Source organism: Yoonia maritima, assembly GCF_002933395.1.
GTDB classification, from domain to species: domain Bacteria; phylum Pseudomonadota; class Alphaproteobacteria; order Rhodobacterales; family Rhodobacteraceae; genus Yoonia; species Yoonia maritima_A.
In genome coordinates this window covers 1-223,295 of sequence record NZ_PKFN01000008.1, presented here as the reverse complement: position 1 = coordinate 223,295, position 223,295 = coordinate 1, and the positions used below count along the sequence as shown (strand labels likewise).

Here is a 223,295-nt window from a genome sequence, read left to right as displayed (position 1 = left end):
CCGCGAACCTTGGGGTGACCATCGGGGACCGGATTGAGATCACGACACGTTCTGGCGCGGCGACGCCCATGGGGCAATCCACACGGCGTAACGCCTATGATGTCGTCTATATCTTCTCGACCGGGCGCTATCAGATTGATGAAGTACGTGCCTATCTGCCGCTGGATGTCGCGCAATTCATTTTTAATCGCGATGGCGTCGCGGATGAGCTTGCGGTTCAGCTAGACGACATCACTTTGTCTGAAGGGCTAAAGCAATCTATCGCAGATGCTGCAGGTGCAGGGACTTGGGCGTATAGCTGGGAAGATAGGGTGCGCCGCTATCTGCGCGCGCTGACCATCGAGGACAACGTGATGTTCATCATCCTGTCGATCCTTGTGCTAGTGGCGTCGATGAACATCATTAGCGGTTTAATCATGCTGGTCAAAAACAAAGGGCGCGATGTCGGCATCTTGCGGACTATGGGGCTGACCGAAGGGTCGATCATGCGTGTGTTCTTTATCTGTGGTGCCGGTATCGGGACCATTGGAACGCTTTGCGGTGTCGTGCTTGGGTGCCTGTTTGCGATCTACATCGACCAGATTTTCAGCTTTGTGAACTTTGTCTCGGGCGGTGGGGTTTGGGATCCTTCGATCCGTGGAATCTATGCTGTGCCTGCTGAACTCCACCTATCTGACGTTCTAAAATCTGTGTCGCTGTCGCTGGGGCTGTCTTGGATTATCACTATTTTCCCGGCGCGCCGTGCCGCCCGGATGAACCCTGTCGAGGCGCTGCGCTATGAATGATTTCACCCTTGAGGTCGCAGAGCTGACCAAAACCTACAACGCCGGAAAACCGAACGAAGTCCGTGTGCTGCAAGGTGTTTCGCTATCCGTGAAGCCGGGCGAGGTCGTTGGATTGGTCGCGCCGTCGGGTGCGGGCAAGTCAACGCTGCTGCATATTGCCGGGCTGTTGGATACGCCTGAGGCAGGGACGGTGGCGATTGGCGGGACGGATATGACCAATCTGTCGGATCGCAAACGGACAGCTGTGCGCCGCGATACGGTTGGATTTATCTATCAATTCCACCACTTGCTGCCAGAGTTTACCGCGCTTGAAAATATCGTGCTGCCACAGTTAGCAAATGGGGTAACTGAAAGGGCCGCGCATGCGCGGGCGATGGATTTGCTGGGGCAGGTTGGTATCGCAGAGCGGGCGTCGCATCGTCCGGCGGCGCTATCGGGTGGGGAACAGCAGCGGGTGGCGTTCTGCCGGTCGCTGGCGAATGAACCCGCGCTTTTGCTAGCGGATGAGCCGACAGGGAACCTTGACCCCGATACATCGGACCAAGTGTTTGACGCGCTGATGACGTTGGTGCGTGACACGGGGCTGGCGGCGGTTATTGCGACACATAACCTTGAACTTGCTGCGCGGATGGACCGACAGGTGCGTCTCAGCGGTGGGGTGCTTGAGATGATCTAGATCAAAGTCTGCATCGCCTGCTCTGCTATCGTGAGTAAAACGAGGGAGACAGTGATGCGCTATTTTTTGATCTTTGCAGGGCTAGTGTTAGCTGCTTGTGTCGAGGAACCTGAAACCGGGGCTCAGATCTACGCCAGCGAATGCGCTGGCTGTCACGGCGCGGATGCACGTGGGGATGGATCGTATGCGCGCGGGCTGGATACTGTGCCGCCGGACCTGACGACAATCGCGTCGCGCAATGGCGGGGTGTTTCCACGTGACCAAGTGATGAGCACCATCGACGGGCTGCAACGCGATGCGCACTTTAGCGTGGCGATGCCGGAGTTCGGCGCAGGTGATCTGGGCGAAACGGTGATTGTTGAAAACAACGGGCTGGGAACACCTGTGCCGACCAAGCTGCTGCTGCTGACCGATTACATTGAGCTGCTACAGCGCGAAGAATAAGGCTGCTTTTGTCAGCGTGCGGTGGGTTGAAACCCACCCTACGGGGCGGGGTGGCGAATCATAGGTTAACGCCCTTGTTTTAAGGGTTTGGGGCTGCCGGCATCACGTCGGATTTGCGTCGGCAAAGCGTCGGACATCTGTGTGGCGTTGATCGGGTTAAAGGCGCGTGCGGTGGAGTGGTTTCACCTGATCCACGTCCGGCCCGGCATCGCCTGGCAGCGCCCGGACCGGGGCTCCGCCCGTTTTCACCTGAATTGATCCACTGGATCAATTCCAAGACGGTTCAAACCCTCCCCCATGGGGAGGGCGCTACAGCACCCACCCCGAGGTCCAAGCGATGCCCAGTGTTGGCAAGTATGCATACGTCCCCATCAGGTAGAGATAGTATACCTATTCGTCAGTATCTGGAGCAGGTAACGCTTCATGTTCTGGTGGAGGTGGAATTTGATCATATTGATCAGACTTTGATCTGGTCAACTGAACGATCTCAGAATAGCGCTCTGAAAGTGGTTTGAGATCGCCGCCAAATTTCTTAAGCGTATCGCCCACATCTGAAATACCCGCCAAGACAACATCAAGTTTGCCTTTGTCTTGGTGAACTTCGCGTTCTACGGCTGCGATACGGTTTAATAGTCGCCTCTTATGTGGATCATCAAAGACCATGGACGCAAAAATTATTTTCCTAAGCTGACTACTAAGATGGAGTACACGCTCCTTTTCATCACTTTCGAGTTCAAAGGTGGGACTTAAATCATCCACGTCATAGTTCGCTGAACTAGTTTCGGAAAGTTCACCAAATTTTTGATGTAAAAAGACTGAGCGGCCAAGTCGGCCGGCAAATTTCACTTGATCATATTCAGAAGTAGGAACACCCGATTTCACTAATGCGATGAAGTTTATCGGGAGTTTTTGGTTTAGAACGTTGGTAAGAAATACGACGGCATCACAGTCTGCGGGATCCCATGGAGGTTCACTGTTTGCATGGTACTCGTGGTTGACGGCGTGCTCAATATAGCCATCGAGCATTTCCTGAGCTTGAATTAACTTTTCGTCTTCCAAAAGTGACCTCCAAAAATTTTAAACATCCAACTCCTCCACGAACTGCGCGTTTTCTTGAATATACTGGAACCGCAGTTCTGGTTTCTTACCCATCAGGCGCTCGACCAGATCGGCTGTATCGCCGGGTTCGTCGTCGTGGACGGTGACGCGGATGAGTTTGCGGGTGGCCGGGTCCATCGTGGTCTCTTTGAGGTCTTTTGCGTCCATCTCGCCTAGACCCTTAAACCGCTGCACGTCGATCTTGCCTTTGCCGCCGAGGCCCTTTTCCATCATCGCGTCTTTTTCGGCGTCGTCTGCCACATAGACGCGCCGCGCGCCTTGGGTCAGGCGGTAGAGCGGTGGGCAGGCCAGATAAAGGTGCCCTTGGTCTATCAGCGGCCGCATTTGGGTAAAGAAGAACGTCATCAACAGCGCCGCGATATGCGCCCCGTCGACGTCCGCATCGGTCATGATGATGATCTTGTCGTAACGCAGGTCATCAACGTTGAATTTCGTGCCCATGCCAACGCCCAACGCCTCGCAGAGGTCGTTGATTTCTTGGTTGGTTGTCAGCTTGTTCGACGCCGCGCCCAAGACGTTCAGGATTTTACCTTTGAGCGGCAGCAGCGCTTGGGTTTTGCGTTCACGCGCCCCTTTGCCTGAACCACCAGCCGAGTCACCCTCGACGATGAACAGCTCAGTCCCGACCCTGTCTTTGGATGTGCAGTCGGTCAGTTTACCCGGCAGGCGCAGCTTCTTGGTCGCTGATTTGCGCGAAGTTTCTTTTTCTTGTTTGCGGCGAAGACGTTCTTCGGCACGCAGCACAAGGAAATCAAGGATTGCACCTGCGGATTTGGTATCCGCCGCGAGCCAGTTGTCAAAGTGGTCACGCACGGCGGCATCCACCATTCGCTGGGCGTCTGTTGTGGCCAGACGGTCCTTTGTCTGCCCGACGAATTCCGGTTCGCGGATAAAGCAGGACACAAGTGCGCCGGCACCTGTGGTCAGGTCTTCGCGCGTGATTGTCCCGGCCTTTTTGTTGCCGACCAGATCACCGTAGGCTTTGATCCCCTTGAGGATCGCGGACCAGAACCCGGCCTCGTGCGTGCCGCCTTCGGGGGTTGGGACGGTGTTACAGTAGGACTGAATGAAACCGTCGCGGGCAGGGGTCCAGTTGATCGCCCATTCGACCTTGCCGGGGACGTTGAATTTGTCTTGGAAGGACACGGTGCCCGCAAAGGGTTTTTCAGAGTAGGTCGTCGCGCCTGACATGGTTTCGGTCAGGTAGTCGGCCAAGCCGCCCGGGAATTTGAATGTGGCCTCTAGCGGGGTGTCGCCATCGTTGATTGCTGTTTTCCAGCGGATTTCAACGCCTGAAAATAGGTAGGCCTTTGACCGGGCCATTTTGAACAGCGTCTTGGGTTTGAGCGTCAGCTTACCGAAGATTTCTTCGTCAGGGTGGAACGTCACCGCGGTGCCGCGCCGATTTGGTGCTGCGCCGATTTTCGCGAGCGGCGCTTGTGGCACCCCGCGCGAGAATTCCATCATGAAGAGTTCTTTGTTGCGCGCGACCTCGACACGCAGATGATCCGACAGCGCGTTCACGACCGACGATCCAACCCCGTGCAAACCACCCGACGTTTGGTAACTATCACCCGAGAATTTCCCACCTGCGTTCAATGTACAAAAGATGATCTCGAGCGCGGATTTGTCGGGGTTCTTGGGGTGTGGGTCAGTTGGAATGCCTCGCCCGTTATCGCGCACAGTGACATGGCCGTTTTCGTGTAGCTCGACCTCGATCCATGTGGCGTGCCCGGCGACAGCTTCATCCATGGAGTTGTCGATGATTTCGGCGACCATGTGGTGCAGCGCGCGTTCGTCCTTACCCCCGATATACATACCCGGGCGTAGGCGCACGTGCTCCATATCCTCGAGCACTTCGATAGAGGATGCATTGTAGTCGTCAGGGGAAGCGCCCCCAGAAAGAAGATCATCGGCCATGGTACTGCTCATTCTTTTGGTTTGGGCCAATATGGCAGCCTGTCGCGGATGGAGCAATCACGGAATGTGCGTAGGCGTGACCTAGGCCAAGAAAACGGCGCAATCGTATTGTGTTTCTGGCTGGTCTTCTCAGACGGCTTGAACGATGGGCTCCGAAGTCTGGTATTTGCTACGTGCGGCGATCAAGGCTGCGGCCTCATAGCCTTTTACAACCGGGCGCGCCGTTTTCATGGTGCTGGTATTTAAGTCATTTAGTTCAGGGAATATTGTATGCAGTTCCTCTAAGTTTTCGGCATCCAGTGCGCGTTTGCCTGTTTCACCTAGAAATAGCGTTTCCGTGGCGACGCCATCCGCCCAGACGACTTCGTGGTGGTCAAAAAGCAGGTGTATGTACTCGACTTCGCCCCCGCGTCGCACTGTGATGGTGTCGTCATTCACGAGATGTTTAGCGGGAACCAAGACTTCGCTTGTTCCAAACAATAATTCGGCCTCTGGACCTTGCAGCAGAATACGGTGCTGTGGACTGACCTCGAGATCTACGATTGCGTTAAGTGTTCCAGCTTTGATTTTAATGGGCGCGAGGCGACCGACTGCGGCGTAAGTACGTCGGCCGATCCACCTGACCGTCTGGATACCATGATCCATCGTCATTACTTGATCGCCTTCTGCGATGTGTTCGATCATTCGTGGGCCACCTGGGCAGGAAATGCATGTACCGCGTGTAAAGCAAAGCGGGTCGCTATCGGCCCGATCAGCGGCCATGCTATAACCCTGACCTGCGTTATTATTCGCGTATATCGGAGATACCAATTCAAGAGATCGAATAGCCTGCGCATTGATCGCCTCTTGGTCTGCGTTTTCTACGGTTTCTGGAACCCAATATGAGTTTCCGTTCACGTCCTGCATGACGTTCGCAGTGATTGTCGCAGTTGTTCCATCTTTGTACGTGATGACGGCATCAAACTGCATGATGGCGTCAAATGTCTGGGCTGGACCGCCATCAATGCTAAATTGGTCATTGGAAGCATTATTGTCTATATCATAGGAGTTTGCAGATCCGCCGCCAAATCCATTTCCTGCCGGATCAAAGTTACGAATATCGCGAAATAAAGGGTTATCTGATGAACCATAGGTCCCCAAGGAATTAGTAACTGCAGACTGTTGCAACGTGGTGTTCCCTTCTTGAGGGTCCCAGATCGGAAGTTGCCCTAAAGAAAAAACTTTGAACGACGTCGGCATTGGTAGTGATCTCGCTTGCTAATATTCCGCAGTGCGCGGGGGAGTTATGATTTGTAAAAAGAGGGTTCTTGCAACCCGTTCTTCTACGCGCTCCCACTATCCACGAGGGGCATTCAAAATAGTTTCATCTCACTTAAATATTTTTGGAGGCCGCGGCTTTTGAGAGGCTGACCGTTGTGGTCTGCCAAAACTACGCTACGGTGGGCAAAAAAACGGAGGCAAACCATGCGCATCTTTTTCACAGGCGGCAGCGGCAAGGCTGGCAAACATGCGATTACTTATTTGCAAGGACAGGGCCATACGGTCGTCAATGCGGATATGACCCCATCGGGGTTGGATGTGTCCGAACTACTGATTGATCTCACGGACGCCGGCCAAGTGATTGGAGCGATGTCACAATTTACTGATTTTCACGAGTTGGACGCTGGAACTGGCGTGCCGAAATACGATGCGGTTGTGCATTTCGCGGCTGTGCCGCGCGTGATGATTGGTACCGATGGCGAATGCTTTCGCCAGAATACCATCACCACCTACAATGTGATCGAAGCTGCGGTGAAGCTGGGTATCCCCAAGGTGATTTTCGCAAGCTCCGAAACCACATATGCCGTTTGTTTCGCGGATGGAGAGCTGAAACCCGATTACGTCCCAATCGACGAAGATCACCCCACCGTGCCGCACGATAGCTATGCCATGTCCAAGGTCTGTAACGAGATGACGGCCAAGTCGTTTCAGGCACGTTCAGGCATCGACATCTATGGGCTGCGGATCAACAACGTGATCGAGCCGCATGAATACGCAACGAACTTCCCCGCCTTTATGGAGGACGCGAGCCTACGCCGTCGCAACATCTTTGCCTATATCGACGCGCGCGATCTGGGGCATATGGTTGATTGTTGCCTGAAAACCGACGGTCTGGGCTATGAGGTGTTCAACGTCGCCAACGACGACATGTCAGTTGGGATCACATCCGACGAAGTCATCGCTCAGTTCTATACAGGTGTGCCGGTCAAACGCAAAATGCGGCCGGACGAGACGTTTTATGCGAATGATAAGGCCAAAGCGATGGTAGGGTTCGCGCCCAAACATTCTTGGCGGGATGTGTTGGGCTAGGCGCCTTCAATGCAGGCAAATCTCAACGAATACGACTTCAATAGGGTTATTGAAATGAGACAACGTACTGCTTCATGCGCCTGTGGTACTTTGACTGCTGTTGCGACAGGTGACCCGTTGCGTGTCGCAACATGTCATTGTAACGACTGTCGGACCCGGACTGGTAGTGCGTTTTCTTGGAATGCGCGCTTTGCGGCAGAGGCTGTTAACCTGAGCGGAGAAAGCCGCAGTTTTGTTCGCACTGGTGACGAGGGTAGTAAGATTACTTATCATTTTTGCCCGAATTGTGGTGTGACTGTTTGGTACGAAAATGATCAGACAGATGGCATCGCCATTCCCGTGGGAGCCTTTGCACCCGGTGATTTGCCGGTGCCGCAAGTGTCCGTATACGACAATCGCAAGCCCGATTGGATCGATTTGACTGCACATGACATGCAGATTTGGAATTAGCGTGTTGGTTGGTTGTTAAGCATGAAAACCTCTGAGCCAGAAGAAAATACAATATGCTATTTCAGATATCTTGCAGGGTGAATTTGAAGTATCGGGTGTGTCGTTTTTTACATCACTCTGAAAGCGGTCAATGCGACGCCAGCTTTGTCGCTGTATGGATAAATAAGGTTAAATAAATAATGTATATCTTGGCTTTGTATGGGGAAATGGGGACGAATATCCGCAGGATATTTCATGCTGTAGTTTTGACTAGTGGGTTATCCTTGTATTTTTCGTTGAGTTCGTCTTTTGACGTAATTATCTGTATTTTAACACTTACAATCTACGTGGCGCTCGCTCGATACACTGTAAAAAACAAGTGTGTGGTCGAATTTACGCAGCCAGATCTTTCTGGTTATGCATTTCCGCCAACGCGAAAAGCCAAAACGGTACTACTGATCCTGCATTTGATCTATGTCATAGCATTCCTCATTGCGCCGCTTGTTGTCCTAACCGGAAATGACTTTGTACAAAGTTTACCTAGCGCTGAACGTATTGCGCCGTGGATGTTGATAGTTGGGTATTACACTGGAAGCATAGGTTTAATCGGAGTTTTGGTGTACGCACTTAATAGCGACAACTTGAAATGACTGTTTGCTGAATGAGACGGCAAACCGAACATTGGTTTACTTGCAGTAAAGCTTCAACTTGCCAGCACGGCTGGCATGGCCAATCAAGGCGTAGCTACCCGTTTCAGATTATCATAGTCCCATTGCTATCGGTGTCACCTCGCTCGATAAGGTGAGTGGAAAGGATGCCGAATGACACCAGCAGACCAGCCCACAGCCGTCATGGACGCCACTTGTGCGCTTTGCAGTTGGGGCGCACGTATGATCCATAGGCTCGATAAATCGGGCGAGATTAAGATTGCGCCGATCCAATCTGAAACTGGGGCGGCGTTGATGCGTGACAATGGGCTTGATCCGTTGGATCCGGATACTTGGTTGTTTATTGAAAATGGGACGGTCTGGCGCGATTTTGATGCGTTGATCCGGGTTGGGCAGCGCTCTGGAGGGTGGGGCAGAATGTTCGTGGCTTTGCGGGTGATCCCGCGCCCGATCCGCAATTGGCTATACGCCCGTGTCGCCCGCAACCGCTATGCCATGTTTGGGCGCGGCGATATATGTGCGATCCCTAATCCAGAATTTCGTGCGAGGGTGTTGTCGTGAAAATTGTCGTCCTTGGTGGTTATGGGGTGTTCGGGGCAAAGCTGGTTGATCTGCTGACCCGTGACGCTCACGAGGTCATCGTGGCAGGGCGTTCTGCGGTAAAAGCAGAGGCGTTGGCCGCTCAGTTCGGCGCTGGGCATTTGGTGGTTGATCGTTCCGGTGATCTGACGCCGCTATGGGCACTAAAGCCCGATGCCGTTGTCGATGCGGCGGGTCCGTTTCACGCCTATGGTGATGATCCGTATGGGTTTGCTAAGGCATGCATCGCGCAGGGCGTGAACTATCTTGATCTGGCGGATGATCCCGCCTTTTGTGCCGGAATTTCCACGTTGGATGAATTGGCAAAGGCAGCGGGCGTTTTCGCGTTGTCGGGCGTGTCCAGTGTGCCCGCGATTTCTTCGTCAGCCGCGGCTGAACTTATCAAAGGTGCGGAGGAAGTTGATACGATCAGCACCGCAATCCTACCGGGGAACCGCGCGCCGCGTGGGCGGTCGGTGGTGGCCAGTATTTTGCATCAATGCGGTACCGATTTTGATGTTATGATAGATGGCAGTAATGTCCCAATGCGCAGTTGGTCGCGTCCTGCGCGCTTTGACATCGGTCAGGGGATTGTGCGGTCTGGTTGGATGATCGAGGTTCCCGACCACAGGCTATTTGCACAGGCCTTTGACGCGCAATCGGTACTGTTTCGTGCTGGTTTAGAACTTGGGGTGATGAACTGGTCACTGGCGGTTCTGTCGTGGCTGCGCGGGATGTGGCGCTTTCCAATTCCGGATTGGTTGATCAGTTTCCTTTTGTGGATCGCAAAGCGGCTTTATCCGTTTGGGACCGACGTTGGCGGCATGTCGGTTGCTGTCACCGTGCGATCAACTGCGGGGTGGCAGCGGCACATCTGGCGTATGGTCGCCACGCGGTGCGAGGGGCCTTACATTCCCGCTGTCGCTACTCGTGTGGTGCTGCGTGCGACAGACATGATACCCAAAGGGGCAAGGCCAGCCGTCGCGGTCGTGTCATTGGATGCGGTATGCGATGGCATGGCAGATTTAGCGGTATCAACTGAAACGTTAACGGAACAAGTGCAGCCTTTGTTTGCCCGCCATCTTGAGGCTGCAAACGACGATCTACCAGCTGCGGTTCAAGAGCTTCACGCAATATACGGGCCGCGGCGCTGGGTTGGCCGTGGGTCGGTCACACGCGGGAAATCTACATGGGCGCGTCTTTTGGGGGCGCTATTTCGCTTTCCTGCAGAGACCGCAGATATCCCGGTGAGCGTGATGATGACGCCTTATAACGGTGGTGAACGTTGGGAGCGAAATTTTGATGGGCAAAAATTCAGATCTTATCTACGCCGACATAAGGGCAAGATGACCGAGAGGTTCGGACCATTCACATTTACGCTTGGGTTGTACGTTGACGAGGATCAACTGCATTTCCCAGTGATAGCTGGACGTGTTGGGCCGATCCCATTGCCACCGTTTGCGCTGCCCAAAAGCGTATCGCGTGAGTATGAAAAAGATGGACGCTTTCATTTTGATGTGTCGCTTATGGCCCCGTTCACGGGGGCGCCCGTTGTGCATTACCAAGGATGGTTAGAGCGCAGTGCATCGTAGGGTGGATTTTAATCCACCCAGATCAAGCTTCGGCAATTGAAATCAAAAGATTGTTGAGCGGCCACAAATTTGTGAACGTATCGGTCAGGATTTGATTTAACGGTGTGTCCGGCGTAACTGGCCGGCTGGCAACGACAGCTTTCATGCGTAAAAACGATGCTGCTGCATGATCTTTGTCATAAGGGGGCGGAACGCGTTTCAACGCCGGTTCCCGAAATGCAAAACCGGCGGTTTTAAGCCCCGTAAGAATGCCAAGCATACGGTCAGTATCAAGATCAAGCATCGTACGCCAATTGGTGATCGTGGTCTTTTCAAAGCTCATCATGCCTGCGCCTGCGGTCACATAGTCGGGGCCAACACCAAAGAAATAGACGGGGTTTTGCGGCACGCCGGATTCGATTTGCCACATCATGTGCAGGTGCGGCTTGTATGGTGTCTTGTCTTTTGAAAACCGGATATCGCGATGCGGACGAAACAGTTTTGTCTTTATCGGTGCATCCGTCAGTTTGGACAGTGGGCGGGCCACATCATCAAGTAACGCAAGCGCGGCTGGTTTGAGTCGGTCGTCGTAAGACGCCCTATTTTGCGTCCACCAATCCTTGGTGTTGTTGACTGCAAGCTGTTTATAGAATGGCTGCGCGTCGGAAAATAGTCGTTCATAGTCGCTTGCGATCGTTGTCCCCAATTTTCAGTCAACATGTCATGCGACGCCCATTGATGTCTATGGACGGGCAGCAGAATCCCCCCTAAGCCTTCGCATATGGAACGTATCGCACAATCATACCCTGAACATATCCGGGCGGTGGCCAAGCTTGGTTTGCCATTGATCCTAAGCAATGTGGCGCAGTTTGCGATCCACATGACCGATACGATTATGCTTGGTTGGTATAATGTGACCGCGCTTGCTGCATCGACCATCGCGGGTACGATGCTTTTTGTTGTGTTTATTGTCGGTGCTGGATTTGCGCAGGCGGTTACCCCCTTGGTTGCATCCGCAGCAGAAGAAGGGGATGAGACCCAAGTTCGCCGGGTGACCCGCATGGGGCTATGGCTGTCGATATTTTACGGGCTTGCGGTGACGGTCCCGTTTTTCTGGGCAAAAGATATTCTGATTGCGATTGGTCAAGATGCAGATGTGGCGCAGTTGGCCCATTATTATCTACAGATCACGATTTGGCAGATGATCCCGGCTCTGATCGTGATGACGCTAAAGTCATTTTTGTCAGCACTTGAACACATCTCGGTATTGCTGTGGGCGACGGTAGGAACTGCCGTGATGAACGCGTTCGTTAATTATGCGCTGATATTCGGCAATTGGGGCGCGCCCGAATTGGGTATTCGTGGCGCTGCGATTGCGTCCGTTACGGTGACGATTGTTTCGGTCGCTATTCTGGTGGGTTACACGTTTCGCGTCTTGCCACAATATCAACTGTTCAAGAATTTCCTGCGTAGTGACCGCGAGATTTTGAACCGCGTGTTTCGGCTTGGTTGGCCGATTGGCTTAACGTCACTGGCGGAGGGCGGATTGTTCAGTGCAAGCGCGGTCATGATGGGCTGGATCGGTGCGATTGAACTGGCGGCGCATGGTATCGCCATTCAGTTGGCAAGCCTGACCTTCATGGTACACATCGGATTTAGCCAAGCCGCGACTGTGCGGGCAGGGCGTGCTCTGGGTCGTAAAGACCCAGTATCGCTACGCCGCGGTGGCGTCACCGCGATTTGCATGTCCGGATTGTTCGCGTTGGTCACTTCAGCATTGTTTATGCTGTTCCCAGAATTTTTGGTGTCGCTGTTTGTTGATCCTGATGAACCAGCACGGTTGACGCTGGTGTCTGTCGGAGCGCAGCTGGTTGTGATTGCTGCCTTGTTTCAAATCGTCGATGCCGCACAGGTGCTTGCGCTTGGCCTATTGCGTGGCCTTCAGGACACTGCTGTCCCGATGGTCATGGCTACGATCAGCTATTGGGTGATTGGCCTACCAGCAAGCTATGTGCTGGCATTTTGGTTCGGCTATGGCGCCGCTGGGCTTTGGCTGGGGCTTGTCGTTGGATTAGCGGTCGCTTCAGTGCTGCTGATGTGGCGTTTTTGGAAGCAACTATTCAAGCAATTCTAGATCACGTAGGCGAAGGCGCGGATTTCGCATTTCGCCGAAATCATCCAGATCAATTTTGTGCGGAAACAAAGACAAATATTGCACAAGCATTTCACCGCGCAGGCCAAGCGCGAAGAATGTACCGGGGTGCATGCTTTCTATTTCGATGCCATTGACCAAAATGCTTTCCTGACGTGAAAATCCAAGTTGGAAGACATTCACTGGCTGCGCTGGGCGGAGTTCAATGAACTGGCTGCCGTCGATGAAATCGCGGACGGGAATAAAAGCGGCCCGTTTTCCGGTCAAGGTACGGACACCCGTTGCGCGGTGAAGGATATGTGCGGTCGGGCCAAGAATCAAATCTGGTGATGGGCGTGATGGGCCTAATGACTCTGCGGTTATACGTGTGAGGCAGTTGTTTTCGCTGTTGGTGTTCAGGTCATCGGGCTGAATCAGCATAGCACCGCGCCATAACAATGTTTCGAAGTTACCATTGGCAAGACGCACGCGATCACCCGGCAGCAGATCCTCGATCGTCATGGGGCCATTGCTGGTGACGACCATTGCACCCCGGCCTAACGCCCCGAATGCATTTTCAAAAGCAGGCAAAGCTGGTGCAACACGCGACATTTCGGCAATGTCCCCGTTTGGGAGAAGATAGCTGATTTCGTATTTACGTGTCGGAATATTGCTTGTCGCATATCTGCCGCGCCGCAACGCTTCGGTGTTAGACGTGCCAATTGTGGGGTCGGCCCCGTTGTTAAGGGATGGGTTCATGTGGATGCCTATCGGGGTTCGATCAAATTTTTGCACTTAAGCTGCCAATTTGATTGGAAATTTTGATTATTTGATCAAAGTCGAATGAAGACGAAATGTCAAAAAAATTGATTTTACTGGGCAGAATTTTGCCGCGTCCAACGCGAACATAGGCTAAGTTCTGCGTGCAATCATAAGTTGCCTTGGTTTTCCGCGCTGCCAAGGAAGTGCGCTATTATAATTGAGTATTGCGGTTCTTACAGCGGCTTGCCAACGTCGCGTCATCATCGTCCCTCCTGATCGGCGAGTCCCACGGATGCGACCCTATTTCCCAAGCATTAGCTGTAATTCAGGCATTTATTGGGCGTATTGATGATGTTTTAGCTTGTGATTAAAGCGTGATCGCGGCGATCAAACGTCCATAGTCGGCTTCTTTTTGGTGGACTGTGCGTCGGTAGCTATAAAACCGATCAGGATCGCTATAGGTGCAATTGTGTGTCCAGCTTGCCCGTGTAATGCCGCATTCGCGCAGCTTCATCAAACCAAATCCCGGTAGATCAAAATGAAATCGGTCACCACTTCCGGCGACAAAAAATCGATCAAGTTTTGGGTCTATCGCGGTGAACTGATCCATAAAGTCCGGTCCGACTTCATAGGCGCGTTGGCTAATGCATGGGCCGATGACTGCCGTGATATTGGGCGCTGATGCGCCAAGGGATTCCATTTTGCTGACCGTGTCTGCGAGCACACCGTTTAGCGCGCCCTTCCATCCCGCGTGGGCAGCACCGATGACGCCTGCTTGGGGATCGGCGAAAAGGACTGGTTGGCAATCTGCTGTTAAAACCGATAGTGCTACACCTTTGGTGGCGGTGACAATCGCGTCTGCTTTTGGGTGCTGATCTTGCGGACCATTGGCGATGACCGCATCGGCGGAGTGTATCTGGTGTACGCCGACTAAGTGATCGGGTGCGACGTGCATTGCCTCGGCAACGCGTGCCCGGTTGATGCTGACGATATCATGCTGGTCAGAGCTGCCGTAACCGCAGTTCAATCCTGCGAACACACCCGATGATGCGCCGCCTCGGCGCGTAAAGAACCCGTGCGTCGTGCCGTCTAGGTCGGGGCTGGTGATAATGTCGAGAGTCATGGTTCCAATCCGGGGGGCGGGGTTGCCGAAACAGGATAGATACTGATCACTTTGAAAAGGTCGCCCATTTCGGCAGGGTGGGTCAAGCGCCGATGTGCTTTGACGTGCGTTTCAAGTGCCGTACCATGTAATCGGGTCGCCAGCTTTTGTGCACGCTGCGTGATCCCCAGTCGTTCGAGGAAGACACCTTGGGGTGTTAGGCGGCTGAATTTCGCAGGGGCTGCATTGCGCGCGATTTCTGCAAAATCCACATGCGCTGTCAGATCAGCAGTGCCGGGTTCGGCTAGTGGATCGGCTTTTTTGTGGGAAGACAGTGCTTGCAACGTGTCGCCCAAAGACTGCCAATCGCCGTAATCTATAATCAATGCTGTGCCGCCGTGATCCGCGATCTTATGGCTGATATGCTGCATGACGCCGGGCAGGGCGGCGCAATGCTCTATCAGGTCGCCATCTTTGGTGTCGGCGATCCGGTGTTCCAGCATGGCCAGAGGTGCCGCCGCTGATAGGCCAAAGGTGAGGGCGCCATCACTGACGCCAACCATCCGTTCACGCCATCCCGTGCCTTCACGGACAAACTGCCGGATGGGGAGCGCGTCGAAGAATTCATTCGCTACTAGCCACAAAGGCAGATCAGGCAAGGTCGTGACATCATCATGCCAGACAGCGTTGGGAACGGCGCTGGCTTGGGCTTTGCGCAAGACCGGGGAGGCTTCGACAAAATGCACGGTCAAAGCCGCATGAAAGCCGGGAACGGATTTTGTCGCGCGCAAGATGTCGGCCATCAGCGTGCCGCGTCCGGGGCCAAGCTCAGCAAGTGCAATCTTGGTAGGCGCGCCTTGGTCGAGCCAGCTTTGGGCGAGTGAAAGCCCAATGAGTTCGCCGAACATTTGGCTGATTTCCGGCGCGGTGATGAAATCGCCTTTTGCACCCAATGGGTCGCGGGTGGCGTAGTAGCCGTAGTCGGGGTGCAGCAGGCATTCGGCCATATAGTCGCCAAGCGTGATCGGCCCTGTGCGTCCGATCCGTGCAATAAGCTGCTGCGCAAGCGGTGTCATCGGCGCCACGCGATTGCCACGACAGTCAGGCCAATGATGATCATCGGAAAGGTCAGTGTCTGTCCCATGGTCAGCCCATAGCCGTTATAGTGGAGCGCAAGCCCAAGCTCATTTCCGACACTTTGGAATTGCGCGTCTGGCTGGCGCACGAATTCAACAAGGAAGCGGGAAAAGCCATAACCGGCAAAGAATGTCCCGGTCAGCAGCCAGGGTTTCTTCAGCCCGTTAAAGCGGAAGGCGAGCAGGATCAGAAGCGTGCCGAGAAGAAGGCCTTCTAATCCGGCCTCATACAGCTGTGACGGGTGGCGTGCGCAGTCCGCCAGGAGCGTTGCACATGATTGCGCGGCTTGGCCCGGGAAAATCACGCCCCAAGGTAAATCTGTAGGCCGTCCCCAGAGTTCTGCGTTGATAAAGTTCGCGCAACGCACCAGCAGGATCGCGGGCGTTGCGGCAACTGCAATGATGTCGGCTAAGTCTGGTAGCGGTAGGTTTTTACGGCGGCTAAACAAGAAAACAGCCAGAACAACACCAAGAAATCCACCATGAAACGATAGGCCACCGTCCCAAATTCTAATGATGTCTACCGGATTGGCGAAGAATTCGGCCGGCTTGTAGATCAGAACGTAACCCAGCCGCCCTCCACCGATCACGCCAATGACGATATACGTTAGAAGATCCTCAAGCTGGTTTTCCTGCATTGGCGGACCGTTACGCCACAGCTGCGGACGGCGTAGCGCCAGTTTGATCAGCTGCCAGCCAATCGCGATTCCAACGATATAGCCCATTGCGTACCAGCGCAGCGCCAGTTCCATGCCAAATAGGTTAATCGAGATGATCTCGGGCGAAATATCGGGGAAGGGGATCGCTGCAAACATGCGCTATTCCTCTCTTGGTGCTGCGGCGAAGTCAACCAGCTACAACGCTTGTGCGCAGCGGTCCCAAGCCCCATATAGAACGTAACCGCGAACGGAGAGTGCTATGCAAAGCAAGAACAAGATTTTTGATGACCTGAGCCAGCTGATGACCAATGCCATGGGTGTTGCGCAAGGTGCCAAGGACGAAGCGTCGACAGCGATGTCTTCGATGATGGATCGCTGGTTGGCTGACCGCGATTTCGTAACGCGCGAAGAATTCGACGCGGTGCGTGCGATGGCCCAAAAGGCCCGCGAAGAAAACGAAGCGCTTGCCGCGCGTATCGCAGCACTTGAGGCGAAGTAATTTCGGAACCAAAAACGGAAAGCGGGCGTGCGCTGGCTTTCCTAGATTTTTCGTATTTGTGACCTGCCGGCGCCCAGTTTGCGTTCCAGCCTCATTGGCGGATTTTTGCTGGAATAACCCAAGTCTGCCATTTTGCGAGCATTTTTCCCCTTATTCCGATTAACTGCGAGATGTACTTAAGTTGCACAACTCGTGATGGAATTGTGGAGAGATGCTATGATTGATATTATCCTTATTGCTTCATTGTTTACGGCAATTTTGTGCGGGTCATCACAGGGTGGAACGCATCCATTTGTTGCATTGGTGAAAAAATGCCGTGCAAAAGTTGCTAGTCTTACCGTTAACGGGGTAAGTGCTTAACATCTTTGGGTTGTTTATTTTCAATTTTTAAATTTGACCGGACGCTAAAATTACGTTTATATTGGGTGAGAAATAGCAATTAACCAACTATTCTCCCACTTGGCGGTTTGTGATGAGTTATCTTTCCAGTCTCGTTTCATCCATCGCTGGTCTTATACTTTTTTGTATAGGTGCTATCGGTCTGAGTGGCGTAACTGTGAACCCGTCCCCTTCAATAACTGTATTATTAAGCCCAATGGGTTATGGCAATCATATCGATAGCCTTTATTATTGGGGAATCGTGTTTCTGGGGTTCTGGCTTGTTCTTTATGTTTTCGTTCGACCCGCTGCGCTGACCGCACTTGCCATGGTTTTGGGGAAATCATTGGTTTTGAAGGGCTGGCTGCCATTGCTGGGCGTTATGAGTTTATAACTTTCTGTTGGTAGAACTCATTTCAGTCAAAAGGCGATCAAGGTGTTCGGTGTCGCCGCCCTGATCGCAGGTCCTGAGCAGCGCTTTCCAAATCGCCCACCCCTTTGCGCGCGCCCATGTATCTGTGTCCATATTAACCGTTTCTCGGAATATCCGTTGGGCGTTGCCTGTGAAATATGTCCATGCGATGGTCAGATCACAGGCCGGGTCACCGACCGCACATCCGCCAAAATCGATGACCGCAGCGAGTCGATCTTTTGCGATCAAAAAGTTGCTTGGGGCTACGTCTCCGTGGACCCAAACGGGTGGGGCTTCCCAGTGGCTTGCGCAGGCGGTGTCCCATATGTCTGTGATATGTGCGGTGTCGAAACGTCCTTTGAGCATGTTTACGCAACGTCGCACATCGTCATCATAAGTCCTGAGGAGGCCGCCACGATGAAAGTTCTGTGGTCCTGGTTGCGGGCCGCCTTGGTCTGGAATGGATTGCAACGCTGTTAGAAAACGGGCCAAATCGCGTGCAATGTTTGACTGATTTTCAGGGGGTGCTTGATTGGCGGATGCGCCGGGTAACCAGCGCATGACACTCCAATAATAGGGGTATGTAGCGGATGGGGTGCCCATCGCGATCGGCGTTGGTATTGGCACGGGAAGATGCGGGGCGAGGCGGGGAAGCCACTTTTGCTCTTTGGCGACCTGCGGTTCGTAGCAGGCGGCGCTTGGCAGTCGGATCGACATTTCGTCGCCAAGGTGAAATGTGAAATTGTCCCAGCCAGAATTTGCGACAGGGCGTATGGGCAGAGAAGCCCATTGTGGAAATTGGTCCGCGATTAATACGCGGACCACTTCGGTTGTGATTGTAAGGCGGCTCAAAACTCGCTGAGGTAGGCAACAATGATATCCAGCGCGGCTTGCAAGTCGCCCTTTTCGACCATTTCTGTCACGGTGTGGATGTAGCGTGTTCCTACGACGATACCGACGGCACGTGCACCTGCCGCTGCTTGCTGGGCAGCGGCACCGTCTTGGCCGCCAGCCGCTAGCATGGTGCGCTGATAAGGGATGTCATTCTTGATCGCTAATGCCTCAATTTCTTGTACTAAGGCCTTGTCTGCAATGAATGAGCTGTCGCGAACGTGAAGCCCGAAGCCTTTGCCTTGCTGAGTCGTTGCGTCTTTTTCTGGAATGCCGGGGGTGTCACAGGCAAGCGTTGTGTCGATGCCGATGCCGATATCTGGTTTGATGGCATAGGATGCAGTGCGCGCGCCACGCAGGCCGACTTCTTCTTGGCAGGTAAATGCCACGTGGATTTCTGCGTCACGGCCCTTGTCGCCAAGTTGCCGTATCGCTTCGATGCCGAGCCAGCAAGCGATACGGTTGTCCAATGCTTTGGAGACAAATTTGTCGCCCATTTCTAAGAACGGCTCGTCCATGACAACGAAATCACCGACCTTAACGACATCACGGGCCTTTTCGCCCATACCAAGGTCAACAAAGAATTCGCCCAGTTCGGGCACCTTTTTGCGATCTTCGGGGGATGCGATGTGGACGGGTTTGCCGCCGGGGTTCATCACCCCCTTGTAGTCGCCATCGTCGGTGCAGACCAATACACGGCGCGAGAAAAGGTTACGCGGGTCAAAGCCACCAACAGGTTGCAGATAAAGATAGCCTTTGTCGCTGATGTGGCTGACCAGAAAGCCAATTTCATCCATGTGGCAAAGTAGCATGATTTTTAGTGGGTCGGTTCCGGTGCCATTTCGCTTGCACAGCAGTGACCCCATTGGGTCGACGGTGACTTCGTCAAACAGCCCTTCGATTTCGGTCGAGATAAGATCACGTACGCGGTCTTCGTTTCCCGGAACACCCGGCATTTCGCAAAGGCGTTTAAGTAGATCAATATTCATTGGGAGGCTCCTATATTTGCAATGCACTTTGTGTTCTGCCGATGGAAAACGCAATTATCCCCAGAAAACTTTTCGCGTCTCTGACTTATCCCCAAGAAACTGCTTTACAGAATCCCCTGAATGCCCGCACGATATGTAGTAGGGGGTAAACGTGAACAACACTGCCCCTAGAGCAGGCACCTAGCGCTTGGGCACTGCCATGACCCATGCGCCAAGTAAGCGAGGCCGAGCATATGGCATTGTCCGAACAATATCTCGAGGCAGAGGACCTTCACCCGATTGATCTGGTGGAGCACATTGCAGAGCATCATGAATGGGAATTTGATCGCATTCACGATGATCAAATCGCAATGGTTGTCGAAGGTCAGTGGCGCACATATTCCGTGACACTGGCATGGTCCGCATATGATGAAACGCTGCGTTTGATTTGTACCTATGAAATGGAACCACCAGCGGGCCGTATGCCAGAGCTTTATGAAGCGCTTAATACGATCAATGACCGGTGCTGGGCTGGGTCGTTCACATGGTGGGACGAACAAAAACTGATGGTCTACCGCTATGGATTGATGCTTGCGGGGGATCAAATGGCGGGCCCGGATCAGATTGATACTATGATCAAAGCGGCTGTAAGCGCATGCGAGCAATATTACCCAGCGATTCAACTGGTGACTTGGGCTGAGCGGACACCCGCGGAAGCCGTGCAAATCGCCATCGGTGGTGCCTACGGGCGAGCATAAAATAAAGCGTTAGGTGGGTTTAAAGCCCGCCTGACTTTGCGTAATCTTGCACCAATAAATCAAGAAGGTGCATATCATGGACATGAATGACGTCGCGACGCGCGGTCTTGTTCTTTTGGGGTGTGGCAAGATGGGTTCAGCCATGCTTGCCGGTTGGTTACGCAACGGTTTACCGCCGAAATCAGTTTGGGTCATTGATCCAAATCCATCGGATTGGTTGAAGGCGCAGGGCGTCAATATGGGTGGCGATCTACCAAGTGATCCTGCGATTGCTTTGGTTGCGGTGAAGCCACAGATGATGGCCGAAGCTTTGCCCGATGTAAAACTACTGGGAAACGGTACAACGCTGGTTATCTCGGTTGCTGCAGGTACGCCGATCCGGGTGTTTGCAGAAATGTTGGGTGACAAAACACCAATTATCCGTGCAATGCCAAATACACCTGCGGCGATTGGCCGTGGAATTACTGCGCTTATCGGAAACGAAAAGACGCAACCTGACGATATGGATTTGGCAGAGGCCTTGTTGTGGTCCATTGGTCAAACTGTCCGCCTTGATAGCGAAGATCAGATGGATGCGGTTACCGCCGTGTCCGGTTCTGGCCCCGCTTATGTTTTCCATTTGATTGAAACGCTGGCCGCTGCTGGCATTGCCGAAGGTTTACCACCCGAGCTGGCGATGGAGCTTGCCAAGGCGACTGTCGGTGGTGCTGGTGAATTGGCCGAGAATGCCGAAGAAGACCCGGCCCAGTTGCGCGTTAATGTGACGTCGCCGAATGGCACCACCCAAGCCGCGCTTGAAGTCCTGATGGATGAAGACACAGGGCTGGGCATGCTGATGAGCCGTGCGGTCGCCGCTGCGGCAAATCGTTCGCGAGAGCTTGCCAATGAGTGAGATCAGTTTCGACGACTTTTTAAAGGTCGATGTGCGCGTCGGTACGGTGATACGTGCAGAGCCATATCCAGAAGCACGCAAGCCAGCGATCAAGCTATGGATCGATTTCGGCGATGAGATCGGCGAAAAGAAAACATCTGCCCAGATTACAGTGCATTACGATCCTGAAAGACTGATCGGAAAGCAAGTTATGGCTGTGGTTAATTTTCCGCCACGCCAGATTGGGAAATTCATGTCTGAGGTGCTTGTTCTGGGCATGCCGGACGAAAAAGGAGAGGTTGTTTTGGTCGGTCCTGATCAAAATGTACCTGTGGGAGGGAGACTGCATTGAAAAAACTACTGCTGACCCGGGCATTTCCCGACGCAAATATTGCCGCAGCGCGTGCTAAATATGACGTGACGGTACGTGACACGTCAGTCGGGCTGACGGTTGCCGAAGCCAACGCCGCATTGAAGGAATATGACGCGATCCTGACGACGCTTGGTGATCAGTTTAGCGCAGAGGCATTTGAGGGTGACTTGCGTTGTGGTGTGCTTGCGAATTTTGGGGTCGGCTATAATCATATTGATGCCGACGCCGCCAAGGCCGCTGGTGTTGCCGTGTCGAACACGCCAAATGTCGTGACCGATGCGACTGCCGATATTGGTATGTCCTTGATCCTGTCCACATGCCGTCGCGCAGGTGAGGGTGAGCGCCTTGTGCGCGCCGACAAATGGACGGGTTGGGGCCCGACTGAAATGTTGGGAACCCATGTGACTGGCAAGACAGTTGGCATTGTTGGCATGGGCCGTATCGGTCAGGCTGTTGCGCGTCGCTGTCATTATGGGTTTGAGATGCCGGTGATCTATTTTAACCGGTCACACAAAGACGTGGATTTCCAAGCAACGCAGGTGGACACGCTGGCAGACTTGATGGGGCAGGCCGATATCGTTGTGGTCACGGTGCCCGGTGGTGGTAGCAATACCAACTTGATTGACGCCGCAGCGCTTGCTGCGATGAAGCCACGCGGTATTTTCGTGAATATTGCACGTGGTGATGTCGTTGACGAAGACGCGCTGATCGCGGCGCTTCAGTCTGGCCAGATTGCTGGCGCTGGTCTGGATGTGTTTGTGAAAGAACCCATTGTCCCAGACGCATTCCGCGCGATGGAAAACGTTGTCCTGTTGCCGCATCTTGGGACTGCGGCGCTTGAGGTTCGCGAGGCGATGGGCCAGATGGCGCTAGATAACATTATCGCTTGGGACGAAGGGCGACCACTGCCGCAAGGCGTTTAGTTGGTTAGTCGCCACCGCTTGGTTTTGCCAAGCGGTCGGCCTTTTTGCGGACAAGAACGCTGCGTAGGTCGTGCATCGCTAACAAGAAGCGGTCGGTGATGTCTTCGAGCTGCGCGTCGGTGGCTTTGGATTGCACCCATTGCGTGGTAATATTCATTTGATCAATCGCACGGTGGATGTCATCGATGTCGCGTTGCGCGATCAGTTTACGACGCGCGGCAAGCCAGTCTTCAATAGCAACAGTGTCATCAGACGTTAGCGTGTACCCGCTTTGTGGCTTATAGTCGCCCCGATTGGTGTTGATGACTGCGATCTGCTCCATTTCGATCCGACGCTGGCGGTTTTCGGTATCAAGCCGAAATACCGCAGCCCCGTTTTCACGCACGCGAAAATAGTAGGCGGGCAGATCGTTCATGATAGTCCTTTGCAGAAGTTTTGGATGCGGGTGCAGGCTTCTTTGAGTGCGTCGTCCGACGTTGCATAGCTAACCCGGAAATTTGGTGACAAACCAAAGGCGGCACCAAAGACCACCGCAACGCCTGTTTCTTCAAGCAAAGCGGTCGCAAAGGTTTCATCATTATCGATCAACGTGCCAGCCGACGATGTTTTGCCGATGCAGCCCGCGATGGACGGGTACACATAAAACGCGCCTTCTGGCTTTGGGCAAACGATGCCTTCGGCGGCATTCAGCATGTCGACAACCAAATCCCGACGGCGCACGAACATTTCGTTGTTGGGCGCAAGAAAATCTTGCGTGCCATTCAGGGCCTCAACCGCAGCGTACTGGCTGACTGAACACGGGTTTGACGTGGACTGTGACTGCACCTTGCGCATTGCCTTGATGAGTGCTTCTGGGCCTGCTGCGTAGCCGATGCGCCAGCCGGTCATGGCATAGGCCTTTGACACACCGTTCACTGTAAGCGTCCGGTCGTAAAGACCCGGTTCAACTTGGGCAGGGGTACAAAACTTAAAGTCGTCATAGGCAAGGTGTTCATACATATCGTCGGTCATGACCCAGACGTGTGGGTGGCGCATCAATACGTCGGTGAGCGCCTTTAGCTCTTCCCATGAATATCCCGCGCCAGTGGGGTTGGAGGGAGAGTTAAACAAGAACCACTTTGTCTTGGGGGTAATCGCGGCCTCTAGCTGTGCGGCTGTGATTTTGAAGTTTGTTTCTAAGGATGCAGCAACCGCAACTGGCTCACCACCAGCAAGTAGCACCATATCCGGGTAGCTGACCCAATAGGGGGCGGGGATGATGACTTCGTCGCCTTGGTTCAGGGTCGCCATGAATGCATTATACAAGACCTGCTTGCCACCTGTGCCGACAGTCACTTGGGCTGGTGTGTAGGTCAGATCATTGTCGCGCTTAAACTTGGCGCAGATCGCCTGTTTCAGTTCGGGGATGCCATCGACGGCAGTGTATTTCGTCTTGCCGGAATTAATTGCCGCGATTCCAGCGTCTTTGATGTTTTGCGGGGTGTCAAAATCTGGTTCGCCCGCGCCCAACCCAATAACATCGCGACCTGCAGCTTTTAGCTCGGCGGCTTTTGTCGTCACTGCAATTGTCGGTGACGGCTTAACGCGGTCGAGAGTCGCAGATAGAAAGGTCATTTTTGTCATCCGGTGGTAAATTATTGCTATGCCTGTCATAGGATGGGGTAATCCGCGAACGCAAGCAACAAGGATATCAAAGATGACTGAGACTGAAGGCGATTGGTTTGGCGAAGACGCCGCAACATTTGGTGACCGGCTTGCAGGAGCACGCGAAGCTTCTGGTTTGACGCAGAAAACGTTGGCGAGCCGACTTGGAGTTAAGGCCTCTGTTATTGAGGGTTGGGAAAACGACCTGAAAGAACCCCGCGCCAATCGGTTACAAATGCTGTCCGGTATGTTGGGGGTTTCGCTAAGCTGGCTTTTGACTGGGGAAGGCGAAGGCCCTGATGCCCCCGAAGAAGGCGCAGAAATATCGTCGGATTTGCTTGATCTTCTGGCTGAAATGCGGCTTTTGCGGTCACAGATCGCCCAGTCAGGTAAAAAGCTGGGGCAGTTGGAAAAGCGTCTGCGCACAGCAATTAAGGAACAACAATGACCGAAACACGCGAAGCCATGATTAAACGGATGCGGATGCGGTCAATGCGGCGCGGAATTAAGGAAATGGATCTTATTCTATCTGCCTATGCTGATGCGCATCTTGGCGATATGTCAGATCAGGAGTTGGCCCTGTATGACGCATTGCTGGCTGAAAATGATCACGACATCTATGGCTGGGTCGGTGGGCAGTTTGCAGCACCTGACGAATACACGGCATTGATCGCGCAAATGAAACAAGGCGCGCATGGGGTCACACGACCAGCATAAAATGCGTATTTTATGTTCAATTTTATCATTTAACTGAATGTTTCGAATTTCACGTTAGCTCTGTCTTTAAGTCAAAGACGGAGTAAAAAGATGAGTATTCATACGGATATTGATGGGCCGAATCCGTCGGGATTATCGGCGGCGCGCAGTGCCAGTTTCATGGCAAGTTACCTTGATGCGCTGACCTTGGTGGAACGGCTGCATCGATTATTGCTGGATGTTATCAAAGATGAGTTCGAGCGTGTCGCAATTCTAGAGATCAACGCAGTGCAGGCGCTACTGCTGTTTAATGTGGGCGACAATGAGGTCACTGCAGGGGAACTAAAGACGCGCGGTTATTATCAAGGCTCGAACGTTTCCTATAACCTAAAGAAATTGGTCGAACTGGGGTACATGCACCACCAGCGTAGCGAGATTGATCGGCGGTCTGTGCGTGTCCGTTTGTCTGAAAAGGGGCGCAACGTGCGCGCAATCGTGTCCAAGCTATTTACGACACATGCGGATGGTTTGGTTGATCGCGATGTTTTGGATCATGAGGGGCTTGAGGATATCACCGCATCCCTGCGCCGGGTCGAGCGGTATTGGACAGAGCAGATTCGATACATCTACTAACGCGCCTGACTGACGGTTTTGTACTGTAACGATTGGTTTTTTTTGAGGGGCGGCGCCGGTCCGTCGTCCCTCATCTTACTCTAACGCACCGGTAGCGATACTTTGTAATTCGCGGAGCAGTTTTCGTTCCATTGCTGCGGCATAATCGTCAAAACTACGTGCAACTTCGACAAAAGAGCCCGGGCCGCGAATGACATACGATCGGTAATATGTGGCGAGTTCCGCGTCGTTGGACGCATCAATCACCAATCCATTAACGATCACCCCGTCAGGCATTGCTGCGTTGGCGATATCTTGGGGGCGTGGTCCAGTGTTTGCGGGCCCATCCCCCGACACATCCAACGTGCGTTTCCAGCAATGCGATTGTTGGCGAAGAAGCGAAAATCCAGTGAGAAGCGCGGAGCCAATCGCAGTCGTTGGCGCAGCTTCACTGCGCTGATGGGTTATCAACGTGGTTACTATTCTGTCTAAATCTTGTGGTCCTAACAGGGCGGTCCACGGTAAAATCAGCTTTTGATCTTCTGGGCCGCTCCATTCGTAGACGGCGACGCTAATCGGTGCAGCAGGTTGAAGAAAAAGTAGCTCTTGCACAGCGTGACTGTGTAGGGCGGTTGCAAGACCATCAAGCTGAAGTCTGTACTCTGCAGCATCAACAGAGCCTGAAACATCTAGGCCTAGCGCGAGTGCTTGGCGGCAGGCCGCATCTGCCATGCTGGGTAGGCATAGCGCGATGAGCGCGACGAATTTCATTCGAATTGGCCAGTGGATAAAAAATAGCTTCCAATCACCTGCGGAGTGACTTCGCGGATAAGCTTGCGACGCATCGCGTCTTCGTAATCATCAAACCCTTGGGCTACTTCAACGAAAGCGCCGGGGCCGCGAATGACCTGAGTTTGATAGAAGAACAGCGGGTCTGGTGTTGTATCGTCCGTTGACGCAATCAAAAGCCCATTAACTGTCACGTCGCCAAAGGGGAACGCGCGATAAGCCGCTGCGGGACCGAAGCCTTCGTTATTGACCCCGTCGCCAGCGACATCAATTGTGCGAAATAGGCATTGAGGCATGTGCTGCAGCTGTATGGCCGCGTGCCCCAATGCGTAGCCCATCGCGGTCGGGAAATCATCGTGGCTGCGCTCGCTCGCTAATATGATCTCTGCGGCGTTCAACAGGTCGTTTGGGGACCGAATGAGGGTCCATGGGACAATGTCGTCTTGGTTGTAGCGACCGCTCCATTCGAACACGAACAATGCGACCGGGTCGGGGTTGCTTAGAAACGCGGTTTGCACATCCGGCGCAATTAACGCCGCGGCTAGCCCCGCACGTTGTCGTTGATCTTCGGCTGCGTCGACGGACGACGACACATCAATCGCAAGCACAAGCGCGAGGCGGCATGCCTCAGCCGGGTTTGCAAAGGCGCAAAGCCCGGCGATGAGGGCGGATTTTACCAATGGCCTATGTTTTCCATGCTGGCCCATGGTTCGGCTGCGGGCAGGCTGTCACCCGCCTGTAGCAGTTCGATCGAGATATTATCAGGCGACCGCACAAACGCCATATGCCCATCACGCGGCGGGCGGTTGATCGTCACGCCGTTGTCCATAAGCACCTGACAGGTTTCGTAGATATTATCGACAGCATAGGCGAGGTGGCCAAAGTGACGACCATCAGATGGTAGGCCATCGTCACCATCCCAGTTGTAGGTTAATTCTACGGGGCATTCCTCTTGTCCTTCGGCGGCCATGAAGATGAGTGAAAAGCGGCCAGCCTCACTGTCGTGGCGGCGTGTTTCTTTTAGTCCGAGCAGTTCGAAAAACGCGATCGTCTTATCCAGATCTTTCACGCGCACCATTGTATGTAGATATCTTGGGGCCATGGTTCGGTTCCTTTGTGATGGCTTCACATCAGAACCTAGTGCGTGGATCGCGGTGGGAAAATACTGAATTTCAAATCACATGGATTATCTGCCAAGGCAGTCGTAAATAGATATCGCATTGCATTGAAATACCATGGCAGTCCCTAGGGGAATTGAACCCCTCTTTCCAGGTTGAAAACCTGGCGTCCTAACCGATAGACGAAGGGACCGCACTTGGTGTGGGGCTTTTAGAAAAACCTAACGAAGGGCGCAAGACCTATAGTGAAGGAAATGTCGTAGGAATTCATAAAAATTCAAATCAATGAGATTTCGCACAAGCGGCGTGTATTCTGCGTTCATTGGAAAACACCATGGCAGTCCCTAGGGGAATTGAACCCCTCTTTCCAGGTTGAAAACCTGGCGTCCTAACCGATAGACGAAGGGACCGCACTTAGTGTGTGGCGCTTTTAGAAAAACCCACCGAAGGGCGCAAGTCCTATTTTCAATTATTTTAGGATTTTACGCAGAATTTTCTCATTAGGAAGGTGCTGCGTCTTCAAGGCGCAGCTGAACGGATTGGCGCCCACGCCATGTGTTTACTTCCAAACGGCCCGCTAAGTGGAAGCGGGCACCATTGTGCCCCATCAGCATAGGGCCAAGCGGCCCATCCATGCCACCAAAGCAAATAGAATCGATCCGCGCACCTAAACCATCACCAAACGTGACCTTAAGGTGGTTAGCACCAACTTGCTTCGCAAAAAAAATCTGAACATCGGGAAAAGCAAAGCGTGGGGCCGGGGCACCCGCGCCGAATGGCCCTGCTTTTTCAATGTGTTCGACCAATTCCACGGTCGCAGCTCCCGGCATCAGGATACCATCCAATCGTAGATCAGCAGGACCGATGTCGGCTGCGCCTTGTTTGGCTAATAGTTCGCCTAATCGTTCCATTGCAGGTTCAAGCTGATCGCGTGCAACGGTTAGGCCTGCGGCCATTTTATGCCCGCCGCCTTTTATAAGCAGTCCCTCAGATGCGGCGCGTTGAATCGCTGCGCCTAAATCGATTCCCGATACAGAGCGACCAGATCCTTTTCCCTCATCACCGTCCAACCCGATCACGATCGCGGGGCGATTGGTTGCTTCTTTCAGGCGCGATGCGACAATCCCAACCACACCCGGATGCCAGCCTTCGCCCGCGGCCCAAACTAACGGACCGTCAAGGCCGCGTTGGGTGGCTTGTTCAATCGCAAGATCACGCACTTGCGCTTCGACTTCCCGGCGTTCTGTGTTCAGTTGATCAAGCTTCGCGGCCATGGCTTCGGCTTCGTGGCGGTTGTCACAGGCCAGTAGGCGTGCGCCAAGATCGGCCTGCCCGATACGACCGCCAGCATTCACGCGCGGCCCCAACAAAAAACCAAGGTGGTAGCTCGTCGGTGCTTGGTCTAGCCCAGCTACATCGGCAAGTGCGGTAAGCCCAATACGTTGCCGGCGTCCCATCACGGTTAGGCCCTGCCGAACAAATGCGCGGTTTACCCCAATCAGGGGCGCAACGTCTGCGACAGTTGCCAATGCAACCAGATCTAACATTGACATAAGGTCGGGGCCTTTTGTCCCTGCCTCGCGTAGCTGCCGGTTTGCTTCGACCAGCATCAAAAAAACGACCGCCGCCGCGCAAAGGTGCCCCAAGTCACCGCTTTCGTCTTGGCGGTTTGGGTTCACGATAGCGACGGCATCCGGCAATGTTTCCCCGCCAAGGTGGTGATCCAACACAATCACGTCAGCGCCCTTCGCCGCAGCGATCGGCCCATGCGAAAGCGTTCCACAATCCACACAAACGATCAGGCTGTGGTTGGCGGCAAGCATCGCCATCGCTTCGTCATTTGGGCCGTAACCCTCATCAATACGGTCTGGGATATATAGCGTGGTCTCTAACCCCATATCGCGCAGCCAATTGATTAAAAGCGCGGCTGATGTGCCGCCGTCGACATCGTAATCAGCGAAAATGGCGATACGTTCACGGTCACTTACGGCTTTTAGAAAACGTGCCGCTGCCTTTTGCATGTCGCGCATATCGTGCGGATCGGGCAGAAGGTCGCGCAATGTTGGTGAAAGGAATGCTTCGGTGCCATCCTCGGCCACGCCACGCCGGACAAGCGTGCGGCATATCGGTGCGGGCAAACCGGTTGTTTGCGCCATCGCCTCGGACAGGCGGTCCTCTTCGATGCTTGGGCCAACCCAGCGCCGGCCGGTTGCAGATTCGGTTACATCAAGGAAGGCTTTATGCTGTGTCTGTGTCATAGTTCAGCACAATAGAGAAAGGGCGCAGCTGGTGCCACGCCCTATTCCTCGCTTTGTATGAAATACTCTCGCCGAAGGCGCGGTTATGAAACCGGGTTGCGGTAAATCATGCGACGCACTGACCCAGTTTTAGAGCGCATCAAAATTGTTTCGGCCGTCACATAGCCAACTTCGCGTTTGATTCCGCTCACAAGCGATCCGTCTGTGACCCCGGTTGCCGCAAAAATAACATCGCCAGTAACCAGATCATCGCGGGTATATACCCGGTCGAAATCGGTGATGCCCGCTTTGGACGCGCGGCCACGTTCATCGTCGTTGCGGAACAGCAGGCGACCCAAAATTTGGCCCCCCATGCATTTGAGAGCGGCCGCTGCCAGCACGCCTTCGGGTGCGCCACCTGATCCCATATACATATCAATCCCGGTAACTGCGGGCTCTGCGCAATGCATCACGCCAGCGACGTCACCATCTGTGATCAGCCGGATAGCCGCACCTGTTTTGCGCAACTCTGCTATCATGTCTTCGTGGCGGGGACGTTCAAGCACGCAAACTGTGATGTCGCGCGCTGTACAGCCTTTAGCAGCGGCCAATGCTGCGACACGATCTGTGGGGGACATCTCGAGCGTGACAACGCCTTCGGCGTATCCCGGTCCAATCGCAAGTTTATCCATATAAACGTCGGGTGCATGCAACATTGATCCGCGCGGTCCCATCGCGATGACAGCCAGCGCGTTTGGCATGTCTTTGGCTGTTAATGTCGTACCTTCAAGTGGATCAAGCGCAATGTCGACACCGGGGCCATTGCCAGAACCAACCTCTTCACCGATGAAAAGCATCGGCGCCTCATCGCGTTCGCCTTCGCCGATCACGACGACGCCCGCAATATCTAGTTTGTTTAACTGGGTGCGCATCGCGTCAACAGCGGCTTGGTCGGCAGCTTTTTCGTCGCCACGCCCGATCAGTGGGGTACAGGCAATTGCTGCAGCCTCGGAAACACGGGCAAGTCCAAGTGAAAGTGAGCGGTCGTTAAAGTCGGCAGCTTTGGTCACGGTGGGAGGTCCTTTTATGTTTAGTTCCCCTAAAGCGTGTCCGTTCACATGCTGCAATACTGTTTGCGCTAACCGATCAGCATCAGAATTGCCTAACAATCCTGATGCTGAAATTTAGGCATAATGTCGCGTATTATCAGACTTCTTCGATGCGAATTGCAACGGGCGCGCCAGACACAACTCCGGTGTCTTTAAAATCAGCCAAGGCTTCTTCGAGCGCGGTTCGCGTCGTTTTATGCGTGACGATCAACACCGGCGCGGCTGTGTCATGGTGGCCATACTGGCGCATACGATCAATCGAAATGCCTGCTTCACCCAATGCATGCGCGACCTTTGCTAAGGCGCCCGGCTTATCAAGCAACTGAAGACGTAGGTAATACGGTGCAGGCACCGCGGCGCGTGCTGCGCGTGCTTGGCGTAAGGTGTTTGCGGGCTGGCCAAATGTTGAAATCCGCAATCCGCGGGCGATATCCATGACATCGCCCATCACGGCGCTTGCGGTTGGTCCTTCGCCAGCGCCAGCGCCACGCAGAACAATCTGTCCTACAGCGTCGCCTTCGAGAACGACCATGTTGGTGCCGCCTTCAAGTTGTCCAAGCGGCGAAGTATCAGGAACAAGGCAAGGCGACATGCGCTGTTCAAGCCCACGACCTGTCATCTGTGCGACGCCGAGCAGTTTGATTTTGTATCCCATGTCTGCGGCTTGATGGATGTCGTCGATGGTGATCGCACCGATACCTTCAAGCTCCACAGCATCGAAGTCGACTTGTGTTCCAAATGCGATGGAAGCGAGCAACGCCAGCTTATGACCTGCATCGATACCGCCAACATCCAACTCAGGATCTGCTTCTAAGTAACCAAGGCTGTTGGCTTCTTCGAATACGTCTTCATAGCTTAGGCCAGCGTTTTCCATCCGCGTGAGGATGTAGTTGCAGCTACCGTTCATCACGCCCATCACGCGGGTAATTTCGTTGCCAGCCAAGCCTTCGGTCAGCGATTTCACCACGGGAATACCGCCTGCAACAGCTGCTTCAAAACGGATCACGCGATCAGCCGCTTCAGCGGATTCAGCCAAAGCTTGGCCATGAATTGCGAGCAGCGCTTTGTTTGCTGTGACAACATCTTTGCCGGCGATAATTGCAGCTGCAGTTGCGTCTTTGGCTGGGCCTTCATGGCCGCCCATGACTTCTACAAAAACGTCGATATCGTCGCGCTTCGCTAGATTGATCGGATCATCTTCCCAAGCGTAAGCAGATAGGTCGACGTTGCGGTTTTTGAGCTTTGATCGTGCGGATACAGCGCGAATGACGATTGGACGCCCGGCGCGCTTTTCCAGCAAATCGGCATGCTGCTGGACAATTTTTACGATGCCAACCCCAACGGTGCCAAGACCCGCGATTCCAAGGCGTAGTGGTGTCATCATGTCTGGGTCCATTCGTGGTTCGTTTTATCAACGCCCTACTAGCGAATAGGGCGCGCTACTGCAACGCAGCGATATTGATCTGGCGCAGACGTTTGGCACGGGATTGCAATGCGGCCACGCGCTCGGCCATCTGCATGTCAGTTTGGGCCATGTGAGGCATAATATATGGAAGCGATGAAAGCGTGGGGTAGGGGGTATCACGCGCCGTGTCGCTAACGTCGACCGCTGGAAACTCGGTGCAGGCCGCGAGGGCAAATATGAAGAATAGGGTCAGTCGCATTGCGGGCACTTTACGCAGCACCCGATAAAAAGCGCAAGCCAGCGTATGTCTAGGCATTCGTGCAAACGTGAGGTAGGTCGGTGAAAACCAAAATGAGGTGCGACATGTTCCAATCCGACGAAAACGGTGTTTACGCCATAGTTCAAGCGTCAGCGCTGCGCCGCACCTTTGCTTTCGGGGTGCTTTTCGCGCTGGGTACGATGGTGATTTATACTGCGTTGATGCAGCCACCTGCCGCAATTTTGTTGGTCTTTATGCTTGGGTTCGGAGCCGGCGCGTTGTGGCTTGCCGAGAAAATGCGGCGGGCGACGCTAAGCGTGATTGAGCTTACAGAAACAGAAATTCGCGATTCAAATGGCCTTGTGTTGGCACGTATGGACGAAATTATCGCGGTGGATCGCGGTGCATTTGCGTTCAAACCATCGAATGGCTTCACGCTGAAGCTAAAAACCAAAAAGCCCCGGGCTTGGGCACCGGGGCTTTGGTGGCGCTTTGGGCGCCGGGTTGGTGTCGGCGGCGTGACCTCAGCAGGTCAGGCCAAATTCATGGCAGAGCAAATAGCGCTGCGGATTGCTGACGACTAGTCGCAGATACTGTTTCCACTGGAATTTGCGAAGCATACTTTTGAAGTGAAACGCGGGCGTATTACTGTGAATGTTTTGAAATCGATGTCGTCCAAATTGGTTTCAACAAAGGGTCCAATGCCAATGGAGAATGGGGCAGAGTAGGTGGTCACAGTTTCTATCAGTAGGCCTTGCTGCTGATCATCCATTATTGGAATACGGCTTATTTCAGCGTTTAGAGATGAATCTGTGTGCTCATCGTAGAGAGGACCCTCTTCTTTGGACCAAATCACTCTAACCTCATCATCCGATGGGTCACGATTTTTACCGTTCAAAAACTCGAATGATGTGATCCGTAAACTAGGTGTCCCTGTCATCGAGGTTTCAGTCAAAACCTTGAAAAGTTCGTAAGATCCAGCGACATATTCCGCGTTCACGCCCGCGCGCCGACTATACATGTCAGCGATTGTTAGGCCCGCACGCGTGCTAATTGCCTCGGCTCGAAATGCCTGGAAATATACATGTGTTGATAATAGAGCCCAAACTAGAATTGGTACAGATAACATTAGTTCGACGGATGCGATTCCAGTCTCGTCGTACCAAAACGAACGCAGCTTTTCTCTGAATCTCATCACTGCGGTTCCACTACGTAGGAGGATGTTGATACCAGCGCATAGGAACCGCCCGCGGCCGCATCAGCATTATCTACAATCGCTTGTCCAATGTTTGGAACTTCCCTGCGACCAATCGCCGAAAACGGTAGTACCGGATCGATACGTGCACAGGCGCGTACCAAGACAAGTTCATTTTTCACACCGTGTTGAATAGATGATGCAGGGCGGGCGTCTTCGTCGCGATTGATGCAAAGTGTTTTTCCTGTGAGTGCTGTCCAGTTCTGTTCGGGGTCTTGAACCACGAGCTCTACGAACAGCTGGTTGTCACAGTCAGGAATGATGCTTGCTACGTCACAAATACGTTGCCGTAAGGCGTCATCACTGGGCGCTTCCATGATGCCAATTCTAACGTCACGTATTGCTATATCGACGCCACGGTCGAGCATAAACTGACGCAAAGAAATAATCCCGCTTTCGTAGGTCATTAGAAAAAATGCAAAAAATACTGGAAAAATAATGACGAATTCGATGGTTACAGTGCCCGTATCGTCGCGACGGAAACGCGATGTAAGTGATGCAATATGGCGGATCATAGGTTCAACCTGAGCTCTGTGATTTGTTCGGCGATGGAGTTAAAGATCGATGACAAATCTTGGCTTTGAGATGAATAGAAGTGTGAGGGAGAAGTAGCACAGTCGTGCATAGCCTGCTGTCCATTAGTCGCAAGTCTTCGGTCAATGGCGCCGTCACTATCAAGAGGGAGCGCATTTGAACTCATCGTAATGGTATAAACAACGACCCCTGCATCTTTCGCTTCTGTACATATATTTTGCAACAGCGTGTCTTGTTTTGTTCCGGTGGTGATTGTTTCCACATCGTTGCTACTCCATCGTGTCCATTCGCGGAGGCGGTGTATTTCGCGCGCCTCATTGTATGAAGATTTTCTAATATCCGACATGGAAGTGTTGTCGCCATCGGTCATCAATACGATATACTTAAGTGATGCATCTGCGCTTGACCCGACATAGGGGCTTGGGCGGTCATTTTGAAATGTTTCATGAGTCGTTGATAGGTTGCTCACGATCGTTTCCATTGATGGGTCAAGCAAGGTAACCCCCCATTTCATGCCAAGATGGATTGATGTACTTGCGCGCGGGACTAAATTTCCAATTGCTGTGTTAATAGCCCCCGCCTGGTGGGCATGAACGATGATGGCCTCATCGGTTTCATCCGATCGGCATAGGCGGTAGTTTTGGAACACTCTCCCCTGCGAGGTGACGTAGTCCGCATCGGCGACTTGTCGTAATGGGGCCGAAGTAGGGCTATAGCCAAGCGTCGTATATGCTGAGTCTGGGAAAATGACACATTGGCTTTCATTTGTAATTGTTCCCCATTCGCGTCTGCGGCGTGATAGGTAGTCCCCACTGTTATCTACGCCGTAGTTCCCAGTCGCTTCGTCAATATCGACGTTCAGCTGGTCAAATAATTCCTTACCAACGTTCACGTGGCCGGAGTAAGTCACCAAATTTAATGATACCCGCGGCGCATATGCTGCAATGTCGGCCTCGCTCGCGTCTGCTGCGGGTTCCGCGCCATTGGGCTCTAACACTTTTGTGACGAAATCTTTTGCGGCCGTTTGAAGCTCGTACATCCGTGAATTTGCGAAACTACTCGCATCATAATCATTGTGAAGGTTGAATCTCATTGAGCCTGAAATATCCAGAACAAGAGATACTTCAGTTTTGCCGTTACCCTGGATTGCGCGCGATTCAGCTGGCGCAGAGAGATGATCTATACCCGCCAAGCGCAGGTAATAAGTGTTAATGTCAACCTCGGCCTCAACGTAAGCTGAGCTGGAACCGCCAGATGTAATCACACGTGGTCCCGAAGTTATAACATCTTCGAGGCCGGCCTTGCGAAAATAGTCGAGAGCGATTTCTTCACGGCTGACTGCTTCATCTTCTTTGGCACCCGTCGGTATCAGATTTGCCGCTGCCAACACTGCGCGATCGGCGACCCCTTGGATTTCTGCACGCCGAGATTCAAATCGCATGAAATCGACTGCCATGCCGCCCATTATCAACATTGTGACCAGCAATAAGATCGTCATGATCAGTATTGATCCGTCTTCGTCTTGCACAAAGCGCTTTGCAATGTTGATTTGCTGATCTCTTGCGCGGGAATTGCGCGAATTTGATTTGTACATCGTTGGCATGGTCTATCCTCGTGGCAAAGCACTAAGACACTTATATGTCATATTTGCTTGTGTTCATAACCCTCAAAGGTTTGTGCCGTGGCGGCGTGGCGAAATTAGGGCAAGCACTTTGTGGATGATGTTAATAGCGGGGTGTGGCGTGGTTAAAGTTCACTTTTGGCCATCACTGTTTCTGTTTTAGAAAGTGTGGGAGCTGAAGTTTAGGCAGAAATTTGCCAAAGTTGTGCGTTTGCACCCGCAATTTTAAATGAGGAAAGGTGGAACCCGTCGCATTTCGATTCGTGGTTTGGTCGTAAATTCGTTGGAATTGACTTTATAGGCACTAAGCTAAGCGAAGAACGGATTGGCCTTTGCTGCGAACTGGGCGATAAAGCGGGTATGAGTCTTCCGCCGGGTTTCCTTGATGAATTGCGTACGCGACTGTCTTTGGGGCAGGTCGTTGGTCGAAAGGTTATGTGGGACACGCGCAAGTCCAATCAGGGTAAGGGTGACCTTTGGGCGCCGTGCCCGTTCCATCAAGAAAAGTCGGCTAGCTTCCACGTTGATGATCGTAAGGGGTATTATTACTGCTTTGGTTGTCACGCAAAGGGTGACGCGATCTCGTTTGTGCGCGAAACTGAAAACGTCGACTTTATGGAGGCTGTACGGATTCTTGCGGGCGAAGCAGGTATGCCGATGCCAGAGCGTGATCCGCAAGCGCAGCAAAAGGCGGATCATCGCACCATACTGGTAGATGTCATGGAGCAAGCCGTCCAGTTTCACCGTTTGCAATTGCAGACGGGTGTTGCCGCCGCTGCACGTGACTACCTTGAGCTTCGCGGCCTAAGCGTGGAAGCGCAGGCGCGTTGGGATATTGGTTTTGCACCAGCGCAGAGTGGGGTGCTTGAGCATCTGAGTGGCAAGGGAATTGAACAAAAGCTTATCGTCGATGCGGGGCTGGCTGCGAAAAGTGACCGTGGAAACGGGTTGTATAACCGGTTTCGAGATCGGATCATGTTCCCGATCCGTGATGCACGGGGGCGTGCGATTGGCTTTGGCGGGCGGGCGATGGATCCGAACCAGCCTGCAAAATACTATAATTCGCCTGAGACACCTTTGTTCGACAAAGGGCGTAGTCTGTATAATCACGGACCCGCACGCGAGGCTGCCGGCAAGGGCAAGCCGCTGATCGTGGCTGAAGGATATATGGATGTCATCGCTCTGTCAGAGGCAGGGTTCGAAGCAACTGTCGCGCCGTTAGGGACCGCAATCACCGAAAACCAATTGCAGATGCTGTGGCGTATCGCACCCGAGCCGATTATCGCGCTTGATGGTGACACTGCCGGGCTGCGTGCCGCAATGCGCGTGATCGATATTGCGCTGCCATTGCTCGAAGCGGGCCAATCTTTGCGTTTTGCATTGATGCCTGACGGAATGGACCCTGATGATCTGATCAAGTCCCAAGGCGCCGGAGCGATGCAAAAGCTGATCGATCAAGCGATTCCTATGGTGCAGCTGTTGTGGCAGCGCGAAACCGAAGGAAAGACTTATGACAGCCCCGAACGGAAGGCTGCGTTGGATAAGGCGTTGCGCGAAAAGATCAAACTAATCGCCGACCCATCGATCCGCGCGCATTACGGCGAAGCCATCAAAGAGATGCGCTGGGAGCTGTTTAGCAAACGCAAGCGTTCGGGTGCCGGTGCCCGGCCGCAACAACGTAAGTGGGCCCCGGGAAATCAAGCAGCGTGGAAGCGCGATATTAGTCCCGTTTCGACAAGTAAAAACTCGGCGCTTGGGACGGGGGCCGCAAAAGAAGAATACCTACGTGAAGCCGTGATTCTTGCAACCATGGTAGCAAATCCGAAAGTCGCGATTGAATTTGAGAGCGCATTGGAGGAACTGGATTGTCGCGATCAGACACATGCTGATGTGCAAGGCTGCCTATTGCGGCACCTTGGCGCTGACGATTTGCGTAGCGTTATTGTTGATGCTTTGGGGCCCATGGTACTTGAAAACCTGATGACCCACAGCCATGTGGCTATTAGCCCGGCAATTCGGCGTGCAGGGGATGATGCGATAGCGCGCCTTTGTCTGGCAGAGGAGTTTGCAAAACTGAATGCGCGGTTAGGGCATGCGCGTGAAATCGAAGATGCCGTCGAGGATTTATCTGGTGTTGCCGATGAAGGGCTGACCTGGAGATTGGCGCAAGCGACCGCAGCAGTTGAGCGCGCAGAGCGAGGAGACAATGATGACAAGGCAGAATATGCTGTACGGAAAAATGGTTCGCGTCTTAAGAAAGACGAACTAAGTGCCTTGGATCGGCTGCTGAAACAGATTGGTTATGCCGATGGACCGGACACGCCGGAAACATGAATGGCAACATACTTTGAAAACAAGGCGTGACCTGCTTGCGAATCACTGCGATGCAGGGTTGATTCGACGCCAACCGAATCGGCCGAATCACTTCGGCCCGGAAAAGATGACTTTGAAAGGGCCCCTTGATGGCTGCGAAAGACAACGACGATCGTAAGAACGCTGACCAAGATGGTGATATCAGCCTTGATATGAGCCAAGCTGCGGTCAAAAAAATGATCGCCGACGCGCGTGAGCGGGGCTATATCACTTACGACCAGTTGAATGCTGTCTTGCCTCCAGAGCAGGTATCGTCAGATCAAATCGAAGATGTGATGTCGATGCTGTCCGAAATGGGCATTCAGGTCACCGAAGAAGAAGAATCAGAAGAGACCGACGAAAACCAAGGCGGGACCGAGGTCGCGACTGTGGCCGGTTCGCGCGATGTTGTTCTTGGTGGCGCCGAAGCTGAAAAGCTCGACCGGACAGATGATCCAGTCCGTATGTACTTGCGCGAGATGGGCAGTGTTGAGCTGTTAAGCCGTGAAGGCGAGATCGCGATTGCGAAACGCATTGAGGCGGGTCGCAACACGATGATCCTTGGCCTGTGCGAAAGCCCACTGACATTCCAAGCGATTACAATCTGGCGTGACGAGCTGTTGTCCGAAGACATTCTGCTGCGCGATGTGATCGATCTTGAAACGACATTCGGTGATCAAATTGGTGACGAAGTGGAACCTGTCGTTGAGCCTGTCGCAGCCACTGGTGAAAAGCCCGAAAAAGCGCAAGAGCTAGACGCAGACGGTAACCCGATCGCCAAAGATGACGATGACGACGAAGATGATCAGGCAAACATGTCGCTTGCTGCGATGGAAGCTGCGCTTAAGCCTCGCGTTCTGGAAACGCTGGAAGTAATTGCGCATGACTTTGCCGAGCTTTCAGACATGCAAGACGCCCGTATGTCGGCGACCCTGAATGAAGATTCTTCGTTCACCGAGAAACAAGAAAAGAAATATCAAAAGCTACGGTCTGAAATCGTGCTCATGGTGAATTCGCTTCACCTGCACAACAACCGTATCGAAGCCCTGATTGACCAGTTGTACGGCATCAACCGCCGCATCATGTCGATCGATAGCGCTATGGTAAAGCTGGCTGACCAAGCCCGGATTAACCGTCGCGAATTCATTGATGCCTACCGTGGTCGCGAGCTTGATCCAAACTGGCTTGAAGAAATGGGCGAAAAGGCTGGCCGCGGCTGGCAGATGATGATTGAGAAATCGACAGACAAGATCGAAGAACTGCGCGGCGACATGGCCCAAGTCGGTCAGTATGTTGGTGTCGATATCACTGAATTCCGCCGCATCGTACAGCAAGTTCAAAAAGGTGAAAAAGAGGCGCGTCAGGCCAAGAAAGAAATGGTCGAAGCTAACCTACGCCTCGTTATCTCAATCGCCAAGAAGTACACAAACCGTGGCCTGCAGTTCCTTGATTTGATCCAAGAAGGTAACATCGGCCTGATGAAGGCGGTCGATAAATTCGAATACCGCCGTGGTTATAAATTCTCGACCTACGCCACATGGTGGATCCGTCAGGCGATCACGCGTTCTATCGCGGATCAGGCGCGTACCATCCGTATCCCAGTGCACATGATCGAAACGATCAACAAACTGGTTCGGACTGGTCGTCAGATGCTGCACGAAATTGGCCGCGAACCCACACCAGAGGAATTGGCAGAAAAGCTGCAGATGCCTTTGGAAAAAGTCCGCAAGGTTATGAAGATCGCAAAAGAGCCAATCTCACTCGAAACGCCAATCGGCGACGAGGAAGATTCACAGCTTGGCGATTTCATCGAAGACAAGAATGCAATCCTGCCGCTGGATTCTGCCATTCAGGAAAACCTGAAGGAAACCACGACACGGGTTCTGGCGTCACTGACACCACGCGAAGAACGCGTCCTGCGCATGCGTTTCGGTATCGGTATGAACACCGACCACACGCTCGAAGAAGTTGGTCAACAGTTCAGCGTGACACGCGAACGTATCCGTCAGATCGAAGCAAAAGCGCTGCGGAAATTGAAGCATCCGAGCAGAAGCAGGAAACTGCGGAGCTTCTTGGATCAGTAATTTGAAAGGCGCCTCCGGAAACGGAGGCGTTTTGTTTATGGAGCATGACGATATCCGGCGCGCCAGAGAAATCCTGTATTTGCTGAAAAACCTGCTGCATCGGTGTGTGATGTTTGATGCGATTAAGGGTGCATCGACAGAGTTGAACTTCTTCCGAGTCTACCAAAGTTGTCTGATGGACATGATTTGTATCGATTGGTGTAAAGTTTTCGGCACCGATGGAGAGGAAAGTCACTGGAAAAATGTAATTCCAAGTGACGACCATGACTCATTTAGAGACGTATTAGAAGAAGCACTGAGCGAAAGCTCTTGTGTCAACCTGCAAGCTGTGTGGCAAAAAACAAAGTGCTATCGTGATACAGCTTCAGCGCATTTGGATTTAGATGAAACAAAACGATCGACAAATTATCCGGTTATCACGCCGCTTCGTGTTACAGCAGAAGTGCTATATCGTAAGTTGTTTTCCGACCTCAAATTGGAGCAACGGGGTGGAATTGCTAAGCCTTCAGAGATTATGGATGTAAAGCGTTCTGAAATTGTCTCTCACAACGCGAAATTATTTGATGAATGCCTGAATTCATTGAGTGTTTGGACTAATGCGAGGCAACCTTGAGGCGCTTTGATGAGTGAAACCCGCGCTTGCTGAGCTGTCTTCGCTGCGAACACAATCGCGCTCAATGGGCGATTGTAAAGCGTCCTTCGCACGATGGATGGGCTCTGACCTATCTCAATAAAATTGCGCAATCTTATCCAATGGCTTTTTATATTTCGCCACTTCTGGCACGGTCGCCGTTTGGGCTGCATGGCCAACGGTGAGGATCATCACGGGTTTTTCTGAATCTGGTCGATCCAATGCCGCGTTCAGGAACTTCATTGGGTTCGGTGTGTGCGTTAGGCACGAAAGCCCCGCATTGTGTAGTGCTGCGATCAAGAAACCCGTCGCGATGCCGACGCTTTCAGGCACGTAGTAGTTTTTATAGCGTGTGCCATCGTCGAACTCTCCCCACCGCTGTGCAAAGATCACGATATGCCAAGGTGCGGTAGTCAGGTGTGGTTTGTCCGCGTTGGTGCCAATCGGTTCTAGAGCCTTGATCCATTCGTCACTGCCACCACCGACATAGAACTTGCGTTCCTCCTCCTCTGCCTCAGCCCTGATGCGCGCCTTGAGCGCAGGATCAGACACAGCCGCAAAGAACCACGGTTGGTGGTTAGCACCGGAAGGGGCGCTTCCCGCTGTCATGATGCAGTTTTCAATGATGTCGCGGGGCACCGGACGGTCAGAAAAGTCGCGGATCGAGTGGCGCTTAGCCATGACTGCGCGGAACTCTTGCGCCTTTTCCTGTGATTGGGCGTCAGTCAGGCTTTGCTGGTCGGGCAGGGGGACCGCGTTATAGGACATCTTTTCTTTTGCAAACATTGTGGTCTCCTTGGGTGTTGCCAAAGATAACCAGCAATCGCGCTGTAGGCCAAGCTGGAAACGGTGCCCAGCAAAGTGCACCGTTTCCATGTTTGCTTAAGCGATGGATTTTAGTGTCACATCAATCTTGGTTGTCGGCCGCCCGATAAGCGTGGATAGCGTTTTACTGTCATTGAACAGCGCCCCATCCGCAGCCTTTGCATCACTGTCGGCAAGAACGGCGGCAAAGCCTTCAGGCAGCCCTGCGCCGACCAATGCTTGGGTGAATGCCTTCTCTGGCATGTTGGTGTAGCTGATTGGTTTGCCCGTTATGGATGACGCAGTCGCGGCATATTCATCAAGGGTAAAGGCGCTGTCGCCAGCAAGCTCCAGCACCTTTCTGTCGTGGCCCCCGGCCAAGACGACTGCGGCTGCTTCGGCGTAATCGTTGCGCGTTGCGGTCGCGAATTTACCTGTGCCTGCTGCGCCAAAGTGCTGACCCAGTTCGATGTCTTGTGCCAATGTCATTGTGATATTTTCCGAATACCACCCATTCCGTAGAAACGTGTGCGGCAGGCCGCTTGCGATGATCGCGGTTTCGGTTTCTTTGTGCTCTGACGCTAATGCCATCGGGCTGTTTTGTGCGTTCAGAATAGATGTGTATGCGATAAAGCCGACATTGGCGGTCTTTGCCGCATCAATCACGTTACCATGCTGACGTGCGCGTTCACCGACAGTGGATGATGAAATCAGGAGTAGCCGATCAACGCCTTTAAACGCGGTCGTTAGGCTGTCAGCATTATCATAGTCGCCCTGTCTGGTTGCGATCCCTTTTGCCGCGAAGACTGCGGCCTGATCATCTGAACGTACCAGTGCAATGATGTCGGTGGTAGGCACGCGTTTGGCTAAGTGATCGACGACTAGCTGGCCAAGCTGCCCTGATGCACCCGTTACAAGATAAGTGGTCATTGGATTTTCCTTAGGTTCCGATTTGTATATAGGTCTCACTTAGAGACTGCGTCTGACCCTGAAAAGGAGGCAGTTTTTCATGCCTAGGTAACAAAAGGGGAACCTTCATGCGGGATTTGATGACGGATCGTATCGAGCAATGGAAGGCGCAGGGCTTTGACCCTAATAACTGTCCGGTGCGGATGGTTTTGGATCATGTGGCCGCGAAATGGACATCGCTGATCTTGCTGGAACTTGAAAAAGAACCGCAGCGGTTCAATGCCCTTGGGCGGGCTTTGCCTGATATTTCTAAGCGTATGCTGACGCAGTCCTTACGTGACCTTGAACGTGATGGCATGGTTCGTCGTAAGGTTTATGATACCAAGCCGCCCAGCGTGGAATATAGTTTAACGGATGTTGGACAGTCGTTTATGGCACCGTTTTCACAACTGCTTGATTGGGCCGAAAAAAACCAACGGCACATTCTAGCAGCGCGATCTGGATACGATAAATTGTGATGTGCATCTGCGCGCAGCCCAAAGGCCATTTGAGCAGATTGAATGCGCCCTACGGATAATTATCTGCGTCGCATCAAAGAGGATAATCTGATGCGACATTTCTATGCCCCACCGCTTGCTGTTGTAATGGCCTTTGGTGTTGCTTCCACGCTGCATGGATATGCAGTTGAACCTATGCCAGGTACGCATGCGCAGAGTGGCCCATCGTTGTTGAGTGAGATAACGCCATCACTGCCCTTGGACGTTTGTGCGATGCCAATTTCCCCAGAGACAGATAACGCCGATACTGATGCGCTTGAAACCTGTCATGCTGTTCACGGTGAAGCTGGTTTTTAGCGGATAAGCTGACTTGCGCCGAATCCGTCGAACGCGCAATGTTGGTATATGCAGACAACGTTTCAAATACAGACGCACGGTCCCGGGCTTTATGAGTTTACAAATAATGTAAGCCAATGGGTGCGGGGCACTGGGCTACTTACGCTTTTCGTGCAGCATACATCGGCGAGCCTGCTAATTCAGGAAAATGCGGACCCCGAAGTGCGGGTAGATATGCAAAACTTTTTTCACCGATTGGTGCCGCCAACCTCTGATCCATCAATGGCGTATTTGACCCACACCTATGAAGGGCCGGATGATATGCCAGCCCATATCAAAGCAGCATTGTTACCTGTTCAGCTAAGTATCCCAGTAAGCGACGGTAGACTTGCCTTGGGAACGTGGCAGGGGATTTATTTATTTGAACACCGCGACCAGTCTCATGAACGGCGTGTGGTTGCACATCTATCTAAATAAGCGAGGGAATATGCGCGTTTTACCTATTATGGTGTTGGTCGTTGCAGCTTGTCCTGCCTTTGCTGACTGCCCAATCGGGCAAGAAGAATTTATGTCCTGCAATATCGAAAATAGTAAGAATGTTCTGTCGGTTTGTTTTGACGACACCAACGCATACTACAGCTTTGGGCCGCAAGGTCGTTCGCCAGATTTAGCGTTGTCCGAACCCATCGAAATGATCGATTATACCCCATGGCCGGGTGTCGGGCGTGCGATATGGGAAAGTCTGACGTTTAGGAATGATGAATATAGCTATACCGTCGTTGCAGGTTTTGATCGCATGTTTGGCGACGAAACCGAGGAAGACCACCCGACACCGCATTTTGGTGAAGTTCAAGTAAAACGCGACGGTGAAACGTTGGTAAACCTTAGCTGCGAACGCGGAAGGACAGCGTTTGCTTGGACGCCTGATATTTACGAGGCGAAAGAGGCGGCAGGGTATGAATGGGACGATCGAAATCAGCTGTGGTTCAAGACACAGGAGTGAGTCTGATGTGTCACGGTTTGTCCCTGTATCTTGCGTCGTGAAATGCCCTCTACCCAAAACCTGCGTAGGTTCCTATAGTGCCTGTGGATAACTTGGGGCGTGACCCCAGCAGTAGCTGACAAGGACCGGACATGCGTTGCCCTTTTTGCGGAAATGTTGACACTCAAGTGAAAGATTCACGACCTGCCGAAGACCATTCGGCCATTCGCCGTCGCCGTTTGTGCCCGGCATGTGGCGGACGGTTTACGACTTACGAACGTGTACAGTTGCGCGACTTGGTGGTGATTAAAACTAATGGCCGCCGTGAAGATTTTGATCGGCCAAAGCTGGAACGCTCTATTCGTATTGCTTTACAAAAGCGCCCGGTTGAACCTGACCGCATCGATCAGATGATCAGTGGAATCGTGCGCCGGCTTGAAAGCATGGGCGAAACCGATATTCCGTCAGGTACAATCGGTGAAATCGTGATGGAAAGCCTCGCGCGGATCGATACCGTCGCTTACGTGCGCTTTGCGAGTGTTTACAAAAACTTCCAAGCCGCGGATGATTTTGATAAATTCGTTAGCGAACTGCGCCCAGATAGCATTTCAGACGAGTGACTATAGCGACAGATGCCCGCTTTATGGCGCTCGCCCTCAATCTTGGGCGGCGTGGAATGGGTCGTGTTTGGCCGAACCCAGCCGTTGGTTGTGTCATTGTTAAGGACGGCGTGATCGTTGGGCGGGGGCGCACCGCTGATGGTGGCCGCCCTCACGCTGAAACGGTTGCGCTTGCACAGGCCGGTGAAAAGGCACGCGGTGCCACGGCATATGTTACGCTGGAACCCTGTTCGCACCATGGAAAAACGCCACCTTGCGCGCATGCGTTGATTGCAGCGGGCGTGTCGCGCGTGGTGGTCGGCTTGGGTGATCCCGATCCGCGTGTGTCTGGCCGTGGTATAACGATGCTACAAGATGCCGGGATTGATGTCACAACCGATGTGCTTGTGGATCAAGCGCGTGATGACCATGCTGGCTTTCTGTCGCGCGTGACCCAAAACCGGCCTTATGTGACGCTAAAGCTTGCCGGGACACTTGATGGGCGGATTGCGACGGCGACAGGCGAAAGCCAATGGATCACCGGACCAGAGGCGCGCCGTGCTGTGCACATGATGCGCGCGCGCCATGATGCAGTGATGGTCGGCGCGGGGACAGTGCGTGCCGATGATCCGACACTTACGGTCCGTGGGCTTGGAATTACCCGACAGCCAGTGCGTGTCATTGTATCGCGTGGAATGAAAATTTCGGCGGATTGTAGTTTGGCGCAAACCGCGCGCGAGGTGCCAGTCTGGCTTTGCCACGGTAAGAATAGCGACCCCAAGCCGTGGACGGATTTGGGTGCCGTCAGCCTGCCTTGTGATGTTTTGTCTGGGCAGGTTGATCCGCATGCTGCAATGGTCGCACTGTCAGATAAGGGAATTACGCGTGTGTTTTGCGAAGGCGGCGGAATGTTGGCCGCATCGTTGTTGAACGCTGGATTGGTTGATCGGCTGGTGGTGTTCACTGCTGGTATGGCAATGGGCGCTGAAGGTACACCATCGCTTGCTGCTATGGGGGTTGACCGGCTGGCCTGCGCCCCACGGCTTTCGCTTGAGGCGGTGCAGCCGTTGGGTGCCGATATCATGCATAGCTGGCGTCGGATTTAGCGCCGCCACAAAAACGCATAGCTGGCCAGTACTCCTTGTGCCTTAGCAAGGATACGGTTCATTCTGCCGGGGGCTGGAATGTCGTTGTTTTCAAGTCGGTCAACGATCACCTCGACGGGACAAGGTAGGCCGGTGATCGAGTCAAAGTAACGTGGATATGCAATAAGCGTGGCATGCACCAATGCGACGATATCGACATGTGCAGTGCGACGTGCGATCGGCAACGATCGGTCATCTGTTAGCCCCCAACCGGCATAAAATGGCATGCCAAGGCAGGTTACCTTTTTGCCGCGCATCAATGCCTCGAACCCGATGAGCGATGTCATAGTCCAGACTTCGTCGACGTGATCAAGCGCCGCAATTGGATCGGTATCGGCCAAGATAATGTCGGCCCACTTCATGGCGTCAGGCAGTGCGCCGGGGCGCAGGCCCGTTTCGACATCGGGATGCGGCTTATAGGCGATGATGGCGGCGGGGTTGGCTTCGCGAGCGGCTTGTAGCAATGCCGCGTTGCTGGCGATGTCGGTGCAACCCTTTCTGATCGATGCATCATCTTCGACCTGACCGGGGACTAAGATGCGGCGCCCCTTTGGTAGGTTAATCGGTGCGGGTCGCGACAGATTATATTTTGATAGATGCGCGTCGATGATCCGCTGGATCAATGCAGCCGCACGCGCACGTTCGGTGTCGCGCAGGTTTTCTGACGCATTGATCAATGCCTCCAACCGGCTTGGCCGTGTGGCGTCATAGTAAATGCCCAGATCGTCAAGTACGAGGCTAAGTGGCGCGATAAGATCAGCGCCTAGCCCGCGAGACCGCAAGAACCCATCTTCGACCAATGTCGCGTCGGTTGCGCCTGTATTCGCCCATCGCAACAAGGGACGGTTTGCGTTCGTCGCTTTGCGCGCTGCGTTTTTACCGCGTGCAAATATGACGCGTTTTTGGTTGCCAAATATTTTCTGAAGTGGCGCGCGTTTCCAAAGGCGCATGTCGGCAGCAACCCAGCCGTTATGGTCTTCGCGCCATGCGCGTGTGGCTGCGGCAAGTGTGGCGGTTGCTTCCTCAAAGCTGCACAGTCTGTCGTGGAACGGATCGTACCACGTTGGGTATAGCAGCATGGCCCCCGCGAATAGCTGCGCCCGCGTCAGGTTACGTTGGCGGCGTTGCAATGGCTTGCGATCATCGCTTAGCCCCCAACCCATATAAAATGGTTGCCCAAAGACAACCGGGCGATGGCCTGCGATGATGGCCTCAAATCCAAGCTGCGATGTGACTGTATAAACAGCGATGGCACCTTCCAGCAGTGCCCATGGCGATAGCGGATCGTCGCTAAGTGAGATGCGATCGTTGGTATCCTTTTTGCCGAAATACCCGTCGCGGTGGCCTGCGGTCGTTTCTGGGTGTGTCTTAATGATGATCTTGGCTGTGGGATGTTCGGTTTGCGCGTAAAACAACATCTCGCGAAAGGTGTTGCTATCAGCTCCGCTTGCTTTGATCGATGCATCTTTACGGGTTTGGTCAATGACCAAGACATAGCCGGGGTCGGGCGCTGGGTGCGCCGGGTCAAAGCTGTTGTACTTCGAAAGATGTTCGTCCTTTAACGTGTCAATTCCGGTCCGGGCGCGATCCAATAATGCAGTGTTGTCTAGCGGATGCTCTGACAGGATATGTTCAAGATCGGATGGTGTGCTTGGGTCAAAATGTACGCCGCGTTGATCGATGTTCAACCCAACCGGGTCATCCCCGTCACGCCCAAGCCGCACTGACCGTAGGAATGTGTCTTCGATGCGCAGGACTGGCGCATCTTTTAGCTGTGCAATGGTTTCACCGCGCGGAGAGGTGGGGCTATGTCCCCAGACGCCAACAAGATCACCATCTTTGGGCACACCAACACGAATGTCGTAACCCGCCAGTTCGACAATGCGGCGCACCCGACCTTTGGCTAAAAAGCCGCCATTATAGACATAGAGATTTTGACGAGAGGTCTTAGGCATTGTTCATAATCACTTTGTAGCAGCAGGCTGTGAATGCACCGATGACAGTACGGTTTGATCATAGGGTTCATCTGGTGAAAGCATGGCGTCAACCACATGCCGCATTAATTGTCGTCGTCCCGTGACTGAATAAAAACCGCCGGGTATCTGACTGGTTTCAAGTAAGAAACGGCGATAGTCGCGGTAGGCCGCTGTGTCGGGGCGGGTCGGATTTGCAAAGAATTCCGCGAGCGGTTGATCTGAAACGAATTCGGGCTTGCTATACACAGCCGTCCCAAATGCTTTTAATGGAATGCCGCGCCACAATGCTTGTTGGCCGGCCGTTGAATTCACGGTAACTGCGCTGCGCGCTTGATCCAGTAACGCGGCAAGCTTACCGCCGCGAACATAGTGCACCCGGTCGCTGATGCCGCGCCCTTCTGACATTTCTTTGATCATTTGTCGCATCGGAGATTGCCCATTTTCCAATGGGTGGGCCTTAAAGACAAGGTGGTGATGTGGCCGCGCGCCGTCGGCAAAGCCATCAATAACCACGCGCAAGAAAGATTCCATGTCATCAAAGTCAGAATGCGCTTGGAAACTTGCGTCATGTTCAAGTTGGAGCAACGCGATGTGGAAAGGGTAGCTCGATTTTTTGATCCTGCGTGTTGCGACTTCGCGCTCTGCTGCGAAGTATGGCATCAACGCTAACCGCTTCGAATAAAGAAGCGCCTCACGTCGAATGGCCAGCGCACGGTGTGGGCGAAAATGCGGGTATTTCCCGTTCCGAAACAAAACAAACCAATGATAAAGTGCGCCATAGAAAATATGTTGTCTCATATCCCCCCAATGGGCAGGTGGAACCGGAATGTCAGCACCCGTTCGCGCAAGACGTGACCGGATGTCCGTAATGGATAGTGCCATCAACTGCGAATATCCGTTGCTACCATTCCGTTCGTATGTGACCCAATAGGGACGAAGGTAGCCTTCTTCAAAGACGTGCACACGTATGCCCGCATCTTTGGCTTGGCGTATGGCAATCGCGTGGATTGGACGGGTGTCGCCATAAACAACGATATCGGTGATGTTGTTGTTTATCAAAATGTCAGCAAATGTATCCGGCCAAGCTGCTAGGTCACCGGTGAAAGGAATGTATCCATCTGCTTTCCACCAAAATGCACGGTCTCCGGCGTTAAAACCAATCCGCTGCACGCCAGCCCCCGCAGTGGCGAGCATGCGCCCCAGCTGTCTGAAAAATGGCCCGTGCGGCCCTTGTAGAAATAGAAAATTACGCTGTGTATTCATCATCCGCGTTATAGCGGGTTGCGCACTGCGTGGTAAGCATCAAACGAAGACGAAAAGGATAAAGCGCCACTGCTTGCCTGTCGTCATTCCAAGGGCTAGGTCATGATAAGACAAATAAAGGAATAACGCATGTTTACAGGGATTGTCACAGATATCGGTGAAATCATCACACTGGAACAACGCGGCGATCTGAGGGCGCGTATTGGCACTGGCTATGATGTTGCCGGGATCGACATCGGGGCTTCGATTGCGTGTAATGGTGTGTGCCTGACCGTGATCGCATTGGGTACTGACCCGCAGAACTGGTTTGATGTCGAAATTTCAGCCGAGACAGTCAGCGCCACAAATGTTGGGGAATGGCTGGTTGGTAAACGACTGAACCTTGAGCGCGCGTTGAAGGTGGGCGACGAATTAGGTGGGCATATCGTCTCTGGTCACGTTGATGGTGTCGCGCAGGTGATCAAAATTCGTGATGAAGGCGACAGTACACGTGTTACGTTTCGCGCACCCGGTAAGCTTGCTAAATTCATTGCGCCAAAGGGGTCAGTGGCGCTGAATGGCACATCGTTGACCGTAAATGAAGTCGAGGGAAGTGACTTTGGTATCAATTTCATTCCACACACCAAGATTGCAACGACATGGGGTGACGTGGAAGAAGGTGACCTGATCAATATCGAAATCGACACGATGGCACGGTACGTGGCGCGTCTAAAGGAATACGAATGATAGCTGGTATCGGTCATAATTCGGGCCGAGTCGACGAACCCGGTCATAGTTGGCGCAAGCATGTTTGGACAAAGGCCCGTAAAAACCTAATGCCAACTTTGCCAATAGAGGCGGTGCGGTTACGCGTTCGGCGCGCGGCGCAGCTTGGCCTGCCGTATAAGACATACGCGGGTATCCGCGCCAGTACTGGCCATGACCTGATTGGGTTTTTGTTTTCAAATAATGCGTTGCAAATTATGCGCGATGGGCAACCGATGCCAGTGGCGCGCGCGGATAAGTTAGGTGACCTGATTGCGGCACAACGCGTCGGGTTGGCCCATATCCCGGTGACGCCAACGCATTTGGCCAGCTTTCCAGAAATAGACCGGGCTTATGCCGCGCCACGGTTTGCCGGAACTTGGGCTGATATGCGTGACCATTTGCAAACGGTGATTAAATCAGGAAAACAGCCTGCAGATCGGTTCGTGTTGGTCGGTGACACTGGGTTTGAGCGTGATTGGAGCGAGGCCGTCAAGCTCGCAGGGTATCTATCCGCTGACGCCTTTTTCACAGGGCAGGTGGGTTAAAACCCACCCTACGTTATGGGGTGCGTCGTGACGTCGTAGGGTGGATCTCGATCCACCGCCCTTTCAAAAGGGATACGGCTGCTCTATTTGCTTTGTATCATACATTCGAGGATCCGCATGAGCCAGACATTCGAGACACCGGGCCCAATCGAACGCGATTGGGCTGACGCGATTAGCAAGATCGAAGACATCATCGAAGACGCCCGAAATGGCCGCATGTTCGTGCTTGTCGATCACGAAGATCGCGAAAACGAAGGTGATCTTGTGATCCCGGCCCAGATGGCCACGCCTGATGCGATTAACTTTATGGCGACGCACGGTCGTGGCCTCATTTGCCTCACCTTGCCGGGTTCACGCATTGATGCGCTGGGCTTGCCGCTTATGGCGTCTCACAACTCTTCGCGTCACGAAACTGCATTTACCGTAAGTATTGAAGCCCGTGAAGGCGTCAGTACTGGTATTTCGGCCCATGACCGCGCACGCACCGTCGCGACGGCGATTGATGCATCAAAGGGTGCAGCAGACATCGCGACGCCTGGTCATGTGTTTCCACTTCGCGCCCGCGAGGGTGGTGTTTTGGTTCGTGCAGGTCACACCGAAGCCGCCGTTGATATTTCGCGGCTTGCCGGTTTGAACCCATCAGGTGTGATCTGTGAGATCATGAAAGAAGACGGAGAAATGGCGCGTTTGCCTGATCTGGTCGCCTTTGCGCATTTGCACGGGCTTAAGATCGGTACGATTAGCGATCTGATTGCTTACCGCCGTCGTCACGACAATCTGGTGCGTGTGCGCGAAGTAAACCAAATTCAGTCTGAATTTGGCGGAAACTGGGAGATGCGGATTTATACAGATGAAACCCAAGGTGCGGAACATATCGCGCTAGTAAAGGGTGACATCACAACGGAAGAACCTGTTCTGGTGCGCATGCATGCGCTCGACCCGATGCTTGATGTCGTGGGCGCTGGGCCGACTGGGCGTCGCAACGAATTTGGTGACGCAATGAATGCGATCGCTGCCGAAGGCCGTGGGGCTTTGGTTCTGTTGCGCGATCTGCACATGCAGATTGACCTTGATGAAGAAACATCGCCGCAAACACTGCGCCAATACGGTTTGGGTGCACAAATCCTTAGCTCGCTTGGCTTGCATAAGATTGAGCTACTGACCAATTCGCCATTGCCAAAAGTTGTGGGCCTTGATGCCTACGGTTTGGAAATTACAGGCACACGTAAAATATCGGAGATCGGATAATGGCTGGACCATCACACTATATCATGCCGCTGCCAGAGTTTGAAAAACCGGCGAAAATCCTGATTGTGGCCTCGCCATATTGCAAAGATATCTCTGATAACCAGATCGCGGGTGCCAAGGCCGAGATCGAAAAGGCTGGCGCCACATGGGAAATTGTAGAAGTTCCAGGCGCGCTAGAAATTCCGACCGCGATCGGCATCGCTGAGCGGCTAAGTAATTTTGACGGTTATGTTGCGCTGGGCTGTGTCATCCGCGGTGAAACTACCCACTATGATACTGTTTGTAATGACAGTTCCCGCGCGATCCAGCTTTTGGGATTGCAGGGTGCCTGCATCGGAAACGGTATCTTGACTGTTGAAAATCGTGACCAAGCGGTTGTGCGTGCGGACCCTGATCAGATGAATAAAGGTGGCGGAGCTGCCGCTGCGGCCTTGCACCTTATCGCGCTCGCCCGTAAATGGGGCGAATCCGACAAACCGGTGGGCTTTACACAGGAAATTCTGCTGGCTGGTAACACAGGTGGCAAAACATCAGCATGACCATTTCGAACAACCAACTGCGCAAAATGAAATCCGCTGCACGCTTCTATGCTGTGCAAGCGTTGTTCCAGATGGAAGCCTCTGGGCAGACTGTGGATCAAGTGATCCGTGAGTTCGAGGACCACCGCTTTGGCGCAACCTACGATGATGCCGAAATGATCGAGGGTGATCTGAAAACCTTTCGTGGCCTGATGGAAGGCGCCGTAAACGAGCAAGCTGCGATCGACCAGATGACGGATCGTGCGCTTGTTGCGAAATGGCCAATTGCGCGGATTGACCCAACATGGCGGGCGCTGTTTCGTGCCGCAGGTGCCGAGCTAAAGAAAGCGCAAACGCCCCCCAAGGTCGTGATCAGCGAATTTGTCGCTGTATCCGAAGCATTTTCGCACGACGGTAAGGAACCAAAGTTCGTAAATGCCGTCCTTGACCACATGGCACGCGAGGCGCAGCCAGAAAAATTCTAGGCTGGTTTAGTTTTTTCATAATACGCACATGGCGCATCGTAGTGGGTTTGAATGCCAACGTATGTCATTCCCAACCTTTGCATCACATGTTGTGAAGCCATGTTCTTTGGGTCTGCGACTGCACAAATGTAGTCAACACCGACGCGATGAAACCCAAAATCCATCGCGGCTTGGCCAGCCTCGGTTGCGTATCCCTTACCTTGATAATGTGGAATAAGGCGCCAGCCTAATTCCAATGGTGCATCTTCTTTATGCGCGAGGTGCTGGAGGCAGGCTGCGCCGATGATGATATCGGTACTTTTTAGAAATACAGTCCACCAACTGTACCCATGCGTAACCCAGCGGCGCTGGACGCGCGTGATGCCTTCTTCGGTCTGTTCGCGGGTTTGTGGCCCGCCCAGAAAATGCATGACTTCGGCGTCAGAATGCATCGCGAAAAGTTCGTCGGCGTGTTGGTGGGCGAAGGGTGTCATAAATAGACGTTTCGTCGATATGGTTTGACTGCGCCGCATTGCGTCGTTCCCTGTTGATATGTGTCCCAAAACCTTACGATCCCGGCAGCATCGTCGCCATCAACTTTTGTGGTCCGTGCAGGCGGGCTTGAAGTTTGAGACCTTTCACCACAGCTTAACTATGTAAAGGAGAGCGATCATGTCTAATATCGATCAACAACCGCCTGAAGTAGTAGAGGCCGTCCGCAAGTTTAGAGGCCAGTTTCGAACGACAGGCATTGCGCTGATTATTTTAGGTGCGCTGGCAGTTGTTTTTCCGCTCGTGTTTTCGATTGCTGCGAAGGTGCTGCTAGGTTGGGTTTTTCTGCTCACTGGCGGGGCGCTGCTATATCACGCATTTCAGGCAAAACGCTGGGAATCAGCGATCTGGAGCGGGCTGATCGCGGTGCTTCATTTGGCGCTGGGTGTGTACATGGCATTTTTCGCGCTTAACGGTTTGGTTGGGCTGACGTTTCTTGTTGGGGTCGTTTTCGTGCTGCAGGGTGGCGTCGAAGGGATGATTGCGATGCAACACCGGCACAAAACAGGATGGGGTTGGTTGGCGCTGAATGGCGCAGTTACCCTTATTCTTGGCTTCGTCTTGATTGCGGGTTTGCCGGGTACTGCACTTTGGGCAATCGGGCTGTTGCTGGGGATCAATTTTTTGACCACAGGTGTCGCCTTTGTGGCGCTAGCTGGCAGTGTGTCTGAAAAGTGATAGGCAAAGGTGGCGGGAACCGCTGCATCCGTAAAGGTAACTAATCCTGAGGACCTGTATGTACAGGTGGGTGCCAGGTAAACTAACCAGGGTCAGAACAGAGCCAGCCCCCTAGGATTTGCTTAAGGCCGCTGGATTTGTACCCGTGATAACGAGAAGAGCAGAAGCCCGCCGAGGCAACAGGTAGGGTTGATTGGGGGGCAGGGCAAGTGGTTCGCGTCAGTTTATTCTTCAACGTCGCCTTTGATCAGCCAACCATTAGGGCCGACCATCTCAATCGGTGCGTATGCAAGCAACAAGCGTTCAGCGAAGCCAACCATCAAAAGAGCCATTGATACTTCATAGACGGTAATTCCGTGAAAAAGTGACATCGTAAGCTCCTTTAAAAACTATCTTATTCCTAACGGTCAAAGCCGTCGAAAAAGTGACGTTTCAGAGGAAAACTGAGCTCTGATCTTATGTCATTCGCCACATTTGGGACATAAAATTGGTCGTTTGCTGAATGCTCGCCTCGGCAATATTTCGCTTAGTGTTTGGTTTGTAACGAAAAATGTCAGTGTGTTGCTAATAAGGCGTTAAATTCCCGTTTTTATTGATGATTGTTGATCTGTCACAGTTTGGCGCCCGGCCAATGACCTATGTGACGAAAAAAGTGAATTGAGTTTTGTTCACTTATTGTTCACATTTGGGGAATGTCTGATATCTTAACACAGAATGAATTAATGCCAGGCCAGTTGCTGGCGCGCGGCGTTTGTCGTCATTTGTATAGTTACGACTTTGTGAGCGTTGAAGAGTTCGTCCCGACAGCCGGCCGAAGGGTCGATGTCATGGGGTTGGGGCCAAAGGGCGAAATTTGGATCATTGAATGCAAATCAAGCCGCGCTGACTTTCAGTCCGACAAAAAGTGGCAGGGGTATCTGGAATGGTGTGATCGGTTCTTTTGGGCTGTTGATAGCGACTTTCCGACAGATTTATTACCTGACGATACAGGGTTGATTATTGCAGACGGCTATGGCGGAGAAGTCATAAGAATGGGGCCGCGAGCAAAGCTTGCTCCGGCGCGACGTAAGGTGCTGTTGCAGAAATTTGCGCGCCACGCTGCGTTGCGCGCGTTGGCCGCGCGCGACTCAGGGTTTACCCGCCCTTTTTGACGGCGCGTGCGGCTATTGTTGCAGCGCGAATTTCTTCTGCGATTTCGTCTGCTTCCTCGGGGTCAAAATCCATCGGGATTTCAACGCCGCCGGCTTCAATAAAAATACGTACCATACCGTGGTCAGTCGGACCGATCTGCATGTTGGCTTCGATATCGCGTTCGTTGTTGATGCCCATTTCGGCCCCCTGTTTTATTGGTTTTTTCTACATGGGCAGGGGTGTCATTGGCAATAGGGTCAAGGTAATTGTTGCTTCGCGAATTTCGTCTGCGATTTCTGTTGCTTCTTCTGGGGTGAAATCCATGGGGATTTCGATACCGTCCGCTTCAACGAAAATACGTACTTTTCCGTGCTCTGTCGGTCCAATTTGCATGCTTACTTCAATGTCGTGTCTGTCGCTGATTGTCATCTCTATCCCCTAATTTTGAGCGCGTTTCCTACAGGTGCTGAAGCGCAGCTAGCAATCCGCTTAAATGGGTAGCGGACTGGCCAATTGGGCGGTGGTTTTCTCATTCGGATATCTTTGGGGGATAGGGTTAGTTTGGAAAACAGAATGGAATTCCTATTTGAGGGTATTGCATTCAATCTTCTAGGCCGCTAAATGACCCGCAATGCCGCCTTAGCTCAGTTGGTTAGAGCACTGGTTTGTGGAACCAGGGGTCCCCCGTTCAAGCCGGGGAGGCGGTACCATTCTCAAATTTAGCTAAATTTGAGCGCGGCGTAGCGCACTTGCTATTTACCTGCCAATCCCGCAAACCCCAAAACTTGATCTGCCAGCCGAGTTGGTGGTCGTATTTTTTGAACGCGAGAGCCGAGCTGCCATGTCTGATGTGATTTCATTTGTTATTCAAGCATCCCCACCTCCGCGTTTGGATAAAGCACTGGGGCGCGATGTGCCCGTTGATGCATCACTCAGCCGGTCACGGTTAGCAAAGCTGATCGCAGAAGGTGCGGTCACCGTTGATGGTCTGGTTATCACTGATCCGCGTCACCGTGTTGCCGAGGGCGCACAGGTTGCTGTCAGCGTAGAGGTTGCCCACGAAAGCCATATCGTTGGCGAGGACATCCCGCTTGAAGTTGTCTTTGAAGATGATGATTTGATCGTGGTGAATAAACCGTCCGGTATGGTTGTTCATCCCGCGCCAGGAACGCCGAGCGGCACATTGGTAAACGCGCTGATCCATCATTGCGGTGACAGCTTGTCTGGGGTCGGCGGGATGAAGCGCCCGGGTGTTGTACACCGTATTGATAAAGAAACGACGGGTCTTCTTGTTGCTGCAAAAACGGATCGTGCGCATCATCACCTTGCCGCGCAATTCGCGGCGCACACAGTTGAACGCCGCTATTTGGCTGTCTGCTATGGTGTGCCTGACGCGAATGATCCGCGCTTGCGCGGAATCAAGGGAACTTCGTTTGAGCCAGGCAACATCTTAAAGGTGCAGACGTTTTTGGGCCGTCACAAGACTGACCGTCAGCGCCAGGCTGTTTCGTTTACCTCCGGTCGTCATGCGGTTACGCGTTCGCGTATCGTTGCGCCGTTGGGTCTACCAGCATGCGCTGCATTGATCGAATGCTGGCTGGAAACTGGTCGCACCCATCAGATTAGGGTTCATTTGGCACATTGTGGTCATTCGCTTGTCGGTGATCCTGTTTACGGTGGACGGCGTAAACTGTCGCCAAAGGCTGTGGGGGATGCTGGCGTGTCTGCGGTTGCGGGCTTTGGGCGTCAGGCATTGCATGCCGCGACTCTTGGTTTTGAACATCCGGTAACTGGCGAGTTCATGCAGTTCGAGGCTGGTTTGCCCAAAGATATGCAGGCTTTGCTGGCCGCGCTTGGTTATCAGGGCTGAAATATTCAGTCCCATGTGCGTGAGTGCACGGAAAACGCTCTCGTAATGCTAAACTGATCGGTTCATATTGAATTCACAGAAAATTGGTACGTAGACTTGAAACGCTACGTCAACGTTACCATATCCATGTTAAGCCTTTAAACATAGGAGGGCACGACAGTGAGCAACTATAAGAATTTACCAGCACCAACCCCAGAGGGTGGTCTGAACCGCTACATGCAAGAAATCCGCAAGTTCCCGATGTTGGAGCCAGAGGAAGAATACATGCTGGCAAAGCGCTGGGTGGATCACGAAGACACCAAAGCTGCGCATAAGATGGTCACATCACACCTGCGATTGGCGGCTAAAATTGCCATGGGATACCGTGGATACGGGTTACCGCAGGCGGAGGTGATTTCCGAAGCCAACGTCGGTCTCATGCAAGCCGTGAAGCGTTTCGACCCTGAAAAGGGCTTCCGTTTGGCGACCTACGCGATGTGGTGGATCCGCGCCTCTATACAAGAATATATCCTGCGGTCTTGGTCGCTGGTCAAACTTGGTACGACATCAGCGCAGAAAAAGCTGTTCTTCAACCTGCGCAAGGCAAAATCTCGTATAGGTGCACTGGAAGACGGCGATTTGCGTCCTGAAAACGTGAAACGGATTGCGACAGATCTTGGCGTGACCGAGGACGAAGTGATCTCAATGAACCGCCGGATGTCTGGTGGCGATGCGTCACTGAACGCTCAGGTTGGCTCTGATGGTGAAGGTACCATGCAGTGGCAGGATTGGCTTGAGGACGAAAGCGCGAATACGGCAGGGGACTACGAAGCACATGATGAACTAGATGTGCGTCGCGAGCTGCTTGCTGAAGCGATGGAAGTGTTGAACGACCGTGAAAAGGACATTTTGGTGCAGCGCCGTTTGTCTGATGAAACAATCACGCTTGAAGATTTAAGCGGTCAATATGACGTCAGCCGTGAACGCATTCGCCAGATTGAAGTGCGTGCCTTTGAGAAACTGCAAACGAAAATGCAGGAGCTTGCCAAAGAAAAGGGTATGCTGGAAACAGCGTAACCCTTGATACTGCCTGAAAAATATTACGTCCCCGTCAGAGTATCTTTGGCGGGGATATTTTTTGTGGAAACGTAAAGCTGACGCTTTCCCTTTAGTGAGGCTTGGCGCTAACATCGCCCCAAAGAGGAGAGATTTATGACACCAATCCGTTGGGGCGTTTTGGGCGCTGCGAATTTTGCATTAAACCACATGGCCCCGGCTATCCATGCCGCAAAGGGTGCCGCTTTTACTGCGCTTGCAACGTCTAACCCTGCGAAAGCGGAGCCGTTTAAAGCATTCGCGCCCGATTTACGTGTCCACGATAGCTATGACGCGTTATTGGCTGACCCGGAAATTGACGCAGTCTATATCCCGCTGCCAAATCACCTGCACGTTGAATGGACAATTAAGGCCCTAGAGGCTGGCAAGCATGTACTTTGTGAAAAGCCGATTGCGCTGTCGGATGCGGACTTTGACGCGATGATTGCCGCACGCGACAAAGCAGGCAAGCTGGCCGCCGAAGCGTTTATGATTGTACACCACCCGCAGTTTCAGCGGGCGCAACAGCTTGTGCAAGGCGGGGCGATTGGCGATCTGAAACATGTGGACGCAGCGTTTACATTCTTTAACGACGATATGGATAATATCCGAAACCAAGCTGATAAAGGTGGGGGCGGGCTGCGCGATATTGGGGTTTATACATTTGGTTCAACGCGGTTTGTCACAGGGCAAGAACCCGATCAGATACCTTATGCGAAGCTACGCCTTGAAAACGGTGTGGATACCTTTGCGCAGGTCGCCGCAGATTTTCCGACGTTCACGTATTCCGCAATGGTATCGATACGGATGTTCAATCGCCAGCAGGTTACATTCCACGGTGAAAAAGGCGTTCTAGAGTTAAGTTGCCCATTTAATGCAAATGTCTTTGATCAAGCAGAGCTGACGCTTGCTGTCGATGGTACGACTGTCACAACCGAACGCTGGCCGGGGGTAAACCATTATGTGTTACAGGTCGAAAACTTTTGTAATTCTGTTCGGGATGGCGCTGATTATCCATGCCCTCTTGAGTTTTCGCGCGGAACGCAAAAGATGATGGATATGGTATTCGCCGCTGGCGACAAATAGGAGAAGGGCATGCCCGAAGAAGAAAGCGCCGAATCTGAAACAGATTTTGAAAGCATTTGGATGCGTTTGGTGCATATGATCATCATTGCGGTTCTCATGAGCATGGCAAGTTCACTGCTGGGTTTGCTGACCGTCGCGCAATTCGTGATCATGCTGTTTAAAAAGCGTGAACCAAATGATCAGTTGGCCGAAATCGGGACAACGATGGGCGTTTGGATGGCCAAAGCCGCCCGCTATCAGGTCGCGGCTAGTGAGGTCAAACCGTGGCCTTGGACTGAATTGGATTAAGGTCGTGTCGCGCGTATATTTCGCCATCTTGGGTTTGGCGATGGTGGCGTGCACCCGTCCTTACGATATTACCGTCGCCCCCGGAGTGCCGGGGGCAACGGTTGAAACGGTTTACGTTTCCACCCAACAAACGCCGTCAGTCGTTGGTGCGTTTTCGTACAACGATCGCATTACGCAGCCGCAATTCTCCCGCATCGACGTGACCATTCCGCCGACACACGTCCCGGGCCGGATTGAAGCCGCGCGTGATATAGGTGGCGGTTTCACGATGGCCAGCTATCAACCAAAAAGCCAGGCAGAGTATATTGAGGCGCTCGCCGCGGCGCCCGGTGATGAGATTTTGCTGTTCATCCACGGATATAACTCGACCACGACAGAGGCTGTTTTTCGACTCGCGCAGATTGGTTACGACTTTGACATTGCGGGCGTTAAGTCGGTGTTTTCCTGGGCGTCCGCCGCGTCACCCGGTGCGTATGTTTATGATCGCGACAGCGTTTTATTCGCGCGCGATGATCTTACACAATTACTGACCGCTGTATCGCGCGGTTCTGACAAGCGGATCACGCTTCTTGCGCATTCGATGGGGGCGCAGCTTACCATGGAGGCGATGCGCCAGCTTGCGATCGCAGGGGATGATGATGTGCTTGCTGATGTTGAGACTGTGATTCTCTTATCGCCGGATATCGATCCAGATATATTTCGACGGCAAGTCGAGGTAATCGGTGATCGAAATAACCCTTATGTGATTCTGACCAGCGGCACCGACAGGGCGCTGCGCCTTTCATCGTTTCTGATCGGTGGGCGGTCCAAGGTGGGGCAATTGGATGCGGCCGATGATGTTGAGGGGCTCAATGTGATTATGATCGATTTGACTGGCGTTAGTGACGGCGGGCATGGCGACCACATGGTCGCTGTAACATCACCTAGCGCAATCAATTTACTACGCCAGATATCCAGCAAAGACATGCTAGCACAAAGCGGTGTTTTGCTAGAGTGATTTTCACGATCCTGAGTGTCTGACGATGACCAGATAGCGGTCCATTAGGCGCGTGGCTCACCGGTTCAGTACCGGGAGTTCACGCATCTAAGATACTGATATTTCAGTAAATGGTGGGCGACCCTGGAATCGAACCAGGCGTGAGTCGCCTCGAGGGAGTTACAGTCCCCTGCCACACCTTGCGGCCTGTCGCCCACTGGGGGGCTGATTACCTGTGGCCCCATGTCCCGTCAACCGCAAAAGTGTCTGTTTTTGCAACAAGCCTTCACAGAGTTCATTTTGTCGGGTATCGCCCCTTTGAAATAGTGTCAGGAATGGAAAATAAAATGAAAAAGCCAAAGTGGGTTATTGCGAAAGAGCAGGGTAAGCGCGCTGCCGCAAATGAAACCGTTTGGCTTTTTGGCCTGCATGCGGTGCGCGATGCGCTCGAGAACCCGAAACGAGAAAAGCTGCGTCTCGTTGTGACGCGCAATGCTTTAGAACGTTTGGGCGAATCTGTCGGTAAAAGCGGGATGGAGCCTGAAATTTCTGATCCACGCAAATTTGCAGCGCCGCTGGATCCGCAGTCGGTACACCAAGGTGCCGCGCTGGAAGTGAAGTCACTGGATTGGGGGTCGCTTGAGGACATCGCATTGGGTGACGGACCACAGCCGCCGCGCATTGTTTTGTTGGACCGGGTGACTGATCCACATAATGTCGGTGCGATTTTGCGATCAGCCGAGGTATTTGGCGCACGTGCGGTTGTCGCGATGCAACGTCATGCCGCGCCTGAGACTGGTGCACTTGCAAAAACCGCGAGCGGGGCGCTTGAACGCCAACCATATTTACGCGTTCGTAATCTGGCTGATGCGATCGTTGCTTTGCAAGGTATGGGTTACCTTGTGTTGGGGCTGGACGGTGAAGCAGAAGACACAATTGAAACTGCCGTTGAGGGCAAGCGTGACCGTGCTGTGGCGCTGGTCATGGGTGCTGAAGGGCCTGGCTTGCGTGAAAAGACGCGCGAAACCTGTGATCAGTTGGTTAAGATTGATGCGGCGGCTGAGTTTGGGTCGTTGAACGTTTCTAATGCTGCCGCTGTGGCACTTTATGCGGCCAAGGCCTAAGTAACGCTTATGCCCGCGAATAAGATTGCGACCTGTTGTTATTGTGGAACCCGCGCAGCATTGCGTTTGCGCGGAAAGCAGCGACACGAGCTGAGCTGTTCTAACTGTGGGGCGCCCTTACGCGCGCTGAAAAATATCCCCTTGGAAGTGGCGCATCCGACCGCGCCTGAGGCGCCGCCCGCCCGCCCCACCAAATCTGCAGTTGCGCCAAAGCGCAAAGGTAAACGCAAGCCCGCATCCTTTGGCCGCAAGATGGTATCAAAGCTTTGGGATGAAATTGAAGACGTAATTGACGACCTGTTTGATTGATCGCGATGTGATCACATTTTGCTGAGCACCCCTTTCGATAGCGCGAACTAGGCATAAGTCTTATGACGAAGGCGCGTTCATGGAACTAACGTGCCTCTTATCACTGTCCCTCGTTCCAAACTTTGCGCCCGGATCGATCCGGGCGCTTTTTTTGATAAATTGCTGCTAGGATGCCCTATGGAATATTCTGATGAACATCTTCGCGCGGTTCTGACGCGCACGCAGGCGATTGCTTTGGTTGGGGCTTCAGCTAATCCTGCGCGCCCTAGTCGCCGTGTTGGAGAGTATCTTGTGGGCAACGGCTATCGGGTTATTGGTGTCAATCCGGGGCTGGCTGGTCAGACGTTATTTGGCGAAACGGTCTATGCGGATCTGGTCTCGATCCCGGGAGACGTGGACATGGTGGATATTTTCCGTGCAAGCGATGCAGTGCCGGATATTGTCGATGCCGCGCTTGAGCGTTGGCCAGATTTGCAAACGATTTGGATGCAATTGGGTGTTCACAGTCCCGATGCGGCGGCAAAGGCCGAAGCGCGCGGCGTTGACGTGATCCAAGATCGTTGTCCTAAAATCGAAATCGCACGCCTAGGGTTGTGAGTTCCATGTCAGTCGCGGTTTGCTTTTTCTGTAATGCCCGACATGCCTTGGCGACGCGCGAGCTCTGCTACCACATCGTTCAAGCTCACGTCACGCGCGGCAAGCATAACCAGCAGGTGATAGATCACATCTGCGGCTTCTGACGTTAGCTTTTCTTTGTCGCCTTTGACGGCCTCAATAATGGCTTCAATCGCCTCTTCACCGAATTTCTCGGCGCATTTTTCTGGGCCTTTTGCGAACAGCTTTGCTGTCCAGCTGGTTTCAGGGTCAGCCCCCTTGCGTGAGGCGATCAATGTTGCAAGGTCATCAAGTGTCATAGTCGTACCGGAATGCCTGCAGCGGCCATGTGTGCTTTGGCTTCGCCGATTGTGTAAGTACCAAAGTGAAAGATCGAAGCGGCAAGAACTGCTGATGCGCCGCCCTCTGTCACGCCTTCGACAAGGTGATCCAATGTGCCAACGCCGCCAGAGGCGATGACCGGGACATGCACCGCGTCTGATATCGCGCGTGTCAGTGGCAGGTTGAATCCTGCTTTCGTGCCGTCCCGATCCATTGAGGTGAGCAGGATTTCCCCGGCACCTTTTTCAACGACAGTGCGTGCAAATTCGACGGCGTCGATACCGGTTGGTTTGCGCCCACCGTGGGTAAAGATTTCCCACTTTCCGGGTGCGATCGTTTTGGCATCAATTGCCACGACAATGCACTGGCTGCCAAAACGCATTGCTGCTTCGGCGACGACGTTAGGGTCGGCTACAGCGGCAGAGTTAAAGCTGACCTTGTCCGCACCAGCAAGTAGCAGATCACGCACATCGCGGTGCGTACGTACACCGCCACCAATTGTCAGAGGCATAAAGCACTGTTCGGCCGTACGCGTGGCGAGGTCAAACATCGTACCTCGGTTTTCGTGGGTGGCCTTGATGTCCAGAAACACCAGCTCGTCTGCGCCAGCGGCGTTATAAGCAATGGCCTGTTCAACGGGGTCGCCCGCGTCAATCAGATCGACAAAGTTCACGCCTTTCACTGTGCGCCCTTCGGCGACATCGAGGCAGGGGATGATCCGTGTTTTAAGCATAGTCGCACGATCGCTAGGAATGTTGCCCCGTCTTTAGTGTGTAGGCGCCTGTGATGCAATCGGCGCGGATGAAATCCGCCGCATCGCGTCGCGCACGATCAAGATGTGGAAGGGCATAACGATGGCAAGATAAATTCTCCCCACAAGATTGTTGCGATGTACCCACGTAGCCATATGGATCATGCCGTCTTGGCGCATGACCGAAATGCGAAAGTTTAGGTGGCTATCGTCGGTGCCGATGATCCGTTCGTTCTCGTCTTCAAATTGGACGGGAAAGATTGCGCCGTCTCCCGTGTCCGAGCTTTCGGTCTTTAACCCCAATGGTTTTACGATCGTATTGCGCAGTGCGAGCAGGGCGTTGGCCCAACTGGGCATCGAAAACCCGATTTTTGCAGCCTGTTGTGGGGAAAGGGGGCTTTGCACCGCGTATCCATCAATGAAATCGCCGGGTTCGACCATTTGCCAAAGCTGTGAATTGGATGGGAGTGGTGTTTTTCTAACGTTGGTCATACTGGCTCTCCTCATCAGGTTGAGCAAAGCCAATACTATTCATCTAACAGAAAAAAGGGGCGCGATGTCGCAGGCTTATGTCGCGAGCGCTTTTAGTGCTTCGGAAAGGTCAATTGCCCCGTCATACAGGGCGCGGCCTGAAATCGCGCCAGAGATAACGCCAGTGGCTTTGAGCGCGCTCAAGTCAGCCATCGAAGACACACCACCTGATGCTATCACGGGAATATCAACGGCACGGGCTAGTTCTGCGGTGGCGTCGATGTTTGGGCCCTTCATCGCACCGTCACGCATGATGTCCGTATAAATGATCGCGGCGATGCCTGCATCTTCGAAGGATTTGGCAAGGTCGGTGACCATTACGTCGGTTTCTTCTGCCCAGCCACGTGTTGCGACGCGCCCGTTGCGGGCATCAAGCCCGACGGCGACTTTGCCGGGGAATGCTTTGGCAGCTTCACGGACAAGATCGGGGTTTTCAACCGCGACAGTCCCAAGGATCACGCGGGCAAGCCCCTTATCCAGCCAGCGTTCAATTGTCGCCATGTCCCGGATACCGCCACCCAGTTGGGCAGGAACTGGGCAGGTTTTTAGGATAGCCTCGACCGGGGCGGCGTTAACGGGTTCGCCAGCGAATGCGCCGTTCAGGTCAACAAGGTGCAGCCATTCGCAGCCTGCGTCGACAAATGCGCGGGCTTGGGCTGTGGGGTCGTCGTTGAAGACCGTTGTCTGGTCCATGTCCCCATGCACCAATCGCACAGCGTTACCGTCTTTGAGGTCGATAGCAGGGTAGAGGATCATTGGGCGGCCTTTCATAACTGTTGGCGCGTTTATGCACGGCGCTTGGGGAAATGCAACGCGTGGCGCAACCTTACGTCATGCTTGATCGGAATCACGGATCGCAGGCATGCTCACTGCAGATCTAGGGAGGAATAGATATGAAAATTCGGACTATCGCTATTGCGGCTGCTTTGGCTTTTGGTGGCGCAGCGCAAGCCCAAGAGGCGGCCGTTGGCGTCTGGCAGACCGAAGTTGATGACGGTGCCTACGCGCATGTGACTGTTGCGCCATGCGGTGGGGCAGTTTGCGGCACAATCAGCCGTACGTTCAACACAAGTGGCGAATACCAGTCGCCAAACCTTGGCCGTCAGATCGTGATCGATATGGTCCCCCAAGGCGGCGGTTCATATGAAGGGCAAGTCTGGCGTCCGTCAAACGACAAAACCTACATCGGTAAAATGGATGTGTCCGGTAACGCGCTTCGCCTGCGCGGTTGTGTGGCTGGCGGCCTGATCTGTGCAAGTCAAAACTGGGTGCGCGTGAATTAAAAACGCGCGTCATATAACATAAAAGCCCCCCGTAAGAGCGGGGGCTTTTATGTTTAGCCTTGGCGCAATCCTGTTTCGACAAGCATACCGCGCCTTTTTGCCTCGTAGTAATAGCCGCGGGCATACCAGCTGACAGCGGTTTCTTCGTCGCCATATGATAGCAACCAAGCCCCGCGTAGGTATTTACCAGCATACATGAGGTTGGTTTCCGCATCGAGAAGCTCGCTCGCTGGGCCGCGATGGCCCATCGTGCGCGCAGTCTGTGGTAAGATTTGCATCAACCCATAATATGGCCCGTTGCGGGCCGCAGGGTTATGGGTGCTTTCACGGATAATCACACGGTGAAGCAAGGTCACAGGGATGTCGTGAATGTCAGCGTATTTATTGATCAGCCGTCGCAGTTCAGGCGTTTCATTTGGGTAAAGCGGGATGGCGCGTGACGACGCTTCTTCCCTGCGATTACGACGACCGCAGCCCGCGAGGGTGCTTGCTGCGGCGATGATCATGGTACGGCGTGTCAACATGAGGCGTTCCCGTTTGTTACGGGGTCCACGTTAGAAAGTTACCGATCATACGCAAGCCCGCGTCTTGGCTTTTTTCGGGGTGAAACTGCATGCCGATGATCGTGTCGCGTCCGATGATCGCTGTAATATCACCCGCGTAATCGACATGGGCAAGCCGTTCAGCCGATTTTGTGACATCCATCGCGTAAGAATGCACAAAATATGCGTGATCTCCCGACTTAATGCCGTTGAGTACAGGATGCGGGTTGTCGATCACAAGATCGTTCCAGCCCATGTGCGGTACCTTTAGCGCAGGGTCATTGGGTTCAATTTTACGAATATCACCGGCGATCCAGCCAAACCCCGGCGTTTCTTCGTATTCATGACCTGTGGTGGCCAGCATCTGCATGCCAACGCAAATCCCCATGAAGGGGCGGGCGTTGACGGTAACGGCTTCGACGATGGCCTCAGCCAAGCCGGTACGCGCAAAAAGTTCAGCACGGCAATGCGGGAACGCACCGTCGCCGGGCAGAACGATCCGATCCGCCGCTGCAACAGTTTCTGGATCAGAGGTGACGATGATCTTACCGCCATCGACCTCTGTTGCCATCCGTTCAAACGCCTTTTGTGCCGAGTGCAGGTTGCCGCTGTCGTAATCAATAAGCGCGGTGATCATAGGGTGCCCTTGGTTGATGGGATCGCGTCTGTTTTGCGTGGGTCGGTTTCAACCGCTTCGCGCAAGGCGCGTGCAACCGCTTTGAACGCGGCTTCGGTGATGTGATGTGCATTAAAGCCGTGAAGCTTGTCGATGTGCAGCGTGATGCCACCATGTGTGCTAAGTGCCTGAAAAAACTCGCGGACCAGTTCGGTATCGAACGTGCCGATTTTGCCGAATGGCAGATCAAGGTTACAGATCAGGTAGGGGCGCGCAGATAGGTCCAGTGCACAGCGCACCTGCGCATCGTCCATCGCAAGGTGGCAGCTACCATAGCGGCGGATGCCGCGTTTATCGCCTAAGGCTTCGGTCAGTGCCTGCCCCAATGCAATGCCCACATCTTCGACAGTGTGGTGATCATCAATGTGCAGATCGCCGGTCGCCCGAACGGTCATATCAATCAACGCGTGACGCGAAAGCTGATCCAGCATGTGGTCGAAAAAACCAACACCGGTCTGATTGTCATAAACCCCTGAACCATCAAGGTTCACGGTAACCGAGATGTCAGTCTCGGCGGTTTTGCGTGTGATCGTTGCTGTCCGCATAATGCGCGTCCTTCGTTGTTTGTGTGTTTCTATAGGCGGAACAGGGGCAGGGGCCAAGCCTATGCAAGAAATGTTGCCGGTTTTCAGCAATATTTAAGGGTTCGATTCGTAACGTGACGGAAATTGCTCATATGTCAGGAGAATCCGATGAAAGCTTTGATTATGCGCAGCGATCCCGCTGCGGCGGCGGCAACTGCCCGCGTGTTTGTTGATAAAGGATTTCAAATCCTTTGCGTGGACCGTCACGATGTGGCCTGTGCACTCGTGAAGATGGACTTGATCGATTTACTGGTGATGGATGAAGAGATTGAAGGGAAATTGACCCATTCGGTTGCCCTATCGGGGGAGCGGCACAACCCGTTTATCAGCACCATCTTGCTAACCGACCGTGTCGGTTCTGACATGGATGAACTATACGAACTTATCCCTTGTCTTCACGCATTGGTGGGTCAGCAAACGCCAGCAACTTTGCTTGGGCAGCTTGGCGTTGCTTCCGTGAGCAACAAAGACTTTCTCGCTGTGCGCGCTGCAAGCAACGCGCAGATAGATGTCGCAGAACAAGCCGAGCCCGAATTAACGTGGGCAGAGATCAATTTGGACACGCAAGACCTTGCGAGAAATGATGCCGATATCCCAACATTTAATGATGTCGCTGCATTTACGCCCGCATTAGCAGACCCTGCCATCGTGTTGGATGACGATCACTTGCCTAGGTTCAGTAGACTTGAGCAGTTCGACAACATCACTACCCCGCCGGGACATGTTGCTCATGTCAGTATCATCGGAGGCAGTCGCCCATCTGCAGGTGCTGAACTTCAATAGATATGACGCCTGTTTTTAGACTAGGGAATAACAAAAAGGCCGCCTTTAAAAGGCGGCCTTTTTGTTTGACTAACTGGAGCGGGCGAAGAGATTCGAACTCTCGACCCTAACCTTGGCAAGGTTATGCTCTACCCCTGAGCTACGCCCGCATCCGTTAGTGAGCCGTGATCTACAAAGAGTCGGCGCGGGGCGCAAGGGCTGAAATTAGAAATATGTAAGTCATTTGATTTTTTTTGAATGTAAAAACAAACAAGGCCTCTCGTTGCCGAGAGGCCTTGTTTTGTTGGAGCGGGCGAAGAGATTCGAACTCTCGACCCTAACCTTGGCAAGGTTATGCTCTACCCCTGAGCTACGCCCGCACTCCGTTAGTGGGCGTGATCTATAAAGCAATCGGCCGGGGCGCAAGTGAAAAAAGACATGCCCTTAAGTATTTCTGTGTTTTTACTTTGGCATGTAATTATCAGTCTATGGGGAGTTCGTATGATGCTTTGATGCGATCCATTACAACGGTTGTTTTGAACCCTTTAATATCTTGGTTGTTATAAAAGAAATCACGGGTGAACGCCTCGTAATCGGCCATGTCTATTGCTGTGACTGTTAGGACAAAGTCGGTCTCTCCGGTGACATAGTATGCACTTTGAACCTTGGGGCAGTCACGAACAGATTTTTTGAACCGATCAATAATATCCGAACGCTCGCGTTCCAATTCAACAGATACCAACATTGTTAACGGGCGTCCCATAGCTGCTGTTGAAACTACGGCGATATCACGTTCAATGATTTTTTGATCGCGTAGCCGGTGCAGCCGACGCTGTACGGATGTTGGCGACAGTCCGACGCGCTCTGATAACTCAGCGCTTGTCAGTTGATTGTTGCGCTGTACTTGCTGCAGTATTTTTTTGTCTATTTCATCAATCATGGTTTATTTCTTAGGCGATTACTAAATTTCGCGAAATTTAGGCGGATATTTCTTATGTTTGCAGATAAGCGGCTTAAGATAAAGCTAATATCACCCCGGAAATACTGGAGACCTGAATGCCTCAATTGCCCTTTGGTGCGGCTGAATACGCCGCACGTTTACGTAAAACGCGCCAGGAAATGTCGGCGCGTGGGCTAGATGCGATATTTGTTACCGACCCGTCGAATATGGCGTGGCTTACCGGCTACGATGGTTGGTCGTTTTATGTGCACCAAGGGGTGTTGCTAACTCTTGAGGGTGAACCTGTATGGTGGGGCCGGGCTATGGATGCCATCGGCGCGCAGCGCACGACCTACCTACAGCATGATAATATTGTCGGGTACGACGATACATATGTGCAAAACCCAACCAAACACCCGATGGCGACGCTTGTTAGTATGATGGCTGACCGCGGCGTTGTGACCGGCCGAATCGGATTTGAGTCCGATAACTACTATTTTACCGCTGCGGCGTTCATGGCGCTTCAATCTGGATTGAAGCAGGCTGATCTGGTGGATGTGACGGGGTTGGTAAACTGGCAGCGGGCGGTGAAGTCTGACACCGAGATCGGTTATATGCGTGCTGCGGCACGGATCGTCGAGAAAATGCACGCCGTTGTGCGTGAAACTGCAGAACCCGGAATGCGTAAAAATGATCTAATCGCAGATTTATATCATGCGTCGATTACGGGGGTGGACGCGTATTGGGGGGACTACCCCGCGATTGTCCCGATGGCGCCATCTGGCATGGATGCGACTGCCCCACATCTGTCATGGGATGATAGCCCATTGAAAACAGGTGAAAGCACGTTTTTCGAAATTGCGGGGGCGTATCGCCGCTATCAGTGTCCGCAATCACGGACACTGTTCCTTGGGAAGGCCCCACAAAAGTACATTGATGCAGAAAAAGCTGTTCTAGAAGCAGTTGAAGCGGGGCTTGCGCAGGCCCGGCCGGGTAATCTGTGCGAAGATATTGCTACTGCGTTTAATGGTACATTGAACAAGCTTGGTTTCGAAAAGGATAGTCGCTGTGGCTATGCCATCGGGCTTTCTTATCCGCCTGATTGGGGAGAACGTACGATGTCGTTCCGCGCCGGTGATCAAACAATGCTGGAACCCGGTATGACGTTCCATTTTATGCCAGCGCTTTGGTTGGATGACGGCGGGCTAGAGATTACAGAGCCAATCTTGATCACTGACACAGGCGCTGAGTGCCTATGTACGACCCCCCGTGAACTTGTGATTAAAGACTGATCTATGCGTGATAACCCAATATCCTCGACTGTGAATTTTGGTGCAGATGGCGTGCAGCACGGATACTTACGGCTGCCTTATAGCCGGAACGATAGCGCATGGGGTTCGATACAGATCCCAATCACCGTGATTAAAAATGGCGAAGGCCCACGTGCTTTGTTGACGGGGGCAAATCATGGGGATGAATACGAAGGGCCCCTCGCTCTTGTCTCATTGACGCAGACGCTCAGGGCCGACGACATTACGGGAACCGTGCTAATCGTGCCGTTTATGAACCACCCCGCGTTTCTTGCTGGCACGCGAGTGTCGCCATTAGATGATGTGAACATGAACCGGGTGTTTCCGGGGAGACCTGATGGTAGCCCCACGGAAAAGATTGCGGATTACTTTCAACGCGTGCTGCTGCCGATGGCTGATATCGTTGTTGATTTTCATTCGGGTGGTAAGACGTTGGATTTCTTACCATTCGCGGCGTCGCATGTCTTAAATGATGTTGAACAGCAGGCGCGGTGCAGTGCGGCGCGCGATGCGTTCAATGCGCCCTTCAGTATTGAAATGCGCGAAATAGATGCGCTGGGCATGTATGACGATGCGGCTGAAACGCAGGGCAAAACATTTGTGACCACCGAACTAGGTGGTGGTGGCACGACCACCCCGAACACCGTGCAAATCGCCCGCAAAGGCATTCGCAATGTGCTTATTCATGCAGGCATCATGCAAGGTGACCTCGACATAGCCCCGACACGCATGCTGACCCAACCGGACGATACATGCTTTCATTTTGCCGACGATGGTGGGCTGGTCGAATTTAGCACTGCGCTTGGTGACATGGTCCGTAAGGGCGATGACCTCGCGCATATATGGGACACCCAGCATACCGGACGCGCCCCGCAGACGATCAAAGCGCAGATGGATGGCATTCTTACTGCGCGACATTTTCCCGGTTTGATCCAGCCGGGTGACTGTCTGGCTGTGTTAGCCGTTGAAATCACGGCCTAAGGCCGAAACAAAGGAAGTACGATGTTAAAGAACGACCCGCTTGAACAATGGGACCGCGACAATTTCTTTCACGCCTCGACGCATCTGGCGATGCATGCGCGGGGTGAAACACCAACGCGTGTGATCTCTGGTGCCAAAGGCGTTCATATACAAGATCGTGACGGCAACCAGTTTTTGGATGCGTTTGCAGGGCTTTACTGCGTGAACGTGGGTTACGGTCATCCCGAAATTGCTGATGCAATCGCGGCCCAAGCGAAAGAATTGGCTTATTACCATTCATATGTGGGCCATGGGACAGAGGCATCAATTACGCTTTCCAAGATGATCATGGACCGTGCGCCGGATCATATGTCAAAGGTGTATTTTGGGTTGTCTGGGTCGGACGCAAATGAGACCAACATCAAACTGATTTGGTACTACAACAACATCCTTGGTCGGCCCGAGAAGAAAAAGATCATCTCGCGGTGGCGGGGCTATCATGGCTCGGGTTTGATGACTGGGTCTCTGACGGGGCTAGAGCTGTTTCATAAGAAATTTGACCTTCCGCTCGCGCAGGTGATCCACACCGAGGCACCATATTACTTCCGCCGTGCCGATCAGAGTATGACCGAAGAACAGTTTTCAGCGCATTGTGCCGCAGATCTAGAGGCGCAGATCGAACGCGAAGGTGCAGATACGATTGCTGCGTTTATCGGTGAGCCCGTGTTGGGAACAGGTGGTATCGTGCCTCCGCCTGCGGGCTACTGGGCTGCCATCCAAGCCGTTTTGGATAAGCACGATATTCTTCTGGTCGCGGATGAAGTCGTAACTGGCTTTGGGCGCTTGGGCACGATGTTTGGTTCCGAATATTATGGGATGAAGCCTGACCTGATCACGATCGCCAAGGGCCTGACATCCGCTTATGCGCCACTTTCCGGGTCAATCGTGTCTGACAAAATGTGGAAGGTGTTAGAGCAAGGCACCGATGAAAACGGCCCTATTGGACATGGCTGGACCTATTCGGCCCATCCTATCTGTGCGGCTGCTGGTGTTGCGAACCTAAAGCTGATTGATGATTTGGATTTGGTCACAAATGCGGGGCGGATGGGTGCCTATTTGAATGCCGCGATGCGTGATGCGCTGGGCGATCACGTGAACATGGGCGAAATCCGCGGGGACGGTCTATTGTGTGGGGTGGAGTTGGTAAAAGACCAAGACACTAAACAGGCTTTTGAGGCTGCTGATAAGATATGCCCAACGATTGTGGGTGCGATGGCCGAACAGGGTGTTATTGCACGTGCGATGCCACAAGGTGATATCATCGGGTTTGCGCCACCGTTCTGCATCACTGAAGCCGAGATCGACAAAGTGGTTGATGCCACTAAAAAGGCGATTACGCAGGTTTTGGGTTAAACTGAACGAGGTCCCATCGGTTGCCGAAGGGATCGTTAAATACTGCCACGCGGCCATATGGTTCGTCGCGTGGCAGTTCTTCGAAATGCACGTCTTTGGACAACATTTTGGCATGGTCACGATCAAAGTCGTCTGTCTGCAAAAACAGCCAAACACGCCCGCCACCTTGATTGCCTATCGCGGCGACCTGTTTGTCGCCGACTGCACGGGCCAACAGAAATGCAGTTTCCGCGCCCTTGGGGGCAACCCGTACCCAGCGTTTGCCGTCTCCTAGGTTGGTGTCCTCTAACAGATCAAACCCCATGACATCGACGAAAAACGCAATGCCTGTGTCATAGTCGGGTACCAGCAGGGATAGTAGGGCGAGGCGCTGCAATTAGAATAACGCGCTGATAAGAATTACGAGTGATGCAAGCGCAAGTTGCGCCATAGTAAGCAACATGCCCAGTTGGCGCAGAGGAAAGCTCATGGGGTGTTTCCAGAATGCTGCGGCGTGCGCAACGCGGCCAAAGATGACCATCGCCCCCAACAGATGAACGAGCCAAGTTGCACCACCATTCAGTTCAACCAACCCAAGAAGGATGATGCCCATCGGCGCATATTCCGCACAGTTTGCATGGGCGCGAATATGTTGGCGCATGGCGGGGTTATCTTTGTCACCCAGTGAAATTTTCAAAGCCCGTCGTTGACCGATCACGCGGATCGTCAGGGTTAGGTAAACCAATGCAGTCAACGCACCGTAGATCGCCGTAATCGATGACATGGTGTCTCCTTGTTTGCAGTGCCGGTTTATTCTTTGGGCGACGATTGCCGCCCAAAGGTGCGTGACTTATTCGAGTTCGATCAATAGATCTTTGGCATCAATCTGGCTGCCTGCCTGCACGTGTACCGCTTTGATCACTGCATCGCGTTCAGCGTGGATGCCAGTTTCCATTTTCATGGCTTCAATCGTCAACAGCAGATCGCCTTCTTTGACTTCCTTCCCCGCGACGGCTGCGACAGTAGCAACCACACCCGGCATCGGGGCACCGATGTGATCCGCATTGCCTGCTTCGGCTTTGGGCCGAGAAACCTTTTCGGCGGCCGCAAGGCGATCCATCACACGGATCGCACGTGGTTGGCCGTTAAGTTCAAAGAACACTTTGACCTCACCGTCTTCGTTCATTTCAGACACGGCCTGCAGGCGAATTTCCAGCGTTTTGCCGGGGTCGATTTCGGCAGAAATTTCTTCACCCGGTTCCATGCCATAAAAGAACGTCCGTGTGGGCAGGGTACGCACTGGGCCATATTTTTTGTGGCGGCCCATGTAGTCAAGGAACACCTTAGGGTACATCAAGTAACCGTTCAGGTCTTCGTCATCGATAGTGGCACCTTCAAGCTGCGCTGACAAATCGGCGCGAGTCGCTTCCAGATCAACAGGGGGCAGGGATTTACCCGGGCGCTCTGTGATTGGTTTTTCACCTTTCAGAACCTTCTTTTGGATACCTTCAGGCCATCCACCCGGAGGCTGACCAAGGCTACCGCGCATCATGTCTACGACACTATCAGGGAAGACAACGTCAACCTTTGGGTCTTCGACTTGGGCGCGTGTCAGATTTTGTGAAACCATCATCAGGGCCATGTCGCCGACGACTTTGGATGAAGGCGTCACTTTGACGATATCACCGAACATCTGGTTCACATCCGCATAGGTCTGCGCGACCTCGTGCCAACGTTCTTCTAGGCCGAGGCTACGTGCTTGGGCCTTGAGGTTGGTGAACTGCCCGCCAGGCATTTCGTGAAGGTATACTTCGGATGCAGGGGCCTGAAGTCCGGATTCAAACGCGGTGTAGTGTTCGCGCACCTGTTCGAAGTAGTTGCTGATCTCGCGGATTGCTTTGATATCAAGACCAGTATCGCGTGCGTCGCCGCGCAGCGATTCAACAATAGAACCCAGCGTTGGTTGTGATGTGTTGCCCGAGAATGAATCCATTGCCGCATCCACGCAGTCCACCCCAGCAGCAGAGGCTGCGAGGACTGTCGCGATTGACGCGCCAGATGTGTCATGGGTGTGGAAGTGGATCGGCAGGCCGACTTCTTCTTTGAGCGCAAGGATCAGCGTCTTAGCAGCGGCTGGCTTCATCAAGCCAGCCATGTCTTTTAGTCCCAGTACATGTGCGCCAGCCGCTTCGAGCTCGCGTGCCATACCGACATAGTATTTCAGGTCATATTTTGCGCGATTTGGATCACGAACATCGCCAGTGTAACAAATCGTACCTTCGATCACTTTGCCTGCTTTGCCTACGGCATCCATTGCGACACGCATGTTTTCAACCCAGTTCAGGCTGTCGAACACGCGGAACACGTCGACGCCGGACTCAGCGGCTTGCGCCACAAAGCTTTGTACGACGTTGTCGGGGTAGTTGGTGTAGCCCACGCCGTTTGATGCGCGCAGCAGCATCTGGGTCATGATATTTGGCATTTTCGCGCGGATGTCGCGTAGGCGCTGCCATGGGCATTCCTGCAAGAACCGATAGGCCACATCAAATGTCGCACCGCCCCAGCATTCAACGCTGAACAGTTGGTTCATCTTGGCTGCATAAGCAGGGGCCGCGTTGATCATGTCAATAGACCGCATCCGTGTTGCCAGCAACGACTGGTGACCGTCACGCATGGTGGTGTCAGTGATCAATAGTTGCTTTTGATCGCGCATCCAATCGGCCACCGCCTCTGGTCCGAAATCATCAAGGATATTACGTGTGCCGGGTGTCACATCTGTGGTTGGCTTCACTGGCGGCTTGGGTGGTTTCACGTCCGCAGCAGGACGCGCACGACCAGCTGTTTCTGGGTGACCGTTCACAGTGATATCTGCGATATAAGTCAGGATCTTTGTGGCGCGGTCACGACGCTTGGAAAAGTTAAACAGATCAGGTGTCTGGTCGATGAACTTTGTGTGGTACTCATTGTTCAGGAACGTCGGGTGCTTAAGCAGGTTTTCCACAAACGCAATGTTGGTGGATACGCCGCGAATACGGAATTCACGCAGGGCGCGGTCCATACGTGCGATTGCCATTTCTGGCGTAGGTGCACGTGCAGTAACCTTGGTCAGCAAGCTATCGTAGTAGCGTGTGATGACCGCACCGGAATAGGCGGTGCCGCCGTCCAGACGGATGCCCGGACCTGTCGCCGAACGGTACATCTGGATGCGGCCGTAGTCGGGGATAAAGTTGTTTTGCGGGTCTTCTGTTGTCACACGACACTGCAACGCGTGGCCGTCCAGTTTCACGTCATATTGCGATGCACAACCTGTGGCCTCGACCAGTGATTTGCCTTCGGCGATCAGGATTTGCGCACGCACGATGTCGATGCCTGTGACCTCTTCGGTGACAGTGTGTTCGACCTGAACGCGGGGGTTAACTTCGATGAAATAGAATTCACCGTTGTCCATATCCATCAGGAATTCGACGGTACCGGCACATTCATAGTTCACGTGCTGGCAGATTTTCTTACCCAAATTACACAGCTGTTCACGCTGGGTGCCTGACAGATATGGGGCAGGGGCGCGTTCAACGACCTTTTGGTTGCGGCGCTGAACTGAACAATCGCGTTCCCATAGATGGTACATTTGACCATGTGTATCGCCCAAAACCTGCACTTCGACGTGGCGGGCTTTGATGATCATCTTTTCCAGATAACCTTCGCCGTTACCAAAAGCAGCTTCGGCTTCGCGGCGGCCCTCTAGCACTTTTTCTTCAAGCTCGTCTTCGGACATGATCGGGCGCATACCGCGACCACCACCGCCCCATGACGCCTTGAGCATCAGAGGATAGCCAACTTCGGCTGCTTGCTTTTTGATTTTCTCCATATCGTCGCCAAGAACTTCGGTCGCTGGGATGACAGGAACGCCAGCTTCGATTGCAACGTCACGTGCGCTTGCCTTATCGCCTAACTGACGCATTGTTGCGGCCTTAGGACCGATGAAGGTGATTCCGTTTGCTTCGCAAGCATCTACAAATTCGGGGTTTTCGGACAAAAGCCCGTAGCCGGGGTGGATTGCGTCAGCGCCAGACATTTTGGCGACGCGAATGATTTCTTCGATCGAAAGGTAAGCGGCGACGGGTCCCATACCTTCGCCAATGCGGTATGCCTCGTCCGCTTTGAAACGGTGCAGGCCAAGTTTATCCTCTTCGGCATAGACCGCGACGGTCTTTTTGCCCATTTCGTTCGCTGCCCGCATGATGCGGATTGCGATCTCACCACGGTTTGCGATTAAAATCTTATTAAACTCAGCCATTGCTCTCCCCTTCGCAGTTGCAGCATTGTCGGTCGCTCACGCGGAATTGTCCAGCCCCTATGTTAGCGCTAACGTGTTGCGTTAGAGCCGGGTTTGTTGGATTGCCGCAATGTTCCGCGCACCGATCTGCCCCATGTTGCTGATCATATCCTGACGCAAAATGTCCAACACATGCGCGGCACCTGGTTCACCAAGCGCAGCTAAGCCATAATGGAACGCGCGTCCTAACATCACGAAATCCGCGCCAAGCGCGATGGCGCGCAAGATATCCAGACCGCCTTCGATGCCACTGTCGAAAATGATCGGCAAGGTGGTCGCCGCGCGGATACTGGGAAGAACGTCAATGGTCGCGGGCGATCCGTCGAATTGCCGCCCGGCGTGATTGCTGACCCAGATTGCGTCCACACCTTCATCGGCCAGCCGTGCCGCATCATCGGGGTTTCCGACACCTTTAACGATCAGCGGCCCATCCCAATGATCACGTAACCATTTAAGATAGTCCCAGTCAGGTGAGGTCCGCAGCAAATACCCGATATGCTGGGTCGACGGCAGGGCGGTTTTGATGTTGGAATAGCTTTCCATCAGGCGCAAACGCGGCATCCCTGTTTGGCGAATGCCGTTCAGCCATGCCGGACATTGAGCCGCTTGCATCGCTAAGCGTGGTGTAAGCTTAGGCGGGTTTGTTATGCCGCCGCGCGTTTGACGTTCGCGTCGTGATGCGACGGGCACGTCAACGGTTAGAACGAGCGTGTGGAAGCCGGATTTTTTGGCGCGGTTCAAGATGTCTTTGCGGATTTCTGGGTCGCGGGGCGGATAAAGTTGAAACCACCCTTGGTCGCCCGCATGTGGGCCAACGTCTTCGGGCAGTTGGCTGGCGACCGTGGATAGCGTGTAGGGAATACCTTCTTTTGCCGCGGTGCGGGCAAGCATCTGTTCTGCGCCGGGCCAAACCAGCCCTGACATTCCCACCGGCGCGATCCCGATTGGTAAGGGATATTCTTTACCTAGAAATGTTGTGCTCAGGTCAGGGTCGAATTCACCATGCAGGATAGAGGGTTTGAGCAAAACGTGATCAAGTGATCTGCGATTGCGTTTTTGCGTGGCCTCAACCCCGGTCGCACTATCTAAATACTCCCAAACAAAATGCGGGATGCGTTTCCTTGCACGCGCTTTGAGATCAGCAATGGCCGGGTATTTTGTATGTAATGACAATGTATTATCCGATCACAAGGTGCCCTGTCAGGCCCAGCAGAAACCCTGCAACAGCGCCCAATGCGGGGCGGTGCCGGTTTTCAAGCTTCGCCTGCGGGGCAATATCTTGGAATATAAGGTAAAGGATTGCACCTGCCGCAGTCAGCATGAGCGCACCTGTTATCTGCGGGAAATCGGCAAGCAATTGAAAGCCTGTGACCGCAGAAATCGGCCCTAAAATCGCCAAGCCTACAAAATTGCGTAATACGCGCCCGGAATGTGCGCCAGAATCGCGCTGTTCGCGAAACGCGTTGAAGCCTTCGGGTAGGTTTTGCAGGGCGATCATCATCGCGAGCAGCAATCCGGTGCTTTCACCGCTGGCGATGACAGCCCCCAGAGCAACCGCTTCGGGGATAAAGTCCGACAGCATCGCAACGAGTTGTGCTTTGTGTGATCCGCCGCGCGATAATCGCGCGTCAACTGCAGCCATTCCCACAGCGCCCATCGCGATCCAGAAGATGACTGCGAATGTGCTAAGCGCTTTTTCACCGTCCGGGATCAGAACAAAGGCCACAGCGCTAAGCAGGGCACCGCCACCAAAGGCGATTACGCTATGGCGTAATTCGTTGCGCAACCAGTCGCGCTGAATGTTTTCATTTGCAGCGATCAAGCCCCCTAGGGGGATCATCGCGCCTGCAAGGCTACCGAGAAGAATGACTTGAAACATGTGCAATGCGTAGCTGAACAATTTCAGCAAGGGAAGCTGGGAACATTATGTGAACAAGGCTTTTCCTGCCTGCGGTTTGCGGGTATCGTGTACAGCATGAATGATTTTTCCGAAGAAGACGCCTTTGAGGCAGCGGTTCCACTAAGCCAACGTGCAATGTCTGCGCGTCCGATGCCTTATCTGGACAGCTTGAATCCAGCGCAGCGCGAAGCGGTTGAGACGCTGAACGGCCCTGTCTTGATGTTGGCGGGCGCTGGCACGGGTAAGACAAAGGCGCTGACAACGCGTATCGCTCATCTGTTAGCAACCGGAACGGCACGGCCGCACGAAATTCTTGCGGTGACCTTCACCAATAAGGCCGCCCGTGAAATGAAGTCGCGGATCGGGTCATTGATGGGAGAAGCCGTTGAGGGCATGCCTTGGCTTGGCACGTTCCATTCTGTCTGCGCAAAACTTCTCCGCCGCCACGCAGAATTAGTTGGGTTAAAGTCGAACTTTACCATTCTTGATACAGACGATCAGATTCGCCTAATGAAGCAGTTGATCGAGGCCGCTGGCATTGACGCAAAGCGTTGGCCGCCCCGGATGCTGTCCGGCATTATCGACAATTGGAAAAACAAAGCATGGACGCCTGATAAGGTGCCAGTCGCAGATAGCGCTGCTTTTGATCATCAGGGTATCGCGCTTTACACGGCCTATCAGAAGCGCTTGCGCGACCTGAATGCTGTCGATTTCGGCGACATTCTTTTGCACATGGTCACGATTTTCCAAAAACACGAAGACGTGCTGGATCAATACCAACGCTGGTTCCGCTATATTCTGGTGGACGAGTATCAGGATACGAACGTTGCCCAATACCTGTGGCTGCGCCTGCTCGCGAGCAGGCATAAAAACATCTGCTGTGTCGGTGATGATGACCAGTCGATCTATGGCTGGCGCGGTGCAGAGGTGGGCAACATCCTACGGTTTGAAACTGACTTTCCCGGCGCGCATGTTGTCCGTCTAGAAGAAAACTATCGTTCAACACCGCATATTCTGGCTGCTGCCTCTGGTGTGATCGCTGCCAACAAGGGGCGTCTGGGTAAGACGCTGTTTACGTCTCGTGAAGATGGCGAAAAGGTTCGCCTGATCGGTCATTGGGATGGCGAAGAAGAATCCCGTTGGGTTGGAGAAGAGATTGAAGCGATGCAGCGCGGCACGCGTGGCATGTCGCCACTGGGGCTTGATAGCATGGCAATCCTTGTCCGTGCGTCGCATCAGATGCGCGCGTTCGAGGATCGTTTTCTAAGCATCGGTTTGCCGTATCGCGTCATCGGTGGCCCGCGTTTCTATGAACGTATGGAGATCCGCGATGCGATGGCCTATTTCCGGCTCGCGGTCAGTCACGATGATGATCTCGCGTTTGAGCGGATCGTGAACACCCCAAAACGCGGCCTTGGCGATAAGGCTGTTCAGACCATCCAGCGGACTGCACGCGACAACGGTGTGTCGCTGGTCGAAGGTGCGCGGCTTGTTTGCCAAGGCAAATTGTTGGGCGGTAAGGGGCTGAAAGAGCTCACAATTTTGGTTGACGGGCTTGACCGTTGGCACGCGCAAGTGCGTGCAGAGGCAGACACGCATGTTGAACTGGCCGAGATGATTTTGGACGAATCTGGCTACACCGGGTTTTGGCAAAACGATAAAACACCAGAGGCACCGGGGCGGCTCGAAAACCTGAAGGAACTGGTTAAAGCGCTTGAGAATTTTGAGAACCTGCAGGGTTTCCTCGAACATGTCAGTCTGATCATGGACAATGAAACAGAAGAGCAGGGCGAGAAGGTCAGCATCATGACGCTTCACGCGGCCAAAGGTCTTGAATTTCCAGCTGTGTTTTTACCCGGTTGGGAGGATGGATTGTTCCCGTCCCAGCGGTCCATGGATGAAAGCGGGCTGAAGGGATTAGAGGAAGAACGGCGGCTGGCCTATGTCGGTATCACGCGGGCCGAGGAATTGTGCACGATTTCATTTGCCGCGAACCGACGAGTTTACGGGCAGTGGCAGTCGCAGCTGCCGTCGCGCTTCATCGACGAATTGCCTGAACAACACGTAGAGGTGCTGACGCCTCCGGGATTGTATGGCGGGAATTACGGTGCGGCGGGCATGTCTGCCAGTGCGTCACCTGCGATTGCAGGGGCGGCGAAATCCACGCTGCACGAGAAAGCACATTCCGCTGATGTCTACGATTCGCCGGGTTGGAAACGTCTGCAAAGCCGTAGCCAACAGCGCGGAACGTCCGCGACGCCGCGCGCGCAAAGCGTCACGATTGATCTAGAGGCCGTCAGTGCCTTTACCGTCGGTGATCGGGTGTTCCATCAGAAATTCGGCTATGGTGAATTGATGGGGATCGAGGGCGATAAGCTTGTGATCGAATTTGATAAGGCCGGGTCAAAGCACGTTGTCGCACGCTTTATTGTGGCGGCTGATCAGGCGGATGACATTCCGTTTTAATGGGTTAGAATCGGATAGAGCGATGCGACAAGTAAAAGCGCCATCGTGATGTTAAAGATACGGAGCCTGGTTGACGTGCCGAGCCAACGTCTGACCTGAACGCCGATCCATGCCCAGACCGAAACCGAGGGTAGGTTGGTCGCCGCAAAAACGCAGGCCACAATGAGCGAGCCAAAGAAAATGCCGCGATCTTGTGGTGCGTACCCGCTGATTGCGGTGATCGCCATCGACCATGCCTTTGGGTTTACCCATTGAAATGCGGCGGCTTGCAGGAAGGTAAAGGGCTTACCAGTAGGGGCTTTGTCGCTTGGCGGAGCCGCGTTCGCGATTTTCCACGCCAGCCAAAGCATATAGGCCACGCTCAGCACCTTGAGAATCGTGTTGAGCATGGGGAATTGTTCGAAAAGCTGCAAAAGAACCAGCCCAACGACCACGACCATAAACGCATGACCCAGAGAAATACCGAACATATGTGGCAGGGTGCGCCGCAATCCATAATTTGCGCCTGACGCGATCAGCATCAGGTTGTTTGGACCGGGAGTGATTGACGTCGCAAACGCGAAGCCAATCAAAGCTGTTAAGATTTCGTGATTCATCGCACAATAATGCACGAAGAATCACGCAATGAAATTTTTTATTGTGTGGCGTTTGTGAAAACGTAGCAACGAATGGCGGCTATGGACTCAATTAACGACAAGATATTGCGCGTCTTGGCGCACGATGGTCGCATTAGCAATTTGCAGCTGGCTGATCAGGTCGGGCTGTCGCCTTCTGCTTGCTTGCGGCGTGTACAAGAATTGGAGCGTACCGGCGTGATACAGGGGTATCGCGCCAGATTTGACCCCGCCCAGGCGGGGCGTGCCTATGTGGTTTATGTAGCTGTCGGATTAGCGGAACATACCAAAGCCGCGCAAGAGGGGTTTGAACGCGCGATGGAAAACGCGAATCAAGTGGTTGAATGCCACAATGTCGCTGGTGCGTTTGAATATATGCTGAGGGTCGAGGTTGCCGATTTACCTGCTTATAAAGCGTTTCATACCGAAATTTTGGGAACCGTGCCGCATGTCCGGTCGATCACAAGCTATATGGTGATGGGCTCGCCAAAGGACACGCGCGCCTAGGTTAGTTTAGGTGGGCCATCTGTAGGTTCAACGCCGTATCGTAAACCGCGTCCGATACGGTGGGCCAGTGCCGACCAAGATACGGCGGTGTCGGTCGGAAGGTTTTCGCTAAGGACCATATCGAATATCCCCAGCCAAATATCAAAATGTTCAGGGCGTACATTTCCTGCCCGCATGTGCGCCTACATTGGATTGCCGTCATAGCTCCGTTCAAACAGGATCGCATTCCGCCAAAAGCCTGCGATTTTGGATTCGTGGCTGGGCCAATCAGAGACGTGTTTCGCAAAGACTGGCCCAACCTCTGGGTTCGCACGGACGGCAGCATAGAACTGATTCACGACTAATGTGATTTGATCAGCAGTGATTGGAAATCTGGGAGGCATGCTCATGCTACATGTCTATCGGTCAAAACCGCTGTGCTGCAATTGTGGAATATCGTTTGCGCATAAAAAAACGGTCATGCCCGGGAGGAGGTGGGCATGACCGTCTCTATAATCAGCGCCTGCCTGCTCTGGGAGGAGAAGAGCGAGGCGCTTCCTCGCGGGCGTTGCTCGGGAGGAGGTGAGCGCGGCCTGCGGTATGATCGGTTCCGCCGGGAGGAGGTGGCGGTTCCGAAACTGGTGTAAAGTGGCGACATCCGGGAGGAGGTGAATGTCGCCACCTTATGTGTGACCCAAGCTCAGGGAGGAGGAGGAGCGTTGGGCCGCTTCAGAACTGTCTTTTCAGGGAGGAAGCGACAATTCCGATCTCGTTATTACTTGCCGTATGCTGCTTCTAGAGCGATACGTTTGATTTCTGAACGACCTAGGCCAAGATCAGCCAGTTCGCGGTTGCTAAGAGCTTCAAGCTCGTTAACTGTTGTTGTGTATACTTTGCGGTTTGCCAGTTTCTGAGCGATCTCAGCGCGGAAAGCGGAGAAGCGTGCTGCAAAAGAAGCGCCAGCGAATTGTGTTTGTGTTTGGTATGTCATGTTACTTACTCGTCTATCTCATTACATCGTTGCGACCCGTGTCGCTTTGGTTGTCCTCCTTATGAAGGATTATGCTGCAGCTGCACAACGGACGATTGGTCATTGCTGCTATGCAGAAAATGCATAAGCATCCCTGACCTAACGTCATCAATCTGTAGTATTCCTGTGCAGATCGGCCCTAGGGCTTGTGGTTTGCATAAAACGTGCCAGATGTTGGTCACGAAATAGACGCTTTATAAACAAGGGGCCTGCTATGGCGATTACGCGTGATGAAATTCTAAGCGAACTTGCGCGGCTGACCTTGCCGGGCGGTGAGAATCTGGTTTCGCGTGACATGATCCGGGCGTTAACCATCGAATCTGGTGTCGTCCGTTTTGTGATAGAGGCCGCAGATCCGGCAGAGGCGGCCAAAATGGACGCGATCCGCGTTGCGGCCGAAGAATTAGTGAAGGGCATTGATGGTGTTGATTCCGTGTCTGTCGTTTTGACAGCGCATGGGCCAGCACCCAAAGCACCCGAAGCACCATCGTTGAAAGTGGGCCGTCATCCGACACCGCAGGCTGGCCCTGCATCTGTTCCGGGTATTGACCGTATCTTGGCGGTCGGATCCGGCAAGGGTGGTGTTGGCAAGTCTACCGTATCCTCTAATTTGGCCGTGGCGCTGGCCCGCGAAGGGCGCCGCGTGGGTTTGTTGGATGCAGATATATATGGCCCCAGTCAGCCACGCATGATGGGCGTCAATAAGCGCCCGGCCAGCCCCGACGGCAAAACCATTATTCCACTGCAGGCGCATGGCGTCACAATGATGTCGATTGGTTTAATGGTGGACCCGGACAAAGCTGTCGTATGGCGTGGCCCGATGTTGATGGGCGCGTTGCAGCAAATGTTGGGGCAGGTGGAATGGGGCGCACTGGATGTTCTAATCGTTGATCTGCCGCCGGGTACGGGTGATGTGCAGCTCACATTATGTCAAAAGACTAATTTGACTGGCGCGGTCGTGGTGAGCACCCCGCAAGATGTCGCGCTCATTGATGCGCGAAAGGCGATTGATATGTTCAATACGCTTAAGACGCCTGTCCTTGGCCTGATCGAAAACATGTCGACGTTCCACTGCCCGAATTGCGGTCATGAGTCCCATATCTTTGGTCACGGCGGTGTCGCGGCTGAGGCGGATAAGATGGGCGTGCCTTTGCTTGGGGCTTTGCCGATTGATCTTGATACGCGACTTGCTGGTGATGCGGGTGCGCCAATCGCTGCGGGCGATGGTCCGATGGCCGATGCTTATCGGCTGCTTGCCCGGCGGTTCATTGATGGTGGGATGGCTTAGCGCCAACACTAAGTCACTATATCTGTTAGTTTGGGCGGTGAGCATGTTGCTTTGCCGCCCTTTTTGTCTGGGGTGGCGGTTCTGTGACCAGAATACCACGGCAGTTGTGGCATTCGCGAGGGTGGAGCTGGGAAACTATGGAACCTATCTGCGATTCGGCGATAGGGGCGGATTTACGCGCTCTTGAATGAATTACATGTCTGATTTTTCATTCACTAAACCCAATGGCGCGACGAATTAGTCGTGCGGGTGGAAATTTATGGAACTTTTTTGTCAAAGCTCGTGGCACAATATGTTGTGCCTATATTTTCTCTGTTCGCTACAATTTCTGTAAAAATCGCGCGATTCGGGGTGAGGCTCAATTGTTGATGGGCGGAATTCCCCATGTGGTTCCATGAATTCCCAGAAAACTGTTGATCGCATCGCGTTCTGCTGTCAAAACAGTTGCACGGTAACGGCGAACACGACTTCAAACGGGGCGCAAAAGAACCCCAACCGGCAAAAGCAGGTTTCATACAGGCTTCGTCATTTCCGAAAGCAGATCCGGCGCGTGAGCGAGCAGACATCCCCCCAGGTGGCACGCGCAGTCGGACTTTTCCCCCAACGTGGGGCAAGGCGGCGGATTGTGCAGTGGCAGCAGCGCAATTCGCCGTTTCTACATTTAGGGCCGCATTTTGCGGCGTAAGTACAAGGTAAAGGGCCGAGGGACAGTGGTTCTAAGTTTCACAGGCGAACACACCCAAAAGGTGGACAGCAAGGGGCGCATGTCGATCCCGGCTGATTTTCGTCGTGTGCTTGAAGCTGGTGACCCTGAATGGACGACTGGTCTGTTCCCGCGTATGTACCTTTTGTACGGTGACCACCTGAAAAACGAACTTCACGGTTATACTGTTAACGAATTCACCGCTTTGGTCGATCAGATCAATGCGATGCCGCGGGGTTCCGCGAATAAGAAGAAACTGTCGCGTTTGATTATCGGTCAGTCCATCAAGTTGGACGTCGATAAGGATGGACGCACAGTTATGCCGATCAAACAGCGTCAAAAGCTTGGCTTGACTGATGGTGAGCTTAAGTTCAGCGGTCTTGGCGATCACTTTGAAATTTGGAAAGCCGAAACATACGCCGAAGAAATCGTGGATGATTTGACTGGCTGGCTGGATGAACAGGGCGAGGACTTTGATCCGCTAAGCCTTTTGGACGATTAGGGGATTACGATGTCAGCTGCCTCCGACGATAAACCTCATATTCCTGTTCTGATTAGACCGCTGATTGCAGCGGTCTCTCCTGTTTCTGGTGTCTGGCTTGATGGGACCTTTGGCGCTGGGGGCTATACCCGTGAATTACTGGCGGCGGGCGCTGATCAAGTCATTGGAGTGGACCGTGATCCACTGGCATTTGAGATGGCGGCAGAGTGGGCCGATGCCTATGGTGACCGGATCAAGATGCAGCTTGGTACGTTTTCAAAGCTAGATGAATATGCATCCGACTTGGATGGTGTGGTGCTGGACCTTGGCGTCAGTTCTATGCAACTTGACCTGGCAGAGCGCGGGTTTTCGTTCATGCGCGACGGGCCGCTGGATATGCGGATGTCGCAAGATGGGCCTTCGGCGGCTGATCTGGCAAACAATGCTGACGAATCTGAACTTGCCGACATTATCTTTTTGTATGGTGAAGAACGTGCATCGCGGCGTATCGCGCGTGCGATTGTCGCTGCGCGTCCGCTAACCACAACTTTGCAATTGGCGAAGGTTGTTGAAAGCTGCTTGCCCCGTGCAAAGCCAAATCAGTCACACCCGGCGACGCGCACCTTTCAGGCGCTGCGCATTGCGGTGAACAATGAATATGGCGAATTGGCCGAAGGGTTGATGGCCGCAGAACGCGCGCTGAAGCCCGGTGGTCAGTTGGCTGTCGTGACGTTCCATTCCGTCGAAGACCGCATGGTTAAACGTTTCTTGCAGGCGCGTTCGGGCAACACGGCAAACGCTAACCGCTATGCGCCCGAAGTCGAACAAATCACCCCGGCGTTCCGTATCGAAAAGCGCAAGGCGATCGGTCCAGACGCCGAAGAATTGGCGGAAAACCCACGTTCGCGTTCCGCCAAATTGCGTGTTGCGATCCGTACTGATGCCCCGGCGCAGGATATTGATCCCGCTGAGCTTGGGATGCCAATGAAAAAGAAAAAGGGGGGCAGGTAAGTGCGTGGTGTTTTATTTGTTGTCGCCGCTCTTGCAGTAATGGGGTTGGCCTTTTGGGCCTATCAAGAAAACTACAAAACGCAGGCGACTATCCGCGAAGTCCGTGAACTGCACGCGCAAATCGGCGCGTCGCATGAACGGCTTAGCATGTTGCGGGCAGAATGGGCCTATTTGAACCGCCCTGATCGTCTGGCTGACTTGGCAGAGCTGAATTTTGACCGTTTGGGTCTACTGCCGATCATGCCTGATGCCTTTGGTCGTGTTGATCAGATTATCTATCCACTGCCGCCGATCTTGCCGATTACGAACCCGATTGAGTTGTCGAGCGATGCGTTTCAAAGCGTGGAGAACCCGCTATGACCCGCACGCCGCTACGACCGCTGGCTCGGATTTTGAAAGCGCGGGAAACCGGCGAAAACCCTGATGTGATTGAAGCCGAAATTCGTGCCAAGCGTCACGAGGAAATGCACGACAAGTCCCGCCAGCGCGCCGAAGGGCGGCTGTTGGTGTTGGGGCTTGCGTTTTTTTGCGCATTCGTCACCATTGGCGGGCGTATGGGGACGCTCGCATCGTCAGTGCCCGAAGAGCCGCGCGCGACGACAGTCGGAAACCCGATTATCGGGCAAAGATCTGATATTGTTGATAGAAATGGGCGTCTGTTAGCGACGAACCTTGCGACACATTCGTTGTACGCGCACCCCCGTGACATGGTCGATCCAGCCAATGCTGCGAGCAAGCTAGCCGCGATCTTTCCTGAACTGGACGAAGCTGAATTGCTTGCTGATTTTACGGGCGAGCGAAAATTCCTATGGATTCGTCGTCAGATCAGCCCAGAGCAGATGCAAGCGGTACACGATATCGGTAGCCCGGGGCTGCTGTTTGGCCCGCGCGAAATGCGGCTTTATCCAAACGGCTCTGTCGCCGCGCATATCTTAGGTGGTGCCAGCTACGGTCGCGAAGGCGTAGCAAGCGCAGAAGTGATCGGTGTCGCTGGTGTTGAACGTCAGTTCGATGGTTTCTTGCGTGATCCCGCAAATGAAGGCGCACCGCTTGAGCTGTCGCTGGATTTAACCGTGCAGGCGGCATCTGAACAGGTGCTTGCTGGCGGTATGTCTATCATGTCGGCCAAAGGTGCTGCGTCCGTCTTGATGGATGTGCACACCGGCGAGATCATCTCGATGGTGTCGCTGCCTGACTTTGATCCCAACAACCGGCCACGCGTACTGACGACTGGTGATCAGTCTGACAGCCCGTTGTTTAACCGTGCCGTGCAGGGTGTTTACGAGCTTGGGTCTACCTTCAAGATTTTCGCAGTCGCGCAAGCGATGGAGCTGGGCCTGATCAACGCTAACACAATGATCGACACCCAAGGCCCGTTGACTTGGGGGCGTTTTCGCATTCGCGATTTCCATGATTATGGTCCGGAGCTGACAACAACCGATGTCATTGTCGAATCATCAAACGTTGGAACAGCACGTATCGCGATGCAAATCGGTGCAGATCGGCAGCGTAATTTCTTGGGCTCGCTGGGGTTTCTGGAGGCCACGCCAGTTGAAATGGCCGAAGCGGCATCTGGTAAACCGTTGCTGCCGCCACATTGGTCCGAGATTTCCGCGATGACCATTTCTTATGGTCATGGCCTGTCTTCATCGCCTGTGCATCTTGCAACGGCTTATGCGTCGATTGCCAACGGTGGGTATCGTGTAGAACCAACATTGCTGCGCACTGATGCAACCGAAGTTGGCCCGCGCATCCTAAGTTCGGCTGTCAGCCAAAGCGCAATTCATATGCTACGCCAAGTGGTTGTTCGTGGGACTGCATCCTTTGGTGATGTAGCTGGTTACGAGGTTGCAGGTAAGACAGGCACAGCTGATAAGCCGCGGGAAAACGGTGGCGGCTATTACGATGATAAGGTCATCGCGACATTTGCGTCCGTCTTTCCTGCGAGCGATCCGCAGTATGTTTTGATCGTCACATTGGATGAACCATCTGTTTATACACTGGGCGAAACGCGCCGCACTGCAGGCTGGACAGCGGTGCCTGTTGCCGCGGAAATGATTCGCCGAGTTGCTCCTTTGTTAGGGTTGCGGCCACACGTGGATACGCCGCAATCCGTCGGTGTAACACTCACCTCAAACTGATCGGGGTCGACTATGAAAACACTGGCTGAACTGGGGCTGACGGCGGCAAACGGGCGCGAGGTCCAGATCACGGGGCTGACTGTAGATAGTCGCAACGTAAAATCTGGAAACCTGTTCGCGGCTTTGCCCGGCGCCACGGTCCACGGCGGTAATTTTATTGCAAAAGCGATTGAGCTGGGCGCAAGCGCCGTGTTGACGGATGCCGCTGGCGCAAAGATTGCGGCTGATGTTTTGGCTGCGTCAAATGTTGCAACCATCGTCGCTCAAGACCCGCGCCAAACGCTGGCGCAAACCGCATCCCTTTGGTTCGGGGCGCACCCCGGCACGGTCGTCGCCGTGACTGGCACCAATGGTAAAACCTCGGTTTCGACTTTTTGTCGTCAAATCTGGGAGGAGCTGGGTCTGTTCGGTGTGAACCTAGGCACCACAGGCGTCGAAGGCGCTTGGACCCATCCGCTCAAACACACGACACCAGAACCGATTACATTGCACCGCGTAATGGCCGAGGCCGTACAAAATGGCGTCACCCATGTCGCGATGGAGGCCTCTTCGCATGGCCTAGACCAACGCCGGTTGGATGGCGTGGTTCTTGCAGCTGCTGGATTTACGAATTTCACACAAGACCATTTAGATTATCATGAAACCTTTGAAGCCTATTTCGAAGCGAAGATGGGTTTATTCACGCGCGTATTGTCAGAGGACGGCGTGGCAGTGGTAAACCTTGATGATCCCAAAGGACCAAAGGTAGCTGAAATCTGCACAGAGCGGGGTCAAGAGGTGATTGGTGTCGGGCGGCATCCGTCGGCGCGTTTGCGTTTGACTGGCCAACGGTTCGATGCAACCGGACAAGATTTGTTGTTTGAATGGCAAGGCAAAGCGCAGCAAGTGCGGCTCGGTCTGATTGGTGGGTTTCAGGCGGACAATGTGTTACTTGCCGCTGGCTTGGTTATCGCTGCTGGTGCTGAACCTGCGGACGTTTTCGATACGCTACCGCATCTTGGTACTGTGCATGGCCGGATGGAGCTTGCCGCGACACGCGAAAACGGCGCAGCTGTCTTTGTTGATTATGCACACACGCCTGATGCCGTTAAAACTGCGCTAACAGCGATGCGCCCGCATGTCATGGGCCGCATCATTGCGATTGTTGGCGCAGGCGGGGACCGCGATACAACTAAGCGTCCCTTGATGGGGGCCGCTGCTGCGCAGAACGCCGATATTGTGATTGTTACAGACGACAATCCACGTTCAGAAGATCCGGCAAAAATCCGTGCTGCGGTCGTGGCAGGCGCGCTCGACGCAGGCGGCGCGGACCACGTGACCGAGGTTGGCGACCGTGCCGAGGCGATTTTGCGTGCTGTTGATATGTTGCGTCCCGGTGATGCGCTCTTGGTTGCTGGCAAAGGTCACGAGACAGGTCAGAGCGTGGGCGACTCTGTTTTGCCCTTTGATGACGTCGAACAAGCAAGCATGGCTGTCGCGGCGCTCGAAGGCAAAATATGACCGCGCTTTGGACCGGCGAAGATGTTGTAGCTGCCACAGGCGGCCACGGCCCTGACGATTGGTCTGCCACAGGTGTGTCTGTCGATACGCGTACATTGCGCAAGGGCGATTTATTCGTCGCATTGAAGCACATCGCTGATGGGCACGACTACGTCACGGCCGCGTTTCAAAAGGGTGCTGTCGCTGCAATTGTTTGCCAAGCCCCAACTGGTATGCCTGCCGATATGCCGCTTGTCATTGTGCCTGACACGCTTCGGGCGCTTCGTGATCTGGCGCGTGCGGCGCGGTTTCGGGCAAAGGCGCAGATCGTCGCGGTCACGGGTTCGGTTGGCAAGGCCTCGACCATTGGAATGCTGCGCGTTATGCTTTCGGGGCAAGGCAAATGCCACGCGCCCCAGGCGTCATACGTTAACCAATGGGACGTTCCCCTTAGCCTTGCAACGTTGCCGCCGGATGCGGATTTCGCGGTGATCAAGATTGGGGCACGCCGTCCGGGTGACATCGGACCGCTTTCGCAGCTGGTTCAGCCGCATGTGGCCGTGGTCACGCGCGTTGCCCCCGAACACTTAGAGGCATTCGGGAGCATCACCGCAATCGCACATGAAAAGGCATCTATCTTTGATGGGCTTGGCAAAGACGGCGTCGCAATCTTTCACGGAGATGACGAGACTGCGGTGCATCTGCGTGCGGGCACTGGAAAAGGCCAGCCCACCAGTTTTGGCAAGGCAGGCAATGATTGGGCGCTACGCAATGTGCGGCTAAGCCGGGACGTGACTGTCATTCTGGCGAACGGGCAGGGGCAGGACTATTTGTTCAAGCTGTCAGTGCCGGGGCGGCATTTTGCTGCAAATGCGTTGGGGGCGCTTGCCGCGGCGACGGTGCTGGGTGCTGACACGGTTGGCGCAACCCTTGACCTTGCGCATTGGGTGCCTTCGGCGGGGCGCGGCACGCGCGAACGGATTGTGCTTGATCCTGCGAATGATGGCGAAACGATTGAATTGTTGGATGACGCGTTTAACGCCAATCCAACATCGGTTGATACCTCGCTCGAAGTCATTGCTGCCTCAGAACCTCATGATCACGTTGGCCGCATTATCAAAGGTCGGCGGGTTGTTATCCTAGGTGACATGAGCGGCCTAGGCCCAAGTGCCGCGCAATTGCATGGTCGCCTCGCGCAAAACTGTCATCTTCAAAAAATGGATCAGGTCCATTGTGCTGGTCCTTTGATGTATCACCTGTGGCGGGTTTTACCGCAACACCAACGCGGACAGTGGGCCGAAAGCCCAGCCGATTTGGTGCCGCAAGTTTCACGGCTTTTGGATGCAGGAGATGTCGTACTGGTGAAAGGGTCGGCTGACAGTGAAATTAGCCTTGTCGTTGACGCCATCCGAAAACTGGGGCATCGCCGCCCCCAAGAAGAATAGGAATTCCTCATGCTTTATTGGCTTACGTCACTTTCAGATGGCGGCGACTTTTTCAACTTGTTCCGCTATATCACCTTCCGCGCGGGTGGGGCGTTTATGACTTCACTGATATTCGGTTTCATCTTTGGACCACCCCTGATCAATGTTCTGCGCCGCAAGCAGGGCAAGGGGCAACCCATTCGTACCGATGGACCAGAGGGGCATTTTGCCAAGGCAGGCACCCCTACAATGGGTGGGCTGCTGATTGTTGGCGCATTGACCACGTCGACATTGCTTTGGGCGCGGCTTGATAACCCATTCGTATGGATGGTTCTTTTCGTTACACTGTCATTTGCGGCGATCGGTTTCGCGGACGATTATGCCAAAGTATCAAAGCAAAACACCGCGGGGGTGTCTGGCAAGGTGCGGATTTTACTCGGGATCTTGATCGCGGGTATCGCCGGATATTGGGCAGCAGCCTATCATCCTGATGACCTTAGCAACCAGTTGGCGTTGCCAATTTTCAAAGACACGCTCATCAACTTGGGCATCTTGTTTGTGCCGTTTTCGGTTGTTGTGATCGTCGGTGCTGCGAATGCTGTGAACCTGACTGACGGGCTTGATGGATTGGCAATTATGCCTGTGATGATCGCCGCTGCGACATTTGGGATCATCGCCTATGCCGTTGGTCGGACCGATTTTACAGAGTATTTGGATGTTCACTATGTCCCACAGACCGGTGAAATTTTGATCTTCTGCGCGGGTTTGATTGGCGGCGGGCTTGGCTTTTTATGGTATAATGCGCCACCTGCGGCTGTCTTTATGGGGGACACTGGTTCATTGGCATTGGGTGGTGCACTGGGTGCCATCGCCGTTGCGACAAAGCACGAAATTGTGCTGGCCATCGTTGGTGGTCTGTTCGTCGTAGAAGCCTTAAGCGTAATTATCCAAGTGCTGTACTTTAAGCGTACTGGTAAACGCGTGTTCTTGATGGCGCCAATCCACCACCACTACGAGAAAAAGGGCTGGGCTGAACCGCAGATCGTCATCCGCTTTTGGATCATCTCACTGATCCTCGCGATGATCGGGCTGGCGACGCTGAAAGTCCGGTAAAGACAACAAAATAATGCAAATAGGGGCCAACGCGGCCCCTATTTTTTTAGCGGTAGCTTCAGGATATTTTGTGGCCCTGCACCACCGTCCATGTACTGCGCGCCTGTATCGATAAACCCGCCGCTTACATAGGCGCGATATGCGCCGGGATTGCGTAGGTTGACGGTCAGCATGATCGCCTCGGCGTCGGGATAGGCGGTAGACAGATATGTGTAGAGCTGCTGGCAACAGGCCTTTGCAATGCCACGACCTTGCTTTTGCTGATCAACCAGAAATGTCCGTAATCCATAGATTGTACGTGCTGCGAATTGGTGATGGTTATGGAACCCGCTATCAATACGAAACATGCCTGCGACAGCGCCGTCGGACAAAATGACATGCACATCGATTGCGGGATCTTTCAGGTCGATAAATTCAGAGGGTTGGCCCGAAAATACGACCTGATCATCAGCGACAGTGACCTGCCGTAGCTTGTCAGCTAGGGCAGGCGTCAGCAGCGTCAGCGTGACTGATGTCACTCTTCCATTGCCTCAAGCTCGTCGATGAAACCTTCGATCATGGACAGGCCCTTGTCCCAGAATTTAGGGTCAGACGCATCAAGCCCGAACGGCGCAAGCAGGTCTTTGTGATGCTTGGACCCACCAGCTCGCAGCATATCGAAATACTTGGCTTGGAAATCGGCGTCGCCTTCTGCGTAGACCGCGTAAAGTGCGTTCACCAGCCCGTCGCCAAACGCATAGGCGTAAACGTAGAACGGTGAGTGCACAAAGTGCGGGATGTAGGCCCAGAAGGTTTCATAGCCGGATGCAAAGTCGAATACTTCACCTAGTGATTCCGCCTGCACTGACATCCAAAGCGCGTTGATGTCGTCTGGTGTCAGTTCGCCTTCGGCGCGGGCCGCGTGCAGTTTGCATTCAAAGTCGTAGAACGCGATCTGACGCACAACCGTGTTGATCATGTCTTCGACTTTGCCAGCCAGAAGGACTTTGCGTTCTTCTTTGGTTTTTGCGCCGTCCAGAAGTTTTTGGAACGTTAGCATTTCGCCAAATACAGATGCCGTTTCGGCCAGTGTCAGTGGCGTGGATGAGAGTAGCTCACCTTGTTCAGCGGCTAGGACTTGGTGCACGCCGTGCCCCAGTTCGTGTGCGAGCGTCATGACATCGCGTGGTTTTCCTAGATAGTTCAGCATGACATAGGGGTGCACTGGCGTGACGGTTGGGTGTGCGAATGCGCCGGGGGCTTTGCCCGGCTTTACGGCCGCGTCGATCCAGCCCCTATCAAAGAACGGTTGCGCGATTTCTGCCATTTTTGGGTCAAAGCTCGCGTAGGCATCCAACACGGTCTTTGTTGCCTCGTCCCAATCAACAGTGCGCGTTGTCTCCATCGGCAGGGGTGCGTTGCGGTCCCATGTTTGCATCCGTTCAAGGCCAAGCCATTTGGCTTTCAGTGCGTAATAGCGGTGCGACAGGCGCGGGTAGGCGGCGACCACAGCATTGCGTAGGGCTTCGACGACTTCGGGTTCAACGTGGTTTGATAGATGCCGCCCTGCTTGTGGGGATGGCATCTTGCGCCAGCGGTCTTCGATCTCTTTTTCTTTGGCAAGCGTGTTGTGGACGCGCGAAAAGATCTTGATGTTGTCTTGGAACACTGCAGCTAGTGCATGGGTCGCGGCCTCACGTTTGCTGCGGTCCTGTTCCGTGAGCAGGTTGAGCGTTGCTTCAAGGTTTAGGGTTTCGCCATCGACATCGAATTCAAGCCCAGCCATGGTTTCGTCAAACAGCCGATTCCATGCTGCTGACCCAACGGTCGACTGGTCGTGCAGGAATTTCTCAAGCTCATCGGACAACTGATGCGGTTTCATCGCACGCATGCGGTCGAACACAGGTTTGTAGCGTGCAAGGTCATCGTTCGCGGCCAACAACCCGGCAAGGTGGTCATCATCCAAGCGGTTGAATTCAAGACCATAGAACACCAGCGGCGTGGTGAAGTTTGTGATTTTATCTTGGCAATCAGCCATGAATTTGGCGCGGTCGCTGTCCGTGGTGATCTGGTAATAACGCAGGCCCGCAAAAGACATGATACGCCCGGCGATCACATCAATCTGTTCGTAGCGCTGAACGGCAGCCAGTAGCCCAGCAGCGTCTAGCGTATCCAGCTTGCCTTCATAGTCGGCAGCAAATGCGGCGCATTCAGTTTCCAGCCAGCCCATATCACGCGTCAGTTCCGGGGCGTCTTCGCTGGCATAAAGATCGGTAAGATCCCATTCGGGCAGGCTGCCCAAGTCTTTGCCGCCACTGGCGTTTGCGTCGAATACAGGCTGTGGGAAATTCATATCATACCTCTGAACGGTTGTTTGAGAACAACATAGGTCGGCGCGAGGGCAGTTGAAAGCCCCCGAGCCGTTCAAAGGAATGTTAGCTTAGGCGATGACTTTGGTGTTTGATGTTGCTTCAAAATGTGACGCAGTTGCATCGAATATGCTGGTTTGGATCGCCGGGCTGTCCATCATCATCTCGTGTTGGCCGCCAGCGATGACACGCAACTGTCCTTCAGACCAGCCAGCCATACGTTCGCGAATGCGCACAGGGTCAACAATGGCTTCGTTGCTACCAAGAAAGGTGATGCACGGAATACGCGAAGGGGACGGTAGGGTGCTTAAGCGATGCATTTCCCGCAAAGACGTGTTGAGCCAACGTAGCGACGGCCCCCCAAGCGCAAGATCTGGATGGCTGCGTAACTGTTGACCAAGCGTTTCAAACATGGCGCGGTCGTTGGTAAGGGAATTCCCTTCAAACGAGGCACGTAGCACATAGGGTTGTTCGAACTGTCCGGGGGCCAAGGTTTCATCGAACCCAAGTTGACGACTAACCGCCGATAGACCCCAAGCGATAGGACGCAATGCGACTGACATTTGAATGCCCCACATTGGTGCAGAGAACATCGCAGCTTTGATATCAAGGCCGTTAATAAGCGCGCGAAGCCCGATGCAGCCACCCATCGAATGGGCGATCAAATAATAAGGCTTTGGCAGGTCTTGCGCTTTTGCATAGGCGACCAGCGCAGCAACATCATGTTGAAAGTCAGTAAAACTGATCACATGTCCAATAGCGCGATTCGCGGTCATGCGGTCAGAAATACCTTGGCCACGCCAGTCGACGACAACACTGGAAAAGCCGCGATCGTGCAATGCCTTTGCTGCGCGTCCGTATTTTTCGATAAATTCGGTGCGACCGGGAAAGATCAAAACGGTACCTTTGGCATCCGCTTTCTTCCAATGGCCCGCGCGAATGCGCAGCCCATCGGTTGTTCGTAGCCAATGGGCAGCACCCCCTGAGGGACCATTTGCAATGTCGTCAAAAAGAGGTGCCGATTCCATCGTTAACCCAGTACGCTAGCAAGCTTCATCGCCTGACCCATGTCGCCATCGACGGTCAGTTTTCCTGTCATGAACGCCGTTGTCGGGTTCAATTCGCCGTCGAGAATCGCTTTGAATGTTTCGGTGTCGGCAGTCAAAGACACATCTGCGTCGTCATCGCTTGCGCGCGCGCCGTCAGCGTCGATCAGGATTGAACCTTCACCTTCGATTACAAATTTGGCAGAGCCGTCAAAGCCTGCGCCGTCCATTTTTGCGTTCAGGGCGGCTACGGCCTCGGTCACAACGTCGCTCATGTTTTTTCGTCCTTCTTCGTTGATGTGGCGGCCGACCTCTGGTGTTGGCCGCATTCTGCGTTACATTAGTCGTTATGGTTACGCTGACACATCGCATCAAACGTATCGTTACGGCACTTTATTTGGCAGTGGGGATTTCCTTACCTGCTGGTGCGCAGGAAACGATGTTGAATAACTTATATCAAGAGCTTCTAGAGGCCGATGAGGGGGCTTACACCCGTATTGAGCAGCAAATTGTCGCACAATGGGACAAAAGCGGGTCACCTGCGATGGATTTGCTTTTGCGCCGTGGGCAGGACGCGTTGCGTGATGGACAGGTTGACGCCGCTGTTGAACATTTTACGGCGCTTGTGGATCATGCGCCGCATTTTGCCGGTGGGTATTTCGGGCGCGCGACGTCTTATTACTTGCTTGGCATGACCGGCCCAGCGTTGGATGATGTGCAGCGCGTCTTACAAATTGAACCGCGTCATTTTCAGGCTATCGACGGTCTGGCAGTCATCATGGAGGAACTCAATCGCCCCGAAGACGCGTTAGAACTTTATCAAATGATTCTTGCGATTAACCCGCAGTCCGTAGTGACAAAGGATTCTATTGCGCGTTTGCAGTTGCAACTTGAGGGCCAAGCGCTTTAAGGCGCGGGCTAGTCCTGAGGAAAACCATGACCACTGCGCGGATTACAGCCGTTCTCGGCCCGACGAATACTGGTAAAACGCACTATGCGATACAGCGGATGCTATCCTATCGGACGGGCGTTATTGGATTACCTCTGCGGCTACTTGCACGAGAGGTTTATGATCGTATCGTCGCAGTACGAGGGCCCGGCGTTGTTGCGCTTATTACAGGGGAAGAACGTATCGTGCCGCCCCGCGCAGCCTATTGGGTTTGCACGGTCGAGGCGATGCCCGAAGGTATGGGCTGTGACTTCCTCGCGATCGACGAAATTCAGCTTTGTGCAGATCCAGAACGTGGGCACGTTTTTACAGACCGTTTGCTGAATGCACGCGGATTACATGAAACGCTATTTTTGGGTGCCGACACCATGCGTGGTGCGATTTCTGCGATGGTTCCCTCCGCGCAGTTTATGTACCGCGAACGTATGTCGCAGCTTAGCTATACAGGTTCGAAAAAGATAAGCAGAATGCCTGCCCGGTCTGCAATTGTTGGGTTTTCTGTTGAAAACGTCTATGCGATTGCTGAGCTTTTACGGCGTACCAAAGGTGGCGCAGCTGTGGTCATGGGCGCATTGTCACCGCGTACACGCAACGCGCAGGTGGAAATGTACCAAAACGGCGATGTCGATTATCTGGTCGCCACCGACGCCATCGGAATGGGGTTGAACCTCGATATCTCGCATGTCGCGTTTTCATCCTTAATCAAGTTTGATGGCCAACGCATGCGCCATTTGCAGCCTCAAGAGTTGGCTCAAATTGCAGGGCGGGCAGGGCGGCATATCGAAAACGGGACATTTGGTGTCACAGGCGAAGCCCCGCCATTGGACGATGAAATTGCAGAGGCGATCACGGAGCATCAGTTCAGCCCTGTGAGTAAATTGCATTGGCGCAACAGCCGGCTGCAATTTGGGTCTGTAAAGCGGCTGATCGCGACGCTTGAGGAACGTACCGACGATCGTTGGCTTACCCGTGTTCGGGAAAGCGACGATTTAAAGGCTTTGAAAGCGCTCGGCGGGGATGCTGAAGTCGCGGCGCGGGCAACGGATGGCCCTTCTGTGAAAATGCTATGGGAAGTCTGCCGAGTACCAGATTTTCGCGGTATTTCGTCAGGCGAGCATGCGAGCCTTTTAACCCATATTTATAATGATCTGCACCAGCTTGGGCATGTGTCCGCCAACTGGTTTGGTCTACAGGTTAGACGCATTGACCGCACTGACGGGGACATTGATACGCTATCAAAACGACTAGCTTACATCCGCACGTGGACATATGTTGCGCAGCGCAACGGTTGGTTGCGTGACGAAAACCATTGGCGCGAGGAGACGCGCGCTGTAGAAGACCGACTATCAGACGCGCTTCACGGCGCGCTAACGCAAAGATTTGTGGACCGGCGGACAAGCATTTTGCTTCGGCGGCTCAAACAGAAGGAGAGCCTTTTGGCTGACGTAAACGACAAAGGTGAAGTAACCGTAGAGGGCGAATTCGTCGGACGGTTGGAAGGATTCCGCTTTCGGATGGATAAGGCTGGTAGCCCAGATGAGGCCAAGACATTGCGTCAGGCGTCAGTACAGGCGCTGGTTCCACAGTTCCACCTGCTTGCAGACCGGTTCTATAACGCACCAGACCCCGAGATTGATTTTACCGAACAGGGCGGCCTGATGTGGGGCGACCATGCGGTTGGTAAGCTGGTTGTTGGGTCTGACCCATTCAAACCTGGTGTGGTTGCTTTTGTCGACGACGAAGCCGGCGAAGACGTTGCTGCAAAGGTGCAGCGCCGTTTGCAGCACTTCATTGATCGGAAGGTCGCGGCGGGCTTTGAGGGCCTGCTTGCGTTGAAAAACGATGAAACCTTGACCGGCGCAGCAAAAGGTTTTGCCTACCGGATGGCCGAAGGTTTCGGGATTATTCCGCGTGGCGAAGTGGCGGATGAGGTCAAAGCACTTGATCAAGATGCACGTGGTGCATTGCGAAAGCACGGAGTCCGTTTCGGTCAGTTTACGATCTTTCAGCCGCTGTTGCTAAAACCAGCTGCAACACGTTTGCGTCTGGTGCTGTGGTCACTGACCAAAGGATTGCAAGAGTTCCCGGAAAGCCCACCACCGGGTCTGGTTACTGTGCCCGCCGCCAAAGATGCGACACCTGGGTACTATGCGATGTCAGGCTACCGCGCTGCGGGTGAACGAGCGATTCGCATCGATATGCTGGAACGTCTGGCCGATATGTTGCGTGACAAAGACAGCCGTGGCGGTTTCGAAGCAAACCCAGACATGTTGTCGATCACTGGTATGACACTCGAACAATTTGCTGATTTGATGGCCGGACTTGGTTACAAAGCAGAAAAAGCAGAGCGTGAAAAAGTAAAAGCGACACCTACTGCTGATTCTACAGTTTCCATGGATGCGCCGGAAGAGGTGGAGGCTACGGCACCTGCCGAAGAGGCGACGCCTGAGATGGAAGTGTTCTACACCTTCACTTGGGGTGGACGTGCGGCACGCCCTGCGCGGCCGCAAAGCGACCGTCCGCGCGGCAAGGGAAAGCCAAAGGGTAAAGGTAAGCCGCAGGGTGGTGGCAATAAACCGCAAAGCTTTGCAGCCAAACCAAAGCGTGAAAAAGCGATTGATCCTGACAACCCGTTTGCGGCCGCTTTGGCAGGGTTTAAAAAGGATTGACCGACCAACCCCGGCAAACGATCCGGCTAGATAAATGGCTGTGGCATGCGCGGTTTTTTAAATCGCGCAGCCTTGCTGCGGGGGTGGTTACTTCTGGAAAAGTGCGTGTTGATGGTACACCCGTCAGTAAACCGGCCCGCGCCGTTGGTCCGGGCGATGTTTTGACATTCATTCAGGCTGACGCGACCAAGGTCGTGCGAATCCTTGGCTGCGGTGAACGCCGTGGACCAGCGCCCGAGGCGCAAGCGCTCTATGAAGATATGTCTCCTGTCGTAGAACGTCGTCCCTATAATCCGGGCGGTGATAGGAAAGGGCGTCCAACAAAGAAGCAACGCCGGGATATGATGACGCATCGCAGCAATGACGGTTCAATTGACCTTGAATGATCCGTCGCACTGTCCTAGCTAGGCCTTTGATACAAAGTGGAACGTGCCTATGACCTATGTTGTCACCGAAAATTGCATTGCGTGTAAGTATACCGACTGCGTCGAAGTTTGCCCCGTAGATTGCTTCTACGAGGGCGAAAATACATTGGTCATCCATCCTGATGAATGCATCGACTGTGGTGTTTGCGAACCTGAATGCCCTGCGGATGCTATTCGTCCGGATACAGAGCCGGACATGGAAAAATGGGTCGAGTTTAACCGCAAGTATTCCGAAATGTGGCCTGTGATCGTGACCAAGAAAGATCCACTGCCAACCGCAGAGGAAATGGACGGTAAAGAAGGTAAACTTGAACTGCTTTCTGAAGCGCCCGGCGAAGGCGGCTGATTCGGGGCATTTGTACCCGGAAGGCGCCTGATTTCATTGATTTTTCAGAGTGCTGCAATGCGGCGCTTTTCGATGCGTTGTTTTTATGATATAATAGCGGTAATGCTGCGAACAAGTTGATCCAATCACTTAGACGATATTGCCGACGGTGACGAAAGTCTCCGCCGGATTTTTTGTCGTCAAAACCTGTGATGGATCGCTATGAAAGGACGATCATGAGTAAGAAGAAAAGTGAATTTAGCCCAGAGCAATTTGTTGTCTATCCTGCGCATGGGGTTGGCAAAATTGTAACTGTTGAGACGCAAGAAGTCGCAGGGTTTGAGCTGGAGCTATTTGTCATTTCGTTTGAGAAAGACAAAATGACGTTGCGGGTGCCGACACATAAGGCGACAGAAGTTGGCATGCGCGCTTTGGCGACGCCCGATGTCGTATCTCATGCGATGAAGACGCTGCGCGGTAAAGCCAAGGTTAAAAAAGCGATGTGGTCCCGCCGGGCGCAAGAATATGAACAAAAGATTAACTCTGGCGATTTGATCGCGATTGCTGAAGTCGTACGCGACTTGCACCGCCAAGACGATCAGCGCGAACAAAGCTATTCAGAGCGTCAGCTGTATGAAGCTGCACTTGAGCGGCTGACACGTGAATTTGCTGCGGTTGCAGGAAGCGAAGAATCTGTCGCTGGCGAAGAAATCACATCCGTATTGGTTGGCCGCGCCGCTTAAATTGTGGCACCTATCCTAAAGACCGCGCCTCTTTTGGCGCGGTTTTTTAGTCGAGATCAAAGCGCAGCCCGGCCGTGACGAGCATATCAAACTGGTTTTCCACACCGGGAATGAATTGCATAAAGATATTTTTATAATTCGTCTGCAGGCCGACAAGCGGGACGTAGTGACTTTCGTATTCTAAGTCCAATTCGTCTATTTCTGGAAAGTAACTAATTCCAGCGAATGCACTAAGCGAAAAATCTTGGTATTCGTACAGTTCGTATGAAACCAGAGCCGAGGGGGACGGATCCCCGAGGCTGTTTTTATATATACCAGCGGTAAACATTGTCTTGTGACAATCCCAGGATAGAAATACGCCCGGGTTTATTTCTGTGAATTCAGTTGTCGCATTAAGGTGTTCGGACCCGACGAGGATGGATACACGGTCAGGCCTTTTTGTGCAGTCTGCGAACGCACTTGTACCAAGAAAAATTGTTATGACGGTGGGGATTGTTTTGTTTGAAAACAATATTGCCTCCCTAAATAAAGCGAACATTAACCACCCAGGGTATGGGTGGTTAATCGACTATAGCCTTAGGGTTGTGAATATTGAAAGGAAGTAACGCGCTACCCTAGCGTCAATCGCCGTATTCTGGTTAACGGCCTTCATGTAGATAGCGTGTCGCTTACAGCGCACGCCATCCAATATCCGAACGGTAAAAACCTTGATCCCAATCCACGTTTTGCGCCATCGCATAGGCCTTTTCATGGGCCTCTGCTAATGTTTCACCGCGTGCGGTGACGCTCAGGACGCGCCCGCCGACTGCGACGATATTTCCGTCATTTTCAGCCGTGCCAGCATGGAACACCATATGAGAGCTGTCTTCTGGTTGTGTATCAAGGCCATTGATTACAGTGCCTTTTTCGTAAGAGCCAGGATAGCCTTTTGCAGCCATAACTATCGTCAAGGCGTGATCGTTACCCCAATTCGCCTTAACCTCATGGAGACGTTCTTCGGCGCAAGCCTGAAGGAGGTCCAGAATTTGACCGCCTAAACGCATCATGAGGCATTGGCACTCTGGGTCGCCAAAACGCACGTTGTACTCTACCAGCCTTGGTTGCCCGTCTTTGATCATAAGCCCAACAAACAAAACGCCTTGGAACGGCGTGCCGCGTTTGGTCATTTCATCCATCGTTGGCTGGATAATTTCATCCAACGCCTTTTGTGTAACGGCATCGGTCATTACTGGGGCAGGAGAGTACGCGCCCATACCGCCAGTGTTGGGACCTGTATCACCATCATAGGCGCGCTTATGATCTTGCGCTGTTCCAACGGGCAGGATCGTTTTGCCGTCGCATAGAACAAAGAACGATGCTTCTTCGCCGTCCATGAATTCTTCGATCACGACCTCTGCGCCAGCATCACCAAAACTGCCGTCGAACATGTCGTCAATCGCGGCAAGCGCCTCTTCCTCGGTCATCGCGACGATCACCCCTTTACCTGCGGCTAAACCATCTGCCTTTACGACGATAGGTGCGCCTTGAGCGCGGATGTAATCGCGGGCGGCATCGCCGTCGGTGAAGTGAGCATAGGCGGCGGTCGGCGCGTTGGCCGCATCACAGATTGCCTTTGTGAATGACTTTGATGCCTCAAGTTGTGCCGCTTTTTGGCTGGGCCCGAACACAAGCAGCCCAGCAGACCGCAGGCGGTCGGCTACACCCGCGGCGAGCGGCGCTTCGGGGCCTACAATGACAAAGCTAATCGCGTTTTCTTCTGCAAAGGTGGCGACGGCGTCACCGTCAAGAATATTAATATCCGCGCATTCGGCGATCGCTGCGATACCGGCATTTCCCGGCGCGACGATCAAGCGATCACATTTTGGGTTTTGTTTGACAGCCCAAGCCAAGCTATGTTCACGTCCGCCGCTACCCAAAATTAGAATGTTCATGATTGCCCCATTTGCATTAGTATCTTTGCGTGGTTTTACGGTTGGATATGGCCGATCACAAGTGTTCAGAGGCCCGTAATAGGGGGAGTTACAGATTTCCACTTGGCCTTTTGGGGGCGCGCGGGCTATTTTGATCGTTAATGCGCTATAGGGGCCGCACATGAAACATGAAAAGCGGGATCGTGCGCTTTGGCATCGCCTTGAGGGATACAGCTTTCACGAGCGACCCTTGACGCGGTCATTGATTGATCAAATCGAAGATGCGACCGGCCATTCGGTGGATGTCTGTTATACGATGGCCGAGGAGTACCGACGTTTTATGTATTTGATTGGCAGTACAGGCGAAGATTTAACACCTTCGCCAATTGTTGATCAGGTTTGGCAATTACATATTGCCGATAAGCGCGCATATTTCGAAGATTTTTGCCCGCGTATTATCGGACGCATCATCTATCGGGCGGAAGATTTGCCCTCAATCGAAGATGACCCCGCCTATGGATTGACGCTTGAATACTACGCGCAGGAATTCGGCCGTCCGCAGGTTCAATACTGGCCTGACCCCGATGATGGGCTCATGAAACTTTCGCGTTTTTTGATGTGGGCCGTCGGCTGTGCCGCGTTTGCATTATCAGCGATGTTCTCATCATTTCTTTTTGCATTTTTCGGCGCGTTGGTAATTACAGTTAACGCATTTCTACAGTGGAAGTATTCCTCGCTCCCCCTTCAAAGCGCGAAACCAAAGGAAAAAAATGATGGACCTGTTTGATGAGGCGCCTGTTGACAACACGCCTGAGTTTTCAGTTGGAGAACTGTCTGGGGCCGTTAAAAAGGCGATAGAAGGCGGCTTTTCGCACGTGCGCGTGCGCGGAGAGGTCGGGCGCGTTTCGCGACCTGGATCTGGACACCTGTATCTTGATCTAAAAGACGATCGCGCTGTTTTGTCTGCTGTCATTTGGAAAGGTCGCGCGCAAGGGCTGGCCCACCGTCCAGAAGAAGGCATGGAGGTCGTCGCGACTGGTAAGCTAACCACATTCCCCGGTCAGTCCAAATATCAGATGATCATCGAAGATATCGCACCTGCTGGGGCGGGCGCGTTGATGGCGATGCTGGAAAAGCGCAAAGCAGCCTTAGCTGCCGAAGGTCTATTCGCGCCTGAACGCAAACAGCAATTGCCATATCTACCAGAAATCATAGGGGTGGTCACATCCCCTTCGGGTGCGGTGATCCGCGATATTTTGCACCGGTTACGTGACCGTTTCCCACGTAAGGTTTTGGTCTGGCCCGTCGCCGTGCAAGGGCAGCGGTGTGCGCCTGATGTCGCCGCAGCAATTGAGGGGTTCAATCGTTTAACACCGGGCGGTGCGCTTCCCCGGCCTGACCTTTTGATTATTGCCCGTGGTGGCGGTTCGCTAGAGGATTTATGGGGATTCAACGAAGAAATCGTTGCCCGCGCAGCCGCCGCTTCGCAAATTCCGCTTATATCTGCCGTAGGTCACGAAACCGATACAACACTGATCGACTTTGTTTCTGATCACCGTGCACCGACCCCGACTGCTGCTGCCGAATTGGCGGTGCCTGTGCGGATGGAGTTGCTTGCTTGGGTTGATCAGCAGGGTGCGCGCCTTGGGCGTGCTTTGTCGACTGGCGTACAGCAAAGACAGCAGCGCGTTCGTGATTTAGGCCGCGCTTTGCCAAGCAAAGACGGCTTGTTGAATGTCCCAGCACAACGTTTTGATCACTTAGCTGAACGGCTACCTATTGCTTTGAAAACAGCAGCAGCAAAGAAACGTCTGCAGTTGTCAGAGGCCGCATTGCGCCCAACAATACTTAGCCGACGGATAGCAGAGGATCGCCGTCGTTTCGTCGCGCTGTCGGATCGATTAACGCCAACACTGCTTGGCGCGCGCATTTCCCGACAGTCAGAACGTCTGGAAACGGCCCTGTCTCGTTTATCAGATCGTGCATCGCGACAGCAGGCAGAACGTGTTGCGCGGTTGGCGGCGTTAGAACGCTTGCGCGAAACGCTTGGCTATAAGGCGACGTTAGATCGCGGTTACGCTGTTGTGCGTGGCGAGACCGGGGTTGTGACAAGACAGGACCAAGCGATTGGCCCGCTGGAAATTGAATTTTCGGATGGGCGTGTCGCTGTGAGCGCTGATTGATAGGATGCTTCAGGAGGATAGGTCGCTGCATATCAGCGGGTCGTTCCGGTCGGGCATTTCACGAATAACCGTAAACGGTGGGCGGTTCGTAAAAATGCCGCGCAGGCCGCCGGGTTCGTCATAGACTGTCCAGCATTTCGGTTCGGGGTCATGGTCATAGCGAAAGCAAATGTCGCCTTTGCTTTCGTACCAGACCCCATATTGGCAGATGCCTGCCTGCGATGACCACATCACACGACGTCCGGCGAGATAACGTTCAATGCCGATACTGTTGTCCGCAAGATACCGGTAAACGAGAGTGCGGCCTTCGACATGTGCTTCGAAATCGGTCGCCCCCATCCTGTCTTGGGCTTGCGTAGCCGTCGACGATATCAGCAAGAAAAATAGCGCCCTAAGCATCAGAGTATCTGTCCACAAGTGGATCCATGATATTGCGCCAAACAGGTGGCACTAACGCAATAGCACCCATTACTGGCAATGGTTTTGGCAGCATCGGTGCCTGATCTGGAATCGTGAGTGCAGGGTAATGCCTTGATGGATGCGCGTGGTGATCTGAATGCCGTGTCGCGTTCAACATCATGGCAGAGGTGAACCAGTGTGGGCTGTTCCAGCTGTGCTCTGGCCCGATGGGGGTCGGTTTGCCATTGTCATCCATTTCGCGCATTAGCCCGTAATGCTGCACATAGTCAGACATAAGAAGCTGCATCTGCGCATGGCCCCCCAGCAAGACATAGGCGATCAGGGCCTTCGGGCTGATCATCAGCGCAAGCAGCATAAACCCAATGGCCCCAGCCACATAAACGACATATGGGTTGCGCCACTTTGGGCGGTTAACCTTTGCAAATCGCGCGGCTTCTGCGGCGTACCCTTGACGAAACGATCCCATCCATGCGCGAAATGCAAAGCGGTAAAAGCTTTCTCCGCGCCGCGATGTGTTTGGGTCTGATGGTGTGGCGACATAACGGTGATGCACCAGAACATGCGCCGAAGTGTGATGCCCAAATAGCAATGAAATATAAACCCACATACCCAACCGATGCAGGGTGCGGCTGCCACGGTGGATCAGTTCATGGGCGTTTGCATTGCTGACTTGGCCAAAGAACATCCCAGCTGCGACGAAGAGACCAAGTTTTTCAATCAAGGTATGGTCATTGCCGGCAAGGGCAAACACGGTAAGTGCAAGCAGCACAAAATGCGCAAGTGCCAGCGTTACAGACAGCGTCGTGCCCGCCGGAAATTCGGATGCGGGCCTGTCAGTTTTGACAGCATTATCAACAAGTCGTGCAAAACCTGTCAGGTAGATCAACGCGGCAAGGACCCAAAGCCCACCTTGAACTGCCGCCATGCCAAGCAAGGCAACCGGGACTAAGGTAATTATAGCAAATTGGCGCATTTGTGGGGTCATATGGCATCGGTACCATGGTGATTTGGTTGCGTCACTTCAAATGTGGCGTGAGGCGCTAACTGGCGCGTTGCGTCGCTTTCTTGTGGTCGCCCATGGGGCGTGACGATATGTTTTTGCCAACGACGAAGGGGAATGAAATGGCAGCAGACGGACAAAGCGGTGTCTGGAAATCCGGCAAGGGCAAAGGGCGTCACACCCCAAAAGGCCGTCAGTTGGACGATGCTGCTTGGGCAGAGGTCAAGTCGCTTCTTGCGGATCGTCCGCGTCGTCGGGATTTGCTGATTGAATTTCTGCATCTCATTCAGGACGCATATGGCCATCTATCAGCCGCCCATATGCGCGCGCTGGCCGAAGAAATGCGACTGTCACAGGCCGAAGTCTATGAAGTCGCGAGCTTTTACGCACATTTCGACATTGTCAAAGAAGAGGACACGCCGCCGCCTGCATTGACGATCCGGGTCTGCGATAGCCTATCTTGCGAGCTTGCCGGAGCGCAGAAATTGAAAGCAGCATTAGAGGATGGGTTGAACCCTGCCGAAGTCCGCGTGTTGCGTGCGCCATGTATGGGGCGTTGCGACACTGCTCCGGTACTGGAAATTGGTCACAACCATATTGATCACGCAACCGTCGAAAAGGTACAGGCAGCGATTGCCACCAATTATACCCACGTACATGTCCCGGAATATCAAACCTACGCAGCCTATATCGCCGATGGCGGCTACCGTGTCTTTAGCGAATTACGCGACGGTGGAGACTGGGAGGCCGTCCAAGACAAACTACTATCATCTGGCCTGCGCGGTTTAGGCGGGGCGGGATTCCCGTCAGGCAAGAAGTGGGGTTTTGTGCGTGCAAACCCCGGTCCGCGCTATTTGGCGGTGAACGGCGACGAAGGCGAACCGGGTACTTTTAAAGACCGTTTCTACCTCGAACGCACCCCGCATCTGATGCTTGAGGGTATGTTGATCGCTGCGTGGGCGGTCGAGGCCGATACGTGCTTTATCTACATGCGCGACGAATATCCGGCGGTGCTTGAAATTTTGCGTCGGGAGATTGCCGCCTTAGAGGACGCGGGTATTGTCGCGCCGGGTTACATTGATCTGCGTCGCGGGGCTGGCGCATATATCTGTGGCGAAGAAAGCGCGATGATCGAAAGTATCGAAGGTAAACGCGGCATCCCGCGTCACCGTCCACCGTTTGTGGCGCAAGTCGGCATCTTTGACAGACCTACACTGGTGCACAACGTTGAAACGCTACTTTGGGTGGCGCGTGTCTGCCGCGAAGGGCCAGAGGTGCTGCACCGCAATGAATTGAACGGGCGCAAGGGCCTGCGTTCTTATTCGGTTTCTGGGCGTGTCGCCAACCCGGGTGTTTATCTGTTGGAAGCAGGTTCAACCATCACCGACGTTATTGGTGCCGCTGGCGGAATGGCCGACGGTCATGTGTTCAAAGCCTATCAACCGGGCGGCCCATCTTCGGGGTTGTTGCCAGCAACGATGAACGACATTCCGCTAGATTTTGATACATTGCAGCCGCACGGCACGTTCATCGGATCCGCAGCCGTGGTCGTGTTATCTGACCAAGACAGCGCACGCGGTGCCGCGCTGAATATGCTGCGCTTCTTTGAGGACGAAAGCTGTGGTCAGTGTACGCCTTGCCGGGTTGGCTGTGAAAAGGCGGTTAAACTGATGCAGGCCGATCACTGGGATCAACCGCTTTTGACCGAACTTTGCACAGCGATGGCAGATGCATCGATTTGCGGGTTGGGGCAGGCGGCGCCGAACCCGATTAAACTGGTCATGCAGCATTTCAGCGACGAAATCTGACCGGGCCTTTTCAATCACTGCCCAAGGGATTAGGTCATAAGACGTAATTTACCAAAGGCGCTGGCGTATGTCGTTTTTCAAAAAGCTCAAAGATCGGCTAACGGGATCATCTTCCAAAATTGACGAAGGTCTGGACGCGATCGTTAGCGATGGCGGAGTAGAAGAACCGCCCGTCGTTGAGACGCCCAAGGTCGAAGTACCCGAACCTACGCCGGTTCCGGAACCTGAAGTGGTCGTTGATGAACCTGAGCAGGTCAAGGACGCACCAGAAGCCCCTAAAAAATCTGGTATTCTGGGTCGCATGTTCGGTGCTGAACAGGCAACCGTTGTGCGCCGCACGCTTGACGATGAGATGCTAGAGCAGCTCGAAGAATTGTTGATCACAGCGGACATGGGGGTGGATACCGCGCTGCGCGTCACGGCGAACATGGCCGAAGGGCGCTTGGGCAAGAAGCTGTCGGTTGCTGAAATCAAACAGCTGATGGCGGATGAGATCACACGGATCATGGAACCTGTCGCGCGGCCCATGCCGCTTTATGCGAAGAAACCGCAGGTGGTTTTGGTCGTGGGCGTGAACGGTGCCGGGAAGACAACGACGATCGGTAAGCTGGCTAGCCAGTTTCAGGCGGCGGGCAAAAAGGTTGTTATCGCTGCGGGTGATACATTCCGTGCGGCTGCCGTTGAACAATTGCAAGTCTGGGGTGATCGCGCGGGTGTGCCTGTGCTGACTGCCCCCGAAGGGTCCGACCCCGCGAGCCTTGCATTTGATGCCATGACGCAGGCCGAAGCTGATGGTGCTGATCTTTTGATGATCGACACCGCCGGGCGATTGCAGAACCGGTCTGACCTGATGGAAGAGCTGGCGAAAATCGTGCGGGTGATCCGCAAGAAAGACCCCGATGCGCCGCACAACACGCTGTTGGTTCTTGATGCCACGACAGGGCAGAACGCGGTCCAACAGGTTAAGGTGTTCCAAGAGCTTGCAGATGTGTCCGGATTGGTGATGACCAAGCTGGATGGCACGGCAAAGGGCGGTGTGCTGGTCGCACTTGCCGACAAATTTGGCTTGCCCATTCACGCAATTGGCGTTGGCGAACAAATCGACGACCTTGCGCCATTTGATCCCGAAGAATTCGCATCGGCGCTGGTTGGGGTCGAAGCATGAAGGCGTTTATCGTTGCGGCATGTCTGACAGCCTCACCGGTATTTGCCTATGACACGATGACTTCCGAAACGTGCGAAAACAGTTGGGATGCGCTCAATGACGCCATCATTCCTTATAAAGAAATATTTCAGGCGGTTACCCAAACAAAGGTTGAATTAACCGCGGATGGATGGTGCGAAGTTCATGTTAGGCAGCTTGACTGGGATGGCGCGGCGCAGTCATCATGGCGTGATAAGGGCTTGTCCGGATTGGGTTTTCGTATCGAAACGGTTGATGCCCTGCTCACCGGAAAAGGTTTGCCGGATGCGATCGCAATCAGATTAAACGATTTCGAAGTCGGAACACGCAACTATGATGCATCATTGCGATTGCGCCGTATGCCCGACGAAGGTCAGCTTGTCGTTGAAAGCTACACCTTGCGCCATGAAGACGGTAGCGGAATAGCTGCAAGCATGATCATGGATGGTGCTTATTTTAGCTCGATTGGGAATATGCAAACCAGTTTGATAAGTATGCGTGTGTCCGATTTGCGGGCACAAGTCGTGATAAATCAGCCATTGTTGAACGATCTTGATGTCGATCTGACGGATGTGAACCGCGCTAGCGTTGGAAATGCTTTGCGAGACGTGCCGCGTTGGCAGGTCAGTACTGACAGTCGTCAGGCCTTTCTTGCGATGGTCGCTGATAAAGAAGGCACAATGGATGTCGAGATCAGCTCAGAATCTGGCTTGGGTATCATGCAGGCGGCATTGCCGTTCTTGAATATGCCAGACGCGCATAACGATGATGATATCGCGACTGCGGTTGGTGTTGCTTTGTCTGGTGTAACCATCGATGTTTCTTGGAAGTCAGGTGAATTTTGAACAATCTAGCTGATTGGCTGGTATCGATTGCGGGCACTCCAGAGGGTGCAAGGCTGGCGACGATACTGGCATTGGTGTCCGCAGTGGCACATGCGTTTTTTGGAGCCTTACAAAAAGGGCGCTATGACCCTTGGTTATCACGTGGCGCGATTGATGCTTGGCTTGCCGTGATTTCCGCACCCGTTGCGCTGTTCTTGGTGCCATGGCCCAACGCAGCGACTGCGCTGGTGCTTGTCGGGGCGATTGTTGTGCATTTTGCATATAAGGTCACAATGGCGCTGGCGTATGAAAAGGCCGCATATACAGTCGTTTATCCGGTTGTGCGCGGTACCGGGCCATTGGTCACAGTTTTCGCGGCGTCGCTGTTCTTTGGTGAACACTTTAGCGCGGTGCAGTGGGTCGGTGTTGCCTGCCTGTCGGGCGGGATTTTGTTGCTGGCACTACGGAACTTGTCAGAAGAGGTGATTGATCTTGCCTCGCTTAAAACTGGGCTTTTGTGGGCCTTGGTCTGCGGGATGCTGGTGGCGCTTTATACGACGTATGACGCCTATGGAATTCGGCAATCACCTGATCCGTTTACGTTCTTGGCGTGGTTCTTTTTTGTGACCGCAATCGACATGCCAATTCTTGCGCTCTGGCGCTATCGCCGTATGGAAAACCCGCCTGTGCTGCGTCCGTTGATGTGGCGTGGGCTTGCCGGTGCGCTGATCGCGTGGGTCAGCTTTGGCGGCGTGATGATGGCAACTCGCCTTGATAAAGTCGGTGAGGCGGCAGTTCTGCGCGAAACGTCAACTGTGTTTGCTGCGTTGATCGGTTGGTTCATCTTAGGTGAAAAAGTTGGACCACGGCGTCTGTTCCTGATGGCGCTGGTTGCACTAGGCGCTGTGATCGTAGAAATGGGAGGCTAGAGGAGACACCCATGCCTGAAAAACAGATCAATCCCGTCGTGAAGCAAGTTCTTGAACTTGGTCCGACACTGGCTTTTTTCTTGATCTACGTAAGGATCAAAGAAGAAACCTATCTGATTGGCGGAACTGAATATACTGGCTTTATCGTATCTGCGCTGGTATTCATTCCGATCCTATTGCTGTCGATGGCGATCTTGTGGAAACTGACAGGTAAGCTAAGCCGGATGCAGGTGTTCACGGCATTTATGGTGATCTTTTTCGGCGGGCTGACCGCCTATTTTAATGACGAACGTTTCTTTAAAATGAAGACGACGATTGTGTACGGTTTTATGGCTGGCATTCTTGGGGTTGGGCTGCTGCGTGGCCAAAGCTATATGCAGTACGTCATGGAAGAGTTCCTACCGATGGAGCGTGAAGGCTGGATGATTTTCACCAAACGCGTGACGGGCATGTTTGTTGTTTTAGCGGTCGCAAATGAAATCATTTGGCGGACCCAATCAACAGATCTGTGGGTCAAGCTAGAAACCTTTGCATTCCCGGCCGCGTTGATTGTTTTCCTTTGGGTGCAAATTGTCGGGCTGCAAAAATACCTAATCGAAGAAGACGCAGAAAATACTTCCGATTAACGCATTTCCATCAACCCAAATCCAACCGCACCGCGATGTGATCCAGCACGGGCATCGCGCCGATATCGTAACGTATCAAGGATATCATCGTTGATGTGAGGGCGAAAAATAATCCCAACCTGATCGCTGGTCGACCATACCACGACGCCATTCACTGGCCGCCCTAAAACATTGAACGACACCTTGCTACCGCGAAGCATTGGTCGGGCGCGTTCGATCCGGGCCCCGTGATTATTCACGTCAGCGATTTTCCCCATCACAACCCCAACTGGGGTGCGCATTTCAACTGGGTATTGGGTGCGGTATCTATGAGAACGATGTTGCATAATTTCACCTGATAAAAGACTGCACTAACGCTAACCTGACAGGTTTAAGAAAGCGTTGCAGCGGGCTGATATATTTGCGCCGCAATTCAAGCGGATCAGGTTTCACCTCTGCCGGTGACCGCGATGACACGTGCTTCTTGACGTATATCTGCATGAGGCATATGCAAACGTCGTGGCGATTTGTTACCAGATTGCGGGCCACGGTAAATATTCTGCTAAAGAGGGTTGCGGTTTATACGGCCTCGATACCCTTTTCCCGGTGTCGGGGTTTTTTAATGCGTAAATGCGCGGGGATATGACGATGAAAAATTGGAGCAAACGTACCAAAGCGGTACATGCAGGAACACGGCGCAGCCAATACGGCGAGGTCAGCGAAGCGATCTTTATGACGCAGGGCTTTGTCTATGAAACGGCAGAAGATGCCGAAGCGCGTTTTGTTCAACTTGGCGACGATGAATTCATCTATGCGCGCTACGGTAACCCGACCGTGCGGATGTTCGAAGACCGTATTGCAACGTTGCTGGGCTATGAGGATTGCTTTGCGTGTACGTCAGGCATGGCGGCTGTCACGGGTGCGTTGACCGCGCTTTTGAAAGCTGGCGATCATGTTGTGTCGTCACGCGCGTTGTTCGGATCGTGTCTGTATGTCCTTGAAGACGTTTTAGGCCGTTTTGGCGTTGAGATTACTTTGGTTGACGGCATGGATAACGCGGCATGGGATGCTGCGATCCGTCCCGACACGAAACTGGTGTTTTTTGAAAGCATCTCAAACCCGACACTTGAGATCGTCGATATGGCACATGTTGTTGCGGCTGCGCACGCTGTTGGGGCTTTGGTTGTTGTTGACGATGCAATGGCTACGCCTGTGTTTTCATATGCAAGTGAACACGGTGCAGACATTGCTGTGATTTCAACAACAAAGCACGTTGACGGGCAGGGCCGTATGCTCGGCGGCGCGATTTGTGGATCGCGTGAACTTATCCGTGGGCCGATTGAAACCTATATGAAACATACTGGCGGCGCGATGAATCCGTTCACGGCGTGGTCGCACCTCAAGGCGCTTGAAACAATTGATCTGCGTGTACGGGCGCAATGTGCGGCGGCATTGCAAGTTGCAGAGGCGTTGAATGGCCACCCTAAGCTGACGCATGTGCGCTACCCAACGCATGAGGCCCACCCACAACAGGCGTTGGCACAGTCACAAGCGCCATCAGGGGGGACTGTCTTAGCATTTGAAGTGGCTGGCGGTCGCGAGGCTTGCTTTCGCTTTATCAATGCGCTGGAAATTTTCACAATATCAAACAACTTTGCCGACGCGAAATCCATTGTGACCCACCCGTCGACCACAACCCACCAGCGGTTGCCGCAAGACCAAAAAGACACGTTGGGTATTTCGATGGGTTTGATCCGGCTGTCAGTTGGTCTTGAAGATCCGGCTGACCTGATTGCTGACCTGATGGCAGCCCTCGATAAAGTCTGAGGATATTTACCGGCCCGAAAGCGTTCGGGCCGGTGAAATTATCTGTGCTACGCCGTTACCAAGGTTGAATAAATGACCAAGGCATAGATAGCCGCGACATGACCTAATTGAACTTTCCATGATCATTGCGCTGTTGTCGTCGTGTCACCGTGCTATGGTTATCCACGTTCTCGCGCCAAAAGTGGAAGCCAGCAAAATGACTGATCCAACCCAAGATCTTCTACGTATATATCAAGACATGGTTAAAAACGCGCACTCAAAGCCCCATGTCGTAAGCGGAAAGCATGATGCTGGAGGTCAGGAAATGAATGTACACGTAGCTGATTTGGATAAAGCCCCAACGCGTGAAGACGCCGATGCCGCGCTTGCGGTTTTGCGGCGATGGGCGGCCGATGTGACAGCGGAAGAGGTCGCGACATTGGACCCGCTGGTGTCGCGCCTGATCCCCGGCCAAGAGGTGTCGAACTACCCAGCCTTGGCGCGCGCTTATCCGGACGCGTTTGAGGTGGATGATGCCTACAAAGCTACTATGCCGGATCTTCAGAATGGACCGTCAAGCCTGATCAAAGGGGCTAAACAACAAATCCAGCACGTTGGTATTTCGAATTTTCGCCTGCCGATCCGTTTTCGCACTCGTGATGGCGACGACATTCAGCTGGAAACGTCGGTGACTGGGTCTGTATCACTTGATGCCGAAAAGAAGGGCATCAATATGTCCCGGATCATGCGGACGTTTTATAAACATGCAGAAGAGACCTTTAGCTTTGATGTGATCGAACGTGCGCTTGATGCGTATAAAACCGACCTAGAAAGCTTTGACGCGCGTATTCAGATGCGGTTTTCCTTTCCTATGAAGGTTGAAAGCCTGCGATCTGGCTTGTCTGGTTATCAATATTACGACATTGCGCTGGAATTGGTCGAAAGCGGTGGGGTGCGAAAAAAGATCATGCATCTTGACTATGTTTATTCGTCAACTTGCCCGTGTTCCTTGGAGTTATCCGAGCACGCCCGCCAGTTCCGCGGACAGTTAGCCACGCCGCATTCGCAGCGGTCCGTGGCGCGGATTTCGGTGCTGCTTGACGAAGCTGGCGATTGCCTGTGGTTCGAAGATTTGATCGATCGCGCCCGTGCTGCCGTGCCAACCGAAACTCAGGTCATGGTCAAACGCGAAGATGAGCAGGCCTTTGCCGAACTGAACGCCGCCAACCCGATCTTTGTCGAAGACGCTGTACGCTTGTTCACAGAACAGTTGCAACAAGATGACCGCGTTTCAGATTTTCGCGTGATCGCTAGCCATCAAGAAAGCCTACACAGCCACGACGCGGTGTCTGTGCTGACCGAAGGCGATACATTTGCCAGCGAAAGTCTGGATCCAAAGCTGTTTTCGACGCTGTTCCATGTTGGATAATGAATTCAGCAGCTTGCGTGGATTAAGCCCCCCACGCACTTAGGTGGCGCGTGGGGGATGCTAAAGGCGAGCGAAATTTATTTCGCGTAGCCGCCAGTATAGGCGTCACTTTTTCGGCGAACCTTAGAATGCTCCACAATGCGTTCGCGTGCGACACCGCGAAACGCTTCAATTGATGAATAGTTGTTGCGTTGCAGGTAGTCGCTTAGGTCGTCTTTCAATTCTTGAATAAGCTTAACGCCGATCCCTCCGCTACCTTTTTCTTCCATCGCGGCTGTGCACACTTGCAAGTTGCCAGCGCCATGTACAATGAAGTTGAACGCTTCGCGAAAGCCGCGGATGCCCCCAATGCCAGAAATCGATTTATCTGGAAATGCACGCGAAATGTCTGACACACGTTGCAAGGATTGGTGCAAAATGGCCAAGCCGCCCAACCCACCAGATGTGACAAGACCATCCACTTCGACCTCAAACTTCATTGTTTCGGGGTCCATTAAGGGCAGGGACGGGAACGTGTTGCAAAGTGAGATTGATGATGCACCTGCCGCGTAGGCCGCCGCTGCGCCCTCTACAAGCGAGGAGCTTGATGGTGTGAGCTTGACCCAAATTGGCACATCGACAACACTGGTGACAGCTTTCAGAATTGATTTGATGATTTCTTCATCATTAGCAATATGCGCGCCCATGTCTTTGCGGTCCATATGTGGGCAAGACATATTCAGTTCGAGAGCATCACAACCTGCGTTGACGCAAGACGTAGCGAGTTTGCGCCAATTGTCCATTTCTTCTTCGCCGCCAGCACCCGCCATGATCGACCCGATCAGCATCCGGTCAGGGTAGGTGGTTTTGATTTCTTCTAAGTCAGGTAGCCATAGATCCAGTGGTTGATCCGAGATCAGTTCCCAATTCCACGAAGAATGCGACACAGTGTCTGGCCGTTTCATGCGCGAGACATAGGGTTTTGTTTCGCTTGTGCGTTGATAAATCGTTTTTGGACCTGCGACGTTTTCGACAGGGTGTAAACCAATTGTCTTTGTGACGACACCGCCCCAGCCAACCTCAAAGGCCTTTAGAATTTTGCGCTTACTTTCCGTCGGCGGCGCAGAGGCCAGCACGAATGGATTTACGAAATCAAGACCAGTGAAGTTTGTATGAAGCTCGGTTGGCATAGCACATCCCTATATTGTTATTTATCAGGAGGTTTATTTTTTACCAAATAGTCAATATTTTTTTCCAACTCTTTCGACACTCGCAAGGAAACGGGATGAAATATGAAGCATATTGATTGAAACTTGGGCAGTCGCTTGTTTTGATCACGCTATCGAAATCGGTCATTTGTGATTTCTGAACGGGCGTATCTATGGCGTTTTCGCCCACATGTGCTCTAAATTTGCAAAAAATCATTAAGCGTCGATATACGCGTTTTTTGCGCTGCAAAAGCACCCAAGCACAGTATGCCACGCAGTGAGGTAGCTTGTACTGACAGCATCAGCGATTGGCCCTAGGATATCAAAGCCGCCGTGTGTCAGGTCACACTGCGTACCGGTTCTGGTTGCCTTGAAGCTGACGGTGACGACAGTAGCCTTGGTTGCGGGGTGACCGGGGTGCCATGTGAACGACAGGAACCTACCGGGATCATAGGCGATGATTTCGCCCCAGATGCATTCGGCACCGTTTTTTGTCGTTTCAATGATCCTACCCCCCTTGTGCGTCTCAACCCGGATGTCGCGCGGTCTGCTGCCTTTGTTAGCGGATACTGAGTAGGTCGCACCGGGCCACCAGCTATTTATCCCGTCGGTGAATAGGGCAAAAGCGTCATCTGGTGTCAGCGGTACGTCTACGGTTTTGTGGATCGGGTCGTTCATTTCTTTATTCTCTTCGCTTGATCATGGGCCGCACGGGCAAATGCTGCAAATGCATCATCCCACAGGTTATCCAGATATTTCCGTAATTCATCGATGCCATCAGGCGCAATGGCATACAGCCTGCGATTCCCGGATGGGGTGACGGTCAAAAGTCCGGCATCTGACAGTACGCGCAAGTGTTGGCTGACGGCCGGGCGGCTAATGTCCATGCCGTCTGCAATTGCTCCGACAGGCAGCGGGCCGCTACGCAGGCGGTCAATTATGACGCGGCGTGTTGGATCGGCAAGGGCGGTGATTGCATTTTGGTAGGTCATGACTTACCGTAAGTCATTGCTTACGATTCGTCAAACGTACCCTGCAACCCTTGAAGCCCCTGACGCCTGTCACTAAGACTCTGTCAGGACTTTTGAATTAGGACGACACCGTCCAAGAGTGAGGCACTACATATGCAAGACCCCGTCGAGACCTACATGAACCTTGTCCCAATGGTCGTTGAACAGACCGCTCGGGGTGAACGCGCCTATGATATTTTTTCGCGCTTGTTGAAAGAGCGGATCATTTTCGTAAACGGCCCAGTGCATGACGGCATGAGCCAATTGATCGTCGCGCAGCTTCTGCACCTCGAATCGGAAAACCCGAAAAAAGAAATCAGCATGTATATCAATAGCCCCGGTGGCGTGGTGACATCTGGTTTGTCGATTTACGACACCATGCAGTACATCAAGCCAAAGGTCAGCACGCTGGTTATTGGTCAAGCTGCATCTATGGGGTCGCTTTTGTTGACTGCGGGCCATGCTGGCATGCGTTTCTCACTGCCAAACAGCCGCGTGATGGTGCACCAACCATCCGGCGGATATCAGGGGCAAGCAACTGACATCATGATCCACGCTCAAGAAACCCAAAAGCTGAAGACACGCTTGAATGAAATTTACGTTAAGCATACCGGAAATACGCTGAAAAAAGTCGAAGCGGGGCTCGAGCGCGATAACTTTATGTCGCCTGAAGAGGCTAAAGATTGGGGTTTGATCGACGAAATCGTTGAGAACCGCGAAAAAGGCGAAGATTGAGAGTAGTGTTAACCTGACCACGACTTGGTCATTTTGACATTGTGGACCTTGCCGGGCTGCCCTAAAGTTGCGATAGGGGCAGCCCAAATTATGTTTGACGGGCCTATAGGCCAAGGGGTTTGAGATGGCGACTACGACCGGAAACGACAGCAAAAACACGCTTTACTGTAGCTTCTGTGGCAAAAGCCAACATGAGGTGCGTAAGCTGATTGCGGGACCAACAGTATTCATCTGTGATGAATGTGTTGAACTTTGCATGGACATTATCCGCGAAGAAACCAAAACCGCAGGCCTTAAGGCTGGCGATGGTGTGCCGACCCCAACTGAAATTTGTCAGGTGCTGGATGATTATGTCATTGGCCAGATGCATGCGAAACGTGTGTTGTCTGTTGCTGTACATAACCACTACAAACGCCTGAACCACGCCGATAAATCTGATATTGAACTGGCGAAATCTAACATCATGCTTATTGGGCCTACAGGGTGTGGTAAAACGCTTCTTGCCCAAACGCTTGCGCGTATTTTGGATGTGCCATTTACCATGGCAGACGCGACCACATTGACCGAGGCCGGTTATGTTGGTGAAGATGTCGAAAACATCATTCTTAAACTGCTGCAGGCGTCCGAATACAATGTCGAACGCGCGCAGCGTGGCATCGTGTATATCGATGAGGTCGATAAAATTACACGCAAGTCTGATAACCCTTCGATTACACGTGATGTATCAGGTGAAGGCGTGCAGCAGGCATTGCTAAAGATCATGGAAGGTACGGTTGCATCTGTACCACCACAGGGCGGTCGCAAGCATCCGCAGCAAGAATTTTTGCAGGTTGATACCACGAACATCCTGTTTATTTGCGGCGGTGCCTTCGCCGGACTGGATAAGATCATCGCGCAGCGTGGCAAGGGCACAAGCATGGGCTTTGGCGCTGAAGTGAATGACGTTGATGAGCGTGGTGTCGGCGAGGTGTTTCAAGACCTCGAGCCAGAAGATCTTCTCAAGTTTGGTCTAATCCCCGAATTTGTTGGTCGTCTGCCTGTCATCGCAACATTGACCGACCTGGATGCCGACGCGCTTATCACGATTCTGACCAAGCCGAAGAACGCATTGGTTAAGCAGTATCAGCGCCTATTCGAGCTCGAAGACACCAAACTAACGTTTACAGATGATGCGCTCACCGCCATCGCTGCACGTGCGATTGAACGTAAAACTGGCGCACGTGGTTTGCGGTCGATCATGGAAGACATTCTGCTCGATACCATGTTCGACCTGCCGGGTATGGATACGGTCACAGAAGTTGTTGTGAACGAAGAGGCCGTGACATCCGACGTTGCTCCTTTGATGATCCATGACGATGGTAAACAGGCCAAAGAAACGGCTTCAGCGAGCTAAACCATGAAACGCATCAAGTCGGGCGGCATTTTCGAAGATAAAATCGGATATTGCCGCGCGGTTGTTGCTGATGGCTGGGTCCACGTTTCAGGGACTGTCGCGCCGGGTGACGATATTTCTGACGACGTCGCCACCCAATGTGCGGCTGCTTTATCGGTGATAGAAAAGGCGCTTTCCGAAGCAGGGGCGAGCTTTGCTGATACGGTCCGGGTGACATATGTGGTGCCTAATCCAGCAGATTTTGAGCCGTGCTGGCCGATCTTGTCGCAAGCATTTGGTGACAATCCCCCAGCTGCGATGATGATTTCATGCCCGTTGATCGACCCAAAGTACAAAATCGAAATTGAACTGACCGCGTATCGCGCGGGGCTTTAACCGGACTGGACCTTTCCGCCTATTTCAGGCATGGACAGGTAACGCAAACGGAGACGCGACATGGGCCTTGGTCACAATATCAAACGCATCTTTACATGGTGGGATGGTCAATCCTTTGGCACCCAGCTTTGGACAAGCCGGAACGGCAAAAAAGTCGGCGAAGATGCCGAAGGTAACGTGTTTTACCGTAATGCTGATGATAGTCGCCGCTGGGTGATTTATAACGGTGAAAACGAGGCATCACGCGTGAGCCCAGAATGGCATGGTTGGTTGCACCGTACTTGGGACGAGCCTCCGACAGAGGTGGCGTTGAACCACAAGCCATGGGAAAAGCCACATCAGGAAAACCTGACAGGTACTGTTGCGGCTTACGCGCCAGCGGGTTCTATTCGTAAATCAGCACCTGCTGAACGTTCTGATTATGAGGCATGGGCGCCTGAGTAAGGGCTCGTTAGTCATGTATAAGTCACTGATCATTTGTGCGATGCTTTCCGTGCCGTTGTGTGCAACGGCGCAAGAAGAGGTCGCCGTTTCAGCCGATACTGGTGTGGTACGCGTGCTGGATAAGCTAACAGGCGACCACATTGATTTGACGCTGAATACCGGTGAAACAGGTCGGCTTGGTTACTTGCATGTTACCCTAAATGATTGTCGCTACCCAGAGTCAAACCCGTCTGGGGATGCGTACATCGAATTGGTGGTAAAATACCGTGACCAAGAAGAACCTGCATTCGCGGGATGGATGATTGCATCTTCACCAGCGCTCAATGCGATGGACCATCCGCGTTATGACGTTTGGGCGTTGCGCTGTATCACATCCTGAGCTGCCGGAACGCCACCGGGTGCAACGAATGATGCTGGTCTGCTAATCGCTGCTTGTAGATACGCGTGATAGGTTTCACGTGGTACTTCGATGGCACCAAGGCTGGTCAGATGGTCAGTGATAAACTGCGTGTCGCACAGTTGAAATCCCCCCAAGCGGAGCCGATCAACGAGATAGGCAAGCGCCACCTTGGACGCATCGGTGGCACGGCTAAACATGCTTTCTCCAAAGAAGGCTGCGCCAACGGTCACGCCATACGCGCCACCGACCAGCAGCCCATCTTGCCATACTTCGACAGAGTGTGCGTCGCCGCTGTTATGTAGGGCGCAATAGAGATCAAAGATAGTATCGTTGATCCATGTTTCGTCACGGTCTGCGCAGCCTTGCACAACAGCGGTAAAATCGGTGTCAAAGCTAACGGTAAGGTCCCCGCGTCGCATGGTTTTCGCCAGACTGCGCGAAATACGGAAGCCATTCAGTGGCAGTATCCCACGCATGGTAGGATCCACCCAAAAAATATCAGGGTCGTCGCGGCTTTCTGACATCGGAAAGACGCCTTGAGCATAGGCAGATAGCAATAAGTCTGGCGTAAGGTCTTGCATCGATAAACGCCTAACGCGTCACAGAATAAGAAAAACGCGGCCCGATAAACCGGACCGCGCGAATTTGTTTAGCCGTTTAGGTTTTCTTCTAACCAGTGTTCAAGCCAGTGAATGTTGTATTCACCCGTTTGAACGGCTTCTTCAGCAAGTAGCGCATGAAATAGCGGAATTGTTGTATCGACACCATCAACGATGAGCTCGCCAAGGGCGCGGGCCAAGCGGGCCAATGCTTCTGGGCGGTCGCGACCATGTACGATCAGTTTACCGATCAAGCTGTCGTAATAGGGGGGGATGCGATAGCCGTCATAAAGCGCACTATCCATACGCACACCAAGCCCGCCGGGGGTGTGATACTGTGTGATCGTACCGGGGCAGGGCGCAAAGTTGGGTAGCTTTTCAGCGTTAATCCGTACTTCAATCGAGTGACCGTTGATTTGCAGGTCATCTTGAGTAAATGACATCGGCATGCCTGCAGCAACGCGTAGCTGTTCGCGCACCAAATCAACACCAAAGATCGATTCGGTAACAGGGTGTTCCACCTGCAAGCGTGTGTTCATTTCGATGAAATAGAATTCATCGTTTTCGAAAAGGAATTCGATCGTACCCGCGCCGATATAGTTGATCTTTGCAACCGCATCCGCACAGACTTTGCCGATTTTCGCACGCAGCTCAGGTGTGATGCAGGGGCCGGGGGCCTCTTCAAACACTTTCTGGTGGCGGCGTTGTAGCGAACAATCGCGTTCACCTAGGTGCACCGCGTTGCCTTTGCCGTCACCAAAGACTTGGATTTCGATGTGTCGCGGCGTTGTCAGGTATTTTTCGATGTAAACTTCGTCGTTACCAAAGGCAGCTTTGCCCTCAGCACGCGCCGAGTGAAACGCTTGCTCCATGTCGGCTGCTGTTTGTGCCACTTTCATACCACGCCCACCGCCACCAGCTGTCGCTTTGATGATCACTGGATAGCCGACTTCTTCACCGATGCGTTGCGCGTCTTCTAACGTTGGTACGCCACCGTCAGAGCCAGGGACACATGGAACGCCAAGCGCTTTCATTGTGTCTTTGGCTGTGATTTTGTCACCCATTGTACGGATATGTTCCGCTGTGGGGCCGATGAATGTCAGATCATGATCTTCGACGGCCTGCACGAATGCAGCGTTTTCAGACAAGAAGCCATATCCAGGGTGGATCGCCTGTGCGCCTGTGATTTCACAAGCCGAGATGATTGCAGGAAATGACAGATAGCTTTGCGCGGACGATGGGGGGCCGATACAGATTGCTTCGTCCGCCATACGCACGTGCATTGCGTCAGCGTCAGCAGTTGAATGGACCGCGACGGATTTTACGCCCATCTCGCGGCATGCGCGGACAACGCGCAGGGCAATTTCGCCCCGGTTAGCAATTAGGATTTTGTCGAACATGGGCCCGCCCTTATTCGATGATCACAAGAGGAGCGCCAAATTCGACAGCGCCGCCGTCTTCGACCAAGATACGTTTGATGGTACCAGAACGTGGCGCCGGGATGTGGTTCATCGTTTTCATGGCTTCGATGATCAGCAATGTGTCACCTTCGTTGACAGATGCGCCAACGGTTGAAAATGCAGCAGCACCCGGTTCAGGTGCCATATATACCGTTCCAACCATCGGTGATGTCACTGCGCCCGGATGGCTTGCTGGATCAGCGGATTCTGTAGCTGGTGCAGCGACGGCTGCAACAGGCGCTGCAGCGGCGATTGGGGCAGGGGCCGCTGCAGGCACCGAAGCTTGCACGACTGTCTGGGTTTGGCGGCTAACGCGAACGTTCAGGCTGTCATTTTCAGCATAGTCACGCTTGACCTGTAATTCGGTTAGATCATTTTCGCGCAACAGCTCTGCCAGAGCCTGAATAAAGCTGACATCGCTGTCGTGAGAAGTTTTGTTGCTCATTTTGTCCTCGGCCGTTTGCCCTGAATTCCTTAGCCTTTGCGACGCTACGTCACAAAAGATTGGGCCACTTATAGGGCAAGCCTGCCGGGGGGGGAAGCGGGCGCGCATGAAAATGCAGCGCTTTGGCAAAATGGTGCGTTGCCATAGGGGGATAGCCGGGCGTTCGCGCAAGATACGCCCGGCTAAACGTCTTTAGATTGCGAGATATTGCGCGCGCAATTCATCGTTTTCGAGAACTTCAGCCGCAGAACCGTCAAAAACAACAGTACCAGTATCAAGGATCACGGCACGGTCGGCCAGTTTCAGCGCAGCAACAGCGTTTTGTTCTACGATCACGGTAGTGATGCCTTGGTCTCGGATAATTCCAAGGGTCTTGGCGATTTCCTGTACGATAACAGGGGCCAGACCTTCGTAAGGTTCATCAAGCAAGAGCACTTTGATATCACGCGCAAGCGCGCGTGCGATGGCAAGCATTTGTTGTTCACCACCAGAAAGAGTCACGCCTTCTTGTTTGCGGCGTTCGCCCAGGCGCGGAAATAGCTCGTATATACGTTCAAGCGACCATCCTTTAGGCGGTGCGATTTGTGCAAGCTGCAAGTTTTCTTCAACGGTGAGGCCCGGAATGATCCGGCGATCTTCGGGGACCAGCGCGATGCCTTCGGCAGCCGCTTGGTGGCTTTTCATTTCATGTAGTGGTTTGTGATCTAGCCAAATTTCTCCGTGTTTTAGTTCGGGATCATCGAGCCGCGCGATGGTGCGGAGGGTCGATGTTTTCCCAGCGCCGTTTCGTCCCAGCAACGCGAGGATTTCGCCCTCGTGAATGTTAAAGCTGACGTTTTGGACGATATAGCTTTCGCCGTAGTAGGCCTCGATTTCCCAAACGCTGAGAAAGGCGGGGTGAGTGGCCGCGTTATTTGCATGTTTGTTGAATGGTTCGTTCATGTTTGTCTCCGGGGTGCCAAACTCTGTGTCAGAGTTGGTGGCCAATTCCTGTGACAGAATTGGCCGCTGGATGAAGGTTAGACCTGTGCTTCGCCAAGGTAGGCTTCGCGCACTTTTGGGTGGCCTTTGATGTTTTCCGGGATGTCTTCGACAAGGGGGGTGCCCTGTGCCAACACAGTGATCCGTTCCGCCAATGAGAACACAACGTTCATGTCGTGCTCAATAATGGCCATCGTGATGCCGCGTTTGGTCCGGATCTCTTTGAGCAGGTTGATCGTGTTTTCCGTATCAGCCCGCGCCATGCCCGCTGTTGGCTCATCAAGTAACAGCAGCTTTGGATCCTGCACCAGACACATCGCCATTTCCAAACGACGTTTGTCACCACGTGAAAGGCTGGATGTCAGCATGTCACGCTTTTCAAGCATGTTCACGTCGGCCAGCATTTCTTCGGCCTGCGCACGAATGCCCTTTTCTGACGTGATGCTTTCGATTGCATGCATGCGGAACGCACCGTCACGCTTGGCAAAGCAGGGGATCATCACGTTTTCGAACACTGTCAGATCGGTGAAGATTTCGGGTGTTTGGAACACCCGGCTAATCCCCATCTGATTGATCTCGTGTGGCTTACGCCCCAAGACAGACTGCCCGTCAAACATGACTGAACCGCTATCTGGGATCAGTTTTCCAACCAGCACGTTCAGTAGTGTGGATTTACCCGCACCGTTCGGTCCGATGATCGCGTGGACGGTATTTTCTTCCACGCTTAGGTTCACATCACCCAGCGCTTGCAGGCCACCGAACCGTTTGTTGATGCCTTTTACTTCAAGGATTCCCATATCCGTTTCTCCTTATTCGGCCGGTTTAGTGGCGCCGGGATTGGCGTCATCGGTTTTTTTGCGGCGGCGCATGGCTGCTGCGATTTTCTGACCACCTTGGACAAGACCACCTGGCAGGAAGATCACGACAAGCATGAACACGATACCCAGTGTCAGGTGCCAACCCTTACCCACGAACGGGTAGATCAGCGTGACAACAAAGTCTTCTAACCCATCGGGCAGGAACCCAAACCAGTCGTGCAAAACTTGGCTGTTGATCTTGGAGAAGATGTTTTCAAAGTACTTGATCATACCTGCACCCAAAACTGGGCCAATCAGCGTACCTGCACCACCAAGGATGGTCATCAAAACAACTTCACCCGAAGCAGTCCACTGCATCCGTTCAGCACCAGCCAGCGGATCCATTGATGCCATCAGACCACCAGCAAGACCTGCGTACATGCCTGAGATAACGAAAGCAGCCAGTGTGTAAGGGCGCGCGTTCAGACCTGTATAGCTCATCCGGGTTTGGTTGGATTTAATCGCACGTAGCATCATGCCAAATGGTGACCGGAAGATCCGGATCGCCAGATAGAATGCCAACACAAGGATGACCGCAGCAAGGTAGTAACCCGCGTTGAAGGTAAACGACCAAGCACCAACTGCCATTTCGTAAGATGCACGCATCTCAAGTCCGAACAGGGATGGCACAGGGATGTTGCCGCTTGCTGTCTGTGACGCACCCAAGATACGTGGATCATCAAGTGCAAGTTGCAGACCCGTTTCACCACCGGTGATAGGTGTCAGCACCGAATAAGCCAGCGCGAATGACATTTGCGCAAAGGCAAGTGTCAGGATCGAGAAGTAAATCCCTGAACGACGTAGCGAGATAAAGCCGATCAGCAGCGAGAACAGCCCAGCGATGATGACGCTAAGGATGATTGCCGGCAGCACGTTCATGCTAAGTAGCTTGAACATCCAAACGGCAGAATATGAACCCACACCCAAAAACGCAGCGTGTCCGAACGATAGGTACCCAGTTAGGCCGAATAGGATGTTAAACCCGATCGCAAAGATACCAAAGATCACAAAGCGTTGCATTAGATCAGGATAACCCGCGTTGAACTGGGCCATCTCTGACCCCGCAGGAAACGGGTTCAGGATGATGGGTGCGAATAGTGTCAGGCCAATGACAACAAGAAGCAGCCGGAAGTCTTTCTTTTCGAGACCGAGCATTGGCTTATTCCTCCATCACGCCTTTGCGACCCATCAGGCCACGCGGACGTGTTAATAGAATGATAATTGCGACCAGATAGATGATAACCTGGTTGATTCCTGGCAGATTGCTGACCGCCCAAGAGGTTGAGGCAAAGCTTTCGAGGATGCCCAAAAGGAACCCCGCAGCGACAGCACCGGGTAGGGACCCCATGCCGCCCACAACCACAACCACAAAGCTCAGCACCAGAAAGTCCATCCCCATGTGATAGTTTGGCGGGTTGATCGGGACGTACATCACCCCTGCAAGACCCGCGACAGCCGCCGCGATGCCAAACATGATGGTGAACCGTTTATCGATGTCGATGCCCAGCAGGCCAACTGTTTCACGGTCCGCCATGCCTGCGCGAACGACCATCCCGAAGGTCGTGAACTGCAAGAAGGCAAAGACCGCTCCGATAACAACCAACGAGAAGAAGAAGTACACAAGGCGCCAGTACGGATAGATGATCGCATTGACGTCAAAGCCAATCAGCACACCGAAATCAAAGCTACCTTTGAACGCGCTTGGTGCGGGTGTTGGGATTGGGTTCGCGCCGTAGTAATACTTGATGACTTCTTGGATAACGATGGCAAGACCAAAGGTTACAAGGATTTGGTCTGCGTGCGGACGCTTGTAAAAGTGCTTGATCAGGCCGCGCTCCATGATGAAGCCGATACAGATCATGACAGGAATGGCGAACAGGATTGAAAGCGGAACTGCCCAGTCGATAAGTTTATCGCCCATCGCAGGGCCAAACCAATCATGAAGATAGGGGACGTCGACTTGCATTGGATTGCCCAAAAAGTCGGTCCGTGTGTCATCCACAACTTTGTGGCTGAGTGTGAGAAGTTTGCTGACGGTAACGGCGCAGAACGCGCCCAGCATAAAGAGCGCGCCGTGCGCGAAGTTGACAACGCCAAGCGTTCCAAAGATAAGTGTAAGTCCCAGCGCAATAAGCGCATAGGCTGACCCCTTATCAAGTCCGTTAAGGATTTGCAGAATGAACTGGTCCATGAGGTGACCTCTGATCGGTTTAAGTGTTGGCGGAGTACCAAAAGACATACCGCTGCCCTGCAGGGCGCAGTTTACTGTCGACGTGACAGGCCACCACGTGATGTGGTGACCTGAGTTGATGGTAGTTTATGCGCCTGGGTTACAGGTACCCAAAGCACCGCCTTGGAATTGCGGGTGGTTTGGATCGTAAGTGACCTGATCGACAGGTGTGACTTCAACGATTTCGAGAAGGTCGAATTCGTTTTCTGGGTTTTCTTTACCCTTCACAACCAGCACGTCTTTGAAGCACTGGTGGTCGTCGCCGCGGTAAAGTGTTTTACCGTTGCCCAGACCGTCGAATTCATAGTCTTCCAGCGCTTCAGCAACCGCACATGGGTTGAAAGAGCCAGCGCGTGTAACCGCATCCGCATAAAGCAGTGTTTGCACGTATGTTGTGTGCGCTGCCTGCGATGGTGGGAAGCCGTATTTTGTACCGAATGACTGAACGAATGCTTTTGAGCCTTCGTCTTGCAGTGACCAGTGCCAGTTTGTTGAACCAAAGATGCCCTTAACGTTCGCACCCGCACCACGCGCCATAAGACGAGAGTAAAGAGGAACAACGATTTCAAAGTTTTGGCCGTTCGCCATTGCTTCGCGTAGACCAAATTGAACAGCGTTAGTCAGCGAGTTCACCATGTTCCCGCCGTAGTGGTTCAGAACCAGAACGTCGGCACCAGAGTTCAGAACTGGCGCGATATAAGATGAGAAGTCAGTCTGTGTCAGCGGTGTTTTCACAGCGTTCACAGTTTCCCAACCCATAGCTTCAGTCGAAGAGCGGATCGCTTCTTCTGTTGTGTAGCCCCAGTTGTAGTCTGCGGTCAGGTGATACGCTTTACGGTCAGTGCCGTAGTTCGCAGCCAAAACAGGCGCAAGAGCCGCACCAGTCATATAAGAGTTAAAGAAGTGACGGAAACCGTTGGCCCGTTTATCTTTACCAGTTGTGTCGTTCGAGTGGGTCAGACCCGCCATGAAGATCACGCCAGCCTCTTGGCACAGCGCTTGCACAGCCACAGCCACACCAGACGATGAACCGCCTGTAATCATGATCGCGCCGTCTTTTTCGATCATCGAACGCGCAGAAGCACGTGCCGCGTCAGACTTGGTCTGCGTGTCACCTGTTACATATTTAACTTCGCGGCCCAAGATACCTGTGCCGTCTAGAACTTTTGAAGAGAAGGTGTTCAGCATACCGCCGTCACCGCCACCGTTCAGATGTTCAACAGCTAGTTCATATGCACGCAGTTCGTCTGCGCCCTCGTCCGCATATGGGCCTGTCTGTGGAACGTTGAAGCCAAGAATGACCTCACTGTCACCGGGTGCGTTGGTGAAACCAGCATGGGCTTCCGCACGTAGATATGTCGGAAGCGCAAGGCCGGCACCGGCAATTGCGCCGGTCTTCAACACGCCGCGACGTGAGAAATTCGATTTTGACATTATTTTCCTCCCTAAAGGTTTGTGCTGCTTCGCCCCGAAAGGCGTCACAGCTTGTACGTGTACGTACATCACCATTGTTGGGTCTGAGAGGGCGTTTCAGCAACAACCCATTGGGACAGCTTGCTTTATTTGTAAAAAAATGTACAAACTTAATTCTCTGGTTGTAAACCAGTTTTCCCGCAGGTGCAGAAAGCGCTTGAAAGCATTAAGGTAATTGAAGGTGCCAGTTAAAAGATTGACAGGTTCGCGCATCCGCGAAAAACGATTGGACCAAGGTTTGCGGCAGGCTGCTGTCGCAGAAGCCGTCGGGATTTCGCCGTCGTATCTAAACCTGATCGAACACAATCGCCGCAGAATCGGAGGAAAACTCCTTACTAACTTAGCGCGTGTTCTTGGTGTCGATCCGACGATGTTAACCGAAGGTGCGGATAGCGATCTATTGGACCAAATGCGTAGTGCCGCCGCTGCATTGGGCGGTGAGGCGGAAATCGCACGGACGGACGAAATCGCTGCCCGCTATCCCGGTTGGAGCGCGCTGATCGTTGCACAAGCGCGCCGCATCGCTGCGCTTGATGAACATATCTTGGCGCTGACTGATCGTATCGCACATGATCCGCAGTTGGCTAATTCACTGCACGAAGTCATCTCGGCGGTGACATCCATTCGGTCGTCGGCATCGATTTTGGTGACCCAAGAACAGCTGGATGCGGATTGGCAGCGCCGGTTTCATCAGAACATTCATAAAGATAGCCTGCGCTTGGCTGATAGCAGCGAAGCGCTGATCGCGTATCTTGAGGCCCCAGAGGCCACGGTTGAAGTCGCGCAATCCCCGTTTGAGCAATTGGAAAATGCGTTGGCGCTACGTGACTATTTTCTTGCGCCACTTGAAGAAGAGCCCTCCGACATCGCGGCGTTGGCGCAGGAGCTGGGATTGAGCGGTCCTGCCGCCCAGCTATTTGACGTTTACGCTGCGCAATACCAAAAAGATGCAGCCATGCTGCCCTTGCAGGCGTTTACCGACGCTTGCCGCGCCACCGATTATGATCCATCGCAACTGGCTCGCCAATTCAACGCTGATTTTCCATCTGTATTGCGCCGCCTATCGAGCCTGCCTACGGGGGAAGGCCATCCGCGCATGGGGCTTGCGACTTGTGATGTGTCTGGCGCGTTAACATTTATAAAGCCCGTGCCCGGTTTCACCTATTCGCGCACCAATGGGGCATGCCCGCTATGGCCTATTTTTAGCGCACTTAGCCGTCCAACGCAGCCAATCCGCGCAGAGGTGTCATTACCTGATGCATCGCAAACGCGCTTTTTGTGCTATGCGATGGCGATACCTGTCGGGGCCCATCAGTTTGATGTGGCACCTGTCTTGCAAAGTACAATGTTAGTCGTCGCTGATCCGGCCGAAGGGGCAGGGTTTGCTATTCCTGTGGGTGGGTCTTGCCGAATTTGCCCGCGCTCTGATTGCACAAGTCGCCGCGAGCCAGCGATTATCGGCGTTTCTGCGGCACCGGGTCTTTGACTTCGGGCGAAATTGCCCCGATAGTCCGCGCCAGGGAGGCTGCTCTGGAGGGAGCAGTAAGACAATTGGGGAGGCGATGAGATGGGCAAACGTGTCCTTCTGATCGAAGATGAGCCGAATATACTTGAGGCGATCAGTTTTATTTTGTCCCGCGATGGCTGGACAGTTCACACCCATGAAGATGGGGAAACAGCAATGCAAAAGGTGGTCGGATTCCCACCAGATATGATTATTCTTGATGTCATGCTTCCGGGACGAAGCGGTTTTGACATCCTGCGTGATTTGCGTGGAACCGATACGACCAAAGATATTCCTGTGATGATGCTCACGGCACGCGGACAAGAAAAGGATCGCGAACTGGCGCTACGCCTTGGGGCGAATCATTTCATGACAAAACCGTTCTCGAACGCGGAAGTGCGCGATAATGTGCGTAATCTGATGGAAGCATGAGCATAGGCCCCAAGTCTAAGATTTTTCTTGAACAGGCGGGCTATCGCCAGCGTCGACTAAGAGATGCAGTACGGATGCTGCCGGTTTTGGGGATTGTGCTGTTTTCGATTCCGTTGTTGTGGCCACAAGATGATGCAGAACTGTCGTACAGTTCGGGAGCGCTCGTCTATGTCTTTGGCGTATGGGTGCTGTTGATCGTGCTGTCTGCGTTTTTGGCGCGGATGATGCATGTGGATGGCGATCCAAAGCAAAAAGGCCCGCCATCTTAATGCTAAGCTTTAACGTCGTTATTACCATTTCGCTTTGCTACGTCGCCATTTTATTCATGGTTGCCTTCATGGCTGAACGGCGGGCGATGATGGGGAACGCGACTTGGTTGTATTCTCCGCTTATTTATACGCTTTCGCTGAGTATCTATTGTACAGCTTGGACCTTTTACGGTGCGGTGGGATACGCGGCGCGTTCGGGGTTGGAATTCGCTACAATCTATCTTGGGCCGACATTGATGATGATTGGCTGGTGGTGGATACTTCGTAAACTGGTGCGCATCGGACGTGCGCAGCGCATTACCTCGATTGCTGATTTGGTATCGTCGCGGTTCGGAAAATCTACCTCATTGGGGATGATCGTGACGGTGATTTCTGTTGTTGCTGCAACGCCTTACATTGCGCTTCAACTTCAATCCGTGACCCTGTCATTTGCCGTTTTTGCCCAAAGTAATGGACAAGTGTGGCGCGACGCGGAATTGAATGCGACTGCCATGTGGGTGTCTGTTGGGCTAGTCATCTTCACGGTCATTTTTGGAACGCGCAACCTTGATGCAAACGAACGCCACCATGGTATTGTTATGGCTATTGCTGTCGAAGCGGTGGTCAAGTTGGTCGCGCTTTTGGCTGTCGGGGTGTTCGTCGTCTGGGGGGTTGCGGGAGGTCCTTCAGAAATGTTGACACGTATTGATGCGTCACCGATTACGCTTTGGGATCATAACGGCGGCCGCTGGATTAGCCTATTATTTCTATCGGCGGCGGCATTCATTTGTTTGCCGCGCATGTTTCAGGTCCTTGTTGTTGAAAACGCAGATGAACGTCACTTGGCGATCGCAAGCTGGGCATTTCCGACATACCTGATGTTAATGAGCCTGTTCGTCGTGCCGATTGCTGTCGTTGGGCTGGATTTGCTGCCCACGGGTAGCAACCCAGATTTGTTTGTTCTGACGGTTCCCTTGTATCAGGGCAGGGATGGGCTTGCGATGTTGTCGTTCCTTGGCGGGTTCTCATCTGCGACGTCAATGGTGATGGTTGCAACGATTGCGCTTGCAACTATGGTGTCAAACCACATCGTTTTACCGATCTGGCTATCAATGCGCCCAAATCAGCAGGCCGTCATGTCTGGCGATATTCGACACGTTATTTTGCTGGCGCGTCGGCTATCGATCGCAGGGGTCTTGTTCTTAGGTTTCATCTATTACCGCGTGTCGGGGGGCGGTACTGCGCTTGCTGCGATCGGGTTAGTATCGTTTTCGGGTGCGGTTCAAATTCTGCCTGCAATGATTGGTGGTATCTTTTGGCGCGGGGCAACGCGTATCGGCGCTGCTGCGGGGCTAATCGTCGGATTGACGCTGTGGCTTTGGACGCTGTTCTTACCCAGTTTTGGGGCTGACGCGATGATTAGTCAGTCCGTTTTCGACGATGGGCCCTTTGGCCTGAACTGGTTGCGGCCGCAGGCACTGTTTGGGATCAGTGGTCTGGACCCGTTGGTGCATGGCATTTTATGGTCGATGATACTGAACACCGGGACGTTCATTGTCGGGTCGTTGATTAGCTTTCCGGCGCCGTTAGAACGGCTTCAGGGCGCGCAGTTCGTAAATATATTTGAACATTCTGCAGCCGCGCCGGCGTGGACGAATGCGGCGGCAGGTGCAGAGGATTTATTAATTATGGCGCAACGCATCATGGGCAGCACTGATGCGCAGGCAATTTTTGAGCGCGAAGCAATCCGCCAGGGTAAAAAGGGTTATCTGCCAGAAGTTACCCCCGCGTTTGTCGAGTTGCTTGAGCGCGAATTGGCGGGCTCTGTGGGGGCTGCGACGGCACATGCGATGGTTGGCCAGTTGATTGGCGGTAGCGGTGTTTCGGTCGAAGACTTGATCGCGGTCGCGGATGAAGCAGCGCAAATTCTAGAGTATTCCAACCGACTAGAAGCTAAATCGACCGAGCAAGAGCAAACCGCGCGGGCGCTACGCGATGCCAATGCCAAATTGACGGCGCTTTCAATTCAGAAAGACGCGTTTCTTAGCCAGATTAGCCACGAATTACGCACGCCGATGACTTCGATCCGATCTTTTTCAGATATCTTACGTGATGGCGAAGTCGGCGGGGATGCGCAAAAACGCTATTCTGGAATTATCCACGATGAGGCGATCCGGCTGACTCGTCTGTTGGATGATCTTCTTGATCTGTCGGTGCTTGAAAATGGGCAGGTCATGTTAAACGAACAAACCGGAAGCCTATCCGCATTGTTGGATCGCGCGATTGGTGGTGCTGGTCTGTTGGGTAGCAATCTGAAAATCGTGCGTACGCCCGAAGTCGACGATGTGACAATTACCACAGATTTAGATCGTTTGGTGCAGGTATTTATCAATTTGATCGCGAACTCTCGGAAGTACTGCGACGCGCAGCATCCAAGGTTGAAAATATCGGTCTTTGACCGAGGGTCCCATTTTTATATTGATTTTGTCGACAATGGCAGCGGCATTGCCGCGGACAACCAGCAGCTTATCTTTGAAAAGTTCTCGCGCGTTGCAGACGGATCAAAGGCTGGCGGCGCGGGCCTTGGGCTTGCAATCTGTCGCGAAATTATGCGCCGATTGGGTGGTGATATTACATATCTACCAGGGCAATACGGAACTGCTTTTCGACTAAGGTTACCTAAGAAGAAAATGAAGAATGCGTTAGGGGAACTGTAACGCTTATCTTGTTAGGATGCTGTTGGGCTAGTGGTTACAGGCGTATGACAGACGATACACATTTATCAATCTTGCGCCGGATGGCCGGCGCGCGCGATCTTGTCGCCGATGACAGTCCGTTAACGTCGTCGCGGGCGATGCGTCTTGCGCTGGCAAAATCGGCAAGCGACGCGGTTGGGTTAATTCTAACGGTGACTACCGTCACCGATGACACCTTGCGGCTTGATGAAATGCTAAACATGATCGACGATACGCTCATGCTTGTCGGGTTAAAGCGGGATGATCGGCTAATTGGGATTGTGGCGCTTGATATGCAATTGCGTGCGGCCGTCCTTGAAATGCAAATGATGGGTGCCTTGATCCCGCGCGACGCGGAACAGCGAGTACCGACAGCGACTGATAAAACGATGTGCGATCCGATGCTTGCGATTTTGCTTTCATCGCTGCCCGACGCCATGCCCGGCGAAGAATTTTCTGGGTGGGCTGACGGCGTGCAGATTGATGCATTGATCGAGAGCAGGCGCGAAGTTGGCTTGATGTTGAATGATTGTGCTTATCGGGTGCTTCGCATGAATGTGGATTTAGGCACAGCGGATCGTCAGGCCTCTATAATGCTTGCACTGCCGTGCATCGCGACCAAGGAGGAGCAGGAAACCATCCCGCCAGAACCCGTAGACTGGCCAACGGCATTCCAAGCCACAATAGGGGATGCGCCGACAAATTTGGATGCACAGTTGCATCGTTTTAAGATGTCGCTGGGCCATGCGCAGGATCTTGAGGTGGGGCAGCTTATTCCGCTACATGGCTGCACTGTTGGTTCTGTTCGGCTTTTGGCGCTCGACGGTCAGGTGGTCGCCAATGCAAAGCTGGGGCAGATGGGGGGGATGCGTGCCATCCGGATCGAAAGCGAAATAACCCCACAGTTGGCTGATTTAAACGGGTTACAGCGCGGCGTAGAGGCTGCCCAGAGTGTACCAAAAAATGACAACGCGATCACGGCGGATATGTTACCCGCCGCAGGTAAAGTTTCGGGACCAACGGCTAAGATCGAAGCCGTTTCGCTAGAAAACAGTTAACTGCCAGCCAAGGCATCAAGCTGACCGCGCATACCGCCGAGATCGTAACCTGCTGCCGTTGTTGCCGCGATGATATCATCCGTTGGCAAATCACCTGCTTTGCCAAGCGACCAGACGATCGAAGATCGTGTGCCTGATGCGCAATATGCAAGGGTTGGGCCAGACGATGTTTTCATGGCAGCACTTTGGGTGTTTACCATTTCCATGTTCAGTCCTTGATGCGTGATGGGATTGATCACAAAGTTCAGGCCAGCCGCTTTTGCTGCGGCTTCGATTGTCGCGGCACTATGGCTTGGTGGAACTTCTGAATCAGGTCGGTTGCAGATGATGGTCGTGAACCCGGCCGCGACAATGGCCGGGATGTCTGCGACATCGATTTGTGGCGTGACCGCATAGGTCGGGCTTATTTGTCTAATATCCATGAAAGACCTTTTAGCTTGCCGCCGCCGCTTGGTCTAGGCGTGTCCGTACGCGCGGTGCAATCAACATTCCTGCAGCCATCGATAGGGCAAAGACAACGCCACCGCCTCCTCCAAAACTAAGCGAGGCAATCGCAGGGCCTGGGCACAGTCCAGCTAAGCCCCAACCCATACCAAACAGGGTTGAGCCTATGACAAGGTTGCGACCAATTTGCGGGGCAGGCGGGGTTGGGAAGCTGTCAGCAAAGACGGGCTTTCGTATTTTGGTAAGCTGCCAGGCAATCGCCATCGGAATGATCGCCCCGCCCATGACAAACGCGAGGGTTGGGTCCCAAGCACCAAAGATATCAAGCCACCCCTGTACTTTGTTTGTATTTGTCATGCCGGAAATTAAAAGGCCAAGCCCAAAGAGAGAACCCACAACGAATGAAACTAAGTTGCGCATTAGATTACTCCTAGAACATGTTTAAAGATGACGACAGTTAGTCCGCCAGCCACAATATAGAACCCGGTGGCGACAATCCCGCGTAAAGAAAGGCGTGAAATTCCGCAAACACCGTGCCCCGATGTGCAGCCATTGGCCAGACGCGTCCCCACGCCAACAAGCAAACCCGCTGCAATGATGACGCCGTAGTTACCTGTGATGTTGGTTTCCGAACCACCCATAACCAAAGCGCCTAATGCAGGTGCTAAAAAAAGGCCGGCGATCAATAGCGCACGTTCGGTCCAGTCGCTTTTACCACTACCATCGATCAGGCCGCCGATGATGCCTGACGCGCCCATGATCCGCGCATTGAATAACAAAAAGATAGCGGCCGCGAGCCCAATGATGCCGCCCCCGACAAGCCCATAAATCCAATCTAATTGCATGCGTTTCCCTATGTTCTGGCTCCTCGTTGCCCCCAAAATTCATCAGAATTCGGTGGGGTTACCATGCGCACAAAGTTGTGCAATGATGCGCGCCAGAGGAAATGCGTTTATTTGCTACGTTGTCTCGAATCTTTAACACGGCGTAACATAAGGGCTTTTACAAACATTTCAATATAGAAATGTTTAATGATGTTGTAGAGTAGATCGTATGAACGAAACTGTTGAAATCGTTGTGGACCCAATGGAAGCTGCGGCTGCAGAAGCTGCAGAGTTGCTGAAAGCGCTGTCAAACCCTGGCCGTTTGCGTATTTTATGTGCGCTAGTTCCGGGAGAATTGACCGTGGGTGAATTGGAAACCATGCTTGGCGCAAGCCAGTCATATGTTTCAGGGCAACTTTTACGGTTGCGCAATGAGGGGCTTGTCGCTTGCGAACGCGAGGGGCGCAGCATGCGGTATCGGTTGTCAGATCCGCGCGTACGTCCCGTACTTGAGCGGATCTATGAAATATTCTGTCCGGCCGAGTGATGCGAGGGCTTTTAGCCCAGCATAACGCCAACGACGACTGCCATAAGGCCAATCATCGAGATCAGAAGTGCGCCTAGATTAATTGGCAGCACTTTGCTTACGCGTGCACGCATTTCTTCGTCGGGGAGGTTGGCGCGCTTTGCTTTGATTATCGTGATAATGCTATAAACAATACCAGCAAGGCCGATCACCGACAGTACTGCACCAATCCAAACAACGATTTCCATACGGGGTCTCCTAAAGTTACGACCGCCTAACCTGCAGGGGCGGCCCATGCAAGGGTTGCAGCGGTCGGGGTCTGGGGCTAGGGAAAGACAAGCCTGTCAGGAGAGCATTTATGAACGATTCAGTCACCGATTCAGTTTCTAACGTCGCCGGCGAAGAGCTGCGCCAATTTATCGAGCGTTATGAACGTCTTGAGGCGGAAAAGAAAGACATTGCTGAGGCGCAAAAAGAAGTCATGGCCGAAGCCAAGGGGCGTGGCTACGATACCAAGGTTTTGCGTAAAATAGTGGCTATTCGCAAGCGTGACGCAAATGATATCGCTGAAGAAGAGGCCGTTATGGATATGTATATGTCCGCAATGGGCATGTAACCTTAGCTGAATGGCAAGACAAGCGTGACGCCGTCCATAGCCGCGATCTCGGTCAGGTCGGCTTCATAGTTTTCAGTGATCTGCGCGATTGCATATTCGTCTAAATCGGGCAGATCAATTTCTTCTTCATCGGTTTCAGGGATTGCGTTGTCTTCCCAGTAATCGGCAATCAAAGTTTGGCGTTCTAGTTCCGAAATGTGAGGATTGGCGTTCAGTTGCTCTCGCAATTGATCGATTCCTTCACGTTCCATCAGCCCGGTTAGCGGCGTAAGCCCACCCAAAACCTGAGCAGTCTGGGGAAGTCCCATGAATTGGCGGATCAGTTGTGGCCAAACAATTGGCGCGTCTTCATTGCACCAAACAACAAGTTCAGCATCAGGTGTGCCGGTATGGATGCGGCGTACCACGTCTGCCCACCGAACTTCTTCAGGGTGCATGATCCCCATAAATTCGCCTAAAAGTGTTGATTTCGGGCGTCGCAGCGCGTCTTGGATGAATGTCGCAGGGTGACATATGCTTAGGTAAAAGCTCAGATCATCATCTGGGAATAGTTTGCGCATGGCGCGTGTCTTGGTTTCAGCTTGAGGGTAAAAAACCCCGTGCTCGAAAATTCTATTGGCGATGCAGATGAAGTTGGCATTGCTAAGCAAAAGGCGATGCACATCATCGCTTTCGACAATACTATCTAGCAATACATCACGGGTGCCCGGCGCTGGGTGTGCGCCATCTAACCCTTGGATTGTGCTTCTTATGAGGCTGCGGTATTTTCCAGGCCCGGGTACCGCGATACTGTTCTTTGCAAGCATATCAACATTTCTTAGCGTCGACTTTAGCAACTGATCTTCATCAGTGCTGTGTGCGCCAATATGATATGCGATTTGCATAGGTGTGACCTCTTCGTTCAAGTCATTGCATCATAGTGGGATTTCTGGACAGTTAAACTGCTTTCGGATAATCGGATTTTATGTCCGAACTCTCTCAACAGATAACAATTCAGCCGCCGCGACGCGCGCGAATGTCCCCTTGGTCCATTGGTGCGGTATTGATCGCTACTATGGTGTTAATTCCTATCGTTGCTGTGATTTGGTTTGCGCTTACTCCAACGGAAAATATCTGGCCACATATGCTGCGTACGACGTTGCCACGTTATCTGACGAATACAGCTGTGTTAATGTTCAGTGTCGGGGCATTGACCGCGATGATCGGCACTGGTGCTGCATGGCTTGTGGTTATGTATCAATTTCCGGGGCGTCGCGTGTTGCAATGGGCGCTGCTTATGCCGCTTGCCGTGCCTGCGTATGTTGGTGCTTACGCTCTCGTTGATTTTTTTGAATACGCGGGTCCCGTGCAAACGACGCTACGCGAAGCCATGGGGTGGGCGACGGCGCGCGACTATTGGTTCCCTGCAATCCGAACGCGTGGCGCTGCGGTGCTTGTGCTAAGTGCTGCGCTGTACCCTTATGTCTACCTTCTTGCGCGCGCTGCATTTCGTGAACAATCAGGGGCCGCTTATGAAGTGGCGCAAGCACTGGGCGCAGGCGCATTCGCAAGGTTCTGGCGGGTTGGGCTACCACTTGCCCGTCCTGCAATCGCCGCCGGTGTCGCCGTTGTTATGATGGAGACAGTCAATGACTTTGGAACCGTCGATTACTTCGCAGTGCAAACCCTCACGACAGGGATTTTTTCTGTATGGCTACAGGGAGGGAACCTTGGCGGGGCTTCGCAACTCGCAACATGTGTTCTTGGCTTGGTTATTATTCTTGTGACGTTGGAGAAGCTAAGCCGCCGTAAAAGTAAGTTCTTTGGATCTGCACGTGGGCAACGCCCGGTGTCACCCACTAAGCTGCGTGGATGGCGCTCATATATGGTGACAGCACTTTGCCTTGTACCGGTGATCGGTGGCTTTTTGCTGCCTGTCGGCGTTTTGCTAACACATGCGTTTGACGCGAACCAATGGGTCGCGCCGGGGCTGCGCAAGGCGCTGGTCCACACGATCACCGTTGGCGGGATGGCTGCGATTCTCACCGTGCTTGGTGGGGTGTTTATGGTTTACGGCGTGCGGCTAACGCGCAAACGACTTCCTGCTTTATTAATGCCGGTCACGGCAATTGGATATGCAGCTCCCGGAGCTGTGCTCGGGCTTGGCATTCTCGTGCCATTGGCGCGTTTCGATAACGTCTTGGCGGATACTGTTGTGAAGTTTGGGTTCAGCGATCCCGGACTGATATTCACCGGAAGCGCCGCCGCGCTTGTGCTTGCATATGTCGTTAGGTTTTTCGCGATTGGGCAGGGGACAGCCGATGCGGCGTTGGGTCGGGTATCGCCCAGTCTTCCCATGGCGGCACGTTCGCTGGGGCGCACTGCCGGCGGCACATTAAGGGCTGTGCATTTGCCGTTGGTCAAAGCGTCTGTCGGATCGGCTTTGCTATTGGTCTTCGTTGATTGCGTCAAAGAACTCCCCGCTACCTTACTGCTTCGCCCGTTCAGCTACGACACTCTCGCGACTCGCGTGTACGCAAAAGCATCCCTCGAAAACATTTCCGAGGCCGCCCCAGCCGCGCTGATGATTACCTTGGTTGGGCTCGCAGCCGTTATTTTCTTGGCTCGGGCGAACCGCTGAGAAAGTTAATTATTTTTTTTGGCATTTGATGCAAAAAGCCCATTGCATTGCCGAGTTTCTCACTGCTATATGCCGCTCAGTCGATGAGACGATGCAGGAAACTGTATACCAGTGCCCCTATAGCTCAGCTGGTAGAGCAACTGATTTGTAATCAGTAGGTCCGCGGTTCGAGTCCGTGTGGGGGCACCATCTTACCTAACTCGCCTTCAAGGTCGGCTAAGGCCTTGAAAGGAAAGGTAGTTTTTGCGGTTTGAAATCCGCTTTTGCGGCAGTAAGCTAAACGCTCTGCGAATACCACTTTTAACACCATTCTCTTCCACTTGATATCTCGATTTTTCCATATATTGCAGGGGTTTGAGAGAATTTTTATTGAGTGTTCGAACATTTTATCGAAGGAGAGCTGCTTTTGCCCAAATTCCGCGAGTTTTTCGGTCGTGGCGGCCTTTTTGTACTGAAGCGCAGCAACACGTTTTTCGTAGGCCTCTACGATGCTTGGGTTCGAAGACTCGACGATGCGGTCTAAGAAGCCATCAATTTCAACTTCAAGTTTTTTAGCTTCAGTCTGTAACTTTTTCCGACGTATTACTGCGTGTTTTTCCCGACTGTTCCACATATCGCGGAGGATGGCGCAACTGGCGTCGACTACGTTCGTGCTTGGCTCGATAGATGCGAGCCTGTCCAAGAATTCCATCTCGATCTTTTCTTTGGGGATCGATTTACGATAGCTCACACACCCTTTTTTGTGGCAGGCATAATATGGATAACGTTTCCCGGTGCGGTTCTTAGAAAAAGCTGCCGTCAATGGGGACCCGCAATCTGCACAGGTAACGAAGCCTCTGAGTGGAAAATCCTTTGCCAAATCCTTTCGTTGAGGGGCTCTGTTTTTTTCATTAAGGCGAAGTTGGATTTCGTCAAATGTGCGCATCGAAATCAGCGCCTCATGCTTGGCGTCCCGAAAATCAATGCCCCAGGGTTTGTACTCTAAGTGGCCCGTGTAAATTACATTCGTAAGCATATTTTTCACAACGCTATTTCCAAGTCGGCCTCGCCGATTTGCGCGAAACTCCGGTTGGCGTTCGATGTATGTTCGCACTTCGGCATGTGATTGGAAGTGACCACAGGCGTACCCCTCAAGCGCTGCTTTAGCGATTGGCCCAAAAGTCTCGTGCTGCTCCATAACTTTTCCTTTGCCACCTGACCTGTAGCCAAACGGCGCAGCAAAGCACCAGTATCCATCCGCAATTCTTGCGTGCTGGCGCCGCTTGGTCTGCGCCGCATTTGATTTGCGGTGATACTGATCGAATGAAACTTGAATATTTTCAGCCAGCTCACCCTCTGGTGTTTCGTCGAATCGAAAGGTAGGGCAAGAAAATTTTGCCCCTGCCGCAAGGACAAATTCTTTAATTTCGTGGTAAATTTTTACATCACGGCTCACGCGGGACAGTGCGTCAAAAACTACGACCACTTTGTGGGCCTTGTTGCGGGTTAGCCAACGTTTCAGCTCGTGCAGGCCTTCACGGTCATCGTTGCCGCCTGAGCTGTCATCTTGAAAAATTTCAACAACCTCAAATCCGTTTTCCTTGCAATGTGCATTGCAAGTGGACACCTGCGATTGAAGGCCGTTTCCGGCTTTCACCTGCTTAGGGCTCGAAACTCGCGCATAGATCGCTGCCACAACTGGTTTTTCTTTAGTCATCTATTATCTCCAACTGAATTAGGATGGGTTAGCGCAGCATCAGCGCGTTGCATCCGGTATCATGCCCGAGGGCGATTTTTGCGCCCTCGGTTCATTGTCAAACGGCTTCCCTTGCTAAGGCCTGTGATTTTGTAAGGCCCTATAGAAGGGTTCAATCGGATTTTATTCGCGCATCCGTTTTTGAACTTCCTTGTAGAGCTCCATGGAAATAAGTGCTTCATGGCTGGCCGGCCTCTGAGGAACATTCCAAGCAGTGTATGCCGAAGCTTGCAACCGCTTCAAAGCGACTTCGATTATTTAGATCTGGGCCAACTCCCAGTTGTGGGCATCTATCAAAACTGCTTCTATGTAAGAAAACTCGCCTGACAGCATGGGGTTACTTCGTGAGCTTCTTTGAAAAACCTATTCTAAATTCACCTTATGACCTTCCAGCTACGCACTGGGAGCTCGACGGCGACGGACGCCCCACGGAAAAAGTGATCAATACGAGGCGTGCTTCCGAACTTCTGACGGCCCTACCTGGCACGTCCTCCAAGTCTGATCGAAGCCAGTCCAAGATGCTGTTTGACGATGACCTGTCAACTGAGACGACAGATATGAGCCCATCGAAAATCGTGAACGAGCTAAGAATGGAGCTTGACGCCTGGAGAAAACAGACGAACCCAGCACAATGGAATGTGACGCCTGTAACCCAGCGGTTGCTTCAACATTGGCGGTCCATTCAATCTGATAGTTCACAAACGATCCGACCGTTTTTTTGCCAACTTGAAGCGGTAGAGGCTGCGATCTGGCTGGCTGAAGTGGCCCCCCAAGCCGGTCGTCGCGGCAAACGTTTTTTAGATAGAATAAAAATCGCCAACAATTTTGCGGTTCTGCCGGAGGATGTGGCACCGCAAGCGACGATGCCAGATCTCATGCGGATCGCGTTCAAGTTGGCAACTGGTGCCGGTAAAACCACGGTCATGGCTATGCTCATTGCATGGCAGACGTTGAATTCAGTGCGTGCGTCGAACAGCAAGCGGTTCTCCCGCGGTTTCTTAATCGTAGCGCCTGGCATTACAATTCGTGACCGCCTACGTGTTCTGATGCCCAATGACGCTGAGAGCTACTATGTAACTCGAAACTTGGTACCCCACGAATTTTTTCCGGAAATGAACAAGGCGAAGATCGTAATCACCAACTATCATGCATTCAAGTTGCGCGAGACATTTGATGCCGCGACCGGCACCCGAAAAGCTCTCGAGGGGCACGGTGAGAAGCTCAACACTCAGGAGACAGAAGGGCAGATGGTTCAAAGGGTCATGGGCGACCTGATGAATATCAAAGATGTTGTGGTTATCAACGATGAAGCGCATCACTGCTACCGTGAAAGACCACAGGCAGAACTGGAAAAATTAACCGGTGATGACCGAAAGGAAGCAGATGAGAATAGTGAGGCAGCTCGCCTCTGGATTTCCGGTCTCGAAGCGCTTAATCGGCAACAGGGTGTAAAGGTCGTCTATGACCTTTCAGCAACTCCGTTTTTTCTATCCGGATCTGGCTGGCTTGAAGGGACTCTTTTTCCCTGGGTCATGACAGATTTTTCCCTGATGGACGCAATCGAATGTGGCATCGTCAAATTGCCTCGTGTTCCGGTTGCGGATAACCGTGCCGATGGCGAAAAAGTCATGTACCGGAATTTATGGCCCGCAATTCGAAAAAAGATGCCGGGTGGCAGTCGGAAATCCGCGACAAAATATGACCCAAACAAGCTCCCGATCGAATTGAAAGTAGCTTTGGATGCTCTCTACGGCCACTACGAAAAAACCTATCAGGAATGGGAAAAAGCAGGCGTCGGAATTCCACCTGTTTTCATTGTTGTCTGCAACAATACAACAAACTCCGAACTCGTTCGGGACTACATAGCGGGCTTCATAAGGGCAGATGAGGATGGCACTGAAACCGTGGAACCGGGCCATCTTGAACTGTTCCGAAACTACGACGACCACCACCAACGCATGGAAAAGCCAAGAACCATCCTGATCGACAGTGCAGCGCTGGAATCCGGTGGTGAAGTCGATAAATCCTTCCGCGATGCGCATGCGACAGAAATCGAAGCGTTCCGCCGCGAGAGAGCAAGCCGCGACACCGCAGCCGGCGAAATCAGCGATGCAGAAATTCTGCGCGAGGTAATGAACACGGTTGGCAGAAAAGGCCGGCTTGGTGGGCAAGTGCGCTGTGTCGTCTCGGTGTCCATGCTAACGGAAGGCTGGGATGCGAATAATGTTACTCACATCATGGGCCTACGCGCCTTCGGATCGCGCCTGATCTGCGAGCAGGTCATTGGCCGCGCCCTACGCCGTCTCTCCTACGATGCTGATCCAGAAACCGGTCTATTCCAACCCGAATACGCGGACATCATGGGTATCGACGGACTCAATTTTGGCGAGCCAACCGTCAATCCACCTCAGAAGCCGCGCGAAGTGATTCATGTTCATGCTGTCAGCCCCGCGCGCGACCACCTCGAAATCGTTTTCCCGCGTGTAGCGGGCTTCCGCACTGATTTTCCGCAAGAAAGGCTCGAGGTCGACTTGGACCGTATGGAGCCCTACGTGCTTGATCCCGACAAGGTCCGTGCCGCGACCGAAGTGCAGATGTCGGGCATCGTCGGCGAACGGCACAAGCTTGATCTGGAACACCTGAAGGACGCGCGCCCGTCTGCCATCGCCTACGATATCGCCAGTTACTGGATCGCGGAAAAACGGCGTGACGCCAACAAACCTGTCGATCTGCGGCTTATCTCCAAGGCCAAACGTATCGCTCTCGACTTCCTTAAATCTGACAAACTGGTCTGCAAGGGCGGCACTTACCCTGCACAGCTGAAATACTGGCAACTCAAGGATGAACTTTGCGATCTGTTCGAAGGTCTGCTGATGGATCAACCGGACCGCGACCCGATCATCCGCGCCATCCTTGACCCGTTCTCGCCTGATGGGTCGACCATGAACATCAACTTTCAGACCAGCAAAACCAGCCGTCACGCGCCCCACCCGGAGCGCAGCCACCTCAACTGGATCATCACCGATCAGGATTGGGAGGCAAAGTTCGCGCAGATGCTGGACGATCATCCGGATGTTGCGGCCTACACCAAGAACCACAATCTTGGTTTCGAGGTGCCCTATTCGCGAGAAGGCGAAACGCACAATTACCGCCCCGATTTCCTGATCCGCCTGAAGACCCCCGAGGGCCAGCCGCCCGTGACGCTGGTGGTTGAGATCAAAGGCTTCCGTGGTCACGATGTTGTTCTCAAAACCGCGACGATGCGCGACAAATGGGTGCCCGCTATCAATCGTCTCGGCACCTATGGTGAATGGGGTTTTGCCGAATTGCGCAGCCTGCATGACTTCCGGCCCGATCTGGACGCCGCAATTGGCAGCCTGATAAGCGCAAAGGAACCAGCATGACTGATATAGAATTCGGTCGCCTGGTCGACCTACCGCTGCGCGATGCCTGGAGGCACGAAGCACACGAATTCACCCCATGGTTGGCCGAAAACATCGACCACTTGTCGGAAGTGATCGGAATACCTCTGGAACTCACGGGCCAAGAGGTGCGTGTTGAGTCCTTTGCCGCGGATATCCTTGCAAGAAACCCGGCAGACGACAGCGTTGTGCTCATTGAGAACCAGCTTGAACAGACAGATCATACCCATCTCGGGCAGATCATGACTTACCTTGCGGGGCTTGATGCTCAGACAGTCATTTGGATCGCGCCGCGTTTCCGCGAACCTCATTTGTCGGCGATCCGTTGGCTTAATCAACATACAGCAGACGGGTTTTCCTTCTTCGCAATCAAAGCCCGTGTCGTAAAGATCGGTGACAGCCCGTTCGCCCCGATCTTCGAAGTGGTTGAAAAGCCCAACGATTGGGATCGTCAGCTTACCCGCAAATCTCGCGAAGTGAAACGAGACGGCAGTATCGGCGCTCGGCGCGAGGCGTTCTGGACCGCCTATCTGGAAAAGCACCCCGAGGCGGCAGATTGGGGGCTTCGCCCCGGAGGAGCCTCGTCCACATGGTTGCAAGTTCCTGGGCTGGTAAAGTCAGCTAAGCTTACACTCTGGATCGGACAGTCCCAAAGTGGCATTTTCTTGCGGGGGGCACGTGGTGAGCCCTACGAGCCTATCGCAAGATCACTTACGCCCCATGCCGCCGAACTCGAAGAGCAATTGGGCGCGGTCTATGCAGGTGGTCAGAGTGGATTCCTAAGTAAAGAAGTGAACATGACCCACGTCGACCCGACGCAGCAGGACGCATTGATCGACTGGTTTGAAACAACAAGAAAAGCATATCTCGCCGCGCTTGCGACGATAGCGGAGGCAAAAACATGAACGACGAAAAGCCAATCGGCAATATCACCCACGACGAAACCCGCGCGAACATTCCGTCGGCCGAGCTTGAATCGGTGATGGAGCCGGACGACAAGGCACCGATCCGCACCGCGTGGGAGCGGCGCAACCGGGATCTGGATCCGCAGCTGGTCTGGCGCGGGAAGGACCCGGATCAGGCAGAGCTGACCGTGGACGCGCCGCCGATCTATATGCAGGAACAGGTGCATCCCAAGGCGCTGATCGACGATCTGCGGGCCGAGCGGGAAAAGGCGGATGATCTGTTTGGCCACTTTGGTTTGGATGAGGAAGACCGCGAGGCAGAGGTGGAATTCTACCGCCATTCGCGCAAATGGTCGAACCGGATGATCTTGGGCGACGGGTTGCAGGTGATGGCCTCACTGGCCGAGCGTGAGGGCCTGCGCGGTCAGGTGCAAACAATCTTCATTGACCCGCCCTATGGCATCAAATTCCAGTCCAACTTTCAATGGTCTACGACTTCTCGCGACGTGACAGACGGAAAGTCGGATCATCTAACTCGTGAGCCCGAACAGGTTAAAGCTTTCCGTGATACATGGCGCGATGGAATTCATTCTTATTTAAGTTACCTACGTGATCGCCTGACAATTGCGAGAGAGTTGCTTACAGACAGCGGAAGTTGTTTCGTTCAGATAGGTGAGGAAAACGTTCATCGAGTCCGAGCGATGATGGATGAAATTTTCGGCGAGGAAAATCACGTTGTCGATATCGTCTTCAAAAAGAAAAGTTCGACATCACCAACCGACCCTGTAAACGACTATATCGTTTGGTTCTGCAAAAAGCGGGACAAAATGAAGCTGCGTCAACTTTATCGAGCAAGACGTGATCCAGGGGCGGGCTCAAAAATGACCGCATTAGTAAAACGAGAGGGGATTGTGAGGCAGAGGTCGACGTATGCCGACGAAGATATTGAACACCTTTTGGATGATGGTGCTGATTGGGCGCGTGTCGATTATCCGATCGTCAGCCAACACCCAAGCAAGACTCGAAGTGGAGACTTTAACTTTCAGGGCTTGCCTCGGAAATGTGGCCCTAACAAACAGTGGCGATTTGGCCTTGAGGAACAGCTTCCAAGGTTAGCTCATTCAAGTCGCCTTTTTTCTGGGACAGGAAATGCTGTTGGCGGAATCATGTTTTGGAGTGATTGGAACCAAGAGAGCTTCTCAAATATTTGGGAAGACATACACAGCGAAAACTATCCAATTTATGTCGTTCAAACCAGCGTAATTGCTGTCCAACGCTGCCTTCTTATGACCACTGACCCTGGCGATCTCGTTCTCGATCCCACCTGTGGCTCCGGCACTACCGCGCATGTTGCTGAGCAGTGGGGCCGTCGCTGGATCACCATCGACACCTCTCGCGTCGCCCTTGCCCTTGCACGCACTCGGGTCATGGGGGCGAAATATCCGTGGTATTTGCTCGCCGACAGCGCTGAGGGGGTAAAGAAAACCGCTGAAGTCACACGCGAAGCTCCCGCGCCCCACGCCACCCACAACGATATCCGCCATGGCTTTGTTTACGAACGTGCTCCTCGGATCGCCTTAAAATCAATCGCGGACAACACCGAAATCGACGTGATCTGGAACAAGCTGCAACCAGCTGTCGAGGATGCCCGCGCAGCGCTCAACACGGCCCTTGCCGGTCACGCCACGCCTTTCCCTATCGATACAGGCGGACGCGCAGGGCAAAACATCGACTTCACCGCCTCTGGCACCGTCACCATGCCCAGCGGCGAAGAGGCCCCCGCCAATGGCTTCATGGAATGGGAAATCCCCCGCACCCCCGGCACGCCGTGGCCCGCAGAGCACCGCAAACTGCTCGACACCGCCAAGAAGACCTCAAAAACCGGCACGCCCACCGCTGCCGCCAAACGCGCTCTGGCCGAACTGAACCATGTGCGCAGCGCCAAGTTCACTTTTGACGACCTGCCAGACGATCCCCGCCTGCCATGGCCCGACGCCGCTGTGACAGCGTTAGAGGCTTTCTGGAAGGCACGCATCGCGCGGCAGTCCGAAATCGACGCCTCCATCGCCGCCAAGGCCGATCACGAATTCCTCTATGACAAGCCCTATGAGGATAAAAAACGCGTCCGCGTCGCGGGGCCGTTCACGGTTGAAAGCCTCTCGCCCCACCGCACGCAGGCCGTGGATGAACATGGAGAGCTGATCGACGAGATCGACGCCTCCCGCGGCAAGCGCCCCGCGTCCGAAATGGAGGCCGAGAATTACTATAAGGCGATTATGGAAAACCTCGGCAAAGCCGGGGTGCATCAGCAAGACAAGAAAGACGCGATTAAATTTGACACCCTGACCGCATGGGACGGCCAATGGATCGCCGCGACGGGCCAGTATATGGAAGGCGACACGCCGCGCCGCGCCGGTATCTTTATCGGCCCCGAATACGGCACCGTCAGCCGCGCCGATCTGGTCGATGCCGCGCGCGAGGCTGCGGATGCTGGTTTCGACATCGTCATCGCCTGCGCCTTCAACTTCGAGGCCCACGCGCAGGAATTCCACCGCCTGGGCCGTATCCCGATCCTGCACGCCCGCATGAACGCCGACCTGCACATGGCGGGAGATTTGAAAGCAGGCGGCGGCAACCTGTTCGTCGTCTTCGGCGAGCCAGACATCGAATTGTTGGAAGAAGGCGACCGCCTACGCGTTGAATTGAAAGGTGTGGACATTTTCCGCCCCCAGACCGGCGAAGTCGAAAGCAGCGACGCAGACGACATCGCCTGCTGGTTCATCGACACGGATTACTCGGGCGAAAGCTTCTTTGTGCGGCAGGCATATTTCCCAGGGGCTGACGTGCCCTACAAACAGCTGCGCGCAACCCTGAAGGGGGAGATTGACGAGGAAGCTTGGGAGAGCCTGAAGCGCACGACCTCGCGGTCCTTCGTGCGGCCGAAATCCGGGCGAATTGCAGTGAAGGTGATCAACCACCTTGGGGATGAAGTAATGAAGGTGATGGGGGTGTCATGAGCATGAAAATTGGTAAGCCCCTAAACAAAGTGCAAGAACAGTTTAACGAGTTGTGTGACAAAGGCGGTGGCGCTGGCGGTGGCCCTGCGCGCACGAAGATTCAGGAAATGCTTCACCAAGGCAGTGAAAAGTTAAATGAATTCGCCTTTGATGAGATCACTTCGCATCTCGCCAAATTCTCAGATCGCAACCCGTGGCACGTTTGCTACGCTGTCGGCTTAGGCTGGGGGCATCTTGCTCGAATCGAAGAGGACTTTACGGACGCAGCGACAATTGCGCTCGAAACGTTGGACCCTGCCGCGTTGCGAGACGCGAGCAGTTTCCATCTTGAAAGAGGGCGACAACCTATTCTCGATTCCTTGACCAGTGGGCACCAAATGTTCTCCATGGTCCGATTGCCAGCGGAACTTCCAGATGGTCTACAGGCGATGGCTCGTGCTCAGACAAGATGGATGACACCGCTTGTCTCACCATCACAGCCTCGACCTCGTTACATGGGGACATGGAACGCGACTGCAATGTTCATGGTCGCGCTGTTCGCTAAGCCTTTAGTCGCTGCTGATCTCCGCGATCCAGGGTCCGTCGCATTGCCACCAAACGGCCCAATCGCAGCTTCACTTTCATTATTACACAAAGCTAAAATACTAACGCGGGGTCCAGCCGGAAACGATTTGGACGGCGGCGGATGGGAGCCAGGAGTCATTTACGAGAACAACGGCTTAATGCTTGAACTACTGAAGGGAAAATCAGACTGGAATTTGCTTGACGTCCATAGTGGCCTTTACATGCTTGGCACACGATTTCCTCTTTCATCAGGTTGGACTTCTTGACTGTCCTCATCGCCTCCAGCTTCACCAAGTCTCTTGAACGCCTCACCGGCCAAGAGCAGTCGCAGGTGAAGATCACTGCTTTCGACATTCAGCAGAATCCGGAAGGCAATGGGTTGTCACTCCATCGGATAGACAGGTGCCGTGATCCTGGCTTCTGGTCAGCGCGGGTAACTCGGGATATCAGGATTGTCCTTCACAAACGGGGAGCCGATACACTCCTCGCATACGTCGGACATCATGACGACGCATATGATTGGGCCGAGCGGCGCAGGCTTGATACCCACCCCCGAACGGGCGCTGCACAGATTGTGGAAATCCGCGAATCCGTCCAAGAGGTCATCGTTCAGCATTACATCCAAGAGGCTGTTCGCAAGCCGCTCCTGTTCGAGAACGAAGCAGATGACACGTTGCTAAGTTGGGGTGTTCCAGAGGACTGGGTTGAGACTGTCCGGCAAGCGACGGAAGACACCGTTCTGGACATCGCGGGACACCTTCCTGAAGAGGCCCAACAAGCACTGCTCTCAGCAGCAGTTGGCGAGGCACCAGAAGTGCGTGTCGAACCAGCCTCTGACCCATATTCCCATCCGGACGCTCAACGACGCTTTCGCATCATCGGTGATGAGGCTGAGTTGGCTGCTGCTCTGGATGCGCCTTGGGATGAATGGGCTGTGTTCCTACATCCAGCTCAACAAGAGTTCGTTGATCGTAATTTCAACGGACCTGCACGTGTCATCGGATCTGCAGGCACAGGTAAGACCGTCGTCGCCCTACACCGTGCTGTCCGACTCGCCAGCGAAGATGCGGAATCGAAAGTGCTGCTCACCACATTCAATGAAAACCTCTCAAACGCGTTGGCGGAAAAACTTGATCGCTTAACTGCAACAACTCCGGACGTGAGAGAGCGTATTACAGTTGCACCTCTTTCTGAGATTGTCCGCGAGCTCGCCTCAAGTCACCTTGGTGCGGTCGAGATCGCCACATCGGCGGAGATTGAAGCGTTACTCGAAGAAGCAAATGACGCCGAGGGCGCTCAATTCGATACTGAGTTTTTGAAGGACGAATGGCGGCTTATCATAGATGCTTGGAATGTGACCCAAGCGGAAACCTATCGTGATCTGCCGCGGTTGGGTCGAAAAATTCGTATGACGGCGTCAAAAAGGGACGAAATGTGGGCCGTTTTTGGCAGAGTCCGTGATGGCCTCGCCAAGATGAAAAAGGAAACGGAAGCAGACGTTCTACATCGCTTGATTTCTCATCTCGATAGCACTGTTTTTTCGCATGTCGTCGTGGATGAGGCCCAGGATATTTCAGTGCCCGAACTTCATCTGTTAGCTGCTTTGGCGGGGGGGCGACCGAACGGATTATTCTTTGCCGGTGATATAGGTCAGCGCATATTCCGCGCCGCTTTTCCATGGAAATCTGCAGGTGTAGATATCCAGGGTCGCTCACGCAGTTTGAAAGTCAATTACCGAACTTCACACCAGATACGTCGCCAATCTGACCTCCTTCTGCCACCACGCCTTCTCGAAGCCGATGGGGGCGAGGAGCGCAGGCTTGGCGTGTCATCAGTTTTCAGCGGCCCAGCCCCTGAGATCAACTTATTCGACCATCACGACGAAGAGTCATTGGCGGTCGCAGCTTGGATAAAAAATTGTCTGACACAAGATTTCGCACCACAAACCATAGCAGTACTCGTTAGGTCGGATTCTGAAATCCAACGTGCACAAAAGGCGATTCTCACAGCTGGGAACGAGGACGTACAAACCGTGCTTATGCATGATGCAAAGGGCCAAGAATATCGCGCGGTTGCGGTAATGGCCTGTGATGCGGACATCCTACCCAGTGAAGAACGGCTGATGCTTGCCGCCGATGAAAGGGCTCACAGAGAGGTTTATGATACAGAGAGGCATCTTCTCTATGTCGCAGCCACACGCGCACGCGAGCGTCTTTGGCTTTCAGCCTGCAATCCGGCATCGGAATTCCTGGATGACCTTGCGGTGAATTGAGATATGGACGGATCGCTCGCACAAACGCACTGTCAATCGCTCAAAAGTTCCTGTGGCAGTCTTCGGTTTTTCTTGCTTGCAACGAATAGATGTTGGCCCACACCTTGCCGGAGAAGATGGCCGCCCATACCACTTCTGTATGAATGCCGGCGAACGGGTTTTCTGGCGAAACGTTGAACTTCTAAGCCTACGAGAATGCTAACCTAAAAGGGTATAACGCGATGAAAGATGGCGAGCAAAACAGCGAGAACGATTCCCCGGCCGATCGTTTTATTGAAGCGTTGAAAAAGGGCTTCAAGAACGAAGCACTGGCTTTAATTGCCGATCCGGGTTTCGATCCGAATGTGCGCTCAGGCTTGCCCCTTAGTTTTGCGATAGAGCTTGGATATCTCGACATAGCCCAGCTACTTTTAACTAAGGGCGCGAACCCGAACCTTGGTGCCGATAGCAGAAAGGGATCAATGGTTCTCGCACTTGAGAACGAATATTTTGATCTGGCTGATTCATTGCTTCAGCACGGTGCCGAAATTTCTGCGCGTGACAAGAATGGTTGGACGCCTTTGATCTGGGCTTCCATCAAAGGCTATAGGGCTGTTGTTGAGTATCTGGTAGAAAACGGTGCCGATCTTCATATCTGTTCCAATGACGGGTGGAATGCACTGACCGGTGCCTTCTTCAAGAAACACAATGAAATAGTTGAGCTATTAACAAGGCGCGGTGCGCAATTTGGTCGGAAGTACGAAGAAGCGGCGTTGCTGTCTGCCTATCAGCACGGTTCCCATGAAATCGTTCGATCACTGATAGCGTCCGGCGTTAACGTCAACATAGGTACGTCAGACGGACAACCTTTGTTAATTTTGGTGATCGCGCATGGCGACCAAGATATTCTCGAGTTATTGCTGGATGCGGGGGCGGATCCAAATATCCGCGATACAGAGGGAAATCCGGCTCTACTAAGTGCCATCTTGAGTGCTCAGTATGAGTCTGCAATGCGGCTCATTGAACGCGGGGCATCGGTTAACGTAAAGGGGCCGAAGTGGGCACCAATACATGCCGCTGCTGAGCATGGCCGCGTTGACCTTTGCAAAGCCCTACTGGACGCGCGAGCATCAATCGATCAGTTGGCATTCATGAAGCGCACTGCGTTGATGCAAGCATCCAAACGCAAATATGCAGACGTTGTGAAACTGCTTTTGGAACGCGGGGCCGATACGAGACTTCGAGACGAAAAAAATGACACTCCACATCAACTCTCTCTTGATATTCTTCGGGCGTCGACGGATGTCACCTTAATATTGGAGCGCCACGGAGCAATTTTTTGAATTTACTCGATCAAGATGTGTTCGAAGCGGTGCGCCGTGGATACAGTGATCTCGAGATCGCTTCCAACGAGGATATAGTGGACTATTTCGCATCAATTGACCCGTTGTCGGCGTCTGGCCACCAGAATAACATCAAGGGCATTCTATTCGAGCAAGAATATGTGGAGTTATTGGCGATCCAAGGTGTTGAAGCTGCCATGTTTGAAGCAACGAACCACCCCATTACGGACATCATGGTATTCGACAGTCTTGATGGTGTTTCAGAGTTTCAGCTGAAAGCGACGGATTCCGTAAGCTATGTAACAGCAGCGATGGAGGCTGACCCTGAGGTCACATTTGTCGTTACGTCCGAGGTTGCTGTAGAACTCGGTACAGGTATTGTCATTGATGCTGGAATTGAAAATGCCGCTCTTGAACTGGCTATTGAGGACACTTTGTTTGGTGAGTTTGTCAATCCTGTCAGTGCGTTCTCAATCTTACGTTTTCTCATCGGAATTCCATTTTAGTTGCCGGGTCCAAAACCCAGCAACCAAAGCGCCGGCGATCGTTGTTTGTCACCAAAACGCAGATTTCATGGTCGGAAAAACTGCATTTCAAGCTTTGCCATCCCCACTTTCTCGCGCCCGAATAATGTCCCTTATTATTAGAAACTCTTCAAAGATTTTGTTCGAACTTCTTCCTGCTTGGGGCACCACAAAAACAATGACTTAGCTGATGTGCAAACCGCTGGTGGGATCAAGAGTTGGATCGATCTGTTCTCTGGGCGTTCTAGTTTAGCGCTTCGTCTCTCTCAATTGTATCACCTGATTGGCTCCATCTGAGCGGCCCCGCAGATAGGCGTCAAAGCCCATTGGCCGGCGAACGAAAGACTGGCTAAGTGAGTTAAGAGACGGAGACGCCCAGTACTCGCGGCTTACTCTGCTTTTTGAAATTGTCCGTTAGCTAAGCCGTCTAGCGTCCAGTTTCCGACGCGCCAGCGTACCAATCGGAGCGTTGGAAATCCGATATGTGCTGTCATTCGCCTGACTTGGCGGTTACGGCCTTCGCTGATCGTGATCTCGATCCAAGTATCAGGAACTGATTTTCGGAAACGTACTGGTGGATCGCGTTCCCACAGGGTGGGGGGATCTATCAGCCGTACTTGAGCAGGGCGTGTCGGTCCATCTTTTAGAGTGACGCCATCGCGCAGTGCCTGAAGGTCTTTGTCCGTGGGCGCGCCCTCGACTTGGACCAAATAGGTTTTGGTCAGCTTATGCTTGGGGTCTGCGATCTTGGCCTGTAGTTTTCCGTCGTCGGTCAGCACCAACAGCCCTTCACTATCGCGATCTAAGCGCCCCGCCGGATAAACGCCCGGGACGTCGATATAGGCCGACAACGTTGGTCGGGGTGACGGGCTGCGCGCGTCTGTGAACTGCGACAGGACGCCAAAGGGTTTGTTGAATAGGATAACTTGTGCCATGCGCCTGCCTAGCCCGAGTTATGCCTTGGCGTCCATGCTGTTATGAAAAAATGCATCGCGTGCATTTTCCCACTTGCAACGAATCCCAACTTGCCGCAAATGGCGCTCTATAGACGCCAACGCACGCGCCTCTGGCCGGTGATAGTCAACGCACACGTGTTTACGTAGCGACGGTAACGTCTCTTTTGGAACTGAGCGGTCTTAGGCGGTGTGAATCCGTTATGGCCGGGTCTACTGGAGATGACCCATGACTGTACACTTCGCTGACGCTGCGGCGTCATTCCCTGTTGTTGCACCATCCCGTTTGGACAGCTTTGTCGCTGCGCACAGCTTTGATAAACCTACATTAGTGATGGATCTCGATCTTGTATCCCGTCAATATCGGGCGCTAAAATCTGGCTTGGGCCGGGCTGATATTCATTATGCTGTCAAAGCAAATCCAGCGCCGCAAATCATTGCGCGCTTGGTTGATATGGGCTCAAATTTCGATGCGGCATCACGTGCTGAAATCGCGCTTTGCCTTGAGCAGGGCGCAGAGCCTCGTGACGTGTCGTTTGGCAACACGATCAAACGCGCATCTGATATTGCATGGGCATTTGACCAAGGCATTCGTTTGTTCGCTGCTGACTCTGAAGAAGAGCTAGAAAAGATCGCAGCGCACGCACCGGGCGTGTCCGTTTACATCCGTCTTATTGTTGAGGTTTCCCAAGCGGACTGGCCATTGTCGCGCAAGTTCGGTTGCGACCGCGATATGGCGCTGCAATTGCTTGATACTGCAAAGACATTGGGTCTGAACCCAGTTGGTTTCTCATTCCACGTCGGGTCACAAACCCGTCGCGCGGAAATGTGGGCGCCAAACTTGGACGTTATGGGCGGCATTTGGCAAGCTGCCAAAGATGCGGGTCACGATCTGTCGTTGATCAATATCGGTGGTGGTTTCCCTGCATTCTATGGTGAAGAGATTGACGCGCCAAAGGCATATGCCGCAAAGGTCATCGACATGATCGAAGCCCGTTTTCCAGACGTTGCTAAAATCATGGCAGAGCCGGGCCGCGGTATGGTCGCAGAAGCGGGCGTGATCGTTGCTGAAGTCATGTTGGTCAGCCGTAAGTCTGAGCGTGATATGCATCGTTGGGTCTATCTGGATATCGGTCGTTTTTCTGGTCTGGCAGAAACCGAAGGCGAGGCAATTCGCTATCAGTTTGAAACTGCGCGCGATGACGACGCGATGGGTCCGTGTATTGTTGCTGGACCAAGCTGTGACAGCGCTGACGTGCTATATGAGAAGCGTCCGATGCAACTGCCGCTGACATTGCGTGCTGGTGATCGCGTCCTGATCCGCAACACAGGTGCCTATACATCGACATATTCGTCGGTTTGTTTCAACGGCTTCCCTCCACTGGCGGTGGTTGTGATCTAAACGAATAGCGGCGCACGGTATACTATCGTGTGCCGCTAAGCTTTTGTAAGATAACAGAATTTCTTTACAGGTCATAAAAATGCGCTAACCTGCGGTGATGAGTTTACCGTAAAGGCATTGCATGACACCTATTACTGACCATCCGTTGCGATTTGCTTTGGCCAATGAATTGCATGCGCGTCCTTTTCCGTCGATGCGCGCGCCGGGGCGGGCTGCGTTCCTTGCCCTGAAGCCCAGCAAGAATGCAGCGGGCCGTGATCGAGCTACGGATATGGCGCATCTTACTGATTTGCTTGATCGTTTTGCTGCCCCACATCCGGAACCTGACGCGACCCATTACTTTGGCCAGATTGGTAAGCACCAGCTTAAGTGGGAAAGCCACACTGAATTTGTGACCTATACGATCTTGGGCGAGGGCGTCGCAGAGCGCCCCTTTGACGCGGCGACATTTGGTGTCTTTCCCCATGATTGGCTATCTTCGGCCCCCGGTACACGTATTACGTCGGCGTTGATCCGCGTCGAAGTGGGTGATGACGACGACGCAATTGGCGCAAAGGCGCAAGAATGGTTCGTCCCCGAAAGCCTTGCGATTAGTCGCGTTCTTGATGACGAGCTGGTCATTGCAGGCGATTTTCGGATCGATCCGGCTGGTCATATGCGTTTTGCGGTTTTCGCACGTCCTCAGGTTGGGATGCGCCGGATAGGCCGCGTTGTGCAGCGCCTGTGCGAGATTGAAACTTACAAGGCGATGTCGATGCTGGGGCTGACCCGCGCACGAGGACTTGGTCCGCAAATGGGCATGATCGATGCAACGCTGTCAAAGCTGATCGACGACATGCGTGGTCCGATGCCTGATCCGGCAGCACAGTTGCATTCGCTGCTAGAGGTCTCGGCCGAGCTGGAAAGTATCGCAGCGCAATCGTCGTTTCGCTTTGGTGCCACAGGCGCATACGAAACGATTGTGAACCAGCGGATCACAGTTTTGCGCGAAGAACGATTTGGCGGGCGTCAGACATTCGGTGAATTCATGATGCGGCGCTATGATCCAGCAATGCGCACGGTGAAGTCCACGCAAGCGCGATTACATGCGATGTCGGATAGGGCCCTACGCGCGGGTGATCTGCTGCGCACGCGCGTTGATGTTGAACGCTCCGCCCAGAACCAAGCCTTGCTGACAAGCATGGATAAACGTGCTGATCTTCAACTGCGCTTGCAACACACTGTCGAAGGTTTGTCGATTGTCGCGATCAGCTATTACGCTTTGAACCTTGCTCTCTATGTTTTGGGGCCGCTGCAATATAGTTTGGGCATCAGTAAAACCATGATGGCTGCCATCGCGACCCCGGTTGTCGTGCTATGCGTTTGGGCGATGCTGCGGCGTATTCGTAAACATATGGGCTGACACCCTCTTGCGCGGGATTGGCGACGTGATAACCATGCGATCCTTGGGAGGGGATCGAATGAACTATGCAGTGATGATTGCAGCCATATTGTGCGGGCAGGTGGCTTCGGCCCAGGTATTGCCACGGCCAATTACCGATGCTGATTTCGCCCCCATAAACATGGACGAGGCCCGGCTTGGGCAGCTTTTGTTTTACGACCCGATTTTATCAGGCAACCAAGAGGTCGCCTGCGCGACCTGTCATCATCCGGCATTCGGAACCAGTGATGGGCTCTCACTGGGTATTGGCGATGGCGGAATTGGTCTGGGTACGCAGCGCGTCGCAGACCCAGAAAATATGCCCGAACAACGCATTCCACGGAATGCGCCGGCGCTGTTTAATCTTGGCGCCAACGAATTCACGCGCCTGTTCCATGATGGGCGGATCGAAGTCGATTTGGATCGCCCCGGTGGTATTCGGACCCCGCTAGATGCTGATATGGCCGCAGGCTTTGCATCGCTTCTATCCGCACAAACTATGTTCCCGGTGCTCAGCGGCGATGAGATGGCTGGGCACTATAGCGAAAACGAAGTGGCCAAGGCCGTGCGGCGCGGTGTTTTGACAGGGCAGGGTGGTGCTTGGGACATCATATCGCGTCGCGTCGCGGGTTTTCCCGAATATGCCGACGCTTTCGTTGCGACCTATGATCATATCGACACGCCGGATCAGATTGGTTTCACCGACATTTCAAATGCTGTCGCTGCTTTCATGGCGTTCGAATGGCGATCTGACACTTCTCCCTTTGATGCGGTCTTGCGGGGGGACGGCACTTTGCCAGAGCCCGCCGCGACAGGTATGGCGCTATTTTATGGTGAAGCAAACTGTGCGGGATGTCATGCTGGGCCATTCCTGACCGACCATGACTTCCACCCGATGGGCAGCCCACAAATCGGCCCCGGAAAGGCAGCGCGTTTCGAAAGTCACGCGCGCGATGAAGGGCGGTTCAGGGTCACGGGCGATCCTGCCGATCTATATGCGTTCCGAACGCCCAGCCTGCGGAACGTGGCGCTGACTGGACCATACGGGCACGCAGGCGCATACGCAGATTTGCGTGCCTTTGTCATCGCGCATTTGGATCCGGTTGCGGCGCTGAACAACTATGACCTGACCGTGGCGCGTTTGCCCGAACTTCCTGTGGACGATCTACGTGAAAGCACAGATGCAATTGCCGCTGTCGCGCAGCCCGCGGGTCCCGAGATGACAGAAGATCAGATCACAGCACTGCTCGCATTCTTGGACAGTCTGACGGATTCCACAGCACAAGCCGGTCGTTTGGGCGTGCCCGAAGCCGTGCCAAGCGGGCTGGACATACCCAACCCACTTTAAGAAATCGCCGCAACTGCCTGATCTGTTACCGCAGAAAGCGCGAGGGCTGTCGCGCCACGCGCCCAGACTAAATCGCCCCAAGCATGGGTTTCAACGGTACAGGCGGATCGGCCGTCGTTCAGCGTCAGGCGATGCATTTCAGCAAGGACTTCGTCAGCATAGAGATAGTCATACTGCATGCGTTCGCCTGAAATGATGATCAGCGCTGGGTCAAACAGTTGCACAACATTGGCTAGGCCGACCGACAGATATCGCCCCGCACGGCGAAAGATTGTCTGCGCTGCCTCGTTTCCGGCCTTGGCTTGTGTGAATAGGGCAGTCAGCAGTGCGTTGGGGCTGTGGTGGTCGTTGGCTTGCTGGTGTAGCGCGGTAGCAGCTTCGCGCGCGAGTGCATAATCTGCGAGATATGCTTCGAGGCATCCGCGCTGCCCGCAGCGGCATAGCGCACCATCCAGTTGGACTTTGGTATGGCCTAATTCCAGCCCCATTCCGCGTGCGCCACGGTATAATCTGTTGTCGATAACAAGACCCATACCGACACCTTGTTCAATTGTCACAACCGCAAAGTCTGATTTTGCGCGTCCTGCTCCGAACCAGAGCTCTGCAAGCGTCAACATGTTGGCGTCATTATCCAAATGGAGCGGTACGGAGAAGCGGGCCTCGAACTTTGCTGCAAAGTCGCTGTTACGTGTCGCCAATAGCGGTGACCATGGTACGGTGCCTGCCTGATGATCCACGATGCCAGACATGCCAATGCCAACAGCTGCGATGTTGTTTGGATTTTTTTGCGCTGCGGCCAATACATCTTGCATGAGCGCGCCCACTTCGGTCAGAATTTCATCTAACGACTTTGGATGTGCAGGTGTTTGCAGTGATGCTGTCGCAACCGCATCCCCCGCAAAATCTGTGAGCACCGCAGAATGGGCTTCGTCAGATAGTTTGATCCCTATGACGAAATTGGTTTCTGGAATGACTTCTAACGCGACTGCAGGACGCCCGCGCCCTGTTTCGCGTGGGACACTGTCAACTTCACGCAAAAGCCCCGCGTTAATTAGATCCGCAGTCAGTGCTGTCGCAGAGCCGGCGCTGATGCCTAATGTGCGGATCACATCGGTTCGTGTGGCGCGTCCGGCGGCACGAACATGTTCAAATATCTGTTGCCGCATAGGCTTGGTGTTTGCGTTCCCCAATGGCAGTAAGGGACCGCAACCGGAGGGAATGCCCGAGTCGTTCTTTGTGCTGAGATCGCCTGACATAGTTCACTGCCTGAATTATATTTTTAAACCTTAGATCAAATATACCCGATCTTATCAAGTCATGCCGTATTTTTTTGGGTTTTTCGCGTGATTTTCGCGCTTTTTAATTCGATACCTGAATTTAATTTGACAAGCCTGAAGTCAGAGGCCAGAACAACGATCAAAGGCACATATTCAATGGGGAGGATAGCTGTATGTACATCGGATTAGACCTAGGGACCTCTGGTCTTAAGGCGGTGTTGATTGACGACGCGCAGACAATTCTGGCCGAAGCAACCGCACCGCTAGAGGCCGTTCGGCCAGAGCCGGGTTGGTCAGAGCAGGCCCCGGCAACATGGTTGGACGCGGCAGATGCAGCGATGCGGGCACTTAAAGATCAAACATCATTGGACGCTGTGCGCGGTATTGGGCTGTCGGGGCAGATGCATGGCGCGACATTGCTTGATGAAAATGATGAGGTGCTTCGCCCCTGCATTCTATGGAATGACACCCGTTCAGCGGTCGAGGCCGCTGAATTGGACGCCGACCCAAAGTTTCGCGCACTCACTGGCAATATCGTATTTCCGGGATTTACCGCACCCAAGCTCGTTTGGGTTGCCCGTCATGAGCCCGAGATTTTCGCCAAAGTAAAACGTGTTCTTCTACCCAAAGATTACCTGCGGCTTTGGCTCACGGGCGAGGCTGTTGCCGAAATGTCAGATGCCGCTGGCACCAGCTGGCTGGACGTTGCCAAGCGCGATTGGTCAGATGATCTGCTCGCCGCGACCGGACTAAGCCGCGAAAACATGCCGCGTCTTGTCGAAGGGTCCGAAGTATCGGGCGTTTTGCGTGGTGAACTGGCCAGCCGTTGGGGGCTACCAAGTGGCGTTGTCGTGGCTGGCGGTGGCGGTGATAACGCCGCCAGCGCTGTTGGCGTTGGTGTGGTGAAAGCAGGCGACGCCTTTGTTTCGCTTGGCACATCCGGCGTTCTTTTTGCGGCCTCTGATGCATATCAGCCCGATGCGGCGACCGCTGTGCACACTTTTTGTCACGCGCTACCGGGAACATGGCACCAGATGGGGGTTATCTTGGCCGCCGCTGATGCGCTGAATTGGTACGCAAAATCAGTTGGCCAACCGGCAGCAAAGCTGACCGAAGGATTGGGCGCACTTCAGGCGCCAAGCCAAACATTATTCCTGCCGTATCTGGGTGGTGAACGCACCCCGCACAATGACGCAAATATCCGTGGCGCATTCCTGCATTTGGACCACGCGACAGATCAGGCAGCCATGACGCGGGCGGTTTTGGAAGGCGTGACCTTTGCGCTGCGTGACAACTATGACGCACTTACATCGACGGGCACCCAGATCAACCGGCTGATCGCTGTCGGCGGCGGATCGAAATCGGACTACTGGGTGCAGGCTATTGCAACGTCGCTGGGTATCCCGGTTGAGCTACCTGTTGCTGGTGACTTTGGCGGTGCTTTCGGCGCTGCACGTCTTGGCCTGATGGCCGCGACAGGGGCAGGCGTCGAAGTCGCCACGATCCCGCAGATTGCCCGTACAATTGAACCTGACCTCGCGCTGATCGACAGCTTTGCCGAGGCCCACACAAGATATCGCGCTAGCTACAACGCGCTGAAAGGACTGAAATGACTGACTTTTTCAAAAACATCCCCGCCATCAAGTACGAAGGTCCAAATACGGACAACGACTATGCGTTCCGTCACTACAATCCCGATGAGATTGTGATGGGTAAACCGATGAAGGACCACCTGCGTTTCGCAGCGGCATATTGGCATTCATTTGCATGGCCTGGTGGTGACCCATTCGGCGGTCAAACATTCGAGCGCCCATGGTTCAGCGACACAATGGAAGCGGCCAAGCTAAAAGCTGACGTCGCATTTGAGATGTTCCAAATCTTGAACGTTCCATATTTTTGTTTCCACGATGCGGATGTCCGTCCCGAAGGAAACAGCTTTGCTGAAAACACAAAGAATCTCGAAGAAATCGTTGATTACTTTGCAGAAAAAATGGACGAGACTGGCGTTAAGTTGCTTTGGGGTACGGCCAACCTGTTCTCGCACCGTCGCTTTATGTCAGGTGCTGCAACAAACCCTGATCCGGATGTATTTGCGTTCTCTGCGGCGACAATCAAAACCTGCATGGATGCGACCATGAAACTGGGTGGCGAAAACTATGTGCTGTGGGGCGGTCGTGAAGGCTATGAAACGCTGCTGAACACAGACATGGGCCGTGAACGCCAACAGGCGGGTCGCATGTTGCAGATGGTCGTCGATTACAAGCATAAGATGGGCTTTAAAGGCGCGATCTTAATTGAACCTAAGCCGCAAGAGCCAACCAAGCACCAATACGATTATGATGTCGCGACGGTCTATGGTTTCCTCAAGGAATTTGGCCTTGAAGGCGAAGTGAAGATGAACATCGAACAAGGTCACGCGATCTTGGCTGGGCATTCGTTTGAGCACGAACTGGCTGTCGCGCGTGAGCTGGGCATCTTTGGTTCCATCGACATGAACCGCAACGATTACCAGTCTGGCTGGGATACCGACCAATTCCCGAATAATGTTCCTGAAACTGCGCTGGCCTACTACGAAGTCCTGCGCGCAGGTGGCTTCACGACAGGCGGTACAAATTTTGATTCAAAACTGCGTCGTCAGTCATTGGATGCAGAGGATCTTATTCTTGCGCATGTTGGTGGCATGGACACTTGTGCTGCGGGCCTAAAAGCCGCCGCTGCGATGCTTGAAGACGGTAAGCTAGAAGCCGCACGTAATGAGCGCTATGCAGGATGGGATACCGAAGCTGGCAAAAATCTGTTGAATAGCGACCTCGACAGCATCATGGCGAAAGTACAGGCAGACAACACTAATCCAGAACCACGTTCTGGCCGTCAGGAACGTCTGGAAAATCTGGTAAACCGTTACCTGTAAGCTATCTTAAAAACTGGCGCTTGCCCCTTTGGGGCAGGCTGCCTAACCTGCGTGAAATAACGACAGGTTTCTTTTCTTGATCAGCGCATTATTTAAAACGCTTGGACGTAAGTATTTGGACGTGACCATGCGGTCCGGACCTGACCTTACTGTTCGAATTATTGAGCGTCCCGGCGTCTGGATGGATGACGCGCAGCTTGAACATCTATCAGCGGATTTGCGGGCCGTTGCGTCGCGTACGCTTGATGCAGGCAGTCTGACCTATGGTGTCTTTTCGGGTGACGCCCAGCGGATGAAACAGGTCATCATTACGCTTGTCAGTCGTAGTAATGGCACACCGATTGCGTTTAACGCGCTTGCGATCATGGAACTTGATACAAAACCCAACACGACAGAAGTGTTGCACCTTGGGCTTGTTATGGTCGATCCAGATGAGCGGTCCAAGAACCTGTCATGGGTTTTGTATGGTTTGACCTGCTTTCTTATCTTCTTTCGCCGTCAGTTCAGGCCGGTTTGGATTTCCAACGTCACCCAAGTACCAGCCGTTGTTGGCATGGTGTCACAGATGTTTTCCGGTGTCTGGCCGCGCCCTGATGGCGGGAGGCGTACGTTAAACCATCTGCTTTTGGGGCGGCAAATCATGGCGCAGCATCGCGATGTGTTTGGTGTAGGGCCAGAGGCCGGATTCGACGAAGACAGGTTCGTGATCACCGACGCCTATACCGGTGGATCGGACGATCTTAAAAAGACGTGGGATGCTGCCCCAAAGCATCGTGATGCCCGTTACAATGACTTTTGCGCACAGCAATTAGACTATGACCGTGGCGATGATGTGATCCAGTTGGGTCAAATGGATTTAGCGGCAATGCGTGGATATTTGCGCCGCGAGGTTCCGAAATCAGCGGTTATCGGATTGTTGCTCACGGGCGGGTTAGTTGCGTTGCAGCGCGTTGTCCTACCTGCGCTTTACTGGGCAGATAGTCGGAGACAGTGGGAAACATTGCGCCCTTACGATGAGGCGCAAAAATGATTGGTTCCGCTGCCGCGTTGACGCAGGTCTGTATGTCACTCTCTGCGCTGTTAGGGCTGTTGACGCTGCAAATAGTGATTTTACGTCGGGATCGGCGTGATCCGATCAATCGGCGTTTTTTGTTTTGTGTGCGTATCACCATGCTGTTGTTTGTGGGGCGGGTGCTTGTCGCCTTGACGGGATGGCAGGTTTTCAGAATTTTCGTGTTACTAGGGGCCGCATTTATCCCGCTTGCTGCGCTATTACTGACCGAAGGGCTGCTACGCAGACATGCGCCACCCATAGCAAAACACGCGATTGGGTGGGGTACGGTGTTCTTTGTCACCAGTGCATTTTGGTATTCGGGAGGGATTGATCCGCTTCGACTTTATGCGTTGCTTACATTTCAGATGATCGGGTTTCTTATCTCGGGTGGGCTGATTGTAAGGCGGGACCGAACGGCATTGTCGGCCAGCGAAAACATCACCGTTACGCGGATTGGCCTTTCGCTTTTACTATTTATTCCGCTAGCATTGGGCGATTTTTTGATGGCGGTGTTGCACCTGCCAATCCAGTTTTCTGCGCTTGGGGTTTTGATTATGTGCTGGCTTGCGATTGGGTTGGGCCGAACGCAGATTGGACACCGTGTCGTAATTGCGAATTTCGCGGTGATGGTTGGCGCTGCAATTCTTGTCGGACTGTTAGTTGGAACAATTACAGCCCTAGATAGGGATGGGTTCTTATTATGCTCTGCCTCGGTTATGACCGCACTTCTACTCGTTTCCATTTTAAACGATGCGCGGGCATTAAGAACCGAAGAACAAAGCCTTGGCCTGCTACATTACCTCGCTGAGACTGATACCGATGACCCGGTCGCCTTTTTGCGCGACTTGCGCGGGCATCCGTTGGTTGAAGGGGCCGCGATGATTAGCCGCTCCAGTCTGGCCGAGTTGCAAGAAACCACATTGCAACAGATATTCGAAGTTGCTCCAGTATTGCGGCGATCTGATCCTCCAAAGCTGGGGGCGTTGGCAGATGATCATATCGCACATCTTTTTGAACGTTATAGTGCAACCCATGTGATCCTTGCATCTGACAACCCGCGTGTGTTGATTGCTTTGTCTATGCCATCACTGAGCGCGTCGCCGATGGCGGAACTCGAACTCAAGGTCGTGCAGCGTATGGCTGCTTTAATGGCGCAGCGGCGTCTAGATGGGGAATAAGGCAATGAACAAGATACGCCAGCAAGCTTTTGATATCTTTATGGCGGGCGTCAGCGCCGCCGACCCATATGCTGCAGTCCAAGGCGCAGTGGGAACTGTGGTTCAGCCTGCACTTATTATTGCGGTGGGCAAGGCGGCTCGTCTGATGGCCAAGGCGGCGCTCGAGCGCTTTACTGGCGTACCTTGTCTCGTTGTTACGAACTATGAAAATGCGAAATCTTTGACGGGGGCGCAGGTGTTTGCTGCAGGTCATCCAGTGCCGGATCAAAATGGTGCTGATGCAGCAAAGGCTGTGATTGCGGCATTGGGCGCGGCGAAAGGACCAGTGCTTGGGCTTATTTCTGGGGGTGGCTCTGCGCTGTTGCCAGCACCGGCAGGAGATATATCGCTGGCGGATAAAGCACGAGTAAACGAGGTCTTGCTTGGTGCCGGGTTGGACATCACTGCGATGAACCTGATCCGGCAGCAGTTGTCAGACATCAAAGGGGGTGGCTTTTTACGCCATGCTAGCCCTCAGCAGGTGACTGCGTTGATCCTATCTGATGTGATTGGTGATGATCTGGCCGCGATCGCGAGCGGCCCAACGGTTGGCCCAATTGGGACAACACCCCAAGCGATAAAATTACTGAAGGATACAGGGATTTGGAAAAATGTTCCTGTAACCGTGCGCGTACACTTGGAAGCCAAAGGTGATGCCGTTCCATCGCCGGCCGCTGTTAATATACTTGTGGGTTCAAACGCCCAAAGCGTTGAGGCGATGGCCCGCGCCGCGCCGGCGGCGCATGTGATCGCCAAACCTGTCGAAGGCGATGTCGCTGATGCGGCTCAATACATCTGTGACAATGCGGCGAATGGCATAACTGTTTGGGGTGGCGAGACGACTGTCGTTTTAAAAGGTAACGGTCGAGGAGGGCGCAACCAAGAACTGGCGCTTCGGATCGCACAAGAAGCGCAGAAACGCGGTTGGCAGGACTATGTCTGCGTCCAAGGAGGTAGCGATGGGCGTGATGGCCCAACGGATGCAGCTGGCGGTATCGTCGACCAAGATACGCTGGGTAAGATTGATAACTTGACGGCGCTGCTGGCAAATAACGATAGCTATTTGGCTTTGTCACAGGCGGGTGATTTACTGCTAACGGACGCTACAGGGACCAATGTCGCTGACCTTGGGGTCTTGATCCGACGCAGTTAGTTTGCTGTGATGTGGTGCAGTTTAAGATTGCAAATTTGACTGGAACAAGTGTGCGCAAAGCTTTGAAATATCTTCTGATTGGACTGCTTTCACTCTTCGTGACGGCGTGTGTCCAGCTTGTGCGAAATTCGGGCGTAAATACTTTATCTGCTCCTTCGCCCGCGTACCTTCGCATTGCGACGCTGAATGTGCATTACATCGTGCTAAGGCGGCAAACTGGCGCGTGGTCGCTTGGGGACTGGGAACGGCGCAAGGTTGCTCTTGACCTCGCTTTCAAAGCGATTGCGCCGGATGTTATCGGCTTTCAGGAGATGGAGAGCTTCGCAGGGGGGGATAATGGTGATATCAATCTTGGACTTGATTGGTTGCTTTCCCAAAACCCGTCTTACGAAGCGGCCGCTGTGGGGGATTGGCGTCGTTTCCCATCGACCCAGCCGATCTTGTACCGGGACGATCGATTGAACCTGATTGATCAAGGGTGGTTCTTTTTCTCCGATACGCCTGATGTGATCTACTCTCGGACGTTTAACGGATCATATCCTGCATTTGCGTCATGGGCCGCATTTTCTACTGACGATGGCAAACGGTTTAAGGTCATCAACGTACATTTCGAATATAAAAGCCGTAGCAATCGGTTACAATCAGCGGCGCTGGTGGCTGCCCGCATTCAACCTTGGATCGATGCCGGTGAAAACGTTGTTGTGTTGGGTGATCTTAACGCAAGAAACGGCGCGCGCACGCAAAGCATTCTGGCTGAAGTAGGCATCACCTTTAACCCCGTCAAAGGAAGTACCTACCATTTTAACCGCGGTTTGAACTTGTTTGGTGCTATTGATCATATCGGCGCGACCGCCGATTTTCATGCAGAAACACCACCAGTTGTCTTGCGGCAGGAATTCAATGGTGAATGGCCGACCGACCACTATCCGGTTGTCGTCGATTACACGATCTCACGCTGATCAATCTTATAAATTTGAGGGCCGGTGTTTGGCCAAAGGCCAAGCCAATACTAGATATAAAAACACCCGCATAACATGGTCAGCGGGTGTCGGTCATGGCGCTTTTTCGATCTGAGCAGTTAGTTATTTTCTGCCGTGAATACAACAAGGCAATCATCGCCTTCGCATGTCGCAAGATTAGCAGGAACATGCAGCGGGCCAGCTGTTGTGATCAGGATGTACGCATCATTCTGAAAACCCGCAAATTCACCGCTAATCGTTACGCCGTTTGTTTCGAATGTCAGCGCTATTTCACCAGCAGACGACACAGAGGGTACGGCCAAGGCAAATGTTGCACACAGTACTTTCGAGAGATGATTCATTGGATACCCGTCCACTTGTAAAAAAACTATTATGACTGCTTACCTATGCGTAAAGGCCTATTTTATCAACTACACTAAAGTACAGTATAGCACAGATTAGCTTCAAAGAAGCGCGCTAACACTGGCGATTTCTCTTGGAAAAATGCTAGACGCCACATCACTGACCGCTATTTTAAATGGATTGATCATGGATAAACGCGAAAGATTGACTGCAGCACAAGTCCGCCGCGCGGGCCGACTATCAGTCGCACCCATGATGGATTGGACCTACGGATTATAAGTTATTGTTTTTAATTGATAAATATTGCGCTTCTTGTCAAGTAGCAATTGAATAGCAAGATCGTCAAATCTCCTTAAACAAGGGGCGGACGCCTTGTTGCTCGATTTTAAGCGAGCTTTCAAAACGGGAAGTAGCAGTATTGTTGCCGACTTGGTCAGGGCGCGCGCTCGAGCCGCAGGGAAACCTTGTAGGAGGCGGTCTGTACGATCACCACATAGTCACCTTCTTGTGCTCCTGACGCTGCAAAGAAGCGCCGTACCCAGCCGCGTCCTCGGAAGATGGACTTGGAGCCGTCGATATCGGTCAGAACTGGTTGTGGTCCGCCCCAGTCGATCTCAATCTGCCGAGGGGCTGCTTCAGATTTGTTTTTGCCGCCGATCACGTCCTGCGGGAAGGCATTCAAGACCCTCGAGAGATTAATGTGATTGTTTCGTATATTTCCACCTGTCAGGTGGCTGCGGCCCAGGGTCCTAAATTGACCTTCTGGCAAGGGTGACGAAGGGGTGTTTGCCGATCTGTCAGTGGCCGAGTTCCCATGAGGATCCAATACCTTTGAGAGTTGCGCGTTTTCTTGGAGTAACCGTTGTGGCGTTGCTATGTCGGAGCTGGATGAAGCTCCAGTCCCCTGGCGAAGTCGGTTTAATTCGCGGGTTTCATCAGGGGAAAAAGTAACCCAAGTGACCGCGCCTGACTTATGTTGGTAGGGGACGGGGCGTTCCAATGGAATGATGTCTGCAAGTTTCCAGGGGATGACCCATTTTGAGACTTCACCGCGACGAATCATGTCCTCTGGAATTTGGTGATGGGCGATGTTTGCGATCATCTCTGACGGGGGGAGCGCTTTGCCACAATCGACAAGGCGGGCAAGCCCAACGACATGGCCACTGCCTTTTTGGATAAGGCCAAACCACCCGCGTATCGAGGTTGCTTGTGATCGCATTTCCCAATTCTTGCGACCTTCAAGAATATGGCCGATCCAGGGGTCGGCAATGATCAGTCCGCGCGTTACGTCCATTTTTGTGTTTGTTCGCATGTTCATTATATTTCGTAGGCCCCTTCTGAATTAGGGGGGGAAGGGAGCAAGTCGTCTCGAGTGAACTGTTCCGCCATGATGTCGGAGATGGCTGTATGTTGGCCACGGTTCAGTTGTGCCACTGCCTGCGTGAGGCTGGTGACATCGGCTTTGTTGTCTCCCATAGGCCAAAGCGCCTGCTCAGCCAGTCTGCGTTTGCGTTGCATCAGGCTCTGAAGCAGACTGTCAAAGCTTTGAGCACCCAGTTCCGGGTGCAGGGCCATGGGAATATGAATAGAAACGGGTTGCGATTGACCGATGCGGTGAACGCGGTCGTTGCATTGCTCTTCGACCGCAGGATTCCACCAGCGGGATAGGTGAATGACATGGGTTGCGGCTGTCAGGGTCAATCCTGTACCCGCTGACTTTGGGCCGAGGATCAACATGTCAAAACCGCCATCTGTCTTTAGATGTTGTTGAAATTGGTTTACGATGTCTTGCCTACGAGGGATCGGGGTATCGCCATTGATCACGTCAATTTTCTCAAGACCAAACATGTGACGCACGATTTCACCAAAACGAAACTGCATGTCACGGTGTTCGATGAAAACCAACACACGTTCGTTTGCTTCTTTGATCTTGCGCAGTATGTCGATGACGGCATCAAGACGTGCGCTCTTGGCAATAAACTGGTCAGGTGGCGTGGCTTCCGCGTCACCCGGATGCACTGAAACAGATCGGATATGGTGCAGCATTTTCAGCGCGGCGCCAGGGCCACCGTTAGCCAGTTTCAGCTGTGCCAAGTCATATGCATCTGCCTGAATCTTGGGCATCAAGCGCGGGTGCAGGTAGCGCCGTTTAACGGGCAGGTCACGCGCGACTTCTTCTTTCAGGCGGCGCAATCCAAGAGGGGGCATTTGGCCGCGGTCCTTAAAGACTCTTGTGTGTAGCTCGGCCATATTTTCAGCATCAGGCGCTGCATATCGCTCGCGAAATTCAATGCCAGAGCCAAGGCAGCCAGGCGCGATACGATCCATAATGGTCCACAGATCAATAGCTGCGTTTTCAATTGGCGTACCGGTTAGGCCAATTCGGAAGTCGGCGTTCATTGCTTCAACAGCTTTTGAGGCAAGGGTTGAGCGGTTTTTGATGTTCTGGATTTCATCCATGACAATGGCGGAAAAAGGAATCTTGCCCAAGGAATGCTGATAGTTTGCAAGTGTCGTGTAGGTGGTGAGCAGCCAGTATCGGTGGGCGCGGCCATCCTCAAAGGCCTCATCCAACCAGTCGAGATCCAGAAGTGGTAGGCCTGATTGCGTTTCTGTTCCCTGTGCATCACGGCGTTTTTGCGATCCCAGTGATCCACCATAGAGACGGATCAAAGATCCGAAACCACGCCCTTCAACATGGGTTTCGACCTCCTGCTCCCAGTTGCGCAAAAGCGAGGTCGGCGCCACAATAAGAACTGGCCCTCGGTTGGCCGCATCTGGTTGTTTCATGTGCTCTTTCAGCCAAGTCAGAAAGGCAATGGTCTGAAGCGTCTTACCCAGGCCTTGTTCATCCGCATTCAAAATTCCGGGCAACCCTGCTTGCCAAGCCTTTTGTGCCCAATCAAAACTTTCCAATTGGTGTTGATGCAGGGGGGTACGGATCGGACTGGGTAAGTCGGTTGAAACAGTTGCAATTCGCGGTGCAAATTTAGCTTCCCATGATAGGTCGTCATAATTGTCGAGCGTATCAAGGATGATCGGGCCGTCAGTTTCTCGGGCTGCTTCGGGCTCCTTAGGCGGAGCATCCTGTGCTTCGCGGTGTTCGATTTCGCCATTAATCGCTGCAAGACGGGCTGGCGTGATCTGCACAGTTTCGCCCGCGATCTCTGCGGGTATATCCTTGCCGGTTTCCAACACATCGACCATGTGATCGCGCAAGTCATTTAGTTCTGCGGTGGGCAGGGCCTTGATTGCTTCGGCTAAATGTTCGGCAAAGGCTTCGGGCAGCCATGTGGTTCCGCTGCTCTCGATTTGGTTTTGCGGGCGTTCATAGACGACAACGCCTGTCACTCTTTCAGAATATTCTCGGCTCTCAATCAGCGCAGGGCCTGCAATCTGTTCAACCATTTCCTCTTGCGCCGCAGCGTCAAGGTTCTGGAAGCCTTCGGTTTGTTCAAGGTGGCGATTAACAGCTTCTGTGATGAAGGCGCGTGGATTTTCAATGAAAGCTTGTCGTTCTTCACGCGGTGCATTCTGGACGCGAACCATCTCTTCCAGAACTGGGGCGGAGCCTTTGTCGATCACAAGGTAGGAATTGTTGCCAAGCTGGTAAGCTGGCCGAGCACCGCGGGCATGCAAGCGATGCTGAAAAACCGCCAAAGCTTCGCCGGTGAGCTCAGCGTTTTGCTCAGAGATATCGTCATCCGACAGCCCTGCATCGTCGAGCTGTTGTGCGGAATATGGTACGATTTCAAATTGGCCTAAGGATGGATCAGGAGACACTGAGAACCTGTCCGCGATGCGTACCTCAAGCCCCCGTAGGAATGCTGTCATGGAAACGCTTGCCATTTCCCTATTTGCGGGCATTTCGCTTTCAATCACGTCTTCAGGTTCAATGGCGCGGCGAAATTCGGCCAGAGCACGCCAGTGTTGTTCAACCGGTTGCGTCGCATCAAATGTGTCAGCCAGATCCAGAGCGCGCTTCATCCATAGGGGAAGGCGGCGTGGTCCATTTGACGTGTGCAAAATCGCGCCGGTTCGTTTGGGGATTTCGCGCCGGCCATCACGGGACCATTCATAGTGAAGCCGAAAATCAGGTCGTCCCAATACGCCGGTCACATCGGTTTTCAGCATCAGATCGACAGTTGCAGGAAGGCCAAGGGCCTCGGCAGACGGTGCAGAAAGTTGGGCCGCAGCATCATGGGAAATGCGCAGGTGATCCGCTGCGATTTCGACATCTTCTGGGTGTGTGTCTGCCCAAGCGCGTAAATCGCCAATTGCAAACAGAAGGTTGCGATCTTCGGGGGCAAGATCTGTAAAGCTGCGTGCGGCTGTTGCTGAGATCAAGCGTGAAAGGATGCCTTGTCTTTGCTGAGGGAAGCGGATTTCGATGTTGTTGTCTGTTACAATTGGGCTGGGTGCGCTGTCAGACATGTTGGAGAACCCACTGTGACCAATTTTGAATAGAGTTGTGAGGCTTCGAATTTCGGGACGCTCGCATAATGTCGTCGCAGTAATATTGACGCTTATACAAGGCTGGGGCGTTTTTGTCGTCGATTTTGAAGATATGCGTTTTGTAACTGTGACATCCATCTACAACAATTTTGTTGCCAATGCGCATAATCAGCAGAGATGTGCTGCCGCCGCGATCAAGCTGTCGGGCGAACCGTCGGTTCATGTCAGTTTTGCCACCCCTTAACAGATTACTCTCGGCATAACGACGTGCCTCCGACCCGAAAGCGACCCATGCCTCGTCGATCATTTTATCGTCATATAGCTTGAGCCAGAAATCGCGCCGTGGTGGCCACATGTGACTATTTTGGGTGGCTGTGACCATGTTGCAGAAGAACTTCATGTCCTGATGGGTCAACCATCGCAACAGGACCGCGCGCAGATCGGGGTCAAAGCCGGACCATATGCCCCCTGCATGCAGGCGCGGGTCATTCCATGCGGCGATGATTGCCTCGCTCAATTCATTGCGCAGGGCATCGGGGGGCGTTTGGGTGCGCCAGACCGACAATAGGGCCTCAACCGCAGGACCTGAACCTGCTTGCAGCACTGGCCCATTTTGCGGGGTCAGCCAGTTAAACAGTTTCTGACGGCCTGAAGCATCGGCGAGATCAGGCGCGAGAGATTTAACAAAGTATTTCTGTGCGGCCTCGGCCAAGCCGGACGTGTGAGGACGGCTTAGTCCGATAGATTTCAATTTGGCATATGCATCGTCTGTTTCAATCATGAGTTGCGCCAAACCCCTTGGCGCAGCATCAGGTGTGAATACTTGGGGCAGGGCTGTGATTAACTTGCGATGCCGCCCTCCGAAGTCGCTGCCGCGGGCAGACAGGGCTCTTGCAAGATCATGGGTGTGGTCTGCGCTAACCGAAAAGCTGTCCAGGTAGACACCAACCATACCGTCGAGAAAGGCTCCTGCTTCACGGGTCGCGATTTCAGAGAAGTAAAATTCACGGACATTTAGCAGCTCGGGCCGATTGCAGCGTTCTTTGTCGAAAACAGCAACCGCAGCCGAGATTACCCTCTGGGTGGTAATGTTTTCCCAATTCCACTCAGAGACACGCAATCGCATGCTTTGGGCCAACTTTTCGCGATCTCGGTCCTCTGGGGTGCGGACCGCATCGGGCCAGCGGCCCATGATGTCATCGACGGAGCGCTTGATTTCAGCAAGCGGGGGCAGGGCCCGTGTGCGAAAAGACTGGCGTCGTTGCAGCAAGGCGCGCGTCGTTTCACGAGGGCGGGTTGTCTCGGGGCTATTCATGGCTGTTCCACGACGCTTTCCAGTGCCTTCCGGACAACTTCTATGCCATCAGTATCTTGGGGCGTCACCATGATGAAGCGAAGGTCAATTCTACGATTAGTTGCCTGACCTTCTCGAGTGTCGTTAGATGCGACAGGCCTGTCAGGGCCATATGCCGCGACAGAGAGTACCGGCTGACTCTTAAGGTTTTGGTGCTGCATAACCCCTTGGGCTGCTTGTGTCATGGCGAAGAAAGTGTTGTTGGCACGTGCTGCTGACAGCGTACGGTTCAGCCGATCTGTCCCGACATCATCAGTATGACCTTCAATCTGGACGGCCTCAATCATTACAAATCCGGAGTTACATGTACGGTCGAATTGCGAAGCTTGACCAATCGTAAAACATGGTAGTACTTCATTAAGCCGCGGGCGACTATGGCGCGTCGATCACGTGTTAAATCTGATCGCCCGGACGCAAACAGGCCTTCGCCCTGAAACCGCAAAGCGTCGGATTCTTCGCTCAATTCGACCTGCAAGTCAGGGAAATCAGCTTTGATAGCGTCCCGTAGTCGCGTTAGCACCTCACGCCTCGTCTGAGTTACCTGCGCCAAATATGCCTCAAGCGGGTCAACCTGCTTCAATTCGGCAAGCTCGAGACGAAGTTCCTCAATCTCTATGATTAGCTGTCGGAGGCGCTCTTCAAGATTTTCGATGCGGGTTTCCGAAGCTGTAAGGTCGGCGGTCAGCTGCAGGACCAAAGCCTCCAATTGCCTCTTTTCTTGCAAGACCTTTGCGAGCTGGGCTTCAAGACGTTCGATTGTTTCTTGACGTGTTTCTGCTATCTGTTGCCAGCTGTCTCGCGCTTCAACAACTCGCTCGTATTCGATCTTTGACACCGCATCTGGATCACCGGCTTGGCTTGCGAAAAAAGCGAGCAATATCATCATAATGAACAGGAATCCGACCGTCATGTCGGTCATTGAGACAAAGGCGCTTTCTTCTTCCTCTTCGTGACGTATGCGTTTTGCCTGCGCCCTCATGTTCGACGCTGCCGTTGTGCTGGAAGGAACGCCTCGGCCTGTTCAACGACGCTCTTGAGGGTGTCCAGTCCAGGAGCAAGGGCATCACGCATTTGTCCGACGTGATCTTGCGCTGACCCGAGAGCCGCTTCCAGTTGAGAATTATACTCTGTCAGGGCACGGCCAAGCATCTCATCGATCTGGTCAAGCTTTTCTGCTTCGGATGAAAGTTGTGACATCGCGGCATGTGTCGCCTCAAGAGAGCGACGGATGCCTTCGCGCTCGTTCCCAAGGGCGGTTTGGGCGGTATCCAGAACATGAGTGGCATTTTCAGCGACAGAAGCGGAGTTTTGCATCAGGGTCTCTGAGACAGTTTCGACCAGTTCACCAACCCGTCTCAAGGTTGTTTCTATGCGCTCTTGCGAGGCACGGATCGGATCGGCCGCAGATACGAGGCTTTGGCTTGCCGTGCGGAACCCTTCGGATGCGCCGTGTATCGCATCTGCGCCGGTGTTCATGCCCTGCGCCGCACTTTGGGCTCCGGTCGCACCGCGCTGCACGGCCTCGGCCATCGTCTCCAGCCGTTTACTGATGGTGTCGAGCCGCGACAAAAGCTCTTCGCCTATGACGCCCCCCATGTCGGCACCGAGCTTTGCGATATCCGTGCTGGTCTGATGGAAACTGTCCATCATGCTTTTACTGACACCTTCAATTGCTTGGCCAGCCTCAGCGCTGGTTTGCGCCATACGGTCTCGCGCGGCTTGGCTGCTTTCTTCGCTGGCGCTGGCCAGCGTGTCGCGGAACCCTTCGGCAGCGGTCCGCATTTGTTCGGCGGCAGTGCGCATTGCTTCTGCGCCCTGTCCAGTGTTGTCGCGTATACCTTCCAGCGTGTCATTCATGACAGACAGCAAGCGATCTGCACCTTCATTCATGGCCTCTGATGCCGTGCGACCACTTGCTGCCACTTCGGTGCGCATCTCCGCCATAGCGCGTGCCATTTGATCCAGCGCATCCTTCAGCCCGTCACCTGCCTGAGTGTTGGTTGAGCTCATTCTATCAACCATCAATCCTATGCGGTCGGTCGCCTCTCCCAAGGATTCACTGGCGCGGGTAAGCGCGTTCCCGACAGAGTGAGACAGTTGTTGAGAGAGATCTCCCACCATCCCCTCCATGTTACTTGTGCCCATGGACGTGACACGGTCGAAGATTGGGTCCATCCGATCCGCGATAGCACTCGTGATTTGTTCTGGCAGAGCCTCAAGTGGCTTTTGAAGTTCGGCAACCATTCCCATGCCGATCTCGCGCAGATGTTCGCGTTGTTCGGTTGTTGCGCGCAGCTGGCGAAATCCGATGTCCTCCAAGCTGACGAAGACGAGACGTCGTTCTATGCCGATGCAAAGGCGATGCAGGGCCGCATCCATGGTGTTTTGGCGTGCGCGAAGGAGGATGGTGAATAAGATTGAGCAGAACAGGCCGACAAGCGACATGACAAATTTAGCAGACGCAATCTGCATAAAGTCTTGCATCGCCCTATCCATTCCCCCTGTGCCCGCGTTCATCGATTGCGAAAACTGGTGCAGGGCCGCGACCAACCCCAAGAATGTCAGCAATAAACCAGCTGAGACCAATGTGTTTGGCAAGATGCGGAAAATCCCCGGACCAAACCCCAAGTCATCGACGTTTAGGAAAGATGCTGGCCGGATCGAGTTACGCAGCCTCAGGGGGCCATCTACATCATCGTGTACGATGGTTTCGTTAAACTCATCGAAAGCTTCCCAAACCGTCTCCCGTGGACCTTTTTTGCGATAGTCATTTCGGAGTTCATGGATGAGTTCCGAGTGACCATCCGCAAATTCTGGAATGCCCTCAAAAGCTCTGATTTTTTGGTCCAGCAATTTGATGGCGCTTAATTGACGGCTCGATCGAATAAAGTACCATATTGAGAATATTATGGTGGCAAAAATGATCACACCTGCAATCTGACCAGGGCGGCTGTCAGAGAGAGTCAGAGCCTCTGCAAAAGAGATGATACCATTTTTGAGAAAAAGCCCTAATTGATCACTAAATGTTTGAAACACTAAATTTTCCTAAAATATCTTATAAGCATCAGCCTAAACGTTAATGCTATTTTTCATCATAGGTTACTTCAAGGGTGTAGTGCTTTGTCTTGGATGATTTATTTGGCGGAGAAGGTCTGGTTACCCTCTATTGACAAGTTAACAGGCACAACGAACGCGTCTGAAATAAAGCGAGCTTTGGCAAATGTGCTTCTCAAGCAGGTCAGTGCCTGAAGCCTTAAACAATATAAGCCAGAATGAGGCCTTACGTTGCCGAGAAGTACGATCGATCTAATCGCTCAATGGCAGTTACCAGATCGCTAATGGCTTTGAGATAATCGGAAGGGACATATGCCGTATGCTCATTTGCCCCAAGAATTTCGTTCAGGCTTGTCTTTGTGCCAGATGTATCTGTCGAAGCACCAAACGCAAAACCCTGCATCGCACAATCATAATTCAATGATTTGGCATACATCCAACTTGCCAGCCTTTCTTCGTTATGTATTTTGCTCCGAAAGCCGCTTTTCAAGACGATCTCGCCACGGGCAATCTGAAAACCGCGCCAGAAGGCTTCGCCCTTATTCATGCTCAGCTGAAGGTCTTGGCGTGTTGGTGCTCCATCCAGCCGCCCAATGTGATACATGTCAGCATATGCGTCCAATGTAATTGCAAGGTGCATGCCGCGGGCAGCATCCATTTCAACATCATTTAAGTCCATGGTTGCGGATTTTGCTTTGACCTTAGACAGCGCGGAGGGGCCAACATGCAGATAAAATTGAGCTTCAGGGCTCTCTTTTGCCCTCATTTCGAGTTCATTGTCGTCGTGGGTGGTCTCAGTAAGGGGCATGGCTGTATATGGTCCAAAGTCAAAATAATTTGGAACAAGACGTATCATGTTTAGTCTTATGTACAATGGCTTCTTCCTGCGCATGACCTTTGAAAAATATACTAATTTTAGTGGTTTAACTCCAAAGCCATTCGGAGGTTTTTCGAAGGCCTGCCCTGACATGTTCGTATCTGTTGGCTGACCACGGCTTTAAGAATTCAAGTACGGCGCTCTCTGCACACAGAAAGGTGTCAATTTCGCATGCCGGTTCACAGCTCAGGGAGACAACAATGCGTATCCACGACATTGCTGGCTTGGCGAGTTTGGCAGTTCAGAGAGACCCGTCTGGTTTTGATCTGACCGGTATCAAGCAACAACTATCGCTACACGCCGAGTAGCCGGATCGATAAAAGTTGGACGACAATCAGTTCTTCATCCCATTCTTTCGGGGCGCAAGCTGATCTGAAGATCGCGCAGATCGACAGTATCGTCCGAAGTGTTAATGTTATCGAGAAAGGAGAGCAGATCGTCTTGCCGCGGCTGGCCAAACGCCAGCCGGTAGAGCGCAACGGATCGCTTTAGCCACCTGCATGTGCGGAGGGGGGGTAACACCGGTGTCTCGCAACCCGGCCTTACGTGGCGAAGTAGCCGGCGATCTGCCTGGCGCGCCGCGACGGAACTCCGGCGGCGTCTGCGTGTCGCGGCCAGTCGGCGATGGCGGCGCGAACCGGATCAATGAGCGCGGCGATCGCTGCGGGTTTCATCCCGAGCGCCTGCCCGACTGCCTCTACATGCTTCCTGCCGGGCCGGCGCCCCTCTCCGGCGATGGCGAGATGGTGCTCGCCGCCGGGCCCGTCGGAGAAGCTGACGTCGTAGGCCGGCGACAAGCGCCAACCGCCCCCAGCGTCCATCAGGAAGGCGTGGTTCTTCAGATGATCATCCCGATTGTGGGCGAGGACGTTGAAGGCCATCCTGCGGAACATTTCGTCCTGATCTCCAGCATGCCGGGTGGTCCAACGCACCAGCTTATGCAGGTTCTCGTAATCGGTGGACGGCTGGCGGAAGTCGACGTCGAGCATGCCGGCGGCGGTATGCATATGCACCCGTCCGGCGCCTCTGCGGTCAAAGCGCTCAACGGCAAAGAAAGCATCGCCGCGCCCAGAGCGCAGCACCATCGTCCAGGGCATGGCGATACCGGCCGCCCGCGCCATCCTCGCGTAGGCCTCTTCCTCTTCGATCGCGGTCGGGCTGTCGGTTGTCGCCCGGTGCTTGATCAGCACCTGCCGTTCGCCGCGCTCCGGGGTTCGCCGATGGTCGCGCACGCGGCCGGTCTCCACATCGAGCAGGGCCACGAGTTTCGGCCGGGCGCCGGCAGAGCCGCCTGCCGCCGCGCGGGCCTTGCGGAGGTCCTCCACGGAAGCGTCTTCGGCCATGCTGGTCGCGAGATCGGCGAACCACTCGAGGTCGACGCTGTTCGGGCCGACCACTCGCTCTTCTGGACGATAGATGAGGGCGCCCATGCCGTGGGTGCCGACGATCGCCAGACGGTCAACCGGGGTGATGGCGGTGCGACCGCTGCCGCGGCGTTCGAGTTCGCGGTCGATGAGCAACCGTCCCCAGCCGTCAGGGAGCGAGTCGCCGAAGACTCCGGGCAGGCCTTCGAAGGCGGCCGTATTGCCGGTGCGATAGAGCCCGGCCAGCGTCTTGATGTGGTAGGGCGAGACCGGGAGCGGGGCTGCGACGAAAGAGGGGTCCCATTCGACCGCAGCGGAGCGGCGGGCGGAATCCCAAGCGATCTGCCCCACGGGGCGGACATCGTCCGAGTCGAAGGCGATATCGACGCGAAGACGGCGGGCCATGGTTACGAACTCCTGCGGGTGCGAGCGCGCTGTCGCGTCGTTGGCTTGTCGAGATCATCGAGACGAGTCGCCTCGACAGCCGGGAACAGGGTGCCGAAGCCAGCGATGGCGTCGAGCGCGTCGGCGAGGGCGAGCAGGCCGGCGAGGCTGATCTTCCCCTTCTGCTCGAAGACTTTTAGGGTCGCCAGAGGAACTCCGGACCGCGTGGCCAGGTCGCTCTGAGTTAGCCCAAGTGCGAGCCGGCGGTCGCGAGCAGCCGCGCGAACCCGGTCCTGCATCTCGGACGGCGAATCGAGGTTAAGTTTAAGGGTCATTATGATATCCGTTATTTGGCTTTTTTGCTATTATGGATACTATATTGGTCTTTATCTTGGAGCAAGAAGAAAGTAGACTTGGTGACCTGCACGCGATGACGCATTCCGTTCTTTGGGATCGCAGCAATGCGTGCTCTGTATGTCCCACGGAACGGAATGCGTCAGCATAGGCCGTATTCCTTCGAGCGGCGGACTTGCTTGCCGACCGCGCCCTGTAGGAGGACGGGCATCTGGTCAACCACTGGGATCGGACGCCAGATTGTTGTCGATTTCTCTCGTGCAACGCCGTCTCTCGTGGTCCATTGCTTGACCACTTCCCGAACGGGCTCACGGTGGTTCCACCGCCAGACAATCTCGTCGAGGTATCGCTGAAGGTGCTGCCTTCCAAGATTGTGGTAGACCCCGACCAGGGCACGTTGCACCTGGGAGATCACGGCCTCGGCCGCGTTCACGTGCGCGCCGGTCTCTGGATTGGCGTATTCTTTCTGGCTATGGATCACAGACTGATGGTCGGCCATGGTCTTTCCGAGGCCGATGTAGCTCTTGCTGCCATCGGTCATTACACTGGTCGTCGCCGGATCGACCCATTCCAGAAGAACCGGCTCGAGCGTGGTCCGTTTGTCATCAGAAACGACCCTGGCGTGCGCCTGTCCGTCGCGAGAGGCCGCGACGAAGATCATCGGCTTTGCTGTGCCCTTTCCCCTTTTGTTGTAGGCAACTGACAGAGACTTCGGTGCTCCTCCGACATAGGCCTCATCGACCTCGACGATGTCCTCCAGAGGCAGCACCTCACCATTCCGGTCGTGCATCATCTCTCGGATCGCATGCCCCATTTCCAGGCGGTCTTCTGGTTCACGCCAAGTAGCCGCGCCATCACGACCGAAGAGATCCCCTTGCTCGATGTCAACACCAGGAACATCGCGGAAATCCAGACACGCAAGTCGAGCTTGGTGCTATGCATCGGGGTCAGTGTGGTGACCGTGAACTGGAGACGGCAATCACGACACTGGTAGAGCCCAGGGCGGCATGTCTTGCCTCGTAGCGGCGACGAGGCCACCGACCCGCAGTGCGGACAGTACCTGCCAGTTGACCATATGATATTCTCCAGGAAGCGTCGCGCGTGCATCTCGCTCGGCATTCTCTTCCAGATGTCCGGGATCGACTTCAGTTCGGTGATCATCAATGCTCTCCGTTCGTTCCGCCAGGCGAGCAATGTTGGCTCGTAGGCTGTTTGACGAAGAAAAAACCGGGAGCATCGCGCAAAATACGGCAAAAGAGCGGAAAACCCAAGTTACACCAACACCTTGCAATATTCGCTACTTTTTATTGTGGATAAACGGGAAAGGCTTCGATACTGCTGCGCGCCCTGAATATGCCCAGTAGTGTCAGGAAGTGAATGACCCGCGATCGAGCAGCACAGAACATCGACTGAACCAAATAAACTGCTTTTGGCAAATATTCAGTTACTGCCACTCTAACGGCGACGCTCTATGGTATTTTATAGGACAAGGCCGGACTACTCGTGTTCTATCGTTGAAGGAGAAATCTTCATCTCGATGTTGGCAAGGGCACCTCTTCGTCGTTCTCGATGTTTAGAAAAAGGGCGCTCGACCGGTAAACATCGACTTGGGAAAAATCTCCGACCGTTGTTTTCAGTCGAGCAAAGCTTGTGCCGCGCGCATCTTTACAGGGGCGGGCGTAGATTGGTTTGACCTCTTAACCGCCGCCCTGCGCTTGCCAGATTTCGTGGTCGTCAATCAGTTTACGGGGAAGATCATAGATCAATTGTTTGAAATCGAGCATGCTCGGGGCGACCCTCCCGCGCAATGGGCGGTTCGACACGAGGAAAAGGTCCTTTCATACCATGTTTGTATGGCGCTAAACACATTGATTGGTGACCAATTGGTTCAGTTCGCAGCGAACGCGGAAGTCGTTAAGAGTAGCAATGTCGCAAAGATCTACTTTCCCCAGACCATGACGCAGGAAGAGACCGCCTTGGAAAGGCAAAAGTATCTATGCGCGGCAGACATTCTTTCAGGTATCATTACCAGTATAGATCAAGGGTGGGTCGAGATATTACCGTACAGTGAAAAACTCATATTCCTGCGTGATTGGACGGGAAGCTACGATTTCATCTGCCCTCACTTTCGGCAAGCAACGTTTGATCATAATATTCACTTGCCGTACTTGAAAAATGCTGATGTCCCGAAGTCGGATCATTCCTATCACTTCAAACGATGGTGCTATTTCAATTATGAAGGCTGGCGGGAAATGGATGAACACGCGGCGGAACAGGAATTCTACTCGCAGGGAGGGCAGGCGCGCGACTATCCCGGTGAAGAAGAAATTCTTCGGGCTTATCTGTCGGCGAAGGGACGCTATGTTGCACCCTCGAAAACAGCACCACTGACTGAAGGTTTCAAGAAGGTTGTGTTCGGTAACAAGTGTTTGGCTGTCTCCGACCTAATCTCGATCAACCGGTTTCGTGATTTTATGGAGCAGGAGAACGAACTCTACGCGAAATATCGACCGCAACCCGCCGAACAGGATGATTGGCGTCAATGCAATCAGCTGGATGACATTGGTACAGCGCCAGCGTCAGTGACCTGGTATGACGCTTCGGCTTTTGCCGCCGCTGTCAGCAAGGTGAAAAAATTGCCGGTTCGTCTCCCCACAGAGGAAGAGTGGCTCGCCATCACAATGGAATTCCGAGGCACCCTTCAAGCAGATACGGAAGGATTCCCGAGCTCAAACCAAAGTCGTATTGTCGAGAAAGGGGAGCGGAGCGCCGACCACGGTTTTTTCGGGACAAGATACAACTGCGGGGAGGAAGATATTCCATGGGAACGAACGAAAGATGACATCGCTTTCCTGAGATCAATCGATTTCGGGGAATGGCTGTTGCCGATCGGAGCAGTTATTAACAGTCGGCATCTTGGAGCAATGAATATTGCGCCGCTCCACTTTGATCCTGATCAAGGCGCGCCGAACCCGAAGGAATGTGACGCTTCAGTGCGATGGGAGAACCGAGTTTCGGCTGAGAGGGATCGGATGTCTCCATCTTCCACGGGAGCGTATAAAGGTATGCGCATCGGGTTCAGGCTTGTCTATGAGCTTGAGTGAGAGGGTGTTGCATGCGCGCAATGCTATCTTCGTCGGGAAAATGTCCTTAAAAATCTACCTTACACCCAGAGATGATAAAAATCCGACAAAGAGCCACTCAGGGGCTCCAGCCGTGTTCATTCATGTAGTGAACAATGAGCGATATATTTAACCAACCTAACCAAGGAGAAATCGAAATGAGTAAGGGTCAAGGAAATGGTGGCGGCTGGCCAAGCACTACCGGCAATGAATCAGGCGGCGGCAGGTCTAACGGTCCTGCTGGCGGTGGCAAAGGAAAATAAAACTACAAATGGCGGGGGCATCTTGCCCCCGCTGCGACTACGTTTGCGTGCCCTGGGGGAGGGATGCATTGTGAATCCAGCGGATGTGACAGGAAACAGGATTCGAACCTTCGTACGGTGATGGATTGGACCTACAGTTTATAAGTTATTTGGACCTACAGTTTATAAGTTATTGTTTTCAATTGCTAAAAATGGCACCTTTTGTCAAGTGGCAATGGAGTAGCAAGAGGGCACGGATTGTAGTGATCTCGCGTTACTCAATGCACATGGCTGCAAGAAGCGGAAGGATTAAGGCGATGGGGCAGCAGTTCGAGTTTGATTTGGTTTTCGGGCTTCCTCGGAAGGACCTGAATCAGGACGCGATCCTTGATGCACTTTTCGAGGCAGGTTGCGAAGATGCTGTGGTTGGTCTCGGCGCGCGCGGCTTGGTCGGTTTGGCTTTCACCCGAAGCGGTGATAGCGCTGAAGAGGTTATTGCAGTGGCGACGAAAACCGCGCAATCTGCGTTGCCAGAGGGCACCATCCTAATCGAAGTAAAGTAAAATCTTCTCAATTAGGGCGGTGATACAGAGAGTGTTATATCGTCTGTGTGAATTGTGCTTAGCCCACGTATCTTGCGTTGAGCGAGGACGAGGAGGATTTTCAAGAAACTGTAGGGCGAACTGCCGATGGACTGAGAGTGGTCTGAAAAATTGGTTTCCAATTTTGGACTGCTGAAAGCCTCAACAACCGTAACCGCCCGATTGATACCGCGGTTTAAGCGGGTGCCCAGTTCCAGGGTAGCAGTCCATCAATCCGGTTGATCTTGTGATCGTGTATGCGGTCGAGAACGTCGGCGAGGTAGGCTTGGGGATCAATGCCGTTCAGTTTGGCCGTTTCGATCAACGTCATGGCGCGTGCCAGGGTTTCCGCCCCGGTGTCGGCACCCGCAAAGAGCCAATTTTTCCGTCCAATTCCAATTGGGCGCATCGCCCGCTCAGCGGCATTGTTGTCAATGGCGACACGACCATCCGCAAGGAACAGGCAAAACGACGGCCAGCGGCTCAAACCATAGCGAAAGGCTTTCGCCAAATCGCTTTTGCCGGGGATGCGCGTCAACTGTTGTTCGGCCCAGTTTTTGAACGCCTCGACTTTCGGTTTGCTCAGTTTTTGACGTGCCGCAAGGCGTGTGTCAGCAGCTTGACCTGCGATCTCACGCTCAATGTCGTAGAGTTTTCCAATCCTGTCGAGGGCCTCACGAGCGATCTGTGACTTGTCTGATGCCCAGATATCATGAAAGTCGCGCCGCAGGTGCGCCCAGCAGGCGGCTTCGCGGAACTGGCTTTTGCCGTCAGAGCCTTTCTCATAAAGCGCATTGAACCCGGCATAGGCGTCTGCCTGTAGGATACCGCTGCTGTTTTGCAGATGCTGGCGGACATGCTCGCCTTTGCGATCTGGGGCAAAGTAATAAACCGCCCCCGGCGGGGCGCTGCCCGCCCATGGTCGCTGATCACGAACATAGGCCCAGATACGGCCCTGTTTCACGCCCTTACCCAGCCCCTTGTCGCGCCGCGCGCACTCCAAAACCCGGATAGGGGTATCATCCGTGTGCAGCAGATCGCTCGCCATGACGTGCGCTTCGATCCGTTCAATAATGGGCTGAAGGACCTGCATCGACCGACCGCACCAATCCACCAACGTACTGTCAGGAATGTCAGCGCCCAAGCGGGCGAAGATTTCGTTCTGTCGGTAAAGCGGAAGGTGATCGTCAAATTTCGAGACCAACACATGCGCCAGTAGATTGGGTCCCGCCATGCTGCCCGGAATCGGGCGGCTGGGTGCGGGCACCTGCACCATCTTTTCACAGCGGCGACAGGATTTCTTGATGCGGGCGATCTCGATCACTTTGAGCTGCGCTGTGATCATATCAAGCAGTTCGCTGACATCCTCACCAACGATCCGCAGATCACCGACGCAATCGGGGCACGCGGCACCGGGATCAAGCTCGCGGCGCTCACGCGGGGTCGTGTCCGAGACACGCGGGCGACGGCGGGGTTTGTTCTCAACCGGCTCGGATGCAGCAGAAGATGGTGCGTCAGCCTCATCTTCATCAAGCGGTGCGTCTTCCGCCTCAGCAACCGCGACCAGTAGGTCTTCCAGCGCCAATTCAAGCTGTTCAATCTCACGCTCGATCTTTTCCGAACTTGCCCCAAACGCTTGCTTTTGCAGCTTCGCGATCCGCAACCGCAAGGCCTGCACCAGCTGATCATGGGCCCTCAGCGTCGCGGATATCTTGGCATTCTCGGCTTGCAAAGTCGCAATCATCGCCTTCAAAAGGGCGGGATCGTCGGGCAGGTCTGAGGTATCGATCGGCATGCTGCAAACTACCAAAACATACATGAATGCACCATATAAATAAGCAATATCAGGTAGATAAATCAACCAACGCGGGCCGGTGGCACACCCCAATCCGGCCTACGCCAATCAATGCCTTCCCACAACATTGCCAGCTGCGCTGAGGTCAATCGCGCCGCACCATCCTGGGCACTTGGCCATGGAAACCGCCCCCGCTCCAGAACCTTGTAGTAAAGACAAAAGCCCTGACCATCCCAATAAAGCAGCTTCAGCCGGTCACCCCGCCGCCCGCGAAAGGCAAACACTGCACCGCTGGCAGGCTTTTGACGCAACACATCCTGCGCCAGCGTCGAAAGGCCCGCGATGCCCTTCCTCATATCCGTCACCCCACAGGCCAGATAAACCCGAACCCCGGTTCCCGGACCGATCACGCCGCTTCCACCGCCCGGATCAATCGCGTCAGCGCGGCGGCTTCCACGCCAGTATCAAATCGCAAGCAACGTCCATTGCTCAAGGAAAGCTCCACGGCAGACGGCGGTGTGGGCTCCGGGGCTGATGACACCACGTCAGTAACATGGAAATCAATTGGCAGAAAAACTGCGCCCTCGCCGGTGGGCCAAAGCCCCTTCTTCTTAAGCTCATGCCGCCATCTGTAAATCTGCTGGCGCGTCACATCGTGCCTATGCGCAACATGCGTGACAGTCGCCCCGTCAATTCCGACGGATGAAACAATCGCCAACTTGTCATCATCATTCCAGCGCCGTCGGCGCTCAACACCCAAAACCTCACCCCGCATGACACCCTCCGCATAAGACACGTCACTAACGACGTCGCTATGCACGTGTCTTAACTCATCACGCCAAAATCAGGCAGGCGGTGCCAATCGGGCGGTTACCAACAACCAGACGGATGGAGTAGATGATCGGTTGGGAGTGAACGGCACCTTGACAAACCACACTCCGTTTTCAGACTGACCTTCATATGCGCGTTTTGGAACCCGACAGGCACACTGTCACCTGTCATAAGCGCCCCTCGGACGTCAGCCCCGAGACTGACCTGCACTTCGAGGTGGCTCAGTTTTATCTCCTTGAGGTTGGCAATCATGCGGATCGCCGTATCAAGACAACTTGCCAACGCAGCGGCGAGGAATTCGCCGGGACACGGAAAATCGCTTTCGCCTCCGACGGCCCTGTGGACGGAAACGGGCAAATCCAACGGTATGTCTTCGCCACACACGACATGGCCGTGGATCGGGTGATCTGCGGGGACATGCGTATCAACCGTCCTTGCATGGTCATACACCCACGCGGCGTCCGGTGTGTCATGATAGAGCTTGCGCAGTGGTAATTGTCGGTCGAGAATGCTGGTCGGCTGTGCATCTGCGAAAGAATGAATGTGGTTCAGGTGTTTGGGGTCAAGTGTCATTTTTACCGCCCCCGCCCAAGTCCGGGAACAAATGCAGGAACCTCACGCTGGTATGCGCGATAATCATCACCAATCTCGGCAATCAGGTCCTTTTCTTCGAGATGAAGCACAGCGATGACAATGTATCCTGTGGTCACCACTGCGAATACGCCCTCAATAATATCACCCGCTATGCACAACTGAGACCAGGGGCTTCCTTGCTTGCCGGTGCTTTCTCGGTTGCCCGTGGCGGGGGCGATTGAGCAGGTGTGTTCGCTGCCCGTCTCACAAAGCCTTTCGGGCTTTTTGCGCGTAAATTTTCCATGTATTTTTCTTGATGGGCTCGACCTGGTTCGCTGTCCCGGAAGAACTCACCCAGGTCCGGATGGGCAAAATTGTGCAATCCAAATTCCCCGAACTTGATGCGGAAGATCAGGAAGCCGTGCGACAACATGCTGTCGCGGCGTTGAACTTCACGCAACAAGCCAAGAAAGCCTTGCTGGGCGATGACACAGAAGCACAAGCCAACACGGCCTTTGTTACGGGCGTTCGGCAGTTCGCAATGAATGTCCGTGATCTGGACATCGACCTCATCGATCGGATCAACCCTTTCAGTGAGGCCTATGCGATCCTGGCCAAAACCATGAGTGAAGAAAGCCTAAAGCAGGTCGCAGCTGTCATCGAAGCCAAGAAGATCAAGCTAACCCCGGAGGAGGCGCGGGATCTCGCCAAGCGGGCCTTGAAGTTCAAGCAAGAACGAGGCGTGTTACCATCATTGACCTCTTCGGACGCTTGGGAAAAGAAGATGGCTGAAGGTGTCGCATTTCTGGCGCGGATGAAGCAGGAGGCGATGAATGCCCAGTGACTTCACAGATGACGATGATGCACTCCTTGCTGAACTCGGCGTTGAGATTGAGCAGAAGAAGCAGGTCAAAAGAACGCCGCGTGAAGAACGGATCATCGCGGGTTTCGAGGACATCCAGAAGTTTGTTGCTGACCATGATCGCTTGCCAGGGCATTCACCAGACGGGGATATTTTTGAACGCCTATACGCGGTCAGGTTAGATCGTCTGCGTGAGCTGCCTGAGGCACGTGATCTCCTTGAAACTCTTGATCATCAAGGATTGCTGAGCACCCTACCTCCTGCAGATCAAAGCGATGACATGGACGACGACGCCTTACTCGCTGAGCTCGGTGTGGACATCGCCCCATCAGCAATAACCGAGCTCAAGCATGTCCGCTCCGCGGCGGAAAAGAAGGCCGCAGAGAATGTTGCCAATCGGGAGGAATGCAAGGATTTCGATGAGTTCCAGCCTCTCTTCGAAAAGGTTCAGCGTGAATTGGACAGTGGTCAAAGGGAGACCCGTCCTTTTGAGCTGAAAGCTGAAATCGAGCCTGGACGGTTCTTCATTGTACACGGGCAGAAAGCCTATGTTGCCGAAATGGGCGAGGTGACCCTCACTGATCAGGGGCGGACGGATGCCCGGCTACGGGTTATCTTTGACAATGGTACCGAAAGCAAAATGCTGATGCGATCTTTGCAACGGGCGTTAAACAGCGATGAAGCAGGCCGACGTATCACAGAGCCCTTGGCTGGCCCCCTGTTCTCGGACACACCTGAGGAGGGGGACGACACAACCGGAGCAATCTACGTCTTGCGCAGTAGGTCAGACAATCCGACCGTCGCTGCGAACCGTGATTTGGTGCACAAGATTGGCGTCACGACTATGAGTGTCGAAAAACGGATCGCGGGAGCACATTTGCAGCCAACATTTCTGATGGCACCAGTCGACATCGTGGCAACATACAAGCTTTACAACATCAACCAAACCAGGCTCGAAAACCTGATACACAGAATATTTGACAGTGCACGGCTCGATATTCAAATCGAAGACCGTTTTGGCCGTCCTGTCGTGCCACGGGAGTGGTTTCTGGTGCCACTCTTCGCAATCGAGGACGCCGTTCAGAAGATCAAGGACGGAACGATCACTCAGTTTGTGTATGACCCGCAGCAAGCAAAGCTCGTACGACGGCCCGCGTGAGCTGTTCCCTTGGGATAGCAGCGAAGATAACTTGGAAGCCATGGGCCGACGACCAAAGTTACAGACAAAAAGTCAAATTTGTCTGTAACCGAGTAAAGAGACGCCCTTGGCTGTTGGTGGTAGTGTAACGTCCGATCTATTTCAGCGTGTGTGTTGTTGTCTGCTCCTGACCTTCAAGGAAATCAGTCATGGTGAAACAGCCTTTTGAATTTACAGGTGTGGCAGGGGAAACCTGCATTCAGTGCGCGCCCTGAACGCAGGTTTCCCCCGAAAGCCTCCGGCCGGTTCGACTTCGCCACGTTTTGGGACACAAGGCCCCGAACTTGCTTCGCCCCGGAAGGGAAAAAGCACTCGCATGGTCGCAAAAGCGACGTTTGTGTTTTCAAGCAAGATCCCGAGTTGTCACACTGCTGCGCGCCGCAATGCTTCAATCCAGAGTCCCGCCTGGCGGATGCATCTGCTGAACACAGAAGGTATATGAAGTCCTTTCCCGAAAAGCCAAAATGGCGCGCACAAATTTTATTGTGCCGCCTCTTTCTAATAGATTCATGATTCTTCTTGATTCAGGGGCTGAAGGCGTCGACACGAGTAAATTGCGAATACACTTATGGTGACTACAGGAATTTTTTGCCGCTTGTTGGCAAGTGCAGCGTTAAAAATTTGATCCAGCTCTGTCAGAGATGGCCTGCGTTCGCGTTCTTCAGAACGGGCAAGAATTTCATCGTCCCATAAAACTTTCATTGCCCGAATAATGACGTCATATGGCACATCGGCTTCCCGATCTGCGGCCCATTTGAGTGAAGCGGCAAGCATGGCCATGTAACTGGCAGCAGTCTGAGGAAGCATCCCTGTTTCGATAAGGTCATCGGCCATGGAAATAAACCAATTTAGGTCGATGGTTGACGCAGGCACCTGACAACGATCATGTTTGATCAGTAAATCCAAGTTTTGATTGGCCGAGCGTCCCAAGCGCCGACCTCTTTCCCTCCTTCGCTGCAACAGATCGCAGACAAGGACTTGTTTTGTTTCCTCTTCATTCTTTTTGGGGACAAGCAACCCCAGTTGAATCTTAGCCAGTGTGTCGTCACGCCATTTCTTAGCCGCTTCAAGAGTTGAAAAGGTTTTGCTTGAGCTGACATTTCCTTGATCTTGTTTTCGACGAATTTGTACGCAGTATCTTGGTGGTCCATCTTTGCCCGAGCGTTGAGAGATGAATGGCTCTTCAGAGCAATCTGCCCGCTCGGGAGAGTTTCCCGTTGGCTTTGATGTCACCATTTTGCTCTGGGTGAATGAGCGTTTGGCAGACTTTTCGGATTTAGAGGTTTTCACACTTCTTGGTGCCGTCCCGGTGGGTGCCGGTGAAGGGAGCGCGAAAGGTGAACCCGCAGATTGATTGTGCGAGATTTCTGCAAGAAGGCTTGCGGAACTATGTTGTGTGGTCTGAGACATGATATGCTTCCTTGATCGATTATGAGGAGCTGGTGTTGATTTTTTCGGGCCGGAAATCGTATGAGGGATTTTTTTTGAAGTTCGGGCCTGAAATGGGCGGGAATGTGTTTCAGGAGGGCCCCTCACTTGGGGATGCAGGCCACGCAAAAAGCTGCTACTCGGTAGCAAGCGTTCTCGGAAAACCCACGGAAACCACCGAAAATCGGGGTGAATCACAGGAAATGCGGCAAAGTAACGAAGTCTCGGAACTACTGTTATGTATTTGAATTCAAATGTAAAAAAAGCATCTCGGCTCAGCATTGCACCCATGATGGATTGGACGGATCGCCATTGCCGGTATTTGCACCGCCTGATGTCACGCCATGCTTTGCTTTATACGGAGATGGTGACGGCGCCCGCAATTATTCATGGTGATCGTGATCGCTTATTGGGGTTTGATGGTGCAGAGCATCCGGTTGCTGTTCAACTGGGCGGTTCTGATCCTATGCAATTGGCTGAAGCTGCACGCATCGCCGCGGATTACGGCTATGATGAGATTAACCTTAACTGTGGATGTCCATCTGACAGGGTGCAATCTGGCAGCTTTGGTGCGGTGTTGATGGAGAACGCGGCACTTGTTGCGCAATGTGTCGCGGCTATGAAAAATGCGGTTGATGTACCAATTACTGTAAAATGCCGTATCGGTGTGGATGATCAAGAACCGCGCGAGATATTGCCAGACTTTCTAGCCCGGGTTTCTGCGGCAGGTGTGGATCACTTTACAGTTCATGCGCGCAAGGCTTGGTTGCAGGGTCTAAGCCCGAAGCAAAACCGAGATATCCCGCCTCTGGATTATGACCTTGTTTTAGAAATGAATGGGTTATTTCCCAGCTTGAACCTGTCGATCAATGGTGGCGTGGCGACTTTGGATGCAGCCCAAGGGTTACTGGATAAGGGGTTAGACGGCGTGATGATTGGGCGAGCTGCCTATCATACGCCATGTGATATTTTACTGGCCGCTGACGAACGGATCTTTGGCGATGCATCTAGCCGTACTGCTGAAGAAGTGGTGCATTTGATGCTGCCTTATATTGAAGCACATATTGCGCAGGGTGGTCGCTTGGGGCAGGTTACGCGCCACATGCTTGGCATGTTTCAGGGGCGGCCAGGTGCACGCGGATGGCGCCGTCACCTTTCTGAAAATGTGCATGCAGATGGTGCTGGGCCGCAAGTCGTGCTCGAAGCACTGGACCACGTGACGCGGCTTGCCGCTTAAGGGATAAACCATGGACGATATGACACTTTTACTGACCATGGGCGCATTGCTTTTGGTTATCGGGGCATTTGCGGGCGTTTTGGCCGGGCTTTTGGGCGTTGGGGGCGGGATTATCCTTGTGCCCGCATTTTACTATGTATTCAGCGCTTTGGGCTATGACAGCCCGCAACTGATGCAGCTGTGTCTTGGTACGTCACTGGCGACGATTATCGTTACATCGGTACGGTCGGTTATGTCGCACAATAAAAAAGGTGCCGTTGAATGGCCAATTCTTAAAACATGGGCGCTGGGTATTGGTATTGGGGCATTGGTTGGTGTGCTGGTCGTATCGTCCCTACGGTCAGTTGTACTACAAAGCATCTTTGGTGGCCTTGCTATTATTGTCGGGTTGTACATGGCGTTTGGTCAAAGCCACTGGCGATTGGGGGACAGCATGCCAACCGGGATCAAACGCGCGGTACTGTCCCCGATGCTTGGCTTTTTGTCCGTTCTCATGGGGATTGGTGGCGGATCGTTTGGGGTGCCGACAATGTCACTGTTTAACGTGCCAATTCATCGTGCTGTCGCAACGGCAGCAGGCTTTGGCGTGCTGATCGCGGTGCCATCTGTGGCTGGTTTGCTGTTGGTGGACATGGATGTCGCGCCGCCATTCACGATTGGCGCAATCAACTTTGCGGCGTTTTTTGTGATTATCGCCATGACATTGATTACCGCACCGTGGGGGGCAGCGCTCGCGCATAAGCTGGACCCGAAGCCGTTAAAAAGAATATTTGGAATATTCCTGATCCTGGTGGCGCTAAACATGATCCGCAAAGCATTGGGCTGGTAAGCTACCAGCGCGACAGCAATCTTTGTACTGGTCTTGGTAGTTTGGCCCGGACTTTTGCCTTGTGATACAAGGCATCTTTGCGGTCTTGATTGAGATCACAGATTTGGGCGATGTCGGTAAAGTGGATTAAGCTAAGATCCACGTCATCGGCATCGATCAGTCTATAATCGAGCTCCGGAAAACGGATGCCATAGTTTTCATTAAGCCAAGCAAGATCGGGTGCGGCCCAATTGTTCAAGGTCTGCGCAGCTTCTTCGCGTAGTTTTGGTTGTGTTGGATTTTGAAGTTTTTGATCGGCTTTAATAATTTGATGAATCAGCGATGTGGGGTCAACTGTTTCATCTAAGCGACCGTGCATCCGATCAATCAGCAATGCCATTGCTTCGACAGACAGGCGTGGCTTTGTGGCTTTGGGCCGAACTAGCAGTTCGAGATCAAAGTTGGGCAGATGCCGTGAAACGAAATCATCGACGATATTGCCGTTTTTCATCGTCACATCGGAAAACACCTCGAGCGTGATTGTACCAGACCATGCTTTGGCTAAGGGCTCGATGCGTTCTTTGATCCGGGTGCGCGACGGTATTGTCGGTTCTCGCATTTGATGTAGGCGTTGCTGCGTCAGCGTGAGAAAATGAGAATCTGGCGCACGGAGATAGGCGACGATGGATTTTTCATGTGCAATGCCGTTGGTCGCGTCTTCAAACTTATCAATAGTTTGGGTCGATATTTGTTTGAAGTATTGTTGGTTGCTGACGACAATTGTTTCACAGCCGGATTGTTGATGTGGCGCACGAATTTTATCCCAATGGCTAGTGAGGGGACCCGTGGCGTGATCCGCAATTTTTCGATCAAGGTTCACATCTTCATTGGGGGCGAAGCCCAACGTGAATCGTTCAAGGTTCTCGGTTGTAAATTTTGGCAGATAAATATCTTGGCTAAATAGCGCATTTTTTGACGCAAAAAGAGCGTCCTGCAAAGGCACAGCATCCGTATTGCGGTGCCCAATATGAATTAAAAGTCGGTTCGCAGTCATTAAGGACGCCAGAGTATAAAGTCACATTCGACTCAGACATTGGCGGATTGATAATTCAACTACCAGCATTAACGCCGCGGGCGTTAAAATCGGCCAAAGATTTCCCATTCTCGTCCACGAAAAGGCTGGGAAGTATGCGAAGTTCGGTGATCTGGTCGACGCGTATCTCACTGAAATCTTTTTGTTTTTCGCACCAGACAATACAGGTCCACAAGCGCCCCCAATAGTCCAGTTGAAGCGGCCGAACTGTGCGCAATTCGCTATTCAAGGTTATCGACAGTTTCTGCCTCGTGCGTATCGCTTGGCGCAATGTCGGAAGGTGCTGAAAGCCACGTGCCGCGTCTGCAAATGGATAAACTGCAAATCCATATCCGGTTGGGGCGCGTGTGCGGTCTTCTGGCATGACGGCGTCCAGCTTAGCTGACAAAGCACGTGCCGCGGCCGAAAGCTCTTTGTCATCGCTTTGTCCGACAGCGCTTAGACCTAAATGCAAGGCTTCGACTTCGGTCATGGTTAAGTTCAGCGGTGGGAGAGTGACTGCAGCAGTCACGCGGTAGCCAATCCCGCGTTCGCCGGTGATCGGTACACCCGACGCAGCCAGTGTTTCCATGTCGCGATAGATCGTACGCAGTGACACGTTTACGACTGCTGCAAGATCAGCAGCCTTATGTAAATTTCCATCCCGTAGAACTTGAACGAGCTGCATTAAGCGGTCGGCGCGTCGCATGAGATTCCTTTCGATTCGCAGTAGTCTTGTCAATTTTCTGACAACTGACAAGTATTTGTCACAAATTGACATAGACCCTTGTGAAAAAGGGTCCTGAACTGGGGTAAAACACGAATTTCACGCTTTCCTTGCCTTGCGCGGGGCCGTATTTGTGAATCCGATAGAGTTCATTACGGGACCGGGACCCGTCAGAGGAGAAAACCATGCTTAACAACATCGGCCTGCCAGGCCTTCTACTTATCGCAGTTGTCGTTCTTGTGCTGTTTGGGCGCGGTAAGATTTCCAGCCTGATGGGCGAAGTCGGCAAAGGTATCACTGCGTTTAAAAAGGGCGTGGATGACGGCAAGCAAGAGATCGAAGAAAGCATCGAAAATGCGCGCGACGTCACACCTGAAGAAGATAAAGACAAAGCCTAATTCACCATAAGGAATATCGTTCATGTTTGGCTTAGGCTGGAGCGAAATGGTGCTGGTAGGCATCGTGGCCCTCATTGTAATTGGGCCAAAAGATTTACCGGGTATGTTCCGTACATTGGGGCAATTCACTGGTAAGGCACGCGGCATGGCACGCGAGTTTTCGCGCGCCATGGAAGCAGCGGCAGATGAATCCGGCATGAACGATATTTCCAAGACGGTGCGTGCAGCGGCAAACCCGCAAAAGTTTGGGGTCGATAAGATCAAAGAAGCGACTGGTATGACTGAAGCGCCTGAAAAGGCGACGCTGTCACCTGAACGCCAAGCCGCAAAAGAAAAAATGAGCGATGCTATGGCCAAGGCTGCCACCGATCGCCAAGCGCGCGAAGCTGCTGAGGCGGCTGCTGAACAGCCCAAGGGTGACGATAAATGAGCGCAACAGATGAAATGGAAGACAGCGCAGCACCGTTGATCGAACACCTAACTGAACTGCGGTCACGGCTTATCTGGTCGTTGCTCGCGTTTATTGTTGGCATGGTGATCTGTTTCACGGTCTGGAACCCAGTCTTTAATTTTCTGACACATCCTTTGTGTGATGCGCTCGCATCGCGCAGGCAGGCTTGTGATCTACAGTTTATCGCGCTCGAAGAAGGTTTCTTTGTCGCGATTTCGATCTCACTTTTGGGTGGGTTGATGCTGTCGTTTCCGGTCATCAGCTATCAGATGTGGCGTTTCGTGGCGCCGGGCCTATACAAAAGCGAGAAGGGGGCGTTTTTGCCATTCCTGATCGCTTCGCCGTTCATGTTCTTTCTTGGCGCAGCTTTTGCTTACTACGTGATTACACCGCTCGCGTTCGGGTTCTTTTTAGGGTTTCAACAGCCAGGTACGCTCGAGGCGGGCACCGATAGCGCGACCCAAGCAGCCGGTATTTTGTTCCAAGGGTCCGCTAAAGCGTATTTGAACCTGACGATCAAATTCATCGTCGCCTTTGGCCTGTGTTTCCAGTTGCCAGTTCTGTTGACGTTGATGGGCAAGGCTGGATTGGTGTCTGCGCGCGGTCTGCGTGGTACGCGGAAATACGCAATGGTAGGTATCTTGATCGTTGCGGCGCTTGCTACTCCGCCAGATGTTATCAGTCAGGTCATCTTGTTTGTCGTGGTATACGGGCTTTATGAGATTTCGATCCAGCTTGTGGCCCGAGTGGAGCGCCAGCGCGAAGCCAAACTGCGTGCCGAAGGTCTCTGGGATGATGAAATCCACGGTGACGGCGCGATGGACGAGGCTGATGAGCGTGAGTAAGAAAGCGCTGCGCCGGATAGCTGACGCGCTGGAGCGGATGAGCCCACCTCCGGCTGATGCTCCGAAATTCAAACAGGCTGTCGCGTTTGTGTGGCAGCCTGACCCGGATCGGCTAGTGCCTGTCCCAAAGGTGAATCGCATACCCGTGGAATTACTGGTCGGTGTGAACCGGTCCCGTGACACGTTGATGGCGAATACTTCGCAATTCGCAGCCGGTATGCCCGCGAACAACGCGCTGCTTTGGGGAGCGCGTGGTATGGGTAAATCTAGCCTTGTCAAAGCCGTACACGGTGCTTTGCAGACGAATTACCCTGATCTAAAGATGGTCGAAGTTCAGCGCGAGGATCTACCGAGTATCGGCCGTTGCTTGAACATGCTGCGCGGCGCGTCTGAACGATTTATCATGTTCTGCGACGACCTTTCATTCGGACATGACGACGCGCATTACAAGTCGCTTAAGGCCGTACTGGATGGCGGAATCGAAGGACGACCGGATAATGTCGTGCTTTACGCGACGTCAAACAGACGTCACTTGATGCCCCGCGACATGATCGAAAATGAACGCTCATCCGCGATTTCGCCATCCGAGGCGGTAGAGGAAAAGGTGTCCTTGTCAGACCGCTTTGGCCTATGGCTTGGATTTCATCCTTGTGATCAGGATGATTATTTGGCGATGATCCGCGGCTATTGCGACGCCTATGGTGTCGATATTGATGATGAAACTATGCGTGCAGAGGCCATTGAATGGCAAGCCACACGAGGAAGCCGTTCAGGCCGTGTGGCATGGCAATATTTCACAGATTTAGCAGGGCGTCGTGGGATAAAGTTGACGTAAGGTGGATTGAAATCCACCCTACGTCATCATCTGTTAGGGCAGGTAGCCAGCTGGATCGACGCTTTGTAATCCGCGACGGACTTCGAAGTGTAGCATGCTTGGTTCGCCGGCACGCACCTTACCAATGGTTTCGCCACGGCTGACTGTGTCACCTTTTTCAATCGTGAGGCTGTCGAGGTGGGTGTAAAGCGTCAGCAAGCCGTCGCTATGTTTGATAACAACGACTGAACCGCCGCTTGTGTCTGCTGTTACTGCGGCGACGCTGCCAGCATCGGCGGCTTTGACCGCTGTCCCTGAAGGTGCGCCAATGTCGATCCCTTCATTCCGCCCAGCTGCATATTCACGAATGATGCTACCTTGGACAGGCTGAACCATGCGCGCGCTGTTAGATTCAGCAGGCGCAGCTGTCGCGCCGATATCGGGTGCGGCTGGTGCCGCTACTGGGGCAGAAGGGGTTGTTGCAGGCAAGGGCGTAGATGCGCTTGGTGGCACAGGTGTTGTTGTGCCTTGGCCCGGTGCCGTCACAGGTGCGGTCGTCGTTGTTGTCGCCGGGGCAGGGCGGCTGCCACCCTGAGGGATCAACAGGAACTGACCTTGGCGAATGGTGAATGCGCTATCGAGCCCATTCCATTCTGCAATGGCGGTCACGGGCACATTGTATAAGCGTGAGATCGAATACACGGTTTCGCCACGTGCGACTTGGTGGCGGACTGGCTCTGCTTGCGTGGTGGGCGCGGTGCTCGGTGTTGCGATTGGCGTTGCCGCTGCTGCTGGCACCGGGGCAAGGGGTGTAGCGGTGACTGTGCCGCCATTTGCCTCGGCGCGGTCAAGCGCTGTGGTTGCGACGGCTGTTACATCGAAGGGTTGTGTGGCCCCAGTGGCGGCAGAGGGTTCTGCCACGCGACCGGGCAACGCGATGATTTCATCGCGGCGCAAGATGACATCTGGTTCGACGCCATTGTATTCTGCCAGTTCATTCGCATCGATACCCAGCCGAATAGCGATGCCGCGGATGGTGTCATCCTTGCGCGCAACGACGACTTGATAGGTTGGGTAAGAAATCACGCCACGGTCATCTGGGCGCGGTCGGTTCGGCAGGTTTGCCACTGAACTTGATGTGTCAAACCCGTTGCCGACATCGCGAAAGTCTGGATCAAAGTCTTCGCAAGCAGCCAGCGCAGCCAGCGCGACGCCTGTCATTAAAATACGTTTTACTGTGCGTTGCCCATTGGCCATCGTACCGCTCCTTATGTCAAGCCGCCCCTTGTTCCCGGGGTCGTGCCTTATTTTGTTATATGTTTACTCTTGTCCGAGCCCTTCAAGCAAGGGAACAAACCGAACCGAGCGTAATTCGTCATAATCATACCCATGTTCATGCCGGGTTACGCGGATCAGGCTTTGCACGGTATCGGACTGACCGACGGGTAAAACCATGATGCCGCCAACGCGTAGCTGGGCCAGTAATGGGCCGGGTGGATCTTCTGCGGCAGCGGTCAAGAGGATCCGATCAAACGGTGCCTGTTCGATTAACCCATGACTGCCATCGGCCGTAAACGTGGTGATGTTGCTAATACCTTGCTGTTCAAACGTGGCGCGTGCTGCGTGAACAAGACTACGAAACCGATCTACGGTGTAAACCCGACGGGCAAGTTTCGAAAGAACCGCAGCCTGATATCCAGAGCCGGTTCCGATCTCCAGAACTTTGTCGCGCGGGCTGATGTTAAGCGCTTGGGTCATCAGCCCAACAACCGAAGGTTGGCTGATCGTTTGACCACACGCGATTGGCAGCGGCATGTCTTCGTAGGCACGTTCGGCAAAGACGCCTTTGATATATGCGGCGCGGTCGACCTGCTCCATTGCTGTTAGAACGCGGGTGTCAGTGATGCCTTTGCTGCGCAGTGCATAAACAAACTGCATCTTTGTCGGGGCGTCGAAGGTCACGACAAAACATCCTCGAGCGCGGCAACCATGTCGTAGTCGGTAAGATCAGCACGCATCGGCGTCACGGATATATAACCATCAAGGTTCACAGCCGCATCCGTGCCGGGGGCGGTTGGTTCGTGTTGTGGCCCCCCGCGCACCCAAAGAAACTTGCGGCCAGTCGGTGACGTTTGCGCTTCGGCTGTGAAATTGGTGTTTTTCCGAAAACCTTGCGACGCGGCTTGAACGCCTTTTACGTCGGCCGCAGGGACAGGTGGGAAATTGACGTTGTAAAACAGCCGGTAGTTGGCATCGTCCCAGAGAGCAGGGTCAAGAAGGGTTTTGATTACCGATGCACCATGGGCAAGGGCTGCTTCGAATGGGTCATCAAGCGCCGCGTTTCCAGCGCCAAAATATTGCGACAGTGCAATTGCTGGGATGCCCTGCAGCGCGGCTTCCATAGCGCCGCCTATGGTCCCGGAATAAAGCGTATTTTCAGCCGCATTGTTGCCCCGGTTTACGCCCGATAGCACGAGATCGGGTCGCTTGTCTTTCATCACGTCATAAAGACCTGCGATCACGCAATCTGCTGGCGATCCCTCTGCCGCAAAACGACGTTCTTCAAGTTGGGCGATCATTGTGGGGTGGGTATAGCTGATGCAGTGCCCTACGCCGGACTGTTCGAACGCCGGCGCGACGGTCCAGACTTCGCCATCCGCGCCTGCAATCTCTTGCGCGATCGCAGTCAGCACTTTTAGCCCTGGGGCGTTGATGCCGTCATCGTTGGTAATAAGAATGCGCATTATATTGTCCCTCGTCCGTCAATGACGTTCCTAGGCGAGCAAACCTTGGGCGGCAAGCTGTCCGGGCAATACAGTTGTGGCGTTTTTAGTGCTGTGGCTGAAAGGACTCAGAAAGCAGCAGTTAGTCAAGTATCTCGGGCAGTAGACGGGCGGCTTCAGTATTCGGGTCCGTCAGCACGTCGCGGCTTTCACCGGGATAGAACCGCGCGCGTGTGGCTGTTGGCATCGGTTCGGGCGAAAGGATTTTAATCTCTGGCCCGGTTTTGACGGATTCAGATTGCCAGCTTCGCGCAAGCGCGATCTGAGCTGCCTTCGTCGCCCCATATGCGCCGAAAAAGCGTTCGCCGCCGCGTGGGTCATCAAAAAAGACAGCTTTGCCCGTTTCGCCCAGCAAAGGCGCGACATATGAAATCAAGCGTGACGTGGCTTCGACGTTGATCGACAGCGATTTGGCAAGGTCTTTGGGGCCGATGTGACCTGTCGGTGCGAGCGGAGCAGCGTGGATGGCAGCGTGCACCCAAAGATCAAGCTTACCCCAGCGATCAAATATCCCGCGGCACAATTGCTGCATTGCTGCATCAACGGTGATGTCCATCGGCGCAAGGGTGGATTGCCCACCTGCCGCTTGGATCGCATCGTCGAGCTCTTCAAGCGCTCCAACAGTTTTACCCACCGCGATGATGTGATGCGTGGGCGCAAGCGCCTTTGCTAATGCTGCGCCAAGGCCGCGTGATGCGCCGGTGATAAGTGCAATCTTTGTCATATGCGCGGTTTGCTGCGATTGCGGCGCAAGGTCAAGGCCTAGCTGCCAGGAACCGAAAGGACATGTTGGGTGCCTACACGGTCTGTCAGAACCACTTGGTTGCCATCAATGGCCGCGATGACCACACCAAAGGCCGTTTCACCGGGCGAGACACGTGCAATATCGCCACGCGAGGATCGCACGAGCGCAGCAGGCGGGGCCTGCCCTGAGATGACACCGATGACGGTTAGGGTATCTAAAGTTAGCAGGTCAGGCTGTGTCGCTGATGATGCAACATGGCTGGGCGTTTCGTTTGTCATTTACTGAATACCAGATCGATTTTTACATTGATCGACAGGTAGTGTCAGACCCGTGTACCCAAGAAAAGCCCTTATACGTAACGTTATTGTGTGTAACGTGGCGCGGTACTAAGCGCGCATCATCTTGGGGCCAGCATCGTTACTAACTGGATTATTTGATGCAATTTCAAGTAGTGGTAAAACCCTCTCAGGGGGGCGACATAATGCGACACCTTTAGGGGTGCAGACGATTGGGCGTTCGACCAAAGCAGGGTATTTTATCATGGCCGCTAAGATCGTATCGTCACTAACATCTGCGGCAAGCAACCCAAGTTCAGCGGCAGGCGCCGTTTTGGTACGAAGCGCTGAACGTGGTGTTAGGTCTGCTGCGGCAAATAGCGCCAGCAGTTGAGGGCGGGTCCAACCGACATCGAGATATTCGATGACGATTGGTTCCGTTCCAGAAGCGAGGATGACGGCCAGTACGTCGCGCGATTTACTACAATCGGGATTGTGGTGAATGACCGTCGTCACGATTTACTCGGCAGCGATTTTTGGTTTGAAACCTTTTGCAATCATGTCCGAAGGTGCAACCGGGTAGTCACCCGTAAACACAGCATCATGATATGCAGGGTTGTTCGGGTCACGACCATTCGGCTCGCCAACAGCGCGATATAGGCCGTCGATTGAAACAAATTTCAACGAAGCAACGCCAAGGTATTCGCACATCTCTTCTTCGGTCATACGTGCCGCAAGCAGGTCTTCGCGGTTCGGCATGTCGACACCGTAAAAATCGGGCCACACGGTGGGCGGGCTGGCAACGCGGAAGTGAACCTCTGCCGCACCTGCCTCGAGAACCATATCCTTGATCTTGCGGCTGGTTGTGCCACGCACAACGCTGTCATCAACAAGGATCACGCGCTTGCCACGCATCAGTTCGCGGTTCACGTTTAGCTTTAGGCGTACGCCCATGTTGCGGATTTGTGCTGTTGGTTCGATAAATGTACGGCCAACGTATTGGTTGCGCACAATGCCCATTTCAAATGGGATGCCGCTTTCTTGGCTATAACCGATCGCCGCAGGGGTGCCGCTGTCTGGAACAGGGCAGACCATATCCGCCTCGACCGGGGCTTCGCGGGCGAGCTCTTTACCAATGTTGCGACGCACTTCGTAGACAGATTTCCCTGCGATCACAGAATCTGGACGGCTGAAGTACACATATTCAAAGATACATGGACGCGGTTTTTTAGCTTCGAACGGGCGGTAGCTTTTGACTTCGTCTGTTGTGACAACGACCATTTCGCCGGGTTCGATTTCGCGCACAAATTCGGCACCCAGAATATCTAGCGCGCAAGTTTCGGATGAGAGGACATATGCCTTGCCGATTTTGCCGAGAACGAGTGGGCGAATGCCCAGCGGATCACGGACACCGATCAATTTGCTGCGTGTCATAGCCACAATTGAAAAAGCGCCCTCAACTTGGCGGAGCGCTTCTTTCATACGGTCAGGAATTGTGCGGCCCATCGAGCGGGCCATCAGGTGAATGATACATTCACTGTCAGACGTGCTGTGGAAAATCGCGCCGCGTTCGATCAGATCACGGCGCAGGGCGATGGCATTGGTAAGGTTACCGTTGTGCGCAACAGCCGCGCCACCCATCGAGAATTCGCCAAAGAAGGGCTGTACGTCGCGGATCGCTGTGTGCTGGCTTTTGCTACCAGTTGTCGAATACCGTACGTGACCAACCCCAATATCACCTGGAAGCATGGCCATCATGTCGTTGGTGGTAAAGTTATCGCGAACCAGGCCCATGCGACGTGCTTGGTTAAAACCAGTCTTTGGGTCGTGGGTTACGATGCCACCCGCCTCTTGGCCGCGATGTTGAAGCGCGTGTAGGCCAAGAGCAACAAAGTTGGCAGCGTCCGGGGCGCCAATCACACCGAAAACGCCACACTCTTCGCGTAGCTTGTCGTCATCATATGGGTCGATTGGGGAATTTTGGTTGGACAAGGTGCCGCTCCGAATCCGAGTTGTGGTTGATTGCCTCCCTCTTAGTAGGTCGGGGGCATGGTGTCACGAAACGATCATACTTCTGTGGCGCGAAAATGGCAGGCACAGATGCGTGATCGGAATTTGGGCAGTAGTCGAACGTAAAAAGCCACCGAAAAGAGCGGTGGCTTTTGGTATTCATGTCATGGTTGTGTTACTGCGCTGGTGCGCCACATGACCCAACGAGCTGCTGATATTGTTCTTTGATCCAACCCAGCGCTTCTTCTGGGTTTTGTTCTTCGATTTTGCCTGTCAGCTGGTCAAATACTTGTGCGGCGCGACTGTCGTCGATCAGTGCGATCTCTTGCGACGCAAACACCGTATCGTAGACAAAGAAGGCTACTGCGATCAACAAGATGCCGCGTAGCACACCAAAGAAGAACCCAAGCGCTTGATCGACACCACCAAGTGCCGAACGCTGAATGACGCTTGAGAAAAGTGGCGTAAAGATTGATGCAACGACCAGCGCCACGGCAAACACCGCAGCAAAGGCCGCAATGATCGCAAGTTCGCAGCTGTCGCCAATAAAATCGCCAAGAACCGGAATTTGCCGCACGAGCGGTTCAACCTGATCTGCAAAGATAAATGCCACGATTGTTGCGCCAACCCAGCCCAAGATTGCCATCGCCTCACGGACCAAGCCACGGCTATATGCCAATACGCCTGATAGTAAGATGATAATGGCGACACCTGCGTCGATAAGTGTGAAGCCTTCCATAGTCCGTCTCCTGCCCAGCGCTATCTTGCGCCAAATACTTCTTCTACAAACCCGGCAAGGTCATCTGCATGCCTCAAACCTAACCCGGTAACCGCAGGCTGTTTTGCCTGATGCGGAATAATTGCTGTTGTAAAACCAAGTTTTTGGGCTTCTTTCAATCTATTTTCCGTTTGCACCACAGGACGGAGCGCGCCCGATAGGCTGATTTCCCCGAAAATTACCGCCTCAGCGGGCAGTGAAGCGTCTTCTCTTGCGGATACTAATGCTGCGGCGACGGCAAGGTCAGCAGCGGGTTCGGAAATGCGCAAACCCCCTGCTACATTGAGGTAAACGTCCAATCCGGTGAACGGAACGCCGCACCGCGATTCAAGCACAGCAAGGATCATGGCAAGCCGCCCACTGTCCCAACCGACCACTGATCGTCGTGGTTGGCTGTGTGGCGAAGGAGCCACAAGTGCTTGGATCTCGCAAAGCATGGGCCGGGACCCTTCGATGCCGCAAAACACGACCGATCCGGGCGATGGTTTGCCGCGTTCGGATAAGAAAAGCGCCGAAGGATTCTTAACCTCGGCCAGTCCTTTGCCTGTCATTTCAAAGACGCCGATTTCATCGGCAGGCCCAAACCGGTTCTTTACTGCGCGTAAAATACGGTATTGGTGGCCACGTTCGCCTTGGAAATATAGCACTGTGTCAACCATGTGTTCGACGACACGCGGCCCCGCAATGCTGCCGTCCTTGGTGACGTGACCGACCATAATCACGGACATGCCGTTGCGTTTCGCAAATGTGGTAAGTTCGTGCGCGGATGAACGCACCTGCGAAACCGAGCCCGGAGCACTATCAACGTTGTCCGCCCACATCGTTTGGATCGAATCGATAATCGCAAGATCGGGCTTTTCGTTTTCCAGCGTCGTCAGAATGTCCCGCAGGTTCGTTTCTGATGCGAGTAGTACTGGGCTTTTCTCTAATCCGAGCCGTCTGGCCCGCATTTGAACTTGCGCATTTGATTCCTCGCCCGAGATATAGACGACCTTTAGCCCGTTTCTGGCAAACCGCGCGGCGGCCTGTAACAGCAGCGTCGATTTCCCGATACCGGGATCGCCGCCAACCAATAGGGCAGAGGCCTTAACCAAGCCACCGCCAAGAACGCGGTCCAACTCGCCCACGCCTGCTTGGGTGCGGGGTGGTTCTTTTTCTTGGGTATCAAGATCAGTCAGCGGGATCGTTTTGCCGCGAATTGCGCCAAGCGATTTGCCCTTCGGGCCACTAGAGAGCGCTTTGCTTTCGGTGATGGTGTTCCATGCTTGGCAGGCGTCGCATTGCCCAGACCATTTGCCAAAGGACGCGCCACATTCCGAACATGAGAAGTTAAGTTCTTTTGCCATGTTCACCTTTTGGACCAAATCTGAAGCGTGGGCAAGGTGGTCTGTATTTCACGCTAGCTGCGTTTGGCTGTCAGCGTAGAAATCACGATCGATGCCAAGATGCACGCCGTGAACAAATAGAGCCCCCAAGCCGTTTCGACTTTGCCAATCCCGACACCTTTGGCCAAGACAATATAAAGCGCGATCAAGAACACATCGGCCATCGCCAGTTTGCCCAACCACGACAACACAGGTAGCACTTTGCGGCGCATGAGGTTGAAGTGGATCATCGCAAGGCCAATGGTTTTGAGGTAGGGCGCAAATAGCGCAAAAAACGTCACGAGCAGCGCCAGCGCGACATCACTGTCCCAAAGCGACTGCATCCCGGAAATGACGCTGATCTCGCTTAGGCCAAATACCGGCAATAGGCCGGCACGCATCAAAGGTGCAAACCATGCGATTGGGAATAGGATCAAAAGGGCGAGGTTTGCGACGCGAAGAACGTTCAGCATCTATTTACCGTAGGTCCGACGATTATATCGTGCACCTAGCTGGGTCAAAACTTCGTATCCGATAGTTCCTGCCTTTGCGGCGAGAGTGTCGAGGCTTTGCTGTGGGCCGATAAGCGTTAGCCGCTCGGGGGCCTCAGCAAGGTCGGTGACATCAATCGTCAACAGGTCCATGGAAACACGTCCGATCAACGGGCAGGGGGTATCACCATGGTACAGCGTTGCCTTGTCGGAAAGCATACGGAAGATGCCATCTGCGTAACCGCCTGACACTGTTGCGACGCGTGATGCACGTTCAGCCTGCCAGCTATTGCCGTAACCGACAACTTCGCCTTCGACGACGTCACGGATTTGTACGACTGGTAGCTCAAGCTCAATCACCGGGGTGGCCTGTTCGAACGGTAGACCGCCATACAAACCAATGCCCGGGCGGGTCAGGTCAAAATGATAGTCTGATCCCAGTAGAATACCGCCTGTTGCGGCAAGCGATCTAGGTACATTGATACCATCGGTCAGTTGCTTGAACACGTTTAGCTGATGGGGGTTCATCGGGTGATCAGGTTCATCCGCACAGGACAGATGGCTCATCACTAGCTTTGGGCCTTGTGATAGCACCAAATCAGCGACAGCACCCCATTCTTGGGGCTCCATACCAAGGCGGTTCATACCCGTGTCGATCTGAATGCCGAACGGATGACCTGGCAGAGTTTCGAAATGCTGTGTCATCTGTTCAACAGAGTTCAGCATTGGTGTCAGGTTCAATTCGCGGATAAGATCAGTATCGCCGCGCATGTGTCCTGAAAATACTGATATTTCTGGGCCGGGCCCCAAAGCCTCGCGAAGCACAACGGCCTCTTCTGCGACGGCCACAAAGAACTTGCGCGCGCCTGCTTTGAACAGGGCTTTTGACACGTTCTCAGCGCCGACACCATAAGCGTCAGCTTTGACAACGGCGGCAGTCTTGCAATTCGTCATGCCGTCTAGTGCGCGCCAGTTGGCGACGACGGCGTCTAAGTCGATAGTTAGGCGTCCTGTACTCATACGGACCTTTTGGCAGGGGGCACGCACTGCGGCAAGAGGTTTAAGTCGCGCGCGATGTCGCAAGACTGTGAGACCGTGGTTTTGATGCAATGGTTTCCCGGATCGGCGGAATAATGCCGCATTGAAAAGGCACGAGAACGACTTTCTTAGTTCTGGCCGCTGGTGCGGACGGCAGCCCCTTTACTTTCACTGACCTGCTCAAATGTGATCCCTTTGGTTTCCAGCGCGGCGAAAACTTTGTGGGGGTTAATTCCAGAAGCATGACCATCGATTTTGATTGGAAATCCATTGCGCAAAATGATTTCCCACTTTTTATCAGGCGCCCGTTTGCCGTATTTAAAGTGTGTGAGCGTAAAACGCGTTCTGTCGATATCTTTCAGCGCAAGCTTAATCGGTTTCATCATTTCGGGAACGGGCGATTCCCATGATAACATTTCATCGCTGACGACAACGCGCCAATCGCGCCCGTCCATAAGAACTTTTTTAATATCTATAAGAATGGCGATTGCGATAAAGACCGAAATTATAGCCGCAATTGTTGAGGCAGTATTCACGATTATCTCATCTGAAATATCGCCAAGTAAAACAAACGCAAAAGCTGCGCCAACGATCAGCGCGATAAGAAGTATCATGAATTTTTCAAGCGCAATGCGCCGTGCGGACTTCACAAACTCAATTGTCATCCCAGTGCCGTCCTCAAGCTTACGTTACGGGCGGATAAAGTGCCCTATGAGTAATTACTAATTATTCATCTAAGTTGAGGGCCGTGTAGACAAGGTGACCTTGGGTTCGATTTTCCCCGCTGCTATCGGTTAATATTCATCCGCGGCATTGCTTTGCCATGGCTTAACAAGATCACCAAAGCGGGTAAATTCGGCCGTAAATGCAAGCTCGACTGTACCAATCGGACCGTGGCGTTGTTTCCCGACGATGACTTCGGCTTTGCCGTGCAGGCTCGACATTTTTTCCTGCCAAGCGGCGATGGCTTCCATGTTGGAATCGTCAGGTTTTTCCCGTTCGGTATAATATTCACCACGGTACACAAACATAACCACATCGGCATCTTGCTCGATCGAACCCGATTCCCGAAGGTCAGACAACTGCGGGCGTTTATCTTCGCGGCTTTCCACCTGACGCGACAGCTGAGATAGGGCGATGACGGGGATATTCAGTTCCTTCGCAATGGCCTTAAGGCCCATCGAGATTTCACCGATTTCCTGCACCCGGTTTTCTGACGTACCGCGCACCAGCTGTAAATAGTCGACGATCAACACATCAAGCCCATGGGTCCGCTTTAAGCGGCGGGCACGTGCGGATAGCTGCGAAATCGGGATCGCGGCAGTGTCATCAATAAAGAGAGGACATGATTCGAGGCTTTTGGCAGCGTCCACAAAACGGCGAAATTCGCCTTCGGTCATGTCACCTTGACGAATTTTATGCGACGAAATTTCAGAGGCTTCGGCCAGAATACGACCCGCAAGCTGTTCGGCGCTCATCTCGAGGGAAAAGAACCCGACAACGCCGCCGTCAACCGCGCCTTCGGTCCCATCAGGCAGCTTTCCGCGTTGATACGCCTTAGCGACGTTATAGGCGATGTTTGTCGCAAGCGATGTTTTCCCCATAGACGGGCGACCAGCAAGAATCAAAAGGTCAGACTTGTGCAAACCACCCAGCTTACCATCAAGGTCGACAAGACCCGTAGAAATCCCGGCAAGCCCACCTTCACGTTGATAGGCGGTGTTGGCTACATTTACCGCCTCTGTGACGGCGCGAAGGAACGATTGGAAGCCGCTTTCTGATGTACCTTGTTCGGCAAGGTTATAAAGCGCCTGTTCGGCTTCGACGATCTGCTCTTTGGGTTCAGAGTCAACCTCGACCCGGCCAGCCTTATCCGAGATTTCGCGGCCAACTTTGATCAATTCCCGACGGACGGCCAAATCATAGATCATCTGCGCATAGTCACGCGCCGCAAATGCTGAAATCGCAGCCCCCGCAAGGCGCGCAAGATATGCTGGGCCGCCCAGTTCTTTTAGGCCCTCATCATCTTCCAAGAAGGTTTTGAGCGTAACAGGGCTGGCCAGTGCGTTCTTAGCGATCCGCGCTGCCGCTGTTTCAAAGATACGGGCGTGCACGGGATCATAAAAATGCTTTGGCCCAACGACCGAAGCCACGCGATCGAAGATATCGTTGTTGGTTAGAATCGCACCCAAAAGCTGTTGTTCAGCTTCGGTAGAGTGGGGCATGAGGTTTGTTGTCGTTTCCTCGACGCCGGACGCATTGAATGTCGTAATTTCGTTCATTTTCGACTCTCACCAATTCATCGTGGGGTTCTAGCAGGGCGCGCGCAAAGCTGGCTAGTGCGCATTCTGTGGATCAATGCAGATAAGTCCTGCTTAAATAGCAGGATTCCAAGATTCTACCAATATATGGAAGATACCGAGGCTGTGTACGCTATATCTACGATATCTTATACACAGCCTGTGGGTAAGTTCAGGCGGGTTTCCACCCGGATGGATCACGCAGGTATGCTTCGACTGTTTCCAGTGTGGCTGCGTCATAAGCACCACGTGCTTTGGCTTCGGCTAGAACATCCCACCACGTGCAAAGGCTGATCAGCTGCACGCCGTGATCTGAAAGTGTTTTTTCAACGCCGTCAAAGATGCCATAGTAAAAGATAACTGCAGTCGCGCTGCATGTCGCACCAGTTTCGCGGATCGCGTCAACGAAGGAAAGCTTTGATCCACCATCAGTTGTCAGATCTTCGACCAATAGAACGCGTTGGCCTTCGGTCATCACGCCTTCGATACGGGCATTCCGGCCGTAACCTTTGGGCTTTTTGCGGACATATGTCATCGGCAGCGCAAGGCGTTCCGCGACCAGCGCGCTAAAAGGAATACCCGCGGTTTCGCCGCCTGCAATGTTATCGAATGCTTCGAACCCAGCCTCGCGCATGATCGACACCGACAGAAAATCCATCAGAGTCGCGCGGATGCGCGGGAAGGAAATGAGCTTGCGGCAATCAACATATGTTGGTGCCTGTTTGCCAGAGGCATGTGTGAACGGTTCAGTCGCGTTAAAGTCAATTGCACCAATTTCAATCAGCATACCTGCAGTCAATCGGGCGATTTCTTCTTTGGTGGGGAACGAGGTAGGGATCATAACGCGGACCTATTTTTCATTTATCTAGTTTGCTCTGATAGCTATCGCTTCAGGCTTCGACATGCCAATGCAGATCAAACCCGGGGTCAAATACTGTCACTGGGCCGTCTTCTGTGGCGATATGTGTTGGGTATTTGAGGGGATCGCCCTTGCGCAGGGTAATGGTCTGTTCGCTTGCCGGCAGGCCATAGAAACGCGGACCGTTAAGGGATGCAAATGCCTCGAGCTTTTTCAGCTCGCCAGCGGCTTCGAACACTTCGGCCAAACAAGACATCGTATTTGGCGCAGTAAAGATACCGGCGCACCCACAGGTCTGTAGTTTATTTGGATCTATATGCGGCGCACTGTCAGTGCCAAGGAAGAAGCGTTTGTCACCAGATACGGCGGCCTGCACAAGCGCAACGCGATGTGCTTCGCGTTTGGCGACGGGCAAACAGTAATAGTGCGGTTTGATGCCACCAGCCAGAATATGGTTCCGGTTGATGATCAGATGATGGGTCGTGATCGTAGCCGCGAGATTTTTATGATTGTCGCGAACGTAGTCAACCGCGTCCTCGGTCGTGACATGTTCCATCACGACCTTTAGATCAGGAACTTTTTTGCGCAGCGGCTTGAGGATTTTGTCAATGAAAACGGCTTCGCGATCAAAGATGTCGATGTTGCTATCAGTTACCTCACCATGCACACATAGCGGCATGCCGATTTCGGCCATTGTATCCAGAACCGAACGTACCTTTTCAAAATCGCGTACACCTGACGCCGAATTCGTGGTCGCACCAGCGGGATATAGTTTGACCGCTGTGGCGATCCCGTTTTCGAATGCGGCCCGCACATCATCAGGGTCGGTTGTTTCCGTCAGATATAGTGTCATCAGCGGTTCAAACTGCATACCATCGGGCAGTGCCGCCATAATCCGGTCGCGGTAGGCAGACGCTTGTTCGGCTGTCACGACGGGCGGAACAAGGTTCGGCATAATGATAGCACGCCCGAAATGGCGTGCCGTTTCAGGCAAGACAGCGCGCAGCATATTCCCATCCCGAAGGTGCAAGTGCCAGTCGTCAGGGCGGCGGATTGTCAGTGTTGTAAGGTCTTTATCAGGCATGTTGCCGGGTTACACCGTTGCGCGCGCCAAGGCCATAGGTCTTGTGATTGCCCTTGCGATTTCCATCTAGGGTACTGATATAAGTCGTTAACATTTTTAATGAAACGGAGAGACCACATGTTTGGTTTTATTATCGCTGCTGCTGCTGGGTTTCTAACGCCGCAAATCGAAACCATCATCGCGCCCTTTATGAAGGGAATCGAAGAACACATTGTGATCGCTGAAACCGAAAAACGATTGGTTGCCTTTATGGTTGCTATGCTAATTGCCGGTATCGCGTCTGCGATCCTCTACAGCGGCACAGCGTTTTGGGTCGTTGCTGGTGGCGTGTTGGGCTATTTTGGCACGCGCATCGTTGAAGCTGTCAAAAAATTCATCGACGGTCGTGACGCGTCTGAGTGACGCTATGCGGCAGGTGCAATGCGGCAATGCAGCATTGTTGGTTTTAGGTCAGCGTAAGTGACGTATATTGGGTGCATAGGAAATGCACCTGATAGGAGCTTACGATGGCCTTTTTTACTGATACCGTATCTGCACAACCTCAAGCTGGCATTCTGTCCAAAGTAGGGGCAAGCATTGCGTCCGGCTTTAGCCGTATTATCGAAGCACAAGACCGTAGCCACGAAGTGCGCCGTCTAGAAGCACTAAGTGACGTTCAGCTTGCTGAAATGGGTATTGCGCGCTCTGACATCGTGCGTCACGTGTTCCGCGATGTTTACGGCATCTAAAAACCTACCGCGCGAGGTCGGCTAACGTCTTAGCGTAGAATGGGTTTTTACCACGCTGTAGCTTATATTCGCATATCACACGTGCAAGGCCCGTGTGGTTTGACCTCACAAGATGTGATACCAGATCTTGACCATAGACGTCATCATAGCGCCTTGCGCGCAGTAGCTGGTGAAACCGTTTCGCGGTCAATGACCCCGCCATGGCAAGCTTGATGATGACTTCCAAAATACCCAGCCGGTCGAAAGTTCTATCAAGTTCCCCCCCCATCAAGGGGCAGGGAAGCAGCGTGACGTGGGGCTTGCGAAATAGGGCGGCATGACAAGCGTCCAAGCGTTCTTGTGGGTCAAATGCGACGAAAACTTCTTTTGCGCCTTCGATCATGTCCGGGGCATAGCCGTAAGGGCCCGAAAAATCCGTTCTGCGGGCAGTGCGAAATCGCGTGTCCCAGCCTGCGCTGATCGGTTCAAGAGTTGCTTGCGGATTTAGGGCAACAATGGTTGATCCCGGTGACGCCAGAGAAAACGCGGCAGCTGCATAACCCGCGTTGTTTGCGCCGAAGAACACGATATTTTCGAAGTCTTCAAAAAATGCATCATCCGTCATCCGATCGAAAAAGTCGATGACGGCTTCATCGCGAAACCATCCTGCATCAAAGGAAAGTAATGCCAGATGCGACCAGCCTTCGTTACGAGTAAATGGAAAGCCGCGTGGCTCTGCATCTGGGTTGTGTTCTTGAACGTCAGGAATGTTTTCGAAAGTGACCAGCAGGTTATTACCCGCCTCAAGAAAGGCGGCGCAATGAGAACGGCCTAACTGTTCGAAAAAGCCAAGTTCGTCGCAGATATCGTCAATCTCACCCAACCATGCGTTTTGAGAAAGATTTGCGAGATTTGTTACAAATGCCGATTGTCGGTCGATCATGGTAGAGTCCTTATACCCAACACGGGCGTTACTTATTAACATATATACCCGCAATATGGCATTATTGGGCGGCGCGACCCGTCTAATTGTTTCAGTATCTTATTGAAACTGTTTTCTGCGCTAAGGTTGTATTTGTAATTGCGTAAATACTGAAAATTGGTGCGTTTAGTCATAGTCGCCTATTAGTAGTGCAATAGTTGGTAACATTCATTGTATTGTGTTCCGCAGCTGAACTATTTTGTGGGTTATCTTACGGGGTAAATCTTTGCACTTTGACGCATCGTTCAAATCGCAAAATGCAAAGCGGTTGCGGAATACGCGCAAGACCTGTTTGATCGCGGTGATATTTCATATGTAGACGTGTGTTCTGCAAAGAATGGTTGTTTTTTGACAAGGATCATAAATCACGAATGACGGGATCGATTGCAGAATTATCAAAGTTGGCGTTGGGTTGGTATCGTTCCGGACGTGGTGTAGCGATTGCAACGGTTGTTCAAACTTGGGGATCCGCGCCGCGGCCGGTAGGTAGTCAATTGATCATTGATGCTGACGGCGCGATGGAAGGCTCGGTTTCCGGGGGCTGTGTCGAAAGCGCAGTCATAACCGAGGCTATGGACGCGATAGATGATGGCCTGCCACGTTTGCTAACTTTTGGGGTGAGCGATGATGATGCCTTTGCCGTGGGCCTCGCATGCGGTGGCGAAATTCGAATTCTCATTGAACCCGTTGGTGCGGTCATGCCAGTCGAAATGCTTGAAGGTGTGGTTGTGGCCGGTAAAGACGGCCGGCCGGTTGCCTATGTGACTGATTTAGAAACAGGTGGGGCACATCTAGTCGGTCCCCCAGCATATCAAGACCGTTTCAGATTAGATCAGTCTGGCATCGAACCTGACGGTCGTACGTTTGTCGTTGTCCATAATCCGCCCCTTAGGTTGGTTGTCGTCGGTGCGGTCCATATCGCCCAACCATTAGTGTCCTTGGCGCGCTCTTGCGGGTATACACCTGTTTTGATTGATCCGCGTAAGGCGTTCGGATCCGCTGAGCGTTTCCCCGGCGAGCATATCATTGACGACTGGCCTGACGAAGCCATGCGTGCGTTGAAGTTAGACGCGCGTACGGCGGTTGTCACACTCACGCATGATCCAAAACTGGACGATCCGGCAATCGTGGCGGCACTCAGCACGGATGTATTCTATTTGGGCAGTTTGGGATCAAAGCGCACGCATGCAAAACGTATCGAACGGCTGAGGGGGTTAGGCTTTTCAGATGCAGAGCTAAACCGCATTCACGCGCCGGTTGGTCTTGACCTTGGGGGGCGGCATCCTGCTGAAATTGCGGTCAGTATTATGGCCGAAGTTACGCAAACTTTGCGTAAAACGGATGGCTAGGACCGGGCAGCCAGTCGTATATTTACGGTTCTCAATCCGCGTGGGGCGTGTTTAAGGTGTCTGACACAAGAATTTCGGAGAGATCAAATGCCTACGGTAACCATGGTCGTGAATGGGCAGCCCGTGTCGAAACACGTAGAAGCCCGGACGTTACTCGTTGATTTGTTACGCAATGACTTGTCGCTGACAGGCACCCATGTCGGTTGTGATACGTCACAATGTGGTGCCTGTGTGGTCCATGTGAATGGTGACGCCGTCAAAGCGTGCACAATGTTCGCCTTTGAGGCCGAAGGGACAGAGGTCGCCACAATTGAAGGGCAGGCCGCAGATGACGGAACGCTAAGCAATATTCAGCAAGCATTCCAAGATCATCATGGGTTGCAATGCGGGTTCTGCACACCTGGCATGATCATGTCAGCTTCGGCACTTCTTAAGGACAACCCCCATCCGTCCGAGGATGAGATTCGCGCCTATCTTGAAGGCAATATTTGTCGCTGCACAGGGTATCATAACATCGTCAAAGCGATCATTGCCGCATCAGGCCAAGATGTAGCCGCAGTTACGGCAGAGTAATCCGGGGGGACATTTGCAATGTATGATTTCGATATAGAACGACCTTCGACGATCGCTGATGCAGTTTTGGCGCTTCAAAACGAAGATACACAAGCCCTGTCAGGGGGGCAGACGCTCATCCCGACACTGAAGGCACGGCTTGCGATGCCTGAAACATTGATTAGTCTGACCGGCATCCCAGAAATGCAGGGGATCTGCACGAATGACACGGGTCAGCTTTGTATTGGCGGGGGCACCACCCACGCATCTGTTGCAAGGGGTGCGATCCAGTATCCGGCGCTAGCGCAGATGGCTGGACATATCGGTGATCCTGCGGTGCGCAACCGTGGTACAATTGGCGGTTCGCTGGCGAACAATGATCCGGCCGCGTGTTATCCAGCCGCTGTCTTGGGCTCTGGTGCGACCATCGTCACGAATACGCGCGAGATCGCCGCGGATGACTATTTTCTGGGTATGTTTGAAACAGCGTTGGAAGAGGGCGAAATCATCACTGAGGTAAGGTTTCCATTGCCACAACGCGCGAACTATCAAAAGTTCCAACAGCCTGCATCGCGGTTTGCGTTGGTCGGGGTATTTGTTGCCAAATATGCGGATGGCGTTCGTGTCGCCGTGACTGGCGCGTCCGAAGAAGGCGTATTTCGCTGGACCGATGCAGAGCTCGCACTGGATACAAATTTTTCGGCAACAGCGCTAAGTGAATTGATGGTTGCAGCTGATGGTCTGCTCGAAGACATTCATGGTTCGCCAGAATATCGCGCCAATCTGATAAAGGTGATGACGCAACGGGCGGTGGGCGCCGCCTAAGTTCAGTCAGGCAAGTACTACCAATTTCCAAAAGTTCCGCGTTCAAGCAAAAAGCCCCAGCAAATGCCGGGGCTTTTGTATTTGTAGAATTATGTCGCGATTATTTCGGTAGTGGACCGATCAGCATGACCATCTGGCGGCCTTCCATCTTTGGAAAGTTTTCGACGCGGCCAGTTTCTTTGGTGTCTTCAGCGACGCGTTCGAGCAGCTGACGACCCAGTTCTTGGTGGGCCATTTCACGGCCGCGGAAACGCAACGTGATTTTAACTTTGTCGCCGTTTTCCAAAAATTTGAAAACGTTGCGCATCTTCACTTCGTAGTCGTGATTATCCGTGTTTGGGCGGAATTTCACTTCTTTGATTTCGATGATTTTTTGTTTCTTACGTGCCTCAGCTTCTTTTTTCTGAGTCTCGTATTTGAACTTGCCATAGTCCATGATTTTGCAAACCGGCGGTGTTGCATTGGGAGAGATTTCAACCAAGTCTAACCCAGCTTCATCTGCCATCGCCATTGCACGCTGTGGCGTGACAACGCCCACGTTTTCGCCTTCCGCGCCGATAAGGCGGATTTCATTAGCGCGGATGCGGTCGTTGATCCGTGGCCCTGTCTCGCGTTGCGGTGGGGCGTTATGGGGTCTGCGTCCTATGGTCTTTATCCTTTAATTGTTCCGTTCAGGTGTCCTATAAAGTAGACTGCAAGGCATGGGTCTTCAACCCGCAAAACTGCGCCGATACGTTAGATTTTCCCCGTGTTTTCTACTTCACCTTGTTTGTTTCATCTGACATATCCGCATTGAGGGCCATTGGGCCCGTAAAAATAGATCTGAAAGGATGTTAAAATGAGAGCAATTGCCATTTTGGTTATTGTCGCAGTACTGGGTTTCTTTGGCTATCAATATGCCGCCGAGGGACGTGGACCAGCTGAAGCTGTTGGCGTTTTGACTGGCGCAACGGCTGCGGCTGAACAAGCTGCGGCAGACGCTGCTGCAGCAGCGGAAGCGCAAGCTGCCGCTGCGGCTGAAGAAGAAGCTGCAGCCCAAGCCGCTGCGGAAGCGCTCGCCGCTGAAGAGGCTGCTGCTCAAGCTGCAATCGATGAAGCCGCTGCCGAAGCTGCCGCTGAAGAAGCCGCCGCCGCGGCTGCTGCTGAACTTGAAGCAGCTACCGCTGCTGCCGAAGCTGAAGCTGCTGCTTTAGAAGCTGCCGCTGCAGCAGAGCTGGAAGCCGCAGAAGCTGCGGCACAGGAAGCTGCGACGACCGCAGCGGCTGAGCTCGAAGCCACCGAAGCTGCCGCGGCAGAAGAAGCTGCAGCCGTTGCAGAAGAAACTGCCGAAGCCGCTGAAGAAGCCGCAACTGATGCCACAGAAGCAGCTGGTGAAGCCGCAGAAGCCGCTGACGATGCGGCAGAAACTGCGATGGGGTCCGTTGCTGATTTACTGACAACTGAAGGTTTTGATTCTGACAAGGTTATGGAAATGATCGACGGTTCCGATCTGTCCGGTATTCAGAAGACAACAATCACAACCGCGCTGAACGCTGCAAAAGACAATCCAGAACTTCTGGAAGCAGCTTTGGAGCAGTTGAAAGGTATGCTGGGCATGTAAGCCCATCACAACTGAAAATAAAAAGGGCCGCGCCATTTCTGACGCGGCCCTTTTTATTTCTGAAAGGTCGACTTAACCAACAAACGCTTTTTCGATCACGAATTCACCAGGCTCAGAATTGGCACCTTCGTTCAGGCCAGCCTTTTCCAACAGTTCCTTGATGTCGAGATTGAACGCCAGAGAACCACAGACCATCGCGCGGTCAGTCGCCGGGTTGATGGCTGGAATGTCTAGATCGCTGAACAGTTCACCGTTTTCGATCAACGCTGTGATGCGGCCCATCTTTGGGCTCTCTTCACGTGTTGTGGTTGGGTAATATTTAATCTTTTTCCAGAAGCCTTCGCCGATCACTTCGTTCAAAAGTTCATCAGTTTTCAGGCCCTCGATCAGGTCACGGCCATAGGTCAGTTCGGCGACTTCACGGCATGTATGTGTCATGATGATTTCATCATAGTCTTCATAGGTTTGCGGTTCGCGCAACAGGCTGGCGAATGGTGCAAAACCAGTACCGGTTGAGAAGAAATACAAGCGTTTACCTGGCAGCAAGGCATCGTGGACCAACGTCCCAACTGGCTTTGGTTTTAGAATGATCTGATCACCAACTTTGACATGCTGTAGTTTTGATGTCAGTGGGCCATCTTGGACCTTGATCGAATAGAACTCCATTTCTTCATCCCACGATGGGGACGCGATGGAATATGCGCGCAGCAATGGGCGCTGTTTACCGGTCTTTGGATCAGGATCGCCCATTAGACCAATCATCACGAATTCGCCCGAACGGAATCGCAGGGACGCAGGGCGCGTTACGCGAAATGAAAAAAGACTATCCGTATAGTGCTTCACTTCGGTGATTGTTTGCGCATCAGGCAGGACAGGTACGGCTTTGGCTTTGGTTTCGGTCAATGGTGTTTGCTCGGTCATAATGTAAGTCGGCGACCCTTTTTCGGGCCGCCCTCCGGTCTAGTCGTTAATCTGGATCAGGGAAGGGCGCCTTAGCCGCGCATCCGGGCCTGATAGTTATGTTTTTGCCAATCAGCGCGGAATAGCCATTGGTCTTCGGGCTGGCGGGTCGCTAGCGTTTCGTCAATTTCGACCTCATCAAAACCAGACCGACGCGCCATGGCGTATTGGTCGGCAATGACGTGGCCCTTAGCACGCAGGCGTCCTTTGAAACCTGCGCGGCGCAGCATCGCGGCAAGCGTAAAGCCGCGACCATCTGCAAATGATGGGAAATCAATGCGGATCATTGGCGCGTTCGTCAACTGTGCCAATGTGTCTGGTGCGGTGTCAGAAGGCAAGTCAACACAATAGTCGCCGTTTGCCGGGGTTTCGTCACGCGCAACAAAGCCGTTGGCCCAATCGTCTGTTCCAAAACCGTTATCAGTTACGATCACGCTCATGCTGCTTTTCCTTCGCGTACCATTTTACCGTTTTGAACGTGGATACCACATTCTTGTTTTTCGCTGTTCCACCAACGACCTGCATGGAAATCATCGCGGGCTATGCCCTGTCCGTCAACTTCTTTCGAAGTCTCCATCCATGTGCGAATATCAAGCGGCATTCGCTTTGTCCTCGGCTGGGTAGAGGATCGCCTTGAACGGTTCCATTCCTAGGCGGCGGTAGGCCTGAAGGAAGGTCTCGTCCGCGTCTTGCCGTAGGTCAAGGTAGCCTGTGACCAGCCTTTCGATCGCGGGCACAATATCATCTGCGCTAAAGCCGGGGCCTGCACGTGTACCGATTGTCGTGGTTTCGGTTCCGTCACCGCCAAGCGTGATTTGATAGTTTTCCACACCAGCGCGATCCAGTCCAAGAATACCGATGTGACCCACGTGGTGGTGGCCACAGGCATTGATGCAGCCTGAAATTTTGATCTTTAACTCGCCGATGTCGTGCTCGATCTTAAGCTCGTCAAAGCGCGTTGCGATTTCCTGTGCAATTGGGATCGAACGGGCGGTCGCCAAGGCACAGTAGTCCATACCGGGGCAGGCGATAATGTCACTGACCAGACCGATATTGGCTGTTGCCAAGTCAGCTTCGCGCAGGGCTGCGTAAACAGCGGGCAGGTCCGCCTTATGGACATGCGGCAGGATCACGTTCTGTTCGTGACTGATCCGCAGTTCACCGTGACCGTATTGTTCAGCGATATCCGCCATCACGCGCATCTGGTCAGATGTCGCATCACCCGGTGTTTCACCATGCTTTTTAACGCTGATCGACACGACTGTATAACCCGGTGCCTTATGCGCAGCCAAGTTGGTGTCAGACCATGCACGAAATGCTGGGTTCGCAAGGCGCGCTGCCTCATAGCCTTCGTCAGATTTGCTGACGTAGGCGGGTGGGGCGAAAGCGGCTTCGATGCTTTTTAGCAGTTCTTGGTCGAACCCGGTAAAGCCTTTGCGGATGGCCTCAAAACGTTCTTCGACCAGCTGTTGCATTGTCTCAAGACCGTTTTCGTGAACGGTGATCTTGATGCGTGCTTTGTATTTGTTGTCGCGGCGGCCCAGAAGGTTGTAGACGCTGACGATGGCTTCACAATATGCAAGCAGTTCTTCGCGAGGAAGGAATTCACGCAGTACTTTGCCAACCATTGGCGTACGGCCAAGGCCACCACCAACGATGATCTCATAGCCCGGGGTGCCTTCGGCGTTACGGACCATGCGGACACCAATGTCGTGGGCGCGGGTTACAGCGCGGTCATGCTCTGAACCGCTCACCGCGATTTTGAATTTGCGCGGCAGGAACTGGAATTCTGGATGGTCTGTGGACCACTGGCGTAGCAATTCGGCGACTGGGCGTGGATCTTCGATCTCGTCCGCTGACGCACCTGCAAAATGGTCTGCGGTCACGTTGCGGATCGTATTCCCAGATGTCTGAAGCGCGTGCATGCCGACATCGGCCAAAGCCTCAAGAATATCGGGCACGTCGGCCAGTTTTGGCCAGTTGTACTGGATGTTTTGGCGGGTGGTGAAGTGGCCGTAACCTTTGTCCCAACGATCAGCGATATATGCCAACTGGCGCATTTGTGACGGATTCAGCGTACCGTAAGGCACAGCAACACGCAGCATGTAGGCGTGCAGTTGCAGGTACAGGCCGTTCATCAGGCGTAGTGGCTTGAATTCGTCTTCGGTCAGTGATCCGTCGATACGGCGTTCAACTTGACCGCGGAATTGGGCAACGCGCTCGCGGACAAACGCTTCGTCAAAATCGTTGTATACGTACATCTGGTTTCTTCCTTCGCGTTTCGGGACAGCCCGAAACATCGTGGGTTATGTGGAGGTCGCGGATCAGGTCCGTGACGCGTTATCTACTTGTTTGCCATGGGCGTAGTTTGACGGGCCGCGTGTGCGGAACTCTTCGCGGAAATGCGTTGGCTCTGGGCCATTTGGACCTTCTTTAGCGTCGGCAAGATAGGCACCAGCGATTTCGCTTTGACGTGCTTGCGCTTCTAGCAGGCGTAGGTCAGCGTGCGCTTCATCGGTGATGAATTCAGCTTCGGACATGAGTGGCGTCCAGCGATCATCAGCGGTGAACCAAACGGCGTCGCCTTCGAGCAACGCATTTGCGGTGATGACTTTTGGGGTAAAGGCGCGGGCCATTATGCGAACTCCTTGAGTGTCAGCGATTGTGCGGCAGCGTCGCGCGGGGCGAGGCCGTAAAATGTAATTGCGGGACCAATCAAACTAGCGTTCGACATTGTTGGTTCCAGTTCGACCAAAGTGGTCGCGATGATACGTTGGTCGGCGCGGCTCACGTTTTCTATGATCGTGACCGGTGTTGCCGGGTTCGCACCGTGCATTAGCAGGCGGCCCTGAATAAAACGAGCAGATTTTTTACCCATATAGATCGCAGCGACTTCACCGGGGGCAGCAAGGGCTTTCCAGTCGTGATCGGCGTAACCTTTGGTGTCGTGCCCCGTAATCAGGCGCACAGACGAGTTGCGGTTGCGCTTCGTCAGGCTTTGGCCAATATTTGCGACCGCAGCGGATGCCGCAGTGATGCCCGGAATGATCCGGTAACGCACGTCTGCGGTTTCCAGCGCTTCGATTTCTTCATCTAAACGCCCAAAGACAGTGGGATCACCCGCCTTAAGGCGTACAACGTGATGCCCGTTTTTGGCATGTTCAACGATCAGCGCGTCGATGTCGGATTGCGCCATAGAGGGGCCAAAGCCTTCTTTGCCAGCATCGATGATAATAGCTTCGCGGCGGGCAAGTTCCAAGATTTCTGGCGTCACCAATCTGTCATGAATTACCACGTCGGCCTTGTCCAATGCATTACGCGCCTTAAGCGTCAGCAGCTCAGGATCGCCGGGGCCAGCGCCAACCAGATCAACATGGCCAATTGTGTCTGTCGCCATGATTTGCTGATCTAGAAGCGTTTCCAAGGTGGGGACGATCGCGGCCGCGCCCTTTTCTTCAAAGGCCTTAGGGCCTGCACCGAAATAGAAGGATGACCAAAAATCACGACGCTTGCGACCCATAGGCAGAACATCAACAGCGTGGCGGAACGTTTTGCCGATGCGGGCTAGAACACCCAGCGACTGTGGAAGGCGTGCCTCTAGGTCTGCTTTGATCGCGCGCGCCAGAACTGGGGCAGCACCTTCGGTGCCGATGGCAACTGTTACAGGGTCGCGGTCCACAATGGCGGGTGTGATGAACTGACTGTCGGCCAAGTTATCAACGATGTTGACCAATGCGCCTTCGGCATTCGCAATCGCAGCGACGCGTGCATCTTCGGCATCATCTTCGTTGGCAGCATAGAACAGCGCAGCACAGAGCGCATCGCCGGGCTGCATTTCACGGCTGATGATTGCAAGCTTGCCCTGAGCGGCCCAACGTTGGATTTCAGGCGCAGTATTTTCCGCAATAACGGTCAACTTTGCTTCGGTTTTCATCAACAAGCGCAGCTTTGCCATAGCCGCATCACCACCGCCCGAAAGGACAATGCGACGGCCAGCGACGGCAAGGAAGATTGGAAAGTGCTGCATGGGTGCCTCTGATTTCTTGGGTTTAATATAGAATATTGTTCTGCTATTTACGCCCCCTATAGGGCAGTTAAGGAAGCCTGTTCTTGCTGCCTGTGAATTTGGACCGTCTGTCCTATGAATGCGGAGAAATAAGAATGTCGGTACGGATTGATGCGACAGATCGGAAAATTTTAGCAGCATTGCAGACCGATGCGGCGCAATCATTGGATGAAATTGCCAAGAATGTAGGGTCTTCGAAAACGCCTGTTTGGAATCGCATTCGCAAGATGCGCGAGGCCGGGATTATTGGCCATCAGACGGTCATGCTTGACGCCGAAGCACTGGGATTTGAGGCCTGTTTTTTCGTGCTGATCCGCACCTCTGAGCATGACGCGAACTGGCAGGGTAAATTCCTTAAGGCCCTGAAATCACGACCCGAAGTGCAAGAGGCCCACCGGCTGGCAGGGGACATTGATTACATCCTCAAGGTGCGCGTGAAAAACGCCCGTGCGTATGACACATTCTATCAGGCGCTGATATCCGAAGTGAAGGTGCACAACGTCACCGCGCTATTGTCGATGGAAGAGATCAAATCGACAGTGGCGCTGCCGCTTTAGCGATGGAATTCATTAACACCGCGCGCGCCGCTTTTCACGCGTGTATGCCCGTGGGGCGAATATGCCAGGTTAATGCCTGAAAATGTGGGCGATGTGGCGATGCAGATGCCGTACAGACTGCGTACAGTAGGCGTATGTACCGCTGTATGTGTTTGAGTGGTTTAACGTTGCGTCCGGTCGGGAAGGGTTAACGGTCGAGTGTGCGGGACTTTGTTGCCGTTGGTTTTTCGCGCTTCGCTGACGCAGCATAACTTTGCACTTGCGGCACAAGTGTTGTTGCAACGCAACGCGCATCGTCAATCCGGCCATTCATGGGCATTGTTCTAGCTGAAATTGAGACCGTGCTTTCGCTGCATGCAGATCAGACAAATAAAACGCGGGACGAAGCCCCATTTTGCTGCGGCAGCACCAATGACCGCTATCGGTTTTTTCAGGCTGCTCTTTTGGTACCGTGTTGGCTTGGCACTTATAGGTCGATGCGCTCAGCAATATTTAGAGCATCTTCCACCTCAACACCGAGGTAAAATTTCTTCGATGCGTTCTCTGACAGTGATGAAGCAGGATATATTTTTACCTTCGTTTGGGCCTTTGCCCAAAAGAAATGGGTCGCACCAGCGATTTGAGCTTCACTGCTAGCAAGCTTACTTAAAACGTCATCGTTGTTTTTTGCGAAGATAAGGTTCGGTTCGCCAGCCTCTTTATTACCCTGCTCGGGCTTTTGAATGCAGGTCAAACCGACGCCCATTTTTGGCGCAGCCTCGATCACTTTATTAATCAGGTTGCGGATCACTTTGTGGTTGTTTGATGTTATCCCGACCTTCTTACTGAATAGCCGCTAGTTTCCTAGACATCTTCTTGGTTCACATTGCACTGTCTGTTTTCGAAGTCGACGGGCGACTGCATACCGTTTCTAACATGTTTATGTTTCGGGTTATAGAACATTTCGATGTAGTCGAAGATGTCCTGTCTGGCTTGCTCGCAGGTTTTGTATGCCCGACGACGGATGCGTTCACGTTTGAGCAGGTTAAAGAAGCTCTCAGCAACGGCATTGTCATGGCAATTGCCGCGCCTGCTCATCGAATGTTCAATGTTGTGGGCCAGCAGAAATGCGGCCCAGTTGCG

General features: G+C 53.3%; 233 protein-coding genes, 7 tRNA genes, 2 pseudogenes and 1 riboswitch (1 of these 243 running past the window's edge). Of the genes and pseudogenes, 120 read left to right on the top strand and 122 right to left on the bottom strand.

Going from position 1 to position 223,295, the window contains the following annotated elements; genetic code table 11:
- The 3 genes in view from CYQ09_RS07595 to CYQ09_RS07585 are tightly spaced (at most 54 nt apart) and all read left to right on the top strand, a layout consistent with a single transcriptional unit that may run on beyond the window.
- Window positions 1-785: the 3' portion of an ABC transporter permease gene (locus CYQ09_RS07595; RefSeq protein ID WP_106744820.1), read on the top strand. 472 nt of this gene lie to the left of the window's left edge; the window shows 785 of its 1,257 coding nt (coding positions 473-1,257); the start codon falls outside the window, past its left edge; it ends in the stop codon at window positions 783-785.
- On the top strand, window positions 778-1,461 hold the full coding sequence (locus tag CYQ09_RS07590) for an ABC transporter ATP-binding protein (protein WP_106744819.1): 684 nt from the start codon (window positions 778-780) through the stop codon (window positions 1,459-1,461). Before CYQ09_RS07595 ends, CYQ09_RS07590 begins: the two co-directional genes overlap by 8 nt.
- Before the next feature lie 54 nt (window positions 1,462-1,515).
- A complete protein-coding gene (locus CYQ09_RS07585; RefSeq protein ID WP_106744818.1) occupies window positions 1,516-1,905 on the top strand; it encodes a c-type cytochrome in 390 nt (129 codons plus the stop codon).
- Window positions 1,906-2,295: 390 nt separating this feature from the next.
- Here the strand turns inward: CYQ09_RS07585 and CYQ09_RS07580 are convergent, their stop codons facing one another.
- From CYQ09_RS07580 to CYQ09_RS07570, 3 genes are all read right to left on the bottom strand, one after another.
- Window positions 2,296-2,964 carry a hypothetical protein gene (locus CYQ09_RS07580; protein ID WP_106744817.1) on the bottom strand — a complete coding sequence of 223 codons (669 nt, stop codon included), beginning with the start codon at window positions 2,962-2,964 and terminating at the stop codon, window positions 2,296-2,298.
- 18 nt (window positions 2,965-2,982) lie between these two features.
- Window positions 2,983-4,944, bottom strand: a complete 1,962-nt coding sequence (parE, locus tag CYQ09_RS07575) for a DNA topoisomerase IV subunit B (protein ID WP_106744816.1) — start codon at window positions 4,942-4,944, stop codon at window positions 2,983-2,985.
- Between the two features lie 129 nt (window positions 4,945-5,073).
- A complete protein-coding gene (locus CYQ09_RS07570) occupies window positions 5,074-6,111 on the bottom strand; it encodes a Hint domain-containing protein (protein ID WP_239495884.1) in 1,038 nt (345 codons plus the stop codon).
- 297 nt (window positions 6,112-6,408) lie between these two features.
- Between CYQ09_RS07570 and CYQ09_RS07565 the strand changes: the two genes are divergently transcribed.
- From CYQ09_RS07565 to CYQ09_RS07545, 4 genes are all read left to right on the top strand, one after another.
- Window positions 6,409-7,293: an NAD-dependent epimerase/dehydratase family protein gene (locus CYQ09_RS07565; RefSeq protein WP_106745451.1), complete on the top strand. Its 885-nt coding sequence runs from the start codon at window positions 6,409-6,411 to the stop codon at window positions 7,291-7,293.
- A 54-nt stretch (window positions 7,294-7,347) separates the two neighbouring features.
- On the top strand, window positions 7,348-7,743 hold the full coding sequence (locus tag CYQ09_RS07560; protein ID WP_106745450.1) for a GFA family protein: 396 nt from the start codon (window positions 7,348-7,350) through the stop codon (window positions 7,741-7,743).
- A gap of 800 nt (window positions 7,744-8,543) precedes the next feature.
- Window positions 8,544-8,951 carry a thiol-disulfide oxidoreductase DCC family protein gene (locus CYQ09_RS07550; RefSeq protein ID WP_106744813.1) on the top strand — a complete coding sequence of 136 codons (408 nt, stop codon included), beginning with the start codon at window positions 8,544-8,546 and terminating at the stop codon, window positions 8,949-8,951.
- Window positions 8,948-10,561, top strand: coding sequence for an SDR family oxidoreductase (locus CYQ09_RS07545; protein WP_106744812.1), 1,614 nt, complete (start codon window positions 8,948-8,950; stop codon window positions 10,559-10,561). The genes CYQ09_RS07550 and CYQ09_RS07545 overlap by 4 nt, the downstream gene beginning before the upstream one ends.
- 22 nt (window positions 10,562-10,583) lie before the next feature.
- On the opposite strand, the gene CYQ09_RS07540 is transcribed toward CYQ09_RS07545, so the two are convergent.
- Window positions 10,584-11,246, bottom strand: coding sequence for a TIGR02453 family protein (locus tag CYQ09_RS07540; protein ID WP_106744811.1), 663 nt, complete (start codon window positions 11,244-11,246; stop codon window positions 10,584-10,586).
- A gap of 75 nt (window positions 11,247-11,321) precedes the next feature.
- On the opposite strand from CYQ09_RS07540, the gene CYQ09_RS07535 reads away from it, so the two are divergent.
- Window positions 11,322-12,674: an MATE family efflux transporter gene (locus CYQ09_RS07535; protein ID WP_106744810.1), complete on the top strand. Its 1,353-nt coding sequence runs from the start codon at window positions 11,322-11,324 to the stop codon at window positions 12,672-12,674.
- Here CYQ09_RS07535 and CYQ09_RS07530 read toward each other — a convergent pair.
- The 4 genes from CYQ09_RS07530 to lgt form a co-directional block, all read right to left on the bottom strand.
- Window positions 12,657-13,430 (bottom strand): Hint domain-containing protein, encoded by a 774-nt coding sequence (locus CYQ09_RS07530; protein WP_106744809.1) that lies wholly within the window; start codon window positions 13,428-13,430, stop codon window positions 12,657-12,659. The genes CYQ09_RS07535 and CYQ09_RS07530 overlap by 18 nt on opposite strands.
- A 370-nt stretch (window positions 13,431-13,800) precedes the next feature.
- A complete protein-coding gene (gene pgeF, locus CYQ09_RS07520) occupies window positions 13,801-14,556 on the bottom strand; it encodes a peptidoglycan editing factor PgeF (RefSeq protein WP_106744807.1) in 756 nt (251 codons plus the stop codon).
- On the bottom strand, window positions 14,553-15,611 hold the full coding sequence (locus tag CYQ09_RS07515) for a class I SAM-dependent methyltransferase (protein ID WP_106744806.1): 1,059 nt from the start codon (window positions 15,609-15,611) through the stop codon (window positions 14,553-14,555). Before CYQ09_RS07515 ends, pgeF begins: the two co-directional genes overlap by 4 nt.
- Window positions 15,608-16,486 carry a prolipoprotein diacylglyceryl transferase gene (gene lgt / locus CYQ09_RS07510; protein WP_106744805.1) on the bottom strand — a complete coding sequence of 293 codons (879 nt, stop codon included), beginning with the start codon at window positions 16,484-16,486 and terminating at the stop codon, window positions 15,608-15,610. Before lgt ends, CYQ09_RS07515 begins: the two co-directional genes overlap by 4 nt.
- Before the next feature lie 103 nt (window positions 16,487-16,589).
- Here lgt and CYQ09_RS07505 point away from each other — a divergent pair, with 103 nt between their 5' ends.
- The 3 genes from CYQ09_RS07505 (at window position 16,590) to CYQ09_RS18280 (ending at window position 17,601) form a co-directional block, all read left to right on the top strand.
- Window positions 16,590-16,829: an accessory factor UbiK family protein gene (locus CYQ09_RS07505; RefSeq protein WP_106355225.1), complete on the top strand. Its 240-nt coding sequence runs from the start codon at window positions 16,590-16,592 to the stop codon at window positions 16,827-16,829.
- A 216-nt stretch (window positions 16,830-17,045) separates the two neighbouring features.
- Window positions 17,046-17,189, top strand: a complete 144-nt coding sequence (locus tag CYQ09_RS18285; protein WP_162617596.1) for a hypothetical protein — start codon at window positions 17,046-17,048, stop codon at window positions 17,187-17,189.
- A 112-nt stretch (window positions 17,190-17,301) separates the two neighbouring features.
- Window positions 17,302-17,601, top strand: coding sequence for a hypothetical protein (locus CYQ09_RS18280; protein WP_162617595.1), 300 nt, complete (start codon window positions 17,302-17,304; stop codon window positions 17,599-17,601).
- On the opposite strand, the gene CYQ09_RS07500 is transcribed toward CYQ09_RS18280, so the two are convergent.
- Together CYQ09_RS07500 and CYQ09_RS07495 are read right to left on the bottom strand one after the other, a co-directional pair.
- Window positions 17,596-18,471: an aminoglycoside phosphotransferase family protein gene (locus tag CYQ09_RS07500; protein WP_106744804.1), complete on the bottom strand. Its 876-nt coding sequence runs from the start codon at window positions 18,469-18,471 to the stop codon at window positions 17,596-17,598. The genes CYQ09_RS18280 and CYQ09_RS07500 overlap by 6 nt on opposite strands.
- Window positions 18,468-19,499 (bottom strand): M42 family metallopeptidase, encoded by a 1,032-nt coding sequence (locus CYQ09_RS07495; protein WP_106744803.1) that lies wholly within the window; start codon window positions 19,497-19,499, stop codon window positions 18,468-18,470. The genes CYQ09_RS07500 and CYQ09_RS07495 overlap by 4 nt, the downstream gene beginning before the upstream one ends.
- A gap of 233 nt (window positions 19,500-19,732) precedes the next feature.
- Here CYQ09_RS07495 and CYQ09_RS07490 point away from each other — a divergent pair, with 233 nt between their 5' ends.
- The 4 genes from CYQ09_RS07490 (at window position 19,733) to CYQ09_RS07475 (ending at window position 22,403) form a co-directional block, all read left to right on the top strand.
- On the top strand, window positions 19,733-20,236 hold the full coding sequence (locus tag CYQ09_RS07490) for a YbjN domain-containing protein (RefSeq protein ID WP_106745449.1): 504 nt from the start codon (window positions 19,733-19,735) through the stop codon (window positions 20,234-20,236).
- A 76-nt stretch (window positions 20,237-20,312) separates the two neighbouring features.
- Window positions 20,313-21,128 carry a pyrroline-5-carboxylate reductase gene (gene proC, locus CYQ09_RS07485; protein WP_106744802.1) on the top strand — a complete coding sequence of 272 codons (816 nt, stop codon included), beginning with the start codon at window positions 20,313-20,315 and terminating at the stop codon, window positions 21,126-21,128.
- Entirely contained in the window at window positions 21,121-21,459 is a 339-nt protein-coding gene (locus CYQ09_RS07480; protein WP_106744801.1) for a tRNA-binding protein, read from the top strand. The genes proC and CYQ09_RS07480 overlap by 8 nt, the downstream gene beginning before the upstream one ends.
- Window positions 21,456-22,403: a 2-hydroxyacid dehydrogenase gene (locus tag CYQ09_RS07475; protein ID WP_106744800.1), complete on the top strand. Its 948-nt coding sequence runs from the start codon at window positions 21,456-21,458 to the stop codon at window positions 22,401-22,403. Before CYQ09_RS07480 ends, CYQ09_RS07475 begins: the two co-directional genes overlap by 4 nt.
- A 4-nt stretch (window positions 22,404-22,407) precedes the next feature.
- On the opposite strand, the gene CYQ09_RS07470 is transcribed toward CYQ09_RS07475, so the two are convergent.
- Together CYQ09_RS07470 and CYQ09_RS07465 are read right to left on the bottom strand one after the other, a co-directional pair.
- Entirely contained in the window at window positions 22,408-22,818 is a 411-nt protein-coding gene (locus CYQ09_RS07470) for a hypothetical protein (RefSeq protein WP_106744799.1), read from the bottom strand.
- Window positions 22,815-24,017: a pyridoxal phosphate-dependent aminotransferase gene (locus CYQ09_RS07465; RefSeq protein ID WP_106745448.1), complete on the bottom strand. Its 1,203-nt coding sequence runs from the start codon at window positions 24,015-24,017 to the stop codon at window positions 22,815-22,817. Before CYQ09_RS07465 ends, CYQ09_RS07470 begins: the two co-directional genes overlap by 4 nt.
- A gap of 82 nt (window positions 24,018-24,099) precedes the next feature.
- Between CYQ09_RS07465 and CYQ09_RS07460 the strand changes: the two genes are divergently transcribed.
- From CYQ09_RS07460 to CYQ09_RS07450, 3 genes are all read left to right on the top strand, one after another.
- On the top strand, window positions 24,100-24,495 hold the full coding sequence (locus CYQ09_RS07460; protein WP_106744798.1) for a helix-turn-helix domain-containing protein: 396 nt from the start codon (window positions 24,100-24,102) through the stop codon (window positions 24,493-24,495).
- Window positions 24,492-24,764: a succinate dehydrogenase assembly factor 2 gene (locus tag CYQ09_RS07455; protein ID WP_106744797.1), complete on the top strand. Its 273-nt coding sequence runs from the start codon at window positions 24,492-24,494 to the stop codon at window positions 24,762-24,764. The genes CYQ09_RS07460 and CYQ09_RS07455 overlap by 4 nt, the downstream gene beginning before the upstream one ends.
- A 90-nt stretch (window positions 24,765-24,854) precedes the next feature.
- Window positions 24,855-25,376, top strand: a complete 522-nt coding sequence (locus tag CYQ09_RS07450) for a MarR family winged helix-turn-helix transcriptional regulator (RefSeq protein WP_106744796.1) — start codon at window positions 24,855-24,857, stop codon at window positions 25,374-25,376.
- A gap of 75 nt (window positions 25,377-25,451) precedes the next feature.
- On the opposite strand, the gene CYQ09_RS07445 is transcribed toward CYQ09_RS07450, so the two are convergent.
- The 9 genes from CYQ09_RS07445 to CYQ09_RS07405 form a co-directional block, all read right to left on the bottom strand.
- Window positions 25,452-26,126, bottom strand: coding sequence for a DUF1194 domain-containing protein (locus tag CYQ09_RS07445; protein ID WP_106744795.1), 675 nt, complete (start codon window positions 26,124-26,126; stop codon window positions 25,452-25,454).
- Window positions 26,123-26,824, bottom strand: coding sequence for a DUF1194 domain-containing protein (locus CYQ09_RS07440; protein WP_106744794.1), 702 nt, complete (start codon window positions 26,822-26,824; stop codon window positions 26,123-26,125). Before CYQ09_RS07440 ends, CYQ09_RS07445 begins: the two co-directional genes overlap by 4 nt.
- A complete protein-coding gene (locus CYQ09_RS07435) occupies window positions 26,818-27,246 on the bottom strand; it encodes a VOC family protein (protein ID WP_106355248.1) in 429 nt (142 codons plus the stop codon). Before CYQ09_RS07435 ends, CYQ09_RS07440 begins: the two co-directional genes overlap by 7 nt.
- A gap of 134 nt (window positions 27,247-27,380) precedes the next feature.
- Window positions 27,381-27,455: transfer RNA gene (locus CYQ09_RS07430), tRNA-Glu, on the bottom strand.
- Window positions 27,456-27,597: 142 nt separating this feature from the next.
- Window positions 27,598-27,672 (bottom strand) — tRNA-Glu (locus CYQ09_RS07425).
- Between the two features lie 90 nt (window positions 27,673-27,762).
- On the bottom strand, window positions 27,763-29,520 hold the full coding sequence (recJ, locus tag CYQ09_RS07420; protein WP_106744793.1) for a single-stranded-DNA-specific exonuclease RecJ: 1,758 nt from the start codon (window positions 29,518-29,520) through the stop codon (window positions 27,763-27,765).
- A gap of 83 nt (window positions 29,521-29,603) precedes the next feature.
- Window positions 29,604-30,569 (bottom strand): class II fructose-bisphosphatase, encoded by a 966-nt coding sequence (glpX, locus tag CYQ09_RS07415; protein ID WP_106745447.1) that lies wholly within the window; start codon window positions 30,567-30,569, stop codon window positions 29,604-29,606.
- Between the two features lie 136 nt (window positions 30,570-30,705).
- Complete coding sequence (locus CYQ09_RS07410) at window positions 30,706-31,992, bottom strand: homoserine dehydrogenase (RefSeq protein WP_106745446.1); 1,287 nt, start codon at window positions 31,990-31,992, stop codon at window positions 30,706-30,708.
- Between the two features lie 55 nt (window positions 31,993-32,047).
- Complete coding sequence (locus CYQ09_RS07405; protein ID WP_106745445.1) at window positions 32,048-32,272, bottom strand: hypothetical protein; 225 nt, start codon at window positions 32,270-32,272, stop codon at window positions 32,048-32,050.
- A 104-nt stretch (window positions 32,273-32,376) separates the two neighbouring features.
- Here CYQ09_RS07405 and CYQ09_RS07400 point away from each other — a divergent pair, with 104 nt between their 5' ends.
- Window positions 32,377-32,856 (top strand): hypothetical protein, encoded by a 480-nt coding sequence (locus CYQ09_RS07400; RefSeq protein ID WP_106744792.1) that lies wholly within the window; start codon window positions 32,377-32,379, stop codon window positions 32,854-32,856.
- Window positions 32,857-33,466: 610 nt separating this feature from the next.
- Here CYQ09_RS07400 and CYQ09_RS07390 read toward each other — a convergent pair.
- Together CYQ09_RS07390 and CYQ09_RS07385 are read right to left on the bottom strand one after the other, a co-directional pair.
- On the bottom strand, window positions 33,467-34,042 hold the full coding sequence (locus CYQ09_RS07390; RefSeq protein WP_106744790.1) for a TadE/TadG family type IV pilus assembly protein: 576 nt from the start codon (window positions 34,040-34,042) through the stop codon (window positions 33,467-33,469).
- The gene (locus tag CYQ09_RS07385) at window positions 34,039-35,655 is read right to left on the bottom strand and encodes a TadE/TadG family type IV pilus assembly protein (RefSeq protein ID WP_162617594.1); all 1,617 of its coding nucleotides are present in this window, start codon (window positions 35,653-35,655) and stop codon (window positions 34,039-34,041) included. The genes CYQ09_RS07390 and CYQ09_RS07385 overlap by 4 nt, the downstream gene beginning before the upstream one ends.
- Before the next feature lie 387 nt (window positions 35,656-36,042).
- Here CYQ09_RS07385 and dnaG point away from each other — a divergent pair, with 387 nt between their 5' ends.
- The 3 genes from dnaG to CYQ09_RS07370 all read left to right on the top strand — a co-directional run bounded on the left by dnaG (window position 36,043) and on the right by CYQ09_RS07370 (window position 40,731).
- Window positions 36,043-38,016, top strand: a complete 1,974-nt coding sequence (gene dnaG / locus CYQ09_RS07380) for a DNA primase (RefSeq protein WP_106744788.1) — start codon at window positions 36,043-36,045, stop codon at window positions 38,014-38,016.
- Window positions 38,017-38,144: 128 nt separating this feature from the next.
- The gene (rpoD, locus tag CYQ09_RS07375) at window positions 38,145-40,118 is read left to right on the top strand and encodes an RNA polymerase sigma factor RpoD (RefSeq protein WP_106744787.1); all 1,974 of its coding nucleotides are present in this window, start codon (window positions 38,145-38,147) and stop codon (window positions 40,116-40,118) included.
- Between the two features lies 1 nt (window position 40,119).
- Window positions 40,120-40,731, top strand: coding sequence for a hypothetical protein (locus CYQ09_RS07370; protein WP_162617593.1), 612 nt, complete (start codon window positions 40,120-40,122; stop codon window positions 40,729-40,731).
- A 114-nt stretch (window positions 40,732-40,845) separates the two neighbouring features.
- Here CYQ09_RS07370 and CYQ09_RS07365 read toward each other — a convergent pair whose 3' ends face one another.
- On the bottom strand, window positions 40,846-41,535 hold the full coding sequence (locus CYQ09_RS07365) for a nitroreductase family protein (protein WP_106745444.1): 690 nt from the start codon (window positions 41,533-41,535) through the stop codon (window positions 40,846-40,848).
- A gap of 96 nt (window positions 41,536-41,631) precedes the next feature.
- A complete protein-coding gene (locus CYQ09_RS07360; protein WP_106744785.1) occupies window positions 41,632-42,483 on the bottom strand; it encodes an SDR family oxidoreductase in 852 nt (283 codons plus the stop codon).
- Between the two features lie 107 nt (window positions 42,484-42,590).
- Between CYQ09_RS07360 and CYQ09_RS07355 the strand changes: the two genes are divergently transcribed.
- From CYQ09_RS07355 to ribD, 6 genes are all read left to right on the top strand, one after another.
- A complete protein-coding gene (locus CYQ09_RS07355) occupies window positions 42,591-42,980 on the top strand; it encodes a winged helix-turn-helix transcriptional regulator (protein WP_106744784.1) in 390 nt (129 codons plus the stop codon).
- A gap of 90 nt (window positions 42,981-43,070) precedes the next feature.
- On the top strand, window positions 43,071-43,316 hold the full coding sequence (locus CYQ09_RS07350) for a hypothetical protein (RefSeq protein WP_162617592.1): 246 nt from the start codon (window positions 43,071-43,073) through the stop codon (window positions 43,314-43,316).
- A gap of 48 nt (window positions 43,317-43,364) precedes the next feature.
- On the top strand, window positions 43,365-43,772 hold the full coding sequence (locus tag CYQ09_RS07345) for a secondary thiamine-phosphate synthase enzyme YjbQ (RefSeq protein ID WP_106744782.1): 408 nt from the start codon (window positions 43,365-43,367) through the stop codon (window positions 43,770-43,772).
- Between the two features lie 10 nt (window positions 43,773-43,782).
- Window positions 43,783-44,298 (top strand): hypothetical protein, encoded by a 516-nt coding sequence (locus tag CYQ09_RS07340; protein ID WP_162617591.1) that lies wholly within the window; start codon window positions 43,783-43,785, stop codon window positions 44,296-44,298.
- 131 nt (window positions 44,299-44,429) lie between these two features.
- A complete protein-coding gene (gene nrdR / locus CYQ09_RS07335) occupies window positions 44,430-44,897 on the top strand; it encodes a transcriptional regulator NrdR (RefSeq protein WP_106355287.1) in 468 nt (155 codons plus the stop codon).
- Window positions 44,894-45,982, top strand: a complete 1,089-nt coding sequence (ribD, locus tag CYQ09_RS07330; protein ID WP_239495883.1) for a bifunctional diaminohydroxyphosphoribosylaminopyrimidine deaminase/5-amino-6-(5-phosphoribosylamino)uracil reductase RibD — start codon at window positions 44,894-44,896, stop codon at window positions 45,980-45,982. Before nrdR ends, ribD begins: the two co-directional genes overlap by 4 nt.
- On the opposite strand, the gene CYQ09_RS07325 is transcribed toward ribD, so the two are convergent.
- Both CYQ09_RS07325 and CYQ09_RS07320 read right to left on the bottom strand, forming a co-directional pair.
- Window positions 45,979-47,976, bottom strand: coding sequence for a capsular polysaccharide biosynthesis protein (locus CYQ09_RS07325; protein WP_106744779.1), 1,998 nt, complete (start codon window positions 47,974-47,976; stop codon window positions 45,979-45,981). The two genes, ribD and CYQ09_RS07325, sit on opposite strands and share 4 nt — an antisense overlap.
- 9 nt (window positions 47,977-47,985) lie before the next feature.
- On the bottom strand, window positions 47,986-49,260 hold the full coding sequence (locus CYQ09_RS07320) for a capsule biosynthesis protein (RefSeq protein WP_106745443.1): 1,275 nt from the start codon (window positions 49,258-49,260) through the stop codon (window positions 47,986-47,988).
- A gap of 129 nt (window positions 49,261-49,389) precedes the next feature.
- Between CYQ09_RS07320 and CYQ09_RS07315 the strand changes: the two genes are divergently transcribed.
- The 5 genes from CYQ09_RS07315 (at window position 49,390) to nusB (ending at window position 52,803) form a co-directional block, all read left to right on the top strand.
- Window positions 49,390-49,986, top strand: a complete 597-nt coding sequence (locus tag CYQ09_RS07315) for a riboflavin synthase (RefSeq protein ID WP_106744778.1) — start codon at window positions 49,390-49,392, stop codon at window positions 49,984-49,986.
- A complete protein-coding gene (locus CYQ09_RS07310) occupies window positions 49,983-50,552 on the top strand; it encodes a hypothetical protein (RefSeq protein ID WP_106744777.1) in 570 nt (189 codons plus the stop codon). The genes CYQ09_RS07315 and CYQ09_RS07310 overlap by 4 nt, the downstream gene beginning before the upstream one ends.
- Before the next feature lie 117 nt (window positions 50,553-50,669).
- Window positions 50,670-51,800, top strand: a complete 1,131-nt coding sequence (gene ribB / locus CYQ09_RS07305; protein WP_106744776.1) for a 3,4-dihydroxy-2-butanone-4-phosphate synthase — start codon at window positions 50,670-50,672, stop codon at window positions 51,798-51,800.
- On the top strand, window positions 51,800-52,339 hold the full coding sequence (locus CYQ09_RS07300) for a 6,7-dimethyl-8-ribityllumazine synthase (RefSeq protein ID WP_106744775.1): 540 nt from the start codon (window positions 51,800-51,802) through the stop codon (window positions 52,337-52,339). Before ribB ends, CYQ09_RS07300 begins: the two co-directional genes overlap by 1 nt.
- A complete protein-coding gene (gene nusB, locus CYQ09_RS07295; RefSeq protein ID WP_106355299.1) occupies window positions 52,336-52,803 on the top strand; it encodes a transcription antitermination factor NusB in 468 nt (155 codons plus the stop codon). Before CYQ09_RS07300 ends, nusB begins: the two co-directional genes overlap by 4 nt.
- On the opposite strand, the gene CYQ09_RS07290 is transcribed toward nusB, so the two are convergent.
- Window positions 52,800-53,315, bottom strand: coding sequence for a GNAT family N-acetyltransferase (locus tag CYQ09_RS07290; protein WP_239495882.1), 516 nt, complete (start codon window positions 53,313-53,315; stop codon window positions 52,800-52,802). The genes nusB and CYQ09_RS07290 overlap by 4 nt on opposite strands.
- A 139-nt stretch (window positions 53,316-53,454) precedes the next feature.
- Between CYQ09_RS07290 and CYQ09_RS07285 the strand changes: the two genes are divergently transcribed.
- Window positions 53,455-54,012, top strand: coding sequence for an HdeD family acid-resistance protein (locus tag CYQ09_RS07285; RefSeq protein ID WP_106744774.1), 558 nt, complete (start codon window positions 53,455-53,457; stop codon window positions 54,010-54,012).
- Between the two features lie 224 nt (window positions 54,013-54,236).
- Here CYQ09_RS07285 and CYQ09_RS18425 read toward each other — a convergent pair whose 3' ends face one another.
- Complete coding sequence (locus tag CYQ09_RS18425; protein WP_165793318.1) at window positions 54,237-54,383, bottom strand: hypothetical protein; 147 nt, start codon at window positions 54,381-54,383, stop codon at window positions 54,237-54,239.
- Window positions 54,384-54,734: 351 nt separating this feature from the next.
- On the opposite strand from CYQ09_RS18425, the gene CYQ09_RS07280 reads away from it, so the two are divergent.
- A complete protein-coding gene (locus CYQ09_RS07280; protein WP_430383336.1) occupies window positions 54,735-55,163 on the top strand; it encodes an MmcB family DNA repair protein in 429 nt (142 codons plus the stop codon).
- Here CYQ09_RS07280 and CYQ09_RS07275 read toward each other — a convergent pair.
- Window positions 55,147-55,341, bottom strand: a complete 195-nt coding sequence (locus CYQ09_RS07275; protein ID WP_106744772.1) for a DUF6324 family protein — start codon at window positions 55,339-55,341, stop codon at window positions 55,147-55,149. The two genes, CYQ09_RS07280 and CYQ09_RS07275, sit on opposite strands and share 17 nt — an antisense overlap.
- Before the next feature lie 27 nt (window positions 55,342-55,368).
- Entirely contained in the window at window positions 55,369-55,572 is a 204-nt protein-coding gene (locus tag CYQ09_RS07270; protein WP_106744771.1) for a DUF6324 family protein, read from the bottom strand.
- Window positions 55,573-55,776: 204 nt separating this feature from the next.
- Between CYQ09_RS07270 and CYQ09_RS07265 the strand changes: the two genes are divergently transcribed.
- The 6 genes from CYQ09_RS07265 (at window position 55,777) to CYQ09_RS07240 (ending at window position 60,458) form a co-directional block, all read left to right on the top strand.
- Window positions 55,777-55,853 (top strand) — tRNA-His (locus tag CYQ09_RS07265).
- Window positions 55,854-55,984: 131 nt separating this feature from the next.
- Window positions 55,985-57,013 (top strand): RluA family pseudouridine synthase, encoded by a 1,029-nt coding sequence (locus tag CYQ09_RS07260; protein ID WP_106744770.1) that lies wholly within the window; start codon window positions 55,985-55,987, stop codon window positions 57,011-57,013.
- A gap of 159 nt (window positions 57,014-57,172) precedes the next feature.
- A complete protein-coding gene (rpoH, locus tag CYQ09_RS07255) occupies window positions 57,173-58,069 on the top strand; it encodes an RNA polymerase sigma factor RpoH (protein ID WP_106744769.1) in 897 nt (298 codons plus the stop codon).
- Window positions 58,070-58,204: 135 nt separating this feature from the next.
- Window positions 58,205-59,173: a Gfo/Idh/MocA family protein gene (locus CYQ09_RS07250; protein ID WP_106744768.1), complete on the top strand. Its 969-nt coding sequence runs from the start codon at window positions 58,205-58,207 to the stop codon at window positions 59,171-59,173.
- A 9-nt stretch (window positions 59,174-59,182) separates the two neighbouring features.
- Window positions 59,183-59,461, top strand: a complete 279-nt coding sequence (locus CYQ09_RS07245; RefSeq protein WP_106744767.1) for a DUF4389 domain-containing protein — start codon at window positions 59,183-59,185, stop codon at window positions 59,459-59,461.
- Between the two features lie 4 nt (window positions 59,462-59,465).
- Window positions 59,466-60,458 (top strand): alpha/beta hydrolase, encoded by a 993-nt coding sequence (locus CYQ09_RS07240; RefSeq protein ID WP_162617590.1) that lies wholly within the window; start codon window positions 59,466-59,468, stop codon window positions 60,456-60,458.
- A gap of 111 nt (window positions 60,459-60,569) precedes the next feature.
- On the opposite strand, the gene CYQ09_RS18275 is transcribed toward CYQ09_RS07240, so the two are convergent.
- A tRNA-Tyr gene (locus CYQ09_RS18275) sits at window positions 60,570-60,653 on the bottom strand.
- Window positions 60,654-60,784: 131 nt separating this feature from the next.
- On the opposite strand from CYQ09_RS18275, the gene rlmB reads away from it, so the two are divergent.
- The 3 genes from rlmB (at window position 60,785) to CYQ09_RS07225 (ending at window position 62,467) form a co-directional block, all read left to right on the top strand.
- Window positions 60,785-61,561: a 23S rRNA (guanosine(2251)-2'-O)-methyltransferase RlmB gene (gene rlmB / locus CYQ09_RS07235; RefSeq protein WP_106745441.1), complete on the top strand. Its 777-nt coding sequence runs from the start codon at window positions 60,785-60,787 to the stop codon at window positions 61,559-61,561.
- A 147-nt stretch (window positions 61,562-61,708) separates the two neighbouring features.
- On the top strand, window positions 61,709-61,870 hold the full coding sequence (locus tag CYQ09_RS18580; RefSeq protein WP_343229855.1) for a hypothetical protein: 162 nt from the start codon (window positions 61,709-61,711) through the stop codon (window positions 61,868-61,870).
- A 177-nt stretch (window positions 61,871-62,047) separates the two neighbouring features.
- Window positions 62,048-62,467, top strand: a complete 420-nt coding sequence (locus tag CYQ09_RS07225; protein ID WP_106744764.1) for a CoA-binding protein — start codon at window positions 62,048-62,050, stop codon at window positions 62,465-62,467.
- Between the two features lie 8 nt (window positions 62,468-62,475).
- Here CYQ09_RS07225 and CYQ09_RS07220 read toward each other — a convergent pair whose 3' ends face one another.
- The 4 genes from CYQ09_RS07220 to hisA form a co-directional block, all read right to left on the bottom strand.
- Entirely contained in the window at window positions 62,476-62,784 is a 309-nt protein-coding gene (locus CYQ09_RS07220) for a phosphoribosyl-ATP diphosphatase (RefSeq protein ID WP_106744763.1), read from the bottom strand.
- The gene (gene hisF, locus CYQ09_RS07215; protein WP_106744762.1) at window positions 62,781-63,539 is read right to left on the bottom strand and encodes an imidazole glycerol phosphate synthase subunit HisF; all 759 of its coding nucleotides are present in this window, start codon (window positions 63,537-63,539) and stop codon (window positions 62,781-62,783) included. The genes CYQ09_RS07220 and hisF overlap by 4 nt, the downstream gene beginning before the upstream one ends.
- 33 nt (window positions 63,540-63,572) lie before the next feature.
- Window positions 63,573-64,049 (bottom strand): DUF2867 domain-containing protein, encoded by a 477-nt coding sequence (locus CYQ09_RS07210; protein WP_106744761.1) that lies wholly within the window; start codon window positions 64,047-64,049, stop codon window positions 63,573-63,575.
- Window positions 64,050-64,124: 75 nt separating this feature from the next.
- On the bottom strand, window positions 64,125-64,844 hold the full coding sequence (gene hisA, locus CYQ09_RS07205) for a 1-(5-phosphoribosyl)-5-[(5-phosphoribosylamino)methylideneamino]imidazole-4-carboxamide isomerase (protein ID WP_106745440.1): 720 nt from the start codon (window positions 64,842-64,844) through the stop codon (window positions 64,125-64,127).
- Window positions 64,845-64,981: 137 nt separating this feature from the next.
- On the opposite strand from hisA, the gene CYQ09_RS07200 reads away from it, so the two are divergent.
- Window positions 64,982-65,371: a DUF2147 domain-containing protein gene (locus CYQ09_RS07200; RefSeq protein WP_106744760.1), complete on the top strand. Its 390-nt coding sequence runs from the start codon at window positions 64,982-64,984 to the stop codon at window positions 65,369-65,371.
- 53 nt (window positions 65,372-65,424) lie between these two features.
- Here CYQ09_RS07200 and CYQ09_RS07195 read toward each other — a convergent pair whose 3' ends face one another.
- Genes CYQ09_RS07195 through hisB form a run of 3 tightly spaced genes read right to left on the bottom strand, consistent with a single transcriptional unit; the run spans window position 65,425 to window position 67,134 of the window.
- A complete protein-coding gene (locus CYQ09_RS07195) occupies window positions 65,425-65,895 on the bottom strand; it encodes a lytic transglycosylase domain-containing protein (protein ID WP_106744759.1) in 471 nt (156 codons plus the stop codon).
- A 16-nt stretch (window positions 65,896-65,911) separates the two neighbouring features.
- Entirely contained in the window at window positions 65,912-66,550 is a 639-nt protein-coding gene (gene hisH / locus CYQ09_RS07190; RefSeq protein ID WP_106744758.1) for an imidazole glycerol phosphate synthase subunit HisH, read from the bottom strand.
- The gene (gene hisB, locus CYQ09_RS07185; RefSeq protein WP_106744757.1) at window positions 66,547-67,134 is read right to left on the bottom strand and encodes an imidazoleglycerol-phosphate dehydratase HisB; all 588 of its coding nucleotides are present in this window, start codon (window positions 67,132-67,134) and stop codon (window positions 66,547-66,549) included. The genes hisH and hisB overlap by 4 nt, the downstream gene beginning before the upstream one ends.
- A gap of 147 nt (window positions 67,135-67,281) precedes the next feature.
- Between hisB and CYQ09_RS07180 the strand changes: the two genes are divergently transcribed.
- Complete coding sequence (locus tag CYQ09_RS07180; protein WP_106744756.1) at window positions 67,282-67,956, top strand: imidazoleglycerol-phosphate dehydratase; 675 nt, start codon at window positions 67,282-67,284, stop codon at window positions 67,954-67,956.
- Between the two features lie 74 nt (window positions 67,957-68,030).
- On the opposite strand, the gene CYQ09_RS07175 is transcribed toward CYQ09_RS07180, so the two are convergent.
- The 3 genes from CYQ09_RS07175 to CYQ09_RS07165 form a co-directional block, all read right to left on the bottom strand.
- A tRNA-Gly gene (locus CYQ09_RS07175) sits at window positions 68,031-68,105 on the bottom strand.
- Between the two features lie 135 nt (window positions 68,106-68,240).
- Window positions 68,241-68,315: transfer RNA gene (locus CYQ09_RS07170), tRNA-Gly, on the bottom strand.
- Window positions 68,316-68,416: 101 nt separating this feature from the next.
- The gene (locus CYQ09_RS07165) at window positions 68,417-68,875 is read right to left on the bottom strand and encodes an Lrp/AsnC family transcriptional regulator (RefSeq protein ID WP_106744755.1); all 459 of its coding nucleotides are present in this window, start codon (window positions 68,873-68,875) and stop codon (window positions 68,417-68,419) included.
- Window positions 68,876-68,991: 116 nt separating this feature from the next.
- Between CYQ09_RS07165 and doeA the strand changes: the two genes are divergently transcribed.
- The 3 genes from doeA to CYQ09_RS07150 are packed head-to-tail and all read left to right on the top strand — an operon-like array spanning window position 68,992 to window position 72,558.
- Window positions 68,992-70,167: an ectoine hydrolase DoeA gene (gene doeA, locus CYQ09_RS07160; protein ID WP_106744754.1), complete on the top strand. Its 1,176-nt coding sequence runs from the start codon at window positions 68,992-68,994 to the stop codon at window positions 70,165-70,167.
- 3 nt (window positions 70,168-70,170) lie between these two features.
- Window positions 70,171-71,166 (top strand): N(2)-acetyl-L-2,4-diaminobutanoate deacetylase DoeB, encoded by a 996-nt coding sequence (gene doeB, locus CYQ09_RS07155; RefSeq protein ID WP_106744753.1) that lies wholly within the window; start codon window positions 70,171-70,173, stop codon window positions 71,164-71,166.
- Between the two features lie 21 nt (window positions 71,167-71,187).
- The gene (locus CYQ09_RS07150; RefSeq protein ID WP_106744752.1) at window positions 71,188-72,558 is read left to right on the top strand and encodes an aspartate aminotransferase family protein; all 1,371 of its coding nucleotides are present in this window, start codon (window positions 71,188-71,190) and stop codon (window positions 72,556-72,558) included.
- Here CYQ09_RS07150 and CYQ09_RS07145 read toward each other — a convergent pair.
- The 5 genes from CYQ09_RS07145 to CYQ09_RS07125 form a co-directional block, all read right to left on the bottom strand.
- Window positions 72,539-72,934 carry a VOC family protein gene (locus CYQ09_RS07145; protein ID WP_106744751.1) on the bottom strand — a complete coding sequence of 132 codons (396 nt, stop codon included), beginning with the start codon at window positions 72,932-72,934 and terminating at the stop codon, window positions 72,539-72,541. The two genes, CYQ09_RS07150 and CYQ09_RS07145, sit on opposite strands and share 20 nt — an antisense overlap.
- The gene (locus CYQ09_RS07140; protein WP_106744750.1) at window positions 72,935-73,321 is read right to left on the bottom strand and encodes an MAPEG family protein; all 387 of its coding nucleotides are present in this window, start codon (window positions 73,319-73,321) and stop codon (window positions 72,935-72,937) included.
- 66 nt (window positions 73,322-73,387) lie between these two features.
- Entirely contained in the window at window positions 73,388-76,831 is a 3,444-nt protein-coding gene (gene pyc, locus CYQ09_RS07135; protein WP_106744749.1) for a pyruvate carboxylase, read from the bottom strand.
- Window positions 76,832-76,912: 81 nt separating this feature from the next.
- Entirely contained in the window at window positions 76,913-78,043 is a 1,131-nt protein-coding gene (locus tag CYQ09_RS07130; protein WP_106744748.1) for an alpha-hydroxy acid oxidase, read from the bottom strand.
- Window positions 78,044-78,047: 4 nt separating this feature from the next.
- Window positions 78,048-78,749: a ZIP family metal transporter gene (locus CYQ09_RS07125; protein WP_106744747.1), complete on the bottom strand. Its 702-nt coding sequence runs from the start codon at window positions 78,747-78,749 to the stop codon at window positions 78,048-78,050.
- A gap of 96 nt (window positions 78,750-78,845) precedes the next feature.
- Between CYQ09_RS07125 and CYQ09_RS07120 the strand changes: the two genes are divergently transcribed.
- Complete coding sequence (locus CYQ09_RS07120; protein WP_106744746.1) at window positions 78,846-81,236, top strand: ATP-dependent helicase; 2,391 nt, start codon at window positions 78,846-78,848, stop codon at window positions 81,234-81,236.
- On the opposite strand, the gene CYQ09_RS07115 is transcribed toward CYQ09_RS07120, so the two are convergent.
- Window positions 81,233-81,832, bottom strand: a complete 600-nt coding sequence (locus CYQ09_RS07115; protein ID WP_106744745.1) for a LysE family translocator — start codon at window positions 81,830-81,832, stop codon at window positions 81,233-81,235. The genes CYQ09_RS07120 and CYQ09_RS07115 overlap by 4 nt on opposite strands.
- Window positions 81,833-81,904: 72 nt before the next feature.
- Here CYQ09_RS07115 and CYQ09_RS07110 point away from each other — a divergent pair, with 72 nt between their 5' ends.
- Window positions 81,905-82,357, top strand: coding sequence for an Lrp/AsnC family transcriptional regulator (locus tag CYQ09_RS07110; protein ID WP_106744744.1), 453 nt, complete (start codon window positions 81,905-81,907; stop codon window positions 82,355-82,357).
- Here the strand turns inward: CYQ09_RS07110 and CYQ09_RS07105 are convergent.
- Window positions 82,354-82,746 (bottom strand): annotated as a pseudogene (locus CYQ09_RS07105) (group III truncated hemoglobin). The gene CYQ09_RS07110 and the pseudogene CYQ09_RS07105 sit on opposite strands and share 4 nt — an antisense overlap.
- Window positions 82,747-83,111: 365 nt before the next feature.
- Window positions 83,112-83,327 carry a DUF1127 domain-containing protein gene (locus CYQ09_RS07100; RefSeq protein WP_106744743.1) on the bottom strand — a complete coding sequence of 72 codons (216 nt, stop codon included), beginning with the start codon at window positions 83,325-83,327 and terminating at the stop codon, window positions 83,112-83,114.
- A gap of 253 nt (window positions 83,328-83,580) precedes the next feature.
- Between CYQ09_RS07100 and CYQ09_RS07095 the strand changes: the two genes are divergently transcribed.
- The 8 genes from CYQ09_RS07095 (at window position 83,581) to mraY (ending at window position 93,006) form a co-directional block, all read left to right on the top strand.
- On the top strand, window positions 83,581-84,654 hold the full coding sequence (locus CYQ09_RS07095; RefSeq protein ID WP_106744742.1) for an Mrp/NBP35 family ATP-binding protein: 1,074 nt from the start codon (window positions 83,581-83,583) through the stop codon (window positions 84,652-84,654).
- Window positions 84,655-85,328: 674 nt separating this feature from the next.
- Window positions 85,329-85,859: a division/cell wall cluster transcriptional repressor MraZ gene (locus tag CYQ09_RS07090; RefSeq protein ID WP_239495881.1), complete on the top strand. Its 531-nt coding sequence runs from the start codon at window positions 85,329-85,331 to the stop codon at window positions 85,857-85,859.
- A gap of 9 nt (window positions 85,860-85,868) precedes the next feature.
- A complete protein-coding gene (rsmH, locus tag CYQ09_RS07085; RefSeq protein ID WP_106744741.1) occupies window positions 85,869-86,849 on the top strand; it encodes a 16S rRNA (cytosine(1402)-N(4))-methyltransferase RsmH in 981 nt (326 codons plus the stop codon).
- Window positions 86,850-87,209, top strand: coding sequence for a cell division protein FtsL (ftsL, locus tag CYQ09_RS07080; protein WP_106744740.1), 360 nt, complete (start codon window positions 86,850-86,852; stop codon window positions 87,207-87,209). It begins immediately after the preceding gene.
- On the top strand, window positions 87,206-88,990 hold the full coding sequence (locus tag CYQ09_RS07075; protein ID WP_106744739.1) for a peptidoglycan D,D-transpeptidase FtsI family protein: 1,785 nt from the start codon (window positions 87,206-87,208) through the stop codon (window positions 88,988-88,990). The genes ftsL and CYQ09_RS07075 overlap by 4 nt, the downstream gene beginning before the upstream one ends.
- 12 nt (window positions 88,991-89,002) lie before the next feature.
- Entirely contained in the window at window positions 89,003-90,490 is a 1,488-nt protein-coding gene (locus CYQ09_RS07070) for a UDP-N-acetylmuramoyl-L-alanyl-D-glutamate--2,6-diaminopimelate ligase (RefSeq protein WP_106744738.1), read from the top strand.
- Window positions 90,487-91,914, top strand: a complete 1,428-nt coding sequence (locus tag CYQ09_RS07065; protein WP_106744737.1) for a UDP-N-acetylmuramoyl-tripeptide--D-alanyl-D-alanine ligase — start codon at window positions 90,487-90,489, stop codon at window positions 91,912-91,914. The genes CYQ09_RS07070 and CYQ09_RS07065 overlap by 4 nt, the downstream gene beginning before the upstream one ends.
- A gap of 9 nt (window positions 91,915-91,923) precedes the next feature.
- Window positions 91,924-93,006, top strand: coding sequence for a phospho-N-acetylmuramoyl-pentapeptide-transferase (gene mraY / locus CYQ09_RS07060; RefSeq protein WP_106744736.1), 1,083 nt, complete (start codon window positions 91,924-91,926; stop codon window positions 93,004-93,006).
- Between the two features lie 38 nt (window positions 93,007-93,044).
- Here mraY and CYQ09_RS07055 read toward each other — a convergent pair whose 3' ends face one another.
- The 4 genes from CYQ09_RS07055 to CYQ09_RS07040 all read right to left on the bottom strand — a co-directional run bounded on the left by CYQ09_RS07055 (window position 93,045) and on the right by CYQ09_RS07040 (window position 96,675).
- Entirely contained in the window at window positions 93,045-93,524 is a 480-nt protein-coding gene (locus CYQ09_RS07055; RefSeq protein ID WP_106744735.1) for a GNAT family N-acetyltransferase, read from the bottom strand.
- Window positions 93,521-95,338 carry a M3 family oligoendopeptidase gene (locus CYQ09_RS07050; protein ID WP_106744734.1) on the bottom strand — a complete coding sequence of 606 codons (1,818 nt, stop codon included), beginning with the start codon at window positions 95,336-95,338 and terminating at the stop codon, window positions 93,521-93,523. The genes CYQ09_RS07055 and CYQ09_RS07050 overlap by 4 nt, the downstream gene beginning before the upstream one ends.
- An 87-nt stretch (window positions 95,339-95,425) precedes the next feature.
- On the bottom strand, window positions 95,426-96,382 hold the full coding sequence (locus CYQ09_RS07045) for an alpha/beta hydrolase (protein ID WP_106744733.1): 957 nt from the start codon (window positions 96,380-96,382) through the stop codon (window positions 95,426-95,428).
- A gap of 2 nt (window positions 96,383-96,384) precedes the next feature.
- Window positions 96,385-96,675 (bottom strand): SCP2 sterol-binding domain-containing protein, encoded by a 291-nt coding sequence (locus CYQ09_RS07040; RefSeq protein ID WP_106745439.1) that lies wholly within the window; start codon window positions 96,673-96,675, stop codon window positions 96,385-96,387.
- 164 nt (window positions 96,676-96,839) lie between these two features.
- Between CYQ09_RS07040 and CYQ09_RS07035 the strand changes: the two genes are divergently transcribed.
- From CYQ09_RS07035 to CYQ09_RS07015, 5 genes are all read left to right on the top strand, one after another.
- Window positions 96,840-97,310: a tetratricopeptide repeat protein gene (locus CYQ09_RS07035; RefSeq protein ID WP_343229857.1), complete on the top strand. Its 471-nt coding sequence runs from the start codon at window positions 96,840-96,842 to the stop codon at window positions 97,308-97,310.
- A gap of 26 nt (window positions 97,311-97,336) precedes the next feature.
- Window positions 97,337-100,018, top strand: a complete 2,682-nt coding sequence (locus CYQ09_RS07030; RefSeq protein ID WP_106744731.1) for a helicase-related protein — start codon at window positions 97,337-97,339, stop codon at window positions 100,016-100,018.
- Complete coding sequence (locus CYQ09_RS07025; protein WP_106744730.1) at window positions 100,015-100,404, top strand: RNA-binding S4 domain-containing protein; 390 nt, start codon at window positions 100,015-100,017, stop codon at window positions 100,402-100,404. Before CYQ09_RS07030 ends, CYQ09_RS07025 begins: the two co-directional genes overlap by 4 nt.
- A 49-nt stretch (window positions 100,405-100,453) precedes the next feature.
- On the top strand, window positions 100,454-100,789 hold the full coding sequence (gene fdxA / locus CYQ09_RS07020; RefSeq protein ID WP_106356031.1) for a ferredoxin FdxA: 336 nt from the start codon (window positions 100,454-100,456) through the stop codon (window positions 100,787-100,789).
- A 215-nt stretch (window positions 100,790-101,004) separates the two neighbouring features.
- A complete protein-coding gene (locus tag CYQ09_RS07015; RefSeq protein WP_106356029.1) occupies window positions 101,005-101,511 on the top strand; it encodes a CarD family transcriptional regulator in 507 nt (168 codons plus the stop codon).
- Window positions 101,512-101,557: 46 nt separating this feature from the next.
- Here the strand turns inward: CYQ09_RS07015 and CYQ09_RS07010 are convergent, their stop codons facing one another.
- Both CYQ09_RS07010 and purD read right to left on the bottom strand, forming a co-directional pair.
- Entirely contained in the window at window positions 101,558-102,022 is a 465-nt protein-coding gene (locus CYQ09_RS07010; protein ID WP_162617589.1) for a hypothetical protein, read from the bottom strand.
- Window positions 102,023-102,179: 157 nt separating this feature from the next.
- Window positions 102,180-103,442 (bottom strand): phosphoribosylamine--glycine ligase, encoded by a 1,263-nt coding sequence (gene purD, locus CYQ09_RS07005; protein ID WP_106745438.1) that lies wholly within the window; start codon window positions 103,440-103,442, stop codon window positions 102,180-102,182.
- 160 nt (window positions 103,443-103,602) lie between these two features.
- Here purD and CYQ09_RS07000 point away from each other — a divergent pair, with 160 nt between their 5' ends.
- Together CYQ09_RS07000 and xseA are read left to right on the top strand one after the other, a co-directional pair.
- Entirely contained in the window at window positions 103,603-104,208 is a 606-nt protein-coding gene (locus CYQ09_RS07000) for a glycine-rich domain-containing protein (protein WP_106744728.1), read from the top strand.
- Window positions 104,192-105,604 (top strand): exodeoxyribonuclease VII large subunit, encoded by a 1,413-nt coding sequence (gene xseA, locus CYQ09_RS06995; RefSeq protein ID WP_106744727.1) that lies wholly within the window; start codon window positions 104,192-104,194, stop codon window positions 105,602-105,604. The genes CYQ09_RS07000 and xseA overlap by 17 nt, the downstream gene beginning before the upstream one ends.
- Window positions 105,605-105,613: 9 nt before the next feature.
- Here xseA and CYQ09_RS06990 read toward each other — a convergent pair whose 3' ends face one another.
- Window positions 105,614-106,003: a hypothetical protein gene (locus CYQ09_RS06990; protein ID WP_106744726.1), complete on the bottom strand. Its 390-nt coding sequence runs from the start codon at window positions 106,001-106,003 to the stop codon at window positions 105,614-105,616.
- Complete coding sequence (locus tag CYQ09_RS06985) at window positions 105,996-106,997, bottom strand: alkane 1-monooxygenase (RefSeq protein ID WP_239495880.1); 1,002 nt, start codon at window positions 106,995-106,997, stop codon at window positions 105,996-105,998. Before CYQ09_RS06985 ends, CYQ09_RS06990 begins: the two co-directional genes overlap by 8 nt.
- A gap of 149 nt (window positions 106,998-107,146) precedes the next feature.
- On the opposite strand from CYQ09_RS06985, the gene CYQ09_RS06980 reads away from it, so the two are divergent.
- From CYQ09_RS06980 to CYQ09_RS06960, 5 genes are all read left to right on the top strand, one after another.
- Window positions 107,147-108,832, top strand: coding sequence for an NAD(P)H-dependent oxidoreductase subunit E (locus CYQ09_RS06980; protein WP_106745437.1), 1,686 nt, complete (start codon window positions 107,147-107,149; stop codon window positions 108,830-108,832).
- Window positions 108,833-108,899: 67 nt separating this feature from the next.
- The gene (gene ftsY / locus CYQ09_RS06975) at window positions 108,900-109,997 is read left to right on the top strand and encodes a signal recognition particle-docking protein FtsY (protein WP_106744724.1); all 1,098 of its coding nucleotides are present in this window, start codon (window positions 108,900-108,902) and stop codon (window positions 109,995-109,997) included.
- The gene (locus CYQ09_RS06970) at window positions 109,994-110,860 is read left to right on the top strand and encodes a hypothetical protein (RefSeq protein WP_106744723.1); all 867 of its coding nucleotides are present in this window, start codon (window positions 109,994-109,996) and stop codon (window positions 110,858-110,860) included. The genes ftsY and CYQ09_RS06970 overlap by 4 nt, the downstream gene beginning before the upstream one ends.
- Window positions 110,857-111,768, top strand: a complete 912-nt coding sequence (locus CYQ09_RS06965; protein WP_106744722.1) for a DMT family transporter — start codon at window positions 110,857-110,859, stop codon at window positions 111,766-111,768. Before CYQ09_RS06970 ends, CYQ09_RS06965 begins: the two co-directional genes overlap by 4 nt.
- Before the next feature lie 11 nt (window positions 111,769-111,779).
- Window positions 111,780-112,394 carry an inner membrane-spanning protein YciB gene (locus tag CYQ09_RS06960; RefSeq protein ID WP_106744721.1) on the top strand — a complete coding sequence of 205 codons (615 nt, stop codon included), beginning with the start codon at window positions 111,780-111,782 and terminating at the stop codon, window positions 112,392-112,394.
- Here the strand turns inward: CYQ09_RS06960 and CYQ09_RS06955 are convergent.
- On the bottom strand, window positions 112,391-112,720 hold the full coding sequence (locus CYQ09_RS06955) for a PilZ domain-containing protein (protein ID WP_106744720.1): 330 nt from the start codon (window positions 112,718-112,720) through the stop codon (window positions 112,391-112,393). The two genes, CYQ09_RS06960 and CYQ09_RS06955, sit on opposite strands and share 4 nt — an antisense overlap.
- Before the next feature lie 162 nt (window positions 112,721-112,882).
- Window positions 112,883-112,960: riboswitch (SAM riboswitch) on the top strand.
- A 61-nt stretch (window positions 112,961-113,021) separates the two neighbouring features.
- Between CYQ09_RS06955 and CYQ09_RS06950 the strand changes: the two genes are divergently transcribed.
- Entirely contained in the window at window positions 113,022-114,200 is a 1,179-nt protein-coding gene (locus tag CYQ09_RS06950) for an aminotransferase class V-fold PLP-dependent enzyme (RefSeq protein ID WP_106745436.1), read from the top strand.
- 304 nt (window positions 114,201-114,504) lie between these two features.
- On the top strand, window positions 114,505-115,608 hold the full coding sequence (folE2, locus tag CYQ09_RS06945; protein ID WP_106745435.1) for a GTP cyclohydrolase FolE2: 1,104 nt from the start codon (window positions 114,505-114,507) through the stop codon (window positions 115,606-115,608).
- Between the two features lie 77 nt (window positions 115,609-115,685).
- Here the strand turns inward: folE2 and CYQ09_RS06940 are convergent, their stop codons facing one another.
- The 3 genes from CYQ09_RS06940 to CYQ09_RS06930 all read right to left on the bottom strand — a co-directional run bounded on the left by CYQ09_RS06940 (window position 115,686) and on the right by CYQ09_RS06930 (window position 117,787).
- Window positions 115,686-116,777, bottom strand: a complete 1,092-nt coding sequence (locus CYQ09_RS06940; RefSeq protein ID WP_106744719.1) for a tRNA-dihydrouridine synthase — start codon at window positions 116,775-116,777, stop codon at window positions 115,686-115,688.
- 234 nt (window positions 116,778-117,011) lie between these two features.
- Window positions 117,012-117,473 (bottom strand): SRPBCC domain-containing protein, encoded by a 462-nt coding sequence (locus CYQ09_RS06935; protein WP_106744718.1) that lies wholly within the window; start codon window positions 117,471-117,473, stop codon window positions 117,012-117,014.
- Window positions 117,470-117,787 (bottom strand): ArsR/SmtB family transcription factor, encoded by a 318-nt coding sequence (locus CYQ09_RS06930; RefSeq protein WP_106744717.1) that lies wholly within the window; start codon window positions 117,785-117,787, stop codon window positions 117,470-117,472. Before CYQ09_RS06930 ends, CYQ09_RS06935 begins: the two co-directional genes overlap by 4 nt.
- 132 nt (window positions 117,788-117,919) lie before the next feature.
- Here CYQ09_RS06930 and CYQ09_RS06925 point away from each other — a divergent pair, with 132 nt between their 5' ends.
- The 5 genes from CYQ09_RS06925 to CYQ09_RS06905 all read left to right on the top strand — a co-directional run bounded on the left by CYQ09_RS06925 (window position 117,920) and on the right by CYQ09_RS06905 (window position 121,131).
- Window positions 117,920-118,540 (top strand): ATP-dependent Clp protease proteolytic subunit, encoded by a 621-nt coding sequence (locus tag CYQ09_RS06925; RefSeq protein ID WP_106355996.1) that lies wholly within the window; start codon window positions 117,920-117,922, stop codon window positions 118,538-118,540.
- Window positions 118,541-118,664: 124 nt separating this feature from the next.
- Window positions 118,665-119,933 carry an ATP-dependent Clp protease ATP-binding subunit ClpX gene (gene clpX / locus CYQ09_RS06920; RefSeq protein WP_106355994.1) on the top strand — a complete coding sequence of 423 codons (1,269 nt, stop codon included), beginning with the start codon at window positions 118,665-118,667 and terminating at the stop codon, window positions 119,931-119,933.
- A 3-nt stretch (window positions 119,934-119,936) separates the two neighbouring features.
- Window positions 119,937-120,308 carry a RidA family protein gene (locus CYQ09_RS06915; RefSeq protein ID WP_106744716.1) on the top strand — a complete coding sequence of 124 codons (372 nt, stop codon included), beginning with the start codon at window positions 119,937-119,939 and terminating at the stop codon, window positions 120,306-120,308.
- 60 nt (window positions 120,309-120,368) lie between these two features.
- Window positions 120,369-120,752 (top strand): NADH:ubiquinone oxidoreductase subunit NDUFA12, encoded by a 384-nt coding sequence (locus CYQ09_RS06910; RefSeq protein ID WP_106744715.1) that lies wholly within the window; start codon window positions 120,369-120,371, stop codon window positions 120,750-120,752.
- A 13-nt stretch (window positions 120,753-120,765) separates the two neighbouring features.
- A complete protein-coding gene (locus CYQ09_RS06905; protein ID WP_106744714.1) occupies window positions 120,766-121,131 on the top strand; it encodes a DUF2155 domain-containing protein in 366 nt (121 codons plus the stop codon).
- On the opposite strand, the gene aat is transcribed toward CYQ09_RS06905, so the two are convergent.
- From aat to CYQ09_RS06865, 8 genes are all read right to left on the bottom strand, one after another.
- A complete protein-coding gene (gene aat / locus CYQ09_RS06900; RefSeq protein ID WP_106744713.1) occupies window positions 121,095-121,733 on the bottom strand; it encodes a leucyl/phenylalanyl-tRNA--protein transferase in 639 nt (212 codons plus the stop codon). The genes CYQ09_RS06905 and aat overlap by 37 nt on opposite strands.
- A 68-nt stretch (window positions 121,734-121,801) precedes the next feature.
- Window positions 121,802-123,151 (bottom strand): acetyl-CoA carboxylase biotin carboxylase subunit, encoded by a 1,350-nt coding sequence (gene accC / locus CYQ09_RS06895; RefSeq protein WP_106355983.1) that lies wholly within the window; start codon window positions 123,149-123,151, stop codon window positions 121,802-121,804.
- 10 nt (window positions 123,152-123,161) lie between these two features.
- Window positions 123,162-123,656 (bottom strand): acetyl-CoA carboxylase biotin carboxyl carrier protein, encoded by a 495-nt coding sequence (gene accB / locus CYQ09_RS06890; protein WP_106744712.1) that lies wholly within the window; start codon window positions 123,654-123,656, stop codon window positions 123,162-123,164.
- A 192-nt stretch (window positions 123,657-123,848) separates the two neighbouring features.
- Entirely contained in the window at window positions 123,849-124,598 is a 750-nt protein-coding gene (locus CYQ09_RS06885) for an ABC transporter ATP-binding protein (RefSeq protein ID WP_106744711.1), read from the bottom strand.
- Window positions 124,599-124,675: 77 nt separating this feature from the next.
- Window positions 124,676-125,434 (bottom strand): ABC transporter ATP-binding protein, encoded by a 759-nt coding sequence (locus CYQ09_RS06880; protein ID WP_106744710.1) that lies wholly within the window; start codon window positions 125,432-125,434, stop codon window positions 124,676-124,678.
- 12 nt (window positions 125,435-125,446) lie between these two features.
- The gene (locus tag CYQ09_RS06875; RefSeq protein WP_106744709.1) at window positions 125,447-126,649 is read right to left on the bottom strand and encodes a branched-chain amino acid ABC transporter permease; all 1,203 of its coding nucleotides are present in this window, start codon (window positions 126,647-126,649) and stop codon (window positions 125,447-125,449) included.
- Window positions 126,650-126,653: 4 nt separating this feature from the next.
- Complete coding sequence (locus CYQ09_RS06870; protein ID WP_106744708.1) at window positions 126,654-127,685, bottom strand: branched-chain amino acid ABC transporter permease; 1,032 nt, start codon at window positions 127,683-127,685, stop codon at window positions 126,654-126,656.
- Window positions 127,686-127,811: 126 nt separating this feature from the next.
- Entirely contained in the window at window positions 127,812-129,158 is a 1,347-nt protein-coding gene (locus CYQ09_RS06865) for a substrate-binding protein (RefSeq protein WP_106744707.1), read from the bottom strand.
- A 220-nt stretch (window positions 129,159-129,378) separates the two neighbouring features.
- Here CYQ09_RS06865 and CYQ09_RS06860 point away from each other — a divergent pair, with 220 nt between their 5' ends.
- The 5 genes from CYQ09_RS06860 (at window position 129,379) to CYQ09_RS06840 (ending at window position 135,174) form a co-directional block, all read left to right on the top strand.
- Window positions 129,379-130,683 (top strand): helix-turn-helix transcriptional regulator, encoded by a 1,305-nt coding sequence (locus CYQ09_RS06860; protein WP_106744706.1) that lies wholly within the window; start codon window positions 129,379-129,381, stop codon window positions 130,681-130,683.
- Window positions 130,684-130,764: 81 nt separating this feature from the next.
- Window positions 130,765-131,133, top strand: a complete 369-nt coding sequence (locus tag CYQ09_RS06855; RefSeq protein ID WP_106744705.1) for a response regulator transcription factor — start codon at window positions 130,765-130,767, stop codon at window positions 131,131-131,133.
- Window positions 131,130-131,402: a hypothetical protein gene (locus tag CYQ09_RS06850; RefSeq protein WP_106744704.1), complete on the top strand. Its 273-nt coding sequence runs from the start codon at window positions 131,130-131,132 to the stop codon at window positions 131,400-131,402. Before CYQ09_RS06855 ends, CYQ09_RS06850 begins: the two co-directional genes overlap by 4 nt.
- The gene (locus tag CYQ09_RS06845) at window positions 131,402-134,098 is read left to right on the top strand and encodes an ATP-binding protein (protein WP_106744703.1); all 2,697 of its coding nucleotides are present in this window, start codon (window positions 131,402-131,404) and stop codon (window positions 134,096-134,098) included. Before CYQ09_RS06850 ends, CYQ09_RS06845 begins: the two co-directional genes overlap by 1 nt.
- 44 nt (window positions 134,099-134,142) lie before the next feature.
- Window positions 134,143-135,174 (top strand): FliM/FliN family flagellar motor switch protein, encoded by a 1,032-nt coding sequence (locus tag CYQ09_RS06840; RefSeq protein ID WP_106744702.1) that lies wholly within the window; start codon window positions 134,143-134,145, stop codon window positions 135,172-135,174.
- Here CYQ09_RS06840 and CYQ09_RS06835 read toward each other — a convergent pair.
- Genes CYQ09_RS06835 through CYQ09_RS06825 form a run of 3 tightly spaced genes read right to left on the bottom strand, consistent with a single transcriptional unit; the run spans window position 135,171 to window position 136,463 of the window.
- A complete protein-coding gene (locus tag CYQ09_RS06835) occupies window positions 135,171-135,596 on the bottom strand; it encodes a TIGR01244 family sulfur transferase (RefSeq protein WP_106744701.1) in 426 nt (141 codons plus the stop codon). The genes CYQ09_RS06840 and CYQ09_RS06835 overlap by 4 nt on opposite strands.
- A 10-nt stretch (window positions 135,597-135,606) precedes the next feature.
- Entirely contained in the window at window positions 135,607-136,038 is a 432-nt protein-coding gene (locus CYQ09_RS06830) for a DUF6691 family protein (RefSeq protein WP_106744700.1), read from the bottom strand.
- The gene (locus tag CYQ09_RS06825; protein ID WP_106744699.1) at window positions 136,038-136,463 is read right to left on the bottom strand and encodes a YeeE/YedE family protein; all 426 of its coding nucleotides are present in this window, start codon (window positions 136,461-136,463) and stop codon (window positions 136,038-136,040) included. Before CYQ09_RS06825 ends, CYQ09_RS06830 begins: the two co-directional genes overlap by 1 nt.
- Window positions 136,464-136,671: 208 nt before the next feature.
- Here CYQ09_RS06825 and CYQ09_RS06820 point away from each other — a divergent pair, with 208 nt between their 5' ends.
- The gene (locus tag CYQ09_RS06820) at window positions 136,672-136,989 is read left to right on the top strand and encodes an ArsR/SmtB family transcription factor (protein WP_106744698.1); all 318 of its coding nucleotides are present in this window, start codon (window positions 136,672-136,674) and stop codon (window positions 136,987-136,989) included.
- Between the two features lie 11 nt (window positions 136,990-137,000).
- Here the strand turns inward: CYQ09_RS06820 and CYQ09_RS06815 are convergent, their stop codons facing one another.
- A complete protein-coding gene (locus tag CYQ09_RS06815; RefSeq protein WP_106744697.1) occupies window positions 137,001-137,216 on the bottom strand; it encodes a hypothetical protein in 216 nt (71 codons plus the stop codon).
- A gap of 110 nt (window positions 137,217-137,326) precedes the next feature.
- On the opposite strand from CYQ09_RS06815, the gene CYQ09_RS06810 reads away from it, so the two are divergent.
- On the top strand, window positions 137,327-137,584 hold the full coding sequence (locus tag CYQ09_RS06810; RefSeq protein WP_106744696.1) for a DUF2312 domain-containing protein: 258 nt from the start codon (window positions 137,327-137,329) through the stop codon (window positions 137,582-137,584).
- A 2-nt stretch (window positions 137,585-137,586) separates the two neighbouring features.
- On the opposite strand, the gene CYQ09_RS06805 is transcribed toward CYQ09_RS06810, so the two are convergent.
- On the bottom strand, window positions 137,587-138,468 hold the full coding sequence (locus CYQ09_RS06805) for a hypothetical protein (RefSeq protein WP_106744695.1): 882 nt from the start codon (window positions 138,466-138,468) through the stop codon (window positions 137,587-137,589).
- A 131-nt stretch (window positions 138,469-138,599) separates the two neighbouring features.
- Here CYQ09_RS06805 and CYQ09_RS06800 point away from each other — a divergent pair, with 131 nt between their 5' ends.
- Both CYQ09_RS06800 and CYQ09_RS06795 read left to right on the top strand, forming a co-directional pair.
- On the top strand, window positions 138,600-140,204 hold the full coding sequence (locus CYQ09_RS06800) for an ABC transporter permease (RefSeq protein ID WP_239495879.1): 1,605 nt from the start codon (window positions 138,600-138,602) through the stop codon (window positions 140,202-140,204).
- 113 nt (window positions 140,205-140,317) lie between these two features.
- Window positions 140,318-140,393, top strand: a tRNA-Thr gene (locus tag CYQ09_RS06795).
- Here the strand turns inward: CYQ09_RS06795 and CYQ09_RS18630 are convergent.
- Window positions 140,356-141,900 (bottom strand): recombinase family protein, encoded by a 1,545-nt coding sequence (locus CYQ09_RS18630; RefSeq protein WP_430383340.1) that lies wholly within the window; start codon window positions 141,898-141,900, stop codon window positions 140,356-140,358. The genes CYQ09_RS06795 and CYQ09_RS18630 overlap by 38 nt on opposite strands.
- Window positions 141,901-142,283: 383 nt before the next feature.
- On the opposite strand from CYQ09_RS18630, the gene CYQ09_RS06780 reads away from it, so the two are divergent.
- The 7 genes from CYQ09_RS06780 (at window position 142,284) to CYQ09_RS06750 (ending at window position 153,947) form a co-directional block, all read left to right on the top strand.
- Window positions 142,284-145,343 carry a BPTD_3080 family restriction endonuclease gene (locus tag CYQ09_RS06780; protein ID WP_239495878.1) on the top strand — a complete coding sequence of 1,020 codons (3,060 nt, stop codon included), beginning with the start codon at window positions 142,284-142,286 and terminating at the stop codon, window positions 145,341-145,343.
- Window positions 145,340-146,266, top strand: a complete 927-nt coding sequence (locus tag CYQ09_RS06775) for a hypothetical protein (protein ID WP_106744692.1) — start codon at window positions 145,340-145,342, stop codon at window positions 146,264-146,266. Before CYQ09_RS06780 ends, CYQ09_RS06775 begins: the two co-directional genes overlap by 4 nt.
- Window positions 146,263-149,283: a site-specific DNA-methyltransferase gene (locus tag CYQ09_RS18465; RefSeq protein WP_106744691.1), complete on the top strand. Its 3,021-nt coding sequence runs from the start codon at window positions 146,263-146,265 to the stop codon at window positions 149,281-149,283. Before CYQ09_RS06775 ends, CYQ09_RS18465 begins: the two co-directional genes overlap by 4 nt.
- On the top strand, window positions 149,280-150,113 hold the full coding sequence (locus CYQ09_RS06765) for a hypothetical protein (protein WP_239495877.1): 834 nt from the start codon (window positions 149,280-149,282) through the stop codon (window positions 150,111-150,113). Before CYQ09_RS18465 ends, CYQ09_RS06765 begins: the two co-directional genes overlap by 4 nt.
- Window positions 150,110-152,119 (top strand): 3'-5' exonuclease, encoded by a 2,010-nt coding sequence (locus CYQ09_RS06760; protein WP_106745432.1) that lies wholly within the window; start codon window positions 150,110-150,112, stop codon window positions 152,117-152,119. The genes CYQ09_RS06765 and CYQ09_RS06760 overlap by 4 nt, the downstream gene beginning before the upstream one ends.
- Window positions 152,120-152,340: 221 nt before the next feature.
- A complete protein-coding gene (locus CYQ09_RS06755; RefSeq protein ID WP_106744690.1) occupies window positions 152,341-153,441 on the top strand; it encodes an ankyrin repeat domain-containing protein in 1,101 nt (366 codons plus the stop codon).
- Entirely contained in the window at window positions 153,438-153,947 is a 510-nt protein-coding gene (locus CYQ09_RS06750) for a hypothetical protein (RefSeq protein ID WP_204353916.1), read from the top strand. Before CYQ09_RS06755 ends, CYQ09_RS06750 begins: the two co-directional genes overlap by 4 nt.
- Before the next feature lie 407 nt (window positions 153,948-154,354).
- On the opposite strand, the gene CYQ09_RS06745 is transcribed toward CYQ09_RS06750, so the two are convergent.
- Complete coding sequence (locus CYQ09_RS06745; protein ID WP_106744689.1) at window positions 154,355-154,900, bottom strand: pseudouridine synthase; 546 nt, start codon at window positions 154,898-154,900, stop codon at window positions 154,355-154,357.
- A 247-nt stretch (window positions 154,901-155,147) separates the two neighbouring features.
- Here CYQ09_RS06745 and CYQ09_RS06740 point away from each other — a divergent pair, with 247 nt between their 5' ends.
- The 3 genes from CYQ09_RS06740 to CYQ09_RS06730 all read left to right on the top strand — a co-directional run bounded on the left by CYQ09_RS06740 (window position 155,148) and on the right by CYQ09_RS06730 (window position 159,088).
- Window positions 155,148-156,320, top strand: a complete 1,173-nt coding sequence (locus CYQ09_RS06740) for a type III PLP-dependent enzyme (protein WP_106744688.1) — start codon at window positions 155,148-155,150, stop codon at window positions 156,318-156,320.
- 121 nt (window positions 156,321-156,441) lie between these two features.
- Window positions 156,442-157,722, top strand: coding sequence for a DUF3422 family protein (locus tag CYQ09_RS06735; RefSeq protein ID WP_106744687.1), 1,281 nt, complete (start codon window positions 156,442-156,444; stop codon window positions 157,720-157,722).
- Between the two features lie 58 nt (window positions 157,723-157,780).
- Complete coding sequence (locus CYQ09_RS06730; protein ID WP_106744686.1) at window positions 157,781-159,088, top strand: cytochrome-c peroxidase; 1,308 nt, start codon at window positions 157,781-157,783, stop codon at window positions 159,086-159,088.
- Here CYQ09_RS06730 and CYQ09_RS06725 read toward each other — a convergent pair.
- Complete coding sequence (locus CYQ09_RS06725; RefSeq protein ID WP_430383334.1) at window positions 159,085-160,254, bottom strand: ROK family protein; 1,170 nt, start codon at window positions 160,252-160,254, stop codon at window positions 159,085-159,087. The genes CYQ09_RS06730 and CYQ09_RS06725 overlap by 4 nt on opposite strands.
- A 284-nt stretch (window positions 160,255-160,538) precedes the next feature.
- Between CYQ09_RS06725 and xylB the strand changes: the two genes are divergently transcribed.
- The 6 genes from xylB (at window position 160,539) to CYQ09_RS06695 (ending at window position 167,659) form a co-directional block, all read left to right on the top strand.
- Window positions 160,539-161,978, top strand: a complete 1,440-nt coding sequence (xylB, locus tag CYQ09_RS06720) for a xylulokinase (RefSeq protein ID WP_106744684.1) — start codon at window positions 160,539-160,541, stop codon at window positions 161,976-161,978.
- Window positions 161,975-163,276, top strand: a complete 1,302-nt coding sequence (xylA, locus tag CYQ09_RS06715) for a xylose isomerase (RefSeq protein ID WP_106744683.1) — start codon at window positions 161,975-161,977, stop codon at window positions 163,274-163,276. The genes xylB and xylA overlap by 4 nt, the downstream gene beginning before the upstream one ends.
- 127 nt (window positions 163,277-163,403) lie before the next feature.
- Window positions 163,404-164,306, top strand: a complete 903-nt coding sequence (locus tag CYQ09_RS06710) for a hypothetical protein (RefSeq protein ID WP_239495876.1) — start codon at window positions 163,404-163,406, stop codon at window positions 164,304-164,306.
- Window positions 164,303-165,508 (top strand): hypothetical protein, encoded by a 1,206-nt coding sequence (locus CYQ09_RS06705; RefSeq protein ID WP_106744681.1) that lies wholly within the window; start codon window positions 164,303-164,305, stop codon window positions 165,506-165,508. The genes CYQ09_RS06710 and CYQ09_RS06705 overlap by 4 nt, the downstream gene beginning before the upstream one ends.
- A gap of 4 nt (window positions 165,509-165,512) precedes the next feature.
- Window positions 165,513-166,700, top strand: a complete 1,188-nt coding sequence (locus CYQ09_RS06700; protein WP_106745430.1) for a glycerate kinase type-2 family protein — start codon at window positions 165,513-165,515, stop codon at window positions 166,698-166,700.
- A gap of 35 nt (window positions 166,701-166,735) precedes the next feature.
- The gene (locus CYQ09_RS06695; protein ID WP_239495875.1) at window positions 166,736-167,659 is read left to right on the top strand and encodes an endonuclease/exonuclease/phosphatase family protein; all 924 of its coding nucleotides are present in this window, start codon (window positions 166,736-166,738) and stop codon (window positions 167,657-167,659) included.
- 119 nt (window positions 167,660-167,778) lie between these two features.
- On the opposite strand, the gene CYQ09_RS06690 is transcribed toward CYQ09_RS06695, so the two are convergent.
- From CYQ09_RS06690 to CYQ09_RS06635, 11 genes and pseudogenes are all read right to left on the bottom strand, one after another.
- A complete protein-coding gene (locus tag CYQ09_RS06690) occupies window positions 167,779-168,021 on the bottom strand; it encodes a hypothetical protein (RefSeq protein WP_162617588.1) in 243 nt (80 codons plus the stop codon).
- A gap of 434 nt (window positions 168,022-168,455) precedes the next feature.
- Window positions 168,456-169,340 (bottom strand): hypothetical protein, encoded by an 885-nt coding sequence (locus CYQ09_RS06685; RefSeq protein WP_106744678.1) that lies wholly within the window; start codon window positions 169,338-169,340, stop codon window positions 168,456-168,458.
- Window positions 169,340-172,456: a DEAD/DEAH box helicase gene (locus CYQ09_RS06680; protein WP_106744677.1), complete on the bottom strand. Its 3,117-nt coding sequence runs from the start codon at window positions 172,454-172,456 to the stop codon at window positions 169,340-169,342. The genes CYQ09_RS06685 and CYQ09_RS06680 overlap by 1 nt, the downstream gene beginning before the upstream one ends.
- Window positions 172,449-173,792 carry an EH signature domain-containing protein gene (locus tag CYQ09_RS06675; RefSeq protein WP_106744676.1) on the bottom strand — a complete coding sequence of 448 codons (1,344 nt, stop codon included), beginning with the start codon at window positions 173,790-173,792 and terminating at the stop codon, window positions 172,449-172,451. Before CYQ09_RS06675 ends, CYQ09_RS06680 begins: the two co-directional genes overlap by 8 nt.
- A complete protein-coding gene (locus tag CYQ09_RS06670) occupies window positions 173,789-174,118 on the bottom strand; it encodes an OmpA family protein (protein ID WP_106744675.1) in 330 nt (109 codons plus the stop codon). Before CYQ09_RS06670 ends, CYQ09_RS06675 begins: the two co-directional genes overlap by 4 nt.
- The gene (locus CYQ09_RS06665; protein WP_162617587.1) at window positions 174,118-174,750 is read right to left on the bottom strand and encodes a DUF3450 domain-containing protein; all 633 of its coding nucleotides are present in this window, start codon (window positions 174,748-174,750) and stop codon (window positions 174,118-174,120) included. Before CYQ09_RS06665 ends, CYQ09_RS06670 begins: the two co-directional genes overlap by 1 nt.
- Window positions 174,751-174,806: 56 nt before the next feature.
- Entirely contained in the window at window positions 174,807-176,684 is a 1,878-nt protein-coding gene (locus tag CYQ09_RS06660; protein WP_162617586.1) for a hypothetical protein, read from the bottom strand.
- A gap of 427 nt (window positions 176,685-177,111) precedes the next feature.
- Complete coding sequence (locus tag CYQ09_RS06655; RefSeq protein ID WP_106744672.1) at window positions 177,112-177,741, bottom strand: hypothetical protein; 630 nt, start codon at window positions 177,739-177,741, stop codon at window positions 177,112-177,114.
- 563 nt (window positions 177,742-178,304) lie between these two features.
- A complete protein-coding gene (locus CYQ09_RS06645) occupies window positions 178,305-179,531 on the bottom strand; it encodes a type II toxin-antitoxin system HipA family toxin (protein WP_106744670.1) in 1,227 nt (408 codons plus the stop codon).
- Window positions 179,532-179,533: 2 nt separating this feature from the next.
- The gene (locus tag CYQ09_RS06640; RefSeq protein WP_106744669.1) at window positions 179,534-179,845 is read right to left on the bottom strand and encodes a helix-turn-helix domain-containing protein; all 312 of its coding nucleotides are present in this window, start codon (window positions 179,843-179,845) and stop codon (window positions 179,534-179,536) included.
- A 161-nt stretch (window positions 179,846-180,006) separates the two neighbouring features.
- Window positions 180,007-181,025 (bottom strand): annotated as a pseudogene (locus CYQ09_RS06635) (IS1595 family transposase).
- Between the two features lie 446 nt (window positions 181,026-181,471).
- On the opposite strand from CYQ09_RS06635, the gene CYQ09_RS06630 reads away from it, so the two are divergent.
- Window positions 181,472-182,968, top strand: a complete 1,497-nt coding sequence (locus CYQ09_RS06630; protein ID WP_162617585.1) for an SUMF1/EgtB/PvdO family nonheme iron enzyme — start codon at window positions 181,472-181,474, stop codon at window positions 182,966-182,968.
- A gap of 577 nt (window positions 182,969-183,545) precedes the next feature.
- Window positions 183,546-183,791: a hypothetical protein gene (locus CYQ09_RS06620; protein WP_106744666.1), complete on the top strand. Its 246-nt coding sequence runs from the start codon at window positions 183,546-183,548 to the stop codon at window positions 183,789-183,791.
- A gap of 214 nt (window positions 183,792-184,005) precedes the next feature.
- Here the strand turns inward: CYQ09_RS06620 and tnpC are convergent, their stop codons facing one another.
- The 5 genes from tnpC to CYQ09_RS18270 form a co-directional block, all read right to left on the bottom strand.
- Window positions 184,006-185,604 (bottom strand): IS66 family transposase, encoded by a 1,599-nt coding sequence (tnpC, locus tag CYQ09_RS06615; RefSeq protein WP_106745429.1) that lies wholly within the window; start codon window positions 185,602-185,604, stop codon window positions 184,006-184,008.
- Between the two features lie 62 nt (window positions 185,605-185,666).
- A complete protein-coding gene (gene tnpB / locus CYQ09_RS06610; RefSeq protein ID WP_204353915.1) occupies window positions 185,667-186,014 on the bottom strand; it encodes an IS66 family insertion sequence element accessory protein TnpB in 348 nt (115 codons plus the stop codon).
- The gene (gene tnpA / locus CYQ09_RS06605; RefSeq protein ID WP_106744664.1) at window positions 186,011-186,379 is read right to left on the bottom strand and encodes an IS66-like element accessory protein TnpA; all 369 of its coding nucleotides are present in this window, start codon (window positions 186,377-186,379) and stop codon (window positions 186,011-186,013) included. The genes tnpB and tnpA overlap by 4 nt, the downstream gene beginning before the upstream one ends.
- A gap of 95 nt (window positions 186,380-186,474) precedes the next feature.
- Window positions 186,475-187,008 (bottom strand): OsmC family protein, encoded by a 534-nt coding sequence (locus tag CYQ09_RS06600; RefSeq protein ID WP_106744663.1) that lies wholly within the window; start codon window positions 187,006-187,008, stop codon window positions 186,475-186,477.
- 2 nt (window positions 187,009-187,010) lie between these two features.
- Complete coding sequence (locus CYQ09_RS18270; protein WP_162617584.1) at window positions 187,011-187,148, bottom strand: hypothetical protein; 138 nt, start codon at window positions 187,146-187,148, stop codon at window positions 187,011-187,013.
- Between the two features lie 173 nt (window positions 187,149-187,321).
- Here CYQ09_RS18270 and CYQ09_RS06595 point away from each other — a divergent pair, with 173 nt between their 5' ends.
- Entirely contained in the window at window positions 187,322-187,852 is a 531-nt protein-coding gene (locus CYQ09_RS06595; RefSeq protein WP_239495874.1) for a hypothetical protein, read from the top strand.
- Window positions 187,842-189,029 carry a GIY-YIG nuclease family protein gene (locus CYQ09_RS06590; RefSeq protein ID WP_106744662.1) on the top strand — a complete coding sequence of 396 codons (1,188 nt, stop codon included), beginning with the start codon at window positions 187,842-187,844 and terminating at the stop codon, window positions 189,027-189,029. The genes CYQ09_RS06595 and CYQ09_RS06590 overlap by 11 nt, the downstream gene beginning before the upstream one ends.
- A gap of 546 nt (window positions 189,030-189,575) precedes the next feature.
- On the opposite strand, the gene CYQ09_RS18265 is transcribed toward CYQ09_RS06590, so the two are convergent.
- On the bottom strand, window positions 189,576-190,478 hold the full coding sequence (locus CYQ09_RS18265) for a hypothetical protein (protein WP_162617583.1): 903 nt from the start codon (window positions 190,476-190,478) through the stop codon (window positions 189,576-189,578).
- 256 nt (window positions 190,479-190,734) lie between these two features.
- On the opposite strand from CYQ09_RS18265, the gene dusA reads away from it, so the two are divergent.
- Complete coding sequence (gene dusA, locus CYQ09_RS06565; protein WP_106744657.1) at window positions 190,735-191,733, top strand: tRNA dihydrouridine(20/20a) synthase DusA; 999 nt, start codon at window positions 190,735-190,737, stop codon at window positions 191,731-191,733.
- 10 nt (window positions 191,734-191,743) lie between these two features.
- Window positions 191,744-192,562, top strand: a complete 819-nt coding sequence (locus CYQ09_RS06560) for a sulfite exporter TauE/SafE family protein (RefSeq protein ID WP_106744656.1) — start codon at window positions 191,744-191,746, stop codon at window positions 192,560-192,562.
- Between the two features lies 1 nt (window position 192,563).
- Here the strand turns inward: CYQ09_RS06560 and CYQ09_RS06555 are convergent, their stop codons facing one another.
- Together CYQ09_RS06555 and CYQ09_RS06550 are read right to left on the bottom strand one after the other, a co-directional pair.
- Window positions 192,564-193,595 carry a hypothetical protein gene (locus CYQ09_RS06555; protein WP_106744655.1) on the bottom strand — a complete coding sequence of 344 codons (1,032 nt, stop codon included), beginning with the start codon at window positions 193,593-193,595 and terminating at the stop codon, window positions 192,564-192,566.
- A gap of 55 nt (window positions 193,596-193,650) precedes the next feature.
- Window positions 193,651-194,322, bottom strand: coding sequence for a helix-turn-helix transcriptional regulator (locus CYQ09_RS06550; protein ID WP_106744654.1), 672 nt, complete (start codon window positions 194,320-194,322; stop codon window positions 193,651-193,653).
- 203 nt (window positions 194,323-194,525) lie between these two features.
- On the opposite strand from CYQ09_RS06550, the gene CYQ09_RS06545 reads away from it, so the two are divergent.
- From CYQ09_RS06545 to CYQ09_RS06530, 4 genes are read left to right on the top strand one after another with little or no spacing between them, the layout of a single operon-like run.
- On the top strand, window positions 194,526-194,738 hold the full coding sequence (locus CYQ09_RS06545; protein ID WP_106355887.1) for a twin-arginine translocase TatA/TatE family subunit: 213 nt from the start codon (window positions 194,526-194,528) through the stop codon (window positions 194,736-194,738).
- Window positions 194,739-194,760: 22 nt separating this feature from the next.
- On the top strand, window positions 194,761-195,168 hold the full coding sequence (tatB, locus tag CYQ09_RS06540) for a Sec-independent protein translocase protein TatB (protein WP_106744653.1): 408 nt from the start codon (window positions 194,761-194,763) through the stop codon (window positions 195,166-195,168).
- The gene (gene tatC, locus CYQ09_RS06535) at window positions 195,165-196,034 is read left to right on the top strand and encodes a twin-arginine translocase subunit TatC (protein ID WP_106744652.1); all 870 of its coding nucleotides are present in this window, start codon (window positions 195,165-195,167) and stop codon (window positions 196,032-196,034) included. Before tatB ends, tatC begins: the two co-directional genes overlap by 4 nt.
- On the top strand, window positions 196,021-196,869 hold the full coding sequence (locus tag CYQ09_RS06530; protein ID WP_430383333.1) for an ATP-binding protein: 849 nt from the start codon (window positions 196,021-196,023) through the stop codon (window positions 196,867-196,869). The genes tatC and CYQ09_RS06530 overlap by 14 nt, the downstream gene beginning before the upstream one ends.
- Window positions 196,870-196,902: 33 nt before the next feature.
- On the opposite strand, the gene CYQ09_RS06525 is transcribed toward CYQ09_RS06530, so the two are convergent.
- From CYQ09_RS06525 to pyrC, 15 genes are all read right to left on the bottom strand, one after another.
- Window positions 196,903-198,105: a peptidoglycan DD-metalloendopeptidase family protein gene (locus CYQ09_RS06525; protein ID WP_106744651.1), complete on the bottom strand. Its 1,203-nt coding sequence runs from the start codon at window positions 198,103-198,105 to the stop codon at window positions 196,903-196,905.
- Window positions 198,106-198,168: 63 nt separating this feature from the next.
- The gene (locus tag CYQ09_RS06520; protein ID WP_106744650.1) at window positions 198,169-198,810 is read right to left on the bottom strand and encodes a protein-L-isoaspartate(D-aspartate) O-methyltransferase; all 642 of its coding nucleotides are present in this window, start codon (window positions 198,808-198,810) and stop codon (window positions 198,169-198,171) included.
- The gene (gene surE, locus CYQ09_RS06515; protein ID WP_106744649.1) at window positions 198,807-199,592 is read right to left on the bottom strand and encodes a 5'/3'-nucleotidase SurE; all 786 of its coding nucleotides are present in this window, start codon (window positions 199,590-199,592) and stop codon (window positions 198,807-198,809) included. The genes CYQ09_RS06520 and surE overlap by 4 nt, the downstream gene beginning before the upstream one ends.
- Before the next feature lie 121 nt (window positions 199,593-199,713).
- Window positions 199,714-200,355, bottom strand: a complete 642-nt coding sequence (locus CYQ09_RS06510) for an SDR family NAD(P)-dependent oxidoreductase (protein WP_106744648.1) — start codon at window positions 200,353-200,355, stop codon at window positions 199,714-199,716.
- Between the two features lie 38 nt (window positions 200,356-200,393).
- Window positions 200,394-200,654, bottom strand: coding sequence for a hypothetical protein (locus CYQ09_RS06505; protein WP_106744647.1), 261 nt, complete (start codon window positions 200,652-200,654; stop codon window positions 200,394-200,396).
- A 108-nt stretch (window positions 200,655-200,762) separates the two neighbouring features.
- Window positions 200,763-201,167: an arsenate reductase family protein gene (locus tag CYQ09_RS06500; protein WP_106744646.1), complete on the bottom strand. Its 405-nt coding sequence runs from the start codon at window positions 201,165-201,167 to the stop codon at window positions 200,763-200,765.
- A gap of 3 nt (window positions 201,168-201,170) precedes the next feature.
- Window positions 201,171-202,643 (bottom strand): amidophosphoribosyltransferase, encoded by a 1,473-nt coding sequence (gene purF / locus CYQ09_RS06495; RefSeq protein ID WP_106744645.1) that lies wholly within the window; start codon window positions 202,641-202,643, stop codon window positions 201,171-201,173.
- A gap of 193 nt (window positions 202,644-202,836) precedes the next feature.
- Window positions 202,837-203,400 (bottom strand): CvpA family protein, encoded by a 564-nt coding sequence (locus CYQ09_RS06490; RefSeq protein ID WP_106744644.1) that lies wholly within the window; start codon window positions 203,398-203,400, stop codon window positions 202,837-202,839.
- Between the two features lie 20 nt (window positions 203,401-203,420).
- A complete protein-coding gene (radA, locus tag CYQ09_RS06485) occupies window positions 203,421-204,785 on the bottom strand; it encodes a DNA repair protein RadA (RefSeq protein ID WP_106355864.1) in 1,365 nt (454 codons plus the stop codon).
- Window positions 204,786-204,838: 53 nt separating this feature from the next.
- On the bottom strand, window positions 204,839-205,276 hold the full coding sequence (locus CYQ09_RS06480; protein WP_106744643.1) for a paraquat-inducible protein A: 438 nt from the start codon (window positions 205,274-205,276) through the stop codon (window positions 204,839-204,841).
- Window positions 205,277-206,314 carry an alanine racemase gene (gene alr, locus CYQ09_RS06475; protein WP_106744642.1) on the bottom strand — a complete coding sequence of 346 codons (1,038 nt, stop codon included), beginning with the start codon at window positions 206,312-206,314 and terminating at the stop codon, window positions 205,277-205,279.
- A gap of 146 nt (window positions 206,315-206,460) precedes the next feature.
- On the bottom strand, window positions 206,461-206,997 hold the full coding sequence (locus tag CYQ09_RS06470) for a hypothetical protein (RefSeq protein WP_106744641.1): 537 nt from the start codon (window positions 206,995-206,997) through the stop codon (window positions 206,461-206,463).
- A 129-nt stretch (window positions 206,998-207,126) separates the two neighbouring features.
- Window positions 207,127-208,614 (bottom strand): replicative DNA helicase, encoded by a 1,488-nt coding sequence (locus tag CYQ09_RS06465; RefSeq protein WP_106744640.1) that lies wholly within the window; start codon window positions 208,612-208,614, stop codon window positions 207,127-207,129.
- A 190-nt stretch (window positions 208,615-208,804) separates the two neighbouring features.
- Entirely contained in the window at window positions 208,805-209,473 is a 669-nt protein-coding gene (locus CYQ09_RS06460) for an orotate phosphoribosyltransferase (RefSeq protein WP_106744639.1), read from the bottom strand.
- Between the two features lie 49 nt (window positions 209,474-209,522).
- Window positions 209,523-210,575 carry a dihydroorotase gene (gene pyrC / locus CYQ09_RS06455; protein WP_106744638.1) on the bottom strand — a complete coding sequence of 351 codons (1,053 nt, stop codon included), beginning with the start codon at window positions 210,573-210,575 and terminating at the stop codon, window positions 209,523-209,525.
- Window positions 210,576-210,692: 117 nt separating this feature from the next.
- Here pyrC and CYQ09_RS06450 point away from each other — a divergent pair, with 117 nt between their 5' ends.
- Both CYQ09_RS06450 and CYQ09_RS18415 read left to right on the top strand, forming a co-directional pair.
- Complete coding sequence (locus CYQ09_RS06450; RefSeq protein WP_106744637.1) at window positions 210,693-210,977, top strand: hypothetical protein; 285 nt, start codon at window positions 210,693-210,695, stop codon at window positions 210,975-210,977.
- 104 nt (window positions 210,978-211,081) lie between these two features.
- A complete protein-coding gene (locus tag CYQ09_RS18415; RefSeq protein WP_106744636.1) occupies window positions 211,082-211,303 on the top strand; it encodes a DUF1127 domain-containing protein in 222 nt (73 codons plus the stop codon).
- A gap of 4 nt (window positions 211,304-211,307) precedes the next feature.
- On the opposite strand, the gene CYQ09_RS06440 is transcribed toward CYQ09_RS18415, so the two are convergent.
- Window positions 211,308-212,225: a phosphoadenosine phosphosulfate reductase gene (locus CYQ09_RS06440; protein ID WP_106744635.1), complete on the bottom strand. Its 918-nt coding sequence runs from the start codon at window positions 212,223-212,225 to the stop codon at window positions 211,308-211,310.
- 410 nt (window positions 212,226-212,635) lie between these two features.
- Between CYQ09_RS06440 and CYQ09_RS06430 the strand changes: the two genes are divergently transcribed.
- From CYQ09_RS06430 to CYQ09_RS06420, 3 genes are all read left to right on the top strand, one after another.
- A complete protein-coding gene (locus CYQ09_RS06430; RefSeq protein ID WP_106745426.1) occupies window positions 212,636-213,613 on the top strand; it encodes an XdhC family protein in 978 nt (325 codons plus the stop codon).
- An 87-nt stretch (window positions 213,614-213,700) separates the two neighbouring features.
- Window positions 213,701-214,186, top strand: coding sequence for a (2Fe-2S)-binding protein (locus CYQ09_RS06425; RefSeq protein WP_106744634.1), 486 nt, complete (start codon window positions 213,701-213,703; stop codon window positions 214,184-214,186).
- Window positions 214,187-214,204: 18 nt separating this feature from the next.
- On the top strand, window positions 214,205-214,990 hold the full coding sequence (locus tag CYQ09_RS06420) for an FAD binding domain-containing protein (RefSeq protein WP_106744633.1): 786 nt from the start codon (window positions 214,205-214,207) through the stop codon (window positions 214,988-214,990).
- A gap of 100 nt (window positions 214,991-215,090) precedes the next feature.
- Here CYQ09_RS06420 and infC read toward each other — a convergent pair whose 3' ends face one another.
- Window positions 215,091-215,585, bottom strand: coding sequence for a translation initiation factor IF-3 (infC, locus tag CYQ09_RS06415; RefSeq protein ID WP_311135519.1), 495 nt, complete (start codon window positions 215,583-215,585; stop codon window positions 215,091-215,093).
- 243 nt (window positions 215,586-215,828) lie between these two features.
- Here infC and CYQ09_RS06410 point away from each other — a divergent pair, with 243 nt between their 5' ends.
- Entirely contained in the window at window positions 215,829-216,590 is a 762-nt protein-coding gene (locus CYQ09_RS06410) for a hypothetical protein (protein WP_106744632.1), read from the top strand.
- A gap of 72 nt (window positions 216,591-216,662) precedes the next feature.
- Here the strand turns inward: CYQ09_RS06410 and CYQ09_RS06405 are convergent, their stop codons facing one another.
- The 6 genes from CYQ09_RS06405 to cysG all read right to left on the bottom strand — a co-directional run bounded on the left by CYQ09_RS06405 (window position 216,663) and on the right by cysG (window position 221,577).
- On the bottom strand, window positions 216,663-217,511 hold the full coding sequence (locus CYQ09_RS06405) for a ferredoxin--NADP reductase (RefSeq protein WP_106744631.1): 849 nt from the start codon (window positions 217,509-217,511) through the stop codon (window positions 216,663-216,665).
- 71 nt (window positions 217,512-217,582) lie between these two features.
- Window positions 217,583-217,990, bottom strand: a complete 408-nt coding sequence (locus CYQ09_RS06400; RefSeq protein WP_106744630.1) for a DUF934 domain-containing protein — start codon at window positions 217,988-217,990, stop codon at window positions 217,583-217,585.
- Window positions 217,987-218,151, bottom strand: a complete 165-nt coding sequence (locus CYQ09_RS18410) for a hypothetical protein (RefSeq protein ID WP_204353914.1) — start codon at window positions 218,149-218,151, stop codon at window positions 217,987-217,989. The genes CYQ09_RS06400 and CYQ09_RS18410 overlap by 4 nt, the downstream gene beginning before the upstream one ends.
- Window positions 218,141-219,811: a nitrite/sulfite reductase gene (locus CYQ09_RS06390; protein WP_106744629.1), complete on the bottom strand. Its 1,671-nt coding sequence runs from the start codon at window positions 219,809-219,811 to the stop codon at window positions 218,141-218,143. Before CYQ09_RS06390 ends, CYQ09_RS18410 begins: the two co-directional genes overlap by 11 nt.
- A 63-nt stretch (window positions 219,812-219,874) precedes the next feature.
- Window positions 219,875-220,186 (bottom strand): DUF2849 domain-containing protein, encoded by a 312-nt coding sequence (locus tag CYQ09_RS06385; protein WP_106744628.1) that lies wholly within the window; start codon window positions 220,184-220,186, stop codon window positions 219,875-219,877.
- Window positions 220,186-221,577, bottom strand: coding sequence for a siroheme synthase CysG (cysG, locus tag CYQ09_RS06380; protein ID WP_106744627.1), 1,392 nt, complete (start codon window positions 221,575-221,577; stop codon window positions 220,186-220,188). The genes CYQ09_RS06385 and cysG overlap by 1 nt, the downstream gene beginning before the upstream one ends.
- A 134-nt stretch (window positions 221,578-221,711) precedes the next feature.
- On the opposite strand from cysG, the gene CYQ09_RS06375 reads away from it, so the two are divergent.
- The gene (locus CYQ09_RS06375) at window positions 221,712-222,173 is read left to right on the top strand and encodes an Lrp/AsnC family transcriptional regulator (protein WP_106744626.1); all 462 of its coding nucleotides are present in this window, start codon (window positions 221,712-221,714) and stop codon (window positions 222,171-222,173) included.
- Between the two features lie 466 nt (window positions 222,174-222,639).
- On the opposite strand, the gene CYQ09_RS06370 is transcribed toward CYQ09_RS06375, so the two are convergent.
- Together CYQ09_RS06370 and CYQ09_RS06365 are read right to left on the bottom strand one after the other, a co-directional pair.
- Complete coding sequence (locus CYQ09_RS06370; RefSeq protein ID WP_106744625.1) at window positions 222,640-222,963, bottom strand: hypothetical protein; 324 nt, start codon at window positions 222,961-222,963, stop codon at window positions 222,640-222,642.
- 53 nt (window positions 222,964-223,016) lie between these two features.
- Window positions 223,017-223,295: IS3 family transposase (locus tag CYQ09_RS06365; protein ID WP_162617582.1), on the bottom strand; the 279-nt coding region annotated here is incomplete at its 5' end.

Bases quoted from the DNA above. Each gene is read 5' to 3' on its own strand.
- purD (WP_106745438.1), bottom strand. From the start codon at position 103,442: ATGAACATTCTAATTTTGGGTAGCGGCGGACGTGAACATAGCTTGGCT.
- parE (WP_106744816.1), bottom strand. From the start codon at position 4,944: ATGGCCGATGATCTTCTTTCTGGGGGCGCTTCCCCTGACGACTACAAT.
- CYQ09_RS07245 (WP_106744767.1), top strand. From the start codon at position 59,183: ATGCCCGAAGAAGAAAGCGCCGAATCTGAAACAGATTTTGAAAGCATT.
- CYQ09_RS07095 (WP_106744742.1), top strand. From the start codon at position 83,581: ATGGCGATTACGCGTGATGAAATTCTAAGCGAACTTGCGCGGCTGACC.
- CYQ09_RS06470 (WP_106744641.1), bottom strand. From the start codon at position 206,997: ATGACAATTGAGTTTGTGAAGTCCGCACGGCGCATTGCGCTTGAAAAA.
- CYQ09_RS06425 (WP_106744634.1), top strand. From the start codon at position 213,701: ATGCCTACGGTAACCATGGTCGTGAATGGGCAGCCCGTGTCGAAACAC.
- CYQ09_RS06390 (WP_106744629.1), bottom strand. From the start codon at position 219,811: ATGTACGTATACAACGATTTTGACGAAGCGTTTGTCCGCGAGCGCGTT.
- ribB (WP_106744776.1), top strand. From the start codon at position 50,670: ATGAGCCAGACATTCGAGACACCGGGCCCAATCGAACGCGATTGGGCT.
- hisH (WP_106744758.1), bottom strand. From the start codon at position 66,550: ATGATCACCGCGCTTATTGATTACGACAGCGGCAACCTGCACTCGGCA.
- fdxA (WP_106356031.1), top strand. From the start codon at position 100,454: ATGACCTATGTTGTCACCGAAAATTGCATTGCGTGTAAGTATACCGAC.
- CYQ09_RS06690 (WP_162617588.1), bottom strand. From the start codon at position 168,021: ATGAATCATCTCTCGAAAGTACTGTGTGCAACATTTGCCTTGGCCGTA.
- CYQ09_RS07115 (WP_106744745.1), bottom strand. From the start codon at position 81,832: ATGAATCACGAAATCTTAACAGCTTTGATTGGCTTCGCGTTTGCGACG.
- CYQ09_RS07495 (WP_106744803.1), bottom strand. From the start codon at position 19,499: ATGAATATTGATCTACTTAAACGCCTTTGCGAAATGCCGGGTGTTCCG.
- CYQ09_RS06730 (WP_106744686.1), top strand. From the start codon at position 157,781: ATGAACTATGCAGTGATGATTGCAGCCATATTGTGCGGGCAGGTGGCT.
- CYQ09_RS06560 (WP_106744656.1), top strand. From the start codon at position 191,744: ATGGACGATATGACACTTTTACTGACCATGGGCGCATTGCTTTTGGTT.
- CYQ09_RS07365 (WP_106745444.1), bottom strand. From the start codon at position 41,535: ATGTTTGCAAAAGAAAAGATGTCCTATAACGCGGTCCCCCTGCCCGAC.
- CYQ09_RS07195 (WP_106744759.1), bottom strand. From the start codon at position 65,895: ATGTTGACACGCCGTACCATGATCATCGCCGCAGCAAGCACCCTCGCG.
- doeA (WP_106744754.1), top strand. From the start codon at position 68,992: ATGCCTCAATTGCCCTTTGGTGCGGCTGAATACGCCGCACGTTTACGT.
- CYQ09_RS06400 (WP_106744630.1), bottom strand. From the start codon at position 217,990: ATGAGCGTGATCGTAACTGATAACGGTTTTGGAACAGACGATTGGGCC.
- CYQ09_RS06980 (WP_106745437.1), top strand. From the start codon at position 107,147: ATGGCAGCAGACGGACAAAGCGGTGTCTGGAAATCCGGCAAGGGCAAA.
- pgeF (WP_106744807.1), bottom strand. From the start codon at position 14,556: ATGACTCTCGACATTATCACCAGCCCCGACCTAGACGGCACGACGCAC.
- CYQ09_RS07350 (WP_162617592.1), top strand. From the start codon at position 43,071: ATGCGACATTTCTATGCCCCACCGCTTGCTGTTGTAATGGCCTTTGGT.
- CYQ09_RS07165 (WP_106744755.1), bottom strand. From the start codon at position 68,875: ATGATTGATGAAATAGACAAAAAAATACTGCAGCAAGTACAGCGCAAC.
- tatC (WP_106744652.1), top strand. From the start codon at position 195,165: ATGAGCGCAACAGATGAAATGGAAGACAGCGCAGCACCGTTGATCGAA.
- CYQ09_RS06810 (WP_106744696.1), top strand. From the start codon at position 137,327: ATGAACGATTCAGTCACCGATTCAGTTTCTAACGTCGCCGGCGAAGAG.
- CYQ09_RS06545 (WP_106355887.1), top strand. From the start codon at position 194,526: ATGCTTAACAACATCGGCCTGCCAGGCCTTCTACTTATCGCAGTTGTC.
- CYQ09_RS06440 (WP_106744635.1), bottom strand. From the start codon at position 212,225: ATGATCGACCGACAATCGGCATTTGTAACAAATCTCGCAAATCTTTCT.
- CYQ09_RS07065 (WP_106744737.1), top strand. From the start codon at position 90,487: ATGACCGCGCTTTGGACCGGCGAAGATGTTGTAGCTGCCACAGGCGGC.
- recJ (WP_106744793.1), bottom strand. From the start codon at position 29,520: ATGACACAGACACAGCATAAAGCCTTCCTTGATGTAACCGAATCTGCA.
- CYQ09_RS07325 (WP_106744779.1), bottom strand. From the start codon at position 47,976: ATGCCTAAGACCTCTCGTCAAAATCTCTATGTCTATAATGGCGGCTTT.
- hisB (WP_106744757.1), bottom strand. From the start codon at position 67,134: ATGCGGACAGCAACGATCACACGCAAAACCGCCGAGACTGACATCTCG.
- CYQ09_RS07300 (WP_106744775.1), top strand. From the start codon at position 51,800: ATGGCTGGACCATCACACTATATCATGCCGCTGCCAGAGTTTGAAAAA.
- CYQ09_RS06375 (WP_106744626.1), top strand. From the start codon at position 221,712: ATGTCGGTACGGATTGATGCGACAGATCGGAAAATTTTAGCAGCATTG.
- CYQ09_RS07435 (WP_106355248.1), bottom strand. From the start codon at position 27,246: ATGGCCCCAAGATATCTACATACAATGGTGCGCGTGAAAGATCTGGAT.
- CYQ09_RS18280 (WP_162617595.1), top strand. From the start codon at position 17,302: ATGAGTTATCTTTCCAGTCTCGTTTCATCCATCGCTGGTCTTATACTT.
- CYQ09_RS06885 (WP_106744711.1), bottom strand. From the start codon at position 124,598: ATGAACGAACCATTCAACAAACATGCAAATAACGCGGCCACTCACCCC.
- CYQ09_RS07355 (WP_106744784.1), top strand. From the start codon at position 42,591: ATGCGGGATTTGATGACGGATCGTATCGAGCAATGGAAGGCGCAGGGC.
- CYQ09_RS06935 (WP_106744718.1), bottom strand. From the start codon at position 117,473: ATGAACGACCCGATCCACAAAACCGTAGACGTACCGCTGACACCAGAT.
- CYQ09_RS07210 (WP_106744761.1), bottom strand. From the start codon at position 64,049: ATGACCAACGTTAGAAAAACACCACTCCCATCCAATTCACAGCTTTGG.
- CYQ09_RS07315 (WP_106744778.1), top strand. From the start codon at position 49,390: ATGTTTACAGGGATTGTCACAGATATCGGTGAAATCATCACACTGGAA.
- CYQ09_RS06765 (WP_239495877.1), top strand. From the start codon at position 149,280: ATGAGCATGAAAATTGGTAAGCCCCTAAACAAAGTGCAAGAACAGTTT.
- CYQ09_RS06480 (WP_106744643.1), bottom strand. From the start codon at position 205,276: ATGCTGAACGTTCTTCGCGTCGCAAACCTCGCCCTTTTGATCCTATTC.
- CYQ09_RS18415 (WP_106744636.1), top strand. From the start codon at position 211,082: ATGGCCTTTTTTACTGATACCGTATCTGCACAACCTCAAGCTGGCATT.
- xylB (WP_106744684.1), top strand. From the start codon at position 160,539: ATGTACATCGGATTAGACCTAGGGACCTCTGGTCTTAAGGCGGTGTTG.
- CYQ09_RS07340 (WP_162617591.1), top strand. From the start codon at position 43,783: ATGCGCGTTTTACCTATTATGGTGTTGGTCGTTGCAGCTTGTCCTGCC.
- CYQ09_RS06525 (WP_106744651.1), bottom strand. From the start codon at position 198,105: ATGGCCAATGGGCAACGCACAGTAAAACGTATTTTAATGACAGGCGTC.
- CYQ09_RS06905 (WP_106744714.1), top strand. From the start codon at position 120,766: ATGTATAAGTCACTGATCATTTGTGCGATGCTTTCCGTGCCGTTGTGT.
- folE2 (WP_106745435.1), top strand. From the start codon at position 114,505: ATGAATGTACACGTAGCTGATTTGGATAAAGCCCCAACGCGTGAAGAC.
- CYQ09_RS06490 (WP_106744644.1), bottom strand. From the start codon at position 203,400: ATGGAAGGCTTCACACTTATCGACGCAGGTGTCGCCATTATCATCTTA.
- CYQ09_RS07390 (WP_106744790.1), bottom strand. From the start codon at position 34,042: ATGATCCGCCATATTGCATCACTTACATCGCGTTTCCGTCGCGACGAT.
- CYQ09_RS07345 (WP_106744782.1), top strand. From the start codon at position 43,365: ATGCAGACAACGTTTCAAATACAGACGCACGGTCCCGGGCTTTATGAG.
- CYQ09_RS07400 (WP_106744792.1), top strand. From the start codon at position 32,377: ATGTTCCAATCCGACGAAAACGGTGTTTACGCCATAGTTCAAGCGTCA.
- CYQ09_RS06740 (WP_106744688.1), top strand. From the start codon at position 155,148: ATGACTGTACACTTCGCTGACGCTGCGGCGTCATTCCCTGTTGTTGCA.
- radA (WP_106355864.1), bottom strand. From the start codon at position 204,785: ATGGCAAAAGAACTTAACTTCTCATGTTCGGAATGTGGCGCGTCCTTT.
- aat (WP_106744713.1), bottom strand. From the start codon at position 121,733: ATGCAAGACCTTACGCCAGACTTATTGCTATCTGCCTATGCTCAAGGC.
- xseA (WP_106744727.1), top strand. From the start codon at position 104,192: ATGATGGACCTGTTTGATGAGGCGCCTGTTGACAACACGCCTGAGTTT.
- CYQ09_RS07280 (WP_430383336.1), top strand. From the start codon at position 54,735: ATGCCAGGCCAGTTGCTGGCGCGCGGCGTTTGTCGTCATTTGTATAGT.
- CYQ09_RS06855 (WP_106744705.1), top strand. From the start codon at position 130,765: ATGGGCAAACGTGTCCTTCTGATCGAAGATGAGCCGAATATACTTGAG.
- CYQ09_RS06600 (WP_106744663.1), bottom strand. From the start codon at position 187,008: ATGACACTTGACCCCAAACACCTGAACCACATTCATTCTTTCGCAGAT.
- CYQ09_RS07075 (WP_106744739.1), top strand. From the start codon at position 87,206: ATGACCCGCACGCCGCTACGACCGCTGGCTCGGATTTTGAAAGCGCGG.
- CYQ09_RS06505 (WP_106744647.1), bottom strand. From the start codon at position 200,654: ATGACAAACGAAACGCCCAGCCATGTTGCATCATCAGCGACACAGCCT.
- CYQ09_RS07405 (WP_106745445.1), bottom strand. From the start codon at position 32,272: ATGCGACTGACCCTATTCTTCATATTTGCCCTCGCGGCCTGCACCGAG.
- doeB (WP_106744753.1), top strand. From the start codon at position 70,171: ATGCGTGATAACCCAATATCCTCGACTGTGAATTTTGGTGCAGATGGC.
- CYQ09_RS06805 (WP_106744695.1), bottom strand. From the start codon at position 138,468: ATGCAAATCGCATATCATATTGGCGCACACAGCACTGATGAAGATCAG.
- tatB (WP_106744653.1), top strand. From the start codon at position 194,761: ATGTTTGGCTTAGGCTGGAGCGAAATGGTGCTGGTAGGCATCGTGGCC.
- proC (WP_106744802.1), top strand. From the start codon at position 20,313: ATGGACATGAATGACGTCGCGACGCGCGGTCTTGTTCTTTTGGGGTGT.
- CYQ09_RS07200 (WP_106744760.1), top strand. From the start codon at position 64,982: ATGAAAATTCGGACTATCGCTATTGCGGCTGCTTTGGCTTTTGGTGGC.
- CYQ09_RS06930 (WP_106744717.1), bottom strand. From the start codon at position 117,787: ATGACCTACCAAAATGCAATCACCGCCCTTGCCGATCCAACACGCCGC.
- nrdR (WP_106355287.1), top strand. From the start codon at position 44,430: ATGCGTTGCCCTTTTTGCGGAAATGTTGACACTCAAGTGAAAGATTCA.
- tnpA (WP_106744664.1), bottom strand. From the start codon at position 186,379: ATGCGGGGTGAGGTTTTGGGTGTTGAGCGCCGACGGCGCTGGAATGAT.
- CYQ09_RS07050 (WP_106744734.1), bottom strand. From the start codon at position 95,338: ATGAATTTCCCACAGCCTGTATTCGACGCAAACGCCAGTGGCGGCAAA.
- CYQ09_RS06925 (WP_106355996.1), top strand. From the start codon at position 117,920: ATGCAAGACCCCGTCGAGACCTACATGAACCTTGTCCCAATGGTCGTT.
- CYQ09_RS07040 (WP_106745439.1), bottom strand. From the start codon at position 96,675: ATGAGCGACGTTGTGACCGAGGCCGTAGCCGCCCTGAACGCAAAAATG.
- CYQ09_RS06420 (WP_106744633.1), top strand. From the start codon at position 214,205: ATGTATGATTTCGATATAGAACGACCTTCGACGATCGCTGATGCAGTT.
- CYQ09_RS06955 (WP_106744720.1), bottom strand. From the start codon at position 112,720: ATGCAACATCGTTCTCATAGATACCGCACCCAATACCCAGTTGAAATG.
- CYQ09_RS07310 (WP_106744777.1), top strand. From the start codon at position 49,983: ATGATAGCTGGTATCGGTCATAATTCGGGCCGAGTCGACGAACCCGGT.
- hisF (WP_106744762.1), bottom strand. From the start codon at position 63,539: ATGCTTAAAACACGGATCATCCCCTGCCTCGATGTCGCCGAAGGGCGC.
- dnaG (WP_106744788.1), top strand. From the start codon at position 36,043: ATGAGTCTTCCGCCGGGTTTCCTTGATGAATTGCGTACGCGACTGTCT.
- CYQ09_RS07290 (WP_239495882.1), bottom strand. From the start codon at position 53,315: ATGCGGCGCAGTCAAACCATATCGACGAAACGTCTATTTATGACACCC.
- surE (WP_106744649.1), bottom strand. From the start codon at position 199,592: ATGCGCATTCTTATTACCAACGATGACGGCATCAACGCCCCAGGGCTA.
- CYQ09_RS07275 (WP_106744772.1), bottom strand. From the start codon at position 55,341: ATGGGCATCAACAACGAACGCGATATCGAAGCCAACATGCAGATCGGT.
- CYQ09_RS07465 (WP_106745448.1), bottom strand. From the start codon at position 24,017: ATGACCTTTCTATCTGCGACTCTCGACCGCGTTAAGCCGTCACCGACA.
- CYQ09_RS07030 (WP_106744731.1), top strand. From the start codon at position 97,337: ATGACCACTGCGCGGATTACAGCCGTTCTCGGCCCGACGAATACTGGT.
- accC (WP_106355983.1), bottom strand. From the start codon at position 123,151: ATGTTCGACAAAATCCTAATTGCTAACCGGGGCGAAATTGCCCTGCGC.
- lgt (WP_106744805.1), bottom strand. From the start codon at position 16,486: ATGTTTGCAGCGATCCCCTTCCCCGATATTTCGCCCGAGATCATCTCG.
- CYQ09_RS07550 (WP_106744813.1), top strand. From the start codon at position 8,544: ATGACACCAGCAGACCAGCCCACAGCCGTCATGGACGCCACTTGTGCG.
- CYQ09_RS06685 (WP_106744678.1), bottom strand. From the start codon at position 169,340: ATGAACATGCGAACAAACACAAAAATGGACGTAACGCGCGGACTGATC.
- CYQ09_RS07560 (WP_106745450.1), top strand. From the start codon at position 7,348: ATGAGACAACGTACTGCTTCATGCGCCTGTGGTACTTTGACTGCTGTT.
- CYQ09_RS07285 (WP_106744774.1), top strand. From the start codon at position 53,455: ATGTCTAATATCGATCAACAACCGCCTGAAGTAGTAGAGGCCGTCCGC.
- mraY (WP_106744736.1), top strand. From the start codon at position 91,924: ATGCTTTATTGGCTTACGTCACTTTCAGATGGCGGCGACTTTTTCAAC.
- hisA (WP_106745440.1), bottom strand. From the start codon at position 64,844: ATGATCCTCTACCCTGCTATCGACCTCAAAGACGGTAACGCTGTGCGA.
- CYQ09_RS06880 (WP_106744710.1), bottom strand. From the start codon at position 125,434: ATGGGAATCCTTGAAGTAAAAGGCATCAACAAACGGTTCGGTGGCCTG.
- CYQ09_RS07460 (WP_106744798.1), top strand. From the start codon at position 24,100: ATGACTGAGACTGAAGGCGATTGGTTTGGCGAAGACGCCGCAACATTT.
- tnpC (WP_106745429.1), bottom strand. From the start codon at position 185,604: ATGCCGATCGATACCTCAGACCTGCCCGACGATCCCGCCCTTTTGAAG.
- CYQ09_RS06705 (WP_106744681.1), top strand. From the start codon at position 164,303: ATGATTGGTTCCGCTGCCGCGTTGACGCAGGTCTGTATGTCACTCTCT.
- pyrC (WP_106744638.1), bottom strand. From the start codon at position 210,575: ATGCCTGATAAAGACCTTACAACACTGACAATCCGCCGCCCTGACGAC.
- ftsY (WP_106744724.1), top strand. From the start codon at position 108,900: ATGTCGTTTTTCAAAAAGCTCAAAGATCGGCTAACGGGATCATCTTCC.
- CYQ09_RS06675 (WP_106744676.1), bottom strand. From the start codon at position 173,792: ATGAATAGCCCCGAGACAACCCGCCCTCGTGAAACGACGCGCGCCTTG.
- CYQ09_RS07270 (WP_106744771.1), bottom strand. From the start codon at position 55,572: ATGACAATCAGCGACAGACACGACATTGAAGTAAGCATGCAAATTGGA.
- CYQ09_RS07100 (WP_106744743.1), bottom strand. From the start codon at position 83,327: ATGACATACCAAACACAAACACAATTCGCTGGCGCTTCTTTTGCAGCA.
- CYQ09_RS06820 (WP_106744698.1), top strand. From the start codon at position 136,672: ATGAACGAAACTGTTGAAATCGTTGTGGACCCAATGGAAGCTGCGGCT.
- CYQ09_RS06590 (WP_106744662.1), top strand. From the start codon at position 187,842: ATGCCCAGTGACTTCACAGATGACGATGATGCACTCCTTGCTGAACTC.
- CYQ09_RS18465 (WP_106744691.1), top strand. From the start codon at position 146,263: ATGAACGACGAAAAGCCAATCGGCAATATCACCCACGACGAAACCCGC.
- CYQ09_RS18630 (WP_430383340.1), bottom strand. From the start codon at position 141,900: ATGACTAAAGAAAAACCAGTTGTGGCAGCGATCTATGCGCGAGTTTCG.
- CYQ09_RS06815 (WP_106744697.1), bottom strand. From the start codon at position 137,216: ATGGAAATCGTTGTTTGGATTGGTGCAGTACTGTCGGTGATCGGCCTT.
- CYQ09_RS06510 (WP_106744648.1), bottom strand. From the start codon at position 200,355: ATGACAAAGATTGCACTTATCACCGGCGCATCACGCGGCCTTGGCGCA.
- CYQ09_RS06385 (WP_106744628.1), bottom strand. From the start codon at position 220,186: ATGGCCCGCGCCTTTACCCCAAAAGTCATCACCGCAAATGCGTTGCTC.
- CYQ09_RS18285 (WP_162617596.1), top strand. From the start codon at position 17,046: ATGATTGATATTATCCTTATTGCTTCATTGTTTACGGCAATTTTGTGC.
- alr (WP_106744642.1), bottom strand. From the start codon at position 206,314: ATGAGTACAGGACGCCTAACTATCGACTTAGACGCCGTCGTCGCCAAC.
- CYQ09_RS06405 (WP_106744631.1), bottom strand. From the start codon at position 217,511: ATGACCGAGCAAACACCATTGACCGAAACCAAAGCCAAAGCCGTACCT.
- CYQ09_RS07150 (WP_106744752.1), top strand. From the start codon at position 71,188: ATGTTAAAGAACGACCCGCTTGAACAATGGGACCGCGACAATTTCTTT.
- CYQ09_RS06990 (WP_106744726.1), bottom strand. From the start codon at position 106,003: ATGCTTAGGGCGCTATTTTTCTTGCTGATATCGTCGACGGCTACGCAA.
- CYQ09_RS07120 (WP_106744746.1), top strand. From the start codon at position 78,846: ATGAATGATTTTTCCGAAGAAGACGCCTTTGAGGCAGCGGTTCCACTA.
- CYQ09_RS06550 (WP_106744654.1), bottom strand. From the start codon at position 194,322: ATGCGACGCGCCGACCGCTTAATGCAGCTCGTTCAAGTTCTACGGGAT.
- CYQ09_RS06830 (WP_106744700.1), bottom strand. From the start codon at position 136,038: ATGCGCAACTTAGTTTCATTCGTTGTGGGTTCTCTCTTTGGGCTTGGC.
- CYQ09_RS06870 (WP_106744708.1), bottom strand. From the start codon at position 127,685: ATGGACCAGTTCATTCTGCAAATCCTTAACGGACTTGATAAGGGGTCA.
- cysG (WP_106744627.1), bottom strand. From the start codon at position 221,577: ATGCAGCACTTTCCAATCTTCCTTGCCGTCGCTGGCCGTCGCATTGTC.
- CYQ09_RS06910 (WP_106744715.1), top strand. From the start codon at position 120,369: ATGGGCCTTGGTCACAATATCAAACGCATCTTTACATGGTGGGATGGT.
- CYQ09_RS06430 (WP_106745426.1), top strand. From the start codon at position 212,636: ATGACGGGATCGATTGCAGAATTATCAAAGTTGGCGTTGGGTTGGTAT.
- CYQ09_RS06680 (WP_106744677.1), bottom strand. From the start codon at position 172,456: ATGTCTGACAGCGCACCCAGCCCAATTGTAACAGACAACAACATCGAA.
- CYQ09_RS07505 (WP_106355225.1), top strand. From the start codon at position 16,590: ATGCAAAGCAAGAACAAGATTTTTGATGACCTGAGCCAGCTGATGACC.
- CYQ09_RS07590 (WP_106744819.1), top strand. From the start codon at position 778: ATGAATGATTTCACCCTTGAGGTCGCAGAGCTGACCAAAACCTACAAC.
- CYQ09_RS07035 (WP_343229857.1), top strand. From the start codon at position 96,840: ATGTTGAATAACTTATATCAAGAGCTTCTAGAGGCCGATGAGGGGGCT.
- CYQ09_RS06800 (WP_239495879.1), top strand. From the start codon at position 138,600: ATGTCCCCTTGGTCCATTGGTGCGGTATTGATCGCTACTATGGTGTTA.
- CYQ09_RS06775 (WP_106744692.1), top strand. From the start codon at position 145,340: ATGACTGATATAGAATTCGGTCGCCTGGTCGACCTACCGCTGCGCGAT.
- CYQ09_RS06745 (WP_106744689.1), bottom strand. From the start codon at position 154,900: ATGGCACAAGTTATCCTATTCAACAAACCCTTTGGCGTCCTGTCGCAG.
- CYQ09_RS06460 (WP_106744639.1), bottom strand. From the start codon at position 209,473: ATGATCCCTACCTCGTTCCCCACCAAAGAAGAAATCGCCCGATTGACT.
- xylA (WP_106744683.1), top strand. From the start codon at position 161,975: ATGACTGACTTTTTCAAAAACATCCCCGCCATCAAGTACGAAGGTCCA.
- CYQ09_RS06725 (WP_430383334.1), bottom strand. From the start codon at position 160,254: ATGCGGCAACAGATATTTGAACATGTTCGTGCCGCCGGACGCGCCACA.
- CYQ09_RS18425 (WP_165793318.1), bottom strand. From the start codon at position 54,383: ATGTCACTTTTTCACGGAATTACCGTCTATGAAGTATCAATGGCTCTT.
- CYQ09_RS07530 (WP_106744809.1), bottom strand. From the start codon at position 13,430: ATGAACCCATCCCTTAACAACGGGGCCGACCCCACAATTGGCACGTCT.
- CYQ09_RS06670 (WP_106744675.1), bottom strand. From the start codon at position 174,118: ATGATTGAGGCCGTCCAGATTGAAGGTCATACTGATGATGTCGGGACA.
- CYQ09_RS06840 (WP_106744702.1), top strand. From the start codon at position 134,143: ATGACAGACGATACACATTTATCAATCTTGCGCCGGATGGCCGGCGCG.
- CYQ09_RS06555 (WP_106744655.1), bottom strand. From the start codon at position 193,595: ATGACTGCGAACCGACTTTTAATTCATATTGGGCACCGCAATACGGAT.
- CYQ09_RS06985 (WP_239495880.1), bottom strand. From the start codon at position 106,997: ATGCGCCAATTTGCTATAATTACCTTAGTCCCGGTTGCCTTGCTTGGC.
- CYQ09_RS06655 (WP_106744672.1), bottom strand. From the start codon at position 177,741: ATGATACGTCTTGTTCCAAATTATTTTGACTTTGGACCATATACAGCC.
- CYQ09_RS06940 (WP_106744719.1), bottom strand. From the start codon at position 116,777: ATGCCAACCGAGCTTCATACAAACTTCACTGGTCTTGATTTCGTAAAT.
- CYQ09_RS06465 (WP_106744640.1), bottom strand. From the start codon at position 208,614: ATGAACGAAATTACGACATTCAATGCGTCCGGCGTCGAGGAAACGACA.
- CYQ09_RS07360 (WP_106744785.1), bottom strand. From the start codon at position 42,483: ATGACCACTTATCTTGTAACGGGTGCATCAGGGCAGCTTGGCCAGCTA.
- CYQ09_RS06915 (WP_106744716.1), top strand. From the start codon at position 119,937: ATGAAACGCATCAAGTCGGGCGGCATTTTCGAAGATAAAATCGGATAT.
- CYQ09_RS07180 (WP_106744756.1), top strand. From the start codon at position 67,282: ATGAAAGCTTTGATTATGCGCAGCGATCCCGCTGCGGCGGCGGCAACT.
- CYQ09_RS07220 (WP_106744763.1), bottom strand. From the start codon at position 62,784: ATGACACTTGATGACCTTGCAACATTGATCGCCTCACGCAAGGGGGCT.
- CYQ09_RS06875 (WP_106744709.1), bottom strand. From the start codon at position 126,649: ATGCTCGGTCTCGAAAAGAAAGACTTCCGGCTGCTTCTTGTTGTCATT.
- CYQ09_RS06865 (WP_106744707.1), bottom strand. From the start codon at position 129,158: ATGTCAAAATCGAATTTCTCACGTCGCGGCGTGTTGAAGACCGGCGCA.
- CYQ09_RS06835 (WP_106744701.1), bottom strand. From the start codon at position 135,596: ATGGATATTAGACAAATAAGCCCGACCTATGCGGTCACGCCACAAATC.
- rpoD (WP_106744787.1), top strand. From the start codon at position 38,145: ATGGCTGCGAAAGACAACGACGATCGTAAGAACGCTGACCAAGATGGT.
- CYQ09_RS06950 (WP_106745436.1), top strand. From the start codon at position 113,022: ATGAAAAATTGGAGCAAACGTACCAAAGCGGTACATGCAGGAACACGG.
- CYQ09_RS07000 (WP_106744728.1), top strand. From the start codon at position 103,603: ATGAAACATGAAAAGCGGGATCGTGCGCTTTGGCATCGCCTTGAGGGA.
- CYQ09_RS06700 (WP_106745430.1), top strand. From the start codon at position 165,513: ATGAACAAGATACGCCAGCAAGCTTTTGATATCTTTATGGCGGGCGTC.
- accB (WP_106744712.1), bottom strand. From the start codon at position 123,656: ATGAGCAACAAAACTTCTCACGACAGCGATGTCAGCTTTATTCAGGCT.
- CYQ09_RS07045 (WP_106744733.1), bottom strand. From the start codon at position 96,382: ATGGAATCGGCACCTCTTTTTGACGACATTGCAAATGGTCCCTCAGGG.
- CYQ09_RS07015 (WP_106356029.1), top strand. From the start codon at position 101,005: ATGAGTAAGAAGAAAAGTGAATTTAGCCCAGAGCAATTTGTTGTCTAT.
- rsmH (WP_106744741.1), top strand. From the start codon at position 85,869: ATGTCAGCTGCCTCCGACGATAAACCTCATATTCCTGTTCTGATTAGA.
- rlmB (WP_106745441.1), top strand. From the start codon at position 60,785: ATGAAAAAGCCAAAGTGGGTTATTGCGAAAGAGCAGGGTAAGCGCGCT.
- CYQ09_RS07225 (WP_106744764.1), top strand. From the start codon at position 62,048: ATGGAATATTCTGATGAACATCTTCGCGCGGTTCTGACGCGCACGCAG.
- CYQ09_RS06640 (WP_106744669.1), bottom strand. From the start codon at position 179,845: ATGACCCTTAAACTTAACCTCGATTCGCCGTCCGAGATGCAGGACCGG.
- CYQ09_RS07450 (WP_106744796.1), top strand. From the start codon at position 24,855: ATGAGTATTCATACGGATATTGATGGGCCGAATCCGTCGGGATTATCG.
- CYQ09_RS07260 (WP_106744770.1), top strand. From the start codon at position 55,985: ATGTCTGATGTGATTTCATTTGTTATTCAAGCATCCCCACCTCCGCGT.
- CYQ09_RS07410 (WP_106745446.1), bottom strand. From the start codon at position 31,992: ATGATGACACCACTACGCCTTGGAATCGCGGGTCTTGGCACCGTTGGG.
- CYQ09_RS18265 (WP_162617583.1), bottom strand. From the start codon at position 190,478: ATGTCTCAGACCACACAACATAGTTCCGCAAGCCTTCTTGCAGAAATC.
- CYQ09_RS07445 (WP_106744795.1), bottom strand. From the start codon at position 26,126: ATGAAATTCGTCGCGCTCATCGCGCTATGCCTACCCAGCATGGCAGAT.
- CYQ09_RS07535 (WP_106744810.1), top strand. From the start codon at position 11,322: ATGGAACGTATCGCACAATCATACCCTGAACATATCCGGGCGGTGGCC.
- CYQ09_RS06755 (WP_106744690.1), top strand. From the start codon at position 152,341: ATGAAAGATGGCGAGCAAAACAGCGAGAACGATTCCCCGGCCGATCGT.
- CYQ09_RS06960 (WP_106744721.1), top strand. From the start codon at position 111,780: ATGCCTGAAAAACAGATCAATCCCGTCGTGAAGCAAGTTCTTGAACTT.
- clpX (WP_106355994.1), top strand. From the start codon at position 118,665: ATGGCGACTACGACCGGAAACGACAGCAAAAACACGCTTTACTGTAGC.
- CYQ09_RS06620 (WP_106744666.1), top strand. From the start codon at position 183,546: ATGGGGCAGCAGTTCGAGTTTGATTTGGTTTTCGGGCTTCCTCGGAAG.
- CYQ09_RS07320 (WP_106745443.1), bottom strand. From the start codon at position 49,260: ATGAATACACAGCGTAATTTTCTATTTCTACAAGGGCCGCACGGGCCA.
- CYQ09_RS06825 (WP_106744699.1), bottom strand. From the start codon at position 136,463: ATGCAATTAGATTGGATTTATGGGCTTGTCGGGGGCGGCATCATTGGG.
- CYQ09_RS07070 (WP_106744738.1), top strand. From the start codon at position 89,003: ATGAAAACACTGGCTGAACTGGGGCTGACGGCGGCAAACGGGCGCGAG.
- CYQ09_RS07140 (WP_106744750.1), bottom strand. From the start codon at position 73,321: ATGTCATCGATTACGGCGATCTACGGTGCGTTGACTGCATTGGTTTAC.
- CYQ09_RS07110 (WP_106744744.1), top strand. From the start codon at position 81,905: ATGGCGGCTATGGACTCAATTAACGACAAGATATTGCGCGTCTTGGCG.
- CYQ09_RS06450 (WP_106744637.1), top strand. From the start codon at position 210,693: ATGTTTGGTTTTATTATCGCTGCTGCTGCTGGGTTTCTAACGCCGCAA.
- CYQ09_RS07565 (WP_106745451.1), top strand. From the start codon at position 6,409: ATGCGCATCTTTTTCACAGGCGGCAGCGGCAAGGCTGGCAAACATGCG.
- CYQ09_RS07385 (WP_162617594.1), bottom strand. From the start codon at position 35,655: ATGTACAAATCAAATTCGCGCAATTCCCGCGCAAGAGATCAGCAAATC.
- CYQ09_RS07455 (WP_106744797.1), top strand. From the start codon at position 24,492: ATGACCGAAACACGCGAAGCCATGATTAAACGGATGCGGATGCGGTCA.
- pyc (WP_106744749.1), bottom strand. From the start codon at position 76,831: ATGGCTGAGTTTAATAAGATTTTAATCGCAAACCGTGGTGAGATCGCA.
- CYQ09_RS06970 (WP_106744723.1), top strand. From the start codon at position 109,994: ATGAAGGCGTTTATCGTTGCGGCATGTCTGACAGCCTCACCGGTATTT.
- CYQ09_RS07490 (WP_106745449.1), top strand. From the start codon at position 19,733: ATGGCATTGTCCGAACAATATCTCGAGGCAGAGGACCTTCACCCGATT.
- CYQ09_RS07250 (WP_106744768.1), top strand. From the start codon at position 58,205: ATGACACCAATCCGTTGGGGCGTTTTGGGCGCTGCGAATTTTGCATTA.
- CYQ09_RS18410 (WP_204353914.1), bottom strand. From the start codon at position 218,151: ATGCCGCTTGATATTCGCACATGGATGGAGACTTCGAAAGAAGTTGAC.
- dusA (WP_106744657.1), top strand. From the start codon at position 190,735: ATGTATTTGAATTCAAATGTAAAAAAAGCATCTCGGCTCAGCATTGCA.
- CYQ09_RS06845 (WP_106744703.1), top strand. From the start codon at position 131,402: ATGCTAAGCTTTAACGTCGTTATTACCATTTCGCTTTGCTACGTCGCC.
- CYQ09_RS07515 (WP_106744806.1), bottom strand. From the start codon at position 15,611: ATGACACCGCTTGCGCAGCAGCTTATTGCACGGATCGGACGCACAGGG.
- CYQ09_RS07480 (WP_106744801.1), top strand. From the start codon at position 21,121: ATGAGTGAGATCAGTTTCGACGACTTTTTAAAGGTCGATGTGCGCGTC.
- CYQ09_RS06410 (WP_106744632.1), top strand. From the start codon at position 215,829: ATGAGAGCAATTGCCATTTTGGTTATTGTCGCAGTACTGGGTTTCTTT.
- CYQ09_RS07125 (WP_106744747.1), bottom strand. From the start codon at position 78,749: ATGTTTCAAGTCATTCTTCTCGGTAGCCTTGCAGGCGCGATGATCCCC.
- CYQ09_RS07470 (WP_106744799.1), bottom strand. From the start codon at position 22,818: ATGAACGATCTGCCCGCCTACTATTTTCGCGTGCGTGAAAACGGGGCT.
- CYQ09_RS06530 (WP_430383333.1), top strand. From the start codon at position 196,021: ATGAGCGTGAGTAAGAAAGCGCTGCGCCGGATAGCTGACGCGCTGGAG.
- nusB (WP_106355299.1), top strand. From the start codon at position 52,336: ATGACCATTTCGAACAACCAACTGCGCAAAATGAAATCCGCTGCACGC.
- CYQ09_RS06645 (WP_106744670.1), bottom strand. From the start codon at position 179,531: ATGGCCCGCCGTCTTCGCGTCGATATCGCCTTCGACTCGGACGATGTC.
- CYQ09_RS06665 (WP_162617587.1), bottom strand. From the start codon at position 174,750: ATGACCGACATGACGGTCGGATTCCTGTTCATTATGATGATATTGCTC.
- CYQ09_RS06735 (WP_106744687.1), top strand. From the start codon at position 156,442: ATGACACCTATTACTGACCATCCGTTGCGATTTGCTTTGGCCAATGAA.
- CYQ09_RS06850 (WP_106744704.1), top strand. From the start codon at position 131,130: ATGAGCATAGGCCCCAAGTCTAAGATTTTTCTTGAACAGGCGGGCTAT.
- CYQ09_RS07585 (WP_106744818.1), top strand. From the start codon at position 1,516: ATGCGCTATTTTTTGATCTTTGCAGGGCTAGTGTTAGCTGCTTGTGTC.
- CYQ09_RS06710 (WP_239495876.1), top strand. From the start codon at position 163,404: ATGCGGTCCGGACCTGACCTTACTGTTCGAATTATTGAGCGTCCCGGC.